Below are 230,686 nucleotides of genomic sequence, written 5' to 3'. Positions count from 1 at the left end.
CGCGGCCGGTACGCGCTGCAGCTGCTCGAGACCGCCGGGATCGCGCTCGATGACGAGGACGAGCGCAGCGCGAGCGGCGCCGCCCGGGTCGACCCTGCGCCCGCGCCGGGGGACACGCCGTACGGCGACTTCCTCCGCGTGCGCACGGCCCGGGACAGCCGCGCGGCGTGGCGCGCCCGCGGCGCGGCGGTGCTGCGGGGCGTGCCCGCGGACCGGCGCGCGGCGCTCGACGATCTGCTCGGGAAGGCCCGCGGCTGCGGCCGGGGCCTCGCGCCGCCGATGGAGGGCGCGCGCGATCTCGTGTTCGCCGCAGAGCTCGCCAGCGCCCTCTCCCCGGGCGATGGCGCCGCTGCGCCCGCGGCCGGGAGCGCCGCTGCGCCCGCGGCCGGGAGCGCCGCTGCGCCCGCGGCCGGGAGCACGGCAGCGAGCGCCACGGCGGCAACGCCGGACGGACGGCTGCCGCTCGAGGCGTGGCTGCCGCGCTACGAGGCGCTCGTCCGCGCGGTCGACCAGACGAGCACCGCGTGGGCCCACGCGCCGAGCCTGCTCCACGAGCGCGGCCCCGCGCCGCCCGCGGGCCAGGCGGGCAGCGCCGTCCACCGGCGCGTCACCGAGCTCGGCCTCGCGCACCTCGCCGCGCTGCGCGCCCTCGCCGAGGCCGAGCCGCGCCGCTACCGCGCGCTCGCGCAGATCCCGCTCGCCTACAGCCCCGGGGTGCTCGCCGACGAGCGGCTCCGCGACGCGATCGTCGACCTCACGCAGGTCGCCGTGCAGCGCCGCATGGCCGAGGCGCGCGACCCGGAGGCCGTCCTCGGCGCGCTCCTCGCCGGCGTCTTCGCGGGCATGTCGTACCCGCCCGAGGTGCAGCCCGCGCACTTCCTGGCCCTGCAGGGCGCGCTCACCGCCAAGCTGCGCGGCGACCTCACCGCGCAGACCGGCTGGGGCGTCGCCGGCCTCTACGCCGCCGACGCGCTGTACCGGCTCCTGTCGGATCAGGCGCCCGATCTCGCGTTCTCGTCGGCGCAGATCGGGCGCGCGCTCTCGCCCGATCCGGCGCTCCCGTACCCGGGCCTCGCGGCCCTCGCCGCGAGCTTCTCGCGTTACGCCGCGCTCGGCGCCGCGGGCGCGCTCGACCCGCGGGCGACCGACGCGGCCCGGTTCCCCCCGGAGCGCCGCGAGGCGCGCGAGGCGCTCCGCCGCGCGATCGCGGGGCTCGCCACGCCCGGAGGCGGGAGCGCCGCGAACGGAGGTGCCGCCGCGAACGGAGGCGCCGCCGCAAACGAAGGCAGCACCGCCGCGCCCGGAGGCGGCGTCACGCCCGGAGGCGCCGCCGGCGGGGCGAACGCCGTGGAAGCGCCGCCGACCGGCCTCGTGGACGACGTCGCCGCCCTGGCCGACGGCGTGCTCGCCGTGCTCCTCACCGAGCGCGCGCGCCGCCCGCCGCCGGCCGCCGGCACCTGCGCCGCGGGCCGAGGGCCGAGCCCCGAGGCGCGCCGCGCGCTCGCGCGGCTCGGCGACGTCCGCGGGCGGATCCTGCTCGCCCCGCGGTACAAGCAGGGCGACGGCGCGTGGGCGCGGCGGGCGCGGCTGCTCGTGACGCTCCTCTCCGACGCGATGGACCTGCTCGCGGCCCCCGCTCACACGCCGGCGCGCGCCGGCGCGCCGGCGCCCCGCGTGCGCTTCACCGTCCCGACCGCGACCGCCGAGGCCGCCGTGGCCGCGGGCCTGTCCGGCTGGGGCGACCGCGGCCTCTCGGACGCGCTCGCCGGCGGCTACGCGCTCGCCCGCGCGCTGCTGGAGTCCGCCACCGCGGAGCGCTTCGCGCAGCAGAGCGGCGCCCCGCTCGGCCGGGTGCTCCGCGGGCTCTCCGCGGCGCTCCGCGACGGCGACGCGGCGCACGGCGCGGCCGGCGTCGCCCTCCTCGACGCGCTCGCGTCGCTCCCCGCCCGCGCGGAAGGCGACCTCCGGGGCCTCTTCGTCGGCTACGCCAGGGCGCTCTCCGCCCGCGGGCTGCGCGACCAGGCCGACCTCGGGCTGCTCACCTCGCTCCTCGGCGCGGCCGTGCTGGGCGCGCCCCCGTCGCCGGAGGCCGTCGCGCTCGCGACCGAGAGCGGCAGCAGGGTGGCGTGGGCGCTCTCCTACCTGAGCGAGATCGCGAAGGCCCGGCGCGGGATCGCCCCCGATCCGTCCGCCTACGCGGACGCGATGCGCAGGGCCTCGGACGACGCCTGCCAGACGGCCGACCCGGGCGACGTGCTCGCGATCGTGGGCGCCGCGCGCGATTTCGCCGGCGGCCGGCGCGCCGAGGCCCGCGACGCGCTCGACCGCATCCTCTCGGCCGCCGACGCGCGGGGCCTGCGCGTGCCGCGCATGACCTACCGCTACGAGGAGAAGACCGCGACGCGCGTCTTCTCGCTCAGCTTCGACGTCTCGTACGGCGCCGGGATCCTCGAGGGGTCGACCGGCTTCCAGCTCGGCCTCGGCCTGCGCACCCGCGGCGAGCCCGAGGGCGCCCTCACCGCGGCGCTCGCGCCCGAGGGCTCGCCCCAGGGCGACGACGACGCGGCGCGCGCCTACGTCAGCGCCGCCGCGCTCGCGGCCGCCTACCACTTCCTCGAGGGCGACACGGGCCGCGGCGCCGCCGCGGCGCGCCGCGCGATCGCGGCGCTCTCGTTCGGGCTCCGGCTCGGCCCGCGGGCGCTGCGCTCGGACCAGCCGCTCGCCTGGGGCAAGGACGCGCGCGCGCTGCTCGCGATCGACGCCCAGCTCGCGGCCGAGGCCGGTCACCCCTTCCTGGCCGGCGACCTCTGGACGCTCGTCCGCGGCCTCTTGCCGCCGGACACGGGCGACGCCGCGGTCGCGGCGCTGCTCGATCCGCTCCCGGCGGGGCTCGCCGCCGTCGCGGGCATCGGGCCGCTCGTCGCGAGGACGGCGCGCTCGCTCGCCGCCGTCGCGTCCCCGCTCGCCTGCACCGAGGCGAAGGTCGACCTCGGCGGCTACGAGGAGCCCGCCTGCGACGCGTACCCGCTCGCGCTCTCGCTGCGCATCGCGGACGTGCTCGGCAAGCTCCCGCACCTCCGGCGCGCCGGCAGCGCGGCGGCGTGCCCCGTCCTGCGGAGCCTCGACGGCTTCCTCACGGCCGCGGAGCGCGGGACGTACGACCCCGACGCGTTCACGGCGGCCGTGGAGGCGCTGCGCCGGAGCGGCCGGCCCTACGACGCCGGCGTGATGCTCGCCCGGCAGCGGCGCGAGGGGCACTGCGGCCCGCTCGTGCTCGCGGCCGCGCGCGCGCTCGGCCGCGAGCCTTCCCTCGGCCCGGCGCTGCGCGCGGACCTGCTCAGCGTCGCGGTGCGCTGCGCGGCGGCGGCGCTCGACACGAGCGTCGTCGACGACGTCATGGCGCTCGACGACGAGACGCGCGCCCTCCCGGACCTCGGCCGCAACCTGAAGGTCGTGCTCTTCGCGACGGAGCTCGCCGCGCGCGCGCAGCGCTGGGACGTCCTCGCGCGGCTCGCGAAGCAGCCGGAGTTCGTCGCGCGCTGGCTGGGGGAGAGCGACGAGGCGGCGGCGACCGCGCTCCTCATCGAGGCGGCCGCGGCAGTGCTCGCGGGGGAGCCGGCGCCGCGCGGCGCGCACGTCGACAGCGCGCACGAGCGGCTCTGCGGGCAGCCTCCCGCCGGCGATCGGGCCGCGCTGTGCGCCGAGATCCAGCGCCTCGGCGCGGGCGCGCTGCCCGAGCCCGAGCGCCAACAGCGCGCGAAGGACGCGCTGGAGCGCCTGCTGGAGGCCGCGCGCGGACAGGCCCAACCGCCTGCCCGCGCGCCGCTGCGCCCCCCGGCTACTTCACGCTAGCGGGCTTCGTCTCGCCGGGCTTCTGATCGGCGGGCTTCGCGGCGGCGGGCTTCGCCGCGTCCGCGGGCTTGGCCTCGGCCGGCTTCGCTGCGCCCGCGGGCTTCGCGGCGTCCGCGGGCTTCGCGGCGTCCGCGGGCTTCGCGGCGTCCGCGGGCTTCGCGGCGCCCGCCTTCGCGTCGGCGGGCTTCAGATCGACCGGCTTCGCCTCCGCCGGCTTCGGATCGGAGCCCTTCTGGGCGGCCTTCGGCGCCGTGGCGGGCACGCCGGCCGGCTTGAGGCCCTTGGTGATGGCGGCGGCGCAGGCGAGCTCGACGCCGGTGTCCTTGCCCTCGAGCCGCATGATCTTGATCTCGACCCGGCGGTTCTTCTCCTTCGCCTCATCGGTCTCGCCCGCGTCGAGCGAGCAGTGCGCCCCGTAGCCGGCGGGCCGCACCCGGTTCTTCTCGACGCCCAGGGCGACGAGCGCCTTCACCACCGCGTCCGCGCGCTTCTTCGTGAGCGTCACGGTGGCCGCGTCGTTGCCGACCTTCTCGGAGTAGGCCGCGACCTCGACGAACTCGATCTGCGGATTGTCCTTGATGACCTGGGCGATGTTGGCGAGGAGCTCCTGCGAGGCGGGCTCGATATCGGCCTTCCCGGCGGCGAAGGAGATCTTCTCGTTGAGCTTCACCTCGCTCCCGACCAGAGCGACCCTGGGGACGTCGGGACACCCGTCCTCGTCCTTGTAATTGTTCTTGACCTCGGCCTCGCCGGGGCACTTGTCGGCGTCGGCCATGAGGCCGTCTCCATCCGGATCGGTCGACTTGCAGCCATCCTTCGCGTCGGGCGGCAGGCCGTCCTCTTTCTCGGCGACGCACTTGTCGGCGCCGTCATCGAGCACGCCGTCCGCGTCCGCGTCGGGCGGCGGCGGCGGCGGCGCGGGCGGCGGCGGCGCGGGCGGCGGCGGCGCCGCCGCGGGCTGCACCTGGGGCTCTTTCGCGCAGCCGGCGTTCGCGGCGAGCAGCGATGCTGCGAATGCCATTCCAAGCCATCTCGTGGTTCGCATCTCCTGGGCTCCTCTCCTTGGCGTCCTTGATTGCGCCGAGCGCCCGCGTGTTTAGACGACTACGCCAGAAACTGCGAGATTTAAGCGCACGGTACGGCGCGCGGCGCGCCGACGGCGGCGACGCGGCCCCGGCGCAGGAGGACACATCGCCGCTGGCGAGCCATCGAGATCCATCGGCTCCGCGCGCGTCGCTCGCTGCGCTGACTGCTCCCCTGGCGCGCGGCCCTACTGCTTCACGGACGGAAAATCCATCTTTTCGGACGCATCGCTCTTCTTCATGTCGGGGGGCATCGGCTTCTTGGGGCTGAACAGCTTTTCCGCGGGGGCGGTCGCGGTGGACGTGGGCTTCGGCGGCGTCGTCGAGAGCGGCGGAGCCACCAGCGAGGTGGACTTCGGCGAGGGCGGCGGAGCCACCTTCTTCTGGTTCTTGCGCTCGGGCGAGGGGCTCACGTCGGTCGCATCCCTGTCTGTCTTCTCGTCCTTCCCGTCGAGCATCGGCCCCGGCGCCGGGGTCGTCTCCGTCGGCGTGCGGAGCGCGTCGAGCGCGCGCTCGCGCGCCGCGGCGACGTCCGGCGCGCCGCGGCCCGCCGGGTCGAGCCGGTCCGCCTCGTCGAGCTGGTCGAGGCACCGGCGCCACGCCGCCTCGTCGCACGCGCGCAGCGCCTCGGCCCTGAGAGAACGCGCGCGGTCCAGCGGATCGAGACGATCGCGTGGATCGAGCGGCGACGGCGCCTCGCGGGGCGGAGCGCTCGGCGGCGGCTCGGGCAGGGGCGCGACCTCCGGCAGGTCCCTGGTCGACCGCAGGAGCCGGACGACGACGATCGCGAGCAGCGCCAGCGCGGCGACCGCGGCGAGCTCCGCGAGCCAGCGCTCGCGCATCCACCGCCGCATCCGCGACACGCGCTGCCGCACCCGGGCGGCGGGCACCTGCTCCTCGGCGGCGATGCTCTCGAGCTTCTCGCCCTCCCCCTCGCGGGCCATCCACGCGAGCGTCTGCTGCGCGTCGCGGGTGGCGGAGGCCTGCTCCTCGGCCCAGCGCGCCAGCTCGCGCGCCTCGACGGGCGGCGGGCCCACCGGCAGGTCGGGCAGCTCGGTCGCGGCCTCGCGCGACGAGCGCCGGTGGTGGTCGGCGACCTTGTGGCGCGCGATCCCGAGCAGCCAGCGCCGGAGCTCCGTCGGGTCGGCCGGGCGCGCGGGCGAGGCGAGCGCGTCGCAGAGGACGGTCTGCACCACGTCGTCCACCTCACCGCTGGGCACCCGCCGGCGCACGAACTCCTCGAGGGCTCGGCGGATCCCTGGCTCTGCCAGGGGGTTCGTCGCGGGGCTGCGGTGCTCGGTGGTCATCGGCGTGCTCATCGACCTCTGCATCGCGCCGCGGTCGCGGAGTGTGACGCGCCCGCTCGAGAATACGGCAGACCTCGTTCGCGCGTCACACTCCGTGGCGCTGCGCCGACGCTCGGGCATGGTCCTCAGGCTCCCCGCTGCCCTCGCCGCGGCGTCGCTCGCCGCCGCCCTCGCCCTCACCGCCCCCTCCATGACCGCCGGCCCGCGAGGCGTCTCCGGCGCGGCGCCGGCGCTACCGCGGCCCGTCGCGCTCGTGCCCGGCGCCCCGGCCGCTGCCGCCCTCGCCCCACATGCTCCTCCGATCGCTGCCGTGGCCACGCCGGCCGCGGTCGCTGGCGCCTCGCCGCGGGTCACCGAGATCCGGATCGACAAGAGCGAGCACACCCTCGATCTCGTCGCGGACGGCACGATCGTCCGTTCCTATCGGGTCGCCCTCGGCCCGGGCGGAGCGGGGCCGAAGCTGTACGAGGGCGACAGGCGGACGCCGGTCGGCACGTACCGCGTCGCCGGCCGCATCAAGGGGTTGTTCCATCAGTTCCTGGTCGTCAGCTACCCGAACGAGGAGGACCGGCGGCGCTTCGCCGAGCTCAGGCGTCGCGGCGAGGTCCCGCCGGGTCGCGGCGTCGGGCACGGCATCGGCATCCACGGCGTCGGCGACGCACAGCACGCTGGCGTGCACAAGGACACCGACTGGACGCTCGGCTGCATCGCCCTTGACGACGACGAGATTGACGAGGTCGCGCGGCGAACGCCGGACGGCGCCAAGATCGTGATCACCGATTGAACGGGCGGTGCTAGGGTAGCCGGTCAAATCGACGGGCTGTCCGTCGAGGATGGGAGCGCGACGGCCCGACCGGCGCCGCCCTCATGCCTTCCCGGGAGATCGTGCATGTCTCGCCGTTACTGGCTGATGAAGAGCGAGCCTCAGAAATATTCGTTCGCGCAGCTCGTGCGCGACGGCCAGACGATGTGGGACGGCGTCCGGAACTTCGAGGCCCGCAACAACATGCGGGCCATGAAGGAGGGCGACCTCGTGCTCTTCTATCACTCCAACGAGGGCATGGCGGTCGCGGGCGTGGCGCGCGTCAAGCGCGAAGCGTACCCGGACCCGACCGCCGATGCGGAGGAGGACTGGAGCGTCGTCGACATCGCGCCGGTCGCGCCGCTGAAGGTGCAGGTGACGCTCGACACGATCCGCGGCGACGAGGCGCTGGCCGAGATCGCGCTCTTGAAGAAGTCGCGCCTCAGCGTGGTGCCCGTCTCGAAGGAGCACTTCGATCGCGTGCTGAGGCTGGGCAAGACCAAGATCGCTTGACGCGGGGACCCGGGGTAACGACTAATCCCGGCGTGAACCTCCGCCCCGGAGCCCGAGCCCTCGCCCTCCTCCTCCTCTCCAGCGCCGCGTGCGGCGGCCCGCTGACGCCTTCCCCGATCGAAGGCGAGCCGGTCTGCCCCGACTTCGAGATCGGCGCGACGCACGCGCCCATGCGCGGGAGCCTCCGCTTTCCGGTCACCTTGACGGTGCGCGACGGCAAGAACCCGATCACCCGGACGACGCTCACCGGCCGCCGGTCGAACGACGATCCGGCGAGCCGCGTCCTGCTCGCCGACGAGGACGCCGAGTACGAGCTCGAGTGGGCGCAGTGCGAGAACCAGCGCGCGCCCCGGGCGCGCACGCTGGCCCGCGACACGAAGGACACGGCCGAGTACGCGTGCGGCAACGCGGCGGTGTACAAGACGGACAAGCTCGTCACCCGGAAGGGCGACGCCGCGTCGCGCGCGGTCCGCTTCGCGGCGCCGCCGAAGTCGGAGTGCTGGGAGAGCGAGCTCCCTGCAGCCGAGCCGCCCCCCGCGCTCCCCGCGGTGCCCGACCTGCCGCAGCCCGACGCGTCGGCCGCCGAGCCGGCAGCCGCTGCCGACGGGGGCGCCGCCGACGCGGGGGCCGCCGGTGCGTCCGCCGCGCCGGTGGACGCCGGCGCGCCCCGCGACGCGGGCGCAGGCGCGCCCCGTGACGCAGGCGCAGGCGCGCCCCGTGACGCAGGCGCAGGCGCGCCCCGTGACGCAGGCGCAGGCGGCGCCGTGAAGCCTCCCGCTGCCGGGGCCGCGGATGGCGGTGCGATCCCGCAGGGCAGCTAGCTCCGCCCGCCAACCCCTCGGCTCAGAGGTCTCGAACGCGATCGCCGATCAGCAGGTGCTCGCCATGAGCGGCGAACCGCGCAGCCAGGGCCTCGGCGGTATAGGCCCTGTTCTCCGTCAGGGTCCCGCGAGGAGCGACGGTCTCGCAGGCGGGAACGAACCCGAACCCGCGCTCGACGATCCGCCCTGTGAAGCCTGCGACACCGAGTTAGACGGCCTCGTGCCCCGCGGCGTGGTCGCTTCCATCGCGGATCGCGCCGGTTCGCCGTCGCAGATCCGCCGTCGGGCGACGCGATGGTATCAGGAGCGGTCCGGCCTCGTGATCGGCAGCCCCGGCTGCAGCTTCGCCGGGTTGAACAGGCCCGCGCGCTTGTGGTGGTTGGCGTGCATGTAGATGCCGTGCCAGAGGAGGTTGCCGAGCCAGTAATACCCGTGGTTCAGGTTCACCGGCCTGAAGTCACGGTCCGGCGAGAGCGCGTTGTGCGTCGACCAGTTGAAGTGCACGAGGTGCAGAAAGCCGACGATCGACGCGGGCACGAAGAGGAAGAAGAACCCGATCGGCCCGAGGAACACGTACCAGCACGCGATGAGCAGCAGGTTCGTCGCGTAGCTCACGTACGCGCGCGCCCGCTCGTAGCGGCGGTTCTCGGGCGTGTCGCCGTAGATCTCGAAGTAGATCTGCTGGAGCTGGTGCTCCACGTTCACCACCGTCTTCACCAGGAACACCCAGTAGCTCGGCACGACCGGGTGCGGATCCCTGTCGACGTTGTCCGAATAGCGGTGGTGCCGCTGGTGGATGACCTCCCACGAAGCGAAGCGCGTGAGGACCACGAGCCCGCAGAGCTCGCCGACGAGCCGGTTGATCGGCCGGGGAAAGTTGTTGTGTGTCGCGTTGTGGATGAACACGCTGCAGAGGACCTGCGCGTGGCAGACCAGCGGGAGGAGCAGCCAGAGGCGGGCGTCCCATCGCTCGATGAACGGCGCGTGCCCGCCGAGGAGCATCCACGAGAGGAGCGTCGCGCATACGAGCGCGTAGAACCCGTCGTAATAGAGGTAGAAATAACGGTTTCGTCGGAGCTGCGTGAACGGCAGCGACGTCAGCGTGGAGACGATGACAGACATGTGCTTGTGCCCCCTCTCGCCCGAGGTGGCGCCTCCGGCGCGGATCCGGTCCCGCAGCGCCCCCCGCGCCCCGGGCTGCTGTCGCCTGGACCCGATAACGTCAGTCCAGGGTCATGGGATACACCGGTTACCCGCGCCCGTCCATGCGCCCGACGTCCTCAGCTGAATTTCAGCACGCCAGCGCTCCAGCACGCCAGCACGCCAGCACGCTACCATCGTAGACCCCCTCCACCTGCGGCACATCGATCTGCGAACGCGGGTTCGCGGGCCGGCGACTCCCGGCTGCGGCTGCGGCGCGGCACGGGCGACGGGGGCGACGCGACCGTGCGGAGGCCGCCGTGCGACGCCCCTCAACGTTGTTTGAGCTGGGCACGGATGATAGTCATGATGACGTGAAAGCGGAAGTCGCCTCACGAGCTGCAGCGTCCAGCGAGCCCTGGCTGGTGAAGCACCCGGCCGAGTGGCGTCAGATCGGGATCGTCGCCGCCTACCTCGGCCTGCTCGCGGCGATGTACTGCGCGCCCGCCTGCCGCAATGCCCCGCTCTTCGCCGCGGCATGTTGCCTGAGCTTCCTCAACGCGGTGGTGATCCACAACCACCTCCACCAGGGCATCTTCCGCAGCCTCCGGCTGAACATGCTCTGGCGCTGCGTGCTCAGCTTCGGCGCGCTCTACCCGGCTTCGGCCAACGTCCCCTCTCACAACCTGGTTCACCACCACTTCGACGACGACGGCCAGCCCGACTGGCCAGCGCCGGAGCACGTCTCTTTCCGCTGGAACCTCCTCAACCTGATCCATTTCCCCAACGTGGCTGGGCCGAACACCTTCGCCGGCGTCGCGCGCTGGAGCGCGCTCGCCGGACGGCGCGAGTTCGTCCGGCAGTACCGGGCCGAGATGGCCTTCGCGTTCGGGCTCACCGCGCCGCTCCTCGTCATCGATTTCTGGGCGGCGCTCTTCTTCGTCGTGCTCCCGCAGCTGTACGGCGCGCGCTGCATCCTCCGCATCAACCTGATCCAGCACGACGGCTGCGACACACGGAGCGAGTGGGACCACTCGCGCAACTTCGTCGGGCGCGCCTTCAACTGGATCATGTGCAACAACGGCTATCACACGATCCACCACAACCGGGCTGGCCTGCACTGGTCGGTGCTCGCCGAGGCGCACCGGCGCGAGGTCGCGCCGCGGATCGATCCGGCGCTGAACGAGCCGAGCATGCTCGGCTATCTGCTCCGGACCTACGTGCTCCGCCTCCGCCGGCCCGCTCCGAGGGACGTGGCGCGCGCCGAGCGCTCGGCGCCGCAGCTCGCGCTGTCGCCCCGCGCGCTCCGCCGCGCGGAGGCCGATGCAGCCAGCGTGTAGGCCCGACGAGCCATGCTGTCGAAAGAGCTCATGGGCGCCCTCGCCCTGGCCATCCTCTGGGTGAACACGCTGCTCATCGCCGCGACCGCGCTCAAGCAGCTCGCCGCCGTCGCCGCGAAGCTCCGGCGGCTGAGCCCGCCGCGCAGCGCGGGCGGCGCGGGCGGCGCGCTGATCGAGGCGCGCGTCCTCCGCGGCGACGGGCGCGGCGGCGCGCTCGCCGGGCACCGGATCGAGCAGGTGGGCCGCGCGGGGGCCGAGGGCGGCGCGCGCGAGGAGATCGTCTTCGCCGATCGCGGAGCCGGCGGCGAGATCTACGGCGGCGTCGTCGTCGCGGGCGGGCGGGAGATCGCGATCGCGCCCGCCGTGGAGGGCGAGGTCTGGGTATCGCGGGCGGAGCTCCGCGCCGCTTCCGCGTGCGCGTCGGAGGCTCGGTTCGACGAGGCCTACCAGCACGCGCGCAAGGCGCGCGGCTTCTCCAGGACCGTCGAGGCGATGATCTGCGCGGGCGCGCCGGTGTGGCTGGTCGGCGCGGTGGAGCGCGGCGCGGGCGGCGGCGATCGGATGCGCCCGGCGCTCGTGTCCAGCGTCGACCCGCGGGCCTCCTGTCGGTCGAGGATCGCGCTGCTCGCGCTCGGCGTGGCTGGCATCCTCGGCGCGCTCGTCGGCTGCACCGCGCTCGCGCTGTCGCGGCCGCGCTTCGGGCCCGCGAGCACCGCGGGCGCCGCGCTCTGCCTCGCCTTCTTCCTGCTCGTGCAGCCGCTCGGGACCGCCCTGCGCGACGCCGCCCGCACCCCGAGCGCCGCGCCCGCGCGCGGCCGCTGGGTGCGGAGGCGCGCGGACGGCGCCACGCGGGCGATCGTCTCTAGCTAGGCGACAGCAGGCGATCGAAGGCGCCCTCGGCGAGCTGATCCAGCCGCTCGACCGAGAGGTCGGCGCCGAGCTCCGCGTGGCGCGGCCCCACGCCGATCACCTTCATGCCGCCGCGCTTGCCCGCGAGGACGCCCGCGGGGGCGTCCTCGACGACGACGCACCGGTCCGGCGGGACGCCGACGCTCTCGGCCGCCCGGAGGAAGACCGCCGGGTGCGGCTTGCCGTGAGACACCTCCTCGCTGCTGATCACCGCGTCGAACACGCCCGTGAGCCCGGTCGCCGCGAGGATGACGTCGAGGTTCTCGCGCGGCGCCGAGGAAGCGATCGCCATCCGGAACCCGCTCCGGGGGAGCGCGCCCAGCCACGCGCGCACCCCCGGCAGCGGCTCGATCCCCGATTCAGCCACGAGCTTCCGGTAATGCCGCTCCTTCGCGCCCGCGATGCGGGCGATCTCGGCCTGCGGGATCTCGGGGCCGATCAGGCGGCGGAGCAGATCGTCGTTGCGCATCCCGAACACCGCATCATGGTCGGCGTGATCGTAGGAGCGCCCCTCGGCCGCGAGCGCCTCGCGCCAGGCGGTGAAGTGGAGCTCGCTGGAGTCGACCAGCGTCCCGTCCAGATCCCAGAGAACGGCCTTCGGATGCGATAGCGACATGGAATGACACTATCACCTGCTGCTCCGCGGGATCTGGCGCCCGCCGCCGCGATCGCGCCCCTCACCGCGCGCCCGGCCATACGGCCAGCGCCGGCGCCCCCGGCCGGCGCTGGCGCCGTGTTGCTGCGCGCGCGGGCCCCCGCGCCGACGACCGGTCGCAGCATCCCCGGTTTCTTGCTATCGCTGCGCCGCGCTCCTCCGCGGCCGCCTGGCCCTCGGCCGCGCGCGCCCACGTCAGCGCCGCGCCGCACGCGACCGCTGTTCTGCGGGGAACCCGTTCCCTAGAACGCGGTCCACCCCCGCGCTCCCCCGCTCCATTCAGCCCCGGATTCACGACCTCCCCCATGCCCTCTCCGCAGCCCACGGCACCTCGCCCGTCGACGTCTTCCTCTCAGGATCCCTCTCCGCGCGCCGCGCCGCCCTCCTCGCAGGGCGGCGGGCTCGCGGCGCGCCTCGCCGAGCTCCAGGTGAACCGGCCGGCGCTGCCGCTGCTCCTGACCGGGCTCCTCACCGTCATTGCGATCTTCCTGGCGACGCGGCTCACGGTATTGACCGGGTTCGAGTCGCTGCTGCCGGCGTCGCGGCCGAGCGTGCAGGAGCTCGACAGGGTCGCGGCCAAGACGGCCGGCGTGTCCACGCTCTTCGTCGTGCTGCAGGGCGGCGAGGGCACGCCCACGGCCGCGCTCCAGCGGGCCGCCGACGCGCTCGTCCCGGAGATCGAGCGGCTCGGGCCGCCGTGGGTCGGCAGCGTCGAGGACGGCGTACACGAGGCCTACCGCTACCTCTCGCCGCGCGCGGGGCTCTACGTCGACCGCGAGAAGCTGACGAAGCTGCGGGACGACATCGAGGCGCGCTATGCCTACGAGGTCAACAAGGCGACCGGCGCGCTGCTCGACGAAGACGAGCCGCCGCCCGAGGTGAACGCCCGCTCGATCGAGCAGAGCCTCGGCCTGAACGGCGTCGACGCGGGGCGCTACCCCGACGGCTACTACCAGTCGAAGGACGGCAAGACCGTCGTCGTCGCGATCCGCTCGAAGGTGCTCGGGAGCGATTTCGCCGCGGGCAGCGAGGCGATCCGGCGCGTGCGCGAGGTGGTCGAGCGCGTGCGCCCCGCCTCGTTCGACCCCGGGATCACCTACGGCCTCGCCGGCGATCTGCAGACCGGGATCACCGAGTACGCGGCGATCAACGCGGACCTGACCGACGTCGGCGTCGCGGGCGCCGCGCTCATCGCCGCGGTGGTGTTCCTCTACTACCTGCGCGTGCGCACGCTCATCGCCATGCTGATCACGATCGGCGTCGGCGTCGCCTGGACGTTCGGCGTCACGCAGCTCGCGATCGGCCACCTCAACATGGCGACCGGGTTCCTCTTCTCGATCGTCGCCGGCAACGGGATCAACTTCGGCATCATCTACATGGCGCGCTACCTCGAGGCGCGCCGCGGGGGCGCGGGCCTGCTCGAGGGCGTGCGCGTCGCCCACCGCGAGACCTGGCTGCCGACGCTCACGGCCGGCTGCGCCGCCTCGGCCGCTTACGGCTCGCTGCTCGTCACCGAGTTCCGCGGGTTCCGCGACTTCGGCCTCATCGGCGGCGTCGGCATGGTGCTCTGCTGGGTCGCGACGTTCGTCGCGCTGCCGAGCATCCTCGCGGTGATGGATCGGCTCATCCCCCTCGAGCAGGGGTCGCCGGGCCTCCTCGGCCGGCTCCGGCAGCGCACCCAGGGCGGCCTCGCGTTCGGCGCGCCGTTCGCGCGGCTCGCGGCGAAGGGCCCGGTCGGGATCACGCTCGCGGGCCTCGCCCTGGCCGCGGTCGGCGTCGTCGCCACGGTGGCCTACGTGCGCGCCGATCCGATGGAGTACGACCTCCGCAACCTCCGCAACGACGAGCGGGCGCGCGCCGAGCAGATCCGCCTGAGCGACCTCGCCGAGGAGATCACGGGCTACGTGGGCACCGACGGCATGGCGATCCTCGTGGATCGGCCCGAGCAGGTCGAGCCGCTCCGCGCGGCGCTCTATGCGCGGCGCGACGCGGCGCCCGAGGCCGAGAAGCCGTTCAAGGAGATCTACGCGCTCCAGGACCTGGTCCCGAAGGACCAGGAGGCGAAGATCCCTGTGCTCCAGGAGATCAAGGAGCGCGTCGTCCGCGCGAGGAAGCGCGGCCTCCTCGGCGACGACGACTGGCGCCGGATCCAGGCGGTCATCCCGCCGGACGATCTCGCGCCGTTCGGGATCGACGATCTGCCGCCGGGGGTGGCGCGCGCGTTCACCGAGACCGACGGCACGCGCGGGCGCATCGTCTACATCAGCCCGATCTCGCCCGAGAGCGTGCACGACGCGCATTACCTGTTCCGCTGGGCCGACGCCTACCGCGAGACGCGGCTCCCTGACGGCAGCGTCGTGCGCGGCTCTGGGCGCGCGGTCATCTACGCGGACATGTGGGCCGCGGTCATCGACGACGTGCCGCCGGCGGTGCTCTTCTCGCTCGCCGCGACGGTCCTGGTCGTGCTCATCGCCTTCCGCGGCGGCCGCCCGGCGTTCGCCGTGCTCGGCGCGCTGCTCGTCGGCGTCTCCTGGATGGCGGGGCTGCTCGTGCTGATGGACGTGAAGCTCAACTTCCTGAACTTCATCGCCTTGCCGCTCACGTTCGGCATCGGCGTCGACTACGCCGTGAACATCGTCCAGCGCTACGCGCGCGAGGGCGCGGGCGGCGCGCTGACCGCGGTGCGCGAGACGGGCGGGGCCGTGATCCTCTGCAGCCTCACGACGACGCTGGGCTACCTCGCCCTGGTCCGCTCGCAGAACCACGCCGTGCGCAGCCTCGGCGTCGCCGCGGTGATCGGCGAGCTCGCCTGCCTCTTCGCCGCGGTGCTGGTGCTGCCCGCGGCGCTCCTCTGGCGCGACCGGAGGCGCCCGAAGGGCGCGGAGAGCCTGATCGCCGTCGGCGGCCCGACGACCTGAGCGCGGCCGCGGCGCACCGTCGATCCGTTGCGCCCCCTCCGGTGCCACCCCCTTCCAGCGGACTCGATCCGTGGCGCGACCCCGGCGCCATCCCCCTCCAGCGGACTCGATCCGTTGCGGCCCCCCCGGCGTCACCCCCTTCCAACGGACTCGATCCGTTGCGGCCCCCCGGCGTCACCCCCCTCCAGCGGACTCGATCCGTTGCGGCCCCCCGGCGTCACCCCCTTCCAACGGACTCGATCCGTTGCGGCCCCCCCGGCGGCGGCCCCCTCCAACGGACTCGATCCGTTGCGGCCCCCCCGGCGGCGGCCCCCTCCAACGGACTCGATCCGTTGCGCCCCCCCGGCGTCACCCCCCTCCAGCGGACTCGATCCGTTGCGGCCCCCCGGCGTCACCCCCTTCCAACGGACTCGATCCGTTGCGGCCCCCCCGGCGGCGGCCCCCTCCAACGGACTCGATCCGTTGCGGCCCCCCCGGCGGCGGCCCCCTCCAACGGACTCGATCCGTTGCGCCCCCCCGGCGTCACCCCCTTCCAACGGACTCGATCCGTTGCGCCCCCCCGGCGTCACCCCCCTCCAACGGACTCGATCCGTTGCGCCCCCCCGGCGTCACCCCCTTCCATCGGATTCGATCCGTCAGGCCCCCCGGCCGTAGCCCCCTCTCAACGGATCCGCTCCACCACGGACCCCTGCGGCCAGCCCGTCCGGAGCCGCGCGCGCTCCACCTCGCCCCCCGTGCTCAACGGGCGTCGATCTGGCATCACGCCGAGCGGCGGCGCTTCGCGAAGTACTCCTTGATGGTGAGGACCTCCTTCGCGGTGAGGGCGGCGATCGACGGGACGACCGCCGCCGGATCGTGGCCCGCGGCCACGCCGAACTCCCGGGGCCACTCGATGAACGTCTTGCCCGGGTCGGTCGTGACGCGGCGGAGCCGGTAGGTCGCGCTGTACCCCTCGATGCCCAGGACCTGCCCGATCAGACGGTACGTGACGGAGTGCTCGGTCTCGGACCGCCCGACCACCTCCTCCAGCGCCGTTTCTCCCGACGGGTGGAGCGTGAACGCGAAGCGCGACGGGATCTTCTCCGCCGAGCCGCCGTCCACGTAATGGTAGTCCTTGACCGCGTCACCGAAGACGACCGGCAGGAGCTTGACGACATCGCGGAGCTCTCTCCATGCCTCCTCGATGGGGGCGTCCAGCACCGCGGAATCGTAGACGTGATATCGGGCTTCGGCCATCGGTGTTCCTCCTCGCGATGTCGCACGGGCGTGTGCAGACCTCCGCGCAGCGGACGATGCTACCAGACCGTCGCGCGGCGCCGCGAGCGCGCCCTCACGGCTACTCGCGCAGGTCCGCGCAGCAGCGGACGCCGGTCGAGTAGTCGAAGTAGGCGAAGTCGTGCGAGGCCACGCGTGACATGCACCCTTCCCTCGTCGCGCGCGCGTAGAACCCCCCGACGAAGGTCCCCTCCGGGTCGTCCACCCACTCGTCGAGGTTGCCCACCATGTCGCTCACCGCGTCGCCCTCCCAGGCGCTCGCGCAGGTCGCGGTCTCGCCGGTCCGCCGCAAGAGCGGCGCGCCGGCGACGCGCACCAGGTTGAGCCGCGGATCGCTGTGCCCGAGGGTCACGTCGCGGTGGAGCACCGCGGCCGGGTGGCCCTCGCGGAACACGTTGCACTGCCCGTCTGCGTAGGCGGGCCCGTACGGGAACTGCTCGTCGCGCTCGCCGCGGCACGCCGTCCGCCACTCGTCGAGCGTGCAGAGCCGCTTGCCGGCGTTCCGGCACGCGAGCTCCGCCTGTGCGCCGCTCGTGTAGCCCTGCGGCAGCACGCCCTTGCGCGAAACGGCGCGCGGCTCGAACTCGCGCTGCTTCTGCCAGCCAGGCAGGAGCGGCAGCTCCATGCGCCGCGCCTCCTCGTCGCCGAGCTGGAGCCGCATCTTCGACCACGCGCGCTCGACGGACGCGGCCGCCTGCCGCGACGGCGGGTAGAACGCCGAGATCTCGAGCCCGGTCTCCTTGTCGAGCAGCACCGCCTCGTACCGGTCCACGCAGAAGCGGCGCGCGACCCGCACCATCTCCGGCGGGCACCGCGGCTCCACGGGCGGCGCCGGCGGCCTCGGTCCGGCAGGCCCGCCCACCAGCGGCGGCGCCGCCTCCGCGGGGCCGGCGTCGGTCGCGCCGGCGTCGGTCGCGCCGGCGCCGGCGTCGGCCGCGCCGCCATCTCGCTCCGAGCGGCAACCCGCGAGCGCCACGCCGGCCAGCGCCACGCACACGAGCTCCGCCGCGACCGCGACCGCCGCGCGGCGGCCCGCGCGCTCCCGCGCGGCTCGCTCAGCGGATCGCGCCGGCATAGGGGTCGATGGACTCGGGCTCGCGGCAGAAGAAGCGGCGGAGCACGAGGTAATGATGGATCGGCAGGAGCCGCGTCTCCTCCTTCATCGACAGCCCCATCCGGCTGATCTCGGCGCCCGGGAACGGCGTCTTCGGGTAGCAGCGGACGATCCCGGAGAGCGCCTCGTACTCGTCGAGGAGCCCGAGCACGTGCCCCACCTCGTGGGCGAGCACGGGCAGCGACCAGCCCGCCCGCATCGCGCTGAAGTACGGCGTCCTCCCGCACGTCGGCGAGAGCGGCACCGCGAGGTCGACGCGGAGCCCCTGCCCGCGCGCCTCGTCCACGAGGACGAAGTCGAAGTCGTAGCGGACCGGCAGCCCGAAGGCGCGCGCGTCGCGGTTCCAGTACCCCTCGGCCTCGGCCGACCAGCGCCCGAGCAGCGCGCGGATCGCCGCCGGCGTCGCCCTCGCCGTGAACACGCCGGAGCCCGGGCAAGCGTCCGTCGAGCCGGCGCGCGCGTACGGCGTCCCGCGGCACGCGATCTCGCCCCCGAGCGCGGCGGACAGCCCGCAGTCGGGCAGCTCGAGCCAGCCCGCGCCGGCGCCGGTCGGCGGCTCGACCGCGATGCGCACCTCGACCTCCCAGGCGCCGCCGCGCCGCCGCACGAGGTAGCTCATCGGGCCGAAGAAGAGGCCGTAGTGCGGCATCATCCCGGCGATCCGCCGCTCCCCCTCCGGCGCATCCCCGTGGAACACGCGGCGCGGCGGCGGCAGGCACAGGTACGCGTCCTTCGCGACGGTGTCGGCCAGGATGTCCCGGAACGTGGCCTCGCGGCCTTCGAGGACCGGCCCGCTCATCGCCTCGAGCTCCGCGGCGATCGCCGCGACCGGGAGCTCGCGCCCGGAGGCCTCGCCCGCCGAGGCGCCGCCCCCCTCGCGCGGAGCACCTCCGCAGGCCCCCAGCGCGAGCCCCGCGGCCCCGACGAGCGCGGCGCGGGCGGCGCGGGCGGCGCGGCACAGCCGAGTGAGGCCTCGCCAGGCCAGCCGCGGCGCGTCCCCTACGGCGCGGGCACTTTGTCTTGCGCCCGCAGCGCGAAGCGAGATACGTCGTACGTGGAACGCTGCACGCTGGCGGCGCGTCCACGCTGTAGGAGACGCGCCGCCGGACGCCGTGCGCGCAGGGGGGACTCGCGTAGGCGTGGAGGTCAACGCCGCTCACTTACGGGGAGTTGCATCAGGAATCAACGCATCCGGGGCGAAACCGGGGAGCCGGCCGTCCGTACGTGATGCGACGACGCGATGCGAAGACGAGGGGCTCGGCGCGGTCGAGCAGCGAGGTGGGCCCCGACGAGCTCCGACGTGCGAGGCGCGCCATGCGGGCGGGGCGCGCGGCGGGCTCGGTATCTCGATGAAAACGAAGCGGAACCTGGAGGCTCAGATGACGATGGACATGGGCAAGACGTTGGCGTTGACGGCGGTGTCGGGCATGGTGGCGGGCCTCGCGGGCTGTGCCTCGTCGCCGCCGCCCGACCCCGAGACGGCGGCTCCCGCGGGCGAGCCCGCGGCGGCGGAGGCGCCGGCAGAGGCCAGCGCCAAGGAGTGCTGCGCCGGCAAGAACGAGTGCAAGGGCAAGGGCGGCTGCAAGGGGAATGGCCACGACTGCTCCGGCAAGAACGAGTGCAAGGGCCAGGGCGGCTGCAAGCCGGCGGACTGCGGCGGCCACTGAGCCGCTGAGCCGCGCGACGGCCCGGCCCGCGGCGAGCCCGCGGGGCCGGGCCGTCGTGGGCTCGCCATGACCCATGGTGAACCTCGAACGCATGCGGCTGGGGCTCCCCGATCTCGGCGTCGGCGTCGGGCTGCGCATCCCGCACTACCGTCACGTCTTCGAGCATCGGCCCCGGGTCGACTGGTTCGAGATCATCAGCGAGAACTTCATGGTCGACGGCGGCATGCCGATCGCCAACCTGGAGCGCGCCCTCGCGAGCTACCGCCTCGTCCAGCACGGCGTCTCGCTCTCGATCGGCAGCACGGATCCGCTCGATTTCGACTACCTCCGCCGGCTGAAGGCGCTCCTCGGCAAGGTGCGCTCCCCCTGGGTGAGCGACCACCTGTGCTGGACCGGCGCGCACGGGGTCAACCTGCACGACCTGCTCCCGCTGCCGTACACGGAGGAGGCCGTGCGGCACGTCGCGGCGCGGGCGCGCGCGGTGCAGGACTTCCTCGAGGTCCGGCTCGCCCTGGAGAACGTGTCGAGCTACCTGACCTACACCGCGAGCCGGATGAGCGAGTGGGAGTTCCTCTCGGCGGTCGCGGAGGAGGCCGACTGCGGCATCCTGCTCGACGTCAACAACGTCTACGTCTCGTCGTACAACCACGGCTTCGATCCGGGCGCCTACGTCGACGGGGTGCCGCACCACCGGATCGTGCAGTTCCACCTCGCCGGCCACACGAACCACGGCAGGTACATCCTCGACACCCACAGCGATCACGTGGCCGACGCCGTGTGGGCGCTGTACCGGCGCGCTGTCGAGCACACCGGCGACGTCTCGACGCTGATCGAGTGGGACGACGACATCCCCGCGTTCGAGGTCCTCGCCGCCGAGGCGGACAAGGCGCGGGCGATCCGGGAGGAGGTGGCGCGTGCGCGCGCCGCCTGAAGCGCCCCCGGCGGGGCTCGTCGCGCTGATGGGCGAGCTCACCCGCATGTTCACGGCCGGCGCGCCGCTCCCGGACGACGCCGCGCTCGCCGGCAGGTGCCGCGAGCACGTCGCGGGGAACGAGCGGCTCACGCCCGCCGAGCAGGCCGACATCTACCGCCGGCAGTTCTGGCTGCGCCACCGGGACGCGCTCCGCGAGGACTACCCCGGGCTCGCGCACGTCCTCGGCGAGGAGGGCTTCGACGCGCTCTCCCGGGCGTACCTCGCGGCGCACCCGCCGGCGAGCTTCACCCTGCGGGATCTCGGCCGCCACGTCGAAGATTTCGTCAATGATTACCAAGGCTTTCCCCCTGCCCTCCGCGAGCTGGCGCGCGACGTCGCGCGGTACGAGCACGCCCTGGTCGACCTGTTCGATGGCGCCTCGCCCCCGCCGCTCGATCCGGCGAAGGTGACCGGCATGCCCGAGGACGGCTGGTCCACCGCCCGGATCGTCCTGCACCCGCTGCTCGCGCTGATGCAGCTCCGTTACCCGGCGCACGCCCTCCGCCGCGAGCTCAGGCTGGGCAGGTCGCCCGCGCTGCCCGCGCCCCGCCCGGTCCACCTCGCCGCGTTCCGCAGCCCGGTCGATCTGACGATCCGCTGCGAGGAGCTCGACCCGCAGGCGTTCGCGCTCCTCGAGGCGCTCGGGCGGGGCGTGCCGCTCGTCGCGGCGTGCGAGCAGGTGGCGGCGGGCATCGGCAGGGCCGCAGGCGCTGACCAGGCCGCAGGCGCTGACCAGGCCGTAGGCGCTGACCAGGCCGCAGGTGCTGACCAGGCCGCAGGCGCTGACCAGGCCGCAGGTGCTGACCAGGCCGCAGGTGCTGACCAGGCCGCAAGGGCGGCGCTCGCCGCCCGCGTCGGCGTCTGGTTCCAGCAGTGGACGAGCTGGGGCTTGATCGTCGACGTCGCGCAGGGCGCCCGCGCCGAAGGCGGCTAAGATGGCGCGGTGACCACCATCGTCCAGCGCACGCTCGAGGTCCGCACGAGCGGCCGAGGTTTCGTGGACATCACGCGCGAGGTCGCGCGCGTCGTCGCCGCCGCCGGCGTCGACGTCGGCCTCTGCGCCGTGTTCCTCCAGCACACCTCGGCGAGCCTCGTCATCCAGGAAAACGCCGATCCGGCCGTCCTCCGCGATCTGGAGCGCTGGATGTCGCGCCTCGCCCCCGAGGGCCGCGACTACGAGCACGACGACGAGGGCCCCGACGACATGCCGGGCCACCTCCGGAGCGCCGTCACCCGCTCGAGCGAGGTGATCCCTGTCTCCAGCGGCCGCCTCGCGCTCGGGACCTGGCAAGCCCTGTATGTCTGGGAGCATCGTATTTCTCCCCACGTTCGCCGTGTGGTAGTGACCGTAACCGGCACCACAGCAGGGGGCTGAGTGGTATGCTCAGAGGGTCGATGTCCTGGATGAGCCCGGCGCTCCCCCGAGGGCTGCTCGTCCGCCGTGCCCGGCAGGCCCTCCCTGCGGCGCGAGCGCACCACGCGATCCCTCTCTTTTCAGCGGAACAAGAGCGATGAGCCTTCAGACGACGTTCATGGGAATTTTGGACACCGCGCGGATCTGCGTTCCGACCGTGGTGGACGCGGTGCGAGGGCGCGTGACGCTCGAGCGCTGTGACGAGCGGCTGGACTGGTGGGCGCGCAAGGTCCTCGAGGACGCGGACGTGGATCTCGTGGTGCGCGGGCGCGAGAACGCCGCGGGCACGCGGCCGTTCGTGGTGATGTCGAACCACCAGAGCCTCTTCGACATCCCCGTCGTGTTCCGCGCCATCCCCGGTCGGCTCCGGATGATCGCCAAGAAGGAGCTGTTCCACGTGCCGATCTTCGGCCAGGCGATGAAGGCGGCCGGCTTCATCCGGATCAACCGGGGCAACCACGTCCAGGCCAGCGCGAGCCTGCAGGTCGGCGCCTCGATGCTCCAGGACGGCACCCGGGTCTGGATCGCCCCGGAGGGCACGCGCAGCAAGACCGGCGCGCTCCTGCCGTTCAAGAGCGGCGGCTTCCGGATGGCGATCGAGACCAACACGCCGATCCTCCCGGTCGCGATCGACGGGACGCGCCGCGTGCTGCGGGCGAAGGACTTCGTGGTGCAGGAGCACCACCGGGTGGTGGTCACGATCATGCCGCCGATCGATCCGGCGCCCTACGGCGCCGGCGGCCGCAGCCGCCTCATGCGGGATGTGCGCGCGGCGATCGCGGGCGCCCTCGGCCATGACCCGGGGCTCGTCCACAAGGGCGCCGGGGTGGCGACCTCGCCGACCCCCTAGGCGGACGAGGGAGCGCACGGCCCGGCGCGGAGTCGCAGGGCGGGAATGGGGGATTCTCGCCAGCGTGAGAAGCGTCGGCGGTCACCGCTCGCCGCTCGCCGCTCGCCGCTCGCCGCTCGTCTTCCGTCCCCCTTCTTCCGTCCCCCTTCTTCCGTCCCCCTTCTCCCGTCCCCCTTCTTCCGTCCTCGTCTGGCGTGCGCGTGCGCGTGCGCGTGATCGCTCTGATTCGGGTACGCGCACGCGCACGCGCACGCGCACGGACACGGGAGACGGAGACGGGAGACGGGAGACGGAGACGGAGACGGAGACGGAGACGGAGACGGAGACGGGAGACGGAGACGGGAGACGCCCGAAGCCGATCCCCTTGGCCCTCTACGTCAGAGCCGCTCCGCTCCCCGCGCCGACACCGGACCCCCGAGCTGGAGCGCGCCCTCCGCGGCCTCGGCGCGGGAGCGGTGCTCCTCCGGCGGGGGAGGCCTGAGCGCCCAGGGGCTCCGCTTCGCCGTGAGGTCGCCCCCGTCCTCGCCGGGGGGGAGATGCTCCGCCGTGAGCCAGCTCCAGAAGGCATCGGCCCAGCGGGCTCCGCCCTCCTCGTTCGGGTGGATCTTGTCCTTCTGCCGCGGGAGCGGGCCGGGGACGAGCGCGTCGGAGTCGAAGAAGCGGCACGGGGACGAGTTCGTCCGGATCACGTCGATGATCCCGGTGTCCTTGCGCCAGAGCGGTGGGGAGACCCACACGCACGGACGGCCGCCGATCGCCTTGATGATGCGCCGGACCGCGCCGGCGTGGGCCGGGGGGTTGACGTTCTCGACCTCGTTCGCGCCGAGGCTGATGATCACGAGGTCCGGCTGGTAGTTCGCGACAAGGAGCTCCATCCTGGACGCCCACGTCACCGTGTACGAGCTGGTCTCCGCCTTCACCGCGTAGCGCACGCGGAGCGCCTGCATCCGCGGGCGGAGCGCCTGCGCGAAGCCCGCCAGCGCGAACGAGTCGCCGACGTGGAGGACCGCCGTGTTGGGCGGCACCGTGAACGCCGGCGGCGCGCGGTCGTCGGGTCCACGCGCCGCGGCGGCAGCCTCGGACGGCGCGGGCGAGGCGGCAGCCCCCGGAAGGCCGGCGGCCGGCGGCTCGGCCCCGGCCGGCGGCAGCCCCACGGGCGCTGACGCGACGCGCGGCCCGGGCGCCGGCGCGCCGCCGCCGCACGCCATGCCCGCCGCCGCCAGCCCGACGAGCGCCCATCTCCTGACCCGGATCTCCCTGCCCATGCTCGCTCCGCCGATGGCGCCAGGCCCGCCGCCGCAGGCGCCAGGGGCGCACACGGCCGCGCGGAAGGTCGCGCGGCGCACTCTAGGGCAGGCAGCGTCCGCACGGCAATCATTGAGCAGACGGCCCGCAGGCCTTATGAAATGCGCATGAGCTTCCGTCTGTTTGGAGTCTCGGTCGACGTCCAGCTCGGGTTCTGGCTCTCCGCCGCGCTGCTCGGGTACGGGATCGTGGCCAGGGAACAATACCAGCTGTTCGTCGTGTGGATCCTCGTGGTCTTCCTGTCGGTCCTGATGCACGAGTTCGGCCACGCGCTCGCCATCAAGCGCCACCGGGTCGAGCCGGAGATCACGCTGCACTTCATGGGGGGAACCACGACGTGGCGGTCGCTCCTGCCCCTCGGGCGGCTCCAGCACGTGGTGATCAGCCTGGCCGGCCCCTTCGCCGGCTTCTTCGTCGCCGGCATCCTGCACCTCCTGCTGCGTTATGTCCCGGCGCTCTACGCCCTCCCGCCGATGTTGCTCAGCGGGATGGAGATGCTCATCCAGGTCAACGTGGCGTGGGGCGTCCTCAACCTGATCCCCGTGCTCCCGTTCGACGGCGGCCACGTCCTGGAGCACGCGCTCGGACCGCGGCGAGCCCGGCTGACGGCGGCGATCTCGGGCGTGGCCGCCGTGCTCCTCGCCATCTTCTTCCTGCGCGCGGGGTTCTTCTTCTTCTCGTTCATCCTCGTCATGTCCGCGTTCCAGAGCCTTCAGCGGTTCCGCAGCGAGCCGGAGGCGCCGTCGCCCGCCATGAACCGCCGGCGCGCCGCGCTCCAAGACGAGCCGGTGCCGCCCGAGACGGCGGCCCTGCTGCAGCGGGCGCGAAGGGCGGTCGAGGAAGAGCGGACGAGCGAGGCGATGGCCCTCGCGAACGAGGTGCTCGCGCAGTCTCCGGCGCCGCCGAAGGGCGCGCTCCGGGAGGCGCACGAGCTCATCGGGTGGTCGCACCTGCTCCTCGGCGACGCGAAGCCCGCGGGAGAGTCGATCGCGCAGGCGCGCAAGCACGGCGATCCGGACCCGGCGCTGGTCGGCGCGGTGCACCTCGCCCTCGGCGAGCTGAAGCAGGCGCGCAAGGTGCTCGAGGCCGCCCGCGAGGCCGGCGACGACCGGAAGGAGGTCGCGGGCCCGCTGATCCGGGTGCTCGTCGAGCAGGGCGACATCGCGCGGGCGGCGGCGGTCGCGCTCGACATCGTGGAGCAGCTCTCGGAGGACGACGCGCGGAGGATGGCGGAGATCGCGTTCGAGCGCGGCGCGTTCGACTGGTCGGCGCGGCTCTACGAGGCGATCTTCCGCCGCGCGGGCCTGAGCGAGGACGCCTACGGCGCGGCGCGCGCGAGCGCCAAGGACGGGAACCGGGACCGGGCCATCGAGCTGCTCCGGCGCGCGGTGGAGGCCGGCTTCTCGGATCGGACGCGGGCGTGGTCGGACTCGGCGCTCGAGGCGCTCCGGGGCGCCGAGCTCGAGGCGGTGCTGCCGCGCCCGTGACGGGCTAGGCTCGGCGCGTGCGCATCCAGGTGCCTTTCCTTCGCGTGGGGCCGATCGAGGTCCCGCCGCCCGCCTACCAGTCCGAGGGAGCCGTCGGGCTCGACCTCTGCGCCGCCGTCGACGCGCCGGTGACGCTCGCGCCCGGGGAGCGGAAGCTCCTGCCCACGGGCTACGCCGTCGCCCTGCCCGACGGCCACGAGGGGCAGGTGCGACCCCGCTCGGGGCTCGCGCTCCACCATGGCGTCACCGTGCTCAACACCCCGGGCACGATCGACCCGGACTACCGCGGGGAGATCAAGGTCGTCCTGATCAACCTCGGCGCCGAGCCGTTCACCGTGCGCCGGGGCGACAGGATCGCGCAGCTCGTGATCTGCCCGGTCGCGCTCGCCGACGTGGTCCTCGTCCCCGAGCTCGCGCCGACCGCGCGCGGCGCGGGCGGCTACGGCTCGACCGGCGTGCGCAGGGAGCCGTAAGCCAGCCGCAGCCCGCCGCACGCACCTTGCCGCGCGCGCCGCGGGCCGGCTCACGGCGCCGGCCTGAGCTCCTCGATCAGGAAGTTCCACACCGCGGCCACGCGGGGGACGTCGCGCAGCGCGCGGTGCCCGACCAGCCAGAGATCGTCGATCGGCCACTCCGCCGCGCTCGCCTCGAGCGCGCCCGCGAACCGCAGCGGCGCGAGCGCGCGCGCGTTCATGTGCGGCTCGGGGACCAGCAGCGCGCCGAGCCCGTTCTCGGCGGCGGTGAGCTGCGACAGGAAGAAGCTCGTGCGCAGCGCGATGTCCGCCCCGGGGGCGTGGCGCGCGAGCCAGCGCGCCGCCGGGAAGCTGGCGAGGTCGCGGTCCCAGGCGATCCACGGCACGGCGTCCCACGACGCCAAGCGCCCGGAGTCCTTCACGAGCTGCCTCGAGGCCGCGGCGACCCAGCGCGCCGACCCGAGCTTCGTCACGACGAGGTCGGCGCCCTCCGGCCGGACCGAGCGGAGGGCGACGTCCGCCTCGTGCCGGGTGAGATCGACCACGCGCGCGGACGCGTCCAGCTCGATCCGGATCCTCGGGTGGCGCGCGCGGAGGCGCACCAGCGCGGGCACGACGAACACGTCCGCCTCCCCCGGGGCGACGCTCAGGCGGACGACGCCCTCCGCGTCCGCCTCGGCGCCCGACGCGTCGCGCGCGAGGCGCCGGTGCGCCGCCTCCATCGCCTCGGCCGCCGGCAGCACGAGCTCCGCGATGCGCGTGGGGACGAGCCCCTCGCGCGTCCGATCGAAGAGGCGCGCGCCGAGCGCTGTCTCGAGCGCCGTCAGGCGGCGGCTCATCGTCGACGTGTCGAGGCCGAGCCGCGCGCCAGCCTGGCCCAGGCTCCCGTGCCGGTGGACGGCGAGGAAGATGCGCACGTCGTCCCACCGCGCGTCGCCGAGGTCCTGCGATCTCGCCGCCATGCGCCGCGCTAGCGCTCCGACGCGAACAGCCGGAACACGGCGATCCCGATCCCGAGGACGACGAGGGCCACCGCGACGTGAAGGATCCGGACCGGGCCCACGCCGAGGCGCTGGCCGTCGAAGAGCAGCGACGCGGCCCCGAGATCGAGCAGCGTGATGACGACGCCCGCGCCCGCGAGCCGCACCGGCAAGGCGAACATCTCCATGAGCTCCGCCGCGCTCAGGCTGTGGCGCGCGGGCGGGCGGTCCATCAGCGGGGGCGGCATGCGGGACGGCCGCGCGCCGAGCGCGGGCGCCGGGGGGGACCAGTCGAGCGCGAGCGGCACGACGGGCTCGGTGGGCAGGCTGTGCGGCGGGAGACGGCCGCCGCCGCGCTCGGGCAGGTCGATCTCCTGCGTCGCCATGTCCGCGAGCGCCGCGGGCGCGGTCAGGCCTGCGCCCGCGACGCGCAGCGCGCGCGTGGACCGCGGCGCCGCGGGCGCGACCGAGGTACGGGAGCGGGCTGCCGGCGGCGCGAGGCTCCGGCCAGGCAGCGCGATCGGCGGCGAGCTCCGCGGCAGGCCGAGCGCCTGCTCGACCTCGTCCCAGAACGCCCCGACGTCACGGTAGCGATCGCGCGGGTCCACCGCGAGCGCCCGCCGGAAGACGCCCTCCAGCGCGTCGGGCACGAGCACGCCCTCGCTCCGCGGCGTGGGGCGGCGCTTCTCGTCGAGCACCGTGCCCATCATCGCGACGTGATCGCCGGCGATGATCTCGCGGCCGGCGAGCGCCTCGACCACGGTGACCGCGAGCCCCCAGACGTCCGTCCAGGGGCCGGTCTTGCCGAAGCGCTTCGGCGCCCACTGCTCGGGCGCGCCGTACGCTGGCGTGAACGCCGTCGAGAGGCCGCCCGACGTGGTGGCGGTCTGCCCGGCCATGACCGTCGCGGCGTCGCGGGCGCGGGCGATCCCGAAGTCGAGGATCTTCACGACCTCGGCGCCGTGGATCTGGGCGAGGAAGATGTTCGCCGGCTTGAGATCGCGGTGCACCACGCACATGGGGCCGCCCGCCCCGGGGAAGTGGTGCGCCGCCTCGAGCGCCCGCGCCACCGGGGTCAGCAGCCGGATCGCCTCGCCCGGCGAGAGCGGCGGCAGCCGCTGCGCCGCGCGGGCGGCGATGTGGCTCGCGAGCGTGCCGCCCTCGAGCCACTCCAGCGCGATGAACGGCACGAAGACGCCGGTCGCGGTCGAGATCACGTCGTGGTGCAGCGGCCGGACGACGGCCGGGATCGCGGCCGAGAGGCGGAACAGGAGCTCCGCCTCCTCGCGGAACTTGTCGAGGAACTGCGCGCGCAGCTGCTCGGGCAGCGTCCCCGGGACCTTGAGGCACTTGAGCGCGACAGGCGCCCGGAAGGCCTCGTGGTGCGCCCGGTACACGACGCCGAACCCTCCTTCGGCGACGACCCGCTCCACCTTGAACGCCCCCTGGGTCGTGCCGACGATCCCGAAGACGTCTTCGGCCATTCGTCCGAGGGTACACGAGCTCCACGGAGCTTCGAAAGGGTCCCGGGGACGCGGTCCTGCCACCCACCCACGACCACCTCGCTCCAGTCAAGAGGCCAGAGGCGCCCGCCCGCGCTGCGCCGCCCCCTCGGCCTCCGGCGCCCCCTCGCCCCCCGGCGCCGGGCGCCCGGGCTGCCCTTCAGGGGCGCCCCCACCCCGGGATGCGCCCCGACCGTCCGCCCGGGCCACACTCGGTGGTCCGTTTCACGCCGCGTCGCGCTAGGCTCGCCGTCATGCCGCCGCGTCGCCGCGAGGTCGATCGACCTCTTCGCAAAGAAGTTCGCCTGCTTGGCCGCTTGCTCGGTGAAGTTCTGATCGAGCAGGAGGGTGAAGAGCTCTTCGCGCTCGAGGAGCGCATCCGCACGCTCGCCATCCGCCGCCGTCGCGGCCCCAGCGAGGGGCGCGCGCATGCGTCCGCGGAGCTCAGCAAGCTGCTCGCGACCTTGCCACACGACCGCATCGAGCCTGTCATCCGCGCGTTCACGGTCTACTTCCGGCTCGTCAACCTCGCGGAGCAGCACCACCGCATCCGCCGCGCGCGCGCCTACGCGAGGGACCCCGGCGCGCGCCCGCAGCGCGGCTCGCTCGAGGCCGCGATGCGCACGCTCAAGGAGGCCGGCGTGCCCGCGGAGCGCGTGCGCGCCGCGCTCCGGTCGCTCGACGTCACCCTCACCCTCACCGCGCACCCGACCGAGGCCGCGCGGCGCACCGTCCTCGAGAAGCTCTACCGCATCGCGAAGAACCTCGAGGAGCGCGACCGCTGCCACCTCACGCCGGACGAGTCGGCGAGCAGGCTCGCCGAGATCCGCGAGGAGATCACCGCGGTCTGGCAGACCGACGAGGTGCGGCGCGACCGCCCCACGGTCGGCGACGAGGTGAAGAACGTCGCCTGGTACATCGAGGAGATCCTCTGGGACCTGCTCCCGGAGCTCCCCGCCGCGATCGGGCGCGCGTTCGAGGCCGCGTACGGCGAGCCGCTCGACGCCGAGTTCGTGCCGCTCCGCATCCACTCGTGGGTCGGCGCCGACATGGACGGCAACCCGCTCGTCCTGCCCGCCGTCCTCGAGGACGCGCTCTTCGCCTACCGCATCCGGGGCCTGCGCCGGCTCGTCCGGGCGGCGCGCGAGCTCGGCGGCGCGCTCTCGCAGTCGCTCCGGCACGTCACGCCGCCGCCCTGGTTCATCGCCTCGATCGAGGAGGACGCCGCGGCGATGCCCGAGGCGGCCGCGCACTTCGGCCCGCGCACCGAGGGCGAGCCGTGGCGCCGCAAGCTGCGCTTCATCGAGGCGCGCCTCACCGCGACGCTCGAGCACGCGGAGCACGGCCGCGCGGAGGCCCGCGCGCGCTCCGGGCAGGGGCCCGCGCTCGAGGGGCGCGCCTTCGTGCGCCCCGAGGAGCCGACGCTCGCGGTCCCCTACCGCGAGCCCTCGGAGCTGGAGCGCGACCTCGCGCTCGTCGCCGACAGCCTCCTCGCCGCGGGCTGCGCGCGCTCGGGCGAGCGGCGCGCCCGCGCCCTGCTCATGCAGGTGCGCGCGCTCGGCTTCGCGCTCGCGGAGCTCGAGATGCGCGCCCCGGCCGAGGACGCGCGCGCCGCGGCGGCCGCGGTCGCGGAGGGCCGCGTCGAGCCGGCGCAGATGTCGCCCGAGGCGCGCCGCGTCTTCGAGGCGCTCCAGCGCATCGCCGCCGCGCAGCGCGACAGCGGCGAGTCGTCGTGCCGCACGCTCGTGCTGTCGATGACGCAGAGCGAGAACGACATCCTCGCCGCGCTCGCTTGCGCCAAGGCGGCCGGGCTGTGGGACGAGGCGCGCTCGTGCGCGCGCCTCGACGTGGTCCCGCTGTTCGAGACGCTCGGCGCGCTGAACGACAGCGCGAGGATCCTGCGCGCGCTGCTCGCGCACCCGGAGTATCGCCCGCACGTCCTCGCCCGCGGCGTGCAGGAGGTGATGATCGGCTACAGCGACTCGGGCAAGGAGGTCGGCCTGCTCGCGGCGAGCGCGGCGCTCCGGCGCGTGCAGGAGACGCTGCCGAAGATCGCCGCGGAGGCGGAGCTGCCGCTCCGCGTCTTCCACGGCCGCGGCGAGTCGGTGGCGCGCGGCGGCGGCCCGGCGCACCAGGCGCTGCTCGCGCTGCCGGCCGGCAGCGTCGGCGGCCGCTACAAGGCGACGGAGCAGGGCGAGGCGCTCGACCACAAGTACGCCCGCCCCGAGCTCGCGATGCGCACGCTGGAGCTCATGCTGAGCGGCGTCATCCTCCACACGCTGGGCGCGCAGCCGCGGCCGCCGGCCGCCTCCGAGCTGCGCTACTCCGCGGCGTTCGATGAGCTCGCGGAGACGGGGCGGCGCGTCTACCGAGAGCTCGTCTGGGAGGAGCCCAGGTTCGTGGAGTTCTTCACGGCGGTGACCCCGATCGACGAGATCGCGCGGCTGCCGCTCGGCTCGCGCCCGAGCAAGCGGCGCGCGGGCGGCCTGGAGTCGCTGCGCGCGATCCCGTGGGTCTTCGCGTGGACGCAGAACCGGGCCATCCTCCCCGGATGGTACGGCGTCGGCAGCGGCCTCGAGGCGATGGGCCAGCGGCCCGAGGGCGCGGAGCTGCTGAAGGAGATGATGGCGTCGTGGCCGTTCTTCCGGGCGGTCATCGACAACGTGGAGATGGTGCTCGCGAAGGCCGACATGACGATCTTCGCGGGGTACGCCGAGCTCGCGCCGTCCGCCGCGCGCAAGGCGGTCGCGCCGCGGATCATCGCGGAGTACCGGCTGACGCGGTCGTGGCTCAAGCGGCTCACCGGCAACCGGCGGCTGCTCGAGGGCAACCCGACGCTCCAGCGGTCCATCTCGCTGCGCAACCCCTACGTCGACCCCCTTTCATTCCTGCAAGTCGAGCTCCTGCGGGCGAGCCGCGGAGGTGACTCCGGGCGTGATCGGTCGCTCCTGCTCACGCTGAACGGCATCGCCGCCGGCATGCGCAACACGGGCTGATCTCGTCGCCGCGTCGCCTTCGCTCAACGCCGCGCGACGCGGCGTCCTCGTCCAGCGCCCCGGGGCCGCGCAACGCCGCGCGACACAGCGCCTTCGTCCAACGCCGCGCGGCACGGTCGCTCAACGCCAGGCGTCGTCTGGAGACCGCATCGAACGCGTGACAATCGCTCGGCCAACCTTGGCGTCGCGTGGTAGAAGGCCGGCGCCATGACCAGTATCGTCGAGTTCGGACGTCCCGACACCCTCCCGGCATCGGACAAGCGCCTGCTGCTCGTCTTCGACGGCGGCAATGCCCCCGGCTACTCCTCGGTCGCTGTCGCGCTGACCGAGGAGGCGGCGCGACGAGGCTTCGAGGTGTGGGCCGCGACCGAGGGCTTCCGCTCCCTGACCGCGGACGCGCGCGCCCAGCCCCAGTTCGAGCGCCTCATCATGAGCCGCCGCCAGCGCTACTCCCTGCTCGCGCAGGGCATCCCGGCGCGCTCGATGGGCCGGCGCGTGCTCGACGCCGGCAGCGATTTCCGGAGCGAGCGCTACACCGGCTTCCTCGATCGCGAGCGGCGCAAGCAGGCCGCCGTGACGTTCAAGGAGCAGGGGTTCACGCACCTCATCTGCGTCGGCGGCAACGGCACGTTCGAGGGCATCAAGGCGTGGCTCGACGAGTTCGAGGTGCGCCCGCAGGCCGGCTTCGTCAACGTCTCGATCGACAACGACCTGGAGGGCGACCGCGCGATCGGCTTCCTTTCCGGCGTGGAGACGGGCGCCAACATCGCGCGCGGGCTCTACGAGGACGCCTATACGCACAAGCGCATCTACATCCTCGAGATGATGGGCAACCGCAGCGGGCGGCACGCGCTGCACTGCGCGGTGGCGGCCCGGGCGCACCTCATCGTGCTCCCCTTCTTCCGCTTCCCCCAGGACGTGCTGGCCGAGCTCGCCGAGGGCCTCGGGCGCGCCGACTACGCGCTCGTCATCGTCGCCGAGGGCTACGAGGCCGAGCGCCGCCGCAAGGAGCACCCCGGCGTGTCGGCGAGCGTGTTCCTGAAGCAGCAGCTCGAGGGCGCGGGGCTCCGCGACACGCCCGACAAGCGCGTCATCGCCGAGCCGTTCAGCCGGTATATCCGCGGCATCCGCCCGGCCTTCCTCGACGTCTCGGCCGCGTTCCTCAAGGCGTCGCTGCTCCTGTCGGCCTTCGACGAGGGCAAGACCGAGGTGATGCCGTACGTGCTCGCCGCGAACGACGTCGGCGTGCTGGATTTCGCCTCCATACGCCGCGAGGACGGCGTCGAGCGCGCCTTCCTGCCGCTGCTCGATCGGCTGGATCTGGCGCGCTTCAAGACCTGGATCCTCGACCACTTCATCAGCCTCGCGCCCCAACGGCCGAGCCGCGCGCCCTCGCCGGCCGGCTGAGGCGCGCCGGCTCACGCGACCGCGCGGGTGAGCGCGCCCGCGAGGTGCTCGCGCGCCCAGCCCTCGAACCGCCGCCACCCGACCTCCGGCCTGGCGGCGTGGAGCGCCGCGAGGTCGACGCCGGGGCCGCCGCGCGCGAGCCAGCGGAACAGGTCAGCGAGGTCCTCGCTGCGGGCGCGCACCTCGCCGATCGGCACCTCGGCGTAGCGGATCTCGCGGCCGGCCACGCGGGAGAGCGCCGCCGTGGCCTCGGCGCCCGTGAGCTCGTCGGAGGCGAGCTCGATCCGGCGCCCGAGGAAGTCGCGTCGGCGCTCGAGCACGAGCGCCGCGAACCGCGCCATGTCGTCCGTCGCGAGCTGCTGGAGCGGGCAGCCCTCGGGGAGCGGGACGGCGTACACGCCGCGCCGGAGGGCGAAGAGCGACGCGGGCGAGAGCAGGTTTTCCATGAGGTAGACCGGCCCGAGGATCGTGCACGGCACGCCGAGCGCGGCGATGTACCGCTCGACGGTCGCCTTGCCCTCGAGGTGCGGGACGCCCGTGCCCCGGTCGGCGCCCGCGACCGACGCATAGACGAGGTGCGCCCCGCCGGCGGCCTTGACCGCCTCGGCGACCGCGAGCCCCTGCCGCACCTCGGCGTCGGCGCCGCGCTCGATCGGCGCGCCCATGGCGACGACCGCGTCGACGCCGGCCGCCGCGCGCGCGATCGAGAGCGGCTCGTCGAAGCTGCCCTGCGCGACCTCGGCCCCGAGATCGATGAGGCGCGCCGCGGCGGGGTCGGACCTGCAGACGAGGGCGCGCACGCGGTGGCCGCGGGCGAGCAGAGACCGCGCGACCGCCCCGCCCTGCGCCCCCGTCGCCCCCGTCACGAGCACCCGCATGCGGCGCGCTATGGGGAGCCGCCGCGCGCACCGTAAGCCCCTCGCGGCGCGCGCGGGCGCGAGCGCCGCGCTCGGTCGCGCGCTGGCGGCGCTGTCCGCGGTGATCGCGCGGCGGCGCCGCGCGGTCAGGGCCTGCCGCTGATGGCGCTCGCGACGGTGTAGATGATCGCGGAGAGGATGGCGGAGGCGGGGATCGTGAAGATCCAGGCCCAGACGATGCGGCCAGCGACGCCCCAGCGGACGGTGGAGAGGCGGCCGCTCGCGCCGCCGACGCCGACGATGGCGCCCGTGATCGTGTGGGTCGTGCTCACGGGGATGCCGAGCGCCGTGGCGCTGAACAGCGTCGCCGCGCCGGCGGTCTCGGCCGCGAAGCCGCCCACCGGCTTGAGCTTCGTGATCTTCATGCCCATCGTCTTCACGATGCGCCAGCCGCCGGAGAGCGTGCCGAGGCCCATCGCGGCGTGGCAGACGAGCACGACCCAGAGCATCGGCTTCGGGTCGTGGCCGCCGTCCTGGAAGCCCGCGGAGATGAGGAGCGCCGTGATGATGCCCATCGTCTTCTGGGCGTCGTTGCCGCCGTGCCCGAGCGAGTAGGCGGCGGCGGAGAGCAGCTGCAGCCGGCGGAACCGGGAGCCCACCTTCCCCGGGGTCCAGTTCCGCGCGAGCAGCTTGATCGCGTGCATGAGCGAGAACCCGATGATGGCGCCGAGCAGGGGCGACACAAGGATGAACGCCGCTGTCTTGCCGAAGACCGTCGCGTCGAGCACCGAGAGCCGCCCCGCGCTCCTCACCGCGGCCCCCGCGAACCCGCCCATCAGCGCGTGCGACGAGGACGACGGCAGCCCCCACCACCAGGTGAGCAGGTTCCAGAGGATCGCGCCGAGCAGGCTGCCCAGGATGACGTTCGGGGTGATGAACGCCGGCTCGACGCCCTTCGCGATGTTGCGCGCGACCGTGGGCTCGAACAGCGCGAACGCGATGAAGTTGAAGACCGCCGCCCAGAGCACCGCGCTGCGCGGCGACAGCACGCGCGTCGAGACGATGGTCGCGATCGAGTTCGCGGCGTCGTGAAAGCCGTTGATGTAGTCAAACACCAGCGCGATCGCGACGATGACGATGATGTAGGTGGTCATGCGTGCTCGAGCACGATGCCTTCGATGATGTTCGCGACGTCCTCGCAGCGGTCCGTCGCGTTCTCAAGAAGGTCATAGATGTCGCGCCACTTCATCACGAGGAGCGGGTCGTTCCCCTTCTTGAAGAGCGCCGCCAGGGCGGTGCGGTAGTGGCCGTCCGCCGTGTTCTCCAGCTTGTTGATCTCGACGCAGAGCTCGAGGAGGTTCGGCTGCCGCTTCAGGTCCCGGAGCGACTGGACGGCCGTGCTCATGACGGTGCACGAGTCGACCACCGCCTGCGCGAGCTGCCGCGCCTCCGGCAGGGCGCCGTCGATCTCGAAGATCACGAGCCTCACGCTCGCCGCCTCGATGCAGTCGAGCACGTCGTCCAGCCGGGTGATCAGGGCATGGATCTCCTCGCGATCGAGCGGTGTGATCCACGTCTGGTGGAGCGCCGCCAGGCACTCGTGGGTGATCTTGTCGGCCTCGTCCTCGAGGTCGGAGATCTTCTTCGCGTACGTCGGGGCGTCGTCGAGCCGGTCGAGCATCTCCAGGAGGAGCTCGCTCGCGGCCACGCTCCGTTGCGCATGGTTCGCCAGCGCGTCGAAGAAGACCGCATCACGGGTAAGTCCCATGGGGTCCGGCGTTTAGCCGTCTCCCCGCATCACGTCAACGAGTCCTCACGAAGCAGACGGAACCATGTAACATTGTCACCTTCGCTCCGGCCGCGCGCGACCGGAGCTCGGCGCGCGGGTGACATGGGTATCCGAAGCAAGCTAATCGCGTTCACCGTGGGGATCGCGGTCCTCGCGGCGGTGGTGTTCGACGGCTACGTCATGAAGACGCTCGGGGCCGAGCTCGGGGAGCAGACGGAGGCCGAGCTCGCCGTGCGCACGGAGCTCGTCTCCGCGACGGTCGCGAGGGCGGGCGACCTCGCGGCCGAGGCGGCGGCGCTCGCGGCGGCGCTGTCGGAGCGCGCCGGAGCGCGCGTCACGCTCATCGATCCGAGCGGCGTGGTGCGGGGCGACTCGTCGGTCGCGCCGGAGCGGCTCGTGGAGCTCGAGGCGCACGCGACGCGCGACGAGGTCGCCGACGCGCGGCACCACGGCGCCGGCCGCAGCGAGCGCGTGAGCAAGACGACGCAGATGCGGATGCTCTACGCCGCGCGGCGGCTCGATCGGCCGGACGGGCCGTGGGTCGTGCGGCTCGCGTTCGAGCCGATCGCGATCGATCGCAGCCTGTCCGCCGCCCGCGCGCGCGTCGTGCAGGGCACGCTCCTCGCCCTCGCGCTCGCCGTGAGCGCGGCGCTCCTCGGGTCGCGCGCGCTCTCCGGGCGGCTCGTGTACCTGACCGGCGTCGCGCGCGAGATGCGCGGCGACCTGAGCCGGCGCGCGCGCGTCCAGGGGCGCGACGAGATCGCCGCGCTCGGCAGCGCGCTGGACGACCTCGCCGAGAGCCTGGAGCACTCGCGGCGCGAGCTCGGGGGCGAGGGCGAGCGCTTCGGCGCGGTGCTCGAGTCGATGCGCGAGGGCGTGCTCGTCATCGACGAAGAGGGCGACATCGCGCTGGTGAACCCGGCGCTCTCGCAGCTGCTCGGCATCCGCGGGGACGCGGTCGGGCGCCCGCCCATCGAGGTGCTCCGCTCCGCGAGCCTGCACGAGCTCATCGAGGAGGTGGCGCTCGCGCGCGCGGCGGCCACGCGCGAGATCGAGATCGCGCCCGCGACGCCGGGCTCTGCGGGGCCCCCGGGGCGCCGGATCCTCGTCGTGAACGCGGCGCCGCTCGCGCTGCCGGCCCAGAGCCGCGGCGCGGCGGGGGTCGTCGCCGTCTTCTTCGACGTGACGGAGCTGCGGCGCATCGAGGGGCTGCAGCGCAACTTCATCGCCAACGCGTCGCACGAGCTCCGGACGCCGGTCGCTTCGATCCGTGCGAGCAGCGAGACGCTGCTCGGCGGCGCGCTGGACGACCCGGAGGCGGCGCGCGATTTCGTCGAGGTGATCGAGCGCAACGCGGCCCGGCTGCACCGGCTCGTGAACGATCTGCTCGACCTGTCGCGCATCGACGGCCGCGAGCGGCCGCTGTCGCAGGGCGCGGTCGACCTCGCGGCGCAGGCCGAGGCGGCGGTGGCGCTCCTGCGCGAGCGCGCGCGGGACAAGCGGACCGAGGTGAAGGTCGACGTCACGCCGGGCACGCTCGTCGCCGCGGACGCGCGCGCGCTCGACCAGGTCCTGACCAACCTCGTCGACAACGCGATCCACCACACGCCGGACGGCTCGCGCGTCGTCGTGCGCGCGAGGGCCGCGAACGGGCGCGTCGTCCTCGAGGTCGAGGACAACGGCCCGGGCATCCCCCCGGTGCACCAAGGCCGCGTCTTCGAGCGGTTCTACCGGGTCGATCCGGGGCGCTCCCGCGCGTCGGGAGGGACCGGGCTGGGCCTGTCGATCGCGAAGCACCTCGTCGAGGCGATGAGCGGCGACATCATCGTGACGAACGGGGCGGCCGGCGGCGCGCTCTTCCGCGTGACGCTGCCGGGCGCGGCGGCCGGCGCTCAGCAGAGGTAGCCGGGGGCGGCGTGGAGGCTCGTGGCGCGCGGATCCGCGCGCCACCCATGGATTGACCTCTGGCGGCCGGAGCTACATCGCGCAGGCGGTGCGGCACGTGTCGAAGGACTTCTGACACGCCGTCGGATCGTCGAGCTTCGGCAGGCCGCCGTCAGCGGGGAACTTCGGCGTGAGGCAGGTCTGGAGGATCGACTGACACTTGGAGGCGCATGCCGCGAGCTTGCCGGCGATCGCGCCCGCGTCGGGCGTGGTCGCGGTGCCACCATCGGTCGCGCCGGCGTCCGGGGTCGCGCCCGCGCCCGCGTCCGCCTTGGTGCCTGCCGCGGCGGGCTGCGCCGGGGTCGCCTTGGCGGTCGCTGGGGGCGCCGCCGGGGTCGGCGTCGCGGGCGGCACGGTCCCGGTCGCCGCGGGCAGCGGCGCCGTCGCGGTCGGCGCGGTGACGTCGCCCGGCGCGGGGGCGACCTCCTCGGGATCGTCGCTGGACTTGCAGGCCGCGATCAGCAGCGCTGGCGAGGCGATCATCACGGTGAAGGCAGCGAAGAGCTGGTGGGGTCGCATGGGTGCTTCATGCTGCGCCTCCGCCGAGAACGCAACCCTCGCGCGGGGTGGAGGTCTGAAGAGCGCTCCGACACGAGCGCTGCTGTCGGCAGGAGCGTGAGCGTTATTCCGTCCTGAAGATCACGTGGAATCCATAACGAGTCTCGACGACATCGCTGAGCTGGTGGATGTCGAGCTCGAACGCCGCGTCGGCGAACGGCGGCAGGACGTCGGCGCGCTCGATCGTGCCGAGGGAGCCGCCGCGCGACGTCGCGCCCGCCTCTTCGCTGTACGCTGCGACCACCTCCGCGAAATCGGCGCCGCCCCGGATCTTGTCGCGCGCCTCCATCGCGCGCAGGCACGCCTCCTCGCGCGTGCGCGTCGCGCCCTCGGCGCGCTCGGCGCCGGCGTGGCGGACGAGGACGTGCTTCACGCCGATGCGCGCGGGCTCCCCGGCGCGGGCCTCCCGCTTCGCGCTGGCGGCGGCGAGGCACGCGGCCGCGCTCGGGTCGCTTGCCTCGGCGGGGGCGGCGACGTCCGGCGGCGCGGGTGGCGGCGGCTGGGGTGCGCCGCATGCGGCGGCGAGCGCCGCGCCGAGAGCGGCGAGACGGACGAGTCGTTCGGGCGGGCGCATGACGCGCGAGAATAGCCAGGGGTTCACGGGATCGGAACATGGCGCGCGTCCGGCCGACAGGGAGGTGGTGGTCCGCCTGCCGGAGGACGCCTGCCTTGCGGGTCAGCGCCGTCCGTGGCGCGCGGGGTTTGCATCATCCGTCGCATCGCTGGTAAGAAGGCAACATGCAGCGCCTCCTCCTCTCGGCGGCACTGGGTGCCGCGCTGATCTCCGCTTGCAGCACCGCCTTCCGAGACAAACGCACCCCTTCCGGTGAGTTCTGCAGCGACATGTACGTCGTGCCGGCGGGCCAGCTGCCCGATCGCGAGTACCATCGCCTTCAGCCCATCGCGAGCGATCCGGAGGCCCGGACGGAGGCGGAGCGCCTCGAGTCGCTGCGCAAGGCCGCGTGCGCGGTGGGCGGGGATGCTGTCATCGAGGCGGTGAACGAGGAGATCCGCACCGAGGACGGCCGCTATGCGAGCGTCGCGAGCGGGACGGCGGTGATCTGGGTCCGCCGCACGGATGGGGAGGCGAAGCCGCTGACGCTGCATCCGGCGAATAAGCCTGCCGAGTCGGCGCAGCCCCCCGAGCCCGAGGCGCCTCCTGCGGATCAGCCTGCGCCTGCGTCCGACGAGCCGTACGACGACGCCCCTGCGGCGCCGGCCCCTCCGGGCAAGCCTGGCAAGCCCGGGGCGAAGCCCTCGTCGCCTGGCGCGGCCACCTCGGCCAAGCCGTCATCGGCCACGCCGCCCTCGTCGGCCACCCCGGCCTCGTCGGCCACGCCGCCCTCGTCGGCCAAGCCCTCGACCCCCGCCGCCCCCGTCAAGCCCGCGCCGAAGAAGTAGGCGCAGGGGTTCGACCCTTGGAGGCACGGAGGGCCTCAAAAGGCTCTCCGTCATCCGTGCTGCTGTAGCATCTCTCGACCTGCCCCGCTCCTCACCTCGGACAGCGATCGTTTCTGAGGCCGTAGGCCTCGGAGAGGCTGTTCGTCGCGCAGGAAAGGCCGGTATTTGAAGCCGTAGGCCTCGGAGAGGCTGTTCGTCGCGCAGGAAAGGCCGGTATTTGAAGCCGTAGGCCCTCGGAGAGGCTGTTCGTCGCGCGGCGCGGGGAGGGCCGATGTCTGAGCCCCAAATACAATGCTCCTCCGGCGAAGCCGGGGGAGCATTGTCTCAGGCGAGTTCGGCGGGGCCCCCGCGCCGCGCGACGAACAGCCTCTCCGAGGGCCGATCGTCTCGGCACAACCTCCCTCCACGAAGGCGAACCCCCTAGCGAGCCCCCCCTGGCGCAGCGCCCTTCCGTGGCGGCTGACCCGGCGCAGGCGCAGGCGGCTGGGCCGACGAGGAAGGCGCCGGGGCCGGCGCGGGGCTGCCGGATCTCGGCAGCACGCTCGACCCGCTCGGAAGCCCGCTCGCGTCGCCCCGGTTCGGCAGCGGCGCCGCGCCTCCGGGCACGCCACCGGCCGGCGGAAGGAGGGAGCCCCCGCTCGGCAGCACGTTCGACTTCAGAACCCCCTGCCCCGGCAGCGTCCCCTGCGTCGGCAGCGTCCCCTGCGTCTTCTGCGGCAGCACCCCGCCCGACGGCAGGATCTGCTCGCTCCCCTCGGGCGCGCCGGTGAGCGGCTTCGGCGCCGCGTTGCCATAGCGCAGGATGCGGAAGACAACGCGCCTGTTCTTCGACGTCATGAACTGGCAGTCGGGCGAGAGCTGATCGTCCGGCCCGACGCAGCCCGCGTCGTCGTAGATCGGCTGCGTGTGCCCGTACCCCTTGGCCTGCAGGCGTGACGGGTCGACGCCCTTCGCGATCAGGTACGCCATCACGCTCGCCACGCGGCGCTGGGACAGGGCCAGGTTGTAGACGTCGGTCGCGCGCACGTCGGTGTGGCCCTCGATCCGCACCTCGCGGATCTCGGGGTTGTCGATCAGCACCTGCGCGACCGCCTCGAGGGTCGGATTCGAGTCCTCGAGGATGATGTCCCTGTCGGTCGCGAAGTGGACCTGCTCGGTGATCACGATCTCGTCGCCCTTGACGAAGGCGAGCGGGCAGCCGTTCTTCCCGTGCGGGCCGGCGGGCTTGTCCGGGCACTGGTCGTCGCGATCGAAGAAGCCGTCGCCGTCCGTGTCCAGGTCCGGACAGCCGAAGTTCTCGGGGCTGCCGGGCACGTCGGGGCAGCGATCCGCGGCGCCGATGAGGCCGTCGCGATCCGGATCGTCGTTGTCGCGCTCCTGCAGCCGGTTGATCTCCTCCTGCTCCTGGGAGGTCTTCGGCTGCCACGTGATGACGTTGAAGAAGCGGATCGCGGGCGCGCCGAAGCCGCATGCCGCGCCGAAGCTGCCGCCGAACGTGATCGTGATGCCGTGCTTCGTCTGCCAGCGCAGCCCGAGGAGCGCCTCCGCGGGGATCTGCCCGGGATCGTCGGGGTAGCTCGTGAGCGACGGGTAGCCGTACACCTCGCCGATGACCGACAGGCCCCAGCGCTGCACGACGTACTGCTCGGCCGCCACGCCGAACTGCGCCATGTCGCCGACGCGCACGCCCGCGAACTGGTTGTCGGGCCGCAGCCAGATGCCGGCGTTCGCGGCGAGGATCAGCCCGAAGTTGAACCGGTAGTCGCCGATGAGCGTCGCGCCGCCGCTCAGCGCGCCGTCGCTGGCGAACGCGTTCTGATCGCCCGTGGGGAAGTTGAGGTTGCCGGCGATCGCCATCCCGAACCCCTCCTTCACCTGCTCCTTCCGGTTCAGGTACGGGAGCGAGATCTTCGTGGAGAGGCGCAGATCGCCGACGGTGGTGCTCTTGACCGACCCCTCGGTGCCGAACCGGCGGAGGTTGCCGCCCTCCTGGAAGAGGATGAGCGGCATGGTCATCGTGACGTCGAACACGTCGAAGAAGCCGATGCCCGCGAGGAGGGCGAGCTCGAGCCGCCCGGTGATCGCGTTGACCGACTGCTTCGTGTCGTCGCCCGCGAGGAAGAGCACGAGCGGATCGGCCGCTATATCGCTGTAGAGGCCGACGGTCGGCGAGAGGTCCCCGATGACCTCGGACTTCTGGACCATCACGAGGTCGCGCGGCGCGGCCGACGGGCGGAAGACCTGGGCGTCGAAGCGCCCTTCCTCGGCGAGCGCGGGGCTCTCGGCGAGCAGCGCGGAGAGCGCCAGGAGCGGGAGGAGGAGGAGCGAGCGCTTCCTCACGACGCACCTCCGCTGCGCCGGCGGCGCTGGCGTTCGAGCAGGGCCAGCATCGCGAGCGTGAGGAGCGCGGTGGCCCGAGGACTGGCGCCCTTCTGGCCGACGACCGAGACGCTGCAGATCTCGGCGAGGGTGCCGCCGCACGCGACATTGTCCGGCATCGGACCGAGGGCGCACTCCTTGGCGTCCGCCTCGTCGGTCCAGCGGCAGTGCTCGTTGCCGAGGCAGTCCACGTTCGACTTGCAGGAGATGTCGCACGTGTTCGTCGCGAGGTCGCAGGTGTTGCCGCAGGGACACTGGGTGTCGGCGTAGCACTCGACGCACTTCTCGCCGTCGCAGTACGGGGTGGCCTCGCCGCACGTCGCCATGCAGCCCGGATCGCACTCGTGCGTCTCGGGGTCGCAGGTGGTGCCGGCGCACTGCTCGTCCGAGGTGCAGCGCACGCAGACCGCGTTCTCGGCGAACTGGCCGAAGCAGAACGGCGTGTCCTCGCCGCAGCTGTCGCAGCGCAGCCCGCAGCGCCGGTCCTTCACGCACTCCTTGCACTCGCCGCTCAGGCAGTACTGGCCCTCGGCGCAATCCATGTCATTGCGGCACGCGGCGCACGCCGTCCCGACGGGGCCGGGCAGGCAGAACGGCACCGGGGGCGTCTGCGGGTCGTTCGGGTCCTCGGGGCGCATGCAGTCGACGCAGCCCTCGCCGCAGCAGTCCGGCTGCGCGTTCTCCGGGATGGCGTCGACGCAGTGGCCTGTCGGCGTGTGGCACCGCTTGCCGTCGGGGCACTGCGCGTCGGTGATGCACTCGACGCACATCTCGATCCCGCCCGGCTCGACCGCCGCGCAGTCCATCTGCGTGCCGTTGACCCCGTTCGGACAGCAGTTGCACGAGTTGCCGGCGCACCGATCGGGCGTGTCGCACGGCGTGCACGTGTGCTCGATGCAGATCTCGCCGCGCGGGCAGTCCGGGTCGACGTTGCACTCGTTGCAGACGTGCGTCTCGGGATCGCAGCTGAAGCCCTCGCGGCAGTCGGCGTCGCTGCGGCACTCGGCGCACTGGCTCCTGCCGTCCAGGTTGATGCAGAACTGCTTGTCACCGAGGCACGGCGAGCAGGACTCGCCGCAGAAGAACGCGGTGTCGCACGGCGCGCAGAGGGCGGCCTCGTTGCAGTAGTAGCTGTCGGGACAGCCGTTGTTGCCGGCGTGGCCAACGAACTGGCGCTCGCACTGCTGGCACTGATCGACATCGGGAAAAGACGGCGAGCCGCTCAGCGTCTGGAAGAACTGGGTTGGCTCGAAGACGGTGAAGCCGGCCTCGTTGAGCTTCACGACAGGGTCCACGTCCGCGGCGCGATGGAAGTCCTCGAACTCTCCTATGAAATACGACATCTCGAGCGCCGCGTGCTCGGCGACCTCCGCATAGAGGACCTCGATCGGATACAGGCCTGGCTTCGCGAACGTGACAGTATTCGAGAGACGCCAAACCGGCAGCCCGAGCTCCGGCGGTTGGATCAGGACTGACCTCGCGCCGGCGTTCTTGTCGAAGAAGGTGAGGCTCACTGCATCATCGGCGTACAAGCCGAAGTGGACCGGCTTCCCCGCGAGCTCTTCGGTGACGGTCAGGAACCCTCGAAGACGGGAGCCAAAGGCGATCGACGTATAATTGGGACGGTCATCCCACGGGAAGCTGCAGCCGCCGACCCCGCAAGCCGGAGACAGGCGCCTGAAGTCGCCGTAACTCCGCGGGTTAGCTGCGTCGCCAGCGGTGTTGTTGTTGCTAAGATCCAGGAGGGTTCAAATGACGTATTCAAGGCGATCCGCGCTGTGAGTATCGATGAACTCATTGGCCTCCTCCGTGAAGTCGGGCAGGAAATCGCCTGCTGGACTGGTCGAGATCGCCGAGGCGGCGCAGAGGCCGGTGCCCTCGGCCTCCGGCAATTGCTCCAGGACTGGCTCTGAAACGGCGACCGGCCGCGGCTTTGGCTTCTCCTGCGCATGCAGGGGCGACGACAGCAGCGCAGACAGGGCCGCCGTCGCAAGAGTGATACATCGAATGCGCATGGCTCGCTCGCGGGTCCTTCGCATCGCTCGCGGGTCCTCAGCACCCGAAGTGGGAAGCACGCTCCAGAGACTACCCGCTGCGCGTAGCGATCTGCAAGAGGAAGGCGGCGAACGCGCGCTCCGATGTAGGGCGACAGTCCTCTACCACCCCGATGCTCCTTGCCCGTGGGACGGCCGGCGGACCGCGCGGGCGATCGACCGCGCCGCGCGGGACGGTACGGGCTGTTGTGACGAGAACGCCACGAGAACGACGTGCCGCGCCAATTCTGGCGCCGGCGCCGCATGACGCACGCGCTGCGTTCTCACGGTACGGTCGTGCCGCGGTGCGGCGAGCCGTGCGACGGCGAGCGCCGTGGCGCGGCCGTGCGCCAAGGCCAACGGCCCGCTCGCGATCTCCGGCGAGGCAGCCTAAAGGATCGCGCCATGACCACAACCTCGGGCCTCGCCATCGTCACAGGCGCCTCGTCCGGCATCGGCGCAGAACTCGCGCGGCAACTCTCGGCGCGCGGGCAGCCGGTGCTCGCCATCGGCCGGCGAGCGCACCGCCTGGAAGAGCTCTCCGCGCGGGCGCGCGCCGCCGCGCACGCACCCATCCACCCTCTCGAGCTCGACGTCACCACAGAGGGCGCAGGCGTCCGCGTGCGGGAACGAGCGCGCGAGCTGGGTGGGGCAGCCTGGCTGATCAACAACGCCGGCACGACGCGCCTCGGGCCCTTTCTGGAAGGCGATCCCGCTGCGCAAACCATGCTGGTGCGGCTCAACTGCGAGAGCGTCGTCGCGCTGTGCGCCGCGATCGTCCCCGACCTCGTAACGCGCGGCGGTGGGCGCGTGCTCAATATCGCGTCGCTCGCCGCGTTCCAGCCGACCCCGGGGCATGCAGTCTATGGAGCCACCAAGGCGTTCGTGCTCTCGTTCTCCGAGAGCCTGGCGGTCGAGCTCGACAGGACCGGCGTCACCGTGACGGCCCTGTGCCCGGGGCCGGTGACGACGGAGATCTTCGATGCAGGCGCGCCCGGCGTGCCGCGCAAGAAGCTGCCTTTCGAGCTCTCCGCCGAGGGCTGCGCGGCCTACGGCATCGCTGCGGCCGAGCGCGGCGCCGTGGTCGCCGTCCCGACCGCGTTGAGCAAGGCGACGGCCCAGCTCTCTCGCGTGCTGCCGCGCGGAGCCATACGCCAGCTCGCCGCGCATCTGGGGCTCCGGCTCCTCGGCTACGGCGCTCCGGCAGGAGGCGCTCGAGGATAGGACGCAGAGCTCGGTGCGCCGCGCCGATGGCCCTGCGCACCCGATGCTTGCGGCTCTGCCCATATGATAGCCTCCGTTCAGGCGCCCGTAAGCAACGCCTGCGGTAACTCTCGATCGCGCGGCATCATGCGAACACAACCACAATCCTACGTCCTTGCTTCTTTCGTCAGCGTGGGCCTGTGCGCCAACGGGTGCGCGCTGCTGCTCGGCCTTGACGAGTTCACCGATCAGCCGCCGGACGGCGCTAGCATCGGCGGCGCAGGGGGCTTCGGGGGTGAGGCTCCCACATGTACGCTCGATGCCTCGGACGCATGCTACGCCGGCCCACCAGCCACCAGGAACGAGGGCGCGTGCCAGCAAGGGAGGCGCACCTGCGGCGCTGATGGAACCTGGGGCGTATGCGAGGGCGAGATCCTGCCGACGGTGGAGCGATGCGATGCCGCGGACGATGAGAACTGTGACGGACTGGAGTGCATCGTCTGGGCGACCACGTACGAGCAAACGGGAAACATCCACCCGATGGGCGTTGCAAGCGACGCCGAAGGGAACGTATTCGTCAGTGCCGCTTTCTTCGGTACGATCACCGTCGGCAATGAGACGTTCGCATCGGCCGATACCACGGACGCTCTGCTCCTGAAGCTGAGCCCGACTGGAGATGCCCTGTGGGCCAGGAAGTTCGGAGACTCTTCCGCGGACAACCCGTGGGGCCTGGCCGTCGGCTCCACGGGGAATGCGGTCCTGACCGGTCACACCACCAGCGGGGCTACCGACTTCGGCGACGGGCCGCTCCCGAAGGGCGCGTTCGTCGCACGATTCGACGCATCCGGCGAGCACGCCTGGAGCAAGGGCCTGGGGGGCGGAAACGACAGCGCGATTCATGCTGCCGCGACCGACACAGATGACGACGTTATCATCGTGGGATCCTTCGACGAGGCGATCGACCTCGGCGAGGGGCCGATCGCGCCCGACGACAGCTCGGACATCATCGTGGCGAAGCTCGACGGTAAGACCGGCCTCGTGACGGCGCCGGGCTGCTGGACGCGCCGGCTCGGCGGCACAGATGGCCAGGGTGCCAATGCCGTCGCGGTGGACCGATCCAACAACATCTTCGTCGCCGGCTGGTCCAGTGGAGCTCTTGACTTCGGAGGGGTGTTTGAGATCGAGAACAGCAGCTTCGTCATGAAGCTGACCCCGTCCGGGGCACCGGTCTGGGTCACGACGATGGGCGAGGCGGCGTCGGTGCAGATGGTGGGTATCGCCCTGGACGCGTCAGGGCGACCTGTCGTGACGGGGAATTTCAGGGACGAGCTGCGCGTTGGGCCCCGCCATCTGACGGCCTCAGGCACCAGCGACACCTTCGTTGTGCAACTCGAGGCCGACGGCACCGTCGGATGGGTGCGTGCGTTCGGCGGCGACGACGGTCAGTGGGCGGGCGGAGTCGCTCTCGACACTTCCGGCAACATCGTCGTTGCTGGAGAGGCGACCAACCAGATCAACTTCGGCGACGGCCCGCTCACAGTGACGGGTACCCAGGGCTTCGTTGCGAAGATCACCCCCGACGAAGATCTCCTCTGGAGTCGCCTCGTGGGTAGCCATGTCAGCCTGGACGCGATCGCGACCTCCCCTGACGGCGAGACGCTTATTGCGGGCTGGACGAAAGCAGTGGACGCCGACTTCGGCACGGGCCCGCTCCCCTGGACCGATGATGGCACCCTGCAGCACCTCGTCGTCGCCAAGCTGGGCCGATAGCGAGCCACCGCCCCGGCGGACGGCTCTCGACAAAGCCCGAAGCCCCGGGGCGTAGCGAAACGCCCCAGTGTGGCGCGCGCGCTGACGTCCCCGCCGCAAAGCGAGCGGAGCCATCGGCTTCCAGCCTCAAAGTCCGCCCTCTCAAGATGGCACCCTTGTTGCTTTGCTGACCGGACACCCCGACACGGGGCCGGAGGTCACTCGATGAGCAAGGTTCTACGTGGGATTGCAGCAGGTTACGGCGCGAAGAAGCTCGGGGGCGGGTGCTTCAGCACCATCCTCATCTTCGTCCTGCTCTGGTGGGTCCTGGGCCACTTCGGCATCTTCCGCTGAGCGCCGCCCGCCCGCCGCTCAGCGCGGCCGGCCCTTCTTCCGCTGCGCCTTGCGGGCGAAGAACGACCGCCGCGCATCGGACGACGCGCCTTGCCGCTTCTTCACCTTCGGCGGGGCCTTCGCGAGCGGAACGTCGACAGGCGGCTCGCCGAGGCGGCCTCGCGGCGTGAGCGACGCGCGCTGGAAGGCGATGGTCTCGCCGTCCTTCTCGAACGAGTCGTCGCGGACGTGCACGAGGCCCGCCCGCACGAGCCCGCCGAGGAGGTGCTCGAAGTCGCGCCGCTCGAGCGACCCGCCCGCGAACGCCTCGCGGTAGAGCCGCCCGGTCGGCTGCTCGCCGTCGCGCAGCGCCGCAAGGATCCGCGCGATCGCCTGCGCCTCGTCGCGGCTCGGCGCCCGGAACTCCCGCGCCGCGCACGCGGCCGGGGCGCAAGCGTCGCACAGGCCGCAGACCTCGCCGGTGTCCTCCTGGTCGCCGAAATGGCGGACCAGATGGAGCATGCGGCAGCCGTGGCTCTCGGTGAAGCGCGCCATCTGCACGAGCTCGGCGAGCTTGTGGCGCCGCTGCGCCTCGTAGGGCGCGCGCCACCCCGGGTCGCCCAGGGCGACGCCGCCGTCCGCGTCGACGCGCGCGCCGCCGTGGATCCACAGCTTCTCGAGGGCCTTGTCCGCGACCTCGGGATCGATGCCCAGATCGCCCAGGATCACCTCCTTCGGGCGCGGCTCGGCGGAGAGAGCCCCCTCGATCCGCTGCAGGAGCGCCGGATCAGGGTAGTCGCGCTCGTGGAAGAACTCGTGCATTCGCCGGTCGACATACGAGTGCATCAGCACGGCCCGCGACGGGAGCCCGTCGCGGCCGGCGCGGCCGATCTCCTGATAATAACCCTCGACGCTCCCGGGCAGCCCAGCGTGGATGACCGTGCGCACATCGGGCTTGTCGATGCCCATGCCGAAGGCGATCGTCGCGACGATGACCTCCGTGCTGCCGTCCAGGAACGCCGCCTGGATCCGGTCGCGCACCGGGGCGGCGAGGCCCGCGTGGTACGCCTCGGCGGGGAGCTCCTCGGCCAGGCCGGCGGCGAGCGACTCGGCCTCCTTCCGCGTCGGCGCGTAGACGATGGCGGGCGTCCGGCCCTCCTGACCGAGCAGCGCGCGCACCCGGGCGAGGCGCTCTCCGGGGCTGACCTCGAGGATCTCGATTCCCAGGTTGCTCCGCCGGAAGCCGTGGATGAAGCGCGACGCGGAGGCGAGCCCGAGCTGCTCGACGATGTCGTCCTGCACGACCGGCGTGGCGGTCGCGGTGAGCGCGATGACGGGCGCCGGGCGGAGCGCCGGGAGCCGCTGGCCGAGCATGCGGTAATCAGGGCGGAAGTCGTGCCCCCATTTCGAGATGCAATGAGCCTCGTCGACGGCGACGAGCACCGGCTTCCGGCGCGCGAGCAGCTCGGGGAAGCCGGGCACGCGGAGCCGCTCGGGGGCGATGAACAGGAAGTCGAGCGCGCCGTCGAGGTAATCGATGCAGGCCTTCCGGGAATCGGCCCGGCTCCGGCCGGAGTGGATGCGCTCGGCTGCGAAGCCGCACGCGCGGAGCTTGGCGGCCTGATCCTCCATGAGGGCGATGAGCGGGCTCACGACGAGCGTCGTGCCGCCGCGGGCGATCCCGGGGAGCTGGTAACAGAGCGATTTGCCGGCGCCGGTGGGCATGACGAGGAGCACGTCGCTCCCCGCGGCCGCCGTCCGGCAGACGGCCTCCTGGTAGGGGCGGAAGCCGCGGAAGCCGAAGCACTGCTGGAGCAGCTCGCGGAGGTCCGCCGGCCGACTCTCCCGGGAAGATGCGACGGCCGCGGCGCGCGCCGGCGCTGACGCGGCGCCCTCCCCGCGCCCTGGCGCCGAGGCGCTGGCCGCGGCGCGCGCCGGAGGGAGCACCACCGCCGCGTCTCGTTCCAGCGCTGCCGGCGCGGCCGCCGGGCGTGCGCGCGCCGACGCCCGCGCCGGCGAGGACGTCACGGCCGCCGCCGCGGCCATCCGGAGGGCGCCGCGCGACGCGGTCGCCGGCGCGCTCGCCGCGCTGGCGCTCGCCGCGCTGCTGCCCGGAGCGCGGCGCGCCGGCGCGCGCGTCGCCTCGCGCTCCCGGGGGGCTCCCGGCGCGGCGAGCGCGGCTCCAGGCCCGCTCCCCGGCGCCCTCGCCTCCCCGCTCTCCCGACGCGCGGGCGCCTCGGCGTCCGGCCGGGGCGCGGCGCTCGCCGGGCGCCGCCCCGAGCTCACCTCCTCCACCACATGGCGCACGTACGACTCGATGCCCGCCATGAACGTCGGCAGATCGCCGCCGCCCCGGGCCATGCGGGCCAGCTTCGCCTCCCAGGCGCCCGTCATCGCGGGGCTCTTCACGTCCGCGTGGACGACCTCGATCAGCCCGATACCCTTGTCGGTCGCGTGCAGCAGCTTGCCCTTGCGCACGAGGTACTCGCGCCGGAGCAGCGTCTCGATGATCGCCGCCCGCGTGGCCGGCGTGCCGAGGCCCGAGTCCTTCATCGCCTCGGAGAGCTCCTTCTCGTCGAGGCTGCTGCCCGCCGTCTCCATGGCGGTGAGCAGCGTGGCCTCGGTGAAGCGCGGGGGCGGGCGCGTCTTCTTGGCCTGCGCCTGCGCGTCGAGCACGAGCTGCACCTGCCCCTTCACGAGCCCCGCGGGGAGCTGCTGATCCGCCGTCTCACGCTCGCGATCGCCCTCCCCCTCGTCTCCTTCGCGCCCCTCGCCGCCCCCTTCCCCCTTCTTGCGCGGCCTCGCGGGCTGCTTGCCGAAGCCGATGTCGAGCACCTTCCACCCGACCTTCTCCACGACGCTGCCCGCGCTGTGGTAGCGATCCACGACCGGCGCGCCAGCGTCGCCGCGCGCGGTGATCGCCGTGATCACCGTGGTGATCGACGTGACGTGGTCCTCGTGCCACGCCGAGAGCAGGCGCCGGCAGATGAGATCGAAGATCTTCTGCTCATCGCCCGAGAGCTCCGCGCGCGACGACCCCGACCCCGTGGGGATGATGGCGTGGTGATCGCTGACCTTGCCGTCGTCGACGAAGCGCTTGCCGAGCGGCCGGGCCCCCGTGCCCGGGGCGAGCATGCCGCGGTAGGAGCCCTCGACCGCCTGCACCACCGCGCCCAGCGTCGCGGCGACCTCCGTCGAGAGGTGCCGGCTGTCGGTGCGCGGATAGCTGATGAGCTTCCGGCGCTCGTAGAGCGTCTGCGCTACCTCGAGCGTCTTCTTCGCGGAGAAGCCGTAAAGGCGGTTGGCGTGCCGCTGGAGCTCGGTGAGGTCGTAGAGCAGCGGCGGCGGGAGGCGGCGGGTCTCGGACCTGATCGCCTCGATGCGCGCCTCGCCGCGCCGGGCCCGCTCGACGATGCGCTTCGCCTCCTCGCCGTCCGGCGGCAGGCGCCGCCGCGCCGGCGCGGTCTCGTGCTTCTCGTCGCCCCCCGCGGCGCCGGGCTGCTCGCCGGGGAGGTCCCTGTCGCGGAAATACGTGCCCTTGTAGGACGCCTCGGCCGCGCCCGCGCCCCCCTCCCGGTACGGGCAGAAGGTCGCGACGACCTCGAGGTACGGCTCCGGGACGAACCGGCGGATGGCGAGCTCGCGCTCGACGACGATGGACAGCGTGGGCGTCTGCACGCGGCCGACCGAGAGATCCTGGTCGAAGGCGAGGCTGTAGGCGCGCGAGAGGTTCATGCCGACGAGCCAGTCCGCCCGGCTGCGCCCGCGCGCGGCGTCGGCGAGGCCGTCGTAGCCGCGCGCGTCGCGCAGCCTGCGGAGCCCGTCGCGGATGGCGTCGGGGGTGAGCGACGAGATCCAGAGCCTCTCGACCGGCTTGGTGCAGCCAGCCGCTTCGTAGATGTAACGGAAGATGAGCTCGCCCTCGCGGCCCGCGTCGGTCGCGCAGACGACGCGCTCGACGTCGCGCCGGCCAAGGATCTTCCGGACGATCTCGAACTGCGCCCGCGTCCCGGGGAGGACCACGAGCGGGAACCGCCCGGGCAGCATCGGGAGGAGGTCGAGGCGCCAGCGCTTCCAGGCCGGGTCGATCTGGTGCGGCTCGGCGATGGCGACGAGGTGCCCCACCGCCCACGTGACGACGTAGCCGCCCCCCTCGAGGAAGCCCTCCGCGCGCCGCGAGGCCCCGAGCACCGCAGCGATGTCGCGGGCGACGGCGGGCTTCTCTGCGACCACGGCGATCATGCGGGGACCTGGGAGGCGCCAGCGTGTACCTGAACGCCCGGCGGGTGCCGTGATAGCGCGTGCCGCGCCCGGGCGGTATCGAGAAGCGCGCCGGCCCGGCCGCCCGCGCCCGAGCTGCGCCAGCGGCTTCGACCGCCGCACCGCCGCGCTGCCCGGCCGCCGCTGCGGCCCTGGGCCCGCCCGGCAGGCGCAGCCGGGCGCCGCGGCCGCTGTCCGCCAGCGAAGAGGCCGGCCGGGCCTCGGCGGCCGTGTGCGCCGCCAGCGCCCGGCCGGGCGCCAAACGGCGGTTCCTGTCCTGGTGAGTGCGGGCGGCGCTCCATGAAGAGGTCAGTCCAAAACACCATGTCCTCCTCAGGAGCACATGCGTCACACCCGGCGTCGTAGGCCGCGCGAAACACGGCCGACATCGACACGACCACATCGATCGACATCGCCCGAGGCTGGCTCAAGGGTGAACCGAAGGTATGTAGAAGGTAAATAGAAGGCGAACCGAAGGTAAATCGAAGCTGAGCCGAGGGCGGAAAGGCGAATCGAAGTCGCATCGAATCTGGCCGTTCGCGCCGGCCGGACTCGTCTTTATCCAACGCTCCGCACGCCGCATGTCGAGCGACTACACATCTCTCATCCGCGCTTGACAGTCGCCAGTTCGCCTGCGACCATCGACGATAAGTCACTTCATATATGACGAAGCTCTGCTCGTGGCGGTGGGTGTTCTGCCTTGTCATCGCCGTCCTCGGCGCCGCTTGTACCCCTTCTGAAAAGAAGACGATCCGCGTCGCGATCGGCACGCAGAACGCCACCATCAGCTGCGCCACGGGCGGGCTGCTCGTCCGCGAGCTCGACCTGCTCAAGCGGTATCTCCCCAGCGAGGGGCCGTACAAGGACGTCCATTACGAGATCGCATGGCGGGACTTCTCGTCCGGTCCCCCGATCACGGCGGAGATGATCGCCGGTAACCTCGATTTCGGCATGATGGCCGACTTCCCCGCGGTGATGAACGGCATCGCGTCCCGGCAGGCGGGCAAGCCCACCCTCTACATCGCGACGCTCTCGGGCAGCGCCGCCGGCGCGGGCAACGGGATCGTGGTCCCGCTCGACTCCCCGGCGCACACCGTGGCCGACCTCAAGGGCAAGCGCATCTCCGTGCCGTTCGGCTCGACGGCGCACGGGATGCTGCTGCGCGCGCTGAGCGACGTCGGCCTCGATCCGGAGAGGGACGTCACCCTCGTCTCGCAGCAGCCCGGCGAGGCCGAGGCCGCGCTGAAGGCGGGCACCATCGACGCCCACGCCGCCTTCGTCCCCTTCGCCGAGCTGTTCCCCTTCCGCGGCGTCGCGCGGAAGATCTACGACGGCGCGACCACGCAGATCCCGACCTCTCACGGCATGCTGGTGCGCGCCGCCTACGCGGAGGATCACCCCGAGGTCGTCGTCGGGCTCCTCCGCGCGGTCATCGAGGCAGACCGAATCGTCGAGCGCGACCCCGAGCGGTACAGCGAGGTGATCGAGCAGGTGACCGGGGTCGACGCCGAGGTGGCCTACATGTTCCACGGTCCCCTCGGCGTCCAGACGCGCGACGTCACGCTCAAGCCCCAGGTCCTCCGCGGGCTGCGGGTGGCCGCGGACACGCTGGCGCTGCTCCAGCGGACGAACGCCTCCCTGGACGTCGATCGGTTCGCGGACGATCGCTACCTGCGGCAGGCGTGCGAGGCGTCCGGCGTGAAGTACGAGGAGCGGCTCGCGCGCCACACGAAGGTGCCCCTCACGGATCGCGACGCGCGCACCGGGGCGCCGATCGCGGAGCCGAAGCGCGCGGCGCAGCTCTGGGTGACCGGCGAGACCAGGGTCCGGTCGTACGAGAGCCCGGCCTCGGCGCTCGCGGCGCGCCTGGCGCTCGAGGCAGAGGGCCGGCAGCTCCGGGCCATGTTCGTGCACGACCGGCACACGGGGCTGAAGCTCCTCGCCGACCAGGCGTGGTACGCCGAGAGCCCGGACGGCGACCTCGCCGCCTTCCTGTCGAAGGACTACGCGGAGACCTGGGCCCGCGAGCGGCGAGGCGACGTCAGGCAGCTCGACGAGCTCAAGGCCCGCGCCGCGCAGGAGCTGCAGGTCAACGCCCCGTGACATCGCCTCACGCCGGAGCCCAGCGCGCCATGCCGACACCGGCGACAGGAGCCCACGAGTCATGCTTTGACAGGCTCATCCGCGCGAGGCCGCAGGCGCCGCCCACGTCTTCAAGATCCTTCGAGAACTGGGTATCGTGACGGGAGGTTCTCGCCCGCGCGCCGCAGGTCCCCGCATGATGCACGACGTAGCTTCCCGTACCGCGCCGCCGAGACCTGCGCGTCAGAGGGGACGGCACGGGTGAGAGCCCTGGTCGTCCGCGTCCGATCCTGGTTTTGCGCGCTGCCGCTCGGCGCCGTGACCGAGACCATGCGCGCCCTCGACGTCCGGAGCCTCCCGGGCGCGCCGCCGTTCGTGCGCGGGCTGGCCGTCATCCGGGGCGCGCACGTGCCCGTCCTCGACCTCGCGGCGCTGCTCGGCATCGCCGATGGACAGCGGGGGGCGCGCCTCGTCTCGGTCCGGGTCGGGGAGCGGCCGCTGGCGCTCGAGGTCGACGAGGTGCTCGGCATCAAGAGCCTCGACCCGGCGACCCTCGAGCGGACGCCGCCGCTCGTCTCCCAGGCCCTGCCGGCGTGCGTGGACCGCCTCGGCACCCTCGACGGGCAGTCGCTCGCGCTGCTCGAGACGGCGCGGCTCCTGCCCGAGGCCGTGTGGTATTTCCTCCGAGGCGCGGCGTGAGCACCGCCCCGCACGACCTCGGCCCGCTCGAGGAGTTCCTCGAGGAGCGCCTCGGGCTCTCCCGCGCGTCGCTGCACCTCGGCGCGGACCTCGAGGCCGTGCTGCGCGAGCGGGTCCGCGCCCGGGGCTGCGACGATCTGAGCGACTACCGGCGAGCGCTGGATCGACCCGAGATCGCCCGCGAGGAGCTCCACGTCCTCGCCGGTCAGCTCACGGTCGGCGAGACGTTCTTCTTCCGGGAATGGCCGCAGATCGAGGCGTGCGCCGACATCGCCCTGCCCGAGCGCTTCGCCGCGCGCGCCGACGGCGAGCCCATCACCGTGCTCTCCGCCGGCTGCGCCACGGGCGAGGAGGCGTACACGCTCGCGATCGCGCTCCACACCGCCTACCCGGGGCTCCTGCCGGGCCGGATCAGGGTCGCCGGCGTCGACGTCAACCCGGGCGCCATCCAGCGGGCGCGGCAGGCGCGGTACTCGGAGTGGACCCTGCGCGCGGTCCCGGACGACATGCGCAAGCGGTTCTTCGTGCGCGCAGGGAGCGATGTGGCGCTGCGCAAGGACATCGCCCGGCTCGTCGACTTCGAGGTCAAGAACCTCCTCGACGACGACCCCGCCTTCTGGAAGCCGGGCGCCTTCGACGCGATCTTCTGCCGCAACGTGCTCATGTACCTCGCGCCGCAGAAGGTGGCCGAGCTGCTCGACCGCTTCGCCGGCGCGCTCGCGCCGCGCGGCTTCCTCTTCGTCGCCGCGAGCGAGTCGCTCCGCGCCGCGAGCGCCGCGTTCGAGGTGGTGCACACCCACGGCACCTTCTACTACCGGCGGAGCGACGCGCGCCACGGCCGCGCCGCCCGGCCGCCCGGGGACGCCGCGCGCGCGAGCGCGTGGGTCGCGAGCATCCACGAGTCCTCCGCGCGGGTCGCCGAGGTCGCCCAGCGCGTGTCGCCGACCCCGCGGCGCGCCTCGGCCGCCCCGCCGCGCGGCGCGGCCGAGGCGCGCGATCGCCCCTCGACGAGGCCCCCGCCTCCGGCCGAGCTCGCGGCGATCGACAGGGCGCTGCAGCTCATCGGCGGCGAGCGGTTCGCCGACGCGATGGCGGCGCTCGCGGGGCTGCCCCGGCGGACCGCGTCGCGCGCCCGCGTCGACCTGCTGCGCGCCGTGATCCTCTGCCAGCAGGGGGACCTGGCCGGCGCCGCGCGCGCCTGCCAGAGCGCGCTCGACGCGGGCGACAGCGGCGCGGCGCACTACGTGCTCGGCCTCTGCCAGGAGCAGGATGGCGACGTCGCGGGCGCCGCGAAGCACTACAAGGCCGCGGCGTCGCGCGATCCGACCTTCGCCATGCCGCACCTCCGGCTCGGGCTGCTCGCGAAGCGCGCCGGCGACCTCCCCACGACGCGCGACGAGCTCGGGCGCGCGGCGGCGCTGCTCGTCTCGGAGCAGCAGGAGCGGCTCGTGCTGTTCGGCGGCGGCTTCCCGAGATCGACGCTGATCGGCCTCTGCCACGCCGAGCTCCAGGCCGGGGGAGGTCACGCCGGATGAGGCGCGCCCTCCTCGCCGAGCGCCTCGCCGAGCTGCGGCGCGCCTTCGACGCGTCGTTCGCCGCGCCCGCCGAGGCGCGCCCCGAGGAGCCCGCGCGCGGGCTCGCGATCCGCGCGGGCGATCGCCGGCTCGTCGCGCGCGTCGACGAGCTCGCCGCCGTCGAGCCCTGCCGCCGGATCGTGCCGCTCGCCGGCGGGCCGCCGGGGCTGCTCGGGCTCGCCGGCCTGCGCGGCCGGCTCGTCGCTGTGTACGACCTCGCCGCGCTCGTCGGCGGCCGGCCGCGCGCCGGCGTCGCGGGGCCGGCGCCGCGCTGGCTCCTCGTCTGCGCCGAGCACCCCGAGATCGCGCTCGCGATCGACGAGCTCGAGGGCCACGCTCGCTTCTCGTGCGCCGACGTGCGCCCGGACGACGGCGTCGACGCAGGCGAGCACGTCAGGGAGGCCGTCGACGTCGACGGCGCGCCGCGAGGCCTCCTTCGCGTCCCCGCTGTCGCGGCCACCGTCCTGCGCCGGGCCCACCGAGGCGCCGCGCGTCCCAAGGAAGATCGATGAAGACCACGTGGACCATCCCGCAGCAGATCGCCGCCAGCCTGCTCTTCCCCCTCATCGTGCTGATCATGCTGGCCGTCGTCTCGGTGCACAACGCGGCGCGCCTGCTCGAGATCAGCCAGGAGCTGAAGCAGACCTACCGGGTGCTCGCGGAGCTCGACGAGCTCCACGCCCACTTCCTCGACGCGGAGACGGGGCAGCGGGGGTTCATCATCACCGGGGACGACGCATTCCTCGAGCCCTACGGGGTCGCGCTGCACTCGCTCGACGCCGACTACGAGGAGCTGCGCCGGCTGACCGAGGACAGCCCGGTCGAGCAGGAGCGGCTCGATCGGCTCCGGCCGATCATGCGCGACAAGCTCGAGGAGATGCGCCTCACGATCGAGGAGCGCCGCCGCGAGGGCGCCGAGGCCGCCGCGAGGACCGTCGCGAGCGGCCGCGGCCGGCGGGCCATGGATGAGCTCCGCGCCGTCGCCGGCGAGCTCCGCGCCGAGGAGATGCGCGTCCTCGAGGCCCGGGAGAGGCAGGCCACGGAGAGCGAGCGGCGCCTGCTCGCCACCCTGACCGCGGGCTCCACGTTCACGATCCTCGTCGTCGCCGGCGTCGGCTTCCTGATCATCCGCGGCATCAACCGCCGCGTCCGCTCGGCGACCCGCCGCATCGAGAGCTCCGCGACGGAGCTCCAGGCCGCCGCGACGCAGCAGGCGCAGGGCTCCAAGGAGCAGGCGACCACCTCGAGCGAGGTCTCGGCGACCATGCGGGAGCTGCTCTCGACGTCGCACCAGATCGCCGAGAGCACGCAGCGGGTGACGCAGATCGCCGCCGACACGGCGGCGGCCGCGCGCGCCGGCGACGACACCGTGAAGCGGGCGCGCGAGGGCATCGACGGCGTCCAGCGGCAGGTCGAGCAGATCGTCCTGCACATGCTCGATTTCGGCAAGAAATCCCAGGAGATAGGCGGCATCCTTCAGATCATCAACGAGCTCGCCGAGCAGACGAACATCCTGGCGATCAACGCGACGATCGAGGCGGCCGGCGCGGGCGACGCGGGCAGGCGCTTCGGGGTGGTCGCCGACGAGATCCGCAAGCTCGCCGACCGCGTGGGCGGCTCGACCAAGGAGATCCGCGCGCTCATCGAGGAGATCCGCTCGGCCGCGAACACGACCGTCATCGCGACGGAGAGCGGCTCGAAGGCCGTCGACGCGAGCGCGCGCCAGTTCGGCGACGTCGCCACGAGCTTCCGGCAGATCTCGGAGCTCGTCAGCAGCACGGCCGAGGCGTCGCGCGAGATCGAGCTCAGCACGAAGCAGCAGGCCACGGCGGTCGAGCAGGTGAACGCGGCCCTGCTCGACGTGGCGCGCACCGCCCGCGAGACCGAGTCGAGCTCGTCGGTGACGCTCAAGACGTCCTCGGAGCTGGCGGCGCTCTCGAAGGACCTCGTCCGCCTCGTCCAGCAGCGGCCATCCGGGGCATAGGGGCGAGCCCTGGTGAGCGACCTCTTCAAGTACTTCCGGATGGAGGCCCAGGAGCTCGCGGACGGGCTCGCGTGGGGGTTGCTCGACCTGAAGGAGCAGGGCGGCCAGGGGGAGTCGCTCGACCAGTGCTTCCGGCTGGCGCACACGCTCAAGGGGGCCGCCGGGGCGGCCAGGCAGCTCAAGATCGCCGAGCTCGCCCATACGGTCGAGGACGTGCTCACGCCGTTCCGCAAGGACCACCAGCCGATCCCGGCCGCGCACATGAGCGAGCTGCTGCGGCTCATCGGGCTGATCCGCGACGAGGTCGCCCGGCTCCACGAGCCGGGCGAGCCCGGCGAGGCCGAGGTCGGCCGCGCGAGCCGGCGCAGCGCGCACGACGAGGTGGCGCGCGTCGACCTCGCCCACGTGAGCGAGCTCGCCGACGCGATCGGCGAGGCGATCGTGCAGCTCGAGTCGCTGCGGAGCTGCGCGGACGCGCTCGATCGAGCCGAGCGCCTCGCGGACGCGCTCGGGGCCGTGGGCTCGCCCGAGGAGGCGGCGCGCGGCCTCGGCGAGCTCGGCGCGAAGAGGGCGGGCGCGCTGTACCGGGAGCTGCGCGCCGCGCTCGGGGTCGCGCGCGTCGAGCTCTCGAGCGGCACCGACAGGCTCTCGAGCGAGCTCCGGCAGGCGCAGGCGCGCACGCGCGAGCTGCAGCTCCTGCCGTGCGCCGGCGTGCTCGAGGCGGTCGAGCTCGCGGTCCGCGAGGCGGCGGAGTCGCTCGGCAAGCGGGTCGAGTTCCAGGCGAGCGGCGGCGACATCCGGCTCGACAGCACCGTGATCTCCGCGCTGCGGGACGCGGCGCTGCACATGGCGAGGAACGCCATCGACCACGGGATCGAGCCAGAGGCAGCGCGGCGCGCGGCGGGGAAGCCGGCCGCCGGCCAGATCGCGCTCCGGGTCGAGCGGCGGGGCAGCCGCGTCGCCCTGATCTGCAGCGACGACGGCCGCGGCGTCGACGTGGCCGCCGTCCGGAAGGCGGTCGTCCGCGCCGGGCTGCGCGGCGAGGCGGAGTCGTACGACCTCACCGCGGAGGAGGCGCTGGAGCTCATCTTCGGGCCTGGCGTGAGCACGTGCGAGGCGATCACCTCGCTCTCGGGCCGCGGCGTCGGCCTCGACGTGGTGCGCGAGACCGCCTCGAAGCTGAGCGGCACGGCCAGCGCGCAGAGCCAGCCCGGGCGCGGGACCACGATCGAGCTCGTGGTCCCGATCTCCCTGTCGTCGGTGATCGCGCTGCGGCTCGAGGACGGCGGCCACACGGCGCTCCTGCCGCTCGACGCCGTGCGGTGCGCGCTCCGGCTCGGGGCGGACACGATCGTCCGCGGCGCGGAGCGCGACGCGATCGTCGTGGAGGATCGCCTCGTGCCGTTCGCGCGGCTCGCGTCGGTGCTCGGCGCGGCGGCGCCCAGCGGCGAGCCGCGCTGCGCCGTCGTCGTCGCGGCGGGCGCGTCGCTGGCGGTGCTCGGCGCCGAGCGCCTCCTCGGCGCCGTGCCCGTCATCGTGAAGCCGCTCCCCGCGGCGGCGGGGGCGCCGCCCGCCGTGTCGGGGGCGAGCTTCGACGTGCGCGGCAACCCGGTGCTGGTCCTGGATCCGCGGGGCCTGATCGAGCTGGTGCGCGCCGCCGGCCCGGGCGCGGAGGACCGCCGGGAGCGGCGCGCGCCCCCGCCGATCCTCGTCGTGGACGACTCGCTCACGACCCGGATGCTCGAGCAGAGCATCCTGGAGTCCGGGGGCTACGAGGTCGATCTCGCGTCGTCGGGCGAGGAGGGCCTGAGGAAGGCGGCCGAGCGGCGCTACGGCCTGTTCCTCGTCGACGTGGAGATGCCGGGCATGAGCGGCTTCCAGTTCGCCGCGCGCGTGCGCGCCGACCCGGCGCTGCGCGAGACGCCGCTCGTCATCGTGACGTCGCTGTCGTCGGCGGCCGATCGCCGCCGCGCCGAGGAGGCGGGCGCGGACGACTACATCGTGAAGGGCGAGTTCGACCAGCGGCGGCTGCTCGACACGGTGGCCGGGCTCCTCTGGCGAGCGCAGGGGGCGCCTTCATGACCCAGCCGCCGAGGGCCGAGCCCCGCCTCCCCGTGCGGAGGATCCGCGTGCTGGTCGTCGACGACTCGCGGACGGTCCGCCGGCGCATCGTGGCCGCGCTCGAGACGGACCACGAGCTCGAGGTCGTCGGCGAGGCCGCCGACGGGGAGGCCGCGATCGCCCTGTGCGCGCAGCTGCGGCCGGACGTGATCACGCTCGACATGATGATGCCGAAGGGCAGCGGGCTCGCGGTGACCGAGCACGTGATGGCCTACTGCCCCACGCCGATCCTCATCGTCTCGGCCTCGCTCGAGCGCGGCGGGGCGCTCGGCACGTTCGACGCGCTGTCGGCGGGCGCCGTGGACGTGCTCGACAAGCCGTCGGTCGGCGCCTCGGGCGCCGACGCGGGCGGCGCCTGGGATCTTCGGCTCGTGACCGCGGTGAAGCGCGTCGCCCGCATCAAGGTGATCACGCACCTGCGCCGGAAGCTCCGGCCCGCGGCCCTGCCGGGCCCCGCGGACGGCGCGCACGCGGGGCCCGCCGGCGAGGGCCTTTGTCGGGCGATCGCGATCGGCGCCTCGACCGGGGGGCCGTCGGCGATCGCCGACGCGCTGAGGCCGCTGCCGGCGTCGTTCGCCGTGCCCATCCTGCTCGTCCTGCACATCGGCGCGCCGTTCGCGCCCGCTTTCGCGGAGTGGCTGGGCGGGCAGCTCTCGCTCCCTGTCTCGATCGCGGCCGACGGGGAGCCGCTCGCGCGCCCTGGCGTGCGGCTGGCGATGCCCGACCGGCACCTCGTCGTCCGCCAGGGGCGGCTCCGGCTGACCGCCGATCCGGAGCGGCACTCCTGCCGCCCTTCGGTCGACGTGCTCTTCGAGTCGGTGGCCGGAGAGCTCAGCGAGCGCGCCATCGGGTGCCTGCTGACCGGCATGGGCCGCGACGGCGCCGAGGGGATGCTCGCCATGAAGCGCGCGGGCGCCATGACGCTCGCGCAGGACGAGTCGTCCTCCGTCGTCTTCGGGATGCCGAGGGAGGCCATCGCGCGGGGCGCGGCGCACCACATCTTACCGGTGGGCGCCATCGGCCCTACGTTGCTCGCGCTGTCCAGGAGCAGGAGAGAATCGCCATGAAGCCGCAAGTCCTCATCGTCGACGACAGCCTCACGGTGCGCATGGACCTGCGCAGCCTGCTCAGCGGCCCCGGCGCCGGGTTCGTGGTGACGGCGTGCGAGACCAAGGCGCTCGCGCAGAAGGTCCTGAAGTCGAGGACCTTCTCGCTCGTGATCCTCGACGTGCTCCTGCCGGATGGCGACGGGCTCGACATCCTCCGGGAGATCCGCTCCTCGGCCGATCTCGTGCAGCTCCCGGTCATCCTCCTGTCCACCGAGGTCGAGGTGAAGCACCGGATCCAGGGCCTGAGCATGGGTGCCGACGAGTACGTCGGGAAGCCGTACGACGGGGGCTACCTCGCGCTCCGGGCGACGGAGCTCGTGAACCAGCGCAGCAGCGCGCGCCGCGCGGCCGAGGGCACCGGGCCGGCCCTCATCGGCAAGAAGATCCTCGTCGTGGACGACAGCCCCACGTACCGTGCCTCGCTCGCGCAGGTCCTGAGGCAGGACGGGTGCGACGTCATCCCGGCGCAGTCGGGTGAGGAGGCGCTGAGCCTGCTCGCCATCGAGGGGGTCGACTGCGTGATCATGGACCTCTTGATGCCGGGGATGGGCGGCCTGGAGGCCGCGCGGCGGATCAAGCAGTCGGGCTCGCTGTGCCATATCCCCGTCGTCATCCTGACCGGGCACGACGACGCCGAGACCCGGGAAGAGGGCGCGCGCATCGGCGTGGAGGACTTCGTGCTGAAGGCGCCCGAGCTGACCATGCTGAAGTCGCGGCTGCGCGGTCTGTTCCGGCAGAAGCCCGCGCTCGGCGCGGCCAGCGCGGCTGGCGGCGGCGCGCCCCCGCGGCGCGCGGGGAGCAGCCCGGACCAGGCGCCATCGAGCTCGCGCACGGGCTCGCTCAGCGTGGTCCCGGCGAGCGGCTCGCTGTTCGAGCGGGTGGTCGCCGTGAGCGGGCTCTCGAGCGTGATCGGGCCGAGCACGATCGTCCGGGCGTGCCGGCGCGCCGGCATCGAGCCGCGGTCGATGTCGCCCGAGGACCTCCACCGCGCGCTGCCCGCGATCCGCGAGACGCTGCGGATGTTCCTGAACGAGGAGGACTCCGAGCGCGGCATCGCGGCCATCAGCATGCTCGCGCGGGAGGCGGCGTCGGCCGCTGGCTGAGCGGGCTTCCAGGCGTCGGGGCGATTCTTGTTGTCGCCTTGACACAGGTGCGCCGCGCAGGTTCACGTAGTCTCCGGACGCTCGCCGTCGCGTGGCGGGAGGCCGGCGGCACGCGGCGCTGCGGCACTCAGAAGAGGGGAACTCGCATGCGGGACCTGAAGGGGATCGTCGAGGTGGAGCTGCTCGTCGAGGAGAACGGGGCGCTCACGCCAGCGCGGGAGTACGTCCAGCGGGACACGACGTATGTCGAGGGGCGGTCGGGCCAGCGCTACGCGCTGCGCGTGCGGAACCTGACCGGCGGGCGCGTGGAGGTGGTGCCGTCGGTCGACGGCCTCGACGTGCAGAGCGGCAAGGACGCGTCGTTCGACCTGCGCGGGCTCGTGATCAGGCCTCACGAATCGTTCGAGTTCAGCGGATTCCGCATCAGCCACACCGAGGTCGCGACGTTCCGGTTCGGGAGCATCGAGCAGTCGTATGCGGCGCAGATCGGCAAGCCGCGCAACGTGGGCGTCATCGGCGTGGCGGTGTTCGAGGAGCTGGCGCCCCCGCCGCCCCCGCCGCCTCCGCCGTTCGCGTCGTCGTTCGGCGGGCCGCCGGCGCCGGCGCCGCAGGGGTTCGGTCCGCCGGCCGGGGCTCCCCCGCCGGCGCCCGCTGTCCCCCGGGCGCCGGGCGCCGCGCCGGCGCCGGCGGCGCCGAAGGGGCTCGGCACGACGTTCGGCGAGCGGCGCGAGTCGCGGATCACCTCGACGCAGTTCGACCGGGCGACGCCGAAGCCCGCGGCCGTGCTGGTGGTCCGCTACGAGCAGCGCGAGGGGCTGCGGGCGCTCGGGATCGACGTGGACGGGCTCTCCCAGCGCGAGACGGCCAGCCCGTTCCCCGCCGAGACCGGCTTCGCCAAGCCCCCGCCCGGCTGGCGAGGCTGATCCGAGCACGGCGAGCCCGCCGCAGCGACCCCGCGCCAGGGGCCACGCCCCGACAAGCCACGCCAGGCCGGCGGGCACGAGGGACGGCGGGCGTCGCTACGCCGCGAAGACCTCGTCGAGCGAGCTGGCGCTCATCGCGCGCAGCAGCCAGCGCTGAAGCGTCGCCGGCTCCTGGCAGGCGAGCACGCGGGCGCGCGCTTCCTGCGGGAGCGGCAGCTGGCGCATCTCCAGCGCGGCCAGGAGGGCCTCTCTCAGGCCTTTCATGGCCTGCTCGGCCTGAGCCTGGGCCTGCTCGGCCTGAGCCTGGGCCTGCTCGGCCTGAGCCTGGGCCTGCTCGGCCTGAGCCTGGGCCTGCTCGGCCCTCGTCTCCAGGTCGTTCATCATTCCCTGAAGCCGGTCGATCAGGTCGGCGGAGCCGAACAGCTCGGCCATGCCGTAGAAGAACTGGAGCTTTCCTCCGCTGACCGCCAGGTCGAGGCCCAGCACCGCCGACGAGTAACGCCCCATCTGCGGCACGATGCGCTGGTAGCGCTCGGCATCCGGGCTCGGCAGACGGTAGCCGTGGACCTGCTGCCGGAGCCGGTCGTAGACGAAATACTCCGGGATGCGCAGCCGCGCGTACCGCTCGACGTTGGCGACGAGATCCTTGTTCCGATCGCCCTGGTGGAGCACCTCCAGGACGAGGCTCAAGCCTTTGCCCTCGTCGGCCACCACCCACGCCATCCGCGGATCGTCCTCGGGCTGCGGTACGTCCAGCACCGCGAGGATATCCGGGACGAAGACGTCTTCGCCCGGGTAGAGGACCGCCAGCTCCTCTGCCAGGTAGATGACGCGACCCGTGGAGCCGAAGTGCAGGGTCAGCATGTCGATCGCCCGCCCCTTGGCTTTCTGGTGCGGACGCCCTTCGGCCATCGCGCTGCGCGGGTCCGACAGGGCGTCCAGGATCCGCACCAGCAAGCTCTCGCGCTCTGCCAGGGACATGGCGCGCCACTCTTCTTCCGTCGGCGCGACCAGCGGGGGGCCAGGCGGCCTCGGCGTCCCGGAGGCGGGTTGGACCATGCCAGGACCCTAGCACCAACGATGAGGCAGCGCTGAGGTCAAGGGCCATCCCGCGCCGGGCCGAGGCCGGCGCGATCAGCCACCGAGGCGCCGCGCGCCGGTCTGCTGCGCGGGCAGCGGTCCGGCGGGGAGCGCCGCGACCGCCTGGTCAGTGCTCGTCGCCGGTCAGCACGCCGGCGCCCGCGCCGGCCGGGACGAGCGTGGGGAGCGCCTCGGCGGGATCCGGCGTCCACGCGTAGAACTCCGCCGGATCGAACCCCTGCCCGTTCGCGATCGCGGGATCCGTGTTGACCAGGATGTTGGTGTCGGTCCACGTGATGTCGGTGCCGCCGTAGTCGTCGGTGGCTTCCTCGGCGTCCTGGAGGTAGTTGCCGTCGGCGTGGATTGAGCAGCCCACGCCCTTGCCGACCATGTAATCGCCGAGCCCGACGGCGTAGTTGTTGAACACGTGGGCGTGCCCGAAGCGGACCCGGGGATGGCGCTGGTTGCTGTGATCGAACCAGTTGTGGTGATAGGTCGCGTGCAATCGGCCCGTGTCCTGAGCGCCGTTCCCGTCGTCGTGGCCGAGCAGCATGGTCTTGTCCGTCATGTGGAAGTGGTTCCACGAGACGGTGACCCAATCCGAGCCGCGCTTCACGTCGACCGAGCCATCGTGGCTGCGCTCGAAGGTGTTGTGATCGACCCACACGTGGTGAGAGAAGCACGGCACATTGATCGAGTCGTCCTGCGAGTTGACGAACGTGAGGTTCCGGATGATGACGTTCGACACCGGCGTGTAGCCCTCCGGCGTGGACGCCGTGCAGGTCCCGCCCGTGCTGGCCGAAAGCTCCTCGGTCCAGCCGCTCACGTCGAAGCCGAAGCCGTCGATCGTCGCGTCGGCGCCCACGCCGATCAGGGTCTTGTTGGAGCGCACGCGCAGCATCGGGGCGCCGCCGCCCGCGATCGTGCCCGCGATCCGGACGACCCTCGGCGCGTCGTCGCTCACGGCGGCGACGAGCTCGGCGTAGCTCGTTACGGTGACGACCTCGCCGCCGGCGCCGCCCGTGGTCGTGGCCAGGCCGTCGGCGTCGTAGGCCGCGAACCCGACCAGCCCCGGGACGGCGGCGCCGCCGCCGGCGCCCGACGACGGGGAGCCCCCGGCGCCGGCGCTCGACGACGTGGCGCTCGCGCCCCCGCCGGACGCGCTGGATGCGCTGGATGCGCTGGATGCAGAAGAGCTCTGGACGCCGCTCGTGACCGTGGAAGCTGCCCCGGTCGACCCGGCAGCAGGCCCGCCGCCCTGACCCGGCGCGGACGCGCCGCCGCCTCCTCCTCCGCTCGACGTCGCGTCCCCTGCCCCGTCGCCGCAGCCCATCGCGAGCGCGGCGCACCCGAGCGCGAGCCCCGCCAAGCACCATGTCCTCTTCTTCAAGGGTCCTCCTCTTCTCGTGATCTTCCGGAGACCGCGCCGCGCTCGCAGCGAGCGCGGCCGGCCTCGTCAGCGGATGCGCCGCCCGCGCGCCAGCCGCTCTGCCGCGCGCCGGGCCGGTCGCGGCGCCATCAGAGCCGCCCAGCCCCGGCGTGGCCCATGACCAGCGCCGGGACGTTCTCCGCCGGGTCGGCGGTGTAGGAGTACGCTGCGGCCGGGTCGAACGCGGTGCCGCGCGTCTCGCAGACCGGCGTCGCGGGAGGCGGGGGATCGTTCGGGTCCTCCGACGGGGGAGGCGGCATCGTCGTCTCGATGATGTTGCCGCGCTCGACGATGTCTCCCGGCTCGGAGTCGGCGTACCCCGCCCGGCAAGGGAACCACGTGTTCAGGAAATAGTTGCCCTCCACGACGACGTCGGCCTCCATGCGCGACGCGACGCCGTACGAGAGGTTGTCGAGATAGTAGTTGTTGAACACGTGCACCTGGCCGAAGCGGACGCTCGGGTGGCGCGTCTGGGTCGCGTCGAACCAGTTGTGGTGGAGGGTGACCTTGAGGAACCCGGCGTCCGACGAGGCCGCGTCGGAGTGCCCGATCAGGATCGTCTTGTGATGGTTCCTGAAGACGTTCCACGACAGGGTCACGTACGACGACTCCCGGACGATATCGACGAGGCCGTCCGCCCCGTTCATGAACGTACAGTGATCGATCCAGACGTTCGTCGTCTCGGTGGTGATGCCGATGGCGTCCTCGTTCGCGTCCTGGAACGTGATGTTCCGGATGATGACGTTCTTCTCCCTGTAGAGGTACAGCCCGCCGCCCACGATCTTCGCGTCCGAGCCGAGGCCGACGATGGTCTTGTTCGAGCCGACGTCGTTCATGCCGGACAGCTCGATGGTCCCGGAGATCTGGATGATGAGCGGCTCGGTGCCCACCATGGCCTCCGTGAGCGACGCCGCGTCCGAGACCGTCACGACCATTCCCCCTTCGCCGCCGGTCGTTCCGCCGTTGAGCGACGCGAACCCGATGGGACCGTCCTCCGGCGCGGGTGGCGGCGGATCCGTCGAGGGATCGCCGCCCGCCCCGGCCGTCGACGCGCCGGGTGCGCCCCCTGCCCCGCTCGTGGCGCTGCTGCCGCCGGGCTCGCCACCGCCGCCCGTCGCGCCGGAGCCGGAGCCTGCCGTCGCCCCGGAGCCTGCCGTCGCCCCGGAGCCTGCCGTCGCCCCGGCGCCGATCGGGGCCGAGCCCCCGGAGCCCGCGGCTCCGTCCGCGGATGGAGGGTTGGTCTCGGCGCCTCCACACGCCGGCAGGCCGATCGCCAGGATCGCGAGCGGGAACACGAGGATCCGAACCGAGTTGCTGCTTGAGCTCATTCTTCAGCTTCACCTCTGCCTCGACTGGACTGCTGGTTTCATCGCTCTGTCCGTCGTCGAGGCCGCGGACGTCGGAGCTCGATGCATGGCGCTCACCCACGGCGCCACGTTCGGGCCTCCGCGGCTCGCCTTCGCCTGGCCGGCGCGACTCGCAACTTCGATGCAACATCTACGCAACGGCTGTGCCGCTCGACGCGCTGCTGGCGCGGCCGCCCGGCGTTTCCGGGGACCTCGTGCGGAAGCGGGCGCGGTGACCTCGCTCTGGCCTGGTGGCGCGCCGGCGCTGGCGTGAGGGACCCCATCAACGACGGCGCCAGCGGAGCTCCCCCCGGGAGCTGCGGGTCAACGCGCGGTTGACACCGTGGTGCGTGGAGAACGTCAATCACGTCAACCCGTGGTTGACGTTGCGGCGCCACGACGCGCCGCGACGAGGACCTCCACGCCACGAGCGCAGCGCGGCTCGCTGAAGGCCGGAATCGGCCGCCGGTACGCGGGGTCAGGCAAGCGGCATTGTCGTTGCTTGTCTCGCCGCCTCGTGAAGGAGGCGCGGCTCGGGCCCCGCTCGGCCGTCACCGCCGCGCGGCCCGGACTGCGCGACGCGCAGGGCGCCACGCCGGGGCGCGGGTGCATCGAGCGCAGCGACCGTGGCCGCGCGGTGCGCCGTTGTCGTCCCGCGTGATCTCGGCGCCTGGCGCGCCCGAGCGAGTGTCTCCATTCGAAAGGATAGGATTGCAATGAAAGCCGCTGCTCTCTCGTTCGTCCTTCTCAGTTGCGCACTCCTCGCCGGTTGCTCCGGGGCAGCGAGCTCGCCCGGGCCGACCGACGAGGCGGCCGGACAGGGCGGCGGCGGCGGTGCTCCGGGCGCGAGCAGCGGCGCAGGCGTGGGCAACCAGAGCGGCGCGGGCGCGGGCAGCCACGCGGGCACGGGCGCCGGCAGCCAGGCCAGCGCCGGCGCTGGTAGCGGGGCCGTCACGGGAGCCGGCGGCCAGGGTGGCAGCGCAGCTGCCGGCGACCAGGGCGGCAGCGCCGCCGCGGGCGGCCAGGGCGGGGCCGGCGGCGGGCCTCCGGTGATCGCCGGCGGGCCGGACGGGTTCGCGTCCGTCGAGGGCTACGGGATCAGGACCACCACCGGCGGCGCCGGCGGCCCTGTCGTCACGGTCTCCACGACGGAGGAGCTGCTCGATTACATCGCGCGCCCCGGGCCCCACGTCATCCAGGTCGCGGGGACGATCGCGCTGCCCACCGGCACCACCGACGGCATGCACGACGTGACGTCGCACAAGACGATCGTGGGCCTCGGCGCGGACGCGACGCTCACCGGGGGCGGCCTCAAGATCGGCTTGCCCGTCGACGACGCCATCACCTCGCCCCCGCCGGACGCCGTTCACAACATCATCATCCGCAACCTCAAGATCACCGGGGCCTCGGACGATCTCATCAACATCCAGATGTTCTCCCACCACATCTGGATCGACCACTGCGATCTCTCGAACGGCGGCGACGGCGCCCTCGACATCAAGCGGGGCTCGGACCTCATCACCGTGTCCTGGAACCATTTCTACGACCACACAAAGACCTGCCTCCTCGGGCACGACGAGCTCGGCGCCTCCCAGGACGTCGGCCGGCTCCGGGTCACCTACCATCACAACTTCTTCGACCGCTCCGACCAGCGGAACCCGCGGGTCCGCTTCGGCGAGCCCGTTCACGTCTACAACAACTATTACAACGACAACAGCTATGGAATCGCCGCGACCTGGAACGCCGGGGTGGTCGCCGAGGGCAACTACTTCTTCAGCGTCAACAACCCTGGCCGGGTGTTCTTCGAGGACAACGAGCCTGGTCGCATGATCGCCAGGGACAACACGCTCGTCGAGTGCAATCACGAGATCGAGGTGGCCGGCCCGGTGATCGAGCCGAGCACTTACTACGACTACACGCTGGACAGGAGCATGGATGTCCCGGCGCTCGTGATGGCCGGCGCGGGCGTCGGCAAGATCGACCCTTGAGGCTCCCCAGCAGACGCAGACCCCTCGAAGCAGGGGCTGTACCCACGACGGAGGTACCAGTGCACGATCGACCTTCACGCACTCGCAGGGCGCCCGGCGCGGTCGCCCTCGCGATGCTCATGATCTTCGCAGCATGCTCGAACGGCTCCGATGAAGGAACGGGCTCCGCGACGAGCGGCGCCACGACGAGCAGCTCGGCAGGCGGCGACGGCGGTAGCTCCGCCTCCACCGGCTCGGCGGGCGGCGACGGCGGCGGCTCCGCCACCGCCGGCTCGGCAGGCGGCGACGGCGGCAGCTCCGCCTCCACCGGCTCGGCGGGCGGCGACGGCGGCGGCTCCGCCTCCACCGGCTCGGCCGGGGGCGGCGGCGGCTCCGCCAGCACCGGCTCGGCAGACGGCGGCGGCGGCTCCGCCTCCACGGGCTCGGCAGGCGGCGACGGCGGCGGCTCCGCCAGCACCGGCTCGGCAGGCGGCAGCTCCGCCAGCACCGGCTCGGCAGGCGGCGGCGGCTCGGGGCCGGTCGAAGGCGAGGCCGCGGTCCTCAAGGTGACGAGCCTCGCGGCCGATGGACCGGGCTCGCTGCGCGAGGCGCTGGCGACGCCGGGGCCACGCATCGTCGTGTTCGAGGTGGGCGGCGTCATCGACCTGAACAAGGCCCGCCTCGACATCACCGAGCCGTTCGTCACGATCGCCGGCCAGACAGCGCCCTCGCCGGGCATCACGCTCATCCGCGGCGGCATGAGGATCCGCACGCACGACGTGCGGATCCAGCACCTCCGCTTCAGGATGGGCGACGCCGGCGCCGCGCCCGCGTCGGGGTTCGAGCCCGACGTCACGACCGACGGCGCCTCGGCGTACAACATCGTCGTCGATCATTGCTCGGTGGCCTGGGGCGTCGACGAGAACCTGTCGGTCTCCGGCCCCCGCTTCGACGGCCCCGACGGGACCTCGCGCCGCGTCACCCTCAGCAACAACATCATCGCCGAAGGGCTCGTCGAGTCCGTCCACGAGAAGGGCGCCCATTCCATGGGCACCCTCGTGCACGACTACTGCACCGACGTCACCGTCGTCGGCAACCTCTACGCCCACAACGACGAGCGAAACCCCTGGTACAAGGGGTTCGCGACGGGGACGATCGTGAACAACGTCGTCTACAATCCGGGGAAATGGGCGATGCGGCTCGGCCCCGTCCTCAGGGAGTGGGAGAGCTCGGGCATCACGCCGGAGCCGCCCAGGGTCAGCATCGTCGGCAACTACATGCGGCACGGCGTGAACACGAAGCCGGGACTCCCGATGGTGGGCACCAACTCGCTGGGATCAGCCTATCTCGAGGACAACATCGCCGTGGACGCCCTCGGCGCGGCGGCGCCCATCGCCTCCCCGGACATCGTCGTCCTCCCCGAGAAGCCGGTGTGGCCCGACGGCCTCGTCGCGCTCCCCGCGACGTCGGTGGTCGACTCGGTGCTCGCGCACGCCGGCGCACGCCCCAGAGATCGCGATGAGGTCGATCTGCGCATCATCGCAGACGTCGTGTCCGGCGGTGGCATGTTCGTGAACAGCCAGGAGGAGGTGGGCGGTTACCCCACGGCAGAGCCGACCTCGCGGCCGCTCGTCGTCCCCGCCGAGGACATCGAGGCCTGGCTCGAGCGCTTCGCGGATGATCTCGAGTAGCAGGCGCTTGCCATCCGGCGGGGCGGAGGCGGCCAGTCGTGACACGGCGCCCAGACTGTCAACTTCGGGTTGACTGTCAACTTCGGGTTGACTGTCAACTTCGGGTTGACTGTCAACTTCGGGTTGACTGTCAACTTCGGGTTGACTGTCAACTTCGGGTTGACTGTCAACTTCGGGTTGACGACACCCAGCGCCAGACGACGCGTTCTGTCATACTGTCATATTCCGCACGATCGCTCGTCAGCTCGTGAAAGGCCGGGATCCCCGAGGTCGGCGCGGCAGCGCCGACCTCCTCGACCATGGCGAATTCGAGCTTCGAGGGCACGAACGATTGCAATCGATGCCCTCATCGTTCTAGATAGGGATCATGCTTCGATTGCTCCTAACCTTGAGATTCAGGGTCACGCTCGCCCTGACGGCCACGGCGATCGCCGGCTGCACCGGGCAGCTCGGAGACCGCGACTCCTCACAACCGGGCGGCGACGGGGACGGCGGCGTCACGTTGCCGGATGGCACGGAGAGCGTGAGCCTCCTGCCCGCGCGCATCCGCCGCCTGACCAACGCCGAGTACGCCGCCTCGGCGCGCGCGCTGACGCGGACCGCCGCCGACCCGAGCGGCAGCTTCACGCCGGACTCACGGCAGGACGGCTATACGGTCAACGATGCGCAGCGCGTCGACCCGGTGCTGGCAAAGCAGCTCGCCGCCTCGGCGGAGGCGCTCGCCGCCGAGGTGAAGGGCAAGCTCGCGGAGTTCGCCCCCTGCGCGGATCAGGGCGCGCAGGCGGAGAGCTGCGCCACGGATTTCATCAAGTCGTTCGGCGGACGCGCCTACCGCCGCCCGCTCGACACACCGGAGATCGACGCGCTGCTCACCGTCTACCGGGTCGGCGCCAAGGGCGCGACCTACGCGGACGGCATCGAGCTCATCGCGCGCGCGGTCCTCCAGTCGGCCGGCTTCCTCTACCTGACCGAGATCGGCGACGGCTCCACCGGAGCCACGCTGGCGCTCACGCCGCACGAGCTCGCGAGCTCCCTCTCGTACCTCATCACCGCCGGCCCGCCCGATGACGCGCTGCTCGCGGCGGCCACCACGGGCGCCCTGTCGACGCCCGAGGGTCGGGAGACCGAGGTGCGGCGGCTGCTCCAGACATCGGCCGCCCGCGACCGCATCGTGCGGGTCGTCCGCGAGTGGCTCGGCATCGACCGCATCGCGATGACGGCGAAGGACTCGAACGTCTATGGCGAGTTCGCCAGCGTCAGGCCGTCGATGGAGCTCGAGACGGAGGCGTTCGTCAACGAGGTCCTGTCGAACGCCACCGGCACGGTCGGCGAGCTGCTCGGCGCCGACTGGAGCGTCCTCGACGAGCCGCTCAAGGGCTTCTACGGAGCGCCGGGCGTGGGGCGCGTCTCGCTCTCGAACCGGCGAGGGATCCTCAACCAGGGCGCCTTCCTCGCGGTGCACGCGCACGCCACCGAGACAGCGCCGGTGCTGCGCGGGGTGACCGTCCTCCGCCGCGTCACGTGCGTCGACATCCCCTCACCGACCGAGCTGAACATCAACGTCGTCCCGCCGGTGCCCGATCCGAGCAAGACGACGCGCGAGCGCTTCTCGATCCACTCCACCGACGCGGAGTGCAGGTCGTGTCACAACTCCATCGACCCGTTCGGGTTCTCCTTCGAGCAATTCGACGGCATGGGCAAGCTCCGCGACAAGGTTGACGGGCACCTGGTCGATAACGGGCACCCGGTCGACAGCGCCGTCACCGTGGCGATGGGCGCCGACATCGACGGCGCGTACGCCGACAGCAACGCCCTCGCGCAGGCCCTCTCCACGAGCAAGATGGTGCGCTCGTGCTTCGCTCGCCAGGTGTTCCGCGCCTCGGCGGGCCGCAGCGGCAAGAGCGCAGCGGAGAGCGAGGATTCCTTCGTGAGGGCGTGGGAAGCCGCCCCGGAGGCAGAGCAGGGCAAGATCGTCGAAACGCTCGTCAGCTACGTCAAGAGCAGTCTCTTCAGCCATCGGAGGCCCCAGTGAACCGCACGTCCACACGCCGCTCGTTCCTCCGCGCCGTGGGCGCGGGGCTCGCGACGCTCCCTTTCGTGAACATGCTCGGGGACTCCGTCGCCAGGGCGGGCGGCGAGGAGCTGCCGCTCAAGTTCGTCACGATCTATCACCCCCACGGCATCTCCGCCGAGTACTGGGCCATGCGCGCCGGCGACACGGAGACGAGCTTCGACATCGCCTACGAGAACTGCTCGCTCCAGCCCTTCGACGACCCGGCGACCTACGGCCGGAGCTTCAAGGACAAGATCCTCCTCGTCGAGGGGATCGACCACCTGTCGAACGCCAATGGCCACGACTCGGCCGGCACCATCCTGACCGGCAGCCGCATCGACGGGAAGAAGCCGCTCAACATCTCGCTCGACCAGTTCCTCGCCGTGGAGAAGGGCCTCGGGGCCGACACGCGCATCACGAGCGTCGCGCTCGGGGTGGGCAACGACGCGACGGAGGCAGGGCAGACGCTCTCCTTCGGCGCAGGCGGCGCGCCGCTCCCGAAGATCATCGACCCTGCCGAGGCGTTCGACCTGCTGTTCGCCGGCCTCGTCGTGGGCGACGACCCCGAGGCCCAGGCCCGCGCTGCCCGCCAGCGCGAGCTCGGGCAGAGCGTCATCGACTTCGTGCGCGGCGACATCAACCGCCTGCGCCCCCGCCTCGCGCCGCCCGAGCAGCAGAAGCTCGACCAGCACCTCACGTCGCTCCGCGAGCTGGAGAAGCAGATCGCCGGCCCCGCCGCGGGCGGGCAGGCGTGCGTCATTCCCCCGAAGCCGGACGCGTCGAAGTTCCCCCACTTGAAGCAGTACAACGGCGGCGAGCCCTACTTCGACGCGATCACCGACGCCCACGTCGACCTCCTGGCGCAGGCCCTCGCCTGCGGCGTCACGCGCTTCGGCACGCTGTTCATGAACGACCTGGCCTACGAGGGGAACCCGCTCGGGTTGCCGGCGGACAACCACGGCTCGGTCGCGCACACGTACGACGCATCGCCGGTCGGCAAGGGCGGCTGGCCCGGCGACGGCAAGCCGGAGACCTGGGTCCCGCTCGCGAAGTTCAACCGCTATAGCTACTCGAAGATCGCGCGCCTCATGCAGCGCCTCGACGAGCTCGGCGTCCTCGACAGCACGCTGATCTACGCGTCGAGCGACATGGGCAACCCCTCGCTGCACAGCACGCGCAACGTGCCGACCTTGCTGGCGGGCGGAGCGAACGGGAAGTTCAGGATGGGGCGCCGCATCAAGCTCCGCGCGGATTGCCCGCCGGAAGCGCCGTACTGCAGCGAGGGCGAGGCGACGTTCACGCCCACGACCAACAGCCGCATCCTCGTGTCGATCGCCCAGGCGTTCGGCGTCGAGATCGAGTCGTTCGGCTCCCAGCCCGACCCGAAGCTCACCACGGGCGCGCTCAGCGAGCTCACGTAAAGCACCTCCATCGCGCGGGCGGCCGGCGAGCGTCCACCGTGTCAACCCGCGGTGGACAGCCTCGGACGCCGGCGCCGCGCCCGGCTCCACGACAAGAGACCTCCGCGGCCTGTACGCACCCCAATACAACGTCCGTCGCGCGACGAGGGCGACCTCCGCCCACGTCGCGCAACCGGGCACGCTCCTTGCTGCGAGGTTCCGGCGAACAGCGCACGGGCGCCATGGGCCCGCCGCTCGCATCGTGAGGATTCAGCAGAATCCTCGATGACGCAGGACACGCGAGGACACGCGCGGACATGCCGACGGACTGCTGCCCGGGGGAACAGGCGCCGGCAGAGCGTTCGTGAGGGTGTCACCCGGAGTCCGCTTACAGGAGGCAGCATGCGGAGAGCATCCTTGGTTTGTTCCGTCGTGGTGTTGGCAGCGTTGTCGGGCTGTGCGGCGAGCACCGCCAGCGACGGCGAGAGCGGCAGCGGCAATGGCAGCGGCAGCGGCGCGCCCGGCACCGGCGCCGGGCCCGGGATCGACGATTTCGGCGGCGCGGGAGGGGCGGACGGCGCGCCCGGAGACCTCGACCCGGGCGCCGAGCCCGGCGAAGGCGCGGACTGCGGGCGGCAGAACTTCAACGTCGAGCGCAAGCCGGCCAGCATCCTCCTGGTCCTCGATCGCTCCGCGTCGATGCTGGACGATCCGAACGGAGACGACGGTACGCCGTCGAAGTGGGACATCGTCGTGCCCGCGCTGCAGGAGGTGATCACGTCGACGAACGAGGCGGCCTCCTGGGGACTCAAGGTGTTCCCTCAGGGACACAGGGCGGGCACCTGCAGCGAGGAGAGCTTCCCGAGCGACATCCTGATCCCGATCGCGATGAACAACGCATCCACGGTGAATCAGGCGATCTCCGACACGGAGGCAGAGGGCGACGGCACGCCGACCGGAGATGCCATCAACAAGGGGGTCGAGTACCTGAAGACGCTGCAGAACGACGATCCCAAGTATATCCTGCTGGCGACGGACGGAGACCCGTCGTGCCCCAAGAGCGCCTCGGACGAGTTCGCTGTGCAGGCGGTGGCGAACGCGGCCGCCGCCGGCTTCCACACCTTCGTGGTCGGGATCGCATCGTCGGAGAGCAAGGTCGAGGCGCTCAACGGCCTCGCCGTCGCGGGGCTCGAGCCGCGCCAGGACCCGGATCCGCTCGCGCCCAAGTTCTACCTCGCGTCCACGAAGGACCAGCTCGTGACGTCGCTGCAGACGATCACGGGAGAGGTCTCGACCTGCCTGTTCCCGCTGAGCGCGCCGCCGCCGAACCCGGACCATGTCGGCGTTTTCATCGGGGACCAGGCGGTGATGCACGACACGACGGGCGCGGACGGCTGGGATTACACGGGGCCTGACATGATGACCATCAAGCTGTCCGGCGCCGCGTGCGATCAGGTGGCGAACAGCGGGGCCGGCTCCGTCAAGGTGATCTTCGGCTGCAAGGACGACCCGATCTACTGAGCTGCCGGAGCCGGCCGGCCGGGCGCTGCGCTCTGCCGGCTCGCGGTCCGCCGGCGCGCGGGTCCGCCGGCTCACGCGTTCACATCGAGAGCTTCATCGCTGGGTTCGCCGCCGTCAGCGCGGCCCCCCCCCCGGCGCTCCGCATCGCGGAGCGCCGCTCGCAGCCTCACCCGGGCCAGCCTGTGGCTAGTTGGAGAACCACTTGTTGACCGAGCCGCACTCCCACTGAAACCCCCCGCCGAGGTTCCAGCAGACACAGCCGCGGCTGCTGCCCGTCTCGTTCCCGATGCACGAGGTGCCCTCCTCCGCCTCGGAGCAGGCCGTGTTCCGGATCGACCCCGCGCTGCCGTCTCCGCCGATGGTGCTGCAGTCCACGGCGGTCGGGTTGATGGGGTACTGCGCGGCGTCCGGGGGCAGGCACGACTCGCAGTCGGCGACGCCGCCGGTGCAGGAGCAGATACGTGAGCCCAGCTCCTCGATGCCGCACGCCGAGGGACACATCCCTGGGAAAGCACACGGGTCGTTGTCGTCGAACTCCAGCGGTCCCGGGCACGAGCTCGAGCCGCCGGCGCCGCTCGTCGCGCTCGTCGTGCTGCTGCCAGCGCCGCTCGTGCTGCTGGATGCGCTCGTGGCGCCGCCGCCGCTCGACGCGCTCGTCGTGGCGCCGCCGCCGCTCGAGGTGCTCGCGGCGCCGCCGCTGCCGCTCACGACGCTCGTGCCGCTGCCGGTGGTGCTGCCGCCCGCGCCGCCGCTGCCTCCGTCGCCGCCGTCATCTCCGCACGCGACGGTCGCCACCGCGATCGCGAGCAGCACCCCTGCGGCAAGAGGAGGTATCGGTACGATAGATTTCATGGTTTGATCCTTGTTCATGGCGCGGAGCCCTCGTGCACAAAACCGGCCGATGCGCGCCTCCGGCCCGCCAGGCGCGGCGGGCTGCTCCCGCGCGGCGGAGCGCCATCTGCTCGCGTTGCCGGGCGCGCGCGCGTCGGCCGCCGCCGTCAACGCGGCCGTCAACCGGTGTCGACCTCGAGTTGACACGTCCACCGCGGCCGAGGTCCGCGTGGCGGCGCGACGTCCTGCCGCGCGCCCTGGCTCGTCCCTTGCACCAATGCGCCAGCTGAACGGCGTGAGGCGTGGGTTCGTGGTTGCCCCCTCGACGGGGTCGAGTCGAGGCGTCGAGGGGCGCCTGCCGGCGTCATCCAGGCGCGCCTGGGGCGCAGGTCGTCCCTCGTGAATCCAGAACAAGAGGTAGCGAGATGAGGTTCGGAATGAAGTCAGCTTTCACTTTGTTGCTCGTGATCGGCGCCGCCGGGGTCGTCCAGATCGGCTGTTCAGGCGGCGACGCGACGGACGACGACGGCCAGGGGGGCAGCGCGAGCAGCAGCACTGTCAGCGGCAGCGCGAGCAGCGGCGGCGTCACCAGCGGCGGCGCCACCAGCGGCGGCACCACAGCCAGCAGCGCGACGAGCGGCGGCGCCACCAGCGGCGGCACGGGCGGCGGCGCCACCAGCAGCACGACGGGCGGCGGCGGCGAGGGCGGCACGACCGCGAGCACCACGACCAGCGGCACCGGCGGGACGGGCGGCGAGGAGCCGCTCGGCAACGAGATCCCGGCCGCGATCCCGACCCCGAGCAACGGCGACGGCGAGATCAGGACCGAGACGACGGTGCTGAAGAACGCCGCCAACGGCGGGCAGGACGTCTACGACTTCCACAACCAGAAGATCGGCGTGAACAACACCGAGGACTGCGACGACGGCGAGGGCCAGAAGACGGTCTTCGAGGTCGAGGACGGCGTCACGGTGAAGAACCTCATCATCGCGGGCGGCCTCCCCGGCGGCAACGGCATCGTGTGCAAGGGGGACTGCACCCTCGATCACGTCTACTGGGAGGACGTCTGCGAGGACGCGGCCACCAACAGCGTGGACGGGGCGACGATGCGGATCAACAGCTCCATCGCCCTGCACTCCGCCGACAAGATCTTCCAGCACAACGCCAAGGGCGGCTCCACGACCATCGTCACGAACTCGTACATCGCCGACTTCGGGAAGCTCTGGCGCTCCTGCGGCGACTGCACCGCCAACGGCGGCCCGCGCCACCTGGTCCTCGACAACGTCAGGGTGGATGGCGTCAAGACGACGATCGCCGGCGCGAACCAGAACTACGGGGACACGGTCACGATCACCAACCTCTACGTCAAGGGGGGATACGACGAGGAGGACGACAAGCCGAAGATCTGCCAGGAGTACCGGGCCGTCACCGACCACATGGGCGAGTCGCAGAAGCTCCACGGCGGCGCGAGCCAGTGGAACACCGACACGTGCCACGTGAGCAAGAGCGACATCAAGAGCTGGTGACCAAGAGCTGGTGACCAAGAGCTGGTGACCAAGAGCTGGTGACCAAGAGCTGGTGATCGAGCGACCGGCGTCGCTCACCCCGATCTCACCCCCTCCCGGCGCCTCGATGCGATTGCCCGGCGCGCATCGCCGACATCCCATGGCCTGGCGCCTGGCGAGGGGCGCTCCCGTCGAGCCCCTCGTCAGGCGGCGCTGTCCAGCTCGCCTGCCTTGCGCGCTTCGCGGCGCGCGCCATCCAACTCACGCTCGGCTCTGGCCTCCACGCGCAGGTGAGCCGCCCTACCCGTTACCAGGAGAATCGCGTATCTGTGGTCGGATGACACGCGCGAGCGCGGTGCATCCCGACGTGCTGATCGTGACGGCGCTCCAGGACGAGCTGGAGGCGGTGCTGGCGGCGGGGGCCGCGGCGCGCGACGAGCGGGGGCAGAGCAGCGGGCTCGCGGGTCAGGGCGCAGGGGCGCGCGCCGGCTGGGAGGAGCGGCGCGACCGGCCCGGGTTCCGCTACCACGTGACCAGGATCCCGAACGAGCGCGAGGAGACGCTGATCGTCGCTGCCGCCTGGATCGGCGAGATGGGGGGGACCGCCGCGGCGGCGCGGATCCAGCAGCTCCTCGACGATCTGAAGCCAGAGACGCTGGCCATGTGCGGGATCTGCGCCGGCGACCGGAAGGAGGTGTCCCTGGGCGACGTGATCGTGGCCGATCGCGTGTACATCTACGACCACGGCAAGCTCGTCGCCGGCGCGGGCGGCGAGCGCTTCTGGCACGACATCACCACCTACAACCTCGAGGCCACGTGGCGGCACGACGCGGCGTTCTTCGCGCGCGAGTTCGCCCTGGGGGCGGCGCCGCTGCAGCGCGACCGCCCTGTCCCGAAGGCCGCGCAGCGGCGCTGGCTGCTGCGCGCGCTCGACGCGCACGAGCGGCGGGGCGGCCCCGCGCCGCTCGATCACCCGGAGCGCCAGGCCCGCTGCCCGCGGTGGAGCGACATCGTGCAGGAGCTCGAGCAGGGCGACCTGAACCCGAGCGGCCTCATCCGGCTCGACGAGGCGCGCGGCGCCTACACGCTGACCGACGCCGGGCGCGCCTGGGTGGTGCGCGACCGCAACGTCCACCCGGACGAGGCGCCGCCGGTCGAGCCGTTCCGCGTGCACGTCGGCCCGATCGCGACGGGTCACGCGGTGCAGGAGCACCCCGGGCTCTTCGACCGCCTGCGGCGCGCGGTGCGAAGGACGCTCGGGGTGGAGATGGAGGCCGCGGCGCTCGGCCTCGTGGCCGAGCGCGAGGGGCTGCGCTCGATCATCGCCAAGGCTGTGTCGGACCACGCCGATCACGAAAAAGACGATAGTTTTCGCGAGTTTGCGTGTCGCGCCTCGGCCGAGCTCCTGCTGGCGTTCCTGCGGCGGCAGCTCCGGCCGCGGCCGCAGCCGGTGAAGGTGCGCGAGGAAGACGAGGCGAGCTCGATGCACCGCGGCTCGTCGCCCGTCGACCGGCGCGAGCGGCCGCGGGGCGAGCTCGTCGGGCGGGTGGAGCGGGTCTGCCGGCTGCGCGAGGAGGGGGCGAGCGTCGTCGAGCTGCAGCCGCCGCCGCCGCTCGCGGGCCTGCTGGAGGTCTCGCGCCCCAAGGAAGGGAGCCCGTGGTGCTTCCCGCTCGGCATCGCGGACAAGCCGCTCGACGACAAGGCGCTCGAGATCTTCGGCTGCGTCCTCCAGGCCTACCGCGCGGAGAACCCGTGGGTGCAGGGCCGGCTGGTCCACGTGGGCGAGCGCGCCCCGGAGGCGCTCGCCCACGCGGCGCGGGCGCGCGGGATCGAGCTCACGAGCCTCGGCGAGTACCAGCGCCTGCTCGACCTGTCGCGGTACGCCGAGCGGCAGCTCGCCCGCGTCGACGCGGACGAGCGCTACCCGTCGGCGCTCTACGTGGAGCAGCACGCGAAGCACCGGCTCGGCCGCGCGCCCTGGGAGGCCACGGAGGACGTGCTGCAGCAGATCCTTTCCGCGCTCGACTCCGAGCACGGCCGGCTCCTGCTCGTGCTCGGCGACTTCGGGACGGGCAAGACGTTCCTGATGCGGGAGCTCTGCCGCCGGCTGACCGCCGCCGGGGGGCGCACGCCGGTGCTGGTGGAGATGCGCGCGCTCGAGAAGCGGCGGTCGCTCAACGAGCTCCTGGCGCAGCACTTCGCCGCGGCGGGGCTCGGGAAGATCGACCTCGACGGCTTCCGGTACCTGCTCGCCGAGGGGCGCGTGATCCTCCTGTTCGACGGCTTCGACGAGCTCGCGTTCCGGGTGAGCTACGACCGGGTGCTGGAGCACTTCGGCACGGTGCTGGAGGCCGCGTCGGAGCGGGCCAAGGTGGTGGTCACCAGCCGGACCGGGCACTTCCTGACCGACCGCGAGGCCAACAAGGAGCTGACGACCCGCGCCGAGCAGACGGGGCACGCGCGGCTGTTCAAGCTGGACCCGTTCGGGGAGCACCAGATCCAGCGCTTCCTCGTGAAGCTGCTCGGCAAGGAGGACGAGGCCAGGGCGCGCTTCGAGCTGCTGCGGCACGTGGAGGATCTCCTGGGGCTCTCGGCGAACCCGCGGATGCTGAGCTTCATCGCGGAGATCGACGGGGACGAGCTCAAGAAAGCGAGGGCGCGGGCGGGCCGGATCACGTCGGCGGCGCTGTACGAGCTCCTCCTGCGGCGCTGGCTCCTCGGCGAGGTGAAGCTGGCGACGGACACCGCGGAGGATCCGGCGCTGGGCGAGTCGCAGCTCTGGAAGGCGGTCACCGATCTGGCGCTGATGCTCTGGCCGAAGGTGGAGCGGGGCGTGGGCATCGAGGAGATCCCGCGCGAGCTCATCGCGGCGGCGCAGGCGCTCGACCCGAAGCGGAAGCCGGCGGAGGAGGGGCAGGTCCGGCACCAGCTCGGGTCGCGGTCGCTGCTGGTCCGGGACGAGGCGGGCAGCTTCTCGTTCCTGCACCAGTCGGTGATGGAGTGGCTCGTCGCGGACGCGGCGGCCGTGGAGGTGAAGGCGTCCGGCGACGCGCCGGTGCTCGGGCAGCGCGAGATGAGCGACCTGATGGCCGATTTCTTCATCGCGCGGGCCGGGCCCGAGGCGGCCGCGCGGTGGGCCTCGGGGAAGCTGAGGGCGCCCGGGCACGAGGTCTCCGGCAAGAACGCGCTGCGGGTGGAGCAGCGGCTGCACGTGGAGCGGCGGCTGCGGTCGGAGACGCCGCAGGACGACGACTTCCAGGTCGACGCGGTGTGGGACTTCGAGGACGAGGATCTGCGCGGGCAGGACTTCTCCGAGCAGGACCTGCACGAGGTCAACTTCCAGCGGGCGAACCTCTCGGGCGCGACGCTGGTGCGGGCCGACCTGCGGGGCGCGCGGCTCGCCGGGGCGACGCTGCGGCGCGCGGACCTGCGCGGCGCGGTGCTCGCCGGGGCCGACCTGACCGGCGCGGACCTCTCGTGGGCGCGGCTCACGGACGCGGACCTGACGGGCGCGACGCTGACCGGGGCGCGGCTGCTCGGCGCGAAGCTCCTCGGGGCGAAGCTGCCCCCGCTGGCGGAGCGCGAGGCGGGGGGCGCGGCGCGGACGGTCGAGGGGGCGGCGCCCATGTGGATGCTCAGCGCTGGCGTGCTCGCCGTGGCGTTCAGCCCTGACGGCGACCTGCTCGCCTCCGGCCACACCGACGGCACCGTGTGGCTCTGGGACGCGGGCACGGGCGCGGCCCTGCGCGTCTTGCGCGGCCATACCCGGGAGATCAACAGCCTGGCGTGGAGCCCCGACGGGCAGACGCTGGCCTCGGGCTCGGACGACAGGACGCTGCGCCTGTGGCGGCCGACCGCCGGCGAGGTGGCCCGCGTGCTGCCCAGCCAGGGCGGCGCGATCCTCAGCGTGGCCTTTTGCCCTGACGGGCGCGCGATCGCCGCCGGGCTGAGCCACGGGATGGTGGCGGTGTTTCCGCTGGATACAGACGACGAGCCATGCCTGCTGCGAGGCCACGCGGACGCGGTGAGGAGCGTGGCCTTCGGCCCGGACGGCCAACTGCTCGCCTCGGGCTCGGACGACGCGACGGTGCGGCTGTGGAGCGTGCGCGACGCGACGGAGCTCCACGTGCTGAAGGGCCACAGGAACCGGGTCAGGAGCGTGGCCTGGAGCGCGAGCGGGATCCTCGCCTCGGGCTCGGACGACAGGACGGTGCGGCTCTGGCAAGGCAACGTGGGCGGGAGCACGGGCGCGCCGCTGGCCGTGCTGGAGGGCCACGACGCGGGCGTCAGGAGCCTGGCCTGGAGCGCGGGCGGGATCCTCGCCTCGGGCTCGGCGGACAGCTCCGTGCAGCTGTGGCAGGGGAACACGGGCAAGGCGCTGGGCATCTTCGAGGGCCATTACCGCTGTGTGCGGGGCGTGGCGTGGAGCCCGGACGGGACGATCGTGGCCTCGGGCTCCGACGACAGGACCATCCGCCTGTGGCAAGGGAGCGTGGGCAGGACGCTGCGCGTGCTGAAGGGGCACGACCGGGGGTTCAGGAGCGTGGCCTGGAGCGCGGACGGGATGCTCGTGGCCTCGGCCTCGGACGACGAGACCGTGCGGCTCTGGCAAGGCAGGACGGGCAAGGAGGTGACCGTGCTCAAGGGGCACGCCGGGCGGGTCAACACCGTGGCGTGGAGCGTGGACGGGGTCACCCTGGCCTCGGGGTCCGACGACCACAGCGTGCGGCTCTGGCAGGGCAAGACGGGCAAGGAGCTGGGCGCCCTCGAGGGGCACACTGGACGGGTCTGGAGCGTGGCGTGGAGCCCGGACGGGGTGACCCTCGCGTCGGGCGCCGACGACCTCACGGTGCGGCTCTGGAACGCGAGCACGGGCAGGCCGCTGGGCGTGCTCAAGGGGCACTCCGCGGGGGTCGGCGGCGTGGCGTGGAGCGCGAACGGCGTGACCGTGGCCTCGGGCTCCGACGACCATACGGTCCGGCTGTGGCACAGCAGGACGTGCAACGAGATCGACGTGCTCATGGGGCACACCGCCCCGGTCAACAGCGTGGCGTGGAGCCCGGACGGGGCGACCGTGGCGTCGGGCTCCGACGACTACACCGTCCGGCTCTGGCACGGGATCACGGGCAAGACGCTGGGCGTGCTCCGGGGGCACACCGCCGCGGTCAACAGCGTGACGTGGAGCGCCGACGGGGCGGTGGTCGCCTCGAGCTCGGACGACCACACGGTGCGGCTCTGGCAGGGGAGCACGGGCCAGCTCCTGGGCGTGCTCCACGGGCACGTCCGCCGGGTCTGGGGCGTCGCGTTCCACCCCGACAGCCGCACCCTGGCGTCGGCCTCCGACGACGGCACCGTCCGCTTCTGGGACGTGGGCTCCCGGCGCTGCCTCGCCATCTTCCTCGTGCTCGCCGAGGGCTGGGTCGCCTTCACGCCCGACGGGCGGTACAAGTTCGGGGGCAACCTCGCCGGCAGCTTCTGGCACGCGATCCACCTCTGCCGCTTCGAGCCGGGCGAGCTCGACCCCCATGTGCCCGGCCTCCGCCTCACCGACGACGAGCTCCTCCTCCGGGCCGCGCCGCGCATCCCGCGCCCCCGCCCGAACCGCACCCCGCCGCCCTGAGGCACCCGGCAGGGCCGCGGGCGGGGTCGGCCCTGCCGCTCACCGATCACCGATCCACGCGCGCCGCCCCGAGCCTCCGGCGCAGGTTGTCGCGGGCGCGCGCCTCGAGGCGGTCCCGGAAGTACGTGGAGAGGAAGATGTGCCCGGCGGCGAGCAGCTTCTCGAAGAAGCGCCGCCGGCCCGCGGCGTAGAGCTCGGGCGGCACGGCGCCGTACTCCGCGGCGATCGCGCGGTCGTACGCGTCGAACGCCGCCGGGTCGCTGCCGAGGATGGCCATGTCGCAGTCGAGGAACAGGGCCTCCTCCTCGCCGACGTCCGCCGGCCCGAGCGCGCCGTGGCGCGCGGTGAGCAGGATGAGCCGCGCGATGGCGTCCGCGTCGAGCCCCTCGCCGGGCAGCCAATGCGACACCGCCCGCCGCGCGAGCTCCGCGCTGCGCGCCTCGTTGTCGTGGCTGCCGGGCACGTAGACGGCGTCGTGGAAGAGCGCGGCCAGGAACACCTCGCGCGGCCTCCGCCAGCCGACGTCGCGGCCGACCTCGCCCACCCGGCAGAGCACCTCGCGCACGTGGGCCAGGTCGTGGTAGGCGCGCCCAGGCTCGCCGTACGCGGCGCGCACGGCGCTCCACAGCGGCTCCGGCAGGACGAGCCCGCCCGGCGCTCCCGGCGGCGCGCCGGCGGTCATACGAGCACCAGGTCCTCGGGGCGGAACAGCTCGCCGTCGTACGCGGCGATGCTGCCCTTCTCCGTGGACTTCGCGTGGTTCTTGGCCAGGTTGGCGCGCCCCTGGATCTCGCGATCCGTCAGGAAGCAGTCGACGTCGGCGACGCACAGCCCGACGGAGATCGTCGGCGCCCGCTCGACGCGGCGGTAGCGGCGGCGCGCGAGGCGCTCCTGCAGCGCGCGCAGGAAGTCCACGGCCGACGCGCGGGTCGCGTTGGGCAGCGTGATCATGTACTCGTCGCCGCCGAACCGGTACGCGTGCCCGTGCGCGAAGACGTGCGCCTCGATGCTCTCCATGAAGGGCGGGAGCACGTGCAGGTCGACCGCCGTCTCGGTGTGCAGGACGTTGAACGCCTTGAAGTCGTCGATGTCGATGAACGCCACCGCGATCGAGGCGCCGCGCAGCGCGCAGCGCGCCCGGTAGTACGACAGATCGGGGAGGAAGAGCCCCGGCGCCTCGAGGATGTGGAACTTCTCGTCGTACTCGCGCGGGCGGAGCGGCGGCGCCTCCGGGAGCACGGCCTCGGCGTGCCGGATCGACATGTAGTCCGTCAGCCGCGGCACCTGCAGCGCGCGCGTGGCCGCGAACCAGGGCGCGGCCATCAGCTGCTCCAGCCCGTGGACCTCGCGCCGGAGGTGCCGGATCGTGTCGGCGTTCACGGCCTTCTGCAGCGGCTCCTCGATCGCCGTGGCGCTGTCGCGCCGGAGGTCGATGAGGATGCGCTTGAGCAGCGGGCCCTGCGTGTCGTGGATCTGCACGTGCGGCTGGCGCAGCTCCAGCTGCCGCCCGAGGAGGCTCAGCTGCCCGATGAGCTCCGTCACCTCCGGCGGCTCGTAGCCGCGGAACTGCTCGCGGATCACGTCCGCCACCTCGCGCCGGAAGGCGTCCGTGAAGCGGGCGACGCAGTGGGACAGGGCCTTGGCCTCCGACGGCGTGAGCTCGGGCATCGTCGCGAAGGATAGCCCGGCGGCGGAGCGATGGCGGGCGACGGCGAGCGACGGCGAGCGATGACGGCGATCGAGCGCCCGGGCCGCGCCGCGCTGGAAATCCGCTCGGAATTCGGAGATGCTGGCCTTTCCCCTCCGCCGGATTCCCCGACTTCCCTGCCCGTTTCCATGCCCGACGCCAACCCGACGGTCACGACCCTCCGCAGCGACGCGATCGAGCTCCCGGACCTGCGCGTCATCGTCACGCCGCAGAAGAGCCCGCCGATCGAGGCCATCCTCGGCGTCGACCCGATCATCCTCGGCACGAGCGGCGAGTGCGACGTCATCATCCCCGACGCGCGCGTGTCGCGGCGTCACTGCCAGCTCAAGCTCACGCCCCGCGGCGTCGTCGTCACCGACCTCGGCAGCAAGAACGGCACGTTCATCAACGACGTCCTCATCCACGAGGCCTTCCTCACGCCGAGCGCCGTCGCCTCCCTGGGCGGCGTCTCGCTCACGGTCCGCGTCGGCGGCGCGCCGGTCGTCGTCCCGCTCTCGACGTCGGCCAGCTTCGGCGAGGCGCTCGGCAGCAGCGTCCCCATGCGCGCGCTCTTCGCCCGCCTCGAGCGCGCTGCCGCCACGTCGGAGACCATCCTCCTGCTCGGCGAGTCCGGCACCGGGAAGGAGGTCCTCGCCCGCGCCATCCACGCGACGAGCCCGCGCAGCGGCGGCCCCTTCGTCGTGTTCGACTGCAGCGCCGTCGCCCCGAACCTCATCGAGGCGGAGCTCTTCGGCTACACGAAGGGCGCCTTCACGGGCGCCCAGGCCGCGCGCGCCGGCCTCCTCGAGGAGGCGAGCGGCGGCACGCTCTTCCTCGACGAGATCGGCGAGCTCCCCATCGACCTCCAGCCGAAGCTCCTGCGCGCCCTCGAGGCCCGCCAGGTCCGCCGCGTCGGCGCCGCCGCGTACACGTCCTTCGACGCCCGCGTCATCGCCGCCACGCACCGCGACCTCCAGGGCCGCATCGCCTCGGGCTCGTTCCGCGAGGATCTCTACTACCGGCTCGCCGTCGTCGAGGCCGTCGTGCCCCCGCTGCGCGAGCGCAAGGAGGACATCCCGCTGCTCGTCGAGCGCTTCCTCGCGGCGCAGGTGCCCCCGCGCTCGCTCGCCGATCTGCCGCCGAACGCGCTGGAGCTGCTCCGCGGGCACCACTGGCCGGGCAACGTGCGCGAGCTGCGCAACACCGTCGCGCGGCTCGTGCTCTTCCCGCACCTCGCCGAGGAGGCGATCGTGAAGGTGGCGCCGCGGCCCGCCGACATGGGCGTCGGCCAGTTCGCCGCGCTGCCGCTGCGCGAGGCGCGCGACATGGTCGTCGAGCAGTTCGAGCGGACCTTCATCGCGATGAAGCTCCGGGACCACGGCGGCAACGTCGCGCGGGCCGCCGCGTCGATGGGCGTGTCGCGGCAGCTCGTCCACCGGCTGATGGAGCGCTACGGCATCCGCAGCAAGGGCTGACCGGGCGCGCGGCGCCGGAGCACGGGCGCGCGGCGCAGCCTCGCAGGGCGCGACGAGGAGAGCGTGGTGCGCAGGGCGCGGCCCCCGCAGCGCGACGCGCAGGGCCAGGTCAGAACGAGCCGCGCAGCGAGAGCGCGGCGCCGCCCGGGGACAGGGCGACGCCCGGGGACAGGGCGACGCCCGCGGCCGGCGCGGCGGGCGCGGCGGGATCGAGCTGGAAATAGAGCAGCGCGCCCGTGCCGGCCGCGACGAGGCCCAGGCCGGCGGAGATCGCGCCGATCTTCCACGCGAGGTCGATCGCCTCGACCTCGTCCGCGGGACAGTCGGGCGCGCACCGGCTGCGGAGCTCGCCCCGGTCGATGTGGCCCTTGATGCCGAGGAACGCGCCCACGCCGAGCGCCACCACGCCGGCGCCGGCGAGCACGAGCGGCCAGCGCTGCCGCACCGGCGCCGCGGAGCCCGCCGGCGCGCGCGGGGCGGCCGCCGGAAAGCGCACCGTGATCGGCAGCGCCTTGTCGCCCGGCGCCAGCGTGACGACGGCGACGACGCGCGTCCCGGCCGCGTCCTCGAAGGTCAGCGTGTGGCGCCCGGGATCGACCTCGACCGGCCCCATCGGGAGGGCGTCGACGAGCAGCGCGCCGTCGAGGAGCACCCGCACCCGGCCCGGCGCGCCGCCGTCCGCCGACGTGGCCGACAGCGCGACGCTGGGCATGTCGCGCTCGACCATCTCGCTCCAGCTCTGGCAGTCGTGGGCGAGCGCCGCCGGGCACGAGCTCACGCAGAGGCGGAGCTCCGCGCGCGCGCGCTGGAGCGCCCGGTCGCGGACGAGCTGCTGCGCCTGCTCGTACGACGCCGCGCACATCTCCCCGACGCCCTGCGCCCGGGCGCGCGAGCCGGTGAGGAGCGTGAAGGCCGCGCTGCAGGCGACGAGGAGGCCCCGGTTCATCGCGCGTAGGCTACACGCTTCCGCCCGCTACAGACACTCACGCTTGATCCGCCGGATGCCGTTGCCGTCGAGGTAGTACGGCGGGACGCAGCGCGATCGCGGCCGGGTGGTGCGCTCGGGGGCCGCGGCGCGCACGCCCGCGGCGCGCTCCGCCGCGGCTGGTCGCGCGACCGACCCCGGCTCCGCGGCGGCGCTCGCGGAGGCCGCTGGCGACGGCGCGGGGGCGCTCGTGGGGGGCGCCGCGAGCGCGGCCTCGGAGGCCCCTGCCGCCCCCGGCGCGGCCTCGGAGGCCCCTGGCGCTCCCGACGCGGCGGCGCTCGCGGCGGGCGCCGCAGGCGCGTCGGCGCCGGCAGGATCGGCCGACGCCGCGTCGGGCTCCGGGGGCACGCTACAGCTCTTGCCGATGACCAGCGCGAGCACGAGCGCGCTGACCCCGAACGCGAGGGTGGTGGCCCGGACGAGCTGCGCGCTCGCCCGCCGCGACGGCGCCGTCGCGGAGATCGGCGTCGCGAGCGCGGAGGCGGGCCGCGCCATGTCCTCGACCGTCCTCGTCATCGTCGCGACAGTCACCGAGGGCCGCGGCCCGCGCGCGAGGCTGCCGGGGGGCCGCGAGGGGCGCGTGTCGAGCTCCCGCAGCGACGGCGGCGCCTCCACGACGGCGGGGCTCGACGGCGGCGGCGTCGGGGCCGCGCTCCGCTGGGACGTCTCGATCTCGGCGAGGCTCTTCGCCCGCGCCTCGAGCAGCGACCCCGCCGTCGCCTCGACCCACGCCCCGACCGCGCGCGGGCTCGCCGGCGGCAGCGCCTCCTCCAGCGCCGCCGCCATCTCCAGCGCGGTCGCGTAGCGCCGATCCGGGTCCTTCTCGAGGCCCCGCAGCACCACCGCGTCGAGCGCGGGGGGCACGTCGCCGAACGCGCTCGGCGGCTGGATCACGCCCTCGAGGATGCGCCCGAAGATCTCCGCGTCGCACTCGCCCGTGAAGAGCCGGCGCCCGGTGAGCACCTCCCACAGGACCACGGCGGCGGCGTAGATGTCGGCGCGGCGGTCGACGGGCGCCCCGCGCAGCTGCTCTGGCGCCATGTAGCTGAGCTTGCCCTTGAGCTGCCCGACGCGGCTCACCTGGCTCCGCACCGTCGCGCGCGCGATGCCGAAGTCGAGCACGCGCGCGATCCCGTCGTCGCCGACGAGGATGTTCTGCGGCGACACGTCGCGGTGCACGATCTGGAGCGGGGCGCCGTCCTCGGCGGTCGCCTCGTGCGCCGCGTGCAGCCCCGCGAGCGCGCCCGCGAGGATGGACGCGACGACCGGCTGCGGCACCCGGATCCCGCGCCTGCCCGTCTCGCGCAGCAGGCTCGAGAGCGACTCGCCCGCGATGTACTCCATGACCACGAAGAGCTCGCCGTCGGCCTGGACGCTGTCGAGCGTGGTGACGACGTTCGGGTGGCGGATGCGCACCGCGAGCCGCGCCTCGTCGAGCAGCATCGAGGAGAACTCGGGGTCCCTGGCGAACTGCGGGTGCAGGCGCTTGATCGCGACCGTGCGGGCGAACCCATGGGCGCCGACGAGCCGCGCGAAGTGGACGGACGCCATCCCCCCGGAGGCGATCACGCCGTGGAGCGTGTATCGATCGAGGGTCCTCCGCTCGCGCTCCTGAGCAGTTGCCATCGTTGCCCTGTTCTACAACATCTCCGCAGCGTTGCTGGACTGTAACATGCGCTCGCTCGCTCGCGGAGCATCGCGCCCGACGGCGGGTGTCGGGCGCTCCCTGGCCCGAGGTCGCCTGATGGCGGTTGGTCGTGCCGCGCCGCGGCTGCAGCTGCCGGAGCTGGCGCGCCCCGCTCCGCCGAGGAGCGGCGGGCCTGGTTGCGATTTGCGCTCCACGTCGAGGTGGAGGACAACCAGCGAATCTGTACTCGGGTCATCGCCCCTGCGGGCGACTCGGGAGCTCGACGCGGTCGCGTCGCGATCGCCTCGACGACTGGGGTCGAGCTCGCCGTCCACCGCGGTGGCTGGCCAGGCGGCGCACGCCGGCGCGGCGAGGAGGCGCACGCCAGCGCACGTCGCGCGCCGTCAGGCAGCGCTGCGGGCGCGCCTCGCTGCCCCGCGGCGCTTCCGGCGCGCCTCGCTGCCCCGCGGCGCTTCCGGCGCGCGCGATGGATCAGCGCTCGACCCTCCGGCCGGTGCGGTGCAACCGGAGATGTCCACCATGTCAACCCATGGTTGACACACGCCCCCAGCGGAATGGCAGGCCGCGCTCGCCGCGCCCTGCGCAGGCGCGGCGACATCCGCTCACAGCGGGACCTCGATCACGCTCTCGCAGGTGAAGTCGACGCTCAGCGTCGCCGCCACGTCGGTCTGGACGGTCGCGCACGAGCTGGTGCAGAGCACGATCTGCGTCGGGTTCGCGGGCTCGTCGTAGCGCCAGGCGTCCTCGGTCGCGCAGGTCTGGTCGTAGCGGAGCTCCGTCGTCGCGTTCGCGCCGCTCGTGTAGAGCACGCGGACCTTCTCCTTGTCGAAGCTGCTCCCGTCCGGAGGGAGCGGGATCGCCATCGTGCACGAGACCGAGGCGCTGCGGATCCGGTCGACCGCCGCCTTGAACGCGGCCGTCGTCTGCGAGGGATCGCCTGTATCGATGAGCACGGCGGTCTCCGTGCCGCCCGCGGCGGCGATCTTGTGCAGGTCGTCGAGGGTATCCGGCGCGCCCTGGATCGGCGGGTTCTCGACCCCGATGACGTACGTCAGGGTGTTGCTCGCGAGCGCCGCCTGGGCGTCGGCGACGACGGCGTCGATCGTGTCGGACGCCTCGTCACAGCCCTGCGGGTAGCCGTCCGTCACGAGAACGATCGCGTATTTCCCGGGGTTCTGCGGGCGCTGCGCCTCGATGAACGAGCTCGTGCCCCGCATCACCCACGCGGTCGGCGTGCCGCCGCGCCAGTCGCTCGAGGTCACCGGCTCGATCGCGTCGATCGCCGCGCCGAACGCCGGCGAGGGCAGCGGCGTGAGCGGCACGTCCGGCGTCACGTAGATCTCGGCCGTGCACTTGTCGCCCTCGGAGGGGAAGAAGCTGAGCGACGCCGTGAGCCCCTCGGACCCGGGATCCGCGAAGAACTGCTTGGTCGCGGCGACGACGGGATCCCACTTGAGCGACTTGTCGTGCCAGTCCTTGTCGCCCTTGCCCATGCTGCCCGACACGTCGAACGCGAACGCCAGGTACACGGGCTGAAGGGAGGCCGCCGCCGTCTGGGTGGCGCACGCTCCGCCCGTCGGGGAGCCGCTGCCCGCCGTGCCGCTCGATCCCGGCCCGCCGGGCACGCCGCCGATGTCCTGCGAGCCCCCCTGGCCGGAGGAGCCGCCGGACGGGCTGCCGGAGCTCGCCCCTTCACCCTCGCCGCCGTCGCTCGGGCTGCTGCCGCACCCGACGAGCCCGACGACAGCCACGCTCAGCACCGACATGGCAACTGTAAGCAATCTCATGCTTCCACTCCTTGCACCACCGCGTGCCGGCGCCGCGCCGCAGGCGTCGAGTCACCGGGACCGCGCGTGGTCCCAGGATTCCCAAGCACACGCGGTGCCAGCGCGCGTGCGACGTGCGACGTGCGACGTGCGACGTGCGACGTGCGACGTGCGACGTGCGACGTCGACGACGCGCTCGCGCGACACGGCAGGTGGGAGGCGCGATGGTCACCGCGGGCCAGCGCACCGCGTGACGACGTCTTTGAGCGATGCGTCGGCGGCGTCGAGCGCGACGGTGTACGGCGGGGTGAACGCGCTCCCCTGCCCTGCTTCCTTCCTGGTGGTGTCCGACATGCCGATGTAGGCATTCCCGCTCGCCACGATCTGCGCGGTCGGCTCGCCTTCGTAGAAGATGTGCGGATCCTTCACCCCGTCGAAGTAGTTGTTTTCGACCCGGAGCCTGGCCTGGAGGCCCCCTCCGACGGCGTAGTTGTTGCCGGCCGCCGAGTAGTAGTTGTTGAAGACGTGGACCTCGCCGAAGCGGACGCGCGGCATCCGCTCCGTCACCCCGTCGGCCCACCAGTTGTGGTGAAACGAGACGCGGAGCCGGCCCGTGTCCTCGTCGCTGTTGTTGTTGCTGTGGCCGACGAGGTTCGAGAAGCGGTGCGCGGGATCCGGCGCGTTGCTCGTGTAGTGGAACTTGCACCACGAGACGGTCACCAGGTCCGAGCCGTGGACCACGTCGAGGTTGCCGTCCAGCGCGTCCCAGATCTCCACGTGATCGACCCATATGTGGTGGGCGAAGTGGATCTGGATCCCGTCGTCGATGGTCGAGCTCGCGTCGATCTTGAGGTTCTGGATGATGACGTTCTGGATCGGCGCGTCGATCGACTTCCCCCGGACCTGGAGGCGGCCCCGGAGCGTCGCGCCGGGGTCCGCGCCGACGAGCGTCTTGTTCGACGCCACGTCGATGTCCACGCCGCTGATGTCGATGTCGCCGGAGATCTGGATGATCAGCGGGTCGGGGCTCTCGGCGTACTCGACGAGCTGCTCCGTGGTGGTCGCGGTGACGGTCATCCCGCCGAGGCCGCCCGTCGTCGTCGCCACGCCGTGGCCGCTCTCGCCCGCCCAGCCGCTCGGCGCGCCGGTCGGGCAGCCGCCGGTCCCGCCGCCGGAGCCCGAGCTGCTGCTCGCGCCCGAGCCGCCCGCGCCCTGCCCGCCGCTCCCTCCCACGCCCGCGCCGCTCGCCCCGCCGCCGCTGCCGGTCGCGCCGGCGCCGCTCGTCGAAGGCCCGCTTCCCCCGGCGCCGCTGCCGGTCGCGCCGGTCGCGCCGCTCGCGCCGGTCGTGCCGGTCGCGCCGCTCGTGCCGCTCGTGCCGCTCGTGCCGGTCGTGCCGCTCGCGCTGGTGCTCTCGTTGTCGTCGGCTGCCGCGCCGCAGCCGCCCGCGCAGGCGAGCACGACGAGGGCTGCCATCGATGAATTGAGCCGATTCGACTTCCCATGGTGCATGACGGTCTCCTGACTCCGGTGCTGGACGTGGCGCGCCCCCCGCACGAGGGCGCCTGCGGTGAGCCTCACTCGACCTCGAAGGCGCCGAGGTCGGGCGCGGCGCCGGAATAGGGGAACGCGGGGCCCTCGGTCGATCCGGCGTCCACGAACTGGCTCGTCGGGGCGAGCCTCAGGAAATCGGTGGCGGGGAGGCTGCCGTCGGGGTTGCGCGGGGCCTTGGCCAGCGCGCGATCGAAGCTGAGGAAGTCGGCGTCCGTGGCGCCCTCGAACGCGTTCGAGGTCAGCGTGCCGACCGGCTCGTCGCCGGACTTCCTCTTGTGCGAGATGTTGTTGATGAACGTGTGGTATCCGCCCTCCCCGAAGGCGAAGTTCATCGACCCGTTCAGCCACCCCGTGCAGTTCTTCACGGTGATGTTGCCGACGTTGTTGTTCTCGTCGAAGCCGCGGACCTTGTTGCCGAACGCGACCGAGCGCGTGATCACGTGGTCGGACGCGAGGCCGTTGCCCCCGCCCATCTTGAAGCCGTTGCCGTTGCCCATGTACGGCACCGGCGGGGGCGTGCTCATGTACCCCCCTTCCTGGTACCCGTTGTCGAAGGCCCAGCACTGGTCGAGGAGGACGGGCTTCAGCGCCTTGCCGTTGCGGTTGAACATGTCCCAGCCGTCATCGGAGTTGTTCCAGGCGCGACAGCCGTGGAACTCGTTCCCGTCGCCCACGTTGAGCTTGGGGGCGAAGCCGTCGGCGTCGCCGCCGTCGGGCGGATCGAAGTTGTTGTACGAGTCGCAGTTGATGACCTTGTTGTACGAGGGCCACTCCTCGACCGGGGTGTCCAGCTCGCCCAGCCGGCCGCCGAGCTGCAGGCCAGAGTCCCGGTTGTTGTGGAAGACGCAGTGCTCGATGACGTTGTGGTGTCCGGAGATGAAGATGCCGTTGTCGCCGGCGTTGGCGATCTCGAGGCCCTTCATGTGCCAGTAGCTGCCGTGCAGCTCGACGCCGCGCGGGCTGGCCGGGTCCCCCTTCTTGTAATACTGGTCCTTGAACTCGAGCACGGGCTTCTCGCCGGGGTACGCCTGGATGCGCTTCATCTGCTCCGGCGTCCCGTCGTTCCCGAAGGCGATCTCCACCGTCGGGACGTAGAGGTACTCGCCCCCTCGCAGGTAGATGGTCTGACCGGGCCGCACCAGGGTGACCGCCTTGTAGAGCGTCGTCGGCGCGTCGAGGGTCCCGGGGTTGTCCTCCGAGCCATCGGGGGCGACGTAGAGGTCGTCCCCGGACGGCACCGGATCCATGCCCCCGGCGCCCCCCGTCCCGGAGGCGCCGGACGAGGCGGCCGTCGAGCCGCCCGGCCCTGCGGTGGTGGTCGTCGAGGCGCCCGGCCCTGTTGTGGCCGGCGAGCCGCCCTGTCCTGCGGTGGTGGCCGCCTGGCCGCCCCCTACCCCGGATCCGGAGCTCGAGCCGGCGCCCGCGCCCCCGGTCCCGCCGGCAGGGCCATCGGGCTGGCCGTCGGGACCGTCAGCGCCGCCGCAAGCGGCGGCCGATGCGAGCAGGAAGCCGGCGCCGAGCGCGGCAAAGGTGAAAGAACGCATTCCGATGTCTCCGTGGCTAGGGTCAGCGCCGCATCTCCCAGGCTCATTCCTGTTCCATGAAAAGAGAATGAATCGAACCACAGAGGCACAGAGGCACAGAGGACACAGAGGAGAGGGAGAGAAAGAGAGAGAACATTAATCTTTTCTCTCTCCCCTCTGTGCCTCTGTGCCTCTGTGCCTCTGTGGTTCATCATCTCAAGAAATCAGGAACAAACCAGGGCAACACAGAACCGGCGAATCTCAGGCGAAGGTGACCGTCGTGAGGTGCTCACTGCACGGGCGCGACATGGGCGATGAGGACGCCCATGTTCTTGATGAAGCTCTCCACGGTGATGCCCGTCGGCGCCTCCTGGGGCGGGTACGTCGCCGGCGCCTTGCTCGGCTCGAAGGGCGAGGTGTCGTTGAAGTCGCCGACGTGCGTCGTGGCGTAGGTGTCCTCGAGATAGGGCTCGGCGGTGCCCGGCTCCGTGTAGGGGTTGGTGATGTACGTGAGCTTGACCGGCCAGTAGCCCTCTTCGTTGAGCTCGCTGACGACCTTCTGCGCGTCGGCCTCGGTCACCGCCGTGGTCGCCATCGTGCTGCCGACGTAGAGATCGTCGAGCGTCACCTCGCGCAGCGAGAAGTACTTGGGCAGCTCCGCCTGCCCGGTGATCGTGAGGGGCGAGCCCGCCGCCAGCTCCTCGGCCGATTTCGCCTTCAGCTCGTCGTAGCGCGCGCGCATGGCGGCGACGTCGAGCTTGCGCGCCTGCCCGTAGTGGCCGATGGGCTTCGCGGGCTCCTCGTCGAAGTAATACTCGCCGTTGACGACGTTCGAGCCGCGCCGGTGGACGTAGAGCGGAGTGTCGGTCCCGATCTCGATGTACGTGGGGTGCGTGCGATCCGGGAAGAGCTCGATGAGCTCCGGGGTGAACTTGACCTTGTCCAGCCAGTCCAGGGCCTCGGGCACGCGAGCGATGTATTTCTCGTCCCCGGTCAGCTTGTAGAAATTGAGCAGCTGCTGGATGTTGTTGGCCGTCGTGTGCGTGGTCAGCGCCGTGGGCTCGTACGTTCGCGCGCCCACCGGCTCGCCGCCCTGCGTGAACTGCAGGCCCCACGCGGGCTGCGGCGCGGGCTGCTGCAGGGCCACGAAGTTGTTCATGGCGCGCGTGATGTTATCGAGCAGGTCGGTCTCGCCCAGCGCCATGCGGCACATGATCAGGAACTTGATGTTCTCCCCGGCCACGTCGTCGTTGAAGGTGATGAGGCTCGTGTAGTCGGGCACGCCCTCCTCCTTGCTCATCAGCGGGAAGCGCTGCGGCCAGCCGCCGCCCTCGTACTGGGCCGTGGTGACGAAGCTGATCGCCTTGTAGAGCGGCTCGCGGAACCGCTCGTCCTTCTTCTCGAGGTACATGCGCAGGAGGAGCTGCGAGGCCACGGCGGTGCCGGCGTCGTCGAACGTCGCGTTGCCGTAGTAGTGGTGGAACTCCTCGAGCCGCCAGCCGTTCTGGCCGATGGTGTCGTACCAGTCCTTGAGCGACTCCTCGCCGTTGAAATCGTAGATGTAGTTCCAGCCGCCGGCCTCGTGCTGGGCCTTGATCAGGGCCAGGGCGACCTGCTCGGCGGCCTTGTAGAAGAGCTCATCGCCGGTCGCGTGGTAGGCGTCCAGGTAGGCGTGACCCATCGACGGCGTGCCGGGCGGCTGCACCCACAGCATCGTGCGCTTCGCCTCCATCTCGCCCCAGCTCCGCGAGAGATCGGGGAGGTAGCTCCACACGTAACCGCCCATGTACGCGACCTTCTCGCTCATGAAGGTGGCCGCGCGCTTCATCGCCTCGTGGTACGGCACCATCTCGGGCGGCACGTCCGGACCGGGACCAGGACCAGGACCAGGACCCGGGCCGGGCCCCGGCTCGCTGTCCCCGCCGCAGGCGGCCAGGACGACGGGCAAGAGAATCGACATCGCGAACGTTCTGCGTTTCATAGGTTCCTCGGTCGCACGGGTCCGCTGCGTCGGTCGCAGGGACCGTCGATAAGAAGTCACTGTGGATGGTGAGATGGAGAGGCTGGCCAGTCCCCTGCGATCAGGGCTTGTAGTCCTCGCGCGCCGGCGTGAACACGTCGAGCACGACGGACGGCTCGAACGCCCAGGCCTGGTGCTCGACGCCCCCGCGGACAACGAAGCTGTCCCCGGCGCGCGCCTCGAACTGCTCGTCTCCGCACGAGAACTTGAGGTGTCCGGAGATGACGTAGACCAGCTGGTCGTGCGGGTGGCTGTGGCGCGCGCCGGCCCAGCCGAGCTCCATGTGGTGCTCGACGAGCATCATGTTCGGGTTATGGGCGAGGATGCGCCGCTGGAGCCCCGGCTCCGGCGAGAAGAACACGGCCTCCTGGGGAGACACGCGCACGAGGCTCGGGACATCCTTCTTCTGTTCGTGGATCATGCTTCTCCTGGCTCCTCCGGACGACTACGCCTGTGCGCTCTTCTTGAGCCCGGCCCGCGCGGCCCTGATCACGGACAGGAACTCACGCGCGCGCTCCGTGAGGACCTCGTCCTGGCCTGCCGCGAGCGCGGCGGTGTCGACGAGCTCGCCGCCGACCCCGAGCGCCACGGCGCCGGCCTCGATGAAGTCCCGCGCCGTCGTGAGGTTGACCCCGCCGGTGGGCAGCATCTTCACGTGCGGGAGCGGCCCCCGCAGCGCGCGCAGGTACTTCGCGCCGCCCATCGCGGAGCACGGGAACACCTTCACCGCGTCGGCGCCGGCGTCCCACGCGGTGATCACCTCGGTCGGGGTGAGCGCCCCCGGGAAGACCGCCTTCCCGAGCTCCTGCGCGACGCGGATGACCTCGAGGTTCAGCCCCGGGCTGACGATGAACTGGGCGCCGGCCTCGATGCACCCGCGGGCGGCGTCCGCGGTGAGCACCGTGCCCGCGCCGACGAGGACGTGGCTCCCCATCTTCGAGGCGATCTCGTGCATGACGCCGAGCGCGTCCGGCACCGTCATCGTGATCTCGAGGACCTCGATCCCGCCGGCGCGCAGCGCGCGACCGGCCCGCACGGCGAGCGCGCCGCTCGACGCGCGCACCACGGGGACGATGCCGATCTCCTCGATCCAGCGGACGACTTGCTCCCTGTTCATCGCTCGATCCTCGCGCTCGCCCCGCTCATCGCCCGCCGCACCTCGCCGAGCGACGCCATCGAGGTGTCGCCCGGCGTCGACATCGCCAGCGCCCCGTGCGCGACGCCGCACTCGAGCGCCCACTGCGGGCCTTGCTCCGAGAGGAGCCCGTAGATGATCCCCGAAGCGAACGAGTCGCCCCCGCCGACGCGGTCGAGGATCTCGACGTCCCGCTGGGCGACCTCGTAGAACTCGCCCTTGCAGTACAGGATGCCGCCCCAGCCGTTCACGCTGGCGCTCCGCGCCGTCCTGAGGCTCGTGGCCACGACCGAGATGTTGGGGTACGCCGAGACGACGTCCGAGATCATCCGGCGGAACCCGCTCGTGTCGAGCTTGCTGTAGCTGCTGTCCACGCCCGACACCTCGAAGCCGAGCGCCGCGACGAAGTCCTCCTCGTTCCCGAACAGGCAGTCGACGTACGGCATGAGGGCGCGATTGACCTCGCGCGCCCGCTGCTGCCCGCCGAAGTTCTTCCACAGCGAGGGCCGGTAGTTGAGGTCGTAGGAGATCCGCACGTCGTGCTCGCGCGCGACCTCCATCGCCTCGCGCGCCACGCCGGCGGTGGTCTCCGACAGGGCGCAGAAGATGCCGCCGGTGTGGAACCAGCGCGCGCCCCGCTCGCCGAAGATGGCCTTCCACGGGATGTCGCCGGGCTTCAGCCGCGACGCCGCGCTGTGGCCGCGGTCCGAGCACCCGACGGCGCCCCGGGGCCCGAAGCCGCGCTCGGTGAAGTTGAGGCCATTGCGCGCCTCCCGGCCCACGCCGTCGTAATCGACCCAGCGCAGGTACGACGTGTCGACGCCGCCCTGGAGCATGAGGTCCTCGAGCAGCCGCCCGACGGGGTTGTCCGCGAGCGCCGTGACGACGGCGGTCCGGAGCCCGAAGCAGCGGCGGAGCCCGCGCGCCACGTTGTACTCACCGCCGCCCTCGCTGGCGTCGAACGTCCGCGTCGTGTGGATGCGGCGCTCTCCTGGGTCGAGGCGCAGCATCACCTCGCCGAGGCTCACCTGGTCCCACTGGCAGCCTTTTGCGCTACGTATCTGCATGTTCAACTCCTCAACGACTCATCCAACCGCCGTCGACGACCAGCACGTGGCCGTGGATGTACTTGCTCGCGTCCGAGCTCAGGAACAGCGCCGCGCCCGCGATGTCGCTGGCCTCGCCCCAGCGCCCCGCCGGGATGCGCTCGAGGATCTGGCGGCTGCGCGTCTCGTCCGCCCTGAGCGCGGCCGTGTTGTCCGTCGCGATGTAGCCGGGGGCGATCGCGTTCACGTTGACGCCCTTCGCCGCCCACTCGTTCGCGAGGGCCTTGGTCAGCTGCGCGATCCCGCCCTTGGACGCCGCGTACGCCGGCACGAGGATCCCGCCCTGGAAGGCGAGCAGCGACGCGATATTGATGATCCTGCCCGACCCTTGCTCGAGCATCTCCTTGCCGGCGAGCCGCGACAGGCGGAACGCGGACGTCAGGTTGACCTCGATCAGGAGGTCCCAGTCCTCGTCCGAGTACTCGACGGCCGGCGCCCTCCGGATGAGCCCCGCGTTGTTCACCAGGATGTCGATGCGACCGAGCTCGGCCTTCGTCCTCCGGACGAGCTCCGGGTGCGCCGCGCGATCCGAGAGATCCGCGGTGATCCCGATGGCGCGCCGACCGAGCTTCTGGACGTCCGCGATCGTGGCCTCTCCCGGCCCGTCCTTGCCGTGGCAGGCGATGTCCGCCCCGGCGGCCGCGAGCGCTGTCGCGATGGCGGCGCCGATGCCCCGCTCCGAGCCCGTGACGAGCGCGACCTTCCCGTCCAAGCGAAACGGATTGCTTGTCATTGTACTGCACTCCCTCGATTCAGCTTCGCGGCCTCGAGCCGCGGCACGAGCAGGTGGATGATGGTGAGCGCGAGGATGTAGGCAGACGCCGCCATGATGAACAGGATCGAGTAGCTCCCGGTGTACTGCAGGACGCGGCCGGCGATCTGCGCGATCAGCATGCCTCCGATGGCGCCGGCCATGCCGCCGAAGCCGACGGCCGAGCCCACCGCCTGCGACGGGAACATGTCCGTCGTGAGCGTGAACAGGTTCGCCGAGAAGCCCTGATGCGCGGCGGTAGCGAGGCCCAGGAGGAGCACGGCGACCCACAGCGAGTCAGTGCGCGTCGCGAGGAAGACGGGCGCCACGCCGAGCGCGCACACGAGCATGGCGGTCTTGCGCGCCGCGTTCGCCGTCCAGCCGCGGCGCATCAGCATCGAGGAGAACCAGCCACCGGCGATGCTGCCCACGTCGGAGAGCAGGTAAATCGTGACGAGCGGAGGACCGATCTGGAGCAGGTTCAGGCCGTGCTTGCGGTTCAGGAAGTCGGGGACCCAGAACAGGTAGAGCCACCAGAACGGATCGGTCATGAACTTGCCAATCGCGAACGCCCAGGTCTGGCGGTGCGGGATGAGGGTCAGCCAGCCGATCTTGCCGGGCGACGGCGACGGCTCGCTCGTGATGTAAGCCCGCTCCGCCGGCGTGACGCGCGGGTTCTCCGCGAGGGGGCGATAGAGGATCATCCAGGCGACGATCCACAGCGCGCCGATCGCGCCGGTCAGCGCGAAGGCCGCGCGCCAGCCCCAGGTCACCGCGATCCAGGGCACCACGAGGGGGCACACGATCGCGCCGATGTTGGTGCCGGAGTTGAACAGGCCGGTCGCGAGCGCGCGCTCCTTCTTCGGGAACCACTCCGCGATCGTCTTGAGGGCGCCCGGGAACATCCCGGCCTCGCCGATGCCGAGGGCGAACCGCGCCGCGGAGAGCCCGCCGGCGCTGCCCACGAACGCGTGCGCCGCCGCCGCCACGCTCCAGAACCCGACGGCGAACGAGAACCCGCGCCGCGTCCCGATGCGATCCATGAGGCGGCCCATCGTCAGCATCCCGATGGCGTAGGCGGCCTGGAACGACGTGACGATGTTGCCGTAGTCGATGTCGTTGTACCCGAGGTCCTTCTGCAGCGTCGTCTTGAGGACGCCGAGGACCTGCCGGTCGACATAGTTGATCGTCGCGGCCGTGAACAAGAGGGCGCAGATCACCCAGCGATACCGCCCGACGCCGGCGGCGAGCTGCGCCCCCGGCGGCGCGGCGTCGCCCGCGGCGCGCGGCACCTCCGAGGGCACGTCCGCGATGCCCGTCGTGGACTCCGATTTCATCACCATGAAGCTATCCTCCTCATTTCGACCCCCGTGGAGCTGGCCCGCTCCCGCAATGGCTATCCGAGGCTCGGCGCCGGCCCGGAGCCGCGCTGGCCGAGCCCGCTATGTAGGTTGATCACCCCGAACGCTCGTTCTTCCCGCTCTTCCCGCTCACGGCGCGCGGCCAGGCGCGAGACGAGTCGAGTCGAGCGCCCGGTCGCCGCGACCTTCGAGTGATGGCTGGCCGGCGTCAAGGCGCGCTTTCGCCCCCGGTGCGGCGCTGTTGCGCCGATCACGACATGTTGAGGATTGACTGGCTTCATCGCTTCGAGACCTTCTTTCTTCTGCTCGGAATCAATGAGTTTTCTGGAGTCTCCTGCGCGCAGGCCGGCGCGCCTGCGCAGCTCGCCCGTCATGACCGCGCGCCTGTGCTCGCTCATGCCCTGCTCCGTTCGCGCTCGCGCGCGCTGCTCGTGGCCTTGCGGAGGGCAGCCCCCATGCCGAGCGACGTGATGTCGGCGAGCTGTGCCCCCACGAGCTCCTGGAGGCCGGGGACCCTGGCGAGCTCGTCGCCCCAGAGGCCCGCGCTCGCCACCACCTCGCGGGCCACCCGCCTCGGGTCGCTGTCGAGGAGGCCGGACAGGGCGGTGAACCGGGCGATCGCGGAGGGCTCGTCCCTGAGGTCCGGACAGGAGACGTAGCGGTACGTGAGCGCGGCGAGCGAGAAGGAGAGCAGCACGGGCGCCTCCCCGCGGAGCGCCGCGCAATCGAGGAGCGGCGGCATGAGCCGGGCCCGCCATTTCGCGATGGAGCCCAGGGAGATGCTGGCGAGCCGGTGGTCGAGGAACGGGTTGGCGAAGCGCTCGAGCGTGCTCGCGAGGTAGGCCTCGGACTGGGCCCGCGGGAGGGGCATGCAAGGGAGCGTCTCGAGCGCGTGGAGCGCGTGGAGCCCCTGCCGGAGCGTCGCGTGGTTCATGCACCCGAGGACGTTCTCGAGCCCCATGGAGAGGCCGCACATCGTCATGAACGTGTGGCTCCCGTTGAGGAGCCTGATCTTGAGGAGACGATGAGGCGAGATGTCGTCTGCCCAGACCGCGTTGAGCCCGGCGCGGCGGAAGGGCAGGATCCGCTCGAGCTCCGCCGCGCCCTTGATGGCGAGCAGGTGGTACGGCTCGGCGACGACGAGGAGCTCGTCGTCCACGCCCGTCTCGGCTGTCGCGATGGCCCTCTCCTCCTCGCTGAAGCCCGACACGATGCGATCGACGAGGGTGTCGACGAAGCGGTTCGCGCCCTGGATCCACCGGAGGAAGCTCCTGTCGCCGTACCAGCGCTCGGCGTGCTCCAGCACGATCGACCTGAGCGTCGCGCCGTTCGACTCGATGAGCTCGCACGGCATGACGATGATCCCGCTGTTCCGGTCGCCGCCGAACGCCTCGTACCTGCGCCGGAGGAGCTGCGTGAGCTTCCCGGGGAAGGAGGCGGCGGGGCGGTCCGTGGCCCTGTCGTCGGCGGAGCGGACGATGCCCGACTCCGTCGTGTTCGAGACGACGCAGGCGAGATCGGGGTTCTCGGCCTCCCTGAGGAAGGCCGAGAAGTCCTCGTGGGGGTTGACCAGCCTCGCGATCGACTCCACCCGGCTGCGCGCGACCTCGGGACAGCCCGCGGAGAGGCCCTTGAAGACCACGTTGTAGCGGTTCTGCTGCCGCGCGTAGGCAGGATGGAAGTCGCCCGGGCGGGGCTTCACGACCGCGATGGCGCCGTCGAAGTCGGCGCGCTCGTTCATCCGGTCGACCATCCAGCCGATGAACGCGCGGAGGAAGACGCCGTCACCGAACTGGACGATCCGGACGGGACGCTGTCTCGTCGTGTCGTTCGTGACGGCCTTCCTCGTCCTGCGCGTCCTGCGCGTCGGGCGGAGCGTGATGGTCGCGGTCATGACATCTCCTGCGGTACTACCTTGCTCGAGAGGGAGCGCGCGCGAGGGTGCCAGTCGCCCAGAGGGGGGCACCGGCGCGCTCGCGCGAGGCTCCGGAACTGCGTATCTCCGTCAGAAAGCCGGGCTCGCCTTGATGTTCCACTCGACGTTCAGGCCGATGAAATGCTCCCACGTGCGCTGGCTGAACACGTCGTCCCGCGGATAGAGCGCCTTCGCGCCCTCGTCGCGCCGGCTCACGAGCCAGATGAAGCGGAACTGCGGGCGCTTGAAGTCGCCCTTGCCCGCCGCGTTCAGGAACGGCACGAGCCCGAAGCGCACCATGCTCCCGCTGTGGTGGCTCGCGGCGGGGTGCGCGCCCGGCGCCGCGGGATCGGCCGGCGCCGGGACCCTCCCGCGCCGCTGCGCCTGGTACGAGCCCTCGACCGCGATGCCGCCCCAGTCGGCCAGGTAGTAGTGTGGCCGCACGACGAGAATGCCCTCGTCCAGGTCGGCGAAATCGAACGTCTCGCTGGCGTTGCGGAACGAGCGCACGTACCCCGAGGCCATGAGCCCGAGCGGCCCCGTCTCGTAGTTGGCGCTCATGGTGAACATGAGCTCGTGCGCGCCGGTCGCGGTGCCGTCCGGCGCCGGCTGGGAGGGCGAGCCGAACTCGCCGTGCGCCGCGAGGTCGCCCGCATAGCGGAGGAAGAGGTGCAGGTGCCCGTTGTTCACGCCGGTGAACGGGCTGACCTGCGCGCCGATCACGTACCCGGAGTCGCGCGGCAGGCGCTCGACCACGCCGGCCTCCGCCGTCTCGCGCGTGCCCGACGGCATCTGGTGCAGCTCGCCGTACAGCACGCCCTTCACGCCGCCCTTCTCCCCGACAGGGACGGTGTGGCTCGCCTTGAGGCTCGTGATGAGCCGCTGCCGATCGAGGACGTTGACGGTCGTCATGCCGGGCTGGTTGAGCGCCGGCGCGCGATCCACCGACTGCAGGTAATACGGCGAGAGCGGCCGGCTGATGCCGGCGTGCGCCGCGACGTACGTGCGCTTCGAGGGCAGCTCGTAGCGGACGCCGCCGCCCAGCGTGTTCAGCCAGTCGAGCGGCCAGAAGTCGAGCAGCTCGGAGTTGTCACCGCGGTAGAGGCGCGAGCCGATCCACACGGACAGCCCCTTCGTGCCGAGGTCTCGCTCCTCGACGAAGGCGTTGCGGAGCGACATGTTGATGTTCCACGGCCTCGCGTTGTTGTAGTGGAGGACGGGGGCGTCCACGACGAGGCGGACGGCGACGCGCGTGGTGGCGCCGGTGGACTCCCAGTAATCCTGCCGCTCCAGGTCCAGCTGGACGTACGTGGACTCGTCGAGGCGCGATCCTCTCCAGACGATATCGGCGTCGCGCCCCGGCCCCAGCTCTCCATCCGTGGCCGCCACGGCGCGGCCGACGCCGCCGAAGAAGAACCCGCTCTCGGCCGGCGGCGGCGGCGTCGAGGGCTCTTCTTTCTGTACCGGCTGCTGGGAGGGGGCGACGGCCGCGGCCGGGATCTCGACGGTCCCCGCGCTCGCGACGCCGACGTCCTGGGCCGGGTCCTTCGCGGGCTCCGCCGCGGCCGGGGCCGCCGCGTCGGCGGGCGCCTGGCCCGGCGGCGGTGTCGGCGTCGCCGGAGCGGGCTGCGGCTGCCCGTTCGCGACCGCTGGAGACGCGCAGAGGGCAGCGCCGAGCAGGGCACAGACCAGGTTGCGCGCGCTCGCCCAGCTTCTCCCGCCCGCGAAGCGGGTGGACGACGCGGACGCGCCGCCTGTCGAGCACGCGCCGCGGCGCGTGCCGCGGTGAACATCATGCCCAGGGTGGCAACAGGGATTGACGATGGAGTTCAAGGGTGAGCCGATCTCATGGATGGTTGGAGCTGCGCCGGCGCGAGCAGCGGAGGTGTCGTCGAGGCGAGCGAGACCCGACAGCGCTCCCTGCGGCCGGCCCGGCCGCTCGCGCGCTTGCAGCGTCGACGCTCGACTCGCTTGATTACGGATGATTGCAAGCGACGAGCCAGGCATGCACGGGGCCATCGCGGCGGCACGCGCGACGCCGCGTGCAGGGGGTGTCATCTCGATCGGGCGTCGCTCACGGCCGAGATCGCCCCGGATCCGACCCGAGCGCACGGCTTCCGCCGAAGGCGACCCGACGACGCCCTGGCGCGCTCACCGTGGATGAGTTGCAGCTTCGCCGGAGACCCCGTAAACCCCGGGTTGACACGGGCGACAACCGGGGTTGACGCGCGTGGCCAGGCGCCGTCGCGCGGGTGCCTGCGAGCGGCGCGTCCTCGATGAGCGCGTGAGCCGAGGAGGAGTGTGAAGGAGCGCCGGTGCGGGGCTCCTCCGGCGGCGGTCGCCGGCTGCCCGGCGGGGCGCCGGCGCGAGGGCGTCCTTCACGGCCTGACGATGGCTGACGCAGGCCAGAAGCAGCGCGGCCGCCGAGATGTTCCCGGCGACCGCGGCATGGACGATCGCGATGTTGCTCGGGGGATCCACCCGAGGAACCCCCTCATTTTGCAGCTCTTTTCAGAGGAGAAATTGAACAGGGAGGCGGGGAGAGAGGGAGTATTTTGAAGATTTCTCTCCCCGTCTCCCCGCCTCCCTGTGAATTTTCCGAAGAGTTCGAGGGAATACCTCAGGGGATCCACGGCCCGGCGACGGCCTTCGTCGTCGCCGGGTCACGCCGAAGCCCCGCTCCGCCGCCGGGCGCGCGCGGGCGACGAGGGGCGCGCGCCGCCTCGTCGAGCAGAGGCCCTGCCCTGCGCGCCTGAAGGTCGGTCACTCGACCTGCTGGATGCGCTGGACGAGCTTGCCCATCTCGGTGCCCTCGAGGCGGTCGTACATGGGCTGGACCCGCCTGCGAAACGGCTCCTTGTCCGGCGCGTGGACGGCCACCCCGGCCTTCTTCAGCGCGTCGAGGGCGTCGTCGGTGCTCTTCTGCCACGCGTCGCGCTGGAAGGCGGCGGACTCGTCGGCCGCCTCCTCGATCCACCGCTGCGCTGCCGGGCTCAGCGACTCCCAGACCTGCTGGCTGAACAGGATGATATCGGGGATGCGCGTGTGCTCGTCGAGCGAGTAGTGCCTGGCCACCTCGAAATGGCGGCTCGTGAAGAGGCTGGGCGGGTTGTTCTCTGCCCCGTCGACCGCCCCCTGATCCAGCGCGGAGCGCAGCTCGTTGAAGGCGATCGGCGCCGGCGCGCCGCCCATCTGCGCGATCATCTCGACCGCCGTCTGGCTCTGCATGACCCGGATCTTCTTGCCCTTGAGATCCTCGGGGCTGATGACGGGCGCGTCCCGCGTGTAGAAGCTCCGGCTCCCGGAGTCGTAGTAACAGAGGCCCCGCACGCCGGCCTTCGCGCCGGCCAGGGCGAGGTCCCTGCCCACGTCGCCGAAGAGCACCTTCCAGTAGTGCTCCTGGTCCCGGAAGAGGTACGGCAGCCCGAAGATCGCCATCTCCGGGACGAGGCCTTCGAGCGGCGCGGTGGAGGTCTTGACCATCGCCAGCGCCCCTCGCCGGACCTGCTCGATGCTCTCGGTCTCGCTGCCCAGCTGGCCGTTCGGGAAGATCTGCAGTCGCACGGCGCCGCCCGATCTCCTGTCGAGCTGCCTCGCCATGTACTCCATGGCGAGGTGCGCCGGATGCGACGGATCGAGCACGTGGGAGAGCTTCAGGACCACCTGCTCCGCTCCGACGCTCGTCGCGCCGGCCGGCTGCCTCGCGCTCGCGCCCTCCGCGGACGCGGGGCTGTACAGCATGAAGAGGACGCCGGAGGTGATCAGGGTCCCCAGCAGGCCCGCGAGCGCGATGAACGAGACGACCTTCCTGTCCATATCGATGCCCCCCCTGGACATGTCATCGATGAGCGTGGAACGGCGCGGCGACGCCCCGGAGCGCGGACGGCAGCCCGCGGCGCGGGCCCCGACGTCAGCGCGCGCGGCCTCGGGGCGCTCGGCCAATGAGGCAAGGTTCTGCAATCCGTGAGCCAGTCCGTGGGCGGGTCCACACCCGCTCTCGCGAGGCGCCCTCCGCGTCCTCTCGCTCCGGCCGCTCGGCCTTGCTCCGAGGTGCAGCTCCAGAGTCGGCAGCGGCGTTCCCCGGCGTCATCGCCCGGCGCCGGCGCGCCCGCGCTCGCGGCGCGGCGGAGATCTCCAGACAGCCTGTGCCGGCGCTGGCGTGGCGCCGTCAACCCGGAGTTGACTGTGTGGACATCCGCTGGTTGCGCGCGTCGGCCGCCGCGCGCTGCGGGTTCGCGCCGAGGTGGCCGGGTCCTCGGACGCGGACGGCCCCGCGCTCGTGGAGGGCGCGCCCGCCCCCGTCGAGCTGCGGACGTCCCGCACGCGCCCGCGCAGCGCGGGAGGTCACCGTCTTGCGTTGGCATGGCCCCTGAGGTAAGGGGGGCGGCAATGAGTGGTCCCGAACTCGGCCGCCTCATCGACGAGGTCGATCGCACGGTGGACGTCCAGTTCGCCGCCGTCGGCGATCTCGATGAGCTGAACCGCCTGTATGCCAGCCTGCTTGGGCGCCGCGGCTCGCTCAATGCGCTGATGAAGCAGCTGCCCGGGGCGGCGCCCGAGGAGCGCAAGCTGCTCGGCCAGCGGCTCAACGCCGTGAAGGGCCGCGTGGAGCGCGCCCGGGAGGTGGCCACCGCGCGGATCAAGCGCACGGCGCGCGACCTCGAGCTCTCGGCGCCGCCGCTCGATATCACCCTGCCCGGCCGCTGGCGCGCGCCCGGGCGTCCGCACCCGATCATGCGGACGCTCGACGAGATCGTCGATATCTTCGTCGGGCTCGGGTTCGACGTGGCCGAGGGGCCGCAGATCGAGCTCGCGCGCTACAACTTCGATCTCCTCGGGTTCCCGGCGGATCACCCGGCGATGGACATGCACGACACGTTCTACGTGGCGGGCGATCCGGGGCAGAACGTGCTGCTCCGCACGCACACGAGCCCGGTGCAGGTGCGCGAGATGCTCTCCCACCCTCCCCCGGTCATGATCGTCGCGCCCGGCGTCGTCTATCGCCGCGACGACGACGCGAGCCACAGCCCCATGTTCGTGCAGATCGAGGGGCTCGTCGTCGATCGCGACGTGTCGCTCGCCGACCTGAAGGGCCTGCTCGAGGTCTACAGCCGCCGGATGTTCGGTGAGAACACGAAGACGCGCTTCCGGCCGAGCTACTTCCCCTTCACCGAGCCGAGCGCCGAGCTCGACGTCTCCTGCCTCGTCTGCTTCGGCGAGAACCGCGCTTGCCCTCAGTGCAAGGGGACTGGCTGGCTGGAGGTGCTCGGGTGCGGCATGGTCCACCCGACGGTGCTGCGGAACGTCGGAATCGACCCGGAGCTCTACACGGGGCTGGCCTTCGGCATCGGCGTGGATCGCACGGCCAACATGAAGTTCGCCGTCGACGATATCCGCGCCTTCTACGAGAACGACGTCCGCTTCCTCGGAAGCCTCTAGGCACCTCTCCGCTCGCCGCAGGCCCGACTCCCATGTTGATATCCTACAAGTGGCTTCAAGAGATCCTCGGCTCCGATCCCGGCGTCGACGCGGTGACGTCGGCGCTCGGCCGCGGCGGGCTCGAGGTCGATCGCGTCACGCACGTCGGCGCGGCGCTGCGCCCGGTGGTCCTCGCGAGCGTCGTCGCGACGCGGCCGCACCCGAGCAAGAAGGGCCTCACGCTGGTCCGCGTGGACACGGCCGGCGGCGGCGCCGGCGAGGGCGTCGAGGTCGTTTGCGGCGCGCAGAACGTCCCGGCCCCCGGCGCCGGTGCGCTCGTCTGTTATGCGCCCGTGGGGGCGCAGGTCCTCGACCGCGGCGGCGCGCTCGTCACGCTGACCGAGAAGGCGGTCGCCGGCGTCGCCTCCGCCGGCATGCTCTGCGCCGAGGACGAGCTCGGGCTCGGGTCGAGCCACGAGGGGCTGCTGCTCGTCGAGGGCGGCCGGCCCGGGCAACCGCTGCTCGACTGGGAGCCGCGCCTCGAGGACTGGATCATCGAGCTCAGCGTCACCCCCAACCGGCCCGACGCGCTGGGTCACCTGGGCGTGGCCCGGGACGTGGCCGCGGTGCTCGGCATCCCCTTCGATCCGCCGGCCGTCGCCGCGCCACCCCGCGCGCAGGGCAGCGGGGCGTGGGCCGCGCAAGCGTCGGTCGAGGTGCGCGACGGGGCGCGCTGCCCGCGGTATGCCGGCCAGGTGATCGAGGGCATCCGGGTGGGCCCCTCGCCGCTCTGGGCGCGGGTGCGGCTCGGCCGCCTCGGCGTGCGGCCGATCACCAACATCGTCGACGCGACCAACCTGGTGATGCTCGAGCGGGGGCAGCCGCTCCACGCCTTCGATCTGGACACGCTGCGCCTGCCGGTCGAGATCCGGATGGCCCGGCCGGGCGAGGCGTTCGTCGCGCTCGACGGGCAGAAGCTGTCCCTGAACGAGGACGACCTCGTGATCGCCGACGCGGAGCGCGTCGTCGCGCTGGCCGGCGTGATCGGGGGCGCGGACAGCGGGGTCACGGCGACGACGCGCCGGGTGTTCCTCGAGTCGGCGTACTTCGAGCCGCGCGGGATCCGCAGGTCCGCGCGCCGGTACGGCTTCCACACCGAGGCGTCGCACCGCTTCGAGCGGGAGGTGGACATCTCGGGGGTGCCGCTGTCGCGCGACCGCGGGAGCGCGCTCATCTGCGAGCTCGCCGGCGGCGAGGCGGCGGGCGAGCCGATCGACGCGTACGTCGCGCCGCGCGACCCGCGCCGGCTGACGCTGCGCCTGCCGCGGTACCAGCGCATCATCGGCGCCGAGGCGCCGGCGCGGACGCGCGAGATCCTGGGGACGCTGGGCATCTCGATCGTGGCGCAGCTCGCGGACCAGCTCGTCGTCGAGGTGCCGGCGCACCGGCCGGACATCGTCGAGGAGATCGATCTCATCGAGGAGGTCGCGCGCGTCGCCGGCTACGACAAGATCCCGAGCCGGCTCCCGCACGTCGCGGCGGCGCCCGCGGGCGCGAAGGGCGACTACCGGCTGCGGCGCAGGGTGCGGCAGATCTGCACCGGGATCGGGCTGCACGAGGCGGTGACGTACTCGTTCCTCTCCCCGCAGGAGCTGAAGGCGGCGCGCTACGACAGCGCGTCGCTGCTCCGGCTGGTGAACCCGCTCTCCGAGGAGAAGTCGGTGATGCGGCCGTCGCTCGTGCCGGGGCTGCTCACGGTCGCGCAGCGCTCGCAGCGGTACAACGTGCCGCGGGTGCGGCTGTTCGAGGTGAGCCAGGTGTTCCTGCCGCGCCAGGGCGAGGCGGCGGGGGCTGCGGGCGGCGCGGACGGTGCGACCGGCGCGGACGGCGCGGGCCAGCAGGCGCGGGTCGAGCGGCCGCCGGTGGACGAGCCGACGCGGCTGACGGTCCTGCTCGCGGGGCCGCGCGACAGCTACCTCACGCGGCCCGAGGACGTCGATTTCTACGACGGCAAGGGCGTCGTCGAGGCGGTGCTGGCCGAGCTCGCGGGCAACGTGGCGCCGGCGTTCGATCTGGAGGGCGAGCCGCCGCCGTGGGCGCACCCGCGCAAGGGCGCGCGGGTCACGCTCGACGGCCGGCCGGTCGGGTATGTGGCGGAGCTGCACCCGGACGTGCGCGACGCGCTGGAGATCACGAGCGGGGCCGTGGTGGCGGAGCTCGACCTCGCGGCGGTGGCGGCGGCGTACAGGGCGCCGGTGGCCGCGAAGCCGAGCCGGTTCCCGGCGATGCGGCACGACGTGGCGCTCCTCTTGCCGCTCGACGTGCCGGCCGGCCAGGTGATCGAGGTGCTCCGGAGCACGGCCGGCGAGCGCTGCGAGAAGGTCGAGCTGTTCGACCGCTACCGCGGCAGCGAGCTGCCGGCGGGGACCCACTCGCTGGGTTTCGCGCTGTGGTTCCGGTCGCCGGAGCGGACGTTGACGGACGACGAGGTCGACAAGTGGACGAAGGCCGCGGTGGACGCGGCCAAGGCGCGGTTCGGGGCGCAGCAGCGCTGAGGCGGGAGGCCTGGGGCCCTTACAGGGGCCGAGGCCTCGCGTTGCGGGCTGATGGCTGAGCGCGGGCCAGGCTGAGCTCAGCCTGATCGACCTCCGGCTGAGCCCTGGCGGGGCGGCCTGCTGCACCCGCAAACCGTCCCTGTCGCGACGCTGCGGCTCTGGTCTTGATCGCGGCCGAGCGCTGCGATCCAGCGCCCCGCTGTGCGCCGGCGGTGGCCGTCGCGCCGGTGGCATCCGGCCGGACCTTGCTGGACCGCCCCCGCCCCGAAGCTCCCGGTGCAGGCAGATCGAGGCGACCGGCGCCTGCGAGCCGGACGATGCGGCGGAAGTGCGGACACTCCATGTGGCTCGGCGCGGAGCACGCCGCCGCGTGGCGCAGGCCGTCGCGCATGGCGCCGAGCCGCTCGATGGTCCGGTCCAGCTCCTCGGCCTTGGCCAGGAGCCGCTCGCGCTGGATGCGCAGCCGACCGTCCGGCGCGAACATCCGGGCGATCTCCTCCAGCGAGAACCCCGCCACCTGACCGAGGGCGATCAGCGCCAGGCGCTCCAGCACCCCGGCGTCGAACAGGCGCCGCAAGCCTCGTCGCCCGGTGGAAGCGATGAGCCCCTTCTCTTCATAGAACCGCAAGGTCGAGGCGGGCACGCCGGAGCGCCGGGCCACCTCCGCGATGTCCATGTCTTTCACGCTTGACCTCAAGTTGACTTGAACTTGCAGAATAAGGGGCGTGATTGCCGAACACAAGCCGAAGGAGACTCCGATGTCAGAAGCCAATCAGCCGAATCGCGACCAGGCCGCGCTGTGGAACGAGGCCGGCGGGCCCATCTGGGTGGAGATGCAGGAAGTGCTCGATGCCGTGCTGGCGCCGTTCGGGGCGCCGCTCCTGGAAGAAGGCTTCCCTGGCGAGGGCGGCCGCGTGCTCGACGTCGGCTGCGGCGCGGGCGCCACGGCCCTCGCGATGGCGCGGCGCCTCGGGCCGGCGGGCCTCTGTCTCGGCGTGGATATCTCCGGGCCCCTGGTGGCGGCCGCCAGGGCCCGCGCCGCCGCCGAGGGCCTGGCTTCCGCCGCCTTCGTCCAGGCAGACGCGCAGACCCACGGCTTCGAGCCGGACAACTTCGACGCGGTGATCTCGCGCTTCGGCGTGATGTTCTTCGACGACCCCGCGGCGGCGTTCGCCACTATCCGGCGCGCCGCGCGGCGCAGCGCGAAGCTCTCGTTCGTGGCCTGGCGCAGCGCCGCCGAGAATCCGTTCATGACCACGGCCGCCCGCGCCGCCGCGCCGTTCCTGCCACACTTGCCCGTCCCGGCCCCCGACGCCCCCGGCCAGTTCGCCTTCGCGGACAGGGACCGGGTGCGGCGGATCCTGGACGCGAGCGGCTGGACTGACATCGACGTCCGTCCGATCGACGTTGCGAGCGGCGTCGCGGAGAAGGATCTCCTCGCCTACGTCACCAGGCTCGGACCGGTGGGTCTGGCGCTGCGGGACGTGGACGAGCCGACGCGCGCCAGGACGGCCGAAGCGGTCCGCGCTGCCTTCGATCCCTTTGTCCGTGATGGCGCGGCCCGCTTCACCGCGGCCTGCTGGCTCGTGACCGCGCGCGCGTAGCCGCTTGCGGCTCGGGGCTGTGAGCCCACGACCTGGCCTGCGGATTCCGGTGACGAGAGGAATTGTAGATAGCCTTGCCCGCCTCGCGCTCGTCGTCCGGGACGAGACCTGGAAATCATCGTTGAAGTCGCGTTGACCCGAGGACACCCAGGGAGGGGTTCTCGACAGTCGCGGCGCCCCGCGGCGGGGCGCGGGACGGCAAATATTCGCAAAAATTCCACCCTACCACGACGAGACCCCGTTCGATAGTTGGATCAAGGTCCAGGTGGCGGCAGCGAGGTTTGCGGCTCACCTTGCCGTCGCCCGGCGTGGCCCGACCACGCCTGCGACGGCAATGACGATAGAACGCATGACGCCGCTCAGCTCCCCTCGTCGCGTCTGATCTTCGGGAGCGGCAACGACACCTACGGGGCCGTCGAGGTCCGCTGATACAAGGCCTGTTCACTGAAGCTACCAGAGCGTGCACAGACGGCGGGAAACGGCCGATGTCGCGAGGGACGACGCAAACTCGTATGTTGTGTTCCTTCCAGAGGTCACCCATCGTCCCCTGCCGCAGGCCCCTCGACGGACCCTCGCGGCGACCTCCGGACGCTCCTCCCGAGGTCGAGCGCGCGGCCGTCCTCGCGGAGCTGGAGCAGGTCACAGGGAGCAGCGCGTTCGGCGGGTCCGCGCGCCAGGTCCGCTTGCTCCGCTTCCTTGTCGGGGAGGTGCTCGACGGCCGGGGCGGCGCCCTCCGGGCGCCCCTCGTCGCCACCCGGGTCTTCGATCGGCCCGAGGGCTTCGATTCCTGCGAGGACTCGATCGTGCGCGTCGAGATGAGCAAGCTCCGGCGCGCGCTGGCCCGGCACTATGCCGCGACGCGCGCCGCCGTCGTGCGCATCGAGCTGCCGCGAGGCACCTACGCCCCGACCTTGGTCCCCGCGCGGGAGACCCCGGCCCCCGGGGCCGTCCTGAGCGCCCTCCAGAGCGGCGAGATCACCGCCCGCGCGGCAGGCCCGGTGCTCGCCGTGCTGCCCTTCGCCGGCGTCACCGTCGCCTCCAGACCCGCGCTCCGCGCGCCGGCGGCGGGCGAGGCGGCGCCGCCCGATCCGGGCGCCCCTGGAGCCCGGAGCCGGGCCTTCGCGCTCGGGCTGACCGATCGGCTCGGCGCCCTCTTCGCGAGCTCCCCCTGGGTCTCCATGGTCTCGCGCGCGTCCTCCCTCGAGGACGCCCAGGCGCGCGGGGCGCGCTACGTCATCGAAGGGAGCGTGCGCTTCGTCGCCCAGACCGTCCGGGTGACCGCCAACCTCCACGACGCGGCGCGCGGCACCCAGGTGTGGGGCAGCACCTACGATCGCGCGGCCGCCGACGACCTCTTCTTCGCGGCCGAGGACGCGATCGCCCACGAGATCGCCGGCCAGCTCCTGGCCCTGCCCCTCGGCGCCGTCCACGCGATCGAGGCCCGCGAGCGCGCCGGTCACCCCGCGCAGGGCGCCTACGACGCCGTGCTCCGATTCCCCCGCTGGCTCGCCACCTTCGATCGCCGCCTCCAGGCCGAGATCATGGACGTCTGCAAGCGCGCCCTGGTGGCCGATCCGGACCAGGGGATGCTCCTGGCCTTCCTCTCCATCTTCCATCTCCTCTCCTCGTGGACGGCCGAGGGCAGCTCCCACGACCGCCGGCGGGCCGCCGACCTGGCCCGCGATGCCGTGGCGCTGGAGCCGACCTTGGCCGTCCCCCACAACGCGCTGGCCCTGGTCCTCCTCGACGCGGGCGATGGCCCCGGCGCCCTGGCCGAGGCCGAGGCCGCGCTCGCGATCGGCGGCGATCCCGCCACCTCGGGCTTCCTGACGGCGCTCGCCGGCGCGTGGGACCGCGGCATCGAGGTGCTCCGCGCCCACCTGCGCCTGATGAAGCGCCCCGCCGGCTGCTTCCACCACGCCTTCTCCCTCGACGCTTACCGCCGCGGCGACCACGCCGCCGCGCTCGCCGCGGCGGAGGCCATCGCGACCCCCAACCTCGCCTGGGACCCGCTCGACCGCGCCGTCGCCCTGGCCCGCCTCGGCCGCATCCCCGAGGCCCGCGCCGCCGGCCGCGCGCTCACCGTCCTCCTGCCCGACATCTCCCGCGACCCCCACGCCGTCGTCGCCCGCCTCACGGCCGACGCGCGCCTCGTCGACGATCTCGTGGAAGGGCTCCGGCTGGCCGGGGTGGGATGAAGCCCGCCTGCGGGAGCCGGCGCGATTCGCACGCTCACGTTGACACCTGACACCCGGTCGCCCTCGGCGGGCTCCGGGCGTGGCAACCCGCGGCTCCCGCGGGATAGCCGGAGGTGCCATGGCCGCGCTGTGAATTCACATGTGAATTCACAGCGCCTCGACCGCGCGCCGCGTTATGGGTGCAGGCTCGCCGTCATGACGCCTCTGCCGTCGCGGTCCCCGGATCGGCATCGCGAAGACGCCTGCCGCGACGAACGAGCCCCAGGTACAAGGAGATTCTGCGATATGGCCATTCACACCCGTCTTTTCACCTGCCTCTCGCTCGCCGGCGCGGGCGGGTTCGTCCTCGTCGGCGGCTGCGGCACCGGCACCCCCACCGACTCGGGCGAGCTCGTCGGCGCGGCCGAAGAGAACCTCACCATCGCGCAGTGCCTCGTCTTCGACGTCAATGGCAAGACCACCATCTGCCACGCCACCAACTCGGCGACGCACCCCTACACGGTCGTCAAGACCAGCGTGCAGGCCTGCATCGCCGGGCACTCGGGGCACCCCGACGACTACATCGCCGTCGGCGACCCGACCTGCCAGGGCGGCGGGTGTCTGCCGCAGGGCGCCCCCTGCGATGCCACGCTGCCCTGTTGCAGCGGCGCGACGTGCACGCTCGGCCTCTGCATCACAACCTGCATCCCGACCACCTGCGAGGCCCAGGGAGCGGTCTGCGGCACCATCCCCGACGGGTGCGGCGACACCCTGGACTGTAGCAGCGCATGCGCGGACGGCGGCGGCACCTGCGCGTCCGACAACACCTGCACCTGTCCCCTCCCCGACGCCACGGTTCCGGAGTGTGCGTCGAACGTGTGGGACGCAGCGGCGCAAGCGTGCGAGCTCACTTTCGCCGCCGCCGGCACTGCTTGCTCTGGCGGCGTGTGCAATGGTGCCGGGGTTTGCTTCCTCACGACGCCCGGCACCACCGCCACCTACTGAGCGGCCTGCCGGCTGCTCGGCCCGGGGGCTCGCGGGACACCGTGAGGCCCTGGGCTGGGCTCCGGAAGGGCACAGGAGCGCTCGAGCATGTCGAACGGTACCCCTCCTCTCTTCATCGTGGGCACGGGCCGGTGCGGCTCGACCATGCTCTCCCGCCTCCTCGCCCAGCACCCCGACGTGGCGAGCCTTTCGGAGCTGTACACTTCCCTGGGCGCCGGTGCCTTCCCGCAGGACCCGGTGGACGGGCCCACCCTGTGGGAGGCGCTCTCCCGGCCCCGGCCCCACCACCGGATCTGGCTCCAGTTCGTGGAGCACGGCATCGAGATCGACGAGTTCCGCTACCCGCGCACCGGCCTGGGCCGGTTCCGCGAGGGGGGCATTCCACCGCTCCTCACCATGACGCTGCCCGAGCTGAGCGACGATCCCGACGGCCTCCACGAGCAGCTGCGCCTCTTCGTGGAGGCGTTGCCGGCGGACCGCCTCGGCGCCCAGTACTGCCGCGTCTTCCAGTGGCTGACCGAGCGAGTGGGCCGGCGGCTCTGGGTGGAGCGCTCGGGCGGCTCGATCGGGATGTTGCCAGCCCTGGTCCGCCACTTCCCGGACGCCCGGTTCGTCCACATCTACCGCGACGGGCGCGAGGCGGCCCTCTCCGCGAGCCGCTTCCCGCCCATGCGCCTCATGGCGATCTCGCGCGTGTTCGAGACCCGGATCGGCAAGACCTTGTTCGCCCCGGTCTCTCCCGCGGACGTGCGCCGGCTCCCCCCGGAGATGCGCCCGCTGGTGGCGCCGGGCTTCGACGTGGACGCCTTCCAGCGCGTCCAGATCCCGCTCAAGTACTTCGGCAGCGTGTGGTCGACGCAGATGGTCCATGGCGCGGCGTGGCTCGCCGGCCTGCCTCGGGAAAGGGTCCTGAACCTGCGCTACGAGTCGATCCTGGCCGACCCCGAGCCCGCCCTGCGGCGCCTCCTGCGCTTCCTCGACCCGGGCCTCCCGCAGGAAGCGTGGCTCGCCCGGGCCCTGCCCCTGGTGCGAGCCAACCCGCCGAAGTGGCCCAGCCTGCCGCCGGACGAGCGCGACGCCCTCGAGGCCTCGTGCGCGCGCGGGATGACGGTGCTCGAGAACATGGAGCCCCGTCCCCGGGCCGTCGAGCCTCGCAGCGGAGACGAGAGCTACCAGGGCGGGCACGATCCAGAGAGCATCCGCGCCGAGCTGAAGCGCATCCTGGTGCGCGTCCTCGAGATGGACATCCCCCCCGAGCAGATCCGCCACACGGATCCCTTGTTCATGCACGGCCTGGCGATCGACGAGGTGGAGGCGCTCACGATCGTCCGCGAGGTGGAGAGGCGCTTCGGCGTGGTGCTCTTCGAGGAGAGGATCGACACGAGCGCCTTCGGGGACGTACTCTCGCTCGGCCAGCTGGTCGCGAGCGCGATGGCGCGGGAGAGCTCCCCTGTCGGGGGCCCTGGCGGGTGAGGGCGATGCAGCGGTTCTCCTTCATGTTCCCGCCCCCGAGAAACGAGCCGCAGGTCGTCCAGCGCCTGCAGGCGGACGGGTCGCTCGCGCCGAGCAAGCTCTACCTGGTCAACCGGCCCTGCCCTTACCGGGAAGACGAGATCGATCGCCTGGTGGACGAGGGGCACTACCTCGTCGGCATCTGCGCTTTCGAGAACTGGCCGGCGCGGATCCACAACCCGCACGACCATCCGGGGCTGCGCGAGTTCGACCTCTTCATCAAGCCGAGCTACCAGCGCTTCATCGGCTTCATGCACCACTTCCGCGATCCGCGCGACGTCTTCCCCGACGACATCCCGCTGCTCGACATGGACTTCTCGGACTACGTCCAGGTGCGCAAGCGAGGCCAGGCGAAGACGTTCGACATGGTCTATTACGCCGGCCACTCCATCGAGGGCAAGGAGGACACGGTGCGGTGGAGCAGCGTGATCAAGGGGCACGATCTCGCGCTCCTCGTCATCCGCGCGCTGCTCGAGGTCGATCCCGGCTTCCGGGTCGCCATCGTGAACGACGTCTTCGGCATCGACCACCCGCGCGTCAAGAACCTCGGCTTCCTGCCCTACCGGACGTTCCTGGACGTGGTGGAGTCCGCGCACGTCCTCCTGGTGCCGAGCGCGGTGGACGCCTCTCCCCGCGTCATCACCGAGGCCCTGTGCCTGGACACCCACGTGATGATGAACGCCGACATCTCCGGCGGCTGGAAGTACGTCAACGAGCGGACGGGCGCGTTCTTCGACCGGACGAACTACCTCGACGTCTACGCCCGCCTCCGCGCGCGGGGGCCGGCGGCGACGCGCGCGTGGTTCCTGAGCAACTACGCGAACCACACGCTCGAGGCGCGCTTCAACGACTGGCTCCACGACTGCATCCTGCGCTACTGCGCGTTCAACCGCTTCGGCGGCGTCCTCTACGTGTGCCTCGAGGGCGATCGGAAGGAGGAGCGGCAGGCGATGATCCGGCGCGAGCTGCTCCGCCACATGGGGATCTTCGGCGACTGCGTGGAGCAGGTCCCCGCGGCCTCTGTCCCCGGGAACCCGCACAAGGCGCGCGGCCTCTCGCACCTCGCGGCGCTCCGGAGGGCCCGGGAGCTCGGGCTGCCCGACGTCGTGATCTTCGAGGACGACTTCCAGTTCATCGTGCCCCGGCAGGTGGCCAACGGGAAGATCGATGCGCTCCTCCGCGACTTCCCCGACCGCGACGCGATCCTCTTCGGCAACCACCAGATCACCCGCCACGAGGCCACCCCCGACGGCGCGGTGCTGCGCGTGCGCGCCGGCGCGTGGCCGCACGGCTACGCGGTGCGCGCCGAGCGCTACGACGAGCTGATCGCCGGGCTCGCCGAGGCGTGCGCCGCGACGCCCGACGCCGCCGCCGGCGCGCCGCTCGTCGACGACGTGTGGACGCGCTTCGCCGAGAGCGCGAACGTCCACGCGTTCCGGGTCCCGCTCGGCGAGGGGATGGAGCGGTACGGCAGGCTCGGCGCCGTCGCCGTGAGCACAGAGGCGAGCTGTGTCGATAGCTCGAGCGCGTGAGGCCTCCTCCGTTGCGGTCCTGGATGAGAGCTGGCCTCGGCCTCGTGAAGCGCCTCCGCGTCGAGCTGGGCTCCGCGGTCGTCGTCTTCCTCATCGCGGTGTTCGGTTTCTTCACCGTCCCCCCGCGCTACGAGGGGGTCGAGGACGCGGCGTTGTTCGACCGGATCGTGGTTGTCGTCTCCTCTGACCTGGTTCCCTTCGTGCGCGTGGTGGTGGCCCTCGCCATCGGGCTCGTGGCGGGGACGGCGATCCTCGGGGGCGTCGTCGTCCGTGCCTTCCGTGTCGAGCGGCGCGGCGCGCAGGCGGCGCTGATCGCGGGGGGATGGTACGCGTTCCTCTTCGCCTCCTGCGTGAGGGCGCCGGCGATGTTCGCCGACACCTTGATGGCGCTGCCCCTCTTCTCTCCGCGCCTGGTGCTCCTCGTCGCGCGGACGCCGGTGCTGGGACACGCGATCTGCTGGGCCGGCCTCTACGGTGTCCCCCTCGCCGTCGCCGCGGGCCTCGTCGTCGCGGTGAGCCGGCGGCGACGTGTCCTGCCCGCCGCCCTGCTCGCGGCGGTGCTCCTGGCGATCCTCGCGCCCCAGGTCCGGGATCTTCGCGACCTCTACCGGGTGCGCCACCGGCGGGCCTCCGCGAAGAAGAGCGTGCTCGTCGTCGCCGTCGACTCCCTCCGCGCGGACCACGTGGGCCTCCGCCGGGACGGCGTGCTCGTGGCGCCCCACCTGGAGCGCCTCGCGGGCGCCTCTCTCTTCTTTCCGGAGACCATCGTCGCCTTGCCGCGCACGGCGCCGTCGCTCACCTCGTTCTTCACCTCGCAGTACCCGATGAAGCACGGGGTCTCGTCCATGTGGAGCCCGGCGGCGACGTGGAACCAGCAGCGGCACGCGCTCCCCGTGGTCATGGCCAACAACGGCTACGACACCTTCGCCCTCAGCGACTACGTGGGGGAGTTCCTGTCGAAGATCGACCTCGGCTTCCAGCGCGTGAACGTGCCCACCGTGGAGCTGACCGAGATCGCCGAGCAGGCCGTCCTCTCGCGCCAGCCCCTGCTCCTCGCGGTCGCCTTGCACCCGCTGTTTCGTCCCCTCGTGCCCCGATCGATAGAGCGCGTGATCCTCGGATACACGGAGTACTCCGATCCCGGCGTGATCCTCCCCCGGCTGGCCCGCGAGATCGCGCACGCAGACGAGGCGGAGAAACCTTTCTTCGGGTTCCTCTTCATCTCGCCTCCCCACTCCCCGTACGGCTCGCTCTTCCCCCATTATGCCCGCTTCGCGGCGCCCGGGTACGACGGTCCCTACCTCTTCAAGAAAGACTATACGTCCGTGCCGCGCGGCGAGCCGGACCGGGCCCAGGTGCGCGCGCTGTACGCCGGGGCGGTGGGGATGGCGGACGACCTCGTGGGCGAGGTCGCGGACCTCCTCGCTCCGAGCGGGGTCGGCCTGGTGGTGACGGCGGACCACGGCGAGCTCCTCTATGACCACCCCGACGTCGGCATGGGGCACGGCGACGTGCTCCGCTATCCTCACGCGTACACGGTGCCGCTGGTGTTCCTCGATCCGGCGGGGACGTGGCCGCGCGGCCGGGTGGACGGCCCGGTGCGCAGCATCGATTTCGCGCCCACCCTGGTGGACCTCCTCGAGCGGTACTCCGGTCAAGCGTTCGCGACCGCCCCCCCGGAGCAATGGAACCGGCGCGCGTTCTGGGACGGCACCTCGCTCGTCGGGAGCGCCCGTGATCCCGGAGGCTTCGACGACATCGCCTACGCCGAGACGGGCCTCTGGATGACTCCCGACGCCGCCGGGGACCGACCGCGCATCCGGTACCCGGACATCACCGCCCTCCTGGAGCCGCTGGCCGACCCGTCCCACCGCCTGGTCATGAAGCGGGACTTCGTCCCGCTCTTCCTGGCGGCCAAGCACCGCATGATCCGGCGGGGCCCCCTCAAGCTCCTCTACGAGCCCACCCCGGACGGGCCGGTCTACGCGCTGTACGACGTCGTGGAGGACCCCCTCGAGCAGCACGACCTCGCCCCCCGGGAGCCGGCGCGCGTCGCCGAGCTCGCGGGGATCCTCGGGCGGCTCATGCTCGGCTATCGCGACGGGAGCGTCGTGCCGTGATCGTGAGGCTCTGGTGCGCGCTGTTCGTCTTCTCGGGCGCAGCCGCCATTCTCTACGAGGTGGTGTTCCACAAGATCGTCTCCTACGTCTTCGGCTCCACGGCCTACGCCACCAGCACGGTGCTCGCGGCCTACATGGCCGGGCTCTCGGCCGGCAGCTTCCTGGGCGGGCGGCTCGCCGATCGGGTGAAGCGGCCGCTCCTCTGGTACGGCGCCGCGGAGCTAGGGGCGGGGCTCTGGTTCTACCAGGCGTGGCGGCTGCTCGCCCTCTCTGCGCCGCTGGAGGCGCGCCTCGCCACGGGCGGCTCTCTGGCCCTCTTGACGGCCTATCAGTTCGTCGCGTCGCTGCTCGTCATCGTGGTGCCCACGGTCCTCCTGGGCGCGACCTTCCCGCTGGCGGTGCGCGGGCTCTTCGGTCGGACCGAGCCGCGGCGGCTCACCAGCCTGCTTTACTTCAGCAACACCCTCGGCACCGCGATCGGCACCGTGGTCGTCTCCTATGTCCTGCTCCCTCGCCTGGGCCTCACGGGTACCCTCCGCGTGGGCCTCCTCCTCGCGGCCAGCCTCTCCCTCGCGGCCGCCTCCATCGGGCGCCGCGCGCCCCCGGCGCCGGCGCTCCCGGAGGCCGTCGTGGCGGCGGCGCCGCGCCCGGGGGGCATGTCCAGGCGCATGGTGCTCGGCTTCTGCTGCGCGTCCGGGATGTCGGTCTTCGCCTGGGAGGTCGTCTGGACACACCTCTACGCGCTCCTGCTCGGCAACTCCGTCTACAGCTTCGCCACCGTGCTGTTCTGCGTCCTGTTCGGCATGGCCCTCGGCTCGATCGCCGTGGCCCGCTCCGGCGCGGACCCCATCGACCTGTTGATCATCGCCGAGATCGCGCTGGTCGGCGTCTCTCTCGTCCTCATCCAGTGCGTCGATTTCATCCCGGCGGTCTTCGACGCTGCCGGGAGCCGGTCGCTCGGCTTCCACGCCCGGGAGCTGGTCAAGTTCGCAGTCACCGCGGTCACGCTGCTCCCGCCCTGCGTCTGCCTGGGCGTCGTCTTCCCCGCGCTCCTTGCCCTCGTCCCCGCCTCCGCCGCGGGCGCGGGCCGCGCGATCGGGGCTGCCTACGCGATCAACACGGTCGGCGCGGTCATCGGATCGGTGCTGACCGGCTTCTTCCTCCTGCCGCACCTCGGCTCCAGGGGCACCTCGTACCTGATCATCGCGGCGAACGCGGGCCTCGCCGCGCTGCTCCTCACGCGCGCCGGGGGCCGCGTCCTCCGGGCTCGTCCGCTGCTCGCGGCGACGACGGGTCTCGCCATGGTCGCGGTGGTGCTGCACCCGTCCTGGAGCTGGCGCCGGCTCCTCCAGGCGACGGGGGTGTACTTCACGCCCATGCCCACCAGCACCTTCAAGCGCATCCTCGACAACCGGGAGGACGTGCACGGCGGCGTGACCACGGTGGTGGAGAGCCCCGAGGGGGTGCGGTTTCTCCTGTCCAACGGCAAGTTCCAGGGCGACAGCGGGCCGGAGATCGTGGACCAGTACGGCCAGGCGCTCCTGACCGAGCTGTACCCGCACGGCCACGAGGCGGCGCTCAACATTGGCGTCGGCACCGGCGGGACGCTGGGGGTGCTCAGCCTGCTCTCGTACGAGCGGGTGGTGGGCGTGGAGCTCGCCGCGCCCATCGTTGACATGGCCCGGGCGCACTTCGCCGACATCAACTTCGGCGCCCTGGACAGGCCGGGCGTCACGGTCCTCGTGCGCGATGGCCGGCACTACCTGGCCACGCTCCCCCAGGAGGCGCGCTTCGACACCATCACCGTGCAGGTCTCGTCGCTCTGGTTCGCGGGGGCGGCCAACCTCTACAGCCGCGATCTCTACGCGCTCGCCGCCGCGCGCCTCCGCGAGGGGGGCGTGTTCCAGCAGTGGGTCCAGCTCCACCACACCCGCCGTGAGGATCTGGCGGTCATCCTCCGGACCCTCCGCGCCGAGTTTCCGTACCTCGCGCTGTTCGTCCCCGGTCACCAGGGGATCGTCATCGCCTCCAGGGAGCCGTTGACCCTGCGCGCCGCCCACCTGGCCTCGCTGCGCATGCCCCCGCCGCTCGCCGCCCGCGGGCTCGACTTCGAGGATCTGGCCGGCTCGCTCCTGCTCGGCCCGGCCGAGGTCGACGCCTTCCTGGCCGCGGCGCCGCCGGGACCCCTGTCCACCGACGACTTCCCCATACTGGAGTTCGAGACCCCCAAGGGCAACGCCCTGGGCTTCAACTTCTCCGAGATCGTGACGGACCTGATGGCGCACCGGCGGGGAGGCGCGGCGGCGCACTTCGTCGCCGCCGGCCTGCCCCCCGACGAGGCGCAGCGTTTGCTGATCAAGCTCAAGCTGCGAGAGATGAAGCTCTACCGCCCCTACACGCTGGCCTGGCTGGCGATCCTCAACGACATCAGCATGCTCGACCTGACCGAAGGCAACCGCGCGTTCTTCCAGAGGCAGCTCGAGGCGTGGAGGGGGCCGTGAGGGGGCCCCTTCGGTCCGCCCCCGTCGTCGCGCTCCTCGCGCTCCTCGCCCGCGAAGGGACGGCGCGCGGGGAGGTCTTCGCGGCGCGCGCCGTCGCCGGCGGCTACTACGCCGCGCTGGATCCTCCAGCGTTCAAGGCCCGCGCTCTCTCGGCCGTCGTCCTCGCGCCGGGAGAGGAGCGGACCTTCCCCGCCGAGGACCTCCCGCCGGGGGAGTACCGCGCCCGGGTGACGCTGACCACGGCCGTCGACGAGGCGGCGGCGGCGGTCGTGACGCGCGTCCTCGCGCTCGCCGGCGGCGCGGAGGAGGAGCCGCGACGATTCCGGGTCACGGCTCCGGGCCGGTACGCGATCCGCGTGGAGAACCGCTCGTCCGCCCCGGTGCTCGCCGGCAACGTGGCCTTCCTGGCGCGGGAGGCGCGCGATCCGGTGCAGGTCGTCCTGCTGGTCCCGGACGCGTTCGCCCTGTTCGCGGAGACCCACCCCACGGCGCCCTATGGCTTCTTCCGCGGCGAAGGGGCCTACCACGACAACCTCCTGGGGAGCGGCGACAACACCCTGGCGTTCACGAACCAGACCTTCGTCGTCCCCACCGCCCCCGGTGAGCCTTCCATGCCCGAGGCGCTGCGGCAGCGCGGCCTCTTCACCGCTAGCGTCTCGGACAACTTCTATCTCCTGTCCTACGTCGAGAAGCGCCTCTTCGACTATCTCTGCATCGTCAATCGGAGCGCGGACGAGGACGCCGACGTCCGCGACCGCGCGCTCCGCTTCGTGGAGGCCCGCCGCGACGAGGACTTCTTCCTCTACGTGCACCTCCCTGCCGAGCACGACCTGGGGTACGTGAAGCATCAGGCGTCGATGGATCACTTCCTGATCGCCCAGCTCGCCGATCTGCGCCGCGCGTTGCCCAGCGCCGTGATCCTCTTGATGCCCGATCACGGATCCATGCACCGGCACGCCTGGGGTCGGGGCGGCAAGATGGCCATGGGTCAGGGCTGGGGCCTCTACATGGACACCGCCCGCGTCCCCCTCCTGGCCCTGGGCCCGGGCATCGAGGCCGGACAGACCTGCTCCCAGCGGGCGGCCTCGAACGATCTGCGCGACCATCTGGCGCTGGTCGGTACGGACGGCGCCGATCCGCTCGTCGACTTTCTCAACTGTGAGTCTCCGCCGCGCGCCCTGGTCGTCCGGGAGGGCTTCAACGGGCAGCTCTCGGTCACGACGGATCGCTTCCATTACATCCGCTACAATCCGACCGTCGCCTATCCGCAGTTCTCGGTGGCCACCGGGGAGAGCGTGCGGGAGCGGTTCCTCGACGGAGAGGCGCTCTTCGACATGCGCGCCGATGCGGAGAACACCCGCAGCGTGGGCGCCCTGCACCCCGACGAGCTGCTGGCCCTCCGGAGCATCGCCGTGCCGGAGATCTCCCGCCGCGCCCGCGGTGGCGCCGGGGACCGGACGATCCTGCACTTCTTCTGGCTCTCGCGCACCTGCGAGGCGCCGCCCGCGCCCCTGCAGGTGGTGGCCGACACGCCGCTCGGCCCCGCCGCCGACGCCGAGCGGGGCGCGACCATCGTCGCGACCGCCGCCGGGACCCTGGCCACGCTCCGTGCGCCGTACTGTTACAATCGCTTCTCGCTGGAAGCCGGAGCGCCCATCTCGGACCTCACCGTGGACGCGCCGGGAACGGACCTCTTCCTCGGGCTCGGCTATCTCCGTCGCCGCGGGCGCGCCACGCTCTCGGGGCCGGATGCGGTGGGCGTCCTTGACGATTACCTGGGCCGTGGGTTCGGCGATCTCTTCGTGGACAACGGGGGCCGCGGCGGGCTCTACGTGCTGGCCGAGCAGGTGCGCGGCGGCCGCGACGCGCGCCGCTCCGCGGCCACGGGCGGCGCCGACGTGCCGCTCGAGGAGGTCAAGCGGATGATGCGCTCGTGGGGGTACATGAAGGAGGCCGAGGTGTTCGACGGGCGCTGAGCCCCGTCGCTGCCCTGGAGGCGGCCTCCCGGAAGGACGCCGTGGTAGGGTGCCGGCCATTCTCCTCCGAGGGCAGCGCTGACGATGTGTGGACTGGCAGGCTTTCTCGCGCACGGTCGGCACGTGCGGCCCGCGCCCGAGCGGCGCGCCATCCTCGCCGCCATGGGCCGGCAGCTCGCGTCCCGTGGGCCCGACGACGAGCAGACCTACGACGACGGCGTCCTCTCTCTGGTGTTCCGGCGGCTCTCCATCGTCGACGTCGCCGGGGGGCGGCAGCCGCTCTGGAACGAGCGCCGGAGCGCGTTCGTCGCCATGAACGGCGAGATATGGAATCACGCCGCGCTGAGGGAGACGCTGCGCGGGACGCACGCCCTGGCCACGCGCTCGGACGCCGAGGTGGTCATCCACCTCTTCGAGGACGAGGGCCCGCGCCTCCTCGACCGGCTGAACGGCATGTTCGCGCTGGCCGTCTGGGACCGCGAGGCAGAGCGCCTCCTGCTCGCGCGGGACCGGCTCGGCATCAAGCCGCTCTACTACGCCTGGACGCCCGGTGGCCTGCTCTTCGGCTCGGAGCTCAAGGCGCTGCTCGTCCACCCCGACTGCCCGGCGGAGCTCCGCTTCCACGACCTCGATCTCGGGTACCTCGGCGGCGCGACCTACACGGGGTTCTCCGGCTCCCACGTCCCGAGCTTCGTCGAGGGGGTCGACCTCCTGCCCGGCGGCACCTACCTCGACGCGGCGCCGGGCCGCCGGCCCGCGCCCCAGACCTACTGGTCGCTCGAGCCCGCCATCGCCCGCGCCGTCGAGGCCCCGCCGCGCCCGGCCGCCGCCTACGCCGAGGACTACGCCGCGCTGCTCGTCGACGCCGTCCGCGGGCAGCTCATGAGCGACGTGCCCGTCGGCGCGTTCCTGAGCGGGGGCCTCGACTCGTCCCTGCTCTGCGCCATCGCCGCGAAGCAGGGGCAGGCGCTGCCCTGCTTCAGCGTCGTCGAGCGCACCACCGTGGACGCGGGCGACGTCGCGCGCGCGCGGCGCCTCACCGAGGCGCTCGATCTCCCCTTCTACCCCGTCTCGTACGACCACGAGGGCTTCGCCGAGCAGATCGGCTTCTCGCTCGCCTCGCTCGAGTCCTTCGTGTGGATGATGGACGCGCCGCGCTTCACCCCCGAGCTACTCTTCAAACACGAGCTCCACCGCTACGCCAAGACGGTCGTGCCCGACCTCAAGGCGATGCTCCTCGGGCAGGGCGCCGACGAGTTCGCCGGCGGCTACTCGACGCCGCGCGGCGCGCAGGTGGCCGACTGGGACGGCTACGTGGCGCGGCTCTCGCCCTCTCCCCCCGCCCAGCTCGTCGCGCGCGGCGTCTCCGAGCCGATGCGCGCGCTGGTGCGGCCCGAGGCGCTCGCGGTGGAAGGGCGCGCCGGCGCCGGCGCGCCCTTCCACCGCGAGATGCGGCGGCGCCTCCTCTCGCTGCAAGCGCTGAACCTCTGGAACGAGGACCGCATCGCGGCGGTCCAGGGCGTCGAGGCGCGCGTACCCTTCCTCGATCACCGCCTCGTCGAGCACCTCGCGGCCATCCCGCCGGCGCTGCACCGCGAGCTTTTCTGGGACAAGGCCATCGTGCGCCGGGCCGCCGCGGGCTTCCTGCCCGACGAGATCGTCCACGCGCCCAAGGTGCCTTTCTGGCTCTCGGGCGACGCCTCGTCCATCCACGCCATCATGGTCGACTGCGCTCGCCGCTGCTTCCCGGCCTTCCTCGAGGCGTACCTGGGGCAGCCCGACAGCCTGTTCTCGGCCAGCGCGCTCATCGCCGTTTACGCGCGCACGCGCTCCCGCGCGCCCGGCCGCGTCGAGGCGGCGAAGCTGCTGCTCGCGTGCATGACGGCCGCGATCTTCGCGCGGCTGTGCCGCGACCTGCGGAGGGACGCTCGGGCGATCCGGCCCATGGGGCCGCCGTCGCCGCTCGGGCGCGCCTCGTTGTGAAGCCGGGATAGGGCCGCTTGAAGTGGATGGAGAGCGCGTGGTGGCGGCAGTTCCTGGAGGGCACCCGGGATCTCGTGACCCGCGAGGAGCACCGGCGGAACGAGGCGCGGCTCTTCGGCTGATGCTGGCCAATCAACCAGGATCGTATACGAGGCTCACCTCTTCGGATCCGGGAGGACCACTGTCGGAGTGGGCGCGGGATACCCGACAGAATCCGTAGGGGCGGGAGACTACCTCAGAGATGGCAACGAAGGTGAAGGCGGAGCCGAAGAAGTGGGTAGCGCACCGCTTGCGATGGCCGGATGCGTTCCGGTCACCAGGTGCAGCGAATACTTCGAAGCTTGTCAGGCCAAAGGGCGGCCTTGCACGCGCATAACGACAAGTGGATACACGTTCTGCCGCGACTGTCTTGACTACTGCCTTTGTAACGAACCCTATGAATTCAGTGAGTGTTATCGCTGTGGATATCGCTAGTGCGACACATGTAGTGTTTGAGTCTCGTGTGGCGGACCGCATTGCGTCGCTAGGCGCCACCAACGCGGTCGTTGACTCCGACTGCCTTCTTGTTGGGCCGTCCCGGATGGGCACGTCAGAGCATGTTCTTGCGCGTCAGGCATGGTGGGGCTCCTTCGTCGACCCCATCGGTGCTGACGGTAAGATAGGCCCCGTGGTCGTCGTGTGGGTTTCGTCCACAAACCTGCGCGAGCGCGTGGGTCTCTGGAGAGTCTGCGGTAGGCTGCACGAGTGTGGCATCCCGCGTAAGGACATCGTTGTCGTCGAGCTGGACCCGCCATTCCGCAGGCTGGATGCGCGAGAATCTGCCGTGCCGACGTGGTGCTCCGCCTCCGAGCCGGGTAGCATCCCGGCGCGGCTCAGTGAAGCGCGCCCCTGGCCGAGCGAACGCTACCGGCGTGCCGTCCGCCTCTGGAGCCAGTACACCGCAGCGGACCCGAGGCGGTTTGCGCAGAGTTGCGCACTTGGTGTCGAAGGGTTTCCAGAGCTCGCTCCCTTATGGGAACTCCTCTCTTCCTTTTTTCCAAGAAGGACTGCGGACAGAGCCCTGCGTCTCAGCCGATTCGACGAGCTGCTCATGACCATCCTGTCGGCAGAATGGCAGACTCCTCTCGCGGTAGTTAGTCGCGACATGCGATCTGGAATGGATTTATGGCGGATGCTCTCCTGCACAGGGGACCTGTTCCTGCCACGCCGGCTAGAGCAGTGGGCAGACCATGGTTCGAGCGCATTCGTAGAGCGTGCGCCTGGCCCGAAGCCTCGTGACGCTGGCTACCCCATGCTCTCGGAGGTGTATCGCCTCACCGAGCGTGGGATGCAGCTCCGAGATAAGGGGCTCGATCAGCTCACGGATGCGCCAAGCCTGCCCATAGCCGGGACCGAGGCGTACTCGGCTTCGGCGCCCTGGGTGCTGCTCGATGATGGACGGCTCGCTCGGCTGTAACGGCCAGCTCTGGGCATGAGCCGGCCGTTCTCACCGGGGGCAGACGGCGTACTCGTCACGCCGTCGCGGGTCCGGGGTCGCGGCCGGAGTTGCAACTCCCCCTGCGGCCTCGCTCGAGATCCGCCGCGCCGGCCCTCGACCCAGCGCGAGCCGTCGAGCGAAAGCCCGCCGCCGGTGACGATGCACTGCAGGTGCGGATGGAAGCTGAGATCACGGCTCCAGGTGTGCAGCACGGCGGTGACACCGATGTCGGCGCCGAGCCGCTTGGGATCGCGGCCGAGCGTGAGCAGGGTCTGCGCGGCGCACTGGAAGAGCAGATCGAAGACCTGCCGGCGCGATGGTGTGGATCTCACGACCTCGCGGCGGTCCCTCACCCCCCGAGTCGCTCGCGCCCGCCCGCGCGATAGGCGTCGACCCAGGTCCACAACGTCTCCAGCGACACCATGACGCGCGCCGCGATCGCGCGCGGCGCCTCGTCTCCGCGGATCATCGCCAGCACGGCCGCCTCCCGCGCGGGCGCCGAGGCCGCGGACGCAGCGCCTTTGGCCGGCTCTTCCGCCTGTGTCGAGCGCACTTCGACGGGCGCGGGCGCAGGCGCCTCGGCTCGCAGCGCGAGCTGCTGGAGCGGCAACCGCGCCGCCGGATCACCGAGCAGCACGTAGCCGCGGAGATCGTTGCGCAGCATCCACAGGTGGGCGCGATCGGCGCGATCGGTGGGATCGACCCGGCCCGCCGCGCGCGCGTCGGCCTCGATCTGGTAGCTCTGCGCGAGCTCGTCGTTCGCGCCGCGGTAGAGCTCCATCAGCGCCTCCAGCGCGATCCCCGCGCGACTGCCGCGGACCAGCACCTCGAGGGGGCGATAGATACGGGACTTTTTGCCCTCCGACAGGCTCGTCGTGCTCGAGAAGCTGTAGGTCCACGCAAGGTCGACGTGACCGATGATCGCGAGCGGCCCCGCCGGGTTGGCGAGCGCGGTCTGCGGCAGGGCCGCGACGAAGGGGCGCTGGCCGGACGCGGGGAGGCTGTGCAACACGGCCTTCAGGCTGCCACCATAACGATCCTCCTGCGCGAGCTGCGATAGCCACGTGTGATAGGCGCTCGCCGCCGGCGTGCCCGCGCCCAGGCAGGCCAGGTAGAACCACATCCCTCCCGGCAAGAACGCCTGGCCCCGCAGCCGCTCGGCGTCGAGGATCTCGTCGTGGCCGATCACGAGCGCCCCCTGGCGCCGCCAGGAGTCCTCCTCCCTGCGCCAGCCACGCCGGGGCGCGCCCAGCCCGTGGCTCACCGAGAGCAGCACCGAGGGCCGCGCGCCGCCGCCCCCGGCGAGCAGGTCGTCCACGCTGCCGGCGGAGATCTCGCGCACCGAGGCCGCGGGGAGCTTGCCTCTCTCGCTCGCTTCGGTCGATGTGGCCAGGCTCGGGCCGACGAGCCTGGCCTTGCCCGTGACCGTGGCCGCCGAGCCGTCGGGCGTGACGTAGAAGAGCAGATCCGGCGAGGCCTCGGGCGTGCCGCGCCGCGCATAGCGAACGACCTTCTCGGCATAGGCGGCATAGCCGGCGAGATCGGTGTCTCCCGCGCTGTCCGCGAAATGGATGCGCCCCGCGAGCGCGTCGTTGGCGAGCGCGTGCTGGAGCTCCAGCGAGGTGTGATGGAGGTCGCCGAGCATCATCAGGTAAAGGGGCCTGTCCTCCTCCGCCACCTCCTCGGACCAGTAGATCTCTCTCCGGAAGTCCGCCGATCGCTTCGCGTCCATCCCTGGCGGCACGCGATACACGCGCGCGGGCGCGCCCTGCTCGCCTTCGCGCAGCGCGACGAGCGGCTGGACGGCCTCCATCATCCGGTCGCCCTCCCGGCCCTCGGGCGCGATCACGGCCCATCTCTGGAGGGTCAGGTCGTTGCGATCGGCGTCGGTGCGCCGCCAGTGGTTGGCGTCGCGGCTCTTCCTGGGCCTCGGAGCGCCCTGGGCGGTGTCGCCAGGCAGCCCCTCGTCGAGCACGGGGCGGCGCTCGTCGGCGTCGGCGAGCAGGAGGTCGAGCCGGTCCTCGCGGGCGTTCATGGTCGCTGTCTGCTGGATGGCGACGGCTCGGCGCTCGCGTCGACAGGATCCGTGTCCGCCGCGGCGCTCGCTCTGCCCCGGCGCAGACCGACGCGGCCGGCGCGATCGGCGAGCTTGTCCCGGCCAGAGCGCGGCTCCTGCTCTCGCTGGAGGAGGACCGAACGCCGCACGCTCTGCCGGGCGAGCTGGACGCGCTTGCGCAGGTTCTCCTCCGATTCGAGCAGGAGCGCAGCCATCTCCGCGTACGACAGCTCTTCCTCGACGCGCAGCAAGAGAGGAGCCCGCAGCGTCGGAGCCAGGGCGCGAACGGCCCTCTCCAGCCGGGCGAGCGTCTCCCGTTCGAGGAGGGTCCGCTCGGGATCGCCGGCAGCGGCGTGGGGAGCCGCCGCGAGCTCGCCGAGATCCTCGTCCACGAGCAGAAGGAGTCTTCCGCGCCGCGTCCGCTCGCGGTGGAGGTCGACGCAGGCATGGCGCACGATCTCCTGAAGCCACGCCGCCGGCCTTCGGACGCCCTCTGCGGAGGCGGTGGCCCGAAGCATCGACACAGTCGCTCGGCTGAACGCTTCCTCACCGTCCTCTCGGCCGAGAGAACGCCGGCAGGAGCGGAGGAGCTCCTCCCGCTGCTCGACCCAGCAGCGCAGGAGCGCGCCGAAGAAGGGATCGCGAAAGGGCTTCGCCGGGAATGCCCGGTCGAGCGCGGGCCGTCGCTCGGCCGCGCCGTGAGAGAGGCCGGAGGGCGACGGCGCTACCACCTCGTCACCGCCGGAACCACCCAGAAGCGGAGATTCGATATCACGCCGGTGCTCGCTGTCGCGGTGCGCTGGTGTCCCGGGAAGGGGGCGTGTGTCACGAGGCATCCTCCACCACGAAGGCGTCGAGCTGAGCCGCGAGCTCCTCCAGATCTCCGGTGGTGGCGGCGATGTGGCCGGTGCCGGGCAGCCCGCCGCCGTTGCCCCAGATTTCTATCTCGCTACTCTCGACCCCGGCCGCCAGGACTGCCAGGCTGTCCGGGGGCGCCGGGCGTTGATCGTAGAGCCAGCGCAGCAGCATGCGGTGGCGGAAGTCGAGGCTCGAGAGCGCGACGAAGAGGCCGGGCTGGACGCGCGGCCGCGCCAGGAGCTCCTCCATCCAGAGCGGCGGCCGGGCGCCGTCGGCGCCGAGGGGGCCGTGGATGTGATCGTCCTCGGTGAGCAGCGGCGGCGAGAAGATGGGGCGCGGCTCCGCCGAGTAGCCCCCATAGAGTCGGAGCACGACGATCTCGCTCTCGAGATCGAAGCGCCTGGGCATGACGGGCTCCATCTTCCACGCGGTCGCCCCTGCGGCGCGCTTGACGATGCGCGGCTTGCCGCCGGCGCCGAGGAGCGACGGCTGGATGGCGTAGACGGTCCGCTGCGGCAGCTTCTGCGCAATCGCGTGCTCGAGGCAGGGCCGCCAGAGGAGCGTGATGTGGACCCCCGGCCGGACGAAGCGCGCGAGCGCGTCGACGAGCGGCGGGGCCGTCGCCCCGGGCGAAGCGGTCAGCGCCTGCTGGAAGAGCGAATGCAGCACCTCCTGCCCGAACCGGAGCACGCAGCGCTGCGTGAGCACGCTCAGCGACATACCCCCTGTCGCCGGCTCACCGTTGTCCTGCATGAACTGCTCGAGCTCCCTCTGGAGCGCCGCGCGATCGTCCTCGAGATCGCCGAGCACCATCGTGAACGGCCGCTCGAGCAGGCTCTGGAGCGCGGGCGCGAGGGCCTTCGACCTGCCCTTCTTCCCCGGCCTCGCCACGCGGCGGCCCTGGAAGTTGAAGACCACCGAGTCCGAGCCGCGGAGGTACAGGACCGGCGAGAACGCCTCTGCGCTCTGGGAGAGCAGCGTCCGCCGCGCCGCCGCCACGCTCGCGCCTATATCGCCCTGGCTCAGCGAAGCGCCTGTCAGCGCGCGGTAGAGCTCGGTCGAGCAAGCGCGCGCCACGTCGGCCCTCACCGGCCAGAGGTGCGCCACGACGGCATCCGCGCCCGCCCTGGCCAGGATCTCCGCCGCGCTGCCGAGCGCCCCGGCCCTGGCGCCCTCGCAGGCCTCGAGGATCACGAGGCGCAGCTCCTCGCAGAACGCCGCGGAGAGCTCGCGACCCAGCGCCTCGGCGGTGATCCATGTCTCCTCGCCGTCCTCGTCGTCCGCCAGGCGCAGGACGGGCTTGCCCGCCAGATCCACGCCGCCGTGACCGAGCCAGTGCACCACGTGCGGGCTCTTGCCGCGCCGGAGCCTGTCGAAGAGCGCCCGCGCGCTGATCTCCTGCCCGGCGATCGGATCGAGCCACTCCACCTCGCCGGCGTCGATCGCCGGGGCGAGCGCCTCGCGCAGCACGTCGAGGGCCCGCTCGCCGGTGCCCGGCGCGATCCCGAGCAGCCGGACGGCGCCCTTGACCTCGCGCGGCTCCCAGGGCTCCGACGAGGTGACGCCGCGCGCGAAGAGCACCCTGGGGTCGGTCCCCAGAAACCCTTCGGAAGTCCCCGGCCTGCAGAGCGCCTCCCAGGGGATGGTCTGGAGCGCTTGATCGCGGACGAAGAGCCGCACCAGGAGCGGTCCCCCCTTCGACGCCTCGCCGAGCCGCACGAGGACGTCGCGCAGCTCCCCCTTGAAGACCTCCTCGTGGAGCACCTGGGAGTCGCTCACCGCCGCTGGATCGAGCGATTTACCGCCGCGGACCGCCCTCCCGACCTTGTTGGCGAACGTCTGCAGGGCTTCGAAGCCCTGCTCGGCAGATATCGCGTGCGCCGGGGGGCGCTCTCCCCGGCTGCCACGCGCGCTGACGCGCACCTCAGTACCGCTGATGTCGAGCTCGATCTCCAGCCACATCGAAGGACAAGCCTCGCTACGTTCTGCTCCCTGCCGTGTCTGACTCCTAGGTCTTTTAGAACGCAGCGGACGAGATTCTCATCTGAAAAATAATTAAGGACGCATCGGCGGGCTCGGCCATGGGACGTGATTAAGGATGTCCACCGGCAGGCGTGCGCGCGTGGAGAACGGATACGATCATGGGATTCATCAGCGATTCTCGTTCACGATGGCTCGGTAGATACATGAACCCACGTCCCATCCGTCGTCGTGACGGCTTCCACGTCGTCTCGGCGACGCACACCGGAGACGCGAGAGCCTGCGTTGTCATCGTGCCCGGCCCGGCCGCCAGCGCGGCGCGGGCGGACGCTGCGTTCGACGAGATCGAGCGCGTCCATGCGCTCCTCGACCATCCGCTCATCCCGAAGGTCGCGGCGCGCGGGGTCGCCGACGGGACGCCGTACATCGAGCTCGCCTGTGACGCCGTGATCGACGGCGTCGACTTCACCAGCCTCCTGAACGACGCCGGACGGAAGGTGCCGCCCGGGAGCGCGGCTGGCCTCGTCGCGAGCCTCCACAAGGCGATGCAGGCGGCCCACGCCGTGACCGACCCGAAGCGCGGGCGGCCCGTCTGCATCGGTCGCGTCTCGTGCGCTGACGTCCTCTTCTCGCGCGAAGGGCGCTGGTACCTTATCGGCTACGGGAGGGATGCCCCGCTCGAAGGAGCCGGACAGGAGCAGGTCGACAGGGTCCTTGAGTTCCAGGCGCCCGAGGTGGCCGCAGGCGGCGAGCCGACCCCGGCGGGCGACGACACAGCGCTGTCGCTCCTCGCGCTGTCGCTCCGCCACGCGGTGCAGGGCAGCGCGGCGAGCGCGCGCGACGTCGCCCGGGACACCCGCGCCATGGACCTCGATCCCTCCGAGCGTCCGGGGGGGCGCGAGCGGAGCGTCCGCCCCGCGCCGGCGCAGGCGCGGAAGAGCGTCGAGGGCACGGACGCCGCGTCGGACTTTCTCCGTCTGGTCGTGCCCTGCGGCGAGGCGCCTGATCCCGAGGGGTTCGCGTCGCTCGTCGCCAGCCTGCTCGCCGGTTGGGCGCCGCCGCCTCTCTCGAGCGACGCGGCGCCGGCGTGCCCGCCCACGCTGTTCCTCGGCTTCGAGGTGCGCTGGATAGCGACGGAGGACGGCGTGAAACACACGCTCGGGCACGCGCTCAGCCGCATCGTGACGGCCCTCGTCGACCGGCACGACGAGGCGCCGGACGCCTCGCTCTCACTCCAGGAGCTGCTCGACGCCGGCTGGCCCGGCGAGCGGCCGATGGCGGAGGCGGGGGCCAACCGCGTCTACGTGGCGCTGACCCAGCTCCGCCGCATGGGGCTCAGGGACGTCATCGAGCGCAGCGAGCACGGGTATCGCCTCGCGCCGCGCGCCGTCATCCGGTTCGTCTCGCCGAGGACCGAGCGCGCGCGATCTCAGGCCACGCGCTCTGCCCCGTGATGGAGGCGGCGCGCCGCTGGCGCCGCTACTTCGCCTTCGGCCCGGCGAACGTCTCCGCCACCCTGAGCACGAGCCGCTCGCTGAAGCCGGCGATGAACGCGATCGCGAAGGCCTTGCTGTTGTCGGCGTCGCCGAGGTTCAGCACCTTCGACTGGAGGAACGCATAGGCGGCGAGCCCGGGCAGCGCCCCGAGGACGGCGCGAGAGAGGGTGACCCGCTCGTCCAGGACCTGAGCGTGGATCCTGGCCCGGAGGGAGGAGCCCTTGAGCGATCGAGCAGCGCTGAAGATCGCTCCCAGGACGCCAAAGGAGAAGACACCGAGGAGGGTCCGGTACCCCCAGGCAGGCCATTCCTGGACGGGAGCGCGCGTCGTGGCCGTGAGCGCCACGAGCAGCAGCAGGATGAACAGGGCGAGCAGCGCGAGCGTCCAGAGCTGGTCCCTGAGGAGCCGGCTCCCGAGGTCGACGCGACCGTGGCGGCGTGGCCGCAGGCCGAGGAGCCGCCGGGCCCTGCGTGGCGGCTCCCCGTCCACGGCCTCGGCGGGCGGGCGGGCCGGCGGGGCGGCGAGCTCCTCTTCGGCCATGCGTCTCCCTACGGCAGCTCGCCGAGCGCCTCGAGCCCTGCCTTGCAGTAGGCCTCGTACCAGCGCTGGAGCTCTTCGCGCGTGATACCGTATCTCTCGGCGATCTTCTTGTCGCCCTCCTCCCCGACGATCTTCTCGTGGACGGCGCGCTGCATGCGCGCGCCATCCCGCACGCGGCCCGGCGCGGGCGGAGCGGCGGGCACCGGCGGGAGGCGCGCGGGCACCTCCGCCGGCGCGGGCGCGGCCCTGACGGCTCCCCTGTCGCGGTGGATCGCGAGCCGCGCCGCCGGATCGCCCAGGAGGACGTACCCCGCGAGATCCTCGCGGAGCATCCACAGGTTCGCCCGCCGCTTCGCGCGGCCCTGGTCGGGGGCGAGGGGCTTGCCTGCCATCTCGGCCCTGGCCTCCTGGTTGTACATCGCGGCGAGCTCGTGGTTGGCGTTCCCCAGGTAACGGAGGAGCTCGTTGTACGAGTTGCCCGCGCGCGCGCCCTTCACCAGCGAGCTGAAGACGCCCTCGAAGCGCGACGCCCGGTCCTTGCCGTCGGGCCCCATGTCCTGGAAGCTGTAGGTCCAGGCCAGATCGATGTGGGCCATGACGGCGAGCGGGCCCCGCGGGTTCGCCAGCGCGGCCTGCGGCAGCGCGGCGATGAAGGGCCGATCGCCCGGCCTGGGCAGGCCGGCGAGCACGCCATCGACGCGCCCGCCGAAGCCGCCCGCGTCGCGCAGGCTGGCGAGCCAGTGGTGGTAGGCGCTCGCCGCCGGCGTCCCGCCTCCGTAGCACGCGAGGAAGAACCAGATGCCGCCGGGCAGAAAGGGCCTGTCGCCGAGGTCCTCGGCCGCGATCCGCACGCCGCCGCCCAGGCTCATCGCCCCTTGCACGGCGCGCTGCTCGTCCGCCGACGACCATCCCCTGCGGGGCGCGCCCAGGCCGTGGCTCATGGTGAACAGCACCGACGGCTCCGGCCTCTCGATCTGCTCGAGGAGCGCGCTCCTCGCCGCGTCGGCGCCTTCATAGCCGATCTCCTCGATGTCCCTCGCCTTGAAGCCGCCCCTCCGCTGGGTGTCGCGGCACCGCTGGACGCTGGGCGCGACGAGCGCTCTGTGGCCGATGGAGGTCGCCGCGGTGCCGTCCTGCGCGGTGAAGAACAGCGCCCGCGCCTGCGCCTCCGCCGGGGGGGCCCGCTCCGAGGAGAGGAGCTTGTCCACGTACGCCGCGTAGCCCGCGGCGGACCGGGACACCAGGCGACCGACAAGCGCCTCGCTCGCCATCGCCTGCTGGAGCTCGAGCGAGACCTCGTCGAGGTCGCCGAGCACGAGGAGATACCGCGGCAGATCCTCCAGCGCGACCGACTCGTCATGATAGACGTTCTTGCTCCACCGGATCGCCGCGTCCGCATCCATGCCGGCGGGGACGCGATAGGGCACGACGGGCGCGCCCTGGTCCTGTTCCCGCTTCCGGATCAGGGGCTCTATGAGCGCGAGCAGGGCGTCGCCCGCGGGCCCCTCGGGCGCGATGACGGACCAGCGCTGGAGCGAGAGATCGTTGGGATCGTCCGAGAAGTCGGCGAAATCGTGGACCAGGTCCTCCCCCCCGGGCTGCGCCTCGTCCGCGGCGGACTCGAGCGGCAGCCCCTCTTCGAGGACGGGGCGTTGATCGTCGGCATGGCAGAGGAGCAGCTCGATGTCGGACATGGCTCCTCCTCTCATCGCGCCGCGCTCCCCGGGGGCACGCGCGCGGACCCCAGGGAGCGGAGCTCTCCATCGTGCCAGTGCACGAGCCACATCGCCGCGCCGCCTTCCTCGTGCGCGTCGAGGAGCACGGCGGTGAACCGCTGGAGGGTCCTCGCCGCCCGCTGCTTCTCGGGCAGGAGCCTGGGGTTCTGGCGCAGCTCGTCGATGAACTCGGCCCAGGCCTCGTCGCCGGCGTCGGAGCGCGGGAGCTGCATCAACCAGATCCACGTGCCCGTGTTGGCGAAGATGAGCCCGTCGGCTGCCTTCCAGCGGGCCGCGTGGGTGTGGCCGATCACCACCGCGCCGGCGTCGAACTTCCTCGCCAGGCGCTGGGCGTCGGCCCACTCGGCCTCGTCGGGCTCGAGCCGGAAGTACTCGTCGCCGAGGGTGCCGGCGAGCCGCCTCTGCACGCCCGCGTAGAGCTTCAGGCCAGCGCGCGCGAGCTTGACGCTCGCGGTCGACATCGCCTCTTCGTCGGCGAACGCGGCGGGCCCGTCGCCGAGCGTGGCCTCGAGCGCCGCCGCCTCCTCGGCCCCGAGGCCGGCCTCCGCGAGCCGCTCGGCGAGCCCGAGATCCTCCTCCTCCTCGGCGAAAGAGGTCGCCGACCCCGCCTTCTTGAAGAGCTGCCAGGCGATGTCGAGCGAGGCCGCGCTGAAGAGCTGCTTCACGATCCCGGGCGCGACAGCGAGCGCGGCGAGCGCCGCGCCCTGGAAATCGGGCTTGAGCAGGCTCACGAAGCGGAGGCCGTGGCGGCGCGCGATCGGGTTCATGAGCTGCTTCACGAGGACCGAGCCGGCCGCGTACCTGAACCGGTCGAGCCGGGCCAGGCGCCCGTAGTCGACCTTGTTCCAGTTGTCGCTGTGCTCGCCGTGGGTGACGAGGATCCGGGCGCCGCCCACGTCGAGGATCGCGGGGGCGTCGCCCAGCTGGAAGGCGAGGCGCGCGGCGACCGCGGGCGGCTGCTCCAGCGCCGCGCGCAGGACCTCCTGCACCTCCGGGACGGCGAGCTCCACGTCGTGGTTGCCGAGGCGGATGGTGACCTCGCCGCCTCGCGCGAGGACGCGCCCGAACGCCCTGAGCACGGCGGCGCTCTCGGGCGCGGCGACGATCGCGCGGGCCTGCGCGGCGGCGCGCGCCCGATCGAGCTCCAGTGGGTCTTCGTTCATGAGGAAGTCGATGCCGTCGCCGTTGACCAGGACCCGCGCGGGCTCGCGCGCGATCAGGTCGAGGAGCGCGGGCAGCGCCTCGCCCCCGGCGAAGACGTCGTAGTCACCCCCGTTGCCGAGGTGCAGATCACTGAGGATGAGGGTACGCATGGCGGTTGTCTCCCGGGTTCATCGAGATCCTTTGAGCGCGGCCAGGCGGATCGCCGCGGGCGGCGCCCAGTCCGCCTGGTGCGGGCGGTTGTGCAGGCCCTGGGCCGGGCTCCACGACATCCTCGCGTTGCCCTTCGGGTCGCAGAAGACGTCGAGCAGCGGCCGGTTGTCGGGGGCGTTCGGGGTCGGCGCGTCGGACTTCGAGTTGATGCACCACGTCGGCTCGATTCGATCGTGGAAGGGCGCCCCGCGCAGGGAGCGGAGCAGCCAGGAGATGGGGAGTCCCTCGTCCTCCATCGACATCCACGCCGAGCGGTAGAGGAGCTTGCCGTCGCCGCGGCTCCGGAGGAGCAGCCGGGCGCGCCCGCGCGGCTTCACGTCGCTCTTGACCGTCCCGAGGCCGTCGATCCTGGCGATGCCGCGGAACAACCATTGACCCTTGGAGAGCGCCGGCGGGATGAAGGGCCACCAGTGCGACTCCCAGAGCATGCGCGCGCCCCTGGCGGAGGTGGGGTGCACGACGGGATCGTTGAACGAGGTGGTGGTGTCCCAGAGCTGCCATTTGCGCTCGATCGGGTGCTTGCGGAGCACCATCGCCACGTGCCCGCTCCCGGCCCCGGCGGCGCCGGACGCCGACCAGAAGAGGCACGAGCCGACAGTGACCTTCTCCCAGAGGTCGTCGGGCCAGTCGGCGAGCACCCTGGGGACGTCGGTCCAGCCGTCGCCGAGCCTGGCCGCGGCCGGCTGCGCGTCGGTCCCGCAGCCGATGTCCCCGTACGGGCCGCCGTCCCAGCCGCCGAGGCAGAGCGCGGTGGTCACCGACTGCTGGCACTGCCCCACGATCGGGTAGCGGCCGTCGTCCTTGATGGCCCTGGCGACCCTCTTTTGCGCGCCGTAGAAGTACGCTGGCATCGTGTAGGGGATGCCGGTCTGGTGCTCGGCGACGGCCCGCGCCCAGTCCTCGCCGTCGCCCGTGGCGGTGTCGTAATCCTCGTGCGAGAAGATGTCGTCGATACCCTCCTTCGCGCGGGAGACGAGGAATTCGGCGAGGCCCTCGGCGTCCTCGGGCCCGCCGAGGTCGTGCTCGGGCGGGTCCAGCAGGTTCACGGTGCGGACGAGCTGCGGTGGCGGCTCGTCGTCGGCGAACGCGACCGGGCGCGCGAGCCACTCCTCGGGCGGCGCGGCCGGCGTCGGGTCCATGTCCACCCACGCGGGGACGCCCGCCTGCGGCGGGACGCCTTCATCGCTCTTCTCTGCGGTCATCGGTGCTCCTCCTCTTCTGTTCGATTCGATGTCTCCGCGCCTGCCGCCCGGGTCGCCGCGCCCGCGACGAAGGCCGCGTCGAGGGCCGCGAGCGTCGCCGCGCCGATCACGCCGTCGGCGGCGAGGCCGCGCTTGGCCTGGAACTGCTTGACGGCCGCCTCGAGGCCCGGACCGAACGCGCCGTCAGCGCCGCCAGGCACGCTCTCGCCCAGCGCGATCAACGCCCCTTGCAGCGCCTTCACGCCCGGCCCCTTCATCCCCTTGCGGAGCGCGCCCCGACCAGAGGCGATGGCCTTCAGATCGGGTTGCCCGGCGAGCAACGCGTTTCCGAGGCTCCGGGCCTTCGGCGGCGCCGCTCCCGCTGGCGTGGCCGGCACGGCGACGAACGGGTCCTCGGCCTTCGGCCCCGCGGCCTTGATGAAGGGATCGTCCAGGCAATCGAGCCCGTCGGCCTTCATGTGGTGGAAGTAGAGCTGGAATTGCTTCCAGTCGGGGATCCACCTGAACTTGCGCGCCTTGCCGTAGAAGTAACGGCCCACGAGCGCCGCGAGGCGCTTGTCGCGATCCTCCGAGGGCCCGTCGCCCGCCTGGGGGGCGGCCCACTCCAGACACCCTGTCACGTACCCCGGCGCCCAGTGCTTGAGGTGCGCGATCAGGTTGAAGAGCGCCTGCGTGGCGATCGCGTCGGCGCCGGAGATGTTGCCCGAGCCCTCCATGAACGTGCGGAGCTGGGCCTCGGTCACCGCGTCGCGCGTGGCCGGGTTTCTGGCCAGGTCGATCAGCAGGTGGAGGAGCGGGACGGAGCGGCGCATGATCTCGAGCGCTTCCTTGCGTCCGGTGACGACCGTCCCGGAGTCGAGATCGACCACGTCGTAAACGTTGCGCCCGCGATAACGGACGCCGGCGGCGCCCAGCGCCTCGCGCACGGCGGCGCTCGCGGTCGCCCGCTCCATCACCTTGCCCAGCCAGCCGAGGCCGCCCCAGCCCGTGCCCCAGGTCACGATCTGGTTATCGTAGGTGTTGATGGCCGCCGTGCTGCCCTCGCGCGCCTGGAACGCGCGGAACGCCAGGATCTTGCGCCGGTCGGAGGGGCTCGCCCTGGCAGCGCGGGCCGCGAAGTAACTCTGCAGGTAGGCGATATGGGCCTTGTCGCTGCCGCCGGCGTACATGTGCCCGGCGCCCCAGGCCTTGAGCCCCGGCTCGGCCGGAACGGCGGCGCGATGCTGCACGATCTCGGCGAGGAGATCGTCTGTCAGCGCGCTCCCGGCCTCCGCCGCGCCCGAGCCGCGCGCGTGATCCTCCCAGGCCGGGAGCTCGTCGTCCGCGAAGGAGACGGCTCCGCCCGGGCCCAGCGTCGCCCGACCGAGGTCGGGGCGAGGCGCAGGCAGGGAGAGGTCCTCGTAGGCAGCCGAGGATCGGACCTCGGCCACGCCCGCGAGCGAGGCCTGGATCTGCTCCAGCAGCGCGGCATGGAGCTCCGCGCGCCGGGCCTCCTCGCTCCCGTCGAGCCCGATTTCCCAGACGTGCGATGCGCCCTCCCCGCGCAGGATCCGGTGCGCGAAGAGCGCCGGATCGAGCGTGGGAAAGGCCCCGAGCGCGAAGGCCGAGGCGCGCGCGAGCAGGGCTCGCTCGACCTCCTCCGCGTCGCCCCGCGTGGCGGCGATATCAAACAGGAAGACGCTCCGTGACATGGCGGGTCCCTTTCGGCGGATCAAGCGACGGCGCGCGGCGCGCGCGCGGCGAAGAGCGGGTGCGAGTCGAAGAGCGCGGCGCGGTGCTTCACCGAGCCGGCGACAGCGAAGGTCGGGTCTTTGGCGAGCTCCCTGTCCCACGCGTTCGCATACGCTCCTTCGAGCTGATAGGAGGTGGTCACGCGGTCCTCCCGCTGCTTCACGAGCTCTTCCTTCGCGATCTTGCCATTGGCATCCGTGGGGATCTCGAGCTGCCCCGTCTCCGGGTTGATCTCGCCTTTACGGAAGTAGATCACCATCACGATGTCATCGATGACGGGGCCGCTCTGCTTCTTGCCGACCTCCGCGCGCGCCTCCTGCGCCTTCAGCACCCGGAGCAGCGCCGGGCACTCCACCGAGTAGAAGATGCTCGGCTGGCGGACGCCGTACAGCGTATGGACGCGGACCGTCCCCAGCGCGTTCCCCGCGAAGGCTCGGGACAGCTCGTTCCACAGCTTGTCCGCCTCGGGCGCGTACGCGACCCCGTCTCCCGAGAAATTGATGCTGTCGAGGAGCTCCCCGGCGATGGTCATCTCCACCGAAGCCGCGTCCCGATCGCCCGCCTGGCGCCTGGCCTCGGCGTCCCGCCTGGCGACGGCCTGAGCGGCCTTGTAGTCGGTCCCGCCCGTCCACAGGTGGGTCCCTGTGCCGCCCGAGATCCCCCTTTGCAGCTCCCCGCCGTCGGCCCTGAGCTGGGGGTTGGTGGCGTCGATCTTCTGCGCGAGCTCGCTGGCCATCTGCCCCAGGCGCTCGTCGAAGACGCCCTTGTCCTTTGGGGCGGCGTCGCCCTTGGCGACCACCTGCTCGATGAACCGGCGCGCCCAGTCCACGACCCAGCGGAGCTTGATGCCCGGATAGCGCTCCTCCAGAACGGTGACCCGCTGCGAGAGCAGGAGGTTGGCCGGGTGGGTCTCCCAGACGAACTTCTGGCCAGCGTTCGGCAGGACGGTCGCGAGGGCGGCGTCCGCCGCGAGCAGCCGATCGGCCCCCTCTGCCGGCTTCTGCGCCAGCGCCTCGGACGCGGCCGGGTCGACCTTCGGCTCTCCGGCGTGGCCCCGACCTGCAAAGACATCAGCCCCGAACGCCCGCTCCAGCGCCGCTCGGGTCGACTTGGACGGCGGTTGGGGCCGCAGCGGCGTCGCCCTCCGCTGCAAGTGCATCGGCGCCGGAAGGCGGGCCCCCGACGTGCGGGTGGCGCTCTCCGAGGCCTTCGGACTGGACCGGTCGATTGCGATTTGCATGAGACTCTCCTCGGCGCGGGCTGAGAGGCGAGGCGGCCCCGCGTTGCCCTTCTATCACGCCAGATTGTACCTTTTGTACGCTTCGACCTCACTGACGATAGCATACAAGCACTCTTCGAAGACGCCTTGTGGTCTGGGTGTGTTCAGTTGAGTCACGACTTCCAGTGCAATCTCATAGGATTGGGCTTTCAACAAATCGGCCGGGCCCGCGGTCGCTGTCGGGTGCTGCTGCGACTTGACGCTGAGCTCGTTTGCCAAAGCCGTCAGGAACTGGTTGAGGTAGACCTGTATGAAGGCATCGTCCAGCGTTGCCCCGGCGTTCAGAGCAGAGATCATGGTGCTCTTGAAAGCTGTCATCTGCCGGTCGATGATCCTGTCCGAGGTGACGTTGGACGTCTGGAACTGGGGCGTCGTCGCTGCGGTGGCACGATACAGGTCATCGAGATTTTCCTGGTCTTTACTCGACAATTGTACGCCGCTGAACGACGATTTCATGAGCGTGATGTTTGTCAGATGCGCGGCGTCGTGTCTGTCTCCACCTGTTACCGCTGTGGAGGTGTTATTTATTCGGAATCCCATGCCTGCTTGAGCCTGGGCGTTATTGGTGAACAGATTAGGGACGGGGCCACCCTGCTGCGCATACTTCCTCCACAGAAGAACGGCTTTCGCAAATACGATGAAAAATTGTCTCACCCGCAGGGCAACATGCTGGCGGTAGTTTTCTATGCTCGGGCTCACGGTGGCGACGTCACCAGGATTGAGCTTGTCGCGGGTCCGTTGAACCACAGCGCTCGATCCGCGCGGTGGCTCCGAAGGCGCCTCGGGCGCCCGCGCTATTGCTCGAGGCGAGCCGGCGCTCCTATGGGCCGCCCGCGCCCCCATCGCGTCCGCCTCCGCCTCCAGCGCCGACGAGTCGTTGAGCGCGACCCCCTTGTACTGCGCCGTCGCCTGGACGCGCCCCTCGCGCCCCTGCTTAAAGTGGCACAGCTCGTGCCCCAACAGCTCTTGCCCTCGCGTCGTCTCCGGCGCCCACTGGCCCGGCGCGAAGTGGATCTCGCTCCCCTGCGTGTACGCGAGCGCTCCCAGCGCCGTCGCGCGCGACGAGCTCGGGTGCACCCGCACGCCGGAGAAGTCGGCACCGAACGCCGCCTCCATCTTGGCCCTCACTGGTGACGGCATCTCCGTGGGATGGCCGCCGCGGTCCGGTGCGCTCCTGGCCCCGGCTCCTACGCCGGGCCCAGCCGCCTTCGCCTGGATCGCGGAAGAGGGCGTGGAGAGCCCCGTGGCCGCGGCCGCAAAGACATCAGCCCCGAACGCCCCCTCCAGCGTCGCTCGGGTCGACTTGGCCGGCGGTCGGAGCGGCAACGGTATCGCCTTCCCCTGCACGGGCAGCGGCAATGGAGGGCGGGTCCCCGACGTGCGGGTGGCGCTCTCCGAGGTCTTCGGACTGGACCGGTCGATTGCGATGTGCATGAGACTCTCCTCGGCGCGGGCTGAGAGACGAGGCGGCCCCGCGCGTCACCGCCAGCTGTGCGATCGACGAAGCCGCGGTCACCACTCCACGCAGAGCGGCGCCTCCATCCAGGGCAACTTCACCCAGCTCATCCCCCAGGGAAACCGATCCAGCACCACGTCGTGAGAGGCCCGCTCCACGCGCAGAAGCCACGCGCCGTCGCGGACGCCGAGCGCGCCCTTGCGAATCAAGAACGAGCCACGGAATCCGGCGATCGACATGTCCCTCAGGATCGGGGCGCGCTCGATCGCCGCCGTGAGCAGGTGGATGCACTCCTCGGCCTCCGCCTCGGTGACCGGAGGACCGAAGTCGAAGACCTCGGTCCTTCGCATGCCGCAGAGCACCCGCGTGAGGGGAAGCTGGTGCTCGGCCGGCTCGAGATCCCCCGTGCAGAGGTGCTGGAGCAGGCCGGCCGCGCGGTGGAGAGCGCGCTGATCGGCTATCTGCCCGTCTGCCATCAACCCCAGGCGCTCGAACAGGTGCCCGAGGAAGGGCCAGAGCACCACCAGCCCGGCGTTGTCCACGTAGGCCTCGTCGGAGTCGCCGTACGCTGGCTCGACGGACAGCTCCTCGTCCACGGCCGAGGCCCCCGGATCGCGTGACGGAGCCTCTCCCTGCGTCTGCCGGACCGGCCTCTCCACGACCGCGCCGGGGCTCTGCCCGACCGCCCCCAGCGCGCCTGCGCCGAGGCTCTGCCCGACCGCCCCCAGCGCGCCTGCGCCGGGCCCTTGCCCGACCGCCCCCAGCGCGCCCGGCCAGGACGATGGGCTCGGCCCCAGGGGCGCGTGGAGCCCCGCGAGGAGAGACTTGAGGGGCACGCCGGCCTCCAGCGCGATCCGGGCCAGCGCGTCGCGCCAGAAGCCCACGCGCCCGTCGCTCGGGCTCTCCTCGACGCACGCCGTCCGCAGCGCGCCCGTCCAGACGCACGCCCGGAAGCCGACCGGCGTGGCCCCAGCGACCGCCCGGTGCGCGCGCAGCAGGGCTCCGAGCTCCACCGGCATCGAAGAGAGGTCGGCCTGCGAGGACGCCACGAGCGCGTCGAAGAGCGCCCAGAGCCGCGCGTCGTGGCCGTGGCGGACGATCCTCGTCAGCGCGCCGGGCTCGCGCTCGAGCGCCCGTATCAGCGCCGCGAACGGGCGCGCCGCGCGCTGGAGGAGCAGCCCCAGGGTCTCGTCCAGCAGCCGCGGTCGCGTGGTGTCCGCCCACCAGGGGAGCGTGCCGGTGCGGGCGAAGAACGCCACGAGCTCCAGCCGGGAGATCACCTCGGGATCGCTGCCCCGGAGGGCGCTCTTCTCGTCCTCCTCGCGGATCCGCGCGGCTAGCGCCTCCTGCAGCAGCGGACCGAGCTTGTCGACCAGATCGCGCTCCAGGTGGTCGGGATCGAGCCGCCCGAGATCCACCTCGACCAGCGCGATCCGCTGGAGGCGATCCGGCGCGCCGAGCTCGGTGCAACACCGATCGATGAGCGCCTCGAGTCGCTGGGCGTGGATGCGGCCGAGCTCGGTTTGCAGCCGCCACGCTGCCTCGCGATCCTGGACGGTCACCTCCAGGATCTGCCGGCGGATCTGGTGGCGCGGCGCGGTCACGGCTCTGTCGCCGGGGGTTCGGGGGCAGAGCCCAGCTCGCTGGACGAGCCCCCATCGGTGACCGATGTGATCGCGACCGATCGCTTGACGAGCCACCCGATCCCGGTGCGAGCCTTGATGGCCATCACGTCCACCGCGTCGCCGACGGGCAGCGGCGCGATGTCCACCAGGGGATCGAGCGGGCGCACGCGCGCCGGGTCCCCGCCCGCGGGCGCCGGCGGATCGCGCGTGATCACGAGATCCATCTCGACCCGGAGCCCCCGGCGAGGAACCTGGTCCGACCCTTCCGGCTCGGTGGCCGCAATACCCTTGTTCAACGACGGGTCGCGCTCGTCGAGCCGGTGGAAGTACGCCGGCAGGCCCAGCTCGCTGGCCTCGTTGCTCGGGTAGAAGTGGTAGAAGACGCCGGGCTGGCCGCCCGAGACGAGCAGCGTGCCGCGGGTGCCATCGGCGCTCGCCGACAGCGCGAGCTCGAGCGCGGGCACCGACTCCGGCCTCACCAGGACGACCACCGCCTGCTCGAGCTGCACCGCGGACTCGAGCGGCGCGCCGGCCTCCGTGTGGATCTTGCGCGCCTGCACCACGACGATGCTGTCGTCCTCCAGCGGCCCCACGCCGAGCTCGAGGACGCCGCCGTTGCCCGGCATCGCGTCCCCGTGCTGCACGGAGCCGGCCGGCGCCTGCCAGAGCGCGGGAGGACGCGGGGTGTACACCTCGACGCCGGACGTGCCGGGGACGGCGATCGCCCTCTGGGTGGGCCCCGCGCCGGGCACGAAGTCCACGGTGGAGAGCGCGCGGACGTGGGCGCTGTAAAGCACGCCAGGCTGGCTCCCGGCGATGGTGATGGTGGCGCTGCCCTGCGGCAGGACCGGTGATCCGACCGCCGACACCACGAGATCCCGATCGGCGCGGACCGCGATCGGCAGCTCCGTGGTGAGCACCGCGTTCAGCGGCTCGCGCCCTTCGCTCGCGTCGAACGTCCTCTGGACGTCGACCCGGATCACCGTGTCTTCGGTCAGCCGGCTGGCCGTCAGCGTGATGGAGCCGTCCTTGTTCCCGCTCACCCGCTCGGGCGGCGTCATGGGGATCGGGCGCCCCGCGCCGTCGATCAGCCCGTACGTCGCGCCCGCCTGGCTGTCCGAGATGCTCACCACCACGCGGCTCCCGTGGTCGACGAGGCGAGGCACCTGCGGGATCTCGGGCGTCGAGACGGGGAGCCCCGTGGCCAGCCCGACCTTCACCGTCGCGGTCTGGAGCAGGAAGGTCGCGCGCGTCAGGGGATCGAGCTTCCTCGCGTGGATCCTGAAGGTCTTGTCCTCCTTGTCGATGATCGGCCCCTTGAGGACCGCCGTCTCCCCGGTCCCGTCCACGGAGCAGGCGGGCGCCACCGCCGTGTCGCCGTCAAACAGCTCGTACCTGACGCCTGCCTGGGCGGGATCGATGTCGATCTCGCAGGGGGCGCCCACGTCCACGGTGAGCTGCGCTTCTTGAACGTTCACGTCCCGGATCGGCGTGGTCTCCCCGATCTCCAGGAGGTCAATGAGCCGGTCCCGGGCGCAGCGCACATCGATAGGTCTCGCGATGGTCATGGTTTTACGAGCTCTGCCCCTCCAGGTTCACGCCCAACGTCGCGGCGAGGACCTCCCGCCGCTTCTGCAACCACTGCTCGTGAGCAGTCCGGAACGCCGCCCAGGTGTCGGCCGCCATCCAGAGGACATACGGCGTCAGGTGCGCCGGGGTCTCCGCGCGGAGGGCCTGCTCGACGAGCTGCTTGAACGCTGGATCGCTGAAGCGCCCCACCCCGTCGGGGAGGACGAACGTCAATCGCAGCGAGTAGGGATCCTTCTCCCGCGCGGCCGAGAGCACCGCGGGAGGCCTCTCCGTGGGCGCGTCCATCGGCGCCGGGCGCTCCTGAGTCTCGTCGCCCGGCATCGGACGGAGCAGGATGTGCTCGACGACGGTGATCTCCTCGTCTCCGGTGAGACCGAGCGAGATGCGGAGCCGCTCCTCCAGCCCCGACATGTTGGCGAGGCCGCCGGGCGCGAGGCAATCGAACCCCGTCCCCCGCGCGCTGCTGATCCGGGGATATCGCTGCAAGAGGCGCTGCTTGCGCCGCGCGCGCTCCGCCTGAGAGCTCGGCGTGGAGGCCGCCTCGTGATCGCCGATCGGCTCGGCGAAGCGGGCCAGGAGGTGATTCAAGAAGCGGTTCTTCCGCTCCAGGGAGGCGACCTCGGACGGGCTCTCCACGAGGTCTCTGAGCCGGGCCCGGTGCCCGTCGTCGAGCGCGCAGATGTCCTCGAGCCGGAGGCCGGGCTGGTCGAGCGCCTGCGTGAAATACGTCCGCGTGTCGCCGCCGTGGGAGAACAGATCCTTGACGTGGGCGAGCTGCGCGAACGAGCTGGCGAGGAGCTGATCGAAGAACATCAGGTACGCCGCGAGCTGCCTCGCCTGCGCCTTGCGCGCGGGCGTCGCCGAGTCCGCGAGCCCCATCTCGCCGATCCCGTAGAGCATCGGGAGGTGCTGCTGCACCGAGGTGTACGCGCCGGCGTTCCGGTCGCGCCCCGCGGGCACCGCGAGCGCGCTGTCGCCCGCGCCCCGGGGGGCGTCCGGCGCGCTCTCCGGCTTCGATTGGGCGATCACCCTCCCGGCGCTCATCAGGGTGATCATCGATGCATCGAAGTTCATCCTCGGGACCCGAGCCGGGTCGACCGGCAGGGACCAATCCTCCTTGGCGCCGCCCGTGGAGACGCTGATCCGGCTCACCGCCCGCACCGCCGCGACGCTGGTGATCGCGCGCATCAGATCGGAGGTGTGGATCACGGTCCGCAGCGTCGCGCTCGCCAGCGCCTCGTCGGAGATGAACCCGCGCTCGAGCCGGGGCCCCTCGAACGTCGCGTCGACGCTGACGCCGGCGTCCAGCGTCTGCGAGAGCGTCGCGAAGGGGACGGGCGGCGAGATCTCGTCGGCGATCGCGCGGCCGATCTCGTTCAGCAGCGCCGCGGGGTTGTCCACCGGCGTGATCTCCACGATGGCCTCGACCTGGATGAGCTGCGGCTCCAGCACCGAGATCTCCGCGAAGTCCTCGCACAAAGGACGGCTCTGGTAGAGCCTTCGAGCGACCCTGGCCCTGACCTGGGTGTCCTGGCTGCGCTCCGACGCCTCGATGAGGACGCGGTAGAGGCCGCGCAGGCGGACCGGCTCGGAGGCGCCGTCCTTGGGCGCGAGGCGGAGCTCCTGCTCCACGGGAAGATAGTAGAGCTGGAGCGCTTCCGCCGTGGCCGGCTCGACCCAGGCGTTCTTGACGCCTTCCACGTCGAGGACGAGCCGGCGGAGATCGGCCAGCGTCACCGGGTGAGAAGTGAGGATCTCCGCCGGCAGGTGGAGGCTCCGGTACGGATCGCCTCCGCCGTCGGCGAGCAGATCCGGGATCTCGTACCCGGTGCGGTAGCCGAGATCCGAGAGAGCATAACAGAGCTGCTCCAGGATGGTGATCCCCGGATCGTGGGCGTTATAGTCCGTCCATTGCCCGCCTGTCATCCGCTCGAGCTGGCGGATCCCTTCCCTGCGTAGAAATTCGTAGTCCATCGTCCCGGCTCCAGTCCTCTCCCCCGTTCACCGCATCGTCGGCTGGCGAGCGCCTCCTCGCCCGGTCAGAACGGGAGCTCCAGCACCGTCACGGAGTAGAAATCACTGCCGTCCGTAACGGTGTCCCCCGTTCCGGCAGCGAGCCTGATCGTGTGGATGCCCGCCGCGATGTTTTTGACCACCCGCGGCTCGGCGATGAACCCGTAGTGGGTCCACGTGTTGGAAGCCCACCCTAACGCGGAGCCGACCAGGTTTCCGTCGATGCTGAAGTCCATCTGGATCCTCCCCCCCCCATTCGTCCGGAACGCCGATCCGGACACGAGCAGGAGCAGCGTGCCGCCGCTCGACTGGAACTTGTCCGAGACGGGCAGCGCTCCAGGCCTCTGTGTGATGATTTGCGAGACGTTCCACATCGTGCTCCGGAGAGTCCCATCCACCTCCACCTTGCCCGTGAACTTCGAACCTCCCTCCGCGAAGAAGGTGATCTGCCGCTTGGCCACGTCGGTACCGTCCCCGGCCCCCACGATGTCGAGCCCGCGGGTCCAGCGCTTATAGGCGATCGTGCCACTACTGTGCTCCCTGTTGGTATCATCCGCGCCGAACACCAGCGCCAACCCGCTCGCCAGCGAGAGGCCGTCCAGTGGGGTCGTCATCCCGATCCCCACTTTGCCGTCCTTGATCACGAGCATCGCGGTGCCGCCGGTGCCGGGATCGAGCGCACTGTCGCTATGCACGCCGCCCTTGTAGAAGGCGAAATTCGAGCTGCTGCGGAAGTACGTGGTGCTGGTCTGCACGCCGATCCCGCACGCTTCCGTAGAAAGGTTGAGCATCTGGCGATTGCCGGAACCGAAGCTCACGCGCGCCTTGCCGTCGGCGCCATCGACGAGGACGTTCCCCGCCACCCGGAGCTTGTTGCCGGCCGGATCGGCCGTACCGATGCCCACATCGCCGGTCGCGCCATCGATGAAGAGGCGGTTCTTGCCGTCGCCGTCGCCGATGCCGAAACCCTTCTTGCCGCCGACTTGCAGGCCCACCACCCAGGCGGGCTTGGTGTCCGTCGCGAAGCTCTCGTAGAGGTGGATCGCCGGCTTGTCGACGGCCGTCGACGCCGCGATCTGCACCGGCTGATCGGCCGACTTGACGAGGCCGTCGTCCTTCTGATTCAGCCCCGCGTCGATGAGATCACTGAAGTTGCCCGCCGTCGGCAGGGCGTTCTTGACGAAGTACGCCTTCAGCTCGGTACGGCTCTTCTTGTTGATTTCCATGGTATGCGATTGCCTCTCTCAGCGTTCGGTCAACACGTCGTCGCGGGTGCCTGAGCCTGATCCCAGGCTCCTGGCGGATGAAGAAATCGAGCTCCAGCTTCGTGCATTGCTGGTCAGAACGGGAGCTCCAGCACGGTCACGGAGAAGAAGTCATTCGTGTCCGAGGAGACGCCCGGTATGGAGGAGTAGACCAGCTGGATCGTGTGGTCACCCGGCTCGACGCTCGGGAGCACCAGCCACTCGGGGACAAACGCCTGGTGGGCGTTCACCACGTTCACCCCCACGTTGGTCGAGCCGACCTGGTTGCCATCCAGCTTGATGAGCATCTCCATCATCCCCGCCGACGACCGCATCCCGGAGCCAGACACCAGCAGGATCAGCCTGCCGCCGCCCGACTTGAACGTGCCCAAGACGGGCAGCGGTCCACGCTTCTGCTTGAGGACCTGGGTGACGTTCCACATCGGGCTACGGAGAGTCCCCGTCACGTTCACGTTGCCGGCGACGTTGAGCTTGTAGCCGCCCGGATCGGCCGTGCCGATGCCCACGTTGCCGGTCGTAGCATCGATGAAGAGGCGGTTATTTCCGTCTCCGTCGCCGACGCCGAAGCCCTTCTTGCCGTCGGTTCGAAGGCTCAGCACCCAGGCGGGCTTTTCGTCCGTCGCGAAGCTCTCGTAGAGGTGGATCGCCGGCTTGTCGCCGGCCGTCGCCGCCTCGATCTGCACCGGCTGATCGGCCGACTTGGCGAGGCCGTCGTCCTTCTGGTTCAGCCCCGCGTCGATGAGATCACTGAAGTTGCCCACCGTCGGCAGGGCGTTCTTGACGAAGTACGCCTTCAGCTCAGGGCGGCTCTTTTTGTTGATTTCCATGGTGGGTGATTGCCTTTCTCAGCGCTCGATCAACACGTCGTCTCGGACGCCTGAGCGTGATCCTAGGCCGCTAGTGGATGAAGAAATCGAGCTCCACCCTCATGAAGTTGATGCCCGTTACCCGCGTCTCTTCGAACAAACCCTCGCGGAGGATATCGATCTGGTGCTCCCGCGCCGTGGTGAGGACCGCGTCGGGCCTCGTCGTTCCAACGAAGGCTCCGCTCCCGTCGGCCGGGGGCGGCACCCTCTGGAAGCTCTCTCCGTCGTCGCTGCGAAAGAGCTTGATGCCCGCGACGAAGTCCACATAAGGGCGGCGCTCGACGAAATCGACGATGCTGTTGGCGTAGATCCTCCCGCCGATGGCGAGATCGGCGCCCTCGGCGTAGGCCCAGGGGGCGAGGAACCGGTTGAGATCGTCGTTGAGCCGCTGGGTGTAGTAGGCGTCGTTGCCGTCGGCCCGGAAGCGCACGCCGAGGCGCACGCGGACGGCCACGTAGTGGGCGTTCACGACCGCGATCGAGGCGGAGGCGGGGGCCCGCGCCGAGAGGTGCTCCCGCACGTCCGCGAGCAGGTTCGCCGGCGCCTTGGGCTCGAAGGGATCGGCCGGCAGCTTGTTCCGGACATCGGGGATGACGACGACCTGGACCCTCCCGGGCTCGCCGAGCGTCGCAGGGACGCACTTGGCGCGGTAGATCTCCGGAAACCGATCGAGGACCAGCCGCTCGTAGTCCCACACCGTAAGCGCGCGCTGCTTGTGGCGGAGGCGCTCGCTGACGCGCGTGGCCCAGGTGTCAGCGGCCTCCGCCGTCCGGCCCCCGTAGGAGGTGTCGGGCTGGCGCACGCCCACGATCTGCGGGATCGCCGAGCTGAGCTTGGTGATGGTCCCGGCGGGGAGAGGCTCGCCGAAGTGATCCGGCGCATTGTCGTGGTCGACGAAGGTGGCGGACACCGCCTGGGTGTGGACCGCGATGGTGTCACAGAGGCTCCGCGTGTCCCGCTCCACGGCGGCGCGGATCCAGTAGAGATCGCCGCGCAGGCGGGTGCTGGGCTCCACCGGAGCGAGGGCGAGCTCGACGATCCCGGAGTTGATCAGGCCGCGCGTCGTATCCGAGATGAGCTGGTGCTCCAGGGCAATCCAGCGGTCGCCGCTCAGGTAGCTGAAGCGGACGGGCTGCGGCGGCCGATCCAGATTGGCGCTGCCCTCCGCCATCTGGAAGAGGATGGAGACGGTCTGGGGCGGGGAGATGTCGCGCAGGCCGAGGTAGAGCTCGCCGTCGTTCTCGTACTCGGGCAGGAAGGGAAGGCCGGCGCTCGATCGCTCTCTCTCCCCATCACAGGCGCCGAAGGGATGAACGTGGAACACCCGATCGACGGGTGTTCCGCCCGCGGCGCGCGGCGCGCCGTCGAAGCGGAGCTCCAGCGAAGACGCGTAGTCGAGCGTCAGGCTCTTCAGCTTCGGCGTGTAAGGCGGGTTCACCTGATACGCCGCGGCGTCGACCTTCGCCGGGTCCTTGGCGACGGCGACCGACAGGGCGAGCGCCTTGCTCGACGCCACGCCAGGGTAGCTCCCGTGCTGGAAATCCGGGGCGTTCAGCTCCCATTGCAGGTAGCGCCGAGAGGTCGACAGGTCCTGATCGAGCGAGCCCTCGACGAGCGCCTGGGGATCGGCCGCGCCGGCCGCGGCGAGGGCGGTGGTGACGGCGATCGAGGTCGGATCGGAGCTCTTGGCGCCGAAGAGCGGCGCTGCCTTGGCGAGCTCCGTCGCCCCGCGCCCGTCGATCAAGCTGACCCTGGTGGTGAAGGTGAAGGGGGCAGACGGATAGTTGGCGTAATGGGCTGCGAGGTCCGCCGGCGCCCCCATCCACTGGAAGTTGAAGGCCAGGCTGTCGAGCTTCTTGCCGGCGACCTCGGGGTGTCCCAGCAGGAGGCGTGAACCGACGTCCGGCGCGCTGCCGAACGGCTCGAAGGGCTTCTTCGCGTCCAGCGTCGTCTCGTCGTTCTGGAGCTGGATGGACTTCAGCCCTTGGACCTCCACCTTGACGTGCGCGGACACCATCAGGAGGTCGCCGAGCTCCCGGTAGCGGATCACGTATTTCTTGTCCGCCTCGCTCCAGATCGGCCGGAGCATCAGCCGCAAGACGGGCCACGGGCTGTCTATCCCCGCGAGCCCCGAAGGCGGCGCCGCGATCGGGTCGACGCTGGCCCCCAGGGTCAACGTGAATCGAACCCCGAGCGGATTGTCCTTGGGAGTCGTGCCGGTCAGATCCTTGTACGAACCGGTCTGCACCCCGACCGAAGAGCACTCGACCCAGCCCTTTTCGGTGCTGAGCTGGAAGAGCAGCGGGAGCTCTCCGCTCTGCGGGAAGAGGCCCTCCAGCGGAGAATGTGCGGGGCTGAATCCCAGGGTGAGCGTGATGATGCGCTGGCCTTCGCCGAGCACCAGCAGCGGAGAGCAGAGGGCCCAGCCGAGGACGGGCGCGGGAGCGGGGCCCGCGCTCGAGGAGGGCTGCGCCACCCCGAAGGTTACCCATGCGGGAGCGCCTCCCGCGGTGCCCTTCGGGCGGCTTGACACCGTGGTGGCGTCCTCCGCCGAAAACAGGTTGAACCACTCCTCCTTCTCTGCGGGCGGCTCGCCAAGCCGATTGCGCTGGGCGATCTCCAGGAGGACATAGATCTCCTCCCAGTCGTTCGTCGTCGCGGACGACTGGAGCTTGGCGAGATCCGACTTGCCGAGATAGGGCTCGAGGCGTTCCATCGCGGCGGGGTCGTCCTCCGGGCTCGGGGCCTCGCCCAGCACGTACCGGATCAGGTCCACGAGCCGCGCCGGCGGAGCGCCCTCGTGGAGCCGCCGGAGCTCGTCCCTGCGGTCCTTGCGGAGCTTCTCCCGGTGGGCCTCTTCGAGGATCGGAAATACCTGGTTCCACTCGTTCTCCGGCGTGTCGAGGATCTCGCCCATGGCGCTGGCGAAGCGCTCCGCCGGCACGTGGACGTACGCCTCGAGCACCAGCACGCCGCTCCAGTACGGCTCGATACCGTCCGTGCCGACGGCGGCCTTGGCGTTGTCGGCAAAGGCCGTGACGTCCGTGGGCACCAGCCGGTAGGTCGGATCGTTCCTCTTCTTCTGCCCGGCGCTCTCGAGGATGCGATTGATCTCACCCCACGCGGCGTCGAACTGCCTCTTCCGCTGCATCATCTGCTCGAAGTCGGCGGGCACGAAGCCCAGCGTCTCCTGGATGAACGCCTGGACATCGTCGCGCGTCCGGTACTCGTAGAGATCGTCGACGGTGCTCACCTGGGGGAGCGTGCCGTACGTGAAGGGCCCCACGGCCTCCTGGAGGTTCGCCTCCAGGTCGCGCGAGCTCCGGGCGAGCGTGAACGGAGCGCCCCTCTTCTTCGTGCCGGCGAGCTCCAGCGCGGCGTAGATCTCGATCCACTCGGAGGGCGTCTCGGCGCGCAGCTTCTTCCGGTTCATCAGGTCGCGCAGCGTGGGAGGCGACATGAAGAAGTCGCTGTCCGAGCGCTTCACGAGGGCGAGAAGGCTCGTCAGCTTGGCGTAGTCGACCACCGCCCCGTCGCCGGGATAGGGCGGCAGCGGATCTCCGATCGCGAGAGCGAACATCGCCGCGCACGCCCGCGGCTTGTCGTTCGCGTAGCGGCTCGTGACCTGGCGGAGCCCCATGCGCCGTCGATCGATGAAGAGAGAGCTGATCTTCTCGACCTGCGCCCGGTTGACGACGAGATCCCGATCGGTCGTGTAGATCCGCGCTCGTCCCAGGCTGTCCGGGCCGGCGTCGAGGAGCGTTCCGCCGGGCAAGAGGACCTCTCGGCCGCCAGAGGCGAGATCGACGATCAGGTTGACCCGATCCGGGATGGGCGGCCTCCGGGCCATCCGCAGGACCTGGCGATAGTAGAAGTCGAGGTGCCGTCCGGTCAGCGTGTTGAGCTCGGCCCGGGATTTCTCGAGCAACTGCAGGAACGCCAGGAAGAGGACGAAATGCGGCCGATAGAGCTCGGGGGCGGCCTCGGGGGTGAACTTCTCGGGGTTCTGGAGGAACGCCGCGACGTCCTCGAGCCGGAGCTTCGAGCCGACGAATCCGCTCCAGTCCCCATCCGGCTCACCGCTGGCATTGTAGTACGTGAGCTCTTTGCCGTAGGCGCGCGCGAACGCCAGGAGCTCCCCGGACGTGCGCTCGTCCACCGAGACGTAGCCGGGATCGAGCGCGGCGAGCGCGCGCCCCACCTGGCTCGTACCGTCGCGCTCTGCGCCCTCAGGCTCTTTCGACGTGCTCGACATGACTGGCTCTGCCCTTCAACGTGAGTCGGGGATCCGCGTTCGCGGTCCCCTTCAGGTGCCCTTGAAGATCTTGTTGGTCGTGGTGAACATGCCTTTGCCCTGGTACTTCAGGGTCGCATCCGGGATCGGCGGCCCCGGCCCCTTCGGCGGCTGCTTCGCCGGGTTCTGGACCTCGAACGTCGCGTCAAATTTGGTCCCTTTCAGGAGGACAGCCTTGTTACCTGTCTTGGTCTTCTTCGCCTTCTGGTCGCTCCCGAGGGCGGCAATCTTCAGCGTCCCTGTGCCCGGGATGGAGTACCCCGGAATCACGTAGGAGCAGTTGGCGACCGAGACCTTGCCCTCGTCGCCCTCGACGCAGAGCTTCTTCCCGTTCAGCGTCGCCGGGCCGCTCCCCTCGAGTTTTCCGGGCCTGGGCAGGACGAGCGCGGCCCCGAAGGAGAACAGGAAGATCGCCTTGTCGCCGTCGACGAGGATGAGCTTTTTTGTCATGGCGCTCTCACCCCCCGGGGAGGGTCGCCTCCGTGAGATAGAACGGGAAGACCATGTTGAAGCGCGAGTTCGTATCCCTGACGGTGTAGTTGACCCCGATGAGCACGCAGCCCGGCTGGGTGTCGCTCTCCGCGACGTCGATCCGATCGACCTGGATCCGGGGCTCGTGCTCGAGGATGGCGTCCGTCAGGAGCCGCTCGATGGTGTTGATGAGCCCCTGATCCAGCTCCTCGAACACCAGGCTCGCGAGGTCGCAGCCGAACGTCTCCTGCAGGACCCGCTCGCCCGGCGAGGTCCCGATCAGGATCTGCAGGCTCTGCTGGACGTCGGCGGCGCCGGAGACCATCTCCACGTCTGCGCCGCCGCGGCCAAACGAGGGCGGGAACGCCCAGCCTCGACCGAGGAAAGAGCTCTCAGGTAGCATCCGGCTCCTCCGGGGCGGGCTTGGCGCCGAGCTGCTCCCTCGCCTGCTGCTGGAGCTTGGCGACCAGCGCGTAGACCCTGGCGAACTGGAGCAGACCCACCCCTTCCAGGATCAGGTTCACCTCGTCCACCGTCACCGAGAGGTGGAGCTCTCTCACCGCTTCTTCTGATCGGTTCATTTGATGTTGACCTCCTTGCCGGTGATCGTGACATTGCCGTCGATCTTCAGGTTCAGGTCCTTCTTGCTCTCGATCTCGATCCCCTTCTCGCCCATGGTGATCGAGTTCCCGTGCTGGTCGGAGAGGAGGATCGACTTCGCGCTGTCGTCGATGACCAGCTTGTTCTTGTTGGCCGTCTCGATGGACACCGACGCCTTCTCTTTATCGGGGTCGAGGAGCGTTATCTTCGTCCCGAACTTGGTGACGATCCCGCTCTTGTCGTTGTCCTTGCTGGGATCTCCCATCACGTCCGGGGGCGCGTTCTTCGACCCGAAGAGGGCCCCCAGGATCACCGGGCGGCGCGGATCGTCGTTGAAGAAGCCCACCACCACCTCGTCATTGGGCTCCGGCCGGAAGAAGTACCCGCGCGCCTTGCCTGCGTTAGGCGCGGCGAGCCGGGCCCAGACCCCCTTGCCCTCCTTCGCGTCGACCCCCGGGAGGATGACCTTGACCCGGAGCTCCTTGTCGGGATCTTCCTCGAAACCTGCGACGACGCCGATCTGCAGGCCGCTCACCGCGGGCAGGAGCCCGGCCGCCGGCGTGTCGCGGATATCCTCTTTGCGGCTGAACGCTTCGGGCGAGAGCCCGAACTGCACGTCGGTCCGCCAGCCCAACGCGTCGACCCGGTGGCGGAGCCCCGTCACCAGCGTCGTGCCGTTGAAGCGCTTGCCGATCCCCTCGACCTCCATCACGTCGAGGAGCCCGATGTCGGCGAAGCCCGGCACCGCGATCCGCCCGCGGAGCAGCGCCATGCGGCTCCTCGCCATGCGGGCGTCGGCCCAGGCCTGGAGCTCCTCCGCGGCGACGGGGACCGGGTGGGAGAGCGTGCAGGTGCCGTTGCCGACCGCGTCGCCGAGCTTGCCCCCGTCGAGGTTCCCCAGGGTGGTGCGGACGCTCTTCGCCTTGCTGGCCGCGGTGGGCTTCTGCTCCTTGGGATCCCAGGCGACGCTCTCCACGGCTCGGTGCTGGTGCTCGGCGTCGGCCTCGATCTCCACGTCGAAGATCTCGCTGATGCCATAATCGAAGCAGTGCTTGGGCGCGTCTTTGACCGCCGTCTTCCGGAGCGAGACCTTGCCGTCCTCGACGACCACGAGGAGGCCGAGCGCGCCGGCCCGCAAGAGGATGAAGTCCCAGGGCGTGGAGTGGTATTGCACCATCTCCGCGTGCTCCAGCTTGGGCTCGTCGATGGTGCCGACCTCGACGCTGGCCGCCCCGAGGAGCTCCTTCACGATCGCCTCGTCGGTCATCTTCCGGAAGACGGCGCTCCGCCGCGCGGTGGTCAGCTTGACGGCGGCGTCCTTGATCCCGATCACCAGGACGGAGCCGTCGTCGCCCGCCTCCACCCCGTGCCGCACCACCATGCCCTTGAAGACGCACTGGTCTGCTTCGCCCTCGTACCGGAGCTTGATCTCTATCTTCGCCCCCGGCTCGAAGAAGCCTGTATCGCTGATGGCGAACGCCCGCTTCGCGGCGTCGCCGTCGCGCACGCGCAGCTCCGCCTGGGGGATCCGGTCGACCTCTCTCCGGATGTCGAGGGAGAGCAGCTCGTAGGCCGGGTCCATCGGCTTACCGTTGCTGAGGATGGTGGGAGTCACCGCGGGCATGGCGTCATCTATCCTTGCTGGAGGCCTTGCTGGAGGCCTTGCTGGAGGCGTCGGCGACCAGGTTGGCGAGCGGTGGAAAGAGGATCTGCTGGCCGGGGATCAGGCTCCTGAAGTTGTCCAGGCGGTTCCACCGCGCGACGTCCAGGTAGGCGGCGGACGAGCCGTAGATGTCCCTGGTCAGGAGCGGCAGCGTGTCCCCGCTGCGCACGATCCGGCTGTGCGTCAGATCCGGCGACGTCTTGCCCTCCTCCCTGGCGCGCGCCTTGGCGGCCTTGTCGGAGATAAGCGTCACCTGGAGCTCGGCCCGGAGCGGGGTGCCGTCGCGCTCGAACGCGGTGTACTTGATCTCGGCCGAGGAGAGGCGACAGGAGAAGATCAGCGATCCCCACTCCACGAGCAGATAATTGGGCTCGTGGATGACCCCGTTGTACCGGAAGGTGACGTCGAGGAACGTCTTGACGCGATCCTTCACGGTCTTCCGCATCGGCGCGAGGATCCCTATCGACTCCACGCCGGTGCCGTCGACCACCAGGGTGAGCGTGAGCGCGCGCGGCTTGCTCCCGCTATACGAGAGCTGCGGCCCGCTGGTGCCCACCCCCTGCTTGGCCCCCCAGTTGATCGCGTAGCTGTCCGAGAAGGACGCCGGGTTGAACATCGCCTCGAACGGCGCCGCGCTCGGCTGCCGGCGCGCGGCGTCCTTGAAGGCTTTGATCTTGAGCTTCTCGAGCTTGAAGAGGTTCAGTCCCACGATCATCTCTCCTTTGACGCCCTGAGGACCCGGAGGACCTCCTTGACCGCCGCCTCGACCACGGCCTCCTGCCCGGCGGCCGTGATGTCGGGCGCGGCGCCGCGCGCGCGCGGCGCCCCCTCCGGGGGCGCGACGACGGCGCGGATCACCAGCTCTTTGATCTCCACAGGCATGTTCATACCCTCATGATCTGCATCCGGGCGTAGGCGAGCTCGAGCGACTCGATGAGCAGGTCCTTCGGCTCGGCGCCGAGGTCAGAGGTCGACCACTTGACCGGATAGGCTCTGAAGAAGAACCAGGCCGACACCGGGACGTACGCCTCGTTGAAGAGGGTCACGAGGACGTTCGAGGTCGCGAATTTGAAGAGGGACATGGCGGCGTCGAACTCGAGGCGCAGCGGCGAACCCACCACCATGCCGCGCTCGAGGACGAGGTTGCCGAACTCGACCCCCGAGGGCAGCGGCTGGGTGTAGAGGTTCTGTCCGCCCTCCGCGAGCGGCGTCGTCTTCACCGTCGCCGAGAGCCCCTTCACCTTCTTGAAGCGGATGTCGAGCGGGTTTGGCACCACGCCGCCGGCGAAGAAGAAGACGCCGAAACGGAAGCTGGCGAACATCTCGCTCTGCGGAGCGAGATTCGGGATGGCAGCGCTCATGATCCTGACCTCCACCCCTTCGGCCCGGGGCCCGGGGCGCCGCGCGGCGAATCCGCGCAGCGCCCCGGATCTCGGCCGGGGGAACCGCCGTTGTCGCGAACGTCAGAGCCTGACAACGGAGACCTCCCTGACCTGCAGCTCGAGCGTGTCCACGACGACGTCGTTCGTGGCGGCGCTGAAGGTCGGCGCCTTGAGGCTGACGGGGACCGCGACGGCGACCCTCCAGGCGAGCACCGCCGCGCCCGTCGCGTCACAGAGGCTGACCTCCATGCTCCGGCTGTCGTGCTTCTCCAGCCAGCTGTAGAGGAACAGCGGATCTGCCCCGAGGACGGTGCCGCGCTTGCAGGTGACGGGCCTGAACCGCTTGGAGTTGAACGTCTGGATCACGTGGCCCTCCTGGAAGCTCAGGCCGTGCGCGTACGTCACGTGCTCGCGCTCGACCGCGAGACCCGAGACCTCGGTGAAGCTCATCGAGGTCTCGTCCACCTTCACGCGGAAGTTGTACGCGGCGAGCGGGTAGCTCGTCCGCTGCATGTCCGTCGACTGGGCCATCGCGCCGCTCTACGCCTCTTCGATCAGGATCGAGTCCGCCATCAGCTCCATGCTCTCGATGGCGGCGTCGTTGGACGTGGCCGTGAAGGTGGGCGCGTCGAGCTTCGTGGGGAAGGCGTTCTGCACCTTCCAGCTGATCACCGCCTCGCCCTTCTCGTTGCAGAGGCGGACGTAGATGTCCTTCTTCTCGACCTGGTTCACCTGGATCGCGCTGATCCAGGCGTAGAGCGTGGCGACGCTGGTCTTCTTGACGATGCCCTTCTTCAGGGTGAGCGTCGGCGCGGCGCGCTGCGCCGGCATGTTCATCACCACCGGGCCGGGCGCCGCCCCGCCGGTGGGGCTCTCCTTGTAGGTCGTCGTCTCGCGCTTGATGCTGAGCCCGGAGATCTCCGAGAAGCCAACCGCGGTGCCCGCGATCTCGACCCGGTAGTTGTACGACGGGAGAGGATACGCGGTGATGATCTCGCTCTTGGTCAGTGCCATGGTCTAGGCCTCCTGCAGCTTGTGAGAGAAGCGAAGAACGACGAACTCGGCCGGTCGCACGGCCGCGATCCCGATCTCGACGATCATCCGCCCCTCGAGGATGTCCTGGCTGGTCATCGTCTTGCCCAGGCCCACGTTGACGAAGTAGGCCGCCGCCGGGGAGGCCCCGGCCAGGGCGCCGCGCTCCCAGAGGCCGTAGAGGAAGCTCTCGATCATCCCCTTGACCTTGAGCCATGTCGTCAGGTCGTTGGGCTCGAAGACCGCGAAGGAGGAGGCCTTTCGGGCCGACTCCTCGATCATGATGAAGAGCCGCCGGACCGAGACGTACCGCCACTCGTTGTCGTTGCCGGCCAGGGTCCTCGCCCCCCACACGATGGTCCCCTTGCCGGTGAACGCGCGCACGGCGTTGATCGATTTACCCGCCGTCGGATCGACGTTGAGGGCGTCCTGATCGTCGTTGGTGACCTTCAGCACCGGCCCGATGACGGCCGAGACGCTGACGTTGGCGGGCGCCTTCCACACGCCGCGGTCCCGGTCGACGCTGGCGTAGATGCCCGCGACCGCCGCGCTCGGCGGGAGGACGATCCGCTCGGCTGTCAGCCTGGTCTTGACCTGCTGATAGGTCGCCGTCTGGCTGGCCTTGACGGTGTCGAGGGCGACCCCGTCCGCCGCCCCGATCTTGATGGAGACGTCGGCGTCCGCGTACGCGTAGCTCAGGGAGGTCTGGAGGTACGGGTGGTAGGCGGCGCCGTAGGCCAGGTTGCTCGTCCCGATCCCGTCGCGGAACACGTCGATGTCCTCCTTGCCCGTCTCCGCGTCCTTCTTGACGTCGAGGATCGCAAAGCGGTCACCCAGCTTGTGGCACTGGGCGAGGGCCGCCTGGCACAGCTCGTGGTAGTCCTCGGCGGCGAGGCTCACGGCGTCGGTCAAGACGATCAGCGTCGGCTCGTCCTCCTTCTCGAGCAGCGTGAGGCCGGCGGCGATGTCGTCCTTGGCGGGCGGCGACGTGTAGTCTCCGACGGAGACGACATAGCAGGTCCCGCCCCCGTTCTTGAAGTAGTGACTCAAAGCGTAGTACAGCAAGAACCCGGAAGCGGGGCCCCGCGTCACGCCGGTCACCTGGGACTTGGCGTCCACCGCGACCGTGAAGCTCGCGAGCTTGGGCCCTCCGAAGAGCTGCTCGTACTCGAGCAGCGTGCTCACTCGGGCGATCGACGGGCCCTTCTCGGTAGATGGGCTCTTCTCGGTATATCCGATGAAGGCGGGGACCGCGGTGGAGACCTCCGCCACCGAGGGCGGCAGAGTCGATACCTCTTCCACGTAGACACCGGGCGTCTTATAGGCAGACATCGTTCCTCAATCTCAGGGGGTTTGAAAGGGTTGCGCTCGATACTTGACGATCTGAAACAGCAGATCCTCCTTTGCAGGGCTCTGCATCGATGGATTGGGCAGGGGACCCGCTACGCGGTCGGGGCCGAGCCGGAGCTCTATGCTCTTCCTCGGCTCCTCGCGCGCGGCGACGGGCTCGTCGGAGACGAAGTAGACGCAGCGCATCCCGGGATACCGACTGGCGATCTGCGCCGCTGTCGGGTCCGCCGGATCGAGGGTCGCGGCGCTGAAGCGCAGCGCGCCTTCGGCCCCGGCGGGCGAGGCGTCCACCACGGTGAGCTCGCCCCCGGCCGGCGCCATGTCGGTGACGCAGTAGTAGGCCCATCGCGCCCGCCTGGCCTGGAAGCTGACCTGGAAAGGGGCGGGCCGCGGCGCGCTCCCGGGGCGGATCTCGACGGCGGCGACGATGCCTGGCGGGAGCCGCGGCCGGGCCGGATCGGCGGGGGCCAGCCCGAGCTCGCCGTCGGTCCCCGCGCCGGCGTCGGTGAAGACCGGCGCCGCGCGCCCGCTGATGCCGGTGAGGTCGGTGACGACGGCGAAGTCGCCGCCCCGGACCTCGATGTAGAAGAGCAGCGTCGCGTCCCCCGGGAGCGGGAGGAAGGGCTGCCCCGCGGCGTCGAACGGTGAGAGGACGCGGACTCCCTCGGGGCCCGATCGCACGATGCAGCGATGATTGCGGAGCAGGCGCGCCGTTTCGTCGCTCGGCTCGATCGCGAAGTCCGGGCACCGCTGGTCCGCGTAGAACGCGTGCTTCAAGAGCACCTCGATGATCGCGACGTGCTTCACTGGTGGATCCTCTGCACCGGCTCGCTGATCTGCGGTGCGACGACGCCGTCCTCGTCCCGGAAGACGACCATCCGGACCTTGTAGAGGAGCGAAGGCTGATAAGAGCTCCGGAGGACGCCCCAGAGCTGGTTCTGCTCGGAGAGGGGGAGCGTCAGCAGCTCCATGGTGAGCTTCTCGATCCTGTCGCTCATCGCCGGTGTGCTCGCGTGGTCGAGGACCCGATGGCCCTGGAAGAACTGCAGGATCAGCGAGATGCACCGCAGGCCTTGCTCGTAGTCCTTGAAGCGAGCGGCGAAGAGGACGTAAGCGTTCATCTGGATCGCCGGCTGGACGCGCTGCGTGGTGCCGTCGGCCAGCGTCGACCGGAACGGGTCGGCCGGCCTCAGCGTGTGATCTTCCTCGAGGTTGACCAGGAGGAGCGTGACGGCGCCGAGCTTGAGATCGAGGCTGTCCACCTTCTCGCTGTCGAGGAAGACGACTGGCCCCTGGTCGGGCACCGGGCCGCGCCAGCCCGAGCTCGCGGTCAGGTGCTCGTTCACCGTGTTCTTGAGCAGGACGAGGATGTCGCTGATCACGGCTGACGACCCCTGGAGCTCTGATATTGTCCCGCTTCCATTGGCTCTCATCCTTGAAGATCTTGGGTCATGGCGTCCGCGACGCGGGGCCTGAACGTCAGGCTCCGTCGGAGCGGATCGCCCCGATGGAACGGCGCTTCGAGGCCCCGCGGACGACGCCGTGGTCTTCCGTCGGTGCTTGTCTCGACATCGGTAATAGCCAGCGTCAATCGGGCTGACAACTTAAGGTACTTTAAGGTGTCTCATTCAGCGGCGTGACCGGGCCGTATCGTGCCATCGTTCGCGCAGCGGATCTGGAGCGAGGAGGAGCGCCGCGGCTCGACGGGTATGGAGAGGATGACCAAGATCGTGGAGAACGCCGCCGACCTCGAGCGGGAGCTGACCTGGTTTCGCAGCGTCCTGGAGGCGCGGATCAAGATCCATTTCGGCGAGGGCGCGACCGAGGGGAGCGTGCTCGACCTCGCGCCGCCCGATCTCGGCGGGTCGAGCTCGGAGTACGCCGGCTTCGTGCGGCGCCATCAGCTCTCCTTCGTCGAGCGCCTCGCCCTGGTGCTCGCCCTGGTCCCGCACCTGCGGCCCCAGCTCCTCGACGTCTGCTTCGCCCGCGAACCCACCGTGGATCGGAGGCTCACCGAGCTCGGTGGCGTCCAGCTCAGATCCGACGGCGAGCTCCTGCCCACGGGCGAGACGCTGGCGTTCATCGTCGGAGGTGACGACCTCGCGCTCCGGTTCTCCGTGCGGCTCATCCTGGATCCTCAGCACCTCTTCATCAGGCACGGCGTCCTCAGGCTCGGGGGCGGCGACGAGGTGACGCCGATGAAGGCCCCCCTCCGGATCTCGGAGGAGCTGCTCTGTCTCTTCACCACCGGCGAACCGCGGCGGCAGAGCCGCGGGCCCGGCTTTCCCGCCCAGCAGATCGAGACCCGCGTCAACTGGGAGGACGTGGTGTTGCACCCCGGCACCCGCAAGAGCCTCGAGGAGATCCAGACCTGGATCGAGCACGGAGGGACGTTGATGGAGGAGTGGGGAATGGCCTCCAAGCTGCGCCCCGGCTACCGCAGCCTCTTCTATGGCCCGCCGGGCACGGGCAAGACCATGACCGCCTGCCTGCTCGGCAAGTCCACCGGCCGTGAGGTCTACAAGGTGGATATCTCCCTGGTAGTGTCGAAGTACCTCGGGGAGACGGAGAAGAACCTCGGCCGGGTCTTCGACCAGGCCGAGCACCAGGGCTGGATATTGTTCTTCGACGAGGCCGACGCGCTCTTCGGCAAGCGCAGCGAGACGCGGGACGCGCACGACCGTTACGCCAACCAGCAGGTCTCCTTCCTCCTGCAGCGCATCGAGACCTTCGACGGGATCTCGATCCTGGCCTCCAACCTGCGCGACAACCTCGACGACGCCTTTGCGCGGCGGTTCGAGTCGATCATCTACTTTCCGATGCCGCGCGCCGAGGAGCGCGTGCGGGTGTGGCGGCAGGGCTTCTCACCCAGGGCGAGGCTCGACGGCTCCGTGGACCTGGAGAAGATCGCGCGCGAGCACGAGCTCGCGGGGGGCGCGATCATGAACGTGATCCGCTACGCCTCGCTGCAGGCGTTGAGAGAGGGCGGCCGTCCCCTCACGGTAGAGGACCTCCTGCAGGGCATCCGGAAGGAGTATGCCAAGCTGGGGAAGGCGGGTTGAGCGGACGCCGGCGACGCCCAGCGCCTCGCGCACGGCGTCGCTGGGGGTCGCCCGCTCCATCACCTTGCCCAGCCAGCCGAGGCCGCCCCAGCCCGTCCCCCAGGTGACGATCTGGTTGTCGTAGGTGTTGATGGCGGCCGTGCTGCCCCCGCGCGCCTGGAACGCGCGGAAGGCGCTCAATCCCCCGACGAAGCGCGCTGGCGCTGACTCTCTTGGCGCTCGTCCGAGCCGTCGGCGTTCTTCTTCTTTTTCTTCTTCTTCTTGTCCTTGTCCGTGTCCGTGAACCGCAGCGCTGCGATCAGGCGCCCCAGCACCTTCGCCACGATGCTGCGCTTTACGCGATTTTCGTGACCCTTGAGCCCTTTCTTCGCCTGCGGCTTGAGCTCCGCGCCCGCCGGCTCCCTGGCGCGGCCCTCCGCAAAGGCCGCCGTCAGCGTGTCGTGGGTGACCATCTGCGACTTGAGGGTTGCCTTGGCATGGTCGGACAACCCGGCGAGCGCGCGGTCGTAGTGCTCGTCGAGATCCTCCTTGCTCGCCGTCATCTCCCACTGCCGGCCGTTCCACTCGGCAATCTTGATCTTGTCCGACCCCCGCGGCAGCGTGGGATCGCCCGTGCCTGTGTCCCCCCGCTTCGGCACCGATAGATAGATGGCCGTGCCTTCGCCGCCGAGCGGCGTCTTCCCGCTGCTCGGGGCTGCGCACATCTCCTGGATCAGATCCGAGAAGGAGCGCTCGTTTTCGAGCGTCTGGCCGTACTGCGGCATGGTGTTGCCGGTGAAGGGTGGGTCCGCGCTCTTCGCCCTGACTGCGTATCCCAGATCTTTGTATTTCTGGACCAAGGCGTCCGTCTCGGCCTTAGACCCGGTGGCGCGCACGGCGATGTACGCCACGTCTTTGCTGGTCATCGTGGAGGCCATCTCCCTGATGAGATCGCTGCGCGTGGGATCATCGGCGAGCTTCGCGATGCGTTCGAAGATGCGCGGGTCGAGCGGCACCCGGAGCGTGTCCCGGAGGTCCTGGTTCATCGGCGACACCACGGAGAATAGAAAGGGCACCGGCTTGTCGGCATCACCGTCCTTGAACAGGTAGGGTGTGTCCTTGTAATCGAGCCCGAACTGGCTCACGACCTGGTCCGGCGCAAGGTTCTCCGAGTGCCGCAGAGATGCGCCGAACCCGTAAAACGCGGGCGGCTTGTTGCCCTTCAGGGACTCGGCGACACTGGCAGGGGGCACGACCTTGGCGAAGGGTTCATCATTGCGCTGAAAGCTCGCGTAGTTTGTTGCGGCCATGGCGGTGATGATCTCGATGTCGAGGTCGCTGTAGGCCTCCGGCTCGGTCTGGCGCATGTCGGCCTTGAACTTCGCGACGAGCCGGTCCGCGTTCTGGGTGTAGGTGGTGAGCTCCTCCGGGGTGGCCGTACCCTTGCCGATGCGGTCCACGAGATCCTTCGAGATGCCGTAAAGCGTGCCGTACTTGTCCAGGATCTTCTCCTGGGCGACCTGGGCGTATTCGAATTCGAGCATGGTCTCCTCCGTGGAGACGCCGCCGCGACCGGCCCGGGGCCCCCCCGGGCCAGCCGCGGCGACGTCGATCGCGTCACGCACCGAGCTTGGCGACGATCGCCGCGAGCTTGTCTTCGATGCCGCCGAGCCGGACGTCGAGCGCCAGCTGCTTGCGCTCCAGATCGGCGAAGTAGTCGGTCACCACCTCGTCCGCGTCGCCCAGCGGGAGCACGCGCATGTCGCGGCCGAAGCCCATGAGCACAGGCCGCTCCACGTACGTCACCCGGTGCAGCACCCGCCAGCACTTGTTCGGCTTGGCGGCGCGCGCCTGGCGCAGCGCGCGCGCCTCTTCGTCGTTGCTCATCAGCCACACCGGATCCACCACGTAGCCGAAGAAGTCGGCGAAGTGGTCCGTGCTGCCCTCCAGGTAGAACGTCATGAACCGATAACGATCCACCTTCTCCCCGGGCACGAGCGGGTTGTCCTGCGGATCCGTCAGGCCTCTCTTCTCGACGCCCGAGAGGTCCACGCTGAGCTCGAGGCTCTTGCTCGTGCTCAGCTTCTTGCTGTTCGCGTCCACCTTGCCGCCCGAGCCCACCAGCGACAGGTTGAATTTGAACGCGGCGACCGCCGCGTCGACCGAGCCGCCGGCGCCGCCGCTGTGGCTCGTCTCCGTGCTGATCGAATGCTCGATCGTGCTGGCGAAGCTCTGCTCCTCCGCGCGGAGCCCGCCGTCGCCGTCCCACACGTAGGTGTTGACGACGTTGCGCTTGCCCGCCTTGGTCTGGATGTTCTCCATGCGGAGCTGCCAGTCGGCGAAGGCCCCGCCCGCGCGCACCCTTCCCTCGAGGCTCTTGTGCTTGCCCTTGATCTCCGCCTTGCGCTTCTCGGCCTCGCTCTTGAGCTGCTTCTTCTTCTCCTCGTTTTGCTCCTTCATCGCGCCCAGATCTGCCTTGTCGCCGTCCAACGGCACCTCGGGGTTGTCTTCGGCGACGCTCGGAGCGTTCTGCTCGCCGAGCGCGTCGAGCTTGTCGACCTGGTCCGCGCTGAAGTTGTAAAAGAAGCTCTCTCGCTCCTTGTCGTGCCGTTCGATCGCGTCCTTGAGCGCGTAGGCCTGCTTGAGCCGGAAGTAGCTCGCCGGGTAGAGCGAGCCATACTGCGAGCGCATGTCGGGCACGTGCGGGTAGAACGTCGGATCCGCGGGCATCGATCCGACCATGCCGTCCAGGCTCCCGTTGAGCGTGTAGGTCGGGTTGATCAGGAACGTGATCGTGTTGACGTCGAGCGGCACGCCCTCGACCGGCCGGATGTCGTAGCTCACCATGCGGCCGCTCCTCTTGAGCTTGGTGACGAAGACGTCGGCCATGCCCGAGATCACCAGCGCATACCCCACGTTCTTCGGCACCCAGCGCTTGCCCACCAGAGGACAAGAGGCCTTGTCCTCGGCGATGCCCGAGAGCGTCAGGCTGTCGCTCATGGCGAGGCTGGACGACGCCGTGACCGATGTGTCCTTGGTGCCTCTCTTCTCGAAGCCGTAGTTGAAAGTCGCGCCTGCCTGGCCCTCGCTGAGCTTCGTCTCGACCTCGGCCCCCACGCCGACCGACTGGTTGACCTCCCAGACGCCGCCGAGGAACCCGTCCATGTTGAACGCCTCGTGGGTCGTCTCGCTGCGCTGCCAGCTATAGCTCGTCTCGTCCGACTGCCTGAGGGTGACCGCCGTGGCCCCGTTGTAGTCCTCGTCCACCGTGAGGTTCTCCGAGGGAACCGGCGGCGCGCCCTCGATGTAGCCGAGCAGCGTCGGGTTGATCTGGGTGTTGCCGACCCATTGCAACGTCAGCTCTTCGACCCGCTGCTCGGGCAAGAGCTGCACGTCGCCTCCGGTGGCGAACCCGAAGAAGCGCCTCATCAAGGCCTGCTTCTTCCCCTCGGGGCTGACCTCGACCGAGCTGTATTCCGCGGTGATCAGGCTCTCCGCTCCCCCCGCGGGCAGCGAGGTGGTGAGGAGCAGCTTGGCGCGCTCCTTGAGCTCGCCTTGGTACACGCCCGCCTTCTTGTCCTTGACCTTGTTGTCTTTGCTCACCTCGTCCAGGGGGTAATAGGCGACCAGGTTCGCCTCGGTGCCCGCGACGCGGCGCCGCATGGTCGCGCGAATCTCGGCGTCTGTGCGCACCCCGTCCCAGATCCGCACCTCGGCTATGTCGCCCCTGAAATTGAACTTTCCCGAGGGGGACCTGCCGAGCGTGAGCGGGCCGGACACGCTGACGTCGGCCGTCGCCGTCACCTCCCCGACCTTCACGCCGTCGCAGTAGATGCGTTGCTTCTTCGTCAGGTGATCGTACGTGCCGCAAACGTGGTGCCAGTCCGCATCCGTGCAGACCAAATCCCCTTCCAAGACATTGCCAGCGAATACCAGGGAGATCTTGTTGGTCGTGCCGAACGCGACAACGATGACCACGCTGGTGCTCCCGTGGGCAATGGAGACGATGTTCTGTTGCTGGCCCATGTCCGCGCCGCTGCGCCGCGCCCAGCACTCGACCGTGAAGCTCTTGCTGGCCAGCGTGACCGTCGGGCACTGCACGTACGAGCTGCCCCGGTCGGGCAGGGTGAGCACCTTGCTGCCCGGATTGCCGATGTTGGCCGTGCGGCCCACCCAGTCCACGCCGACCATCGTCCCGTGCGCCAGGCCGCCGGCCGAGCGGTCGGATGCGGTCTCGCCCGTGCCTTCATCGAAGGGCCAGTAGCCGATGAGCCCCGGCTCGTTGCCCGAAATCGACGCTCGAGCGTGGGCCGCGACCTCGGCGTCGGTCAAGCCGAGGTTCCAGATGCGCACCTCGCTGAGCCGGCCAACGGGGCTGCCTCCGGAGGATGCGTTGCCGAGGATCTTGATGTCCATGGCCCGCGAGGTCGTGATCGTCGCGTGCACCGGCGCGCCCTTCACGAGGCCATGACGCTTGCTGGACGTGAGGTCTTTGACCTTGCGCACCCCTCCTTCGTCGATGTCGTCCATGCGCCAGTAGCCGACGAGGTCCTTCTCGTCGCCTTTGAGGGACCTGTAGACGTCCTCTCGAACATCCTCCATGGATCGGGCCGAGCTCCAGATAGACACCTCCGCGATGTCGCCGTTGAAAAAGCGGCCGTTGTTGGCGTCGTCGTAGCCGATGTACATCGGGCCCGAGTCCTCCTGGATCATTCCGGCGACGGCGAGCTCCGCGACGAACTCCCCGTCGATGTAGAGGCAGATGTAATTGCCGTCGAACGTGCCGGTGTACAGGTGCCAGCCCTGGATGTCGGCCGGCGTGAAGCTGGCGCACCTCCAGTCCTGGCCGCTGATCCAGACATAGAAACGGATCGTCCGGCTGTCTTTAAGGGGGTGCATGATGAACGCGTCCCGCTTGCTCACCAGGAAGCCATCCTCCTTCCAGTTCGGGGTCGCGCTGCGCGCCCAGATCGACACCGTGATGGCCTTCGTGGGGTTCGTGTGCGCCGGTACCTCCACGTAGTCCGTCGTGCCATTCAAGCGGATGGCCGGCTGCAAGGTCTCGCGGCTGCCGATCTTCTCGCCGTCCGCGTAGAAGGCGGTCGTGCCTCTGCTCGTCGCCACCGCGACGTGGTGCCACCCCGCCGCGAGCGCCCGCCCGAGGTCCACGCCGCTGTCGAAGACCCAGCCATCGACCATCAGCCCCAGCCGGCTGCCCTCTCGCACCAGGAGCGGCACATCGAGCGTGGTGTCCGCGCTGGCCACCACGTTCGTGCCATACGCCGTTCCATCGTCCTTGGTGGCCAGGGGGTACTGCACCCAGGCCTCGCAGGTCCACCCGTACGCAGGCAGGCTCACGGCCTGGGCCAGCGTCACCTTGTCGCCGCTGTCGCGAATGTCGGCAGAGGCGCGCACGGCGTCGGGCAGCCACTGCTCGAACGTGGCGTTGCGGCTGTCCGCCGCCGCGTCGTAAGGGGTCGCGCGCATGCGGCCCTGCGGATCGAAATAGGTGAGCAGCACGTTGCCTTCGCAGCTCTCCGCGAGCCGAACCCTGCCCGTGGGCTGGGCGAAATCGAGCACCGCGCCGGCCGTCACCAGGTTCCGATCGTCCGTCGCGATGGCCGGCATGGTCGCCGGCGGGGTCTTGACGAGCCCGTTCATGAACGCGGTGTTCATGGTCTTGACGTCCTCGCGGTACACCTTCAGGTCGGCCTGCGCGGTCGTGAGCTGGCTCTGCAGCGTCGCGAGGTCTTCATTGTCCGTGAGCATCCTGCCGAGCTCATCGACGCGCTCCTGTTTCGATTGGATCTGCAACTCGAGGCTCTTTACCTTGTCGTTCGTGGCTTTGACGAGCTCCTCGGCCTCTTTGGTCAGCTCGCTGGTCTTCAGCACATGCCACTTCTGGTGATTATTTTGGGCGTTGTCCCAGAGCTGAAGCGCCGCTCCGTCGTGCGTCGCTCCCCATGCGATCTCGACGTAGAGGTTTTCATTGTGCCTCGGATGGAGGCTGTAGTAACTCGCGCTGGCATTCAGGCAGCGGAGCTTCCACTGCATGTGCGACACCGCGCTCAGCGTTCGGATCCGGAGGTCCGCGTCCTTTCCTCCGCCGTCCAGCACGGTCAGGGCCAACCCGCTGCGCTGTTGCAGGATATGGAAGTATCCGTCTCCGCGGTCCTCGAACCGCCAGCGCTGATAGTTCAGGTCGTTCTCAGCCCATGGGCCGTACTGAAGGACGATCTTATCATCACCAGCGGTCATGTCCTTGCCACTGTTCAGGTTGAGCACCCGCTGGTAGTAGCTCCACGAATTGTCCTTGATCGCTTGGCACTCATTCTGCGCTGTGGCCTTCTGCGACTGCAGGTCCGGGATCGTGATGGTCTCAAGCGTGTTTTTCTCCCTGATGTAGCGCGCTCTGGACTTCACCACGTCGATCCGCTCCGTGAGATCGCGAATCTGCTGTTCGACGCGGCTCACCTTGGCCTCCGCCCTGTCCACCCTGGTCAGGCTGGTCAGCACCGCCTGCGCCTGCGCGGGCAAGGACGAGAGCGCCGTCACGTCCGTGTAGCTGTCGCGCGTCACCGCGTCCGAGATCAGACGGATGCGGTGCTTGCGAACGTCGATCGACGTCCATTCCGTGGCCGGCGGTGAGCTTTCGGTCCCCCACTTGCCGCGCACGTCCGAGATCTCGAAGGCGCGCATGAGGCTGACCCCATCCGGCACCACCACCCGGCAGGTGGCCTTGTACCAGCCGCCGCCCAGGCTCGCAAAATCGCTCTGCTGCACGCTCCCGGCCGGGAACTCCTTCCTCTCCTTGCTACCGCGGCTGCTCTTGCCCCAGTACGAGAAGGCGAAGAGCTTGAGCCCGGTGCCGTCAGCGTCGCTCGGATCGAACGCCACGTCGGGCGAGGTCACCCGGAACTCCAAGCTCTCTTCGTAGACGCCGCGCTGGCTGACCGCCAGGAGCTCTTCGCTGCCGTACTTGACCACCTTCATGCCCGAGCCCGTCGCGCGGTTGAGGCGCAGCGCGCCTGCGTAGGGATCGCCGTACACCACGGCGTTTCTGCCATGGTGCGAGAAGTCCGGGATGATCGGCGGCTGCTCTTCGTAGACGATCGCGCCCATGCGGTAATAGGCGGCGAGCCCGGTCTCCTTGCCGCTCAGGTTCACGTGCATGGTGGCCTTGACGTCGGCCGCGGACCGCGCCTCCTCCCAGATCTGCACGCCGGAGATCTCGCCGAAGAAGCCCTGACCGATGGTGTGCGTCAAGCCCGCGCTCACCAGCTCCGGGTTGCCCTTGAACGAGCCGTTCCGCTTGTTCGGCGAGAGATCGTCGGGGTCGGCGTCGAGCGGCCAGTAGCCCACGAGGCCGCTCTCCTTGCCGGTGAGCTTGCGGTACATGTCCGCTTGAATGTCGGCCGCCGAGCGCGCGGAGCTCCATATCTGCACGTCCGCGACGCAGCCATCGAAGTAGTCGGTCGGGTTGCCATAGGTAGCGCCTGCCTTGACGATAGCGCCTGCGCCGATACGCATGGGTCGGGTTGGCGGCGTGTATGCGGCCGTGAGGGATCCCTTGAGGATCCCATTCTCGTAGAGCTGCCACTTCGTACCATCGTAGGTGATCGCGAGGTGGGTCCATGTCCCATAGTCCACAGGCGGCCCCAAGAAGAAGCTCCACGCGTTGCCGCTCCCCACGCGGCAGTTCCATCCACTGCTGTCGTTGGCCTCGAGCACGAAGCCCGTGAAGCCGTTCCCACGACACGACAGAGGCGACTGATAGCGGCCCTTTCCTCCCGTCGCCTTGACCCACGCGGCCACCGTGAAGGTACCGGTGAGCAACGCCGCGGCGCTGGGGACCTCGATGAAGTCGTCCACCCCGTCGAACTTCATGGTCCTGGCGAGCTTCGCGCCGGGCGCTGCCGGAGGCACGATCTGCGGGTGCACGAAGGCCGTTCGCTGCCAGGCCGGGCCCTTCGAGCTACCGTGCCGTTTGGCGGGCGACATGTCCTTGACCGTCCCGTCGGCGAGCACCGTCCCGTCGTCGAGCGGCCAGTTCCCGAGGAGCCCCGCTTCGCGACCGGTGAGCCGCCGAGTCATGTCCTCGGCGATCTCGGCCTCCGTGCGCGCACGGTTCCAGAGTCGCACGTCAGCGATGCCGCCCTTGAAGAAATAGTAACCGCCGCCCAGCGCTCCGATGATCCAGGAGCCGCTGCCCTGAAAGTGAGCGGTGGTCACGTTCTCGGTGACGAGCGCGCCGTCGCGATAGACACGCTGGGTGCGAGTCGTCGCGTCGTAGGTGCACGCCCAGTGGTGCCATCCAAGATCGGTATACGCCAGCGGGGTAGTCGCGTCATTTCCCCAGAAGGCGAACACGAACACGTTGGTCTCGCGGAAGCCTATGTGCACGCACTGATTCGTGGCCTGCGGGCCTTGGGTGATCGCGAACTCCTTGACGTCGACACGGTCCCGCTTGATCCAGAGCTCCACGGTGAAGCTCTTGTTCGCGACGTCCGGGGGAGAATCCTTGATCGCGACGTAATCGTCCACGCCGTCGAACTGGAGAACCCTGTGGCTCAGGTGGCAGGGCGCCCCTGAGGCGATGACCTGCTGCGCGACCTCGACGCCGTCCCGGCAGAGGGCGATCCGCGTCTCGCCTCCGGTATTTGTGACGTAATCGACCGAGCCCGCATAGTGCACCCACGCGTTGACGGGCATCGCGTTCGGGTCAGTCACGGTCCGCGCGCCGCCGTCGCTCATGCGCACGACGAGCTTCACCTTGTTGTCGCTGCCCAGGGCGAGGTCCATCATCCCGCCGCTGTCGTTCACAAGGCTCTGCTCCAGACCGTCGGCGGCGTCCACCCGCACCCAGGCCGAGAACGTGCGGCCCAGGTCCCGCGCCGGGCTCGGCGGCATGAGCTCCAGGTCCGGAGTCTCCACCCGGTCGTTGCCATCCATCCGCAGCCCCCGGCGGACGACCTTGCTCAGGTTCGCCGCTTCGCCCGTGAAGTACGGCGCGTTCAGCACGAAGGCCTTCTTGCTGGCCACGATCGACGCGATCGGGAAGATCCCGTCATACTCCTGGGTGCCGGAGATCTGCACCTCGTCGCCGACCTTCAGATCGTGCGCCGGGCACAGGATCATGAGCTTCCCGTCCGCGGTCTTCTCCGCGCCGACGACCATGTTGTCGAACACGAGCCCGGTCTGCTTGTCCGGCGCGACCTCCCAGAACCCCGCCTCGTTGTTCTCGAACCTGGCCGCGACCTTGAACGTCGCGCCGTCGACGCTGAGCACCTTGTAGTGCCCGTCGTAGCTCTGGGTGCCTCGGATCTTCACCTTGGCTCCGGTCTTGAGATCCGCCGGGAACGCGTCCTTGGACCGGATCTGGAGGTTGTCGTCGCCGCCCCGCTCGGTGGCGACGATGGTCCCGAAGGGCGGCGGCGACGCGTCGGCAATCTCCTTGATGTCGTCGAACAGCGCGAGCGGCGTCATGACCTCGCGCTGCTCGCTGCGCAGGATCTCGCTCGTGTCCGGCGTGTGGTCGATCTGCGACAGCGCGCCGTCCGCGGCGAGCGCGAAATCGAGCACCGCGGTCTTCACCACGTCGCTGCCGGTCGCCTTCACCGGCACCGCGAGCATCACCCGCATGGTGTCGCGCATGAGCTGCGGACCCGAGTCGGTGATCACCTCTTTTTGCAGGTCGTACGTCGTCGCCGACGGGCCGCCCGCGACGGTCAGCTCCTTCAGTTCGATCGTCCGGCGGACGATGCCCGGGATCGACTGGTAGATGGTGTTCTTCGGGTGCGAGGGGTCCTGCCGGGCGTAGAGGTAGTCCTTGACGTCGAAGAGGCCGTTGTCGTCGGCGCCCACCGTGTAGAGGACCAGCTTGCTCTCCTTCGCGTCGTGGACGAACAGGTGCCAGCGGTTCCGATCGCTCTCGGCGGTCGGCACGAAGACGGGCGAGAACCACCCGCTCGCCACCGTGCCGACGAAGCCGAGCTCCAGGGCGCCTTCGTAGAAGTTGTTTCCGTCGATGTCGCGGTAGTCGAGGTTGTCGAAGCTCCCGCCGTGCTTCGAGGCGGCGGACTCCTGCGGCTTGAGCCGCTGCTTGCTGCGCCGGAACCGCACCTCGAGCCTGGGCACGAGCTCGTTGGTCATGCCGTCGAGCACGAAGCGGTTCACGAGGATCTTGCCGCCCGGCGATTGCCGGAACACGAACAGCTGATTCACGGCCGACACGACCTGTACGGGCGCGTCGACGCTCTTCACGACCTCGTCCGAGGCGCCGTACACGCTCTTCACGAGGACGTTGCCGCCGGCGTCCGAGAGGGTGTTCTTTTCGCGCTCGATGACCGACGGGTCGGGGATCGACTCGCCGAGCCGGAGCTTCTTCCAGCCCTCGAAGCCGAACGGGTCGGTGTCGTCGTTCAGGGCCGTGTCCTCGAAGCCGCTGCGCTTGACGGTGTACCAGAGGGTGCCGTCGAGACCGGTGCCGAAGCACACGACCTTGCCATCGTGGGTGATCGTGCTCACGTGCTGGATTTTCTGATCGCTGAGAATCATGCGCGCCTCGCCAGAAGGGGTGCTCGATACAGACCTCCACCCTCCGGCCGACAGATGAGCGGCGGCCGTCGCGACAGGTGCAGGCTCGACGCAGCGGCCCATCCATTGACACGGAGGGCGCTGCTTCACCCCTCACGACGTCCGGCGCCGGCGTTCGTGACGGTTGTTTGGTCTTAAACGTATTCAAGGTGAGCGAGGCGGGGGACGCTCGCCTCGTCGCGCGCAGCGCTCACCTTGATTTCTCTTAAGATGACAGGGCTCGGCGTCGTGCGTTTCATGGGGGCATCTCTGTGCGACAGAGGGGTTCGCCCCGAGGACCGCGACAATGACCATGGAAGAACACATGAACCAGGACGAGCCTCTCGACTTCGGCGGCTCGTCGTCCGTGACGGTGGGCGTCTCGTTCCGCGCGCGCCTCGAAGGCGACACGCCGAGGGGCGCGATCCAGGCCTTGCTGCGGTCCGTGGGCAAGGCCCTGTCAGCCCACTTCGAGGGCCGCGCGACAGCGCGCCTCGACGTCGAGAGCGCAACCGCCACGGTGACCCTGCGGATCCCCGAGCCGGAGGGCAGCACCAAGGTGTGCGACGCCTCGGTGACCTTGCTCGCCGACGAGCTCATCGAGGACGAAGAGCTCGTTGTCGTCCCGCGGATCCGCGCCGAGATCTACCGCCGGAAGGACGATGTCGACTGGCTCGCCCGGGACGCGTCTGCGGACGTCGAGAGGCTCGCCGGGGAGATCGAGGACGTGCTGCTGGCCATCTCGCCGTAGCCGGGCTGCGCACGTTATCGCGAGCGCGCCGTGCCGCGCCCGAAGGAGGATCCACCGTGAAGATCGATGATGACAGGAAGCCCTCGCCGGCCCGACTCGTGATCGCGGCGCTGGCCGCGCTCCAGCTCACGGCGTGCGCGAGCGTCGCGACGGTCACGCTCGACCAGGCGATCAAGGAGCTCGCGCCGGACTACCGCGCGCGCACGCCGGCGAGCGGCGCCGCGGGCCTCGGGCGCCGTCTGCTCGGGGACCAGCCCGAGACCAACGCCTGCTTCGACGGGGATCAGGACACCGCGGCGCCGAGCTGGTCCCTGGTGGCGCTGCGCTACGGGGACGTGCGCGACGGCAGGCTCTCCGCCGACTTCGGCGGCGCCCTCGCGGTCGCCCCGGCGGCCGGCGCGTCCTCGGCGCGGAGCGCCAGCGTCACGCTGACGGACCTCGTGGAGAGCAGGCTCTCGGCGGTCTACATGAACGCGAGCGGCGCGTGCACCGGCCTGTTTGCCGAGGCGGGGACGAGCTACGTGAAGGTGCTGACGCGCGCGATCAGGGCGGGGACGATCGAGGTGGCGGCCGAGCAGTCGACCACCGCGGCCCTCTCGATCGACGCCGCCGCGCTCGGAGGGGCCTCCGTGAGCGCGTCGAGCTCCTCGGGCCGGAAGCTCCAGGGGGCCTCTCTCTTCTTCGCGGACTATCCCGAGTGCTTCAGCGTGGTCTACGACAGGAAGGACTGCGCCGGTTCGGCCGTGGGTCCGGGCCACGCCTGCGACCTCGACGCGTGCTCGTTCAACGTCGCGGCGCTCGACACGGGCGGCGCGTCCTGGGCGGGGAAGCTCTCGTGCGAAGGCGGCGCGGCGCTCGATCTCGGCGGCGCCCTCGGCGCGTGGGGAGAGGCTCAGAAGACGGCGCCTGGCGTGGCCTACAACGTCCGCGTGCTCCCCGGCGCCTGGCTGGGGACGGTGAACATCGACCTCCGGCGCTGGGTGACCCGCTCGGAATCACCCGACAAATGCGCGGCCCCCGGGGGCGCGCCCCACCCGGGTTGATCGCGACATGGCCCGGAGCCTCACGATGAAGAACCCCTTCCCCGGCCCGCAACCTTACCGCGCCTCCGACCGTGATCGCTTCCACGGGCGCGACGACCTGGCCCATCAGCTCGAGGGCTCCATCCTCGCCAACCGCTGCGTCACCGTCTTCGGGCCGTCCGGCGCCGGCAAGTCGTCCCTGGTGCAGGCGGCGGTCCTCCCGTCGCTCATCGAGAAGCGGGAGATCCGCGTGGCGCGGGTCGACGGCTGGCCCGAGGATCGAGACCCGACGCGCTGGCTCGCGGACGCGGTGTACAGCGCCCTCGGCCTCGGCGAGCGGCCGGCCGGCGCCTCGCCCGCGGACGCGCTGATCGCGGCGGCGCAGCGCGCAGCGCGCGGGTCGCCGCGGCTCGTGGTCGTCTACCTCGATCAGATCGAGCAGCTGCTCTACGCGGCGCGCGCCGCGACCGAGGCCGAGGCGTTCTTCGCCTGCGTGAGCCGCCTCGCCGCGCTGCCCACCCGCAACCTGCGCCTCGTGCTGTCGCTCCGCGAGGACTACCTCGGCCGCTTCCGCGATCGGCTGCGCGAGCACCACCGGCTCCTCGATCACGGCTTCCGCGTCGGTCCTCTGACGGTCGCCGAGCTCTGCGAGGCCGTCTGCCAGGCGGCCGCCGCGGGCGAGCCGCCGCAAGCGTGGACGCCGGCGGAGGTGCGCCCGCTCATGCTCCAGGTGCGCGTGCCCGGCCAGGCCGCGGTCGACGAGGCCGAGGCGCAGGCGGCGTACGCGCAGATCGTGTGCCGCGCGCTCTTCGAGCAGCGCGAGGAGGGCGGCGCGGCGGCCAGCGCGGCCGAGGCCGAGCCGATCCTGCAGCGCTACCTCGAGGCGACGCTCGCCGGCCTCGGCGCGCTGCGCGACGGGGCGCGGCGGCTGCTCGAGGACCACCTGGTGACCGCGGACGGCAGCCGCACGCTGCGCACCGAGAAGGAGCTGCTCCGGATCCTCCCCGCGGACGAGCTCGAGCCGGCGCTGAGGGCGCTCGAGGGCGCGGCCATCCTCCACGCCGCGGAGCACCAGGGGAGCCGGTACTTCGAGATCGGCCACGACTGGCTGGCGCGCAAGGTCTTCGAGCAGCGGCAGCAGCGCCGGCAGCAGGAGGCGCTCCTTCGCGAGCGCGCCGAGGCGGAGGCCAGGCTCGCCGAGGAGCGCGCGCGGCGGCGCCGCTTCGCCGCCGCGGCCGCGGCGTCGCTCCTCGTCGCGGCCGGCGCGGCGTCGCTCGGCGCCGTGGCGTACTACCAGAAGCTCCGCGCGGACCGCCTGCGCGTCGAGGAGGCCGAGGCCCGGCGCGAGGCCGACCGGCTGCGGTGGTTCGCCGAGAAGAAGCGCTCCGAGGCGCACGACGCCAGCCTCCTCGCGGGCTTCCGCGAGCTCGCGGTGCGCGCCCGGCTCCCGCTGGCGATGAAGCTCCTGCCCGAGGTGGAGCTGCCCGCGATGCGGCGCGGCTGGGTCGAGCTGGCGAGCGACGCCCTCGCCACGAACGCGCTCCGCGCGACCCTCCACGGGCACGCGGGCCCCCTCGCCGCGGCCGTGTGGAGCCCCGACGGCGAGCGCGTGCTCACGGCCTCCGCCGACGGCGCGGCGCGCGTGTGGCGCGCCGACGGCACCGGCCGGCCGGTGGAGCTGAAGGGCCACGGCGGGGCCATCCTCGCGGCCGCCTGGAGCCCCGACGGCGCGCGCGTGCTCACGGGCTCGGAGGACGGCGCCGCGCGCGTGTGGAGCGCCGACGGCGCGGGCCCGCCGGTGGAGCTGACGGGCCATCACGGCGGCGTGACGGCGGTGGCCGCGAGCCCCGACGGCGCGCGCGTCGCGACGGCATCGGACGACGGGACCGCGCGCGTGTGGGGCGCCGACGGCAAGGGCGAGCCGATCGTCCTCACCGGCCACCGCGGCCCGATCAACGCGGTCGTGTGGAGCCCCGACGGCGCGCGCGTCGTCACCGCCGGGAGCGACAGGACCGCGCGCGTCTGGACGCCGGGCGCGGAGGGCAGGAGCCTCGTCCTGCGCGGGCACACAGGCGAGGTGGTCTCCGTGGCCGTGAGCCCCGACGGCGCGCGCGTCGTCACCGGCTCGCGCGACGGGACGGCGCGCGTCTTCAGGCTCACCGGCGCGAGCGCGCCCGTGGTGCTCGCCGGGCACGAGGACGGCATCACCCACCTGGCCTTGAGCCCCGACGGCCTGCGCGTGGCCACGGCGTCGGCCGATCGGAGCGTGCGCGTCTTCCGCGTCGGCGGCGAGGGCGAGCCGGTGGTCCTGACCGGCCACACGCTCGCGGTGAGCTTCGTCTCGTGGAGCCCCGACGGCGAGTACGTCGCCAGCGCCTCCGCGGACAGGACGGCGCGCCTCTGGCCGGCGGACGGGAGCGGCCCGCCGCTCGTCCTGGCCGGGCACCGCGCGCCCCTCCGCTCCGCGGCGTGGAGCCCCGACGGCGCGCGCGTCGTCACCGCCGCGTCCGATCCGACGGGGCGCTCGTTCGATCGCACGGCGAAGGTGTGGAGCGTCGAGCCGCTCCGATCGATGCCGCACCGGCGCCCTCACCTCGGCTTCTTCCATGCGGCGTCCATCGCCGCGGGGGGCGCGCGCGTCGTCGCGGCCTACGAGGACCGGACGGCGCGCGTCTTCCGGGTCGACGGCGAGGGCGAGCCCGTCGTGCTCAGGGGCCACGAGGGGTGGGTGGCGAGCGCGTCGCCGAGCCCCGACGGGGCGCGCGTCGTCACGGCCTCGTTCGACCGGACGGCGCGCGTCTTCCGGATCGACGGCGAGGGCGAGCCCGTCGTGCTCAGGGGCCACGAGGCCGAGGTGCGCGCCGCCGTCATGAGCCCCGACGGCGCGCGCGTCGTCACGGCGTCGGACGACGGCACGGCGCGCGTGTGGAGCGCCGACGGCAAGGGCGAGCCCGTCGTGCTGCGCGGGCACGAGGACTGGCTCACCGCCGCGGCGTGGAGCCCCGACGGCGCGCGCGTCCTGACCACGTCCCTCGACCACACCGCCCGGGTGTGGAGCGCCGGCGGCGCGGGCGCTCCCGTCGTGCTCGAGGGCCACGGCGGCGACGTCTACGCCGGCGCGTGGAGCCCCGACGGCGCGCGCGTCGTCACCGCCTCGGACGACGGCACCGCGCGCGTGTGGAGCGCCGGCGGCAGGGGCGATCCCATCGTGCTGCGCGGGCACGAGGGCGCGGTCCTCTGCGCGCTCTTCAGCCCTGGCGGCGAGCGCGTGGTCACCTCGTCGGCCGACGGCACCGTCCGCCTGTGGAGCGCCGACGGCGAGGGCGCGCCCATCGTGCTCGGGGCGCCGTCGCCGGTCATCGCCCTGGCCTTCCTCGACGGAGGGCAACGGCTCATGACCGTCACCACGGACAACAGCGTCCACACCTGGATGATCGACGTGGACGCGCTGAGGCAGCGCCTGCTCGCCGCGCACACCGACTGCCTGCCGCCGGACGTGCGCGTCACCTACCTGGGCGAGGCCGCGTCCGCCGCCCGGGATCAGTACACCGCGTGCGAGCGCTCGTACCAGCGCGCGCCGCTCCCCCTGGAGGGCTTCCGACAATGACGGCTCGCGACATGGCCGCGACGGCGGCGCTCGTGTTCCTGTCGACCCTGAGCGCGTGCGAGCGGCCCGGCGTCGAGGACGACAGACCTGAGCCAGCGACGGTGGCCGCCGACGCCGCCGAGGTCCCCTCCCCGGCCATGGCGCGGCCCGGCGTGCACCGGCTCGGCGCCGACGAGCGCCGGGCGAAGCTGCTCGTCCTGCCCGCCGACGCCGCGGTCGAGGTCGACGGCGTCCCGGCGCGGCGGCGGGACGGCGTCATCGAGCTCTCGGGGAGGGTCGGGCAGACGCATCGGGTGCGCCTCTCCAGGGACACGCGGCACGCCGAGGCGATCGTGACCGTCATGGATGCCGGCGTCTCGCCGCCCTCGCTGGACCTCGCCGCGCTGGCGCGGGCCGCGCGTCCCTTCGGGCGCGGCCGCCTCCCGACCGCGGCGACCACCGAGCCTGCGGCCGACGAAGCCGACGCCTCCGCCGCGCTGGAGCTCGCCGAGACGCCGGAGCTGGCGCTCGATCCCGTGTTGCCCGGTGTCGCCGCCGGGTACGACGCGCCGGCGGATCGCGCGGCGATGGAGTCGGCGCCCGGAGCCGCGCCAGACGCGGTGCGAGGCTCCGCGCGGGCGAACGAGGGCCCGGCGTGTGTTTGTCCGCCGACGACGCAGGTCATCTCCAGGTGCCCGCCCGGCGCAGCCGCGGCGGCGGAGCACGGGAAGCAGCGCGGCGGCGGGCTGGCCGGAGACTCCTTCGAATGAGGGCGCGCGCAATGCAGGGCACGAAGCGCCGACGTTCCGCGGTTCTCGGCGTCCTCCTCGCCGCGGTGCTCCTGGCGCCGCTTTCCTTCGGCTCGCTCGCCGCCGCGCAGCCTGGCGGGCCCGGTGCCCCCGTGCGCCGCGAGGAGGCGCGCGCGCACTTCGAGCGCGGGATCGCGCTGCGCGATCAGGAGCGCTGGGCCGAGGCGCTTGCCGAGTTCCAGGCGTCGCGCTCGTTGTTCATGACGCTGAACGGGACGACCAACGCCGCCGCGTGCCTCATATGGCTCGAGCGCTACCTGGACGCCCTCGAGCTGTACGAGGGCGCGCTGCGCGACTTCTCCGAGCGGCTCAAGGGCGAGGAGAAACGCGACATCCTGCTGGTCGTCAGGCTCCTTCACAACGCCGTCGGGACCCTCGGGATCGTGGGCGGCGAGCCGGGCGCGACGGTCCAGCTCGACGGCGTATCGCGCGGCGAGCTCCCGCTCAAGGCGCCCCTTCGCGTGCCTCGCGGCCCCCACGCCCTCCGCGTGGTCAAGGCGGGGTACCAGCCGTTCGAGCAGCGCCTCGAAGTGGCCGGCGGGGCGGCGGTCCAGGTAACGGCGCGGCTGATCCCGCTTCAGGAGGCGGCCACGCTCGAGATCGCCGGGGCGACGAGGGAGGAGCCGAGCGCGCGCGGGCTCCGGCCGGAGCGCGACGCCGAGTCCATCGAGGACCGCGGGGGACGCGGGCCGCGCCGCCCGCCCCGCCTGCTCGCCGAGGTGAGCGCCGCGGTGCCGCTCATCGTATCGATCGGCGGAGACGGGTCGACGGGGTGCGCGGCGCCTTGCAGCAAGCCCCTCGGGGTTGGCTCCAGCTTGATCGTCCGCGGGGGGTACGGCATCGACGATCTCTCGTTTGGTGTCTCGGCGGGCTACCTGAGCGTGCAGCAAGCTGTCCGCGGGCGCAGCGCGAAGGTCGAGGCCGCCGGCGGGGCTTCGTACCCGGTGAGCGTCGATGACGCGATGGCCCTCCGCGGCATGCTCCTCGGCGCCTGGGTCGGCTACTCGTCGGGCGAGATCTTCCTGCTCGACGTGCGGCTGGGCGCCGGCGGGTTCTTTGGCACGGTGGCGGACGCGCGCGCGAGCGCGCAGGTGTCGGCGAGCCGCGTGCTGTCGTTCAGCCCGTCCGAGCAGAGCGCGGCGGCGCGCTTCGTTTACCTCGCGCCCGAGGTGCGCGCCGGCGTCAGGCTGGCTGGACGGGTCGAGCTCACGCTGGGGCTCGAGGTGCCTGTGCTCATCGCCGTGCCGAGGCCGGCGTCGGGCCAGCAGGTGTTCGTCGACACCACGACTGGGCTCGACGGAGCCGCCTCCGCCTGGTTTCCGGGCGGGCCCCTCACGGCCCCTCTCTTCCCGTTGTTCATGCCTGTCCTGGGCGCCAGGTACGATTTCTACTGAGGCCGACCTGCCTCCGGCTCACTGCCGCGCGCGCGGGTGGAGATCCCACGTGTGAGCACCGACGGCGGCGTCACGTTTGGCCCCGAGGCCAACCCGCCCGGACAGGCGCTTTTCTCCGACTGGGCGGGATCGCGTGGGCTCCTCTACATCACCGGCACGGGCGGCATGGATATCGACATCATCCCACCGGTCGATGGCGTAGGCCGACTCCAGGTCGACCCGTCTGCCGGCGGGGAGCCGGCAGATCGCACAGCGCTCAGCGTTCACGCCGCAACGATGCGGCCTCTTCTAATGCAGTGTTCGCATATTGCGCGTGGCGCGCTGGCTGCGAGGTCGATTATGCAGTCGCGGCGATTGCCTGTCCGGCGCTCACCGGCCGCACCCACGCCTCCAGCGGGATACCGTACACGCGCCGGCAGGCGTCGCGGTCCTCCGCGCTCAGCGCGCCCGCTCGCGATCTACACCACGTACACCCACCAGACGCGCATCACGCAGTCCCACGGGTCGAGCGTGGCGAGGACGCGGAACCGCCCGACGCGCAGCCGCACGATGACGGCATTATCCGCGGGGACGCGGTGCACGGCCCCCTCGCCCGTCGTGGCGAAGCGCTGCACGGCCGCGTCGATGCGCTCACCGTCACGCCAGTGGAGTCGCTGAAGCGAGACGATGCCCGACGGCATCCACTCGACCTCCAGGTCATCGAGGGAGGCGCGCGCGCATCAGCTCGTCGAACTCGGCGCCGGCGCCTTCGGCCTCCGCCCTCCTTCGGAGCTCAGCCGTCACCGCTTCGGCTGGGAGCCCCGGCCCGTCCGCCCCGGCCTGCATCGCCGCGAGTTCCTCGTCCGTCAGCGGCTCGTCGTCGATGGGCGCTCGCAGAACGGCCTGCCAGACCGGATCGTCCTCGTCGATCGCGGGCTTCCTGGCAGGCGCGGCGCTGTCTCGTCGAGGGCTCATGCCCAAAGACTACTACGGGCCCCTCGCCAGATCGACGGCGCCGGGTATGGAAAATGCGCATGGCAAGCCGGAATGCTCATCCTCAGCCGAACTGCTCCCGCTCCCAGCGCTCCTGCTCGGCGATCGCTCGGTCGGTCACGTGCACGCCCTCGACGAAGAGCTCCGCGTCCTCCGGGTCGTCCAAGTTCAGGCCGAACCAGAGCATCATGACGCGCTCGCGCGGTGAGACCGAGCGGAGGATCTCGGCGGCCGAGAAGCAGCGGGGCACGAGCGGGAGCCTGCCTCGCGAGCGGACCGGCGCCTCCGGTCCGGGGCCCATGGCTCCCAGGGTCTCGTCGAGGCCTACGCGGGGCGCGTGGGCGGCGTCTTCATCGCGGTCGTCATCGCGATCGCGGTCGACCTCAGCAGGGACAGGAGCTGCCGCGAAGCGGCTTGGTCCAACACGGCTCTCGCCGTGTCTTCTGAGTGGTGGCGCCGGGAATCGAAACGCCTGCCGAGGGTAGGGATCCGCAGGGATCGCGTAGGTTTCCGCATGCGACGGGAGCGGCAAGCGTGCCGACGACGGCGGCTAAGTGCGCGAAACCTCGTGAGCCGGACGAATCCCGGACGAAACCGGAGGACCCGCGGACGGTGCTGCTCCGCCAGCTCGCGGAAGGCATGAGGGAGGCGCTCGCGGCGGGCGACGTCGAGGCGGCTCGCATCGCCTACGAGAAGGCGTTAAATAACGTTCCCCATCATGTTGGAGCCAATTCCGTCCGGGCTGTCACTGAGGTAGATGCCCACGATGGATGCTCGCCACTCATCACGGCTGATCCGACCGTCACCGTCGGTGTCGACGTGGGTGAAGGCGACGGCTGCAACCGAGGCATCATGCCCGGCACCCAGGTAGAGACGGAACAGCTCGTCGCGCGAAATGAAGCCGTCGTCATCGGCGTCCACGGCGTCGAAGGTGGCGTCCGCGATCATGGCACACGCCTCGACGTAGCCGTCCGCGTGGATCAGCGCGTTGGCCGCATCCATGTACTCGGCCCGGCTGACCCGACCGTCAGCGTCAGCGTCAGCAGCAAGACGGATCTGCTCCCACAAGTGCCAGTAGCTGCTCATCACGGCGGCCCGCTCCGAGCTGTCCGCAGCCAGGCCGACGGCGTCGCAAGATGACTTCGCGCTTTCCGCCAGATCCGCCGCGTCGATTGTGCCGTCATGGTTGTGGTCGAGGATGGGCCACGAGGATTCGAAGTTCTGGATCTGCAGCTGAGTCAGCATGTAACTCCTTCTTACGGTACCGGCGAGAGCAACGCTGAGGGTACGCGGATGGGCAGCGGGGGCGCAGCGGGTCTCCGGGCACCAGCAGCATCACAGGACCGAGGATAGTAGACTCGTCGCCGCCGCTGTCCACTGGATTTCCGACCCGCTCGGGGTGTACGTCGTCAGGCGCAGCAAGCGACGCAGCAGCGCGCGGGTCTCGGCCAGCCCGTGCGGTACCACGGAAAGAGCCTGTGCCCGGGTGACCGCGTTGCCCCATCTGGCGGCCCCGGTCCGCGCTCATCCCTTCTTCACCATATTCATGTGCGCACGCTTCTCCGCCCGCCGAACGTCGCAATGACCTGCTTCTCTGCCGCGCCGGCAAGCATGATCATGTGCTCCAAGAGCTTGCGGAGCGTCGACTCCGGCTGTGCGGCCATCTCCGTGTAGGAATCCACATGCCGAGGGTCACCCGAACGCGGCGCGCTATCAACACTGGTTGGCGCTCCCAGCTCATTGCGCCGCCAGGTCCGCAGGACCTTTTTGCACGGCAAACCCGGGGTAAGTCTCCTGGCACGCTCGGTGCGGAGCACGCCGCGTGGCGATCCCTTCCAAGGCGCGCTCTGCCCTCGCCTCGGCGGCGGCCTATGTTCCGCCCCTCCGGTGGAGGCTGGAACAGGTCGGTCGGGAAAGGGCACAGTGAGGAGACGTAGGTGACGCTCCCCCGCCGCGCGGGCCGCGAGCGGCGCACGACTTGAAGGTGTTGTGGGGCGCTCCCGCGCGTGCTCTGATGCGCCCAGCGAGCGGTCGGGAACGTCACACAGAGATGGAGAGCTGACATGGATGACAAGGGCTACATGGGCTGCGCATTCTACGTGCAGGCGCATCAGGATGACTGGCAATTCTTTTTCGCGAAGCAGGCCTTGATCGATCTCGACAGCCCGACGTGCAAGGTCGTCTTCGTTTACACCACCGCCGGAGATGGAAACCCCGGGAACGATTCATATCATGAAAAAGGATGGTGGGAGTCGAGAGAGTGCGGCACCTTGGCCTCCACGCTCCGCGCGGAGATGACGTCCGAGGAGTTCGAGCCCTACGTGGACAAACTGCCCCTGCCCAACGAGCCGTTCGCATGGGAGGAGGTGACTCGCAACGGACACCGCGTCGTTCGGCGCGTCTGGAAGAACACGGTCAGCTATCTTGTCCGAATTCCGTCGATGTCGCCGTTGGAGTCGGGCGGTGAGGGTCCGTCCTTGAAAGGACTGCACGAAGGGACGCTGAAGAAAGGGTTTCTGCTCAAGTCGATCGACGGCCTGGCTTCCTACGAGACCTGGGCAGACTTCGGAGAGACGTTGTGGGCCATCATCGACGAGGAGACCCCGGCTCATCTGAAGGGGAAGGACTCTACCACTGACGATCGTCCCCGCATCATCGTCGCGGATGACTCCAAGGTCCGCAATCCCGGGACGAGTGATGGCCACGACAATTGGGACCACTATGAAACGTCGCTGGCGGTGAAGGAGTACGTGGCCCCCCACGGGGGCTACAGTATTGAGCTCTACTCGACCTATTACACCAACACGGACCAAAGGCCGACGTTGTCCGGCAAGGATCTCAAGCGCAAGCAGGAGATCTATGACGCGTACCGAGACACCTTCGTGAAGAAACTGGCCATGTACGGCGGCGACAGTGCGAAGGTCATGGCGTACTGCAACCACGAGTGGGGAGAATATGGAACGTACGACGCTTATTGGAGATGGGCTCCCTCGGACTGGGCCGAAAAAGACCGCTAGCGCCCCGGCCCGCCGTCACCGGCCCGCGAGCGTGAGCACCGTCCCCTCGGCCAGCAGGCGGACCGGCCCAAACCGGCCCATCACCCGGCATGCCTCCACGTCCTCCCTGTGCAGCCCGCGCGCGAACGAAGCCAGCGCCGCCGCGCGCTCCTCGCCCGCGAGCGCGGCATGCTCCCGGGCGAGCGCGAGGGCGCGGCCCACCGCCCAAGCCAGGTTCACCGCCGTCGGGTGGGCCGCGGACAGGACCGCGCCGGCCTCGGCCACCACCGCGGCGTAGCCGGCCTCGCCCGAGGCGGACGCGTTCAACGGCGCTGGGCTGAAGGTCGATGACCTCTCCGGCAGTGTACCACCCCCGCCCGCCCGCCGAACGACGGACCATAAGCTGCTGGCGAAGCCGGCCAGCTTCATCGGCTTGTTCGGCGCCCCAGGTGACGATGAACGTGTGCAATTGCTGAGGTTTCAGGCGCGCACGAGCAGCGCGTAGCCGAGCATCGTGCGCAAGGCCTCTTGCGCGCGGCGCGGCAGCAGCGCCTGGATCGGGCGGAACCAGATCGGCCACGGGACCGGGCGCCCGATCTTCTCGCCCTCGACGACGAGGTGGCGGGGCTCGGTCCAGCGCCAGCTGTGGGCCGCGTAGAACGCGGCGGGGTCCCGCGCGCCGTCGCGAATCGGCGCGTTCTTGAACTTCACGCCGCGCGCGCGCACGGCGCGGTTCAGGAACGGCGCGCTGAAGTCGACGATCCACGACTCGATCGCGGCCTGCGCGTGGACGTCGTCGGCGAGCTTCGCGACGTCCTCGAGCGGCAGGTACGTCAACACGCCCTCGGTGAGGACGATCGCGCGCCGCGCCCGGGCGACGCACTCCGCGAGCGCCGCGCGCCGCGCGTCGTCTACGGACAGGTCGGCGGCAATGCGCGCGAGGCGGCAGCACGGCGTCTCGCCCGCGAGGCGGTCCTCCTTCAGCGCGACGATCTTCGGCATGTCGACCTCGACCCACGAGAGCGACGCCGGCAGCGTCATCCGGTACGGGCGCGTGTCGAGGCCCGCGCCGAGGTTCAAGACGGTGTCCACCCCGCGCGCGATCGCCTCCTGCAGGTAGCGGTCGATCACGACGGTGCGCACCACCGTCATCCACTCGAACTGCTCGGCGCCCGTCATCTTCCGCGCGAGCTCGCGCCCGCGGTCGCCGGCGAGCCGGCCGGCGAGCGGGTCCTGGAAGAGCGCGCCGGCGCGGTCGGTCTCGCGCGCGCGGTAGGCGGCGATCCACAGCGCGGTGTCGGAGACGTCGGCGATCCCGGGATCCATGTGCGCAGGATACGGCGTGCGCCGTTCACGGAGAAGCGCATGTCGACGACGTTCTCGAAGCCCCTGACCTTGCGCAGACGGCGCAAGAGCTCTTGCTTGCGCAGCGCGACCTCCTGCATCTCCGACGAGGACTTCACCTCGACGAGTACGCGCTTCCCGAAGCGGTCCGCGGCGCGCTCACTGTCACCGTCGGCGCGCTCACCGTCACGATCGGCGCGCTCACCCTCACGGTCGGCTCGCTCATCATCACCAGCCGCCTCCACGCCGTCCTTATCCGCTCCCGCTGGAACATCGAAAGCTGCCCTCGAGGTCTCTCATCACGAGGACCGCTCGCTGAATCCCCCCGGGCTCAACGCCTTGCTGCCGAACGGTTGAGCTGAGCGGCGCGCGCGCCCGCGTCGAGCTTGTCACTTTATCTTTCACGCGTCCGCTCCAGCGAGGTGTTAGACCGCGGGTTGGGCACCACTATTGATCTCCCATGGAACACCGTAGCGGTCGACGAGAACCCCGAATCCTGGCGACCAAAACGTCGACTGAAACGGCATTTGAACAGTACCGCCATCGCTCAGCTCATCGAAGATAACCTTCGCTCGCACCGCATCTTGAACGGAGAGTGTGACAAAGAAGCCTTGAGGTGCGCGATAGCTTTCGGGTGTAACGTCGGCGCCCGTCAGTTCAATGTCACCCACCAACAATGTGGCGTGCACGATTCGCTCATGCAACCCTGGATCAGTTGAAGCCGCTATGGGAGATTCACCGTAGGTGAGCATCGTTTGAAGCGTTCCCCCGAGTATCGTCTGATACTTCTCCATTGCTTCTCGACACTGACCGTTGAAGCACAGATGTGGGCTGATTCGCATGCGTCTTCCTCGCGTCTAACGTAGCAATCAGTTGCGTCGCAGGGCCTAGCGGCGGGTTATGGCATGTAGGCGGCGAAGCGCCGCGGCATATCTGCGTATTCCCGCGAATAGGTCGCGACGCTCCGCGGCACATCTGCGTATTCCCGTGAATAGGCAGCGACTTCCGCGACCTATCTGCGCATCTCCGAAGATAGGCCGCCGCTGCGGAGACCCGGCGAGGGCGGGGCATCGGCAACCCCGCGGATCCTGCTACCTGGTGGGGCGAGGGCGGCGTCGCGGTCGAGATACTCCAGGGTCGCCAAACGCGATGGTTTCCCGTTGGGGCGTTCTGTGGAGGGTACAGGCGGCGTCGTCATTCCTGGAGTCCAGAGCGTTCGCGAAGATTGACAACGAGACGACCGTCTCGTTGTCAGAAGTCCGTACGGGGCGATCTGGGAATGGCCGAGCACGGGTCCAGATTGCTCTTCTCATGCTGGCCATCTAAGCTCGTCGGACAGGTAAAGTGCACCCCGCAGGTGCTGGTAAGACCCCGGGCGGCGTGGCCGAATCCCGATAGCGCGAGGTCCGACAGGTCCGGTATATGCCTCCGCGCCCCGGAGGGCCAAGGAACCGATCCACCTTCGGACGGGCCCGTCAACGTCCGCTGTCCGTCCCGCAGACCGGTCCGCCGGCCTGCGGTTACCCCAGAGGGATCGCAGGAGGCGCGGGCGAAGCGCCTACGGAAAGGGGCTCGCCGCTCGCCTGCGACGCGAAATGCCGGGAAGCGCCCGTCGCTGGAGGCGCTCTTCGCTGAGCGGCGGTTTTGCGGCGGGACGGAGCGGAGGGTCTCCGCGGCGGAGCGGGGGCGGCGGGCGGGACGGGTGCTCCGAGCGTACCAGACGACGCGGGCGGACGGCGTGGACGCGCGTATGCCCGCGAGTGGGAGGAGCTTGGCGCACCGCCGGCCCCTCCCCACGCGGACATCTTCGCCGGGCGGTCCGGCACTCGGCACAAGCCGGACGAGGCGGCGCCCATCCTCGTGGAGGACGAGGCGAGCGCGTTCGCCTCGGAGGAAGAGGGAGGGCGAGCTGGCGAGTTCCCCACGCCCCGCCCTTCCGACGTGCCCGACACGGTCGAGAGCGCGCCTTCGCGGGACGCGGCGGACAGCATCACCGAAGCGTCTCCGGTCGCCACGCGGCGCCCCTCCGAGACGCCCTCCACCCTCAAGAGCGCGATCCCGCCGCGGGACACCCGGGATAACGTCATCCAGGAGCCTCCGGTCGCGCTGCGGTCGCCTCCAGCGCCCGAGCTACCGGACCTCGAGCCGATGCTGCCGGTACCGCCGGTGCCCTCGACCCCTCCGTGTTCTCCAGTGCTGCCGGCACCGCCGGTGCCCTCAACCTGTCCGCGCTCAAGCCGCACCCCAAGGCGACGCTCCCCGCCGCGCTGGTTCGGCGCGGTGCTCGCGCTGGCGTTCGTGCTGGGCAGCGCGGCCGCGGTCCTGCGGTGGGCGCCCCCGCGTCACGTCGTGCCGCGCTTGGCGCCAGTGGTCCAGGCCGCGGCGGGTCGAGCCATCCCGCCGTCCTCAGCTCGACCGCTCGATCGATGCCCTGAGCCGCTCCCAGCGGCCGCCACGCCGCCTGTCGCGGCGCGGCCGCGCACGAACTGGCCTGCCGCTCCCACACGGCAGACCATGAAGACGCCGGCGCAGGAGCCCGACCTCTGTGACGGTCTGCTCCCTTGTCAGAAGGTCTTTTACTGAGCTGCGAGAGGGGTCTCATGCGGTCGACACCTTGTTTTGCCTTCAGCATGGCTGCGCTGCTCGATTGCGGAGAGGACCTCGCGCTCCCCGGGCCCCGGACCGACGACAATTCGGTGTTGTTGTGGATCGGCGACACGCCAGATTTTCCCATCTGTCCGGAAGGTCGGCTCGACTACTGGGATGGATGGGCTGATGTGCGCACGGATCCTCAGTACCAGAACGAATGCGGGACGTGCGCTTGCAGCCCTGCCGAGTGTGTGCTGCCGGACAGCGTGAAGGCGCATGAGGCGCCTCTCTGCGTTGACGAAGGGGTCAAGGTCAACCTCGCCGGTGCAGCCGACCCGCCAGGGCACTGTGTCAAGACCTCGCCCCTTGTCCCAGGCGACGCGTTCGCCTCGATCACCATCAAGCCGCCCACGATGGCTCCCGCATGCAAGCCGTCGAAGGGCACTCCGCCCCCTCTTACAGGGAGCTTTGCGCGAGCTTGCCCGTGGACCGGTGAGTATAGGACAGGGTTCGATGGGCTGGTGTGTATCGCACCCGAGCACGACGGCTCGTGCCGGCCGGGCTTCTCCGCGCGCTTCGAGTTTCAGGAGAAGAGCAGAGACGCTCGTACCTGCACGCCATGCGAGTGCGGCGCCCCCGTCGGCGGAAGCTGCGTGGCGGATGTACTGCTCTTTGGCGACACGACATGCTCGGACATGCTGATCTCGATCAACGGAATCGGCACAGAAGAGGAAATCTGCTACGGCGCACCTGCCGATTCGCCGCTCGCAGGGGTGCGCGTGGTATTCGCACGGGACGAGCCGGGCACGTGCACGCCAATGGCCACCGTCTCCATGGTCGACGGCACGATCGAGAGCGGCGAGACCCGAACATTTTGCTGCTCCAGCGCGGAGATCATCTATGGCAATGTTGATAATTGACCGAGGCAGAGATGTGGCCGCCGCGATGCGCTGGGTTGCGCTCTCCACGCTGGCCACGTGTGTGCTCATCGGGTGCTCGTCGCCGGTGCCCGAGGATTTGCCAGATCCAGATCCGAGCCAGCTCCTCCTGCTCTGGGACGGCCGATACGAGAGTGCTCCACGGTGCGGTGACAAGACCTTGTGGGAAGGCTGGGCGGGGACGCCTGGGCCGGTCGAGTGCGAGCCTTGCGAGTGTGGACCTGCTCAATGTCTGCTCTCGGACAGGGTGCTCCTGCACTCCTCGTCCGATTGCTCCAGTAGTGACCTCGTCTCTACAATCGATGCGGGCAACAGTTGGGATGGCACGTGCTTTCCTCTTACCCATCCCATTCCCGGCGAATCCTATGCATTTGTGACGATCGAGCCGCCGCTTGTGACTGACTGCCAGCCTGTCACCCCGGTGCCTCCGCTGCGGCGAACGAACATGACATTCGTTCGGGCATGCAGTCCGGATATCGACTTCTTTTCTACGGATTTCCTCCATTGTTATCCGCCGCAGCCGAACGGAGAGTGCTGGGACTCCTATCGGGTCCGGCGGGATGTGCAGCTCTACAACGACACGCGCACGTGCAGCCCTTGCTCTTGTAGCGAGCCGAGCCGCGACAAGTGCCGCGTACAGACCACGGTGTATTATCAGGCAGACTGCTCCGAAGAGCTCGGAGCCGTTTTCGTTTCCGGGCTGGATGGACCGCTCTGCACAGACACGATCGACGGACAGATCGGTGCGATTCGGTCTATCCTCGTGAAGGACGAGCCGACCTGCACGCCTTCGACCGACTCCAAAGTTGTGAGCGGCGAGCTCACGCCCGGTGACACGCACGTGCTCTGCTGCAACCGTTAGGACCGCCCCCTACTCCTGGACCCGGACCTTCACCGAGACGGGGAGGCGGCCGAACTCGCGCTCGCGGCCCTCGTCGTCGGCGCCGCGACCGAGCTCGGCGAGGTATAAACGGCGGCCGCGCCCGCATGACGAGCACGGCGATCGCGACGAGCGAGGTGCGGGTGACGGGTCGGCTGCTCGACCTGGTAGAGCTGCGGCTCGTCCGGTCGCACCGGTGTCGCATGCGGATCTAGGGTGTGCAGGCGCTCTCACGATGGTCCTCAGTTCTTTGCTCATGGCTCAGATGAGGCTGCAGAGGACGCCCAAAGTGCCGAGGGCGGCGCCCGAGTAGTTGGAGCAGCGCTGCGCATCCCGCGGATCCCTCGCCCTGGGGCACAGCGCGGACGTCGGTGCCTCGGTCGCTTCGTCCGCAGTGCCGCAGGCCGACGCCCCGACGAGCGCGGCCATGGTGAAGGTTACTGATCGGGATCACGCAAGCCGCGAACAGCCTCTCGCGCGGCTCGCTCCCAGTCCGAGCCGAACAGACTCTCCATGCACTGGAGCGAGAGCTGGTACAGCTCGGGCGGCCGCTCCCCGCCAGCCAGCGCGGCGGAGCCCATCGTGTGAAGTCGGCGCATCCGCTCAACGTCCTCCACGGTGATGATCGTGGGGCCCTGAACGCGCCCGTTCACATGCTCCATCATCGCCCACTCGGCGGCGCCCAGGGTGTTCTCCCACGCGGAGGGATCCACCCCAAGATCCGCGTCACCGCGCTTCAGCGCGCAGGCAAGAAGGTAGATATAACCAAGGGCGAAGACCTGGGCATAGACCGTCCATGCGAGCTCTTCCTCCAGGTCTGCCTCCGCGTCGGTCCGCTCCTCGTCCGTCATGGCGTGGACTGTACTTCCGTGCCGAGAGGCTGCCAGCTGCGGGAGCCGCTCCAGGCGCGCGGCCACGGGGGGCGCAGAACGGCCGCAGGCACGCCGAACCGCTCGCTCCGCGTGCGCTGGTCGCGCGCGCCGACGCCCTGGAGCACGGCCGCTGCCCAGGCCCTGGCGCGAGGTCCCAAGCGTCCCACGGCGCCTCCACCTGGGGGGAGGTGATCCCTGCCGACGTGCGAGCCGCCCGAGCTCCCCGCCGGCGCGTCTCGCCACGGCCGCGCCGCCGCGGAGGGGACACGCCGAGCTCGCGTCGAGCTCCTCGCCGTCCACGCGCCCGAGCTCGGCCACGTCGACGGCGGCTGCCCGGGAGAACAGCTCCCCGCGGCCGCTCCCCCGCCAGGCGCCGCCTCGAGCGAGCGGCGCGTCCCTGCGGGGTACAGCCAGTCCCCTCCGGTCCGCCGGAAGGTGCGGAGCACGCCGCGGGCTTGGCTGGGAACGATTGTCCTGGAGGGACTCGCGCCGCTCGTGGCCTTCGTGGGGATCGAGGTCGTCCGGCGGAATCGGCGGCGATGCACCGGTGAATGACGCCGATCAGCTGGGCCGATTCGCCTTCTCGGATACCACCTGTCCGCCGGCGCTGGCGGCGGAGGACCACGGCGGCCCATCAGCCCCTGTCGTGGTGCATCCGCGCGGCGTCGCGATCATGCCCGGCAGTTCCGCAGACAGCCACTCTGCCGTAGCCTCGCTCGACATGGCTACCAACAAAAAAACCTCGCGCCGGCAAGACCTGGCGTCCGTCTTCGTCACTGGCACCGACCCGCTGGCGTTCGCGCCGTCCGTGGTCACCACCCTGTCCGCCCAGCTCGCGGGCTTCATGGCCGAGCCCCACGGCTACGCTCCCGAGCTCGCCGAGGAGCTCGTCGCGGCGTATCGCCCGCGCCTCACCGCCATCACGCCGGATCGGCTGGAGGTCCCGCGCCTCGACGTCGAGTCGGTCAGCCGCGCCCTCCTCGGCGTGCACGCGCTCACGCAGGCCCCGCCGCTCCTCGCGCTCTACAAGGGCGCGGCCGCGCAGGGGGAGTTCCAGCTCGACAACCTCGATCACCTGAAGGCGCTCGCGCTCATCCTCCTCCACGCCTATCGCCAGGCGGACGCCGCGGGCGCGTTCACCAGCGGCGCCAAGCTCTCTGCGGCGCTCGACAAGGAGTCGGCGGAGGTCGAGTCCCGCCTGCAGAAGGTCTGCGAGCACTTCTTCGGCGACGACCCGGAGCTCGGTCCCGTCCTCCGCCGCCTCAGCGCCGGCACCGGCTACCTCGATCGCGCGTACGACCTCCTCGGCTACGCGGACATCTACCAGGCCAGGCACGACGTCGTGTCCAAGGATCCGATCCACTACCGCGCGACAGACCTCGCCGATGCCCGGCGGCTCGCCTCCCAGATCCTCGCCGTGCTCGGCGCGGCGCTGAGCCCCAGGGCGCGCGAGGCGTACGACCTGCTCCAGCGCGCGTGGACGCTCGCCAAGCCGCTCTACGTCGAGGTGCAGGAGCTCGGGCTGCGCTTCCTGCGGTACGATCCCCAGCGCGAGGCGCGCTTCCCGTCGCTCTACGTGGTCGGGCGGGCTGGCCAGGGCCGGAAGAGGACGAAGAAGGAGCCGGCGGCGCCGGCGGGCGTGGACGCGACGCCCGGCGCGGGCGGCGGAGTGACGCCCGGCGCGGGCGGCGGAGTGACGCCCGGCGCGGGCGGCGGGGCGACGCCCGGTGCGGGCAGCGGGGCGCCACCGGCGACCCGGGGCACCGAGACGCCGGCGCCGGTGTAGCGGACGACGCATCCGGGCGTAGTATCCACCTGTTCAGGTCCAGGATGCTCGAACGAGGCGATCTGGAGTTGCAACTCCCCCTGCGGCCTCGCTCGAGGTCCTGGCCGGAGTTGCAACTCCCCCTGCGGCCTCGCTCGAGGTCCTGGCCGGAGTTGCAACTCCCCCTGCGGCCTCGCTCGAGGTCCTGGCCGGAGTTGCAACTCCCCCTGCGGCCTCGTCCGGCATCCTGGCCGGAGTTGCACCACCGCCGGCCGTCTCGGCGGACCTCCTGGCCAGGAAGAGCAGATCGAAGACCATCTGCTGGTTGACGAGCGCCAGCCGCCTGACCGCCCTCCCGGCCGGTTCGTTCTCGGGCGACACGGCACCCGGTCGTGCGCCGAGGAGACGAGAGAGGCCGTCAGGCCTCGTCGTCCCGAGGCAGGCTCAGGGGAGCTCCACGATGTCCGAGGGCACCCGCGGGTTCACCTCGTAGTGGTCGATGAACTGGCCGCTGAACCCGGTGATCTCCACGTCGTCCCCCAGGGCGATGCCGCTCACGTCGATGCCGGTCCCGGCATAGACGAACACGGTGACCTCGCCCGAGCCGTCGTCGACGTGGAACCGGTAGCCATACTCCCCGTCGTCGAAGACCTCGTCCACCACCGTGCCTCCGATGCGGATGAGGGTCCCCTCGGAATCCTCGCCCACGTCGCCCGTGTCGATCGGCTTGGCCGGGTGGACTGGATGGGATCCGGAGACGGCGATGTTCGTGGGCTGGACGCCGAGGACCTGGCCGAAGCTGTTCTCCACCGTGCCGGTCACCACGACCTCCTGGCCGAGCGCATAGCTCCCGCCCAGCGCGTCGTGGATATAGATCCCCGTGCGCCCGCGCTGGATGGCGAACCCCTGGTCGTTGGGCGCGAACGCGCCCGAGGGGACAGACACGACGCCCTTGACCGTGACGACCGTCCCCTCGGGCTGCGCCCGCGCGAACCGGATCGAGTTGCCCGCCGCGGCAAGGGGCGCGGCGGTGATCAGGACTGCGATGAATGCGGCGGCGCCGCGGAGCAATGTACGCATGAAGATCTCCTCAATGGGCGCCCGGCCGGGTGGGCAATCGTCGAGGGCCACCCGGCTGGGCATTTGATTCTCAATGAAAAAGCACTGCGAGCGTCAGTATGGCAGCGGAGATGCCGTGTGTCTATGAGACCTGAGTCGAATAGCGCGCCGTCTGGCGCTCGATCCTGGAGGCGTGCGAGGGCCTCGCCGGACCGAGAATGGCGCCTGTCGACGCGCCTGGCGTCGACGCCACGGCGAAGACCTCTACCGCACAGGGATTGTCGTCACGGGCGAGCTGCCCGGCGGGGAGCGCCGCGCGCTCGTCCCTTGAAGCTCGGCTGGCGAGGGCCCCGCAACCGCGAGATCGCGGGGCCTTCGGGTGGCGGGGTGGTCGAGGATCAGGAAGTGCTCGGAAGCACCGGTTACGGGCTCGAGAAAAGCAGGGAGGCCGGCGCCCAGCGCCCGAGCGTCTCGAGTCCATCGAGGGTCGGCGCGGTCAGCGAGTCACCGATGGCGAACCGATTGCCGACGATCGTCGCGCCGTGCGCGCTGAACTTCGCGGCTCCGGCGTTATCCTCGAACGGCTCGCAGACGCCGCCTCCCACCAGCGCGCCGATCAGATAGCTCGTGTTGGCTTGCAGCGTGATGGGGCTCGCGAGCGTGTGGTAGCGATACGTCTCGACGAGCGGATCGTTGCTCAGCACCGTGGTGGACGCGAGGAGCGTGGTGCCCGCCGCGTTCCACAACCCCACCTGGAGGCCGCCGCCGACGAAGCCGTCGGTAGCCGGTCCGGAGAGGCTGCTATCCTGTCCCCCGAGAGCGCTCACCGTCATGGCGCTGCTCCCCACCTGGAACAGCATGCCCATGGTGTACGGGCCATCGGTCCGGTGGCTGGCCGGGCCGCCGCCGTCGCTGAAGAGCGCGGTCTGGCAGCCCGCACCGAAGCACCCGAACAGCGCGCTGGCCGGCGCCCAGCGTCCGAGCGCGCCGGTGCCGTCGATGGTCGGCGCGGTCAGCGAGCCGCCCGAGGCGAACCGATTGCCGACGATCGTCACGCCGTGGGCGCTGAACTTCGCGGCGCCGAAGTTGTCCTCGAACGGCTCGAAGGCGCCACCCACCAGCGCACCGATGAGATAGCTGGTGTTCGGCTGGAGCGTGATGGGGCTCGCGAGAGCGTGGTAGCGGTACGTACCGACGAGCGGGTCGGCGCTCAGCACCGTGGTCGACGCGAGGAGCGTGGTGCCCGTCGCGTTCCACAATCCCACCTGGACGCCGCCGCCGACGAAGCCGTCGGTGGCCGGTCCGGAGAGGCTGTCATCCTGCGCCCCGAGGGCGCCGATCGTCACGGCGCTGCTCCCCACCTGGAACAGCGTACCCATGGTGTACGGGCCATCGGTCCGGTGGCTGGCCGCGCCGCCGCCGTCGCTGAACATCCCGGCCTGGCAGCCCGCGCCGGAGCACCCGAACAGCGCGCTGGCCGGCGCCCAGCGTCCGAGCGTGCCGTTGCCCTCGATGGTCGGCGCGGTCAGCGAGCCGCCCGAGGCGAACCGATTGCCGACGATCGTCACGCCGTGGGCGCTGAACTTCGCGGCTCCGGCGCTGTCCTCGAACGGCTCGAAGGCGCCCCCCACCAGCGCACCGATGAGATAGCTGGTGTTCGGTTGGAGCGTGATGGGGCTCGCGAGATCGTGGTAGCGATACGTCCCGACGAGCGGATCGGCGCTCAGCACCGTGGCGGACGCCAGGAGCGTGGTGCCCGTCGCGTCCCACAGTCCCACCTGGACGCCGCCGCCGGCGAAGCCGTCGGCGGCCGGTCCGGAGAGGCTGTCGTCCTGCGCCCCGAGGGCGCCGATCGTCACGGCGCTGCTCCCCACCTGGAACAGCATGCCCATGGTGTACGGGCCGTCGGTCCGGTGGCTGGCCGGGCCGCCGCCGTCGCTGAACATCCCCGTCGCGCAAGCGGTCGACGTCGGATTGGAGCACACCCCGGTCATCGGGTTGCAGGTGCCCGCTTCATGGCACGCGTCGGAGGGCGCGCAGACGACGCCGCTGCACAGGTCGGCGGGAGGGGTCTGGCAGTTCGTCCCCGTGTAGCCGGACGGGCAGGCGCAGGTGTAGCTGCTCCCGCTCGAGGCGCAGGTGCCACCGTTCTGGCAGGGCGCCGCGGTGCACGGGTTGGCGTTGCAAACCCCGCCCGCGCAGTTCCCGGTGACGCAGTCCGAGCTCGTGCTGCATCCGCCTCCGACGACGCATTGCGGGCACGCGCCGCCGCCGCAGTCGTTGCCCGTCTCGGCGCCGTTCTTCGCCCCATCCGTGCACGTCGGCGTCAAGCCGGAGAAGGCGGCCGGGACAGCGGTCTCACCGGAGTCGCCGCGCCCCCAGCAAGAGACGGTGCCCTTCGAGGTCACGCCGCACGCGTGCTGTCGGCCCGTCGCGGCCTGGACGAACGTGTCAGGGGGCGGAGTCGCCTGACCATGGCTGTTGTCACCCCAGCAGTGGAGGGTGCCGGTGGTCCTCAGAGCACATCCGTAAAGGTATCCCAGGCTGAGCTGGCCAAAAGAGTCGAGGGTGGGCGGGGTGGCCGCGCCCGCGGTGTCGAGGCCATCGCAGGTGATCTGGCCCGCGAAGAGGGTACACGTGGTCTGTCCGGAGCTCGTCGCGACCTGCGTGTAGGCCTCGGTGAACGTGGTGGGGCTGTCCCCCCAGCAGACGGGGATGTTGTTCGCCGGCAGGCCGCAAGCCTGGTAAATGCCCACCGAGACTCGCGTGAAGGTGCCCGACGGCGGGCTGGTCTGGCCGTGATCGAACTGGAGGCCGTCGTTCTCGAGCCCCCAGCAAGCGAGGTTGCCGTTCGTCCGCACACCGCAGGTGTACAGCTCGCCCGCCGAGATCTGCGTGAAGGTGCCCGACGGCGGGCTGGCCTGGCCATAGGAGTTGTCGCCCCAGCAGCTGACCTGGCCGCTCGTGCCGATGGCGCAGCTATGCCAGCCTCCCGAGCTGATCTGGGTGAAGGTGCCGGCCGGCGCGTCGAGCTGGCCCAAGGAGTTGTCGCCCCAGCAAGAGAGGCTGGCGTCGTTCTTCACGACGCACGTGAACTCGTCACCCGCGCTGACCTGGGTCACCGGACCGGGGCCCGCCTGGACCCCGCAGCCCGGCCCGGGGCAGGCCACCGTGTAGCAGACATCCAGCCTGGGCCGCACGCTCACCGTGGGCGCCTCGCTGCTCCAGAACGACGTGGCCTCGGGCGCGCTCGTGGTGTCAGGGTCGAGCTCCGCGGAGAGCGTGATGCCGTAGTTCGAGATTTCCCCGATCGTCCACAGCTGCGTCATGTACGTGAGGTCGGCGCCCGCAGTGCCCCTACCGTAGTCCAGCGGACTGCCGAGTCCGCTGTAGGTGCCGGGCATGGTGCCGTACTGAACCGTCGCCGCGTCCCACGGTCCGGTCAGCGGGTAGATCGTGTTCTCCAGGTAAGGTCTCGTGGTGTCCTCGATGACGAGGTAGAGCTGCGCCGACGTGACGTTCGCGTAGCTCGGGATCGCGCTCAGGTCCCACTGCAGGAGCGGGGCCAAGCGCTCGAAACGCGTGGCGCCAGCGTCGACCGTGTGGGCGGTGCCGCTCAGGAGCCTGGTGGGAGAGGGAGTCCCGTAGTACTGGGCGGTGGTGTCGACGACGTTGCCCGAAAACCCCTGCTGGACGGTGACGCACGACGCCTGTGCGACAGCGGTCGGCGACTGCGTGACGACGAGCGTGCTGAAGTGGTCGATCGCGACCGTGAGCGTCTGCCGCGGGGGAGAGACCGAGCCGTCGAGGGTCAGGAACCCGTTGCGTCGCTCGCAGTTCAGGCCCGAGTCGTCGCAGAGCCACGCGCTCGGCGTGGTCGCCGTGAGCGGTACGGGGATCGTGAACAAGAGCCCCGGCGAGAACCGCGTGCCAGAGGGGCCGAACTGGTAGATCGGGAAGAGCACCGGATCCGCGGTGGGCAGCGCCGAGGGGAGCAGCGACGGATCGCTGAGCGCCTGGAGCGTGATGGTGACGGGAACCGCCGATGTGGCGCCGCCGACCTGCACGGTTGTCTCGGGGGCGATCTGGAGGACCGCGTCGCCGAGCGTGATCGTCTGCGCGACGAACGCGCCCGGGACGGCGTCTTGCGCGACGAAGCAGGAGCCCGTGGCGCAGTCGCCCATGCGCTGGTCGCAGACCAGCGCCGTGCCGTTGCAGCTGGTGCCGCCGCAGACATCGGGGCCGACGACGTGCGCGCACGCGCCGCCCTGGCAAGCGTCCACCGTGCAAGGATCCCCGTCGTCGGTGCAAGCGACGCCGTCCGGCACCGCCGTGGGGAGTGCGCACGCGCCGGTCGCCGGATTGCAGGTCGGCGACTCGCACTCGTTCGTGCTGGCGGGGCAGGAAGCGGGGCAGAGGCAGGTGTAGCCTTCCGCGTCGTCGACGCAGGTGCTGCCCGGCTCGCAGGGGTTCGAGTCGCAGTGCTTGACGGCGAAGGCGTCGATCTCGCAGTTCACGCCCGTGTACCCGTGCTCGCAGGAGCACGTGTACGTGGAGCTGGGGGGCGCGCCCGGCGTGCAGACGCCGCCGTTCTCGCAGGGGCTGGGCTCGCAGGGGAGCGAAGGGCTATCGCAGTCGGCGCCCGTGAACCCCGGCGGGCACTGGGTCTCGCAGCGCTCGCCGCCCCAGCCCGCGTCACAACCGCAGACGTCGTTCGTGCACGACGAGTTGCCGCAGCAAGGGATCGTCCCGTCGCAAGACGCGTTCGCGGGCAGGCAGCCGTCGCCGCTACAGCTCGGGTTGCCCACGGCGATGTAGTCGTGGAGGTGGCCTACGTGTTCGAGGATGCAGGCGTCCTTGCTGGCCTGGAGGATGGTGTAGGGGTAGCTCCCCGAGCCGGAATGGTGGCAGATCTGGACCTTGCCGTTGACCGCCAGGAGCGTGCACAGCAAGCCGACGATGGGCTGCTCCGCCTCGCCGACGTGCTCGGCGTCCGACCCGTCGGGTATGTCCGTGCTCGAGCACCCGATGCCGAGGACCGTGAAACAACTCAGGCCGAGCAGCGCGACCATCGCGCCGAGCCTGCGAAGAGAGGTGACATGCGTCATGACGCTTCTCCTTTGGCGGGACGCGCGGTCGCGATCCGCGGGTCGCCCGCCGGGAGCGGCACCCTGCATCAGCACGTCGAAGGGAGCGACCTGGATCGTGATCCAGCTTTCGGAGGTGCAGGCTCTCGTGGTAAGCTGAGGAGGCTTCCCTGAGGCATCGCCTCATTTCTTCACCTCCTTCCGGCGCCCCTCGTCCAGGCGGGAGCCCACCTGGATCGCGCGATCAGCCGCCGCAGTCGAGGGGGATCGTCAATCTCCACATGTCGTTGAGCAGCACCGGCGCGAACTCCGCTGTCGCTCCCCCGAAGAGGTAGAGCTCGTAGGCCGTCGCGGTCCTGCGAGTGAAGTAGAACTGGCCGAACCTCGGCGCCGGCGCCGGCCCCGTCATCGCGGTGTCCACGCGCGTCCAGGCCCCTGTCTGGAGATCGAAGTACCAGAGATCGGACAGGGTGGACCCGTCGAACTGGCTGCCCCCGAAGAGCCAGATGCCGTCGTTGTGCTCATCGGCGATCAGCTTCGCATTGTCACGGTGGCCCGGTCCGCCGGCCTCGTCGAAGACCAGCTGATCCCAGGTCTCCGTGTCGAGGTCGAACATCCAGAGGTCGCCGAGGTAGTTCTCCGGCGTGAAAGTGCCGGTCCCGTTCACGGCGTCGTTCGTGTATCCCCCGTAGACGAGCAGGGCGTTCCAGCCCTCGGCGTAGACGAGCGGATGGTGGGCTCGAGCGCGCGGGGCGGGCGAGCCGGTCGCGACCTGCTTCCAGCCGTTCTTGTAGCGGACCAGGTTGTGCTGGAGGCCGTCAGGGCGGTTGATGAAGGCCGGCAGCGTCGACGAAGAGCCCGAGAAGGCGTACGCGACGGTCTTGTGCCTCCCGTTCTTGCGCACGGCGACCGCCTCCGTGGAGCGGTTGGCGCGCCCGATCTCGGCCGCGCTCTGCGAGATCTCCGTCCACCCGTGCACCGGGTCGAACCGGAACGTGTCCTGGTGCGTGAGGTCGAGCCCGCGCCGGAAAGGACCTCTCCCGCCGGAGACGATCAGCGCGTCCTCCTCGGCGACGCACCACATCATCGACTCGGCCCTGGCGGACGGCCCGCCCGGGTACTGGCCGAGGTCGTACCAGGTCAGCGCGTCGACGTCGAAGGCGCTGAAAGCGGCCACTGCCTCGTCATCCGGGTAGGTCCCGTTCAACCCGCCGAAGATGTAGAAGAGGCCGTCGTGATAGGCGCTCGCGCCGTCCCAGATGGCGTCGGGGACGTCGCCGCCCTGCGGGAGCTCGGTCCAGTAAGGCAAGCTCGACTGGGCGGCGCTCGGGCGGATCCCGGCGAACGAGAGCAGGAGAGAGAGAGAAGCGATGAGGAAGATCCGAAGCTGAACCCTGCGTGTCATCCGTGCGACCTCCTTGTGTCAGGCAACGGCGGGCTCGCTGGAGCAGATCGCCGGTGGACCCTTCACGTTACCACGAGAGCCTGCACTTCCGAAAGCTGGATCACGATCCAGGTCGCGACCTCGGACGTGCCGACGCAGGGTGCAGCGCGCGGCGGGCGATCCGCGGAGCTCCACCGCGCGTCCCGCCACAAGGAGAAGAGTCATGAAGCCTTTCACCTCCCCTCGTACGCTCGGCGCGGCGGTCGCGCTCCTCGGCCTGAGCAGCTTCACGGTCCTCGGCGGCGCGTGCTCCAGCACGGATACACCCGACGGGCCTACCGCCGAGCACCTCGGCGCGGCGGACCAGCACCTCATCCTCGGCGTGCTGTGCCCGCTCTTGGCCGTCAACGGCAAGGTCCAGATCTGCCACCATACCGGCGCGGCGAGCTACCCCTACACCATCCTCAAGACCAGCGTGCAGGCCTGCATCAACGAACACTCCGGCCACGCCAACGACTACATCGCCGTGCTCGACCCGACCTGTCATGGCGACGGCTGTCTGCCGGTGGACGCGCCCTGCGACGCCAACGTGCCGTGCTGCGACGGGCTCACCTGCCAGGACGGCACGTGCACCGACCTCTGCGCCGGCGTGACGTGCGCAGCGTCCGACGCGTGTCACGCCGCCGGCACCTGCGACCCGGCCACCGGGCTCTGCTCGAACCCCGCCGCCGCCGACGGCACGGCCTGCGACGACGGCGACGGCTGCACGGTCACGGATAGCTGCGCCGCCGGGACCTGCGCCGGCAGCGGCACTCCGTGCCAGAACGGCGGCACCTGCGACCCCGGGGAGCCCTACACCTGCACCTGCCCGGCGGGCTTCACGGGGCCGAACTGCGAGACGCCCACCTGCGTCCCCACCACCTGCGCCGCTCAGGGAGCGACCTGCGGCACCATCGACGACGGCTGCGGCGGCACGCTCACCTGCGGCGAGCCCTGCGTCGCCTCCGCCTGTCCCTGCGACGACTTGATCCCGGCCTGGCAGGCCGCGCTGGCCGGGACGATCTTGACGGATGGGTCGTGCGACGGCTACAGCTTCCCGGGGCCCTGCGGAAGCGCGCCCGACCATTCCTGGGCATTCTCTGTGAATGGCTCGAACCGCACGCGCATCATCGCTGGAGACGAGGGCGGCACTCTCTTCTGCGGTGTGCAGTTCCATAACAGTTCCTTCGGTTGCGGTGGGCAAGGCGTCGAGTTCCAGGACGGCCTCACCCCGGCGGAGGCCGCGGCGTGCAGGGCCGAGGTCCTGAACTTCGCGGCGTCCCAGAACGTCACCTGCCACTGAGCCTGCCGCTCCCGTCGATTCCGGGTGCAGGTCTCCATGTTGAGACCACGAATCCACATACGGAGATGATGATGAGATAGCTCGCAGCTACCTGCGCAGCGCTGTTGCGCCTCGGTCACGGGGCAGCGAGTTCAGCCTCACCCCAGGGACAACCGATGACGCCGGCGCGCTGACCTCTGCCCTGGCGGCGTCCGGGGGCGCGATCAACGTGGCATCCATGAGCTACAACGGCGCGGCGACCGCTTCGGGCACGTACTCCAGGGGTCCGCTCGGCAGCGCGGACGGCGCGGACGCTGGGGCTGGGCCCCGTCGACGCCGGGAGCGACGCTGCGGCCGAGGGAGACGCCCGCAGCGCGGGGGACGCCCGCAGCGCGGAGGACGCCCGCAGCGCGGGGGACGCCGGTGCGACGCGGGAGCCAAGAAACGATGTCGCCCCGGCCGGCGGCTGCAGCGCGGCGGGCTCGCGGGACGACGGGGGGACGGCTGCCATCGCCGGCCTCGGGCCGCTCCTCGCCTCGCGCCGCAGGCGTACGAGCAGCGCCACCCGCGCGTAACCAGCTCGGCCGGCAGCCTCGAGCGCGCCACCAATGCACGCTCGGCGGCTCGGCACACCCGGCGCTTATCGATGCGCTCAGAATGCCTCATCAGGCGCATGAACCCGCGTTCCTGCCTTGTCGCGAGAGCGAGGACTTATCAGCTCGCACGCTCACGCAGGTTGCTTTATAGTCGCACGGGTCACGCGAGGGGGGACACGCGTATGACTCGGGCGGAAGCGACGGAGGTCCACCGTTGCGGTCGCTTTCTGCTCCGCAGGCAGACGATCGCTGACAGGAAAGTCGTGGAGAAGACCGCCCGGGGGAGCCCTCCGGCCCAGGGCGCGGCGGCGCTCCTGCTCCGGGAGCACGCCTTCCTGCGCCGGCTCGACGTGCCGGGGGTCGCGCGGCCGCTCGCGCTGGAGGGCCCGGCGGGCGCGCCCGTGCTCGTCCTCGAGGACGCAGGCACCGAGGACCTCGAGCGGCGGCTCGCCCGGGGGCCGCTCGCGCTGGACGCGTTCTTCGACGTCGCCATCGCGCTCGCCGATACATGCGCGCGCATCCACGCGAGCGGCGTGGTTCACCGCGCGATCGCCCCCGGCCGCGTGGTCCTCGGCGCCGGCGGGCAGGTCACCCTCGTCCACTTCGCGGACGCGGCCGAGCTCACGAGCGTGCCCGCGGCGGTGGAGCTCGATCAGCTCGAGGCGCTGCCCTTCATGTCCCCCGAGCAGCTCGGGCGGATGAACCGGTTCGTCGACTGCCGATCCGACCTGTACGCGCTCGGGGCGACCTTCCACGCCATGCTCACCGGCGCGCCGCCGTTCCAGGACCCCGATCCGCTCGCGCTCATGCACGCCCACATGGCGAGGAGCCCCGTGCCCGCGCACGTCGTGAGCCCCCACGTCCCGGCGACGCTCTCCGAGCTCGTGCAGCGGCTCCTCGCCAAGATGCCGGAGCTGCGGTACCAGAGCGCCGCGTGCCTGGCCGAGGACCTCCGCGAGGCGCGGAGGCGCTGGTCGACCGCGGGCGCCATCGAGCCGTTCGAGCTCGGCCGCCTCGACCTGGCGCAGCGGCTCCCGCTGCCCGAGCGCCTGGTCGGGCGCGACAGCGAGCTCGCCGCGCTGCGCGGCGCGCTCGCCGCCGTGTCGTGCGGCGGGACGGAGCTCGCGCTCGTGACCGGGGAGGCAGGCGTCGGGAAGACCGCCCTCATCAAGGCGCTGCAGGCCACCGTCGCCGAGCAGGGCGGGCGGTTCATCGAGGGGAAGTTCGATCTGCGCGCCGCGAACGTGCCCTATGCGTCCCTGGCGGAGGCGCTCCGCGCCCTCGCGGCCGCGCTCCGCGCCGAGCCGGAGGAGAGCCGCGCGCAGCTCAGGAAGGCGGTGGGCGAGCGGTGCTCTCCGCTCGGCGAGCTCTGCCCGGAGCTCGCCGAGCTCGTCGCGGCGTCGCCCGAGGCGCCCGCCACGGATCCGATGCGCGTGGAGAGCCTCTTCCTCCTCGCGATCCAGGACTTCGTGCGCGCGGTGGCCAGCCAGCGGCCGCCGCTCGCGATCTTCCTCGACGACCTCCAGTGGACGGACGCCGCGTCGCTCCGCGTCCTCCGCGCCCTGGCCGCAGATCCGGGCAGCAAGCACGTGCTCCTGCTCGCCGCGTACAGGACCCGGGAGGTCGGCCCTGAGCATCCGCTCCACAGGACCCTCGAGGAGCTCCGCCAGGCGAAGGCCGTCCCGATCACCCACCTCGCGCTCGGCCCGCTCGACGTCGATGCGGCCGTCGCGCTGCTCGCCGACGCGCTCCGCTGCGAGCCGGAGCAGGCCCGGCCGCTCGCGGCGCTCCTCCTCGCCAAGACCGCGGGCAACCCCTTCTTCCTCCGCCAGCTCCTCCGATCGCTCCAGGAGAAAGGGCTGCTGCTCTTCCACGCGCACGCGAGCCGCTCGACATGGACATGGGATCTCGGCCGGATCGAGCGGATCGGGGTCACCGACAACGTGGTCCCGCTGATGACGGAGTCCGTCCGCAAGCTGCCCGGGGAGGCGCAGGAGCTCCTGCAGGTCGCCGCGTGCATCGGCAGGCGCGCGGAGCTCAGGACCATCGCGGCGGTGTCAGGCCGATCCCTCGACGAGGCGACGGCATCGCTCGGCCAGCCGCTCCGCGAGGGGCTCGTCGTGGCCGACAGCGCGCGCGAGCGCGAGGGGGAGCTCGCGGTCCGGTTCGCTCACGATCGCGTCCAGCAGACGGCCTACGAGCTCGTGCCGGAGGAGCGGCGGAGGCGGCTGCACCTGGAGATCGGCCGCTTCCTCGAGGCCTCCTGCGACGACGGGGCGGAGGGCGCGCTGTTCGACGCCGCGGACCAGCTGAACCTCGGCGCCGCGCTGCTCGACGCGGCGCAGCGGGACAGCCTCGCGCGGCTCAACCACCGCGCCGGCGTCAAGGCGCGCCGCGCCGCGGCCTTCGGCCCGGCGCTCGCGTACTTCCGCAGCGGCCTCGGCCTGCTACCGGAGGGCGCCCCTCGCTCGCGCTACGAGCTCTGGTTCTCCCTCCACCGCGACGCGGCGGAGTGCGCCGCGCTGACCGATCAGCACGCGATGGCCCGCGCGCTCGTGGAGGAAGGGCTCCGCCACGCGGCGTCGATCCCCGAGCGGGTCGATCTGGAGGCGCTCCGGATCATGAGCGCGACGATCACCGGCGAGCACGACCTGGCGCTCCGCTGGGGGCGCGACGCGCTGCGCGCCGCCTTCAGGGTCGAGCTGCCCGCGGCGGACCTCGACGGGGAGATCGCGGCGCAGCGGCGGGCCATCGCCGAGCTCCTCGGGGCGCGCTCGCCCGAGTCGCTCGTCGACCTCCCCCGCGTGACAAGGCCAGAGCAGCGCGCTCACATGAGGCTCTTCGCCGAGATGGTGGCCCCCGCCTGGTTCTCGGACCGGAAGCAGCTGGTGCTCCTCACCTCGCTCGGCGTCCGCTTCGCGCTGGAGCACGGCAACTCGTGCGAGTCGATCCTCGCCTACGCAGGGCACGCGATGATCCTGGCGGCCGAGGGCGATCTCCAGAGCGCCCAGGGCTTCGGCCGGCTCGCCGTGGAGCTCGCGCGGGCGTTCGAGGATCGCGCCCAGGAGACGATCGCCCGGTACATGTACACCGAGTTCATCCACCCCTGGGTCGCGCCGTTCGCCTCGAGCGCGGCGCCGTTCCGGGAGATCGTCGCCCTGGGCCTGTCGTCCGGCGAGCTCCGCTTCGCGTCCTACGCGCTCACGGGGCTCGTGGGGCAGTCGTACGCCGCAGGGGTGGAGCTCGATCGCGTGCTGGTCAACCTGAACGACGGGCTCGCGTTCAGCCGGCAGACTGGCAACCAGCCGACGCTCTTCTACCAGCTCGCCTACCGGCAGACCATCCGGTGCCTCAAGGGGCTGACGAGGCGCCGGAGCGTGGCCGACGACGCCGAGTTCGACGAGCGGGCCTTCCTCGAGGCGGCGCGGGGGGAGCCGCCGGCGAGGTGCGTGTATCACATCATGCGCCTCAAGGCCTCTTACCTGTACCGGGACCTGGCCCAGGCCATCGCGCACTCCGACGCGGCGGCCCCGGACCTGCACTTCATCGGCGGCTACACCCCCGAGTGCCTGCACGCGCTGTACACCGCGCTCACGCTGCTGTGGCGGTGCGACGGGGCCGACGAGCGAGAGCGGGCCGCGCTGCTCGCGCGCGTGGCCGACCTGCTGCAGCGCCTACGGCGGTGGGAGTCGGGCTGCGCAGAGAACTTCCGCCCGAGGCGCCTCCTCGTGGAGGCGGAGCTCGCGCGCGTCGAGCGCGACGTCGACGCCGCCGCCGCGCTGTATGACGAGGCCATCGAGGCGGCGACGCACGCAGGATGCCTCCAGCTCGCGGCGCTCGGCAACGAGCTGGCCGGACGCTTCTATCATGGGCGCGGGCGCGCGCGGATCGCGCCCGTGTACCTGCGCGCCGCGCGGCAGGGGTTCGCCCGCTGGGGGGCCACGGAGAAGGCCCGCGCGCTCGCGGACGAGTTCATGCTCGGCGGGTCCGGCGACGAGCCCGAGCTCGGCGAGGAGCGCCTGCCGGCGGTCGCCCTCGACGCGCTCAGCTTGCTCAAGGCCGCGGAGACCCTCTCGGGCGAGATCGTGCTCGATCGGCTGCTCGAGAAGCTCCTGGGCGTCTGCCTGGAGGCCGCCGGCGCGCAGCGCGGGGCGCTCGTGCTCGAAGAAGAGGGGGAGCTCTTCGTTCGGGCCGTGGGGTCCGTCGCGGCCCCCGTCTCCCTCGAGCGCACGCCGCTCTCCCGGTCGCGCGAGGTCCCGTGGCGGGTCGTCGAGCGCGCGTACGGCGCGCGGGAGATCCTCGTGCTCGACGACGCAGCCAGCGAGCCGGAGCGCGACCGCGATCATCACTTCACCGAGGGCGCGTCGAGGTCGGTCCTGGTCCTGCCCATCCAGCGGAAGGAGACGCGGCTCGGGGTGGTCTACCTCGAGAACAACCTCACCACGTGCGCGTTCACGCGCGCCCGCGTCCACGTGCTGGAGCTCCTCTCGGACCAGATCGCGATCGCCCTCGAGAACGCCCGCCTCTACCGCGAGGCGCAGCAAGCGGTGCGCGTCCGTGACGAGTTCCTCAGCGTCGCGTCGCACGAGCTGAGGACGCCCGTCACCTCCCTGCGCCTCGACATGCAGGCGCTGCTCCGCCGGGACCGCCACACGTCCGAGGAGCGCCTCGGGCGCGCCCTGCAACGGATGGATCGGCAGGTGCACCGCCTCGTCCGGCTGATCGAGGATCTGCTGGACGTGTCGCAGCTCGACACGGGCCGGCTGAAGCTGCACGTCGAGCCGGTCGACCTCGCGAAGGTCGTGGACGATGTCCTGGAGCGGCTCACCGAGCGCATCGCGCAGTCGGGCTCGCCCGTGAGCGTGCGCGCTGAGCCGTCCGTGGTGGGGTCGTGGGACCGGAGCCGGCTGGAGCAGGTCGTGTCGAACCTGCTCGACAACGCCCTCAAGTTCGGCGCCGGCAGGTCGATCGAGGTCTCGGTCGCGCAGAAGGACGGCACGGCAGAGCTCGTGGTGCAGGATCAGGGCATCGGGATCCCGCCAGGGCGGCTCCCTCACGTGTTCGAGCGGTTCGAGCGCGCCGTGTCGAGCCGCCACTTCGGGGGGCTCGGGCTCGGGCTCCACGTCGTGAAGAGCATCGTGGAGGCGCTCGGCGGGGCGGTGCGCGGGGACAGCCGGCTGGGCGAGGGCTCGCGGTTCACGGTGGAGCTGCCCTGCGCGCCGCCGGCGGCGAGCCGGGCGGCGCCGGCGACGGTCGACGGCGCGCGCCAGAGGCTCCCCTAGCCCCCGCCTGCCCCCGTGCCCTGCTCGAGCCTCGCGAAGAGGCTCGCCAGCTCGGCGGCCGACGCCACCCCGAGCTTCTCCACCCCCTCCGCCCTGTAGAGCCGCACGGCCGACAGGGAGATCCCGAGCTCCGTCGCGATCTGCTTGTTCAGCATCCCCCGCGCCACCCGCTCGCACACGTCGCGCTGGCGCGGCGAGAGCGCCGCGAGCCGGGCGGCGAGCGCCTCCACCTCGGCCCGCGCCGCCCGCGCCTCCGCGTCGAGGACCAAGGCGCGCTCCACGGCTGCGAGCAGCGCCTCCGCGTCGAGGGGCTCGGCGAGGAAATCCACGGCGCCCGCCTTCATCGCCTCCACCGCCACCGTCACGTCCCCGTCGTCGCTGGTGAAGACCACGGGGAGCGCGCACCCTTCCTCGCGCAGGAGGGCCCTCACCTCCAGGCCGTTCACATCGGGGAGCTGGACGTCGAGCACCACGCAGCCCGCTCCCACCCCGCGCGCGGCCTCCAGGAAGGCGAGCGACGACGCGAACGCCTGCACCGCGTGCCCCGCCTCCTGGAGCAGCCCGGCCGCGGCCCCGCGCCAGGAGGCGTCCCGGTGCACCAGGAAGACGGTCGCCGCCTCCGCTCCTCGCGGGGACGGGCTCCTCGCCCTGGCCCGCGGGCGCGTCGGCGCCTCGGCCGCGAGGAACCCGCGCCGCCGCGTCTCAGCGGGGGTCTCGCCGAACTCCGCTGCATAGGCGGCGCCGAACCGCTCCACGCGCAGGTAGCCGGCCGCGTGGGCCACGCTCGCCGCGGTCTCGCCCGGCCTGGCCAGGAGCAGGCGCTCCCGCGCCAGGAGCAGGCGCCTCTTGCGGAGGAAGTCCCACGGGGTGGCGCCCCGATGGGCAAAGAAGGCGCCGTCGATCGAGGCCATGCTCGCGCCCGCGAGCCTGGTCAGAGCGGCGGTGCCGATCGGGCCCTCCGCGTTGGCGTCGAGGTACTCCTCGACGAGCCGCACCACGCTCCGGCTCGACGGCGGCGCTGCCTTCTCCAGGAGGTGGGCGTGATCGTGGGGCTGCCCGAAGAGCAGCGCGCGCGCCACCGCCTCGCCGAGGCTGGCCATCACCGCGGGGTGGCCGAGGGCTCGCCCTGCCCGCTCGGTCTCCGTGGAAAGGAAGCGGCAGAGCCGCGCCAGGAAGGTCCCGGGGCCGTCGGTGGTGGGCATCGACAGCGAGAACGCAAGGGGCCCGCGGACGGCCACGCCGGTGAGCGCCTCGAGCTGCGCCTCGAGATAGCGGGCATCGACGCGGAGGTTCATGGGGCGGGCCGGGCCCTCCGCGCTCCACTCGGACCGGGCCCCCGGCGAGAAGACGGCGGCGCTCCGGCCAGGGGCGATCTCCGCCGCGTTCCCCGACGAGGCCGCCCGTACCGAGCCGCCGGTCGCCAGGCTGACGGTGTAGCCCGAGCTCACGCCGCGCAGGCACATGCCGGAGGCGAAGGCGCCCGAGAAGAGGGCGACAGGCCCCATGTCGACGGGGGTGGCACGCCACTCGAAACGGTGACCGCGGCCGACGACGTCGGCGGTGAGGTCGCCGTAGACCGTCGCGAGGAGCACGCGGGCCGCCTCCAGATCGCGCGTATGGATGAGCGGAGGGCGTTCGAGCCCCTGGCGAGCGGATCGGTTGGGCATGGAGGTCTCGGGCGGGCTTCAAGGGGAGAAAACAGATTCAGCATAGCGGCTCAAGAGACCGCACCTAACACGCGCCCCCCTCGGAGACTGGGATCCTCGTCTCGCGCTCCGGATCGGGCGTGCGTGCTCCTGCCGCTCGCAAATGGCGGGCCGTCCGCGTGGGAGGTCGCGGACGCCGACCAGGACTACTGCACGAGCGCGATGGTGCGGGGGCTCGGCAGCTCGGCCCGCTGCGGCGCCTTCGCCGCCTTGTTCACGACGTCGGGCGCGCCTTCACGAGGTTGAGGCTCGCGCTCCGCAGTTGAGGCCTGCAGGCAGCAGCAGCGGGTGGCGGTTGGTGCGGCCACGCCGGCGATTACGTCCTCAGCACCGACCCGAGCTCGCCGCTCTAGAATAACGAGGATGAGGGCGCGCGCCGGTTGATCCATCTCCGCAGCGCCTCGGCGAGCGTCGGATACGTGACCAGGGTCGAGAGCTCGATCCCGAGCTCGACCATGATCTTCGCCACGCTCGGACGTATCCCCGAGACAAGCCCCTTGCAGCCGACGAGCTCCACGGTGCGCATGATCTTGAAAAGGTGCTCCGCGGTCGCCGGCTCGACGACGTCCACGCCCGTCAGATCCAGGATCACAGCGCTTGATTGCCGGCGGGTGACGTGCTCGAGCAGCTGCTCGAGCAGCGCCTCGGCGCGCGCGGCCTCGAGCTCGCCGATGAGGGGCACCACGAGCACGCCCGACCACACCTCGATGATCGGGCTCGACAGGCTGATGATGGCCGCTTGCTGCCTCTGGATCAGCTCGAGCTGCTCCCTCAAGCTCCTCTCTTGCTTCGCCCGCTCGGTCACATTCTCGGCCGCGGCGTAGATCCGCTCCACCTTGTCTCCCCACGTGCTCAAGACGGGGATGAAATGGTTTTGCCATTGCTGATCGCCGATCCTGGTCACCATGGAGAATTGCTCGCCGCCCAGTGCGCGCTGCATGCTCTCCGCGAAATCAGGGCGATCGCTGTACACATGGAACAGGTTTGCCCCGATCATTTCGCGGCTCTCGACACCGAGGTCTCGCAGGCCCCCGCCCGCAGACAGCGTACATGTCCCGTCCCGCTCCATGGCCCAGATGACGACCGGGAGCTCTCCGACGGCGGCGTGCAGGGCCTTGGCCTGGAGCGTCTCGTGCGCGTTTTGCGTCACGCAGATCGACGCGGCGATGATGGCGGTGACATCGCCGCGCTCGTCGCGCAGAGGCTCCTGAAAGCGAATCCAGTAGTCTTTCCCCTCCATGCCGTCCGTGTTGACGCTCTCTCCCTGGAGGACCCGGACCGCTTCATCGTAGGATGCGCTGCCAGGCGGGTAGATCTCCAGCGCGTTGAGCCCGACCGACTGACCCGGCTTGAGCCCGAAATGAGCGAGCCCGGAGCCCTCCGAGAGCAAGATCGTCCCGTCCTTGGCGATGGCCCATACGACGGCGTCCATGCGTTCAAAGAGCGCACCCAGGATCAGGGTCTTGAGCGGGACGGGCTGGCCGGAGGCGGCGAGAGGCGCGAGGGGCGCAGGCAGCGTTTGACTCGGCGTGGCAGGCCCGTCGAGGCGCACGCAGAGCGCACTGGCGCCCGCCTGCCATATGGTCCACCGCATCGGAAAGCCGGCCTTGGGCCCTGACGCAGCGCGCGCCACGAGCGCCGCCGGGCCTTCGTTTGTGGCGCGTCGAGCGCTGGTGAAGTGCGCGTGATCCGCCGGGTCGATACAATCGAGGAGCGAGGTCGACTCTCCGAAGTTCACCCGAAAGGCGCGGTTTCGTTCGATGATCGTGTCATCTCCCTCGACCAGGGCCAGCGGCTCGGGACACGCATCGAACGCCGAGCCGAGGAGGGCGGAGAGCGAACTTGTCATAGCGTGTCACGCTAGCAGTCCCGGCGAAACGACACAACAGGGATGCAGGCTCACGTCGCGCTTCCGCACCGGCGCGAGAGCCCGAGCATTCCGCTCAGCATTCCCGCTCAGCATCTCCAACTATCCGTGTCCCCGCGGCGCCGGCTCGACCGAGGTGCCCCCACCGCCAGGCCGGTGGCTCGCGGCCTTTGAAGCTTAACACGGCGCGGGGATGTCCCGCCAGTTGGATCAAGATCCAGTGGCGTTCTGTTCGGGGTCGTGCAGGCCAGACCTGCCCTTCGAGATGGTGAGCGTGAAGGAAGCGAGCACCTGCACGCCGTTCAGACACGTCTTCGAAACGTCCTGGATCTTGGGTCCAATGTGTGCACCTGCATCGCGAGGCCTGATGTCACTCGGCCAACGGTGCCGGGAAACCACCCGCTGCACGGCAGAATGACTGAGTTTCGCCATTGGAGGCAGGCGCCAATTCACGCGAGAGTCGATATCCATGACTCGCGCCAGATCCAGCCCAGGTCTCGACCAAACACCGACGCTCCACCGCGCTCCTGAGCCTGCCCGGGGGGCCGGTCACGCGGCGGCGCCGCCCCTCTCGGTCTCGCGCATCCATCTCAGCACCTCCGATCCCGACGAGATGTCCCCCGCCCTCGCCCGCCTCTGCCCGGGAGTGGCGCTCCGGCCCCTGAAAGGAGCCGTTTTCAGGTGCGAGCTCGGTGTCGCCACGGTAGGTCCCGTGAGCTTCGTCACAACAGACTGGGCCCTCGGCGGTCGGCTGGACGCGGCCACCCTGCACGATCGTTACGCGCTGGGGCTCGCCGGGGAAGGCAGCAGAGACACCGAGGTGGAGGTCAGGAGCCAGCGCCTCTCGATGACCCATGGCAAGCGGGCGATCCTCTTCGTTCCAGAACGGCCCGTGAAGATCCAGATGCCGGCGGGCGGCAAAGGGCGAAGCCTCACCGTCCTGCGATCTGCGCTCGAGGCGCACTTCGCCATGCTCACGGGCCACGCGCCGCGCGAGGCGATCCTCTTCGAGCCCGACCTGGATCTCACGGGCGGCGGCGGCGCGACGCTCCAGGGGATCGTCCGCTCGCTCCGGGAGGAGCTCGAGCGCCCGGCGCTCTCGCCCTTCGTCCGGCCCTATTTCTGCGAGGTGCTGCTCACAGCGCTCGTGACCATCCCGCGCCACGCAGACTCCCCTCTGCTCGAGCTGGCGCCCCCGCGCATCGCTCCAGCGGTCGTGCGTCGGGCCGAGGAGTACATCGCCATGCACGCGGGCGAAGCGATCACGCTCGCGGACATCGTCGCCGCCGCGGGGGCGCCTGCCCGCTCGCTCCAGGCCGCGTTCCGCGCGGCGCGCGGCGTCACGCCGATGGGGTTCCTGAAGATCCGGCGGCTCGAGCTGGCGCGCCACATGCTCCTCGCCGCCCTGCCCGAGACGACCGTGGCGGACGTCGCCGGCGCGATGGGCTTCCGCAGCGCGGGGCGGTTCAGCGTCGACTACAGGAAGCACTTCCGCGAGAGCCCATCCGAGACGCTCGCGCGCCGCCCTCCTGCCGAGCGACGGCGCGGCGGCGCGCGCTGATCGAAAAACGCAAGCTGATCGAAAAGCGCAACGATGATGCGCTGCGTCTGTGAAGGCGATTGCCGGATGGATCGCAGGCGGGTATCCGGGTATCGGGGTCCGGGCTCGGCTACAGCAGGAACACGATGAACCAGATCTATCTTCTGCCAGGCTTCATGGGGTTTCAGGCCTTCGGCGAGATCGCTTATTTCAGGCGTGTCCCGAAGATGCTCGTCGAGTTCCTGGGGGAGCTCGGCCACGACAGGGTCGAAGTACACGAGTGCCCCACGATCCCGACCGGATCCATCGCTCGCAGGGCGCAGCAAGCGCTCGAGTTCATCGCGGCGCACGGCGGGGAACAGGCCGAGAGCGTCCACATCGTCGGCCACTCGACCGGTGGGCTCGACGCGCGGCTCCTCGCGACGCCGGGCGCGAGGCTCGTGCCGGGCCAGCTCGAGGAGCGGATCGGCCGGCGCATCAACTCCATCGTCACGATGTCGACGCCCCATTACGGTAGCCCGATAGCGTACCTGCTGCGGAGCCTGCCGTTCCGGAGGACGTTCGAGATGCTCGGGCTCCTCGGCAGGCCCGATGGCAGGAAGGGCTTCCAGGCGCTGGCGCGCGTCATCGAGCTGGTGGCGCGCGCCGACGACTGGACGGGCCGGACCGATACGTTCCTCGACGCCGTCGTCAACAAGATGCTGAAGCGGGTCGGCAAGGACTCCGATGATCTGATGTTCAAATTCCTGAGCGAGATCTCGAATGATCAGGGCGCGTCCATCCAGCTCACGATGGAGGCCATGCACCTGTTCAACGCCGCCGTCGCGGACCGCCCGGGGACGCAGTACAGCTCGATCATCTGCGTGGCGCCGCCGCCGAGCTCGTTCCCGTTCCGTCCCGCCGATTTCTTCTCGCCGGTGCGGGCCGTCTCCATCTTCGCGTTCTGGGCCCTGTACCGCATCACCTCGGCGGTCCCCAGGCAATACCCCTGCACGGCGCTGGACATCGAGACGCTCAACCTCAACGAGCACTCCGCCCCCATCGAGATCACGAGGACATCGAACGACGGCGTCGTCCCGTGCCAGAGCCAGGCTTACGGAAAGGTGCTGGACATCGTGCTCGGCGACCACCTCGACGTCGTCGGGCACTTTCCGGGCTCGGGCGGTGATCGCCACGCCGACTGGCTCCCGTGCGGGGCGGGCTTCGACGAGGAGCGGTTCCGCCGCGTGTGGTCCCTGGTCGCCCGCGAGATCGCGGGCAACATGCCGGTGAAGCGGCGGGCGGCGCCCACCATCGTGGCGGCGCGCGCGACCAGGCCCCCGTCGTCGAAGAACGGGAAATCGAACGGGAAGCCGAGGTCGAAGCTCATCTCCACCGCCAGCTGACACCTCCTCGAGCTGGGCCCCCGAGGGGTTCTTCGACCCTGGAGCCGCCATGCTGAACGATCCCGATTCCCTCGAGAACCGCGATCCCCGGTTCATCAAGAGGCTGACGAGCGTCCTCGACAGCACGATGGCGCCCTATCATCGGACGGAGGTCCGCGGGCTCTCGCGGATCCCCCGCCAGGACGGGCTCATCTACGTCGGCAACCACAACGGCTATCCGTACATGTCCGACTTCTGGCTGTTCACGGCCGCGCTCTTCAACGAATACGGGATGAGCCGGTTCCCGTACGTGCTCGCGCACAAGCTGACGATCAGGCTGCCGCTGCTCAACCAGATCTTCACCAGGTACGGCTGCGTCCGCGCGTCCGGGCAATGCGCGGCGCGCGTTCTGGAACGCGGGTCCCCGCTGCTCCTGTATCCGGGCGCCGAGGTGGAGCTCATGCGCCCGCACCGGGAGAGGACGCGCCTTCGCTTCAACGGGCGCACCTCTCATATCCGGCTGGCCATGAAGTACGGCGTGCCGATCGTGCCCGTGGTGTCCGTCGGCAGCCACTCGACGGCCATGATCCTCGACGACCTGCCCTGGCTGGCGGACGCGATCGGGGCCAAGAGCAAGCTCGGCATCAACGCGTGGCCCCTCATGCTGAGCATCCCCTGGGGCCTGACGCTGGGGCCGTTCATCCCGCCCTACATCCCGTGGCCTTCCAGGATCCTCATCGAGGTCCTGGAGCCGATGACGTGGGCCCCGCAGGGCGCGGGCCCGGAGAGCGAGCGCCACATCGCCGCGTGCGCGGCCCAGGTCGAGCAGGCGATCGTGAGCGCGCTCGCCCGCCTGGAGGCCGAGCGAATGACCCAGGAGCGCCCCCCGCTCGAGGTGTTGAAGGGCGCCTTCATGAGGGCGCTCTCGTGGATCGAGGCGCACATCGACGCGCTCTCGCGCTGGCTCGTCGAGGCGGGCACGCGCCTGCTGGGGCTGTCCGGCAGGGGCGAGGCGCAGAGAGCCGCCCCCTCGGACCTCGTGAAGGTCGCCTCCCAGCTCGCCCAGGACGTGCGGCACGACGTGGACCTCCTCCGCGAGATGCAGCGGCGCTCGGAGCGCAACGCTGCCGCCGTGTCGCGTCGGACCACCGCGACCCGGGCGGCGCGGAGGCCGCGGTTCACGGAGCGCGAGATCAACGAGATCCTCGCCCAGGCGAGGAAGGGCAAGAGCGTGCACAACGTGTGTGATGAGCTCGGCATCTCGGCGAGCACGTTTTATCGCTGGCGGTCGCAACACACGGGGCGCCTCGTCCACAGCGGTTGAGGCGAGCGGTCTCTCTCCATGGCCTTACCCACGCTGGATCCGGGCACAGCGGCTGCGGTGCGTGGCCGATCTCCACGACGGACTCGGGGCTCGGTCGCCGTGGACGGCCAGGCGCGCAAGCGCGAAGGGATCGCGCGGAGGGCGAGGGGCGCCGCGGCGGCCTCGCTCCTCGCGGTCTCCCTGGGCTACCCGATGGGCGGCATCACCGCGGCCGCCGTCACGCCTGACGCGGCGGAAGCGGCGGCGGCGACGGGAGACGGGGGCGCGCCGTGCCGAGACGCCGCCGCCGGCGCGCGGCGGGGGCGCGTCGAGCAGCTCGTCGTCGCGGCGCGGCTGAGCCCGCAAAGCAGCGCGGAGGCCGGCGCGCTGCTCGGTCAGGTCATGGGCGAGCTGCTCGCGCTGCAGCCGGAGATCGAGTCGCGGTCACCATCGGCTTCGCGCTGAAGGATCTCGCCGCGTCGGTCCTCGCCGGCGTGACGCTCATCATCGATCGGTCCTTCCAGGTCGGCGATCGCGTCAAGTTCGACGCGTTCTATGGCGAGGTCACGTCGATGGGCCTGCGCTCCCGAGGCGCAGTACGCGACCACCCTGACGGAGCGGGTGCTCGCGGCGTTCCGCGAGAAGCACATCGCCCTCCCCGGCGAGCCCGGGTGAGGAGGACCGGCGCTGCGACGAGCGCTGGAGGCGGCCACCCGCAGCCGCGAACCGTCCTCATGGCAGCCGCGAGCCGCCCCGTCACGCGGGCGGGCGCCCCGCCCCCGCGGGCTCGAGCGGTGTGCTCACCGGCAGATGTCGATCGCCGTCTTGCACTTGCCGTTCTGGCAGTAACCGTCGCTCCCGAGGGCCGGGTCCGGACACTCGACGTCCGGACAGTCGGCGTTCGTCGCGCACGTCTTGCCGGTCGCCGGCGTCGTCGCCATGTCCACCGCCCTCTCGTAAAAGAAGGCGCACAGGGCTCCTGCGTCGGGCTCCTGGCTCTGAGCCGCCACCTCCTGCAAGGCCTTCTTGTAGCGCTCGTTCTCGTCGAAGCACGGATGGTCCGCCGGGAGCTCGGCTGCCTCCGCGCCGACGTCGCTCTCGCAACCCTGCTGCTGCGCCGCACAGGCCATGAGGCTCTTGAGCTGCTCGAACACAGGCGTGCAGGCCTTCAGCTCGTTGATCGCCTGGAGGTGGAGCAGTCCCATGTTGGCCGCGCACCGCTCGGCGGTCACGCCCCCGCTCAGCTTCCCGCACTCGGCCAGCTTGCCGCAGAGGAGCTCCTCGGACTCTGAGTCAGGTGCTGTCGCGCTCCAACAGCCCGGCAGGGCCGCCGCGACGAGGCCGAAGAAGGGAGCGCTGAGGAGGACGGTCTGGAGCGTCTTCATGGCTTGTCATCTACCTTTCATGGTGATCGCCGGCGAGCCCGGCAGGCGGCCGCCGTGGCAACCGGCGTGCCGCCCCTCCACGCGAAGGGTCCTCCGACCAGCAGCGGGCCGGGCAGCGCACCGATCCAGCCGCGCCGAGCGGTCGCCCCGCGGCCACGCGCGCGTCCTGGGCCGGGCGCGCGCGTGGCAATCGTTGCCCTCATGGCAAAGATTGCCAGCGCGGCGGGGCATGGGCATGGCAAGAATTGCCATCGCGCCGACCCCGCGCGCCGGCCCCCCCGAGGCGACACGCCTGGCGGCGCCGTGGGCCGCCTCGAGAAAAGGAGTCGCCGCGGCACAGCACGGTACAGGTGCGCGACCGCGGCCGCGTTCGGCGGTGCAAGGTGGCATGCCCCTTGCGGCGCGGCTTGCTCCCTTGCTTCACTGCGATACCCGGAGCGAGCTGCCGGGCCACCGGGAGAGGAAAGAGCGAGGCGAAGATGCGAGCATGGACGCGGACACGGGGCACGGTGAGGAAGGGGAAGGTCACGGGCCCTCCGCGGGGCGGCTGGACGCTTCGTCACGTCGTGGCGATCGCATTCGTGATGGCGCTGGTCGCCGTCACGGGTGCATGCCTCCAGGGCGGGAAACGTTGCAACGATAGCTTTTGTCCGATCGGACATCAATGCGACGAGGCAAGAAACATATGCTTTGCCCCGGGCCGCCGCGACACGTGTGGCAACGGGGTCAAAGAGGAAGGCGAGGCTTGCGACGACCGGAACACGAACAGCGGCGACGGGTGCAGCGCCGACTGCACCTCCGACGAGCGCTGCGGCAACGATGTCGTCGATAACGATTTCGTCGATGACGTGCGGGACGAAGTCTGCGACGACGGCAACGAGCGGAACGGCGACGGGTGCAGCGCCGACTGCACCTCCGACGAGCGCTGCGGCAACGGCATCGTCGATGCCGCGGCTGGCGAGGTCTGCGACGACGAAAACGAGCTGAACGGCGACGGGTGCAGCGCCGACTGCACCTCCGACGAGCGCTGCGGCAACGGCGTGGTCGACTCGACGCGCGGGGAGGAATGCGACTGCGGTGTTGACGGATCGACTCTGACCGACCTGCTGTGCCGAGGCGACCAGAACTCTGATCTCAGCGGGTATTGCAGGCACGACTGCAAGAAACATTGCGGCGACGGGAAGCTGGCAGAGGACGAAATCTGCGACATCAACGTGCCGGTCAAGACATCCTGCGTATCCCTGCGCTATGATTTTGGCCGACCGCGGTGCATCAACTCCTGCGCCGACCTATCCGCCGCTCAGTGCGGAGTCTGGAACTGGCGCCTGCAGGAGCCAGTTACATCGAATTCGTTGGAATGGATGTGGGGAAGCGGACCGCAGGATGCATTTGCCGTGGGTGATAACGGCACGATCCTGCACTTCAACGGCCAGGAATGGCAGGCCATGCCGTCGCGCACAACCGAGCATTTGTGGAGCGTGTGGGGCAGCGGGCCGCGGGATGTATTCGCCGTGGGTGATAACGGCACGATCCTGCACTACGACGGCCAGGACTGGCAGCCCATGCTCCGATACGGATCGGAATCGTTGTTAGGCGTGTGGGGCAGCGGGGCGGACGATGTATTTGTCGTGAGCTACGAGGGCACGATCCTGCACTACGACGGCCAGGACTGGCAGCCCATGGATTTGCCCATACCCGATGACGTGGATGGGTTCCGTGGCGTGTGGGGAAGCGGGTCGGACGATGTATTTGTCGTGGGCTATGTAACTGTCGTGGTCCATGGTGTCGCGAGCGAGGAGGGTCGGCTCCTGCACTACGACGGCCAGGACTGGCAGCCCATGATCTTGCCTCGATCGGAGGCGTTGCATGGCGTGTGGGGGAGCGGGTTGGACGATGTATTTGTCGTGAGTCGTGACGGCACGATCCTGCGCTACGACGGCCAGCACTGGCAGGCCACGACCCCGGCCCCATCGGTGTGGTTGCATGGCGTGTGGGGGAGCGGGCCGCTGGACGTCTATGCCGTGGGTGAGCAGAACACGATCCTGCACTACGACGGCCAGCACTGGACGAAGATGACCTCGCCCCCAGCGGAGCTATCGTTTTATGGCGTGTGGGGGAGCGGGCCGCAGGATGTCTTTGTCGTGGGTCGTGATGGCGCGACCGTGCACTACAATGGCCAGGAATGGCTGCCCATGACCCCGCCCACACCAGAACCGTTGTCTGACGTGTGGGGGAGCGGGCCGCAGGATGTCTTTGCCGTGGGCGCAGGCAAGATCCTGCACTACGATGGCCAGGAATGGCTGCCCATGGACTTGCCCCCGGCCGGCGATGTGCAGGGGCTCTCCAGCGTGTGGGGGAGCGGGCCGCGGGATGTCTATGCCGTGGGTGAGAACGGCACGATCCTGCACTACGACGGTCAGAAATGGCAGGCCGTGTCCCCGCCCTCATCGAAACGCTTGTACGCTGTGTGGTCAAGCGGGCCGACGGATGTCTTTGCCACAGTCAATGACGGCACGATCCTGCACTACGACGGCCTGGCATGGCAAACCATGATCCCGCCCACACCGGAATGGTTGTCTGACGTGTGGGGGAGCGGGCCGAAGGATGTCTTTGCCGTGGGCGCAGGCACGATCCTGCACTACGATGGCCAGGACTGGCTGCCCATGGACTTGCCCCCGGCCGGCGATGCGCAGGGGCTCTCCAGCGTGTGGGGGAGCGGGCCGCAGGACGTCTTCGCCGTGGGTGAGAATGGCACGATCCTGCACTATGACGGCCTGGAATGGCAGGCCATGAGCTCGACGACGCTGGCAGATCTGGATGGCGTGTGGGGGAGCGGGCCGCGGGATGTCTTTGCCGTGGGCGAGAGCGGCATTCTCCTGCACTACGACGGGATCTCCTGGCTCAAGCTCAATTCGACGACGGAGCGCCGTCTCACGGCGGGGTGGAGCGCCGGGAGCACGTCCTTCGTCGTCGACGATGGCGGCGTCATCTACCGTCACGCCCGGACGACGCGGTAACCGGCTCGCCCGCTACTGCAGCTTCTCCCTGATCTTCCCCACCGTCCGCTCGATCAGCTCCTCCTGCTCGCGCTTGCTCCGCAGCGCGGCCTCCGCCGCCGCCCTCGCCTTCCGCTCCTCCTCGGTGGCCTTCACCTCGGCCTGGCGCGCCTCGGCCTCGGACCGCTGCGCCGTGTCCCGCGCCGCCTGCGCCTCGCCCGCCGCCACGCGGGCGCGCTCGGCCTGGGCCTCGGCGCGCTTGCGGGCCTCCTCCGCCTCGCGCTGCATCTGCTCGGCCCACCGCCGCTCTGCCTCGCTCTCCTGCCGCGCCCGCTCCGCCGCGCTCCGCTGCGCCTCCTCGCTCGCGAGCGCCTCCTTCAGCGTGTCCTCTTTCCTCCGGATCTCGTCGAGCTGCGCCGTGATCACCCGGTTCTGGCGGGTCAGCTTCACGATCCCCGCCCCCGCCGCGACCGCCACGAGCGACAGCCCCGCGATGACCCCGGAGACGAGCCGGCGCCGCCTCCGGTACGTCTGGTCGGCCAGCCGGAGCACCGCCTCCAGGAAGAGCCGCTCCCGCTCCGGCAGCGCGCCCCGGTAGCGCTCGCGAAAGCCGCGCGCCTCCCTGGCGACCTTGCCGGTCCAGAGCGTGTCCGCGGCGCGGCCGCTCGCGTCCCAGAGCCGGGCCGCAGCGCGCAGCCGGTCCAGGAACACGGCGTCCTCCTGGCTCTCGTCGAGCCAGCGCGTGAGCGTCGGCCACCGCTCGATCAGCGACTCGTGGACGAGCTCCACCGTGCTGCCCGCCCGGTCGTCCCCCTTCTCGATCGCCAGGAGCCGCCCGTCGGCGAGCAGGCCCACCACCCGCTCGATCTCGCCCGGGTCCCCCGGCAGCTCGCAGAGCTCGCCCAGGCTGGCCACCGCCCGCGTCCGCTCCGGCGTCACCAGCCGCTCCAGCACCGCCCGCGCGAGCTTCGCCTGGCGCTCGCTCATCCCGGCCAGCAGCGTGTCGGCGTGGCTCGCCAGGGCGCCGGCCACGCCGCCGATCGCCTCGTAGCTCGCCCGCGTGAGCAGCCGGCGCCCCCGATCCCGCATCTCCCAGAGCCTCGCCGCCGTGAACTGGAGCAGCGGCAGCGCCCCGCGCGTCGTAGAGAGCGCGTCGAGGATGCCCTCGACCATCGCCGGATCCTCGATCTCGTGCCGCGCCGCCTCCACCGGCTTCACCAGCGCCTCGCGCAGCCCCTCGCGCCCCATCGGCCGGAGGAACACGAGGCCGCGCGTCATCGCCGCCATGAAATGCTCGTGCTCGGTCATCCGCTCGAGGAAGTCGGACCGCACCGACAGGACGACCCGGAGCGGCGAGGAGGCGTCGTCGGCGATGCCCTCGAGGCACGCGAGGAACGCGGCGCGCTCCTCGGCCGGGGCGCCGAGCGTGATGAGCTCCTCGAACTGATCGATGAACAGCAAGAGGCGCCGCTGCGCGCGGCCCGCCCACCCGCGCAGCGCGGCGCCGAGCAGGCCGGGCTCGGCGCGCAGCCGCTCGACGACGGCCGCGCGCGCCGCCGCGCCGCCCTCGGCGGCGAGCGCCTGCGAGTCGGTGCTCAGCGTCACGGCGGGGTGGCTGAACAGGTCCGCGAGCGCGGTCAGCGGCTCGCGCCCGGGCCGCATGACGAGCGCCTCCCAGCCCTCGCCGGAGCGCTTGAGCGCCGGGATCACCCCGGCCCGCACGAGCGACGACTTGCCGACGCCCGACGCGCCCGCGAGCGCGAGCAGCGGCTGGCTGCGGAGGCGCGCGACGAGGCCCGCGAGGTCCTGCGCGCGGCCGAAGAAGCGGTCGGCGTCGGCCTCCTGGAACGACGAAAGGCCGGCGAACGGGCTCTCGTCCGCGCCGAGGTGGAACTCCCGGCGCCCGGGCAGGAGCGGCGAGAGCGCCGCCAGGAGCTCCTGCGCGGAGGCGAACCGCTCGGCCTTCCGCTTGCGCAGGCAGCGGTCGATGAGCGCGCCGAGCGGACCGAGCTCCGGGTGGCGCGCGCCGACCTCGGGCATCGGCTCGTCGAGGCGCGGCACCATGACGAGGTCCTGCATCCGGCACGGCGCGAGCGGGTGCACGCCGAGCACGAGCTCGTGGAGCAGGATGCCCACGGCCCAGACGTCGCTGGAGGCGTCGATCTCCTTCCCCGCCCACTGCTCGGGGGACATGTAAGGCAGCGTACCAACGAACGCTCCCGTGCGGGTCAGGCGCATGTCCTCGGCGGAGTGCTCGCCCGAGAGGCTCGCCTCATCGTCGCGCAGCGAGGCGATGCCGAAGTCGACCACCTTGATCGCGCCCGACGCGTCCAGCATGACGTTCTCTGGCTTGAGGTCGCGATGGACGATGCCGGACGCGTGCGCGCTCGCGAGCGCGCGCACGATCGGGACCACCATCTCGACGGCCAGGCCGGGCGGGACCGGCGCCGTCGACACCCGGGCGGGGGCGTCGGCGGGCCGGCGCTGCTTCATCCAGGCGCGGAAGCTCTGCCCCTCGATGTACTCGAGCACCATGTACGGGAACCCGTCGTGCTCGTTCACCTCGTGGATCGTCACGATGTGCTCGTGCTTGCAGCGCGCGGTCGCCTGCGCTTCGACGAGGAAGCGCTGGACCCCGATCCGGCTCAGCTTGGTGAGGAGCTTGATCGCGACGAGGCGAGCGAGCCGGAGGTCGCGCGCCAGGAACACGACGCCCATGCCCCCCCGGCCGAGCTCGCGCAGGAGCTCGTAATGGCCGACGCGGTCGCCGGCCGAAGGCGGCGGGCTGGCCTGCGTGGCCGGCGACGGCGAGGACGGCGGCGGGGAGTCCGCCGTGTTCAAGGTGCGGGTCCTCATATCGGCAGCGCCCGCGGCGACGCCGCCGGCCCTGCCCGGTACTCTATCGGACAGCGTGGCCCTGGGGGACGCTGCGCCGCTGCTCGCCATGATCGCGTCGACCGTGTTCTCGGGCCCTGCGCTGTTCATTGCGGGACGCCTCCCGGGATCGTGCTCGGCCGCGCCGAGCGTCGACCGCGCGGCCCCCGGGCAGCGAGCGCCGTGGGCCGCTTCGCTCCATCCGTACGCGGCGGCGCGATGATCGATGTTCTGTGGAGCACGATGACGACGGCCGTCGCGACGGCGGCAGGATATAACCTTTCCAGTGCACGCCTGTACATCTCTTCCCACGGCGGATCCAGTCCGCTCCCCTGCTGACAGATGGCTTCAGGATGGCATCCCCGGCCCCCGAGCGTCGCAGGCCTCTGACGACACATGCGCACGCCAGCTTACGTTGCAGGAGCCCCTGCGCAAATGTAGTCTCAACATGGTCGTGCGCTCGCCGTGTCGCTCGCGGCATGCGCTCACGCGCCAGGCGAGCCTCGACGGGTGCGCGGTCGGAGGGCCCGCGGGTGCCGCGGCGGCGAGGCGCTCGGCGATCGGGACGACGATCCGCAGCCGACTCGCCCGCGTCGCCCGCTCCACGGCGCAGCTCCTCTTGCCGATCGCTCTCGTGGCCCTGTGCGCCGGGCCCGCGCGAGCCCAGGGCTCGCCGCCGCCATGGCACCAGGGGGTCTCCGAGGAGCGAAAGCAGAGGGCACAGGCGCTCTTCGAGGAGGCGCGGGAGCTGCACCGGCGCGTGATGCTCGCGGAGGCGCGGACGAAGTACGAAGAAGCGCTGGCTTCCTGGGAGCACCCCGAGCTCCGGCTCTACCTGGGGCGGGTGCTCGCGAGCATGGGACTGCCGCTCCTCGCCTACGAGAGCCTGAGTCTCTCCTTGCGCTGGGGGCCCGGCTGGCTCGCGCCCGAGCTGGAGCAGCAGGCGCGCGCGGCGATGCGATCGCTCGTGGAGCGGGAGATCGCCGCCGTCGAGATCCAGTGTGATGAGCCGGGCGCCGCCGTGCTGCTCGACGGCAAGCCCTGGTTCGTCGCGCCCGGCACCGGGCGGCGGATGGTCATGCCCGGAGAGCATGTCGTCGTCGCGAGGAAGAACGGCTATTTCACGGTCGTCAGGCCCATCCTCGTTTCCGCCGGCAAAGAGGCCTCGGGCCGGCTCGCCCTCGGCGTCGATGCCGTCGTCACCAGGCAGCGGTGGCCCGCCTGGGTCCCCTGGGCCACGATCGGGGCCGGCGCTGCCCTGGGCGTCGTGGGTGGCGGGCTCATGTGGCACTCGGGCACGAGCCATCGATCGACAGACGCGCGCCTCCAGAAAGAGTGCGTTCCTTCCTGCGCGCCGTCCGACAGCGATGAGTACGGTGCCAGCGTCCTCGAGAACCAGCTGGGCATCGGCGCCCTCATCGCCGGCGGAGCGACGGTGGTCACGGGGACGGTCCTGCTCTTCCTGAACAGGCCACAGTCCTACCGCACGGAGGATCCCGGCGGCGTGAAGCTCGAGCTCCGGCCCGCCGCGTCGCTCGGCGGTGCAGGGCTGTCGGCCCGGCTCGTTTTCTGATCCCGCGGAGTCGCCGCGACCTTCGTCAGGCAGAGGGCGCGGGAATCGCCGGGTCGGCCGGCGCAGGGTCGGCCGCCTGCGCGGCGTCGTACGCTTCGAGCGCGCGCGCCGCGCGGCGGAGCAAGAGGGCGTGAGCGAGCGAGACCGCCACATAGGCGTAACAGACCTCGATCTGCGCGATCTGGTCGGAGCCAAAGACCGGCTCGAGGATCGGCACGACGGCCAGCGCGGCGCTCAGCACCAGGTTGTGCCAGATGGCCCAGCGCGCGGCCGAGCGCGTGGACGCGATCGCGCTGGACGCGCGGCGCACCATGGCCTGGCCGGCGATCAGGAGCTTGACGGCCACAACGAGGCCGGTCGGCCCCGACAGGACGAGCACCGCCAGCAGCAGCGTCAGCGGCCCGCGCCCTGACCGAGAGATCTCGGCATCGACGAGGAAGAGCATGCCGAGCAGCGCGGCCAGGCCTCCTGGCACCACCATCTGGCCGAGGAGCAAGCTGCTGAACGACGCGGCGCGGACCACGAAGGGCGGTGAGCCGCGCTTCCACGTCGGCACCGCCACGCTCCGGTAGACGCCCGCGCCCTGCGACACATGGCCGTCCTGCACGACGCCCCACGCCCGGCGCCCGCTGACGCGCAGGGCGATGTAAGCGCACAGCGGAGCGAACAAGGCGAGGGCAGTCAGGGTCAGGATCATCAGGAGGGCTCCGGATCCTGAAGCATATACGAAGTCGCCCTGGAAAACCGATCACGTTGATCGAGCGAGAACCGAACCGCCAAGGCGCCAAGATATTGTCTTCTTCTTGGCGTTCTTGGCGTTCTTGGCGTTCTTGGCGGTTCGAGATTCTGCTCGTTTCAGGCGGGTTCGACCCGTTTGTTGCCCCAGTCGATGCGCCTTCGAGGGTACCGGCTGCGCCTCACGGGCTCCGCTTCCCCTCCCGCGGCAGGATGCCGTACTGCTTGAGCTTGAAGGTGAAGGTGCGGACAGGCATCCCGAGGAGCGCCGCCGCCCGCTTCTGGACCCCGTCCGCGGCGTCGAGCGCCTGACGCATGCGCGCGCACTCGATCTCCCGGAGCTCCTCGGCGATCGGCTTGAAGCGGGCGGGCTCCGAGGCGGGCAGCGCCGAGGTGTCCGCGGCCGGCCGCGGCGGGACGTCGAGCCCGGCGATGCGCTCGGGCAGGCTCCACGGCTCGATCACGGGGCCGTCCGTCGTCGCCGCGGCGTACTCCATGGCGTTCTTGAGCTCGCGCACGTTGCCGGGGAACGGGTGCGCGAAGAGCGCGGCGAGCGCCGCCTCCGAGAGATCGAGCGCGGCCCGACCGGTCCGGGCGCACGCCTCGGCGAGGAACAGCCGGGCCAGGATCGGCAGCTCACGCCGCCTGTGCCGGAGCGGGGGCAGCTCGACCACCGCGGCGCTCAGGCGGAAGAGCAGGTCCTGACGGAAGCGGCCGGCGAGGACCTCGGCCTCGAGATCGCGGTTCGTGGCGGCGACGATGCGGATGTCCACCTCGCGATCGCGCACGTCGCCGAGGCGCGTGATCCGCTTCGCCTCGAGCGCGCGGAGCAGCTTGGCCTGCACGCCGAGGGGCAGCTCGCCGATCTCGTCGAGGAAGACGGTGCCGCCGTGCGCCCGCTCCAGCAGGCCGGGCTTCGACGCCCGCGCCTCCGAGAAAGCGCCCTTCTCGTAGCCGAAGAGCTCGCTCTCCACGAGCGTCTCGGGGAGCGCCGCGCAGTTGAGCGTGATCAGCGGCTTCTGGGCCCGCGCCGACCAGTGGTGCACGGCGGTGGCGGCGTTCTCCTTGCCGGCCCCCGTCTCGCCGAGGACGAGGACGGGCAGATCGCTCGCCGCGAGGCGCCGGATCAGCTCGAAGAGCCGGATCATGGCCGCGTCGGCGACCACGATGGTGCGCTCGCCGATGACGTACTGGACGGCGGTCTCCGAGGCGGAGGCGATCGACCCGGGAGCGGCGATCGACGCGGCGGTCCGCGCGCCCGCGAGGAGCGTCTCGGTGTCGCCGCCGTCGAACGGGTAGGAGGCCAGGCCGGCGCGCGCCTCGGGGGCCAGCGGCGCGATCGCCTCGAGCAGCTGGAGCACCGCGGCGCGCGCCGCCTCTCCGCCGAGCTCGGGGAACCCGATGGCCAGGTGCGAGCCGCCGTCCCAGGCGACGATGTCCATGAGCCGGAGCACCGAGAGCGCCCGCTGCGCGAGGGTCGTGCGCATCTGCACGGCGCCGACGGACACCACCGCCAGGCCGAAAGGCCGCGCCGAGTCGGCCGCGCGCTCGATCTCCTCCTCGACGCGCCGGCGCAGCTGGCCCATGTCGATCAGCGCGCTGCCCCTCGACAGCGGCTCGCGCCGGAGCATCAGCGTCGTATCGCCGATGGCGACGACATCGCCGGAGCCGAGCGTGCGCGAGCCTTCGATGCGCTCGCCGTTGACGACCGTCCCGTTGTGGCTGCCGAGATCCGTGATCCGGATCTCGCCCCCGGAGACGACGATCTTGGCGTGCCGCCGGGAGACCGCGGCGGTGTCGAGCCTCACGTCGGCGTCGTCGCTGCGCCCCACGATGAGCTCGCCGTCGTCGGGGAGGGCCCGCCGGTACGACGAAGAAGCGCCGATGACGAGCAGGTATGAGCTGATCCCTCGGCTGTCCAGGGACGCCCGCAGGTCGAACGTCTGAGTCGTCAACGGCGATCGCGGAGAGCCGCTCATGAGACCAAGACTAACCCTGAACCCCTCGCACATGCAAGCTGCGCGCCTCTCGCCTCACGGTAGGGTTACAGCGATGTCAGCAGCATGGAGTTCGCTCCCCTGCCCCGGAACATTCGCCTCGCGCGCCTGTCAAGAGCCCAGTTCAAGGAGGTACTCGTCATGGCTGAAGCTTTTCACATGGGCGGCTGGGGCATGTATCCGACGCTCGTCTTCGGGCTCTTGCTCCTCGCTGCGTCCGTCCGTTACGCCATCTCACCCGAGCGGCGGTTCGTGCCGCTCCAGATAAGCCTCGGGATCCTGACGCTTGTATCCGGCGGTCTCGGCTTCGTCAGCGGCACCATCAAGTCGCTCACGTTCATCGGCGCGGTGCCGCCCGACTCGCGCTGGCTCTGGATCGTCGGCCTCGGCGAGTCGCTCAACAACGTCGGCCTGGCGCTCGCGCTCCTCGTCCTCTCGTCCCTCGCCGCCACCGTGGGGGCTTATCGCTTCTCGCAGGCGAACCCTGCTTCCTGACGGCCGCGCGCGCCGCGCGCTCAGGCCACGCGCTTCGACGCGATGATGTGGCGGAGGGCCTCGCGCAGGTTCCTCCGCGTGTTCAGCAGGCTCGGGTCGAAGTCCATCTCCAGCAGCGCATCGGCGACGAGCGGCTTGATCCCGGTGACCACGCACTCGGCGCCGAGGAGCCGGACGGCGCTCGCCGCGGCGACCAGATAGCCGAGCGCCTGGCCGTCCATCGCGTGGATCCCGGTGACGTCGATGATCACGTGGTCCGCCGATCGCTCGGCCACCGCCTCGAGCAGCTCGCTCATCAGCTGGGCGCTGCGATCGCTGTCCATGACGCCGACCACCGGGAAACAGAGCACGCCGCTCCAGACCTCGATGACCGGCGTCGACAGCTCGCGCAGCGCCGCGCGCTGGAGCTCGATGGTGGCGCGCTGGTCCTCGACCCTCTCCACGTAATCTAGGCTCCGCCGCCGCTCCACCGCGAGCGCCTCGATGAGCGCGTTGATGTCCTGCTGGAGCCCCGAGAGCGGGTGTCCCTCCGGAAGCGCCTCGTCCCACCGGACGTCGAGCGCGCCCTCGCGCGCGTCCGCGAGGACCCTGCGGAGCTCACCGACGAGGCCGCGGATCT

General features: G+C 71.3%; 158 protein-coding genes and 3 pseudogenes (2 of these 161 cut by a window edge). 70 read left to right on the top strand and 91 right to left on the bottom strand.

Features of this window, described 5'->3' with window-relative positions:
• Window positions 1-3,852 carry the 3' portion of a hypothetical protein gene (locus WME89_RS21680; protein ID WP_438011026.1) on the top strand. Its footprint begins 735 nt before the window's first position, so only the last 3,852 of its 4,587 coding nucleotides appear in the window; its start codon lies beyond the left edge, outside the window; its stop codon occupies window positions 3,850-3,852.
• Here the strand turns inward: WME89_RS21680 and WME89_RS21675 are convergent.
• A complete protein-coding gene (locus WME89_RS21675) occupies window positions 3,839-4,873 on the bottom strand; it encodes an OmpA family protein (RefSeq protein ID WP_438011025.1) in 1,035 nt (344 codons plus the stop codon). The two genes, WME89_RS21680 and WME89_RS21675, sit on opposite strands and share 14 nt — an antisense overlap.
• A 249-nt stretch (window positions 4,874-5,122) precedes the next feature.
• Window positions 5,123-6,253 (bottom strand): sigma factor, encoded by a 1,131-nt coding sequence (locus WME89_RS21670; RefSeq protein WP_438011024.1) that lies wholly within the window; start codon window positions 6,251-6,253, stop codon window positions 5,123-5,125.
• Between the two features lie 106 nt (window positions 6,254-6,359).
• Here WME89_RS21670 and WME89_RS21665 point away from each other — a divergent pair, with 106 nt between their 5' ends.
• The 3 genes from WME89_RS21665 to WME89_RS21655 all read left to right on the top strand — a co-directional run bounded on the left by WME89_RS21665 (window position 6,360) and on the right by WME89_RS21655 (window position 8,377).
• Window positions 6,360-7,025, top strand: coding sequence for a L,D-transpeptidase family protein (locus WME89_RS21665; protein ID WP_438011023.1), 666 nt, complete (start codon window positions 6,360-6,362; stop codon window positions 7,023-7,025).
• Window positions 7,026-7,130: 105 nt separating this feature from the next.
• A complete protein-coding gene (locus WME89_RS21660) occupies window positions 7,131-7,556 on the top strand; it encodes an EVE domain-containing protein (RefSeq protein WP_437664654.1) in 426 nt (141 codons plus the stop codon).
• Window positions 7,557-7,588: 32 nt separating this feature from the next.
• Window positions 7,589-8,377: a hypothetical protein gene (locus tag WME89_RS21655; protein WP_438011022.1), complete on the top strand. Its 789-nt coding sequence runs from the start codon at window positions 7,589-7,591 to the stop codon at window positions 8,375-8,377.
• A 300-nt stretch (window positions 8,378-8,677) separates the two neighbouring features.
• Here the strand turns inward: WME89_RS21655 and WME89_RS21650 are convergent, their stop codons facing one another.
• Window positions 8,678-9,499, bottom strand: a complete 822-nt coding sequence (locus tag WME89_RS21650) for a fatty acid desaturase (RefSeq protein ID WP_438011021.1) — start codon at window positions 9,497-9,499, stop codon at window positions 8,678-8,680.
• A 392-nt stretch (window positions 9,500-9,891) separates the two neighbouring features.
• On the opposite strand from WME89_RS21650, the gene WME89_RS21645 reads away from it, so the two are divergent.
• A complete protein-coding gene (locus tag WME89_RS21645) occupies window positions 9,892-10,857 on the top strand; it encodes a fatty acid desaturase family protein (protein WP_438011020.1) in 966 nt (321 codons plus the stop codon).
• A 12-nt stretch (window positions 10,858-10,869) separates the two neighbouring features.
• The gene (locus WME89_RS21640; protein ID WP_438011019.1) at window positions 10,870-11,727 is read left to right on the top strand and encodes a hypothetical protein; all 858 of its coding nucleotides are present in this window, start codon (window positions 10,870-10,872) and stop codon (window positions 11,725-11,727) included.
• On the opposite strand, the gene WME89_RS21635 is transcribed toward WME89_RS21640, so the two are convergent.
• Window positions 11,720-12,382, bottom strand: coding sequence for an HAD family hydrolase (locus WME89_RS21635; RefSeq protein ID WP_438011018.1), 663 nt, complete (start codon window positions 12,380-12,382; stop codon window positions 11,720-11,722). The two genes, WME89_RS21640 and WME89_RS21635, sit on opposite strands and share 8 nt — an antisense overlap.
• A gap of 344 nt (window positions 12,383-12,726) precedes the next feature.
• On the opposite strand from WME89_RS21635, the gene WME89_RS21630 reads away from it, so the two are divergent.
• A complete protein-coding gene (locus WME89_RS21630) occupies window positions 12,727-15,339 on the top strand; it encodes an efflux RND transporter permease subunit (protein ID WP_438011017.1) in 2,613 nt (870 codons plus the stop codon).
• 759 nt (window positions 15,340-16,098) lie between these two features.
• Here WME89_RS21630 and WME89_RS21625 read toward each other — a convergent pair.
• The 3 genes from WME89_RS21625 to WME89_RS21615 form a co-directional block, all read right to left on the bottom strand.
• Window positions 16,099-16,575, bottom strand: a complete 477-nt coding sequence (locus WME89_RS21625) for an SRPBCC family protein (protein ID WP_438011016.1) — start codon at window positions 16,573-16,575, stop codon at window positions 16,099-16,101.
• A 100-nt stretch (window positions 16,576-16,675) separates the two neighbouring features.
• Window positions 16,676-17,689, bottom strand: coding sequence for a hypothetical protein (locus WME89_RS21620; RefSeq protein WP_438011015.1), 1,014 nt, complete (start codon window positions 17,687-17,689; stop codon window positions 16,676-16,678).
• Window positions 17,670-18,527: a hypothetical protein gene (locus WME89_RS21615; protein WP_438011014.1), complete on the bottom strand. Its 858-nt coding sequence runs from the start codon at window positions 18,525-18,527 to the stop codon at window positions 17,670-17,672. Before WME89_RS21615 ends, WME89_RS21620 begins: the two co-directional genes overlap by 20 nt.
• Before the next feature lie 550 nt (window positions 18,528-19,077).
• Here WME89_RS21615 and WME89_RS21610 point away from each other — a divergent pair.
• The 5 genes from WME89_RS21610 to WME89_RS21590 all read left to right on the top strand — a co-directional run bounded on the left by WME89_RS21610 (window position 19,078) and on the right by WME89_RS21590 (window position 22,632).
• Window positions 19,078-19,395, top strand: a complete 318-nt coding sequence (locus tag WME89_RS21610) for a hypothetical protein (protein WP_437627093.1) — start codon at window positions 19,078-19,080, stop codon at window positions 19,393-19,395.
• A gap of 73 nt (window positions 19,396-19,468) precedes the next feature.
• Complete coding sequence (gene bufB, locus WME89_RS21605; protein ID WP_437664674.1) at window positions 19,469-20,326, top strand: MNIO family bufferin maturase; 858 nt, start codon at window positions 19,469-19,471, stop codon at window positions 20,324-20,326.
• Window positions 20,310-21,302, top strand: a complete 993-nt coding sequence (locus WME89_RS21600) for an HvfC/BufC family peptide modification chaperone (protein WP_438011013.1) — start codon at window positions 20,310-20,312, stop codon at window positions 21,300-21,302. Before bufB ends, WME89_RS21600 begins: the two co-directional genes overlap by 17 nt.
• A gap of 9 nt (window positions 21,303-21,311) precedes the next feature.
• Window positions 21,312-21,743 carry a secondary thiamine-phosphate synthase enzyme YjbQ gene (locus WME89_RS21595; protein ID WP_438011012.1) on the top strand — a complete coding sequence of 144 codons (432 nt, stop codon included), beginning with the start codon at window positions 21,312-21,314 and terminating at the stop codon, window positions 21,741-21,743.
• A 136-nt stretch (window positions 21,744-21,879) separates the two neighbouring features.
• A complete protein-coding gene (locus WME89_RS21590) occupies window positions 21,880-22,632 on the top strand; it encodes a lysophospholipid acyltransferase family protein (protein WP_438011011.1) in 753 nt (250 codons plus the stop codon).
• A gap of 377 nt (window positions 22,633-23,009) precedes the next feature.
• Here the strand turns inward: WME89_RS21590 and WME89_RS21585 are convergent, their stop codons facing one another.
• The gene (locus WME89_RS21585) at window positions 23,010-23,897 is read right to left on the bottom strand and encodes an SGNH/GDSL hydrolase family protein (RefSeq protein WP_438011010.1); all 888 of its coding nucleotides are present in this window, start codon (window positions 23,895-23,897) and stop codon (window positions 23,010-23,012) included.
• A gap of 147 nt (window positions 23,898-24,044) precedes the next feature.
• On the opposite strand from WME89_RS21585, the gene WME89_RS21580 reads away from it, so the two are divergent.
• Complete coding sequence (locus WME89_RS21580; protein WP_438011009.1) at window positions 24,045-25,424, top strand: site-2 protease family protein; 1,380 nt, start codon at window positions 24,045-24,047, stop codon at window positions 25,422-25,424.
• Between the two features lie 17 nt (window positions 25,425-25,441).
• Window positions 25,442-25,897, top strand: coding sequence for a dUTP diphosphatase (gene dut, locus WME89_RS21575; RefSeq protein WP_436618307.1), 456 nt, complete (start codon window positions 25,442-25,444; stop codon window positions 25,895-25,897).
• Between the two features lie 50 nt (window positions 25,898-25,947).
• On the opposite strand, the gene WME89_RS21570 is transcribed toward dut, so the two are convergent.
• Both WME89_RS21570 and WME89_RS21565 read right to left on the bottom strand, forming a co-directional pair.
• Window positions 25,948-26,859 (bottom strand): LysR family transcriptional regulator, encoded by a 912-nt coding sequence (locus WME89_RS21570; RefSeq protein WP_438011008.1) that lies wholly within the window; start codon window positions 26,857-26,859, stop codon window positions 25,948-25,950.
• Window positions 26,860-26,867: 8 nt separating this feature from the next.
• Window positions 26,868-28,361: a protein kinase domain-containing protein gene (locus tag WME89_RS21565; RefSeq protein ID WP_438011007.1), complete on the bottom strand. Its 1,494-nt coding sequence runs from the start codon at window positions 28,359-28,361 to the stop codon at window positions 26,868-26,870.
• 272 nt (window positions 28,362-28,633) lie between these two features.
• Between WME89_RS21565 and WME89_RS21560 the strand changes: the two genes are divergently transcribed.
• Both WME89_RS21560 and WME89_RS21555 read left to right on the top strand, forming a co-directional pair.
• Complete coding sequence (locus WME89_RS21560) at window positions 28,634-31,375, top strand: phosphoenolpyruvate carboxylase (RefSeq protein ID WP_438011006.1); 2,742 nt, start codon at window positions 28,634-28,636, stop codon at window positions 31,373-31,375.
• A gap of 207 nt (window positions 31,376-31,582) precedes the next feature.
• Window positions 31,583-32,782: a 6-phosphofructokinase gene (locus WME89_RS21555; protein WP_438011005.1), complete on the top strand. Its 1,200-nt coding sequence runs from the start codon at window positions 31,583-31,585 to the stop codon at window positions 32,780-32,782.
• Window positions 32,783-32,793: 11 nt separating this feature from the next.
• Here the strand turns inward: WME89_RS21555 and WME89_RS21550 are convergent, their stop codons facing one another.
• From WME89_RS21550 to WME89_RS21540, 3 genes are all read right to left on the bottom strand, one after another.
• Window positions 32,794-33,660: an NmrA/HSCARG family protein gene (locus WME89_RS21550; RefSeq protein ID WP_438011004.1), complete on the bottom strand. Its 867-nt coding sequence runs from the start codon at window positions 33,658-33,660 to the stop codon at window positions 32,794-32,796.
• Window positions 33,661-33,785: 125 nt separating this feature from the next.
• Complete coding sequence (locus WME89_RS21545; protein WP_437627081.1) at window positions 33,786-34,793, bottom strand: anion permease; 1,008 nt, start codon at window positions 34,791-34,793, stop codon at window positions 33,786-33,788.
• Window positions 34,790-35,407: a DUF47 domain-containing protein gene (locus WME89_RS21540; RefSeq protein ID WP_438011003.1), complete on the bottom strand. Its 618-nt coding sequence runs from the start codon at window positions 35,405-35,407 to the stop codon at window positions 34,790-34,792. Before WME89_RS21540 ends, WME89_RS21545 begins: the two co-directional genes overlap by 4 nt.
• 123 nt (window positions 35,408-35,530) lie before the next feature.
• On the opposite strand from WME89_RS21540, the gene WME89_RS21535 reads away from it, so the two are divergent.
• Window positions 35,531-37,333, top strand: a complete 1,803-nt coding sequence (locus tag WME89_RS21535; RefSeq protein ID WP_438011002.1) for an ATP-binding protein — start codon at window positions 35,531-35,533, stop codon at window positions 37,331-37,333.
• A gap of 72 nt (window positions 37,334-37,405) precedes the next feature.
• Here the strand turns inward: WME89_RS21535 and WME89_RS21530 are convergent, their stop codons facing one another.
• Both WME89_RS21530 and WME89_RS21525 read right to left on the bottom strand, forming a co-directional pair.
• Complete coding sequence (locus WME89_RS21530; protein WP_438011001.1) at window positions 37,406-37,891, bottom strand: hypothetical protein; 486 nt, start codon at window positions 37,889-37,891, stop codon at window positions 37,406-37,408.
• A gap of 103 nt (window positions 37,892-37,994) precedes the next feature.
• On the bottom strand, window positions 37,995-38,531 hold the full coding sequence (locus WME89_RS21525) for a peptidylprolyl isomerase (RefSeq protein ID WP_438011000.1): 537 nt from the start codon (window positions 38,529-38,531) through the stop codon (window positions 37,995-37,997).
• A gap of 137 nt (window positions 38,532-38,668) precedes the next feature.
• Between WME89_RS21525 and WME89_RS21520 the strand changes: the two genes are divergently transcribed.
• Window positions 38,669-39,331: a hypothetical protein gene (locus WME89_RS21520; RefSeq protein ID WP_438010999.1), complete on the top strand. Its 663-nt coding sequence runs from the start codon at window positions 38,669-38,671 to the stop codon at window positions 39,329-39,331.
• Between the two features lie 420 nt (window positions 39,332-39,751).
• On the opposite strand, the gene WME89_RS21515 is transcribed toward WME89_RS21520, so the two are convergent.
• Genes WME89_RS21515 through WME89_RS21505 form a run of 3 tightly spaced genes read right to left on the bottom strand, consistent with a single transcriptional unit; the run spans window position 39,752 to window position 43,725 of the window.
• The gene (locus WME89_RS21515) at window positions 39,752-41,671 is read right to left on the bottom strand and encodes an OmpA family protein (protein WP_438010998.1); all 1,920 of its coding nucleotides are present in this window, start codon (window positions 41,669-41,671) and stop codon (window positions 39,752-39,754) included.
• Window positions 41,668-43,452, bottom strand: coding sequence for an outer membrane exchange protein TraA family protein (gene traA / locus WME89_RS21510; RefSeq protein WP_438011955.1), 1,785 nt, complete (start codon window positions 43,450-43,452; stop codon window positions 41,668-41,670). The genes WME89_RS21515 and traA overlap by 4 nt, the downstream gene beginning before the upstream one ends.
• A 6-nt stretch (window positions 43,453-43,458) precedes the next feature.
• A complete protein-coding gene (locus WME89_RS21505; protein ID WP_438010997.1) occupies window positions 43,459-43,725 on the bottom strand; it encodes a hypothetical protein in 267 nt (88 codons plus the stop codon).
• 423 nt (window positions 43,726-44,148) lie between these two features.
• On the opposite strand from WME89_RS21505, the gene WME89_RS21500 reads away from it, so the two are divergent.
• The 3 genes from WME89_RS21500 (at window position 44,149) to WME89_RS21490 (ending at window position 47,049) form a co-directional block, all read left to right on the top strand.
• Window positions 44,149-44,967 carry an SDR family NAD(P)-dependent oxidoreductase gene (locus WME89_RS21500; protein ID WP_437627073.1) on the top strand — a complete coding sequence of 273 codons (819 nt, stop codon included), beginning with the start codon at window positions 44,149-44,151 and terminating at the stop codon, window positions 44,965-44,967.
• Between the two features lie 126 nt (window positions 44,968-45,093).
• A complete protein-coding gene (locus tag WME89_RS21495) occupies window positions 45,094-46,716 on the top strand; it encodes an SBBP repeat-containing protein (protein WP_438010996.1) in 1,623 nt (540 codons plus the stop codon).
• A gap of 204 nt (window positions 46,717-46,920) precedes the next feature.
• On the top strand, window positions 46,921-47,049 hold the full coding sequence (locus tag WME89_RS21490; RefSeq protein ID WP_436618292.1) for a hypothetical protein: 129 nt from the start codon (window positions 46,921-46,923) through the stop codon (window positions 47,047-47,049).
• Between the two features lie 18 nt (window positions 47,050-47,067).
• Here the strand turns inward: WME89_RS21490 and WME89_RS21485 are convergent, their stop codons facing one another.
• Entirely contained in the window at window positions 47,068-51,270 is a 4,203-nt protein-coding gene (locus tag WME89_RS21485) for a DNA topoisomerase 3 (RefSeq protein WP_438010995.1), read from the bottom strand.
• A gap of 681 nt (window positions 51,271-51,951) precedes the next feature.
• Here WME89_RS21485 and WME89_RS21480 point away from each other — a divergent pair.
• The 9 genes from WME89_RS21480 to WME89_RS21440 all read left to right on the top strand — a co-directional run bounded on the left by WME89_RS21480 (window position 51,952) and on the right by WME89_RS21440 (window position 62,883).
• On the top strand, window positions 51,952-53,391 hold the full coding sequence (locus WME89_RS21480) for an ABC transporter substrate-binding protein (protein WP_438010994.1): 1,440 nt from the start codon (window positions 51,952-51,954) through the stop codon (window positions 53,389-53,391).
• Window positions 53,392-53,631: 240 nt separating this feature from the next.
• Window positions 53,632-54,069 (top strand): chemotaxis protein CheW, encoded by a 438-nt coding sequence (locus tag WME89_RS21475; RefSeq protein ID WP_438010993.1) that lies wholly within the window; start codon window positions 53,632-53,634, stop codon window positions 54,067-54,069.
• A complete protein-coding gene (locus tag WME89_RS21470) occupies window positions 54,066-55,604 on the top strand; it encodes a CheR family methyltransferase (protein ID WP_438010992.1) in 1,539 nt (512 codons plus the stop codon). The genes WME89_RS21475 and WME89_RS21470 overlap by 4 nt, the downstream gene beginning before the upstream one ends.
• A complete protein-coding gene (locus WME89_RS21465; RefSeq protein ID WP_438010991.1) occupies window positions 55,601-56,155 on the top strand; it encodes a chemotaxis protein CheW in 555 nt (184 codons plus the stop codon). The genes WME89_RS21470 and WME89_RS21465 overlap by 4 nt, the downstream gene beginning before the upstream one ends.
• Entirely contained in the window at window positions 56,152-57,627 is a 1,476-nt protein-coding gene (locus WME89_RS21460) for a CHASE3 domain-containing protein (RefSeq protein WP_438010990.1), read from the top strand. Before WME89_RS21465 ends, WME89_RS21460 begins: the two co-directional genes overlap by 4 nt.
• Before the next feature lie 12 nt (window positions 57,628-57,639).
• Window positions 57,640-59,709 (top strand): hybrid sensor histidine kinase/response regulator, encoded by a 2,070-nt coding sequence (locus WME89_RS21455; protein ID WP_438010989.1) that lies wholly within the window; start codon window positions 57,640-57,642, stop codon window positions 59,707-59,709.
• Window positions 59,710-59,756: 47 nt separating this feature from the next.
• Window positions 59,757-60,815, top strand: a complete 1,059-nt coding sequence (gene cheB / locus WME89_RS21450; RefSeq protein ID WP_438010988.1) for a chemotaxis-specific protein-glutamate methyltransferase CheB — start codon at window positions 59,757-59,759, stop codon at window positions 60,813-60,815.
• Window positions 60,812-61,960, top strand: a complete 1,149-nt coding sequence (locus tag WME89_RS21445) for a response regulator (RefSeq protein ID WP_438010987.1) — start codon at window positions 60,812-60,814, stop codon at window positions 61,958-61,960. Before cheB ends, WME89_RS21445 begins: the two co-directional genes overlap by 4 nt.
• A gap of 146 nt (window positions 61,961-62,106) precedes the next feature.
• Window positions 62,107-62,883, top strand: a complete 777-nt coding sequence (locus tag WME89_RS21440; RefSeq protein WP_438010986.1) for a hypothetical protein — start codon at window positions 62,107-62,109, stop codon at window positions 62,881-62,883.
• Window positions 62,884-62,979: 96 nt separating this feature from the next.
• On the opposite strand, the gene WME89_RS21435 is transcribed toward WME89_RS21440, so the two are convergent.
• From WME89_RS21435 to WME89_RS21425, 3 genes are all read right to left on the bottom strand, one after another.
• Window positions 62,980-63,942, bottom strand: a complete 963-nt coding sequence (locus WME89_RS21435; RefSeq protein ID WP_438010985.1) for a Uma2 family endonuclease — start codon at window positions 63,940-63,942, stop codon at window positions 62,980-62,982.
• 148 nt (window positions 63,943-64,090) lie between these two features.
• On the bottom strand, window positions 64,091-65,353 hold the full coding sequence (locus tag WME89_RS21430) for a pectate lyase family protein (protein ID WP_438010984.1): 1,263 nt from the start codon (window positions 65,351-65,353) through the stop codon (window positions 64,091-64,093).
• 128 nt (window positions 65,354-65,481) lie between these two features.
• Window positions 65,482-66,720, bottom strand: a complete 1,239-nt coding sequence (locus tag WME89_RS21425; protein ID WP_438010983.1) for a pectate lyase family protein — start codon at window positions 66,718-66,720, stop codon at window positions 65,482-65,484.
• Window positions 66,721-67,454: 734 nt separating this feature from the next.
• On the opposite strand from WME89_RS21425, the gene WME89_RS21420 reads away from it, so the two are divergent.
• Both WME89_RS21420 and WME89_RS21415 read left to right on the top strand, forming a co-directional pair.
• Window positions 67,455-68,726 (top strand): pectate lyase family protein, encoded by a 1,272-nt coding sequence (locus WME89_RS21420; RefSeq protein ID WP_438010982.1) that lies wholly within the window; start codon window positions 67,455-67,457, stop codon window positions 68,724-68,726.
• A 119-nt stretch (window positions 68,727-68,845) separates the two neighbouring features.
• A complete protein-coding gene (locus WME89_RS21415; protein ID WP_438010981.1) occupies window positions 68,846-70,396 on the top strand; it encodes a pectate lyase family protein in 1,551 nt (516 codons plus the stop codon).
• 166 nt (window positions 70,397-70,562) lie between these two features.
• On the opposite strand, the gene WME89_RS21410 is transcribed toward WME89_RS21415, so the two are convergent.
• Window positions 70,563-70,733, bottom strand: a complete 171-nt coding sequence (locus tag WME89_RS21410) for a hypothetical protein (RefSeq protein WP_438010980.1) — start codon at window positions 70,731-70,733, stop codon at window positions 70,563-70,565.
• A gap of 51 nt (window positions 70,734-70,784) precedes the next feature.
• Between WME89_RS21410 and WME89_RS21405 the strand changes: the two genes are divergently transcribed.
• The 3 genes from WME89_RS21405 to WME89_RS21395 all read left to right on the top strand — a co-directional run bounded on the left by WME89_RS21405 (window position 70,785) and on the right by WME89_RS21395 (window position 75,370).
• Complete coding sequence (locus tag WME89_RS21405; RefSeq protein WP_438010979.1) at window positions 70,785-72,428, top strand: DUF1592 domain-containing protein; 1,644 nt, start codon at window positions 70,785-70,787, stop codon at window positions 72,426-72,428.
• Window positions 72,425-73,870, top strand: a complete 1,446-nt coding sequence (locus WME89_RS21400; protein WP_438010978.1) for a DUF1552 domain-containing protein — start codon at window positions 72,425-72,427, stop codon at window positions 73,868-73,870. Before WME89_RS21405 ends, WME89_RS21400 begins: the two co-directional genes overlap by 4 nt.
• A 414-nt stretch (window positions 73,871-74,284) precedes the next feature.
• Complete coding sequence (locus WME89_RS21395) at window positions 74,285-75,370, top strand: vWA domain-containing protein (protein WP_438010977.1); 1,086 nt, start codon at window positions 74,285-74,287, stop codon at window positions 75,368-75,370.
• Window positions 75,371-75,556: 186 nt separating this feature from the next.
• Here the strand turns inward: WME89_RS21395 and WME89_RS21390 are convergent, their stop codons facing one another.
• Complete coding sequence (locus WME89_RS21390) at window positions 75,557-76,222, bottom strand: hypothetical protein (protein ID WP_438010976.1); 666 nt, start codon at window positions 76,220-76,222, stop codon at window positions 75,557-75,559.
• Window positions 76,223-76,638: 416 nt separating this feature from the next.
• On the opposite strand from WME89_RS21390, the gene WME89_RS21385 reads away from it, so the two are divergent.
• The gene (locus WME89_RS21385) at window positions 76,639-77,727 is read left to right on the top strand and encodes a pectate lyase (protein WP_438010975.1); all 1,089 of its coding nucleotides are present in this window, start codon (window positions 76,639-76,641) and stop codon (window positions 77,725-77,727) included.
• A gap of 316 nt (window positions 77,728-78,043) precedes the next feature.
• Window positions 78,044-83,326 (top strand): pentapeptide repeat-containing protein, encoded by a 5,283-nt coding sequence (locus WME89_RS21380; RefSeq protein ID WP_438010974.1) that lies wholly within the window; start codon window positions 78,044-78,046, stop codon window positions 83,324-83,326.
• 46 nt (window positions 83,327-83,372) lie between these two features.
• Here the strand turns inward: WME89_RS21380 and WME89_RS21375 are convergent, their stop codons facing one another.
• Together WME89_RS21375 and WME89_RS21370 are read right to left on the bottom strand one after the other, a co-directional pair.
• Entirely contained in the window at window positions 83,373-84,008 is a 636-nt protein-coding gene (locus tag WME89_RS21375) for an HD domain-containing protein (protein ID WP_438010973.1), read from the bottom strand.
• Complete coding sequence (locus tag WME89_RS21370; RefSeq protein ID WP_438010972.1) at window positions 84,005-84,994, bottom strand: diguanylate cyclase; 990 nt, start codon at window positions 84,992-84,994, stop codon at window positions 84,005-84,007. The genes WME89_RS21375 and WME89_RS21370 overlap by 4 nt, the downstream gene beginning before the upstream one ends.
• A 168-nt stretch (window positions 84,995-85,162) precedes the next feature.
• Here WME89_RS21370 and WME89_RS21365 point away from each other — a divergent pair, with 168 nt between their 5' ends.
• Window positions 85,163-86,488 carry a sigma 54-interacting transcriptional regulator gene (locus WME89_RS21365; protein WP_438010971.1) on the top strand — a complete coding sequence of 442 codons (1,326 nt, stop codon included), beginning with the start codon at window positions 85,163-85,165 and terminating at the stop codon, window positions 86,486-86,488.
• Between the two features lie 109 nt (window positions 86,489-86,597).
• On the opposite strand, the gene WME89_RS21360 is transcribed toward WME89_RS21365, so the two are convergent.
• From WME89_RS21360 to WME89_RS21290, 15 genes are all read right to left on the bottom strand, one after another.
• Complete coding sequence (locus WME89_RS21360; protein ID WP_438010970.1) at window positions 86,598-87,434, bottom strand: hypothetical protein; 837 nt, start codon at window positions 87,432-87,434, stop codon at window positions 86,598-86,600.
• Window positions 87,435-87,461: 27 nt separating this feature from the next.
• On the bottom strand, window positions 87,462-89,099 hold the full coding sequence (locus WME89_RS21355) for a serine/threonine-protein kinase (protein WP_438010969.1): 1,638 nt from the start codon (window positions 89,097-89,099) through the stop codon (window positions 87,462-87,464).
• A 624-nt stretch (window positions 89,100-89,723) separates the two neighbouring features.
• Complete coding sequence (locus WME89_RS21350) at window positions 89,724-90,908, bottom strand: vWA domain-containing protein (protein ID WP_438010968.1); 1,185 nt, start codon at window positions 90,906-90,908, stop codon at window positions 89,724-89,726.
• Between the two features lie 207 nt (window positions 90,909-91,115).
• Window positions 91,116-92,396 (bottom strand): pectate lyase family protein, encoded by a 1,281-nt coding sequence (locus tag WME89_RS21345; RefSeq protein WP_438010967.1) that lies wholly within the window; start codon window positions 92,394-92,396, stop codon window positions 91,116-91,118.
• A gap of 65 nt (window positions 92,397-92,461) precedes the next feature.
• Window positions 92,462-93,982, bottom strand: coding sequence for a right-handed parallel beta-helix repeat-containing protein (locus WME89_RS21340; RefSeq protein WP_438010966.1), 1,521 nt, complete (start codon window positions 93,980-93,982; stop codon window positions 92,462-92,464).
• A gap of 268 nt (window positions 93,983-94,250) precedes the next feature.
• Window positions 94,251-95,942, bottom strand: a complete 1,692-nt coding sequence (locus WME89_RS21335; protein ID WP_438010965.1) for a pectate lyase — start codon at window positions 95,940-95,942, stop codon at window positions 94,251-94,253.
• A 100-nt stretch (window positions 95,943-96,042) separates the two neighbouring features.
• Entirely contained in the window at window positions 96,043-96,402 is a 360-nt protein-coding gene (locus WME89_RS21330; RefSeq protein ID WP_438010964.1) for a cupin domain-containing protein, read from the bottom strand.
• 24 nt (window positions 96,403-96,426) lie between these two features.
• Window positions 96,427-97,098: a bifunctional 4-hydroxy-2-oxoglutarate aldolase/2-dehydro-3-deoxy-phosphogluconate aldolase gene (locus WME89_RS21325; protein WP_438010963.1), complete on the bottom strand. Its 672-nt coding sequence runs from the start codon at window positions 97,096-97,098 to the stop codon at window positions 96,427-96,429.
• Complete coding sequence (locus WME89_RS21320; protein WP_438010962.1) at window positions 97,095-98,183, bottom strand: PfkB family carbohydrate kinase; 1,089 nt, start codon at window positions 98,181-98,183, stop codon at window positions 97,095-97,097. The genes WME89_RS21325 and WME89_RS21320 overlap by 4 nt, the downstream gene beginning before the upstream one ends.
• Before the next feature lie 10 nt (window positions 98,184-98,193).
• Window positions 98,194-98,955, bottom strand: coding sequence for a 2-dehydro-3-deoxy-D-gluconate 5-dehydrogenase KduD (gene kduD, locus WME89_RS21315; RefSeq protein ID WP_438010961.1), 762 nt, complete (start codon window positions 98,953-98,955; stop codon window positions 98,194-98,196).
• Complete coding sequence (locus WME89_RS21310; RefSeq protein WP_438010960.1) at window positions 98,952-100,316, bottom strand: MFS transporter; 1,365 nt, start codon at window positions 100,314-100,316, stop codon at window positions 98,952-98,954. The genes kduD and WME89_RS21310 overlap by 4 nt, the downstream gene beginning before the upstream one ends.
• Window positions 100,317-100,369: 53 nt before the next feature.
• The gene (locus WME89_RS21305; RefSeq protein WP_438010959.1) at window positions 100,370-100,732 is read right to left on the bottom strand and encodes a hypothetical protein; all 363 of its coding nucleotides are present in this window, start codon (window positions 100,730-100,732) and stop codon (window positions 100,370-100,372) included.
• Window positions 100,729-102,228, bottom strand: coding sequence for a tagaturonate reductase (locus WME89_RS21300; protein ID WP_438010958.1), 1,500 nt, complete (start codon window positions 102,226-102,228; stop codon window positions 100,729-100,731). Before WME89_RS21300 ends, WME89_RS21305 begins: the two co-directional genes overlap by 4 nt.
• Window positions 102,229-102,339: 111 nt before the next feature.
• Window positions 102,340-104,082 carry a carbohydrate porin gene (locus WME89_RS21295; RefSeq protein ID WP_438010957.1) on the bottom strand — a complete coding sequence of 581 codons (1,743 nt, stop codon included), beginning with the start codon at window positions 104,080-104,082 and terminating at the stop codon, window positions 102,340-102,342.
• A 930-nt stretch (window positions 104,083-105,012) separates the two neighbouring features.
• Complete coding sequence (locus WME89_RS21290) at window positions 105,013-106,086, bottom strand: TRAP transporter substrate-binding protein (RefSeq protein WP_438010956.1); 1,074 nt, start codon at window positions 106,084-106,086, stop codon at window positions 105,013-105,015.
• A gap of 552 nt (window positions 106,087-106,638) precedes the next feature.
• Here WME89_RS21290 and pheS point away from each other — a divergent pair.
• On the top strand, window positions 106,639-107,688 hold the full coding sequence (gene pheS / locus WME89_RS21285) for a phenylalanine--tRNA ligase subunit alpha (RefSeq protein WP_437516030.1): 1,050 nt from the start codon (window positions 106,639-106,641) through the stop codon (window positions 107,686-107,688).
• 32 nt (window positions 107,689-107,720) lie between these two features.
• Window positions 107,721-110,222 (top strand): phenylalanine--tRNA ligase subunit beta, encoded by a 2,502-nt coding sequence (pheT, locus tag WME89_RS21280; RefSeq protein WP_438010955.1) that lies wholly within the window; start codon window positions 107,721-107,723, stop codon window positions 110,220-110,222.
• 289 nt (window positions 110,223-110,511) lie between these two features.
• On the opposite strand, the pseudogene WME89_RS21275 reads toward pheT, so the two are convergent.
• Window positions 110,512-110,907, bottom strand: a pseudogene (locus tag WME89_RS21275) (helix-turn-helix domain-containing protein); the annotation flags it as partial.
• Between the two features lie 73 nt (window positions 110,908-110,980).
• On the opposite strand from WME89_RS21275, the gene WME89_RS21270 reads away from it, so the two are divergent.
• The 9 genes from WME89_RS21270 to asnB all read left to right on the top strand — a co-directional run bounded on the left by WME89_RS21270 (window position 110,981) and on the right by asnB (window position 126,632).
• A complete protein-coding gene (locus WME89_RS21270; protein ID WP_438010954.1) occupies window positions 110,981-111,826 on the top strand; it encodes a class I SAM-dependent methyltransferase in 846 nt (281 codons plus the stop codon).
• 512 nt (window positions 111,827-112,338) lie between these two features.
• Window positions 112,339-114,024, top strand: coding sequence for a hypothetical protein (locus WME89_RS21265; RefSeq protein ID WP_438010953.1), 1,686 nt, complete (start codon window positions 112,339-112,341; stop codon window positions 114,022-114,024).
• A 285-nt stretch (window positions 114,025-114,309) separates the two neighbouring features.
• Window positions 114,310-115,008: a hypothetical protein gene (locus WME89_RS21260; protein WP_438010952.1), complete on the top strand. Its 699-nt coding sequence runs from the start codon at window positions 114,310-114,312 to the stop codon at window positions 115,006-115,008.
• A gap of 87 nt (window positions 115,009-115,095) precedes the next feature.
• On the top strand, window positions 115,096-116,481 hold the full coding sequence (locus tag WME89_RS21255; RefSeq protein WP_438010951.1) for a sulfotransferase: 1,386 nt from the start codon (window positions 115,096-115,098) through the stop codon (window positions 116,479-116,481).
• 5 nt (window positions 116,482-116,486) lie between these two features.
• Window positions 116,487-118,052 carry a hypothetical protein gene (locus tag WME89_RS21250; protein WP_438010950.1) on the top strand — a complete coding sequence of 522 codons (1,566 nt, stop codon included), beginning with the start codon at window positions 116,487-116,489 and terminating at the stop codon, window positions 118,050-118,052.
• A gap of 23 nt (window positions 118,053-118,075) precedes the next feature.
• A complete protein-coding gene (locus WME89_RS21245) occupies window positions 118,076-120,172 on the top strand; it encodes a sulfatase family protein (RefSeq protein ID WP_438010949.1) in 2,097 nt (698 codons plus the stop codon).
• Window positions 120,169-122,673, top strand: a complete 2,505-nt coding sequence (locus WME89_RS21240; RefSeq protein WP_438010948.1) for a fused MFS/spermidine synthase — start codon at window positions 120,169-120,171, stop codon at window positions 122,671-122,673. The genes WME89_RS21245 and WME89_RS21240 overlap by 4 nt, the downstream gene beginning before the upstream one ends.
• On the top strand, window positions 122,670-124,649 hold the full coding sequence (locus WME89_RS21235) for a hypothetical protein (protein ID WP_438010947.1): 1,980 nt from the start codon (window positions 122,670-122,672) through the stop codon (window positions 124,647-124,649). The genes WME89_RS21240 and WME89_RS21235 overlap by 4 nt, the downstream gene beginning before the upstream one ends.
• 84 nt (window positions 124,650-124,733) lie before the next feature.
• Window positions 124,734-126,632, top strand: a complete 1,899-nt coding sequence (gene asnB, locus WME89_RS21230) for an asparagine synthase (glutamine-hydrolyzing) (RefSeq protein ID WP_438010946.1) — start codon at window positions 124,734-124,736, stop codon at window positions 126,630-126,632.
• A gap of 1,584 nt (window positions 126,633-128,216) precedes the next feature.
• Here the strand turns inward: asnB and WME89_RS21225 are convergent.
• The 4 genes and pseudogenes from WME89_RS21225 to WME89_RS21210 form a co-directional block, all read right to left on the bottom strand.
• Window positions 128,217-128,414: pseudogene (locus WME89_RS21225) on the bottom strand (transposase); the annotation flags it as partial.
• Between the two features lie 44 nt (window positions 128,415-128,458).
• A complete protein-coding gene (locus WME89_RS21220; RefSeq protein ID WP_438010945.1) occupies window positions 128,459-130,144 on the bottom strand; it encodes a hypothetical protein in 1,686 nt (561 codons plus the stop codon).
• Entirely contained in the window at window positions 130,141-131,001 is an 861-nt protein-coding gene (locus WME89_RS21215) for an RNA polymerase sigma factor (protein WP_438010944.1), read from the bottom strand. The genes WME89_RS21220 and WME89_RS21215 overlap by 4 nt, the downstream gene beginning before the upstream one ends.
• Complete coding sequence (locus WME89_RS21210; protein WP_438010943.1) at window positions 130,991-132,985, bottom strand: CHAT domain-containing protein; 1,995 nt, start codon at window positions 132,983-132,985, stop codon at window positions 130,991-130,993. Before WME89_RS21210 ends, WME89_RS21215 begins: the two co-directional genes overlap by 11 nt.
• Window positions 132,986-133,209: 224 nt before the next feature.
• On the opposite strand from WME89_RS21210, the gene WME89_RS21205 reads away from it, so the two are divergent.
• Window positions 133,210-134,457: a hypothetical protein gene (locus WME89_RS21205; protein WP_438010942.1), complete on the top strand. Its 1,248-nt coding sequence runs from the start codon at window positions 133,210-133,212 to the stop codon at window positions 134,455-134,457.
• Window positions 134,458-134,482: 25 nt separating this feature from the next.
• Here WME89_RS21205 and WME89_RS21200 read toward each other — a convergent pair whose 3' ends face one another.
• From WME89_RS21200 to WME89_RS21080, 25 genes are all read right to left on the bottom strand, one after another.
• Window positions 134,483-135,040, bottom strand: coding sequence for a hypothetical protein (locus tag WME89_RS21200; RefSeq protein ID WP_438010941.1), 558 nt, complete (start codon window positions 135,038-135,040; stop codon window positions 134,483-134,485).
• An 8-nt stretch (window positions 135,041-135,048) separates the two neighbouring features.
• Window positions 135,049-136,734: a hypothetical protein gene (locus WME89_RS21195; protein ID WP_438010940.1), complete on the bottom strand. Its 1,686-nt coding sequence runs from the start codon at window positions 136,732-136,734 to the stop codon at window positions 135,049-135,051.
• 11 nt (window positions 136,735-136,745) lie between these two features.
• On the bottom strand, window positions 136,746-138,089 hold the full coding sequence (locus WME89_RS21190) for a metallophosphoesterase (RefSeq protein ID WP_438010939.1): 1,344 nt from the start codon (window positions 138,087-138,089) through the stop codon (window positions 136,746-136,748).
• Window positions 138,090-138,107: 18 nt separating this feature from the next.
• Window positions 138,108-139,352, bottom strand: a complete 1,245-nt coding sequence (locus WME89_RS21185) for a hypothetical protein (protein ID WP_438010938.1) — start codon at window positions 139,350-139,352, stop codon at window positions 138,108-138,110.
• The gene (locus tag WME89_RS21180; protein WP_438010937.1) at window positions 139,349-141,043 is read right to left on the bottom strand and encodes a peptidoglycan-binding domain-containing protein; all 1,695 of its coding nucleotides are present in this window, start codon (window positions 141,041-141,043) and stop codon (window positions 139,349-139,351) included. The genes WME89_RS21185 and WME89_RS21180 overlap by 4 nt, the downstream gene beginning before the upstream one ends.
• 20 nt (window positions 141,044-141,063) lie before the next feature.
• Window positions 141,064-142,323 carry a hypothetical protein gene (locus WME89_RS21175; RefSeq protein ID WP_438010936.1) on the bottom strand — a complete coding sequence of 420 codons (1,260 nt, stop codon included), beginning with the start codon at window positions 142,321-142,323 and terminating at the stop codon, window positions 141,064-141,066.
• 54 nt (window positions 142,324-142,377) lie between these two features.
• Complete coding sequence (locus WME89_RS21170; protein WP_438010935.1) at window positions 142,378-143,796, bottom strand: eCIS core domain-containing protein; 1,419 nt, start codon at window positions 143,794-143,796, stop codon at window positions 142,378-142,380.
• 78 nt (window positions 143,797-143,874) lie between these two features.
• Window positions 143,875-145,422 (bottom strand): contractile injection system tape measure protein, encoded by a 1,548-nt coding sequence (locus tag WME89_RS21165; protein ID WP_438010934.1) that lies wholly within the window; start codon window positions 145,420-145,422, stop codon window positions 143,875-143,877.
• On the bottom strand, window positions 145,419-147,011 hold the full coding sequence (locus WME89_RS21160) for a hypothetical protein (protein WP_438010933.1): 1,593 nt from the start codon (window positions 147,009-147,011) through the stop codon (window positions 145,419-145,421). Before WME89_RS21160 ends, WME89_RS21165 begins: the two co-directional genes overlap by 4 nt.
• A gap of 4 nt (window positions 147,012-147,015) precedes the next feature.
• A complete protein-coding gene (locus WME89_RS21155; RefSeq protein ID WP_438010932.1) occupies window positions 147,016-149,007 on the bottom strand; it encodes a hypothetical protein in 1,992 nt (663 codons plus the stop codon).
• 65 nt (window positions 149,008-149,072) lie between these two features.
• Window positions 149,073-150,272, bottom strand: a complete 1,200-nt coding sequence (locus WME89_RS21150) for a hypothetical protein (protein WP_438010931.1) — start codon at window positions 150,270-150,272, stop codon at window positions 149,073-149,075.
• A 113-nt stretch (window positions 150,273-150,385) separates the two neighbouring features.
• Complete coding sequence (locus tag WME89_RS21145) at window positions 150,386-151,138, bottom strand: hypothetical protein (RefSeq protein WP_438010930.1); 753 nt, start codon at window positions 151,136-151,138, stop codon at window positions 150,386-150,388.
• A 70-nt stretch (window positions 151,139-151,208) separates the two neighbouring features.
• Complete coding sequence (locus WME89_RS21140; RefSeq protein ID WP_438010929.1) at window positions 151,209-155,432, bottom strand: baseplate J/gp47 family protein; 4,224 nt, start codon at window positions 155,430-155,432, stop codon at window positions 151,209-151,211.
• Between the two features lie 51 nt (window positions 155,433-155,483).
• Entirely contained in the window at window positions 155,484-155,921 is a 438-nt protein-coding gene (locus WME89_RS21135; protein ID WP_438010928.1) for a hypothetical protein, read from the bottom strand.
• A 7-nt stretch (window positions 155,922-155,928) separates the two neighbouring features.
• On the bottom strand, window positions 155,929-156,345 hold the full coding sequence (locus WME89_RS21130) for a GPW/gp25 family protein (RefSeq protein WP_437575248.1): 417 nt from the start codon (window positions 156,343-156,345) through the stop codon (window positions 155,929-155,931).
• Complete coding sequence (locus WME89_RS21125; protein WP_438010927.1) at window positions 156,335-156,523, bottom strand: hypothetical protein; 189 nt, start codon at window positions 156,521-156,523, stop codon at window positions 156,335-156,337. Before WME89_RS21125 ends, WME89_RS21130 begins: the two co-directional genes overlap by 11 nt.
• Window positions 156,520-158,166 (bottom strand): type VI secretion system tip protein VgrG, encoded by a 1,647-nt coding sequence (gene vgrG / locus WME89_RS21120; protein WP_438010926.1) that lies wholly within the window; start codon window positions 158,164-158,166, stop codon window positions 156,520-156,522. Before vgrG ends, WME89_RS21125 begins: the two co-directional genes overlap by 4 nt.
• Before the next feature lie 4 nt (window positions 158,167-158,170).
• Window positions 158,171-158,914: a CIS tube protein gene (locus tag WME89_RS21115; RefSeq protein WP_438010925.1), complete on the bottom strand. Its 744-nt coding sequence runs from the start codon at window positions 158,912-158,914 to the stop codon at window positions 158,171-158,173.
• 2 nt (window positions 158,915-158,916) lie between these two features.
• Complete coding sequence (locus WME89_RS21110; RefSeq protein WP_438010924.1) at window positions 158,917-159,093, bottom strand: DUF5908 family protein; 177 nt, start codon at window positions 159,091-159,093, stop codon at window positions 158,917-158,919.
• Window positions 159,090-159,566: a phage tail protein gene (locus WME89_RS21105; protein WP_438010923.1), complete on the bottom strand. Its 477-nt coding sequence runs from the start codon at window positions 159,564-159,566 to the stop codon at window positions 159,090-159,092. Before WME89_RS21105 ends, WME89_RS21110 begins: the two co-directional genes overlap by 4 nt.
• A 102-nt stretch (window positions 159,567-159,668) precedes the next feature.
• A complete protein-coding gene (locus WME89_RS21100; protein WP_438010922.1) occupies window positions 159,669-160,118 on the bottom strand; it encodes a phage tail protein in 450 nt (149 codons plus the stop codon).
• A 9-nt stretch (window positions 160,119-160,127) separates the two neighbouring features.
• On the bottom strand, window positions 160,128-160,601 hold the full coding sequence (locus tag WME89_RS21095) for a phage tail protein (protein WP_438010921.1): 474 nt from the start codon (window positions 160,599-160,601) through the stop codon (window positions 160,128-160,130).
• Between the two features lie 3 nt (window positions 160,602-160,604).
• Window positions 160,605-161,951: a phage tail sheath family protein gene (locus WME89_RS21090; RefSeq protein WP_438010920.1), complete on the bottom strand. Its 1,347-nt coding sequence runs from the start codon at window positions 161,949-161,951 to the stop codon at window positions 160,605-160,607.
• Between the two features lie 12 nt (window positions 161,952-161,963).
• A complete protein-coding gene (locus WME89_RS21085; RefSeq protein ID WP_438010919.1) occupies window positions 161,964-162,776 on the bottom strand; it encodes a hypothetical protein in 813 nt (270 codons plus the stop codon).
• Window positions 162,773-163,351: a DUF4255 domain-containing protein gene (locus WME89_RS21080; protein WP_438010918.1), complete on the bottom strand. Its 579-nt coding sequence runs from the start codon at window positions 163,349-163,351 to the stop codon at window positions 162,773-162,775. Before WME89_RS21080 ends, WME89_RS21085 begins: the two co-directional genes overlap by 4 nt.
• Before the next feature lie 336 nt (window positions 163,352-163,687).
• Between WME89_RS21080 and WME89_RS21075 the strand changes: the two genes are divergently transcribed.
• Complete coding sequence (locus WME89_RS21075; protein ID WP_438010917.1) at window positions 163,688-165,031, top strand: ATP-binding protein; 1,344 nt, start codon at window positions 163,688-163,690, stop codon at window positions 165,029-165,031.
• 176 nt (window positions 165,032-165,207) lie between these two features.
• Here the strand turns inward: WME89_RS21075 and WME89_RS21070 are convergent, their stop codons facing one another.
• Window positions 165,208-166,554, bottom strand: a complete 1,347-nt coding sequence (locus WME89_RS21070; RefSeq protein WP_438010916.1) for a hypothetical protein — start codon at window positions 166,552-166,554, stop codon at window positions 165,208-165,210.
• Window positions 166,555-166,627: 73 nt separating this feature from the next.
• Complete coding sequence (locus WME89_RS21065) at window positions 166,628-175,537, bottom strand: LamG-like jellyroll fold domain-containing protein (protein WP_438010915.1); 8,910 nt, start codon at window positions 175,535-175,537, stop codon at window positions 166,628-166,630.
• A gap of 355 nt (window positions 175,538-175,892) precedes the next feature.
• On the opposite strand from WME89_RS21065, the gene WME89_RS21060 reads away from it, so the two are divergent.
• From WME89_RS21060 to WME89_RS21040, 5 genes are read left to right on the top strand one after another with little or no spacing between them, the layout of a single operon-like run.
• Entirely contained in the window at window positions 175,893-176,336 is a 444-nt protein-coding gene (locus WME89_RS21060; protein ID WP_438010914.1) for a hypothetical protein, read from the top strand.
• A 56-nt stretch (window positions 176,337-176,392) separates the two neighbouring features.
• Window positions 176,393-177,379, top strand: a complete 987-nt coding sequence (locus tag WME89_RS21055) for a hypothetical protein (protein WP_438010913.1) — start codon at window positions 176,393-176,395, stop codon at window positions 177,377-177,379.
• A gap of 7 nt (window positions 177,380-177,386) precedes the next feature.
• Entirely contained in the window at window positions 177,387-180,965 is a 3,579-nt protein-coding gene (locus tag WME89_RS21050) for an nSTAND1 domain-containing NTPase (RefSeq protein WP_438010912.1), read from the top strand.
• Entirely contained in the window at window positions 180,962-181,714 is a 753-nt protein-coding gene (locus WME89_RS21045; RefSeq protein ID WP_438010911.1) for a hypothetical protein, read from the top strand. Before WME89_RS21050 ends, WME89_RS21045 begins: the two co-directional genes overlap by 4 nt.
• Before the next feature lie 11 nt (window positions 181,715-181,725).
• Window positions 181,726-183,147 (top strand): PEGA domain-containing protein, encoded by a 1,422-nt coding sequence (locus tag WME89_RS21040; protein ID WP_438010910.1) that lies wholly within the window; start codon window positions 181,726-181,728, stop codon window positions 183,145-183,147.
• 458 nt (window positions 183,148-183,605) lie between these two features.
• Here WME89_RS21040 and WME89_RS21035 read toward each other — a convergent pair whose 3' ends face one another.
• The 4 genes from WME89_RS21035 to WME89_RS21020 all read right to left on the bottom strand — a co-directional run bounded on the left by WME89_RS21035 (window position 183,606) and on the right by WME89_RS21020 (window position 185,364).
• A complete protein-coding gene (locus WME89_RS21035; RefSeq protein WP_438010909.1) occupies window positions 183,606-183,827 on the bottom strand; it encodes a hypothetical protein in 222 nt (73 codons plus the stop codon).
• A gap of 16 nt (window positions 183,828-183,843) precedes the next feature.
• A complete protein-coding gene (locus tag WME89_RS21030; RefSeq protein WP_438010908.1) occupies window positions 183,844-184,101 on the bottom strand; it encodes a hypothetical protein in 258 nt (85 codons plus the stop codon).
• Window positions 184,102-184,183: 82 nt separating this feature from the next.
• Entirely contained in the window at window positions 184,184-184,420 is a 237-nt protein-coding gene (locus tag WME89_RS21025; RefSeq protein ID WP_438010907.1) for a hypothetical protein, read from the bottom strand.
• A 398-nt stretch (window positions 184,421-184,818) separates the two neighbouring features.
• Window positions 184,819-185,364, bottom strand: coding sequence for an EF-hand domain-containing protein (locus WME89_RS21020; protein ID WP_437928809.1), 546 nt, complete (start codon window positions 185,362-185,364; stop codon window positions 184,819-184,821).
• Window positions 185,365-186,182: 818 nt separating this feature from the next.
• On the opposite strand from WME89_RS21020, the gene WME89_RS21015 reads away from it, so the two are divergent.
• Entirely contained in the window at window positions 186,183-187,136 is a 954-nt protein-coding gene (locus tag WME89_RS21015; RefSeq protein WP_438010906.1) for a hypothetical protein, read from the top strand.
• Window positions 187,137-187,151: 15 nt separating this feature from the next.
• On the opposite strand, the gene WME89_RS21010 is transcribed toward WME89_RS21015, so the two are convergent.
• From WME89_RS21010 to WME89_RS21000, 3 genes are all read right to left on the bottom strand, one after another.
• Window positions 187,152-187,544 (bottom strand): hypothetical protein, encoded by a 393-nt coding sequence (locus WME89_RS21010; protein WP_438010905.1) that lies wholly within the window; start codon window positions 187,542-187,544, stop codon window positions 187,152-187,154.
• 51 nt (window positions 187,545-187,595) lie between these two features.
• Complete coding sequence (locus tag WME89_RS21005) at window positions 187,596-188,441, bottom strand: class I SAM-dependent methyltransferase (protein WP_438010904.1); 846 nt, start codon at window positions 188,439-188,441, stop codon at window positions 187,596-187,598.
• A 443-nt stretch (window positions 188,442-188,884) separates the two neighbouring features.
• Window positions 188,885-189,301, bottom strand: a complete 417-nt coding sequence (locus WME89_RS21000; protein ID WP_438010903.1) for a VOC family protein — start codon at window positions 189,299-189,301, stop codon at window positions 188,885-188,887.
• A gap of 1,788 nt (window positions 189,302-191,089) precedes the next feature.
• Between WME89_RS21000 and WME89_RS20995 the strand changes: the two genes are divergently transcribed.
• Window positions 191,090-191,968, top strand: a complete 879-nt coding sequence (locus WME89_RS20995) for a hypothetical protein (RefSeq protein ID WP_438010902.1) — start codon at window positions 191,090-191,092, stop codon at window positions 191,966-191,968.
• Window positions 191,969-193,303: 1,335 nt separating this feature from the next.
• On the opposite strand, the gene WME89_RS20990 is transcribed toward WME89_RS20995, so the two are convergent.
• Entirely contained in the window at window positions 193,304-193,717 is a 414-nt protein-coding gene (locus tag WME89_RS20990; protein WP_438010901.1) for a hypothetical protein, read from the bottom strand.
• 742 nt (window positions 193,718-194,459) lie between these two features.
• Here WME89_RS20990 and WME89_RS20985 point away from each other — a divergent pair.
• Window positions 194,460-195,524 carry a hypothetical protein gene (locus tag WME89_RS20985; protein ID WP_438010900.1) on the top strand — a complete coding sequence of 355 codons (1,065 nt, stop codon included), beginning with the start codon at window positions 194,460-194,462 and terminating at the stop codon, window positions 195,522-195,524.
• A gap of 423 nt (window positions 195,525-195,947) precedes the next feature.
• Here WME89_RS20985 and WME89_RS20980 read toward each other — a convergent pair whose 3' ends face one another.
• The 3 genes from WME89_RS20980 to WME89_RS20970 all read right to left on the bottom strand — a co-directional run bounded on the left by WME89_RS20980 (window position 195,948) and on the right by WME89_RS20970 (window position 203,054).
• A complete protein-coding gene (locus WME89_RS20980) occupies window positions 195,948-196,583 on the bottom strand; it encodes a hypothetical protein (protein WP_438010899.1) in 636 nt (211 codons plus the stop codon).
• A 401-nt stretch (window positions 196,584-196,984) separates the two neighbouring features.
• A complete protein-coding gene (locus WME89_RS20975; RefSeq protein ID WP_438010898.1) occupies window positions 196,985-201,670 on the bottom strand; it encodes a DNRLRE domain-containing protein in 4,686 nt (1,561 codons plus the stop codon).
• Between the two features lie 223 nt (window positions 201,671-201,893).
• A complete protein-coding gene (locus WME89_RS20970) occupies window positions 201,894-203,054 on the bottom strand; it encodes a Kelch repeat-containing protein (RefSeq protein WP_438010897.1) in 1,161 nt (386 codons plus the stop codon).
• A gap of 202 nt (window positions 203,055-203,256) precedes the next feature.
• Here WME89_RS20970 and WME89_RS20965 point away from each other — a divergent pair, with 202 nt between their 5' ends.
• Both WME89_RS20965 and WME89_RS20960 read left to right on the top strand, forming a co-directional pair.
• The gene (locus WME89_RS20965) at window positions 203,257-204,375 is read left to right on the top strand and encodes a calcium-binding EGF-like domain-containing protein (RefSeq protein WP_438010896.1); all 1,119 of its coding nucleotides are present in this window, start codon (window positions 203,257-203,259) and stop codon (window positions 204,373-204,375) included.
• Between the two features lie 757 nt (window positions 204,376-205,132).
• Window positions 205,133-210,232: a sensor histidine kinase gene (locus WME89_RS20960; protein WP_438010895.1), complete on the top strand. Its 5,100-nt coding sequence runs from the start codon at window positions 205,133-205,135 to the stop codon at window positions 210,230-210,232.
• Here WME89_RS20960 and WME89_RS20955 read toward each other — a convergent pair.
• Window positions 210,229-211,899 carry a response regulator gene (locus WME89_RS20955; protein WP_438010894.1) on the bottom strand — a complete coding sequence of 557 codons (1,671 nt, stop codon included), beginning with the start codon at window positions 211,897-211,899 and terminating at the stop codon, window positions 210,229-210,231. The two genes, WME89_RS20960 and WME89_RS20955, sit on opposite strands and share 4 nt — an antisense overlap.
• A 123-nt stretch (window positions 211,900-212,022) precedes the next feature.
• On the opposite strand from WME89_RS20955, the gene WME89_RS20950 reads away from it, so the two are divergent.
• Window positions 212,023-212,184 carry a hypothetical protein gene (locus tag WME89_RS20950; RefSeq protein ID WP_438010893.1) on the top strand — a complete coding sequence of 54 codons (162 nt, stop codon included), beginning with the start codon at window positions 212,023-212,025 and terminating at the stop codon, window positions 212,182-212,184.
• A 103-nt stretch (window positions 212,185-212,287) separates the two neighbouring features.
• Here WME89_RS20950 and WME89_RS20945 read toward each other — a convergent pair whose 3' ends face one another.
• Window positions 212,288-213,787 carry an STAS domain-containing protein gene (locus WME89_RS20945; RefSeq protein ID WP_438010892.1) on the bottom strand — a complete coding sequence of 500 codons (1,500 nt, stop codon included), beginning with the start codon at window positions 213,785-213,787 and terminating at the stop codon, window positions 212,288-212,290.
• Window positions 213,788-214,274: 487 nt separating this feature from the next.
• Here WME89_RS20945 and WME89_RS20940 point away from each other — a divergent pair, with 487 nt between their 5' ends.
• The 5 genes and pseudogenes from WME89_RS20940 to WME89_RS20920 all read left to right on the top strand — a co-directional run.
• Window positions 214,275-215,366: an AraC family transcriptional regulator gene (locus WME89_RS20940; protein WP_438010891.1), complete on the top strand. Its 1,092-nt coding sequence runs from the start codon at window positions 214,275-214,277 to the stop codon at window positions 215,364-215,366.
• 125 nt (window positions 215,367-215,491) lie between these two features.
• Complete coding sequence (locus tag WME89_RS20935; protein WP_438010890.1) at window positions 215,492-216,730, top strand: esterase/lipase family protein; 1,239 nt, start codon at window positions 215,492-215,494, stop codon at window positions 216,728-216,730.
• Window positions 216,731-216,779: 49 nt separating this feature from the next.
• The gene (locus WME89_RS20930) at window positions 216,780-218,033 is read left to right on the top strand and encodes a 1-acyl-sn-glycerol-3-phosphate acyltransferase (protein ID WP_438010889.1); all 1,254 of its coding nucleotides are present in this window, start codon (window positions 216,780-216,782) and stop codon (window positions 218,031-218,033) included.
• A gap of 99 nt (window positions 218,034-218,132) precedes the next feature.
• Complete coding sequence (locus WME89_RS20925; protein ID WP_438012105.1) at window positions 218,133-218,477, top strand: hypothetical protein; 345 nt, start codon at window positions 218,133-218,135, stop codon at window positions 218,475-218,477.
• Window positions 218,432-218,599: pseudogene (locus WME89_RS20920) on the top strand (mechanosensitive ion channel domain-containing protein); the annotation flags it as partial. The gene WME89_RS20925 and the pseudogene WME89_RS20920, both read left to right, overlap by 46 nt.
• Window positions 218,600-218,812: 213 nt before the next feature.
• Here WME89_RS20920 and WME89_RS20915 read toward each other — a convergent pair.
• Window positions 218,813-219,397 (bottom strand): hypothetical protein, encoded by a 585-nt coding sequence (locus WME89_RS20915; RefSeq protein WP_438012104.1) that lies wholly within the window; start codon window positions 219,395-219,397, stop codon window positions 218,813-218,815.
• Window positions 219,398-219,963: 566 nt separating this feature from the next.
• Here WME89_RS20915 and WME89_RS20910 point away from each other — a divergent pair.
• Complete coding sequence (locus WME89_RS20910) at window positions 219,964-222,414, top strand: DUF4215 domain-containing protein (RefSeq protein WP_438010888.1); 2,451 nt, start codon at window positions 219,964-219,966, stop codon at window positions 222,412-222,414.
• Window positions 222,415-222,426: 12 nt separating this feature from the next.
• Here the strand turns inward: WME89_RS20910 and WME89_RS20905 are convergent, their stop codons facing one another.
• Window positions 222,427-225,378, bottom strand: a complete 2,952-nt coding sequence (locus WME89_RS20905) for an nSTAND1 domain-containing NTPase (protein WP_438010887.1) — start codon at window positions 225,376-225,378, stop codon at window positions 222,427-222,429.
• 508 nt (window positions 225,379-225,886) lie between these two features.
• Between WME89_RS20905 and WME89_RS20900 the strand changes: the two genes are divergently transcribed.
• A complete protein-coding gene (locus WME89_RS20900; RefSeq protein WP_438010886.1) occupies window positions 225,887-226,840 on the top strand; it encodes a hypothetical protein in 954 nt (317 codons plus the stop codon).
• A 25-nt stretch (window positions 226,841-226,865) separates the two neighbouring features.
• On the opposite strand, the gene WME89_RS20895 is transcribed toward WME89_RS20900, so the two are convergent.
• Both WME89_RS20895 and WME89_RS20890 read right to left on the bottom strand, forming a co-directional pair.
• The gene (locus WME89_RS20895) at window positions 226,866-227,537 is read right to left on the bottom strand and encodes a hypothetical protein (RefSeq protein WP_438010885.1); all 672 of its coding nucleotides are present in this window, start codon (window positions 227,535-227,537) and stop codon (window positions 226,866-226,868) included.
• A 220-nt stretch (window positions 227,538-227,757) separates the two neighbouring features.
• Window positions 227,758-229,530: a sigma 54-interacting transcriptional regulator gene (locus tag WME89_RS20890; protein WP_438010884.1), complete on the bottom strand. Its 1,773-nt coding sequence runs from the start codon at window positions 229,528-229,530 to the stop codon at window positions 227,758-227,760.
• Window positions 229,531-229,713: 183 nt separating this feature from the next.
• On the opposite strand from WME89_RS20890, the gene WME89_RS20885 reads away from it, so the two are divergent.
• Window positions 229,714-230,067 (top strand): hypothetical protein, encoded by a 354-nt coding sequence (locus WME89_RS20885; protein WP_438010883.1) that lies wholly within the window; start codon window positions 229,714-229,716, stop codon window positions 230,065-230,067.
• Between the two features lie 20 nt (window positions 230,068-230,087).
• Here WME89_RS20885 and WME89_RS20880 read toward each other — a convergent pair whose 3' ends face one another.
• A protein-coding gene (locus WME89_RS20880) for an STAS domain-containing protein (protein WP_438010882.1) crosses the window boundary here: on the bottom strand, window positions 230,088-230,686 show its 3' portion. 46 nt of this gene lie beyond the right edge of the window; only the last 599 of its 645 coding nucleotides appear in the window; its start codon lies beyond the right edge, outside the window; it ends in the stop codon at window positions 230,088-230,090.

Source organism: Sorangium sp. So ce321 (genome assembly GCF_051530195.1).
Taxonomy (GTDB): domain Bacteria; phylum Myxococcota_A; class Polyangia; order Polyangiales; family Polyangiaceae; genus Sorangium.
The sequence above is the reverse complement of the archived record's forward strand: the minus strand, read 5'-3'. Positions and strand labels throughout refer to the sequence as shown.

Bases quoted from the DNA above. Each gene is read 5' to 3' on its own strand.
- WME89_RS21140 (WP_438010929.1), bottom strand. From the start codon at position 155,432: ATGTCGAGCACGTCGAAAGAGCCTGAGGGCGCAGAGCGCGACGGTACG.
- WME89_RS21255 (WP_438010951.1), top strand. From the start codon at position 115,096: ATGTCGAACGGTACCCCTCCTCTCTTCATCGTGGGCACGGGCCGGTGC.
- asnB (WP_438010946.1), top strand. From the start codon at position 124,734: ATGTGTGGACTGGCAGGCTTTCTCGCGCACGGTCGGCACGTGCGGCCC.
- WME89_RS21095 (WP_438010921.1), bottom strand. From the start codon at position 160,601: ATGGCACTGACCAAGAGCGAGATCATCACCGCGTATCCTCTCCCGTCG.
- WME89_RS21420 (WP_438010982.1), top strand. From the start codon at position 67,455: ATGAAAGCCGCTGCTCTCTCGTTCGTCCTTCTCAGTTGCGCACTCCTC.
- WME89_RS21250 (WP_438010950.1), top strand. From the start codon at position 116,487: ATGCAGCGGTTCTCCTTCATGTTCCCGCCCCCGAGAAACGAGCCGCAG.
- WME89_RS20930 (WP_438010889.1), top strand. From the start codon at position 216,780: ATGCTGAACGATCCCGATTCCCTCGAGAACCGCGATCCCCGGTTCATC.
- WME89_RS21125 (WP_438010927.1), bottom strand. From the start codon at position 156,523: ATGAACCGATCAGAAGAAGCGGTGAGAGAGCTCCACCTCTCGGTGACG.
- WME89_RS21060 (WP_438010914.1), top strand. From the start codon at position 175,893: ATGACCATGGAAGAACACATGAACCAGGACGAGCCTCTCGACTTCGGC.
- WME89_RS20965 (WP_438010896.1), top strand. From the start codon at position 203,257: ATGAAGCCTTTCACCTCCCCTCGTACGCTCGGCGCGGCGGTCGCGCTC.
- WME89_RS21090 (WP_438010920.1), bottom strand. From the start codon at position 161,951: ATGTCTGCCTATAAGACGCCCGGTGTCTACGTGGAAGAGGTATCGACT.
- WME89_RS21160 (WP_438010933.1), bottom strand. From the start codon at position 147,011: ATGACCATCGCGAGACCTATCGATGTGCGCTGCGCCCGGGACCGGCTC.
- WME89_RS21195 (WP_438010940.1), bottom strand. From the start codon at position 136,734: ATGTCCGACATCGAGCTGCTCCTCTGCCATGCCGACGATCAACGCCCC.
- WME89_RS20895 (WP_438010885.1), bottom strand. From the start codon at position 227,537: ATGATCCTGACCCTGACTGCCCTCGCCTTGTTCGCTCCGCTGTGCGCT.
- pheS (WP_437516030.1), top strand. From the start codon at position 106,639: ATGAGTGGTCCCGAACTCGGCCGCCTCATCGACGAGGTCGATCGCACG.
- WME89_RS21625 (WP_438011016.1), bottom strand. From the start codon at position 16,575: ATGGCCGAAGCCCGATATCACGTCTACGATTCCGCGGTGCTGGACGCC.
- WME89_RS21615 (WP_438011014.1), bottom strand. From the start codon at position 18,527: ATGAGCGGGCCGGTCCTCGAAGGCCGCGAGGCCACGTTCCGGGACATC.
- WME89_RS21170 (WP_438010935.1), bottom strand. From the start codon at position 143,796: ATGCACATCGCAATCGACCGGTCCAGTCCGAAGACCTCGGAGAGCGCC.
- WME89_RS21290 (WP_438010956.1), bottom strand. From the start codon at position 106,086: ATGTCCAGGGGGGGCATCGATATGGACAGGAAGGTCGTCTCGTTCATC.
- WME89_RS21500 (WP_437627073.1), top strand. From the start codon at position 44,149: ATGACCACAACCTCGGGCCTCGCCATCGTCACAGGCGCCTCGTCCGGC.
- WME89_RS21175 (WP_438010936.1), bottom strand. From the start codon at position 142,323: ATGCAAATCGCAATCGACCGGTCCAGTCCGAAGGCCTCGGAGAGCGCC.
- WME89_RS21370 (WP_438010972.1), bottom strand. From the start codon at position 84,994: ATGCCCGAGCTCACGCCGTCGGAGGCCAAGGCCCTGTCCCACTGCGTC.
- WME89_RS21650 (WP_438011021.1), bottom strand. From the start codon at position 9,499: ATGTCTGTCATCGTCTCCACGCTGACGTCGCTGCCGTTCACGCAGCTC.
- WME89_RS21110 (WP_438010924.1), bottom strand. From the start codon at position 159,093: ATGAACATGCCTGTGGAGATCAAAGAGCTGGTGATCCGCGCCGTCGTC.
- WME89_RS21325 (WP_438010963.1), bottom strand. From the start codon at position 97,098: ATGAACAGGGAGCAAGTCGTCCGCTGGATCGAGGAGATCGGCATCGTC.
- WME89_RS21630 (WP_438011017.1), top strand. From the start codon at position 12,727: ATGCCCTCTCCGCAGCCCACGGCACCTCGCCCGTCGACGTCTTCCTCT.
- WME89_RS21010 (WP_438010905.1), bottom strand. From the start codon at position 187,544: ATGAAGCTGGCCGGCTTCGCCAGCAGCTTATGGTCCGTCGTTCGGCGG.
- WME89_RS21675 (WP_438011025.1), bottom strand. From the start codon at position 4,873: ATGGCATTCGCAGCATCGCTGCTCGCCGCGAACGCCGGCTGCGCGAAA.
- WME89_RS21490 (WP_436618292.1), top strand. From the start codon at position 46,921: ATGAGCAAGGTTCTACGTGGGATTGCAGCAGGTTACGGCGCGAAGAAG.
- WME89_RS20960 (WP_438010895.1), top strand. From the start codon at position 205,133: ATGACTCGGGCGGAAGCGACGGAGGTCCACCGTTGCGGTCGCTTTCTG.
- WME89_RS21435 (WP_438010985.1), bottom strand. From the start codon at position 63,942: ATGGTCCAACCCGCCTCCGGGACGCCGAGGCCGCCTGGCCCCCCGCTG.
- WME89_RS21385 (WP_438010975.1), top strand. From the start codon at position 76,639: ATGAAGTCAGCTTTCACTTTGTTGCTCGTGATCGGCGCCGCCGGGGTC.
- WME89_RS21105 (WP_438010923.1), bottom strand. From the start codon at position 159,566: ATGAGCGCTGCCATCCCGAATCTCGCTCCGCAGAGCGAGATGTTCGCC.
- WME89_RS21035 (WP_438010909.1), bottom strand. From the start codon at position 183,827: ATGCCGTCGGGCATCGTCTCGCTTCAGCGACTCCACTGGCGTGACGGT.
- WME89_RS21210 (WP_438010943.1), bottom strand. From the start codon at position 132,985: ATGTGGCTGGAGATCGAGCTCGACATCAGCGGTACTGAGGTGCGCGTC.
- WME89_RS21415 (WP_438010981.1), top strand. From the start codon at position 68,846: ATGATCTTCGCAGCATGCTCGAACGGCTCCGATGAAGGAACGGGCTCC.
- WME89_RS21020 (WP_437928809.1), bottom strand. From the start codon at position 185,364: ATGCTGACTCAGCTGCAGATCCAGAACTTCGAATCCTCGTGGCCCATC.
- WME89_RS21445 (WP_438010987.1), top strand. From the start codon at position 60,812: ATGAAGCCGCAAGTCCTCATCGTCGACGACAGCCTCACGGTGCGCATG.
- WME89_RS21440 (WP_438010986.1), top strand. From the start codon at position 62,107: ATGCGGGACCTGAAGGGGATCGTCGAGGTGGAGCTGCTCGTCGAGGAG.
- WME89_RS21335 (WP_438010965.1), bottom strand. From the start codon at position 95,942: ATGAAACGCAGAACGTTCGCGATGTCGATTCTCTTGCCCGTCGTCCTG.
- WME89_RS21130 (WP_437575248.1), bottom strand. From the start codon at position 156,345: ATGCTACCTGAGAGCTCTTTCCTCGGTCGAGGCTGGGCGTTCCCGCCC.
- WME89_RS21005 (WP_438010904.1), bottom strand. From the start codon at position 188,441: ATGGATCCCGGGATCGCCGACGTCTCCGACACCGCGCTGTGGATCGCC.
- WME89_RS20885 (WP_438010883.1), top strand. From the start codon at position 229,714: ATGGCTGAAGCTTTTCACATGGGCGGCTGGGGCATGTATCCGACGCTC.
- WME89_RS21145 (WP_438010930.1), bottom strand. From the start codon at position 151,138: ATGGAAATCAACAAAAAGAGCCGCCCTGAGCTGAAGGCGTACTTCGTC.
- WME89_RS21050 (WP_438010912.1), top strand. From the start codon at position 177,387: ATGGCCCGGAGCCTCACGATGAAGAACCCCTTCCCCGGCCCGCAACCT.
- WME89_RS21560 (WP_438011006.1), top strand. From the start codon at position 28,634: ATGCCGCCGCGTCGCCGCGAGGTCGATCGACCTCTTCGCAAAGAAGTT.
- WME89_RS21045 (WP_438010911.1), top strand. From the start codon at position 180,962: ATGACGGCTCGCGACATGGCCGCGACGGCGGCGCTCGTGTTCCTGTCG.
- WME89_RS21245 (WP_438010949.1), top strand. From the start codon at position 118,076: ATGAGAGCTGGCCTCGGCCTCGTGAAGCGCCTCCGCGTCGAGCTGGGC.
- WME89_RS21300 (WP_438010958.1), bottom strand. From the start codon at position 102,228: ATGACCGCGACCATCACGCTCCGCCCGACGCGCAGGACGCGCAGGACG.
- WME89_RS21365 (WP_438010971.1), top strand. From the start codon at position 85,163: ATGCCCGACGCCAACCCGACGGTCACGACCCTCCGCAGCGACGCGATC.
- WME89_RS20985 (WP_438010900.1), top strand. From the start codon at position 194,460: ATGGCTACCAACAAAAAAACCTCGCGCCGGCAAGACCTGGCGTCCGTC.
- WME89_RS21260 (WP_438010952.1), top strand. From the start codon at position 114,310: ATGGCCATTCACACCCGTCTTTTCACCTGCCTCTCGCTCGCCGGCGCG.
- WME89_RS21200 (WP_438010941.1), bottom strand. From the start codon at position 135,040: ATGGCCGAAGAGGAGCTCGCCGCCCCGCCGGCCCGCCCGCCCGCCGAG.
- WME89_RS21155 (WP_438010932.1), bottom strand. From the start codon at position 149,007: ATGGACTACGAATTTCTACGCAGGGAAGGGATCCGCCAGCTCGAGCGG.
- WME89_RS21305 (WP_438010959.1), bottom strand. From the start codon at position 100,732: ATGAGCGAGCACAGGCGCGCGGTCATGACGGGCGAGCTGCGCAGGCGC.
- WME89_RS21670 (WP_438011024.1), bottom strand. From the start codon at position 6,253: ATGAGCACGCCGATGACCACCGAGCACCGCAGCCCCGCGACGAACCCC.
- WME89_RS21180 (WP_438010937.1), bottom strand. From the start codon at position 141,043: ATGTCACGGAGCGTCTTCCTGTTTGATATCGCCGCCACGCGGGGCGAC.
- WME89_RS21580 (WP_438011009.1), top strand. From the start codon at position 24,045: ATGAGCTTCCGTCTGTTTGGAGTCTCGGTCGACGTCCAGCTCGGGTTC.
- WME89_RS21460 (WP_438010990.1), top strand. From the start codon at position 56,152: ATGAAGACCACGTGGACCATCCCGCAGCAGATCGCCGCCAGCCTGCTC.
- WME89_RS21485 (WP_438010995.1), bottom strand. From the start codon at position 51,270: ATGATCGCCGTGGTCGCAGAGAAGCCCGCCGTCGCCCGCGACATCGCT.
- WME89_RS21270 (WP_438010954.1), top strand. From the start codon at position 110,981: ATGTCAGAAGCCAATCAGCCGAATCGCGACCAGGCCGCGCTGTGGAAC.
- WME89_RS21425 (WP_438010983.1), bottom strand. From the start codon at position 66,720: ATGAGCTCAAGCAGCAACTCGGTTCGGATCCTCGTGTTCCCGCTCGCG.
- WME89_RS21635 (WP_438011018.1), bottom strand. From the start codon at position 12,382: ATGTCGCTATCGCATCCGAAGGCCGTTCTCTGGGATCTGGACGGGACG.
- WME89_RS21070 (WP_438010916.1), bottom strand. From the start codon at position 166,554: ATGCTCGAATTCGAATACGCCCAGGTCGCCCAGGAGAAGATCCTGGAC.
- WME89_RS21215 (WP_438010944.1), bottom strand. From the start codon at position 131,001: ATGCCTCGTGACACACGCCCCCTTCCCGGGACACCAGCGCACCGCGAC.
- WME89_RS21190 (WP_438010939.1), bottom strand. From the start codon at position 138,089: ATGCGTACCCTCATCCTCAGTGATCTGCACCTCGGCAACGGGGGTGAC.
- WME89_RS21540 (WP_438011003.1), bottom strand. From the start codon at position 35,407: ATGGGACTTACCCGTGATGCGGTCTTCTTCGACGCGCTGGCGAACCAT.
- pheT (WP_438010955.1), top strand. From the start codon at position 107,721: ATGTTGATATCCTACAAGTGGCTTCAAGAGATCCTCGGCTCCGATCCC.
- WME89_RS21505 (WP_438010997.1), bottom strand. From the start codon at position 43,725: ATGCGCATTCGATGTATCACTCTTGCGACGGCGGCCCTGTCTGCGCTG.
- bufB (WP_437664674.1), top strand. From the start codon at position 19,469: ATGGTGAACCTCGAACGCATGCGGCTGGGGCTCCCCGATCTCGGCGTC.
- WME89_RS21340 (WP_438010966.1), bottom strand. From the start codon at position 93,982: ATGCGTTCTTTCACCTTTGCCGCGCTCGGCGCCGGCTTCCTGCTCGCA.
- WME89_RS21320 (WP_438010962.1), bottom strand. From the start codon at position 98,183: ATGCAGATACGTAGCGCAAAAGGCTGCCAGTGGGACCAGGTGAGCCTC.
- WME89_RS21075 (WP_438010917.1), top strand. From the start codon at position 163,688: ATGACCAAGATCGTGGAGAACGCCGCCGACCTCGAGCGGGAGCTGACC.
- WME89_RS21620 (WP_438011015.1), bottom strand. From the start codon at position 17,689: ATGCCGGCGCGATCCGCTGAGCGAGCCGCGCGGGAGCGCGCGGGCCGC.
- WME89_RS21330 (WP_438010964.1), bottom strand. From the start codon at position 96,402: ATGATCCACGAACAGAAGAAGGATGTCCCGAGCCTCGTGCGCGTGTCT.
- WME89_RS21000 (WP_438010903.1), bottom strand. From the start codon at position 189,301: ATGCGAATCAGCCCACATCTGTGCTTCAACGGTCAGTGTCGAGAAGCA.
- WME89_RS21205 (WP_438010942.1), top strand. From the start codon at position 133,210: ATGAACCCACGTCCCATCCGTCGTCGTGACGGCTTCCACGTCGTCTCG.
- WME89_RS20990 (WP_438010901.1), bottom strand. From the start codon at position 193,717: ATGACGGACGAGGAGCGGACCGACGCGGAGGCAGACCTGGAGGAAGAG.
- WME89_RS20945 (WP_438010892.1), bottom strand. From the start codon at position 213,787: ATGACAAGTTCGCTCTCCGCCCTCCTCGGCTCGGCGTTCGATGCGTGT.
- WME89_RS21220 (WP_438010945.1), bottom strand. From the start codon at position 130,144: ATGAACGCCCGCGAGGACCGGCTCGACCTCCTGCTCGCCGACGCCGAC.
- WME89_RS20955 (WP_438010894.1), bottom strand. From the start codon at position 211,899: ATGCCCAACCGATCCGCTCGCCAGGGGCTCGAACGCCCTCCGCTCATC.
- WME89_RS21360 (WP_438010970.1), bottom strand. From the start codon at position 87,434: ATGAACCGGGGCCTCCTCGTCGCCTGCAGCGCGGCCTTCACGCTCCTC.
- WME89_RS21135 (WP_438010928.1), bottom strand. From the start codon at position 155,921: ATGACAAAAAAGCTCATCCTCGTCGACGGCGACAAGGCGATCTTCCTG.
- WME89_RS20975 (WP_438010898.1), bottom strand. From the start codon at position 201,670: ATGACGCATGTCACCTCTCTTCGCAGGCTCGGCGCGATGGTCGCGCTG.
- WME89_RS21545 (WP_437627081.1), bottom strand. From the start codon at position 34,793: ATGACCACCTACATCATCGTCATCGTCGCGATCGCGCTGGTGTTTGAC.
- WME89_RS20970 (WP_438010897.1), bottom strand. From the start codon at position 203,054: ATGACACGCAGGGTTCAGCTTCGGATCTTCCTCATCGCTTCTCTCTCT.
- WME89_RS21665 (WP_438011023.1), top strand. From the start codon at position 6,360: ATGGTCCTCAGGCTCCCCGCTGCCCTCGCCGCGGCGTCGCTCGCCGCC.
- WME89_RS21015 (WP_438010906.1), top strand. From the start codon at position 186,183: ATGGATGACAAGGGCTACATGGGCTGCGCATTCTACGTGCAGGCGCAT.
- WME89_RS21265 (WP_438010953.1), top strand. From the start codon at position 112,339: ATGTTGTGTTCCTTCCAGAGGTCACCCATCGTCCCCTGCCGCAGGCCC.
- WME89_RS21565 (WP_438011007.1), bottom strand. From the start codon at position 28,361: ATGGCCGAAGACGTCTTCGGGATCGTCGGCACGACCCAGGGGGCGTTC.
- WME89_RS21570 (WP_438011008.1), bottom strand. From the start codon at position 26,859: ATGGCGGCGAGATCGCAGGACCTCGGCGACGCGCGGTGGGACGACGTG.
- WME89_RS21585 (WP_438011010.1), bottom strand. From the start codon at position 23,897: ATGGGCAGGGAGATCCGGGTCAGGAGATGGGCGCTCGTCGGGCTGGCG.
- WME89_RS21530 (WP_438011001.1), bottom strand. From the start codon at position 37,891: ATGCGACCCCACCAGCTCTTCGCTGCCTTCACCGTGATGATCGCCTCG.
- WME89_RS21375 (WP_438010973.1), bottom strand. From the start codon at position 84,008: ATGACCGCCGGCGCGCCGCCGGGAGCGCCGGGCGGGCTCGTCCTGCCG.
- WME89_RS21550 (WP_438011004.1), bottom strand. From the start codon at position 33,660: ATGCGGGTGCTCGTGACGGGGGCGACGGGGGCGCAGGGCGGGGCGGTC.
- WME89_RS21610 (WP_437627093.1), top strand. From the start codon at position 19,078: ATGAAAACGAAGCGGAACCTGGAGGCTCAGATGACGATGGACATGGGC.
- WME89_RS20980 (WP_438010899.1), bottom strand. From the start codon at position 196,583: ATGCGTACATTGCTCCGCGGCGCCGCCGCATTCATCGCAGTCCTGATC.
- WME89_RS21355 (WP_438010969.1), bottom strand. From the start codon at position 89,099: ATGGCAACTGCTCAGGAGCGCGAGCGGAGGACCCTCGATCGATACACG.
- vgrG (WP_438010926.1), bottom strand. From the start codon at position 158,166: ATGCCCGCGGTGACTCCCACCATCCTCAGCAACGGTAAGCCGATGGAC.
- WME89_RS21495 (WP_438010996.1), top strand. From the start codon at position 45,094: ATGCGAACACAACCACAATCCTACGTCCTTGCTTCTTTCGTCAGCGTG.
- WME89_RS21660 (WP_437664654.1), top strand. From the start codon at position 7,131: ATGTCTCGCCGTTACTGGCTGATGAAGAGCGAGCCTCAGAAATATTCG.
- WME89_RS21590 (WP_438011011.1), top strand. From the start codon at position 21,880: ATGAGCCTTCAGACGACGTTCATGGGAATTTTGGACACCGCGCGGATC.
- WME89_RS21040 (WP_438010910.1), top strand. From the start codon at position 181,726: ATGCAGGGCACGAAGCGCCGACGTTCCGCGGTTCTCGGCGTCCTCCTC.
- WME89_RS21350 (WP_438010968.1), bottom strand. From the start codon at position 90,908: ATGAGATTGCTTACAGTTGCCATGTCGGTGCTGAGCGTGGCTGTCGTC.
- WME89_RS21030 (WP_438010908.1), bottom strand. From the start codon at position 184,101: ATGAGCCCTCGACGAGACAGCGCCGCGCCTGCCAGGAAGCCCGCGATC.
- WME89_RS21380 (WP_438010974.1), top strand. From the start codon at position 78,044: ATGACACGCGCGAGCGCGGTGCATCCCGACGTGCTGATCGTGACGGCG.
- WME89_RS20915 (WP_438012104.1), bottom strand. From the start codon at position 219,397: ATGAAGACGCTCCAGACCGTCCTCCTCAGCGCTCCCTTCTTCGGCCTC.
- WME89_RS21310 (WP_438010960.1), bottom strand. From the start codon at position 100,316: ATGGTGATGAAATCGGAGTCCACGACGGGCATCGCGGACGTGCCCTCG.
- WME89_RS21555 (WP_438011005.1), top strand. From the start codon at position 31,583: ATGACCAGTATCGTCGAGTTCGGACGTCCCGACACCCTCCCGGCATCG.
- WME89_RS21025 (WP_438010907.1), bottom strand. From the start codon at position 184,420: ATGGGCCCCGGACCGGAGGCGCCGGTCCGCTCGCGAGGCAGGCTCCCG.
- kduD (WP_438010961.1), bottom strand. From the start codon at position 98,955: ATGACAAGCAATCCGTTTCGCTTGGACGGGAAGGTCGCGCTCGTCACG.
- WME89_RS21520 (WP_438010999.1), top strand. From the start codon at position 38,669: ATGCAGCGCCTCCTCCTCTCGGCGGCACTGGGTGCCGCGCTGATCTCC.
- WME89_RS21150 (WP_438010931.1), bottom strand. From the start codon at position 150,272: ATGGAAATCAACAAGAAGAGCCGTACCGAGCTGAAGGCGTACTTCGTC.
- WME89_RS21100 (WP_438010922.1), bottom strand. From the start codon at position 160,118: ATGGCCCAGTCGACGGACATGCAGCGGACGAGCTACCCGCTCGCCGCG.
- WME89_RS20940 (WP_438010891.1), top strand. From the start codon at position 214,275: ATGACTCGCGCCAGATCCAGCCCAGGTCTCGACCAAACACCGACGCTC.
- WME89_RS21185 (WP_438010938.1), bottom strand. From the start codon at position 139,352: ATGACCGCAGAGAAGAGCGATGAAGGCGTCCCGCCGCAGGCGGGCGTC.
- WME89_RS21345 (WP_438010967.1), bottom strand. From the start codon at position 92,396: ATGCACCATGGGAAGTCGAATCGGCTCAATTCATCGATGGCAGCCCTC.
- WME89_RS21390 (WP_438010976.1), bottom strand. From the start codon at position 76,222: ATGAAATCTATCGTACCGATACCTCCTCTTGCCGCAGGGGTGCTGCTC.
- WME89_RS21535 (WP_438011002.1), top strand. From the start codon at position 35,531: ATGGGTATCCGAAGCAAGCTAATCGCGTTCACCGTGGGGATCGCGGTC.
- WME89_RS21640 (WP_438011019.1), top strand. From the start codon at position 10,870: ATGCTGTCGAAAGAGCTCATGGGCGCCCTCGCCCTGGCCATCCTCTGG.
- WME89_RS20935 (WP_438010890.1), top strand. From the start codon at position 215,492: ATGAACCAGATCTATCTTCTGCCAGGCTTCATGGGGTTTCAGGCCTTC.
- WME89_RS20995 (WP_438010902.1), top strand. From the start codon at position 191,090: ATGGCTGCGCTGCTCGATTGCGGAGAGGACCTCGCGCTCCCCGGGCCC.
- WME89_RS21465 (WP_438010991.1), top strand. From the start codon at position 55,601: ATGAGGCGCGCCCTCCTCGCCGAGCGCCTCGCCGAGCTGCGGCGCGCC.
- WME89_RS20905 (WP_438010887.1), bottom strand. From the start codon at position 225,378: ATGAACAGCGCAGGGCCCGAGAACACGGTCGACGCGATCATGGCGAGC.
- WME89_RS21480 (WP_438010994.1), top strand. From the start codon at position 51,952: ATGACGAAGCTCTGCTCGTGGCGGTGGGTGTTCTGCCTTGTCATCGCC.